The organism is Pseudomonas sp. DWP3-1-2 (genome assembly GCF_049896285.1).
Taxonomy (GTDB): domain Bacteria; phylum Pseudomonadota; class Gammaproteobacteria; order Pseudomonadales; family Pseudomonadaceae; genus Aquipseudomonas.
Map to the genome: position 1 here is coordinate 1 of NZ_JAFCTZ010000004.1, position 230,686 is coordinate 230,686.

Sequence of the window (230,686 nt, forward strand, 5' to 3'; positions counted from 1 at the left end):
GGCCTGACGCTGGTCTTCCCGCCGCACAAACACGAAGCAGTGCGTTCCGTGCTGGATAACTACCGACTGGGGGTGAAGAAAGCGCCGAAGGTCGGACTGCTGGGGGATGGGGCGGGGTTGTTGGTGTTTGTGGCGCAGGTGGTGAATTTGGTGCAGGTGGCACGTGAGATTTTTCCAGCCCAAGAAAAGCAAAGAGATTGGACGGGGTTGACCAGCAGTTTGTTGGCAACTACAGCAGCGGGATTTGGTGCTGCACAAGGTATCGTCGATACATCTCTTAATGCCCATGCAACGTATTTGGCCAATAACCTAAAGAAAGCTGAGTTAATCGGCGTGTATGCACAGGTGGGAAAACTACACATTAGCTTAGGGGTTGTTGGTTATCTCGCAGGCGTAGCGGCTGCGGTGATGAGCATAAAGAGCTCTTATGAAAACTGGCAGGACGCCGTGCGCAAAGGAAATCGCGAAGCGCAGGCCGGGGCGACCTTGAGCATGCTGGGCAATAGCGGGTTTATTGCCAGCAACGCTTACGGTTTCGCCCATACGGTGCAAGCCTTCAGGCATGTTCTCGCCGCCGAGGCGGGCTCTGCTGCTCGGACCGCCGCCTGGGCCGCAGCGGGCACGCGCCTGTCCACGGTATTTTTCCGCTTCAATCTCGCCGGAATCATATTTACTGCGCTGGAGCTGTCCGGCAGTTGGTTCTACAACCGCCATAACCTCAGCGCCCATGACCGCTGGCTACTCAGCACGCCGTGGAGCCTGGACCCGGATCAGCGCAAGTCGCTCCCCTTGAGCGAGTATCAGAAAGCGCTTCGTGGGTGTGTACAGGCACCCCATGTGGAAATCCTGCCGGCCTCGAATGACTCCGGCGTGGCGCAGCCCCGTCGTTTCCTGCTGCACTTTCCAACCTTGTCAGTTAGCGACCTGGCACAGCAGTTGGCGAGCAGCGCCAGCAGCGTCTTGCTCAACATCGGTGCGTATCAGGCGATACGCGAAATCCCCGGTCGTGTGGGCATGCCAGCCCAATGGCGCCCACTGAATGAAGCGCTGCAAGGCTGCATTCTGATCAAGCGGCAAAGCCCGCTGACCCTGGAATTGATTGATATCCGCAGCGTTATCAACTCGGCCTATCCCGGAAACACCGACATCGTACTGTCCATCCAGTTGGGTCATGCCTACCGGGATGGCCGCTATGAAGGCAATCTCTATGACCTGCGCTTCCCGGTCACGGGTGAAAGTGGCCATTTCCCTATACAACAGATCACGCGTCAAGGAGAGGAATGCGCCTACTTCAGGATTGATCCAGCATTGATCAAGACGGTGGATGACTGAGATGGCGACTGACAAGCCCGACACACCACCCCCGATTCATCGCGCCCCCTATGCAGGAATGGTCGAACAATTTCCGACCGGGCAAACGGTGTATCTGGCCCCGCTACCGTTGCCCACCGATTTACCCGCCCAGGATTACGGCCATGCCGTGGGCGAAGTGAACGATACGTATCTGGACTTCGGTGTGGGGCTACCGCCAGTTTTTGCTTGGCAAATGGGATTGGGGGGACCGTTCAGTTTTTTCTGCATGTGTGCATTCGTGCTTCCCGTCTTATCTGCTTTGGTTGCTTTGGTGGCAGGAGGGGGGATGAACGAAGCGGCTTCATTTCTATCCGGTACATTTTCGACAATAGTTAATTACTCTTCATGGATCGCAGCGGCGGGCCTTGCTTACTATGTCTCCATCACCTTCCACCACCTCGCCAAATACAAAAAAGTCGTCCCCACCCGCTTCAACCGCCAGCGCCGGGAAGTCTGTTTTGTTCCTCGCGGCCATACCGAGCCCATTTTCGTGCCATGGGAATCGCTGTCTGCCTGGGTGGTGCAGGCGCGGTCGGTGACTCAGTACGGGATGGATATTCAATACGCCATGGGCGTCGGGTTTTATCATCCGCCTCATGATGAGCATTACAGCCTGGAGTTCTTCTGCAGCGGTTTTGATTTGGCGGTGTGCAACTGGGAGGCGATCCGGGCGTACATGGAATACGAAGTGCACAGCCTCAAGGACATCCAGGACCCGCTGGACCTGCAAAACCCCGGCGACCCGCCCCATGAGGGCCTGCACACGTTCTATAACGCCCGGGAACGCATGCGTCGCCGGCGCAGGGATCGTGAAGTTGGCTTCTTTTATCCGTTCTGGTGGTACCTGTACCACGTGCTGACCCTGTGGACGCTGCCCAACCACCTCACCGAATGGGAAATCCGCCGCATCAAAAGCATCGGCCGCGCCGTCGTACCCGAGGCCATGCAACGCTGGTCAGCACCCTTGCCACCGGAACAATGGGCCAAGCCCAGCGCAGAACTGCAACGCCTGAGCGAAACCGTCAAAACCCTGCGTGAGCACAAGCCTGATCAGGGTATTGCGGAGCGCTTTGCAGAGGCGCAGCGTGTCGCTCAGAGAAAAGCGTCATGAGCGCACCCCCCCCGATTCATCACACGCCCCATGCGGGGATGGTTGAGCACTTTCCGACCGGGCAAGTGGTGTATCTAGCCCCATTGCCACTGCCCACCGATTTGCCCGCTCAGGACTATGGTCATGCCGTGGGCGCGGTGAATGATACGTATCTGGACTTTGGGGTTGGGTTACCGTCTGTGTTTGCGTGGCAAATGGGGCTAGGAACACCATTCTGGGCAATCTGGTTTTCGGGGCTTTTTGCACCACTACTCATCTGGTTCCTTTCACTTACTTATGGGGTTGGATTTGAGCGTGCAAAAGAAAACGCACTGGGCTATATGCCTTATGGCTTAGAGGTTGGGGGCTGGGGCGCTCTCCCACCTCTCGTCATCTTCCTCGCCATCACCTTCCATCACCTCGCCAAATACAAAAAAGTCGTCCCCACCCGCTTCAACCGCCAGCGCCGGGAAGTCTGTTTTGTTCCTCGCGGCCATACCGAGCCCATTTTCGTGCCATGGGAATCGCTGTCTGCCTGGGTGGTGCAGGCGCGGTCGGTGACTCAGTACGGGATGGATATTCAATACGCCATGGGCGTCGGGTTTTATCATCCGCCTCACGACGAGCATTACAGCCTGGAGTTCTTCTGCAGCGGTTTTGATCTGGCGGTGTGCAACTGGGAGGCGATCCGGGCGTACATGGAATACGAGGTGCACAGCCTCAAGGACATCCAGGACCCGCTGGACCTGCAAAACCCCGGAGACCCTCCCCATGAGGGCCTGCACACGTTCTACAACGCGCGGGAGCGTATGCGTCGGCGGCGCAGGGATCGTGAAGTCGGTTTCTTTTACCCGTTCTGGTGGTACCTGTACCACGTGCTGACCCTGTGGACGCTGCCCAACCACCTCACCGAATGGGAAATCCGCCGCATCAAAAGCATCGGCCGCGCCGTCCTACCCGAGGCCATGCAACGCTGGTCAGCCCCCTTGCCACCGGAACAATGGGCCAAACCCAGCGCAGAACCGCAACGCCTGAGCGAAACCGTCAAAACCCTGCGCGAGCAAAAGCCCGATCAGGGTATTGCGGCGCGCTTTGCCGAGGCGCAGGGTGTCGCTCAGAGAAAAGCGTCATGAGCGCACCACCCAAAATCCATCAGAACAGCAAAGGTCCGGCGCCATAAGGGCGCAAAGCTGATTCAGCGTCAACGCCGCTAACGGATATACATACTTAACCCAAGACCAAAAAAACTGGATTAACAGGCCAGCAGTGCAATCCGTAAGGGCACAAAGGTGAGTCACCGGCAGACGACCCCCGACACTCCGCAACAACGCACCCAACCCGTGGCAGTACGAAGAAAACCCCCTCCAGACAGCGCAATTAATTTACAGCTCTTAGAAGTTTCTGACACTTCACTAAATTTTCACTTTTACCTTCGTCCATTCAATGCTCGATACCGTTTTCACTGCCCGCTTGATTCTCGGGCACGTGTCGTTGTGCACCCAATACGGTGCAAGGACGCTAACGGCGAGCCCTTCATATTCCTCTGGTCAGCCATTCTCAGAGACGGCGACCCGCCAACTTAGCGTTTCAATCGGGGTGATTCATCGCATGAAATCCAGTAACCAGACATTTGCCAGGCGTTTATTGAAATCGCCGATGCCTTCGTTGAGAACGTCCGCATCCGTCATGGCATTGGGGTTGGCGCTGGGGACGTGCGAGGGCGTATTCGCCGAAGCCCGTCACGTGAATATTCCGGCTCAGCCGCTGGACGCCGCGCTCAATGCGCTCGGCGCGCAGACCGGGCTGCAAGTGTTGTATCGACCTCAGTTGGTCAGCGGTAAAAACTCCGTGGCCGTCAACGGGGATCTGGAGCCGGGCGCTGCGCTGGATACGCTGCTCAATGGCGCTGGCCTGACCTATCGCATCGAAAACAACACGATTTTCCTGAGCGAGCAGGCCGTTGCAGGCGGCGCGATGGAGTTGGAGGCGACGACCATTCAAGGCCAGGGCATGGGCCAGGCGACCGAGAACTCCAAGTCTTACACCACCGGCCTGACCAGCGTCGGCTCGAAAACCCCCATGAGCCTGCGTCAGACACCTCAGTCGATTTCTATCATCAGCCAGCAAATGATGGCCGATCAGCAGTTGACCGATATCAACGATACGCTGCGTATGACGCCCGGCATCACTGTGCAGAACAGCACTTATCGGACCTTCGACATCCTGTCCCGTGGTTTCAAGATTGAAAACTTCCAGCTCGATGGTGCTGCCCCGATGGCGCTGGGCAGCTCACTGGGAAGCTTCTATTCGTCCAACGTCTACGACATGGCCGAATTCGACCACATTGAAGTACTGCGTGGCGCAGCGGCTCTGTTTGGCGGTACCGGTGATCCGGGCGGCATCGTGAACATGGTGCGCAAGCGTCCGATGGACACGTATCAGCTGAAACTCACCGCATCGGCGGGCAGTTGGGACAACTATCGCCAGGAAGTGGACCTTACCGGCCCGATTGCCTTTGATGGCAAATTGCGTGGACGTATGGTGGTGGCTAACACGGATCGGCAGTATTTCATCGACAACCGCAGCACAGAAAAGCCGTTTGTCTATGGTGTCATTGAGGCTGACATCACCGACGACACCCTGATCACGGCCGGCATTCGTTACAACAAAGCCCACGAGAACGGCACTCAGAACTCAGTGCCTCGCTACCTCGATGGCTCCGATATCGGCCTGCCGAGGCACACCAGCCTGGGCGAGAACTGGGGGTATACCGACACCACGGGTCGCGAGATTTTCGCCAAGATCGACCACAAGCTTTCAGATGACTGGAAACTCAACGTTTCCTACACCGACCTTTGGGATGTCGGTTACTTCAAGACCACGACCGTCAGCGGTGTGGGCGTCGATAAGGCCACCGGTTCCGGGTTGTCGTGGAGCAGCACGACCGCCAAGCAGGAAAACCAGCAGCGGATGTGGGACAGCAACCTGTCCGGCACCTTCGCTATGTTTGGCCTGCAGCATGATCTGGTGGTGGGCGCCGACTATCAGGACGTGACCAGCCGTTGGCTGGGAGTTGGCCGCGTTGTCGGTGGCTCGATAAACCCCTACGACCCGGACAGCACGCCGTTTGCCGAGCCGGCCAACAACACCAACTACACCCGAGACTACAGCCCCAACGATCAGAAACAGTACGGTGTTTACGGTAGCCTGCGCCTGCAGCTTGCCGAGCCGCTGCACTTGATCCTGGGGGCGCGAGCACAACGTTACACATTCGACCAGACGTACAAAACCCTGTCCGCAGGCATCTGGAAGACTTCGTCGGAGATATCCATGCGCGAGCCGACCAAGGTCACGCCGTATGGCGGTCTGGTGTACGACCTCAACGACGAGTGGTCGGTTTACGGCAGCTATTCGGAAATCTACAAGCCGCAGGTAAGCCTGCTGACCGGTTCGGGTTCCTCCCTGGAAGCCATGGAAGGCAAGACCTATGAAACGGGTCTGAAAGGCGAATTGTTCGGCGGCGCCGTCAACACCCATTTTGCGCTGTACTACACCACCCGCGACAATCAGGGCGTGCGCGATCCGGCTTATCCAGCCAACGACTATGACTTTTCCGGCAGTTGCTGCTGGATAGCGAGCGGCGAAGTGGTCAGTAAAGGGGTCGACATGGAAGTGTCGGGTGAAATCATGCCCGACTGGATGTTGATGGCCGGTTATACCTATAACCAGAACCACAACAAGAGCTCCAAGACACTGCTGAGCACCCAGACGCCCAAACACTTGTTCAAGCTGTTCACGACGTATCAACTGCCGGGCGTGTTGTCGGACTTCAAAGTGGGCGGCGGTGTGAACCTGCAAAGCTCCAACTATTACAGCGGTACCGTCACCAGCAACGGCGCCACCAACAGTTATGACTTCGAACAGGCAGGCTATGCGGTCTGGAGTGCGTTGGCCGAATACAAGGTCGACGAACACTGGACCGTCACCTACAACGCGAACAACATCTTCGACAAGACGTATTACTCCACCGTCGGATCGACGTCGGCCACCAACTGGTACGGCGATCCCCGCAACCACATGCTGACTTTGCGCGGTACATTCTGGTAATAGAACCGCTTGAAAAAAGGGGGGAGCCGAATCATCGGCTCCCCCCTTTTTTATTGTTGTGTTGCATTCACTCTACGGCAGGTGCCGCAGCTTTCCCGGGTTCGACTTCCTCTTTCATCTTGCGAAAGTACGTGGAAAGCAACGCCCCGGAAATGTTGTGCCAGACGCTGAACAACGCGCTGGGCACCGCCGCCAGGGGCGAGAAATGCGCGCTGGCCAGTGCGGCACCAAGCCCCGAGTTCTGCATGCCCACTTCCAGTGCCAGGGACTTGCGTTGTGCCAATGGCAGCTTGAAAACCTTGCCGGTGAAGTAGCCCAGCAAGAAACCGAAGCTGTTGTGCAGGATCACCACGGCCATGATCAACAGACCCGATTCAGCGATTTTCGCCTGACTGGCGGCCACCACTGCGCAGACAATCATCACGATGCTGACCACGGAAACCAGCGGCAGCACGTCCACGGCATAAGCCACCCGCGCGCCCAGCAACCGCTGAGCGAGTACGCCAAGCACAATCGGCAACATCACCAACTGCAGGATCGACCAGAACATGTCCAGGAAGGACACCGGCAGCCAGGCCGAGGCCAGGAACCAGATCAGGGTCGGGGTCAGCAGCGGAGCCAGGAGGGTGGTGACAGCCGCGATGGCCACCGCCAAGGCGAGGTCACCCTTGGCCAACCATGCCATGACATTGGAAGAGGTCCCGCTCGGGCAGCAGCCCACCAGAATCACGCCGACCGCAATTTCTGCCGGCAGATGAAACACCTGGCAGAGCAGCCACGCCACTCCCGGCATGATCACGAAATGCGCGACGACGCCCAGCGCCACCCGCCACGGATGGCGAGCAACCTCGGAAAAGTCATCGAGCTTGAGCGTCAGGCCCATACCAAACATCACCACCCCCAGCAGCGGGACGATCAGGGTTTTCAGCCCGATGAACCATTGTGGGAAAAGGAATGCCAACACGGCAAACAGCAAGACCCAGTACGCAAAGGTATTACCGACGAAACGACTCAAGGCTGCCAGTGCGCGCATGGCGGGTTCCTTTCTTATTAGTTTGGGGTGGAATGCAGATCTTGCGGCGAACAATGGATCTGTAGGGGCCAACGTGTTGGCGAGGCAGTGTCAGATATGCCGCCTCGCCAACAGGTTGGCTCCTACAAAGATTGCGTGTGTTGCTTAGATTCCCTGCGGCATCTCTTCACCACCCAAGGCTTCTACCAACTCTGGCAGGAATTCGCCAAAGGTCAGCATCATCAAGGTAAAGCTGGCATCGAGCTGGCCCAAGGCCTCGTCGCCGCCATCCTGTTCGGCCTGGTCCTGCAACAAGTCTTCGAACTTCAAGCGTTTGACCACCATCTTGTCGTCCAGCACGAAGGACAGCTTGTCCTGCCAGGCCAGGGACAATTGGGTCACGACTTTACCGGTGCTCAAGTGCAGCTGGATTTCATCGCTGGTCAGGTCCTGGCGCTTGCAACGCACGATCCCGCCATCTTCGTGGGTGTCGCGCAGTTCGCATTCATCCAGCACGAAGAAGTTGTCAGCCGCTTTCTGCGTGGTGACCCACTCGGTCATCACCGCAGTGGGTGCGGTTTTGACGGTCAGCGGACGTACCGGCAGTGTGCCGATCACTTCACGCAATGTAGACAGTAGGTCTTCGGCACGCTTTGGGCTGGCCGAGTTGACCAGGATCAGCCCCTGTTTCGGCGCGATGGCGGCGAAGGTGGCGGAGCGACGAATAAAGGCACGCGGCAGAAACGCCTGGATGATTTCATCCTTGATTTGATCGCGTTCCTTCTTATAGACCTTGCGCATTTGCTCGGCCTCGATCTCTTCGACTTTCTCCTTCACCGCGTCGTTGACCACGCTGCTGGGCAGAATGCGTTCTTCCTTGCGGGCCGCGATCAGCAGGAAGTCGCCGCTGACGTGCACCAGTGGAGCGTCTTCACCTTTGCCAAAAGGGGCGACGAAACCGTAAGTGGTCAACTCCTGGCTGGCACAGGCGCGGGCCGGTTTGGTCGCCAGTGCCGTTTCCAGCGCTTCGGCGTCAAAAGGCAGATCCTGGGTCAGGCGATAGACAAGCAAGTTTTTGAACCACATGAGGTGAATCTCTCCATCTATACAAAGGAGGGCATTATTCGCTCCTCGGACCCTGCGGCCAACCCTGCGCTAAGCCTTTGGAAGGATTATAAAAATTATTTAAAAAAGTGCTTGCCAGAGGTAGGGTCGCTCCGTAGAATGCGCGCCACACCGAGAGTGAAGGGTGATTAGCTCAGCTGGGAGAGCAGCTGCCTTACAAGCAGCGGGTCGGCGGTTCGATCCCGTCATCACCCACCAATTCCTTCTCAGTGTTACGCGCAGCGGTAGTTCAGTCGGTTAGAATACCGGCCTGTCACGCCGGGGGTCGCGGGTTCGAGTCCCGTCCGCTGCGCCATATTCCGCTTCAAGGCCCTTGAACTCCTTGAAGCAAAAGAAAGCCCGCCTTGTGCGGGTTTTTCTTTGTCTGCGTTTTTTGTTTTTCAGGCCCGTTGCGGTCATGCACTGCACTTAACTGTGTATGTCGTGGTTTTTCTGCAGGCCGAGTATGAGTTGGCCCGACGTGTGTCGATGACCTATTCAATGTCCGAGTCGGTTCAGTATCAGTTGACCACGGGGGCGTTCGAACCGAGGGCGTTCGTGAGTCAGGTGGCGGGGGCGGGGCGGCTGCAGGTGCTGGCAACCAGTGGCAACTGGCCAAAGAAAGGTGTGATCCGCCCGTAAGAAAAGGCTCTTTGAGCGGCTACCTGATGCGTCAGACGTATCTAGTAGATTTGTACGATTTTTCGTGATGGCCCTGAACCCGGCCTGAACAGCGGGCTTCCAATTCAGGAAAACCTTTGGATACCTGAACTTATCTGCGTTTTCTGCCTCTCATGCCGGTAGCCATTGATCGCGGCGGCCTGATAAGCTCGCGGCTTTACTCGTTTGCCCTATTGGCGCATGAACAAGGAATTAGCATGAAACAGCATCGGTTGGCAGCGGCGATTGCCCTGGTCGGTCTGGTACTCGCAGGTTGTGACAAGCAAGCCAGCACTGTTGAGCTCAAAACCCCGGCACAGAAAGCGTCCTACGGCATTGGTCTGAACATGGGCAAGAGCCTGGCTCAGGAAGGCATGGATGATCTGGATTCCAAGGCAGTAGCCTTGGGTATTGAAGATGCCGTCGGCAAGAAAGAGCAGAAGCTCAAGGATGACGAATTGGTCGAAGCTTTCGCCGCGCTGCAAAAGCGTGCCGAAGAGCGTATGGCCAAGATGAGCGAAGAGTCGGAAGCGGCTGGCAAGAAATTCCTTGAGGAAAACGGCAAGAAAGCGGGTGTTGTGACCACCGCTTCCGGCCTGCAGTATGAAATCGTCAAAAAAGGCGATGGTCCTCAGCCTAAGGCGACTGACGTAGTGACGGTTCACTACGAAGGCAAGCTGACTGACGGCAAGGTGTTCGACAGCTCGGTAGAGCGCGGTAGCCCGATTGATCTGCCGGTCAGCGGTGTGATCCCGGGTTGGGTTGAAGGTCTGCAACTGATGCACGTAGGCGAGAAGATCAAGCTCTTCATTCCGAGCGATCTGGCTTATGGCGCACAGAGCCCTAGCCCGATGATCCCTGCCAACTCGGTATTGGTGTTCGATCTGGAACTGCTCGGCATCAAGGACCCGGCGGCTGCACCGGCTCCTCAGGCTGACGAAGAAGAAGAAGCTGCTCCGGCTGCCAAAAAATAGGCATCGGTTCAGGCTTGAAGAAAACGCCCCGTTTCGACGGGGCGTTTTCGTTTCTGCGTTATTTGTCGAACGGATGCAAAGAGGCGCAGTCCCAGTTACGTTGATTCTGAGGCGAAAATGTTTATTGTCAGAAGATCCAACATTAATCCACAGGGTAGGTTGTGGGTAACTTCGAGCAGCCCGCAAGTCAACGAATTTCTGGCTTTTTTTATGTGAGTAAAAAACGCCCGATCTGACTCAAGGGCCTGTAGAACGGGGCTCTTCGGGCCAAAATCAGGCTCTGTTCACAAGGTTATCCACAAGTTGTGTGGATAACCTTTTTGATGATCAAACGCTGGCTTATTCTGGATCGGCGTTTAAAGACAGAAAAGTCGCTCAACGGGAGTGGACATGAAAGCACCGTGGAATTTTCTTCGCTATCTACCGATGGCCCGACGCTTGATGGCGGCCGGGCGGTTGCCTGGCCTGCTATTCGCCGTTGCGCGCAAGGGGGCGTCGGAAGGCAGTCGGCTGGGCAAGATCAAGGACGACCTGCGGCTGCTCCAGTCGTTGTGCCTGGCCTACTGGCGCGGCGAGTACCGGGCTATCAGCCCGGCCGCGATTCTTTCCATCGTGGCCGGCCTGATGTATTTCCTCAGCCCGCTGGACGCCATTCCTGACTGGATACCCGGCCTCGGCATGCTCGATGACATTGCCGTGCTGGCCTGGGTCATGAAGCATCTGGACGGCGAGTTGACGGCGTTTCGCCAATGGCGCGAGCGACAGGCCCCGGAGAAGCTGATTGTCGTGGAGCGACTGCCCGCCACACCGGCGCTTCTCGAGCAGGAGAAGGCCAAAGACTGAAAGCCCCCGGATCCGTAAGACGTCGCTATATAGGATGCCGTTATAGATTCAGGACAGGCATATAGCCCCTTTCCGCTGTTAAGATGCCGGGACAAGGAAAACGCCTACTCGCAATGTGTAGTTGTCCTACAGGGGGTTGTATGGATCTTCAGGTCATTTCTCGTGATGGAGAGCCAGAGTACGCAGTATTGCCGTGGGCTCAGTACCAGGCGCTGCTGCGGGCTGCTGGCCTGTCCTCTAAAGGCACGTCGGAGCCAAGTGCCCAGCCAGTCAGCGAGAGCGGGACGGCAGCCGTTGAGTTGCCGGGCCTGGATCAATTGGCAACGCTGCGTGCAGCCAAGGGGCTGGAAGGGGCGCAGTTGGCTCGTACAGTGGGCATCAGCCCTTCTTATCTGGAATTAATCGAAAGTGGCGTACGCCAGCCTGATGCGGCCATCCGCCGGAGCCTGGCCTGGGAGTTGGGTATCGCGGGCTGGCGAGGTGACTCATGAGCGTGCGCATCAGTCGCCAGCACTGGGAGGCCCTGTTGGCTGAACTGGATCTGGCGCGTCGCCAACGTCATCTGCTGACTTATCGTGCGTTGCTCGAACGCCTGCAATTGCCCAGCCCCGCCATGCAAACCCTGTCGGCCGCGCTTGAGCATCTGGCCGCGCTGGACGCGCGAGCCGAGCAACCGTTGCGCAGCTCCCTGGTGATCAGTCAGGGCGCCAGTCGTTTACCGCGTACCGGTTTTTTTGAATGTGTGGAACGTCTGGGCCGATTCTCCGGACCATCGGACGGCGTCGCGGCAGCTTCCTGGCATGCCTCCGAGGTGGTGCGGGTGTTCGAGTTTGCTTATCCGGATGAGCCGTAAGCCGCGTTACCTGAGGGTTGGCATAAGAGCCGCCCCGCCGTAATCACTCTACCGTCAGGACATCCAGATCCCGCGTATCAATCACATGCAGGCTGGCCCCGATCACTTCCTTGGCGTAATGCTTGGCTTGAGAGGCCAGCTCAGCCAGGCGGCTGGCGTCCAGTTGGGCACAGGATTCGGGGTGCAGGTGGATGACACCGATGGACAATGACAACAAGGCATACTCCTGGCGCTGGCCATGGCGGTTCAGAGCGATGAAGCAGCCTGCTTCCAGATGCTCGGCCCGATAGAAGCGTCGACACTGATTCTGGAAGTCCTCCAGCAGCACACTCAAGCGTTTGTGCCAGTCATCCGAACCCAGCACCATTAAAAAGTCATCGCCGCCAATGTGCCCGACAAAATCGCGGCTTGGGTCGATGCGGTCGTTCAGGCATTGAGCCAGACACAACAACACCTCGTCGCCACGGCCGTAACCATAGATATCGTTGAAGGGTTTGAAACTGTCGATATCCACATAGCAGATCATCGACTCCCGGCCTTGTTGCAACAGACGCGTCAGGCATTGCTGGATGGGCACGTTGCCAGGCAGCAGGGTCAGCGGGTTGGCGTAGCGCGCCTGCTGGATTTTCAACTCGGTGATCAGTTTTAGAACATCGATCACCCGGCCCAGGCCCAGATAGCGGCCGTTCAGGGTAATGATGAAGTCTTCTTCGATACGCTGCCGGGCGCGACTGGTCAGCAGGCGACTGACCTGCTGCAAGGATTGACTCAATTCCACGGCAAGAAAGTCGTCACTCATGAGCCGGCTGATAGGCTTGCGCGCAAACAGTTCGGTGGCGTAAGGCTTGAGCAGGATTTCAGATAAAGAATGTCGATGAACGATCCCGCACGGTTGCCCGTTTTCATCCAGCACGGCGAGGGAATTGAGATTGGCCTGTTGGCGAAAGGCTTCAAGTACCGATGCGGTCGGCATGTCGCAAATGACGGCCGTCTGTTCGTTGAGCAGGGCGCTCAAGTCGCTGCCTTCCTCTGACAGTGCCAACGTGGTCATGTTTTCCAGCTTGGGCAGCAGCGCTTGGGCGTCCCGGGGTGGTTGCTCCTGCGGGCGGCATAGCAAATAGCCCTGAACCAGTTCGACGCCCATTTCCTTGAGCACGGCCAGTTCTTCCGGTAATTCGATACCCTCGGCAATAACCAACGCGCGGGACGCTCGGGCCATTTGCAGCATGGAGCCGACGAATTCGCGCTTGACCGCGTCCTGATGGATGCCGTCGATGAAGTGCCGGTCGATCTTGACGTATTCCGGACGCAGTTCCGACCACAGACGCAGGCTCGAATAGCCTGCGCCCAGATCGTCCATGGCGATGGAAAAACCCATGTCCCGATAGTGGTGCAGGGCGGTGTACAGCAGTTGGAAGTCTTCGGTAGGGGTCTGCTCGGTCAGCTCGATCACCACGTCGCTGGGGGCGATGCGGTAGCGTTTCAGCATTTGCAGGGTTCTACCCGGCGGGTGTGCAGGCTCCAGCAAGGATTCGGGGGAGACATTGAGAAACAGCTTGCCGGGCAGTTTTTGCTGGCTGAAGCGGCGGCAGGCACTTTCTCGACACAACAGCTCCAGCTCACTGAGACGACCGGCCTGACGCGCCACGGCGAACAGGTTGATGGGGGAATGCAGCGAGCTGTTCGATGGACCTCGGGTCAGCGCTTCATAGCCCAGGATGCGGCGCTCGGGCAGTGACACTATGGGTTGAAACAAGCTGTGCAAATCGCCGTGAGCCAGAATCGAACTCAATGCGTTCAGCTGCTCAGTGGCGGTCATGGCGATCTCGAGGCAAGAAAAAAGGGACCTAGCGTATGGCGCTAAGCCCCTTATTTCACGACAGATTCATGACTGTTTGATGACGGTTGCTATTAAAAAGCCACCAGCTATTCAGCCATTACTTCTTCGCCACGGCAGCGTTCAACCCCAGATAGTCGATCAGGATTCGCCCCGTTTCCGCCAGGTAAGCGTCATCTTCGGGCTTGGTCTTGTCGTCATCCACGGGCAATGCGTCCTCGTCCTCTTTCTTCAGCTCTTTGAGCGGCTCTTCACCCTTGGCCTTGCGGCGGGTGTTTTCCAGGGCCAACTGCTTGGCGTCGATAGCGGCATGTTCGGCGCGGCGGTCAGCTTCATTGAGGCTGACGGTTTTCTCGCTCATCAACTGCTTGGCCAACGCCAGGCGGTCTTCGATGAAGACGAACTCGGCATCTTTTGCCGAGCGAGCCAGGTGTCGGGCCTCCAGTTGCGCCAGGAAAGGCTTGAACGGATTGGCTGCGGGCCTGATGGCCGGCTTGATGCTGTCCCAGGGCATGGCCTCAGGCAGCGCGCTCTCGCCGATTTCCTTGGTGTCGATGAGCGACGGATAGGTGATGTCCGGCACCACGCCCTGATGCTGGGTGCTCTGCCCGGAAACCCGGTAGAACTTGGCCAGGGTCAGTTTCAGTTCGCCATGATTCAGCGGCTGAATGGTCTGTACGGTGCCTTTGCCGAAGGTCTGGCCGCCGATGATCAATGCACGGTGGTAATCCTGCATGGCGCCGGCGAAAATTTCCGATGCCGAGGCCGACAGGCGGTTGACCAGCAACGCCATCGGGCCTTTGTAGAAGGCGCCTGTGTCTTCGTCTTCCAGTACATCGACCTTGCCGTCGGCGTTGCGCACCAACACAGTCGGGCCCTTGTCGATGAACAGACTGGTCAGCTCGGTGGCTTCCTGCAGGGAGCCGCCGCCGTTGTTACGCAAGTCCAGAACCACGCCGTCGACTTTGTCCGCTTGCAGCTCGGTCAGCAGTTTCTTCACGTCCCGCGTGGTGCTCTTGTATTCCGGGTCGCCTGCGCGGTAAGCCTTGAAGTCCAGATAGAACGCCGGAATCTCGATGACACCGAGCTTATAGTCGCGACCGTCCTGCTTCAGGTGCAGAATCGACTTTTTCGCGGCCTGTTCTTCGAGCTTCACCGCTTCGCGAGTGATGGCCACGATTTTCGTGGTCTGGTCGTTCGGCGCATTGGTGGCCGGGATCACTTCCAGGCGCACGACGGAGCCTTTCGGGCCGCGAATGAGCTTGACGACTTCGTCCAGGCGCCAGCCGATCACGTCGACCATTTCCTTGTCACCCTGGGCGACACCGACGATCTTGTCGGCCGGAGCCACCTGTTTGGTCTTGGCTGCCGGGCCTGCCGGCACCAGACGCACGATCTTCACGTTGTCATTGTCGCTCTGCAACACGGCACCGATGCCTTCCAGCGACAGGCTCATGTTGATATCGAAATTTTCCGCGCTGTCGGGGGACAGGTAGTTGGTGTGCGGATCGTAGGACATGGCGAAGGTGTTGATGTACGCCTGGAACACGTCTTCAGCCCGGGTCTGGCTCAGGCGCGCCAGTTGGTTCTTGTAGCGCTTGGTCAGGGTTTCCTGAATCTTCGCCGGGTCTTTGCCCGCGATTTTCAGGCGCAGGACTTCATCCTTGACGCGCTTGCGCCACAGATCGTCCAGCTCGGCTTCGCTCTTCGGCCAGGCGGTGTCCTTGCGGTCTACCAGCAAGCTTTCCTTGGCGGTGAAATCAAGTTTATTAACGCCGTTATCCAGCTCTGCCAACGCAAAATCCAGACGCGATTTGACTCGGTCCAGATAGCGCTTGTAGATGGTGAAACCGGCGTTCAGATCGCCGCTTTTCAGGAAATCGTCGAATTGTGTGCGCCATTTATCGAACTCGGCGATATCGCTGGCCAGAAAATAGCTGCGTGTCGGGTCGAGGAGCTTGAGGTAGCTCTCATAAATGATCACCGAGCGCTTGTCGTCAAGCGGCGGCTTGCTGTAGTGGTGCCGTTTGAGCAGTTCAACCACGTTGAGGCTGGCAATCACTTCGTCGCGATCAGGCTGAAGGTTATCCCAGCTGTTGGCGGCAAAGGAGCTGGCAGACATTGGCAGAATGCTGAGGCCAACGAGCAGGGCAAGGGCGGTGCTTGGGAAAAAATGCTTCATGCTGATTCGACGCGGGGACAATTGATAACGCATATTAGGCCGTCTTTGGAAGTCGCCGGTCCCGTCGGATCCGGTCGCATAATGCAAAAAGCCCAAGCGTCTATAGCTTCGGGCTCAGTCCAGACTCACTATGGAGGCACCGTGAAAGCATTGCAAGGCGTTGAAGGGCAAGTGGAATGGGTTCAGACGGCGAGTCCGGCCCTTGATGCGGGTCAAGTCAGGATCAAAGTGGCCGCAGCAGGTTTGAATCGTGCCGATTTATTGCAACGTGCGGGACTCTATCCGCCGCCGCCGGGGGCCAGTGAATTCCTCGGGATGGAATGTTCAGGGGTGATTATCGAAGTCGGTCCGGGATCGGCCTGGCAGCTCGGCGACCGTGTTTGCGCGCTGTTGGCCGGTGGTGCCATGGCCGAAGAAGTCGTCGCCGATGCGCGGCACGTCCTGCCGGTGCCTGAAGGCGTGTCGTTGCATGAAGCGGCAGGCATCCCGGAGGTGTACGCAACGGCCTGGTTGAATCTGTATCAACTGGCGGCCCTCAAGCCCGGCGAAAAGGTGTTGTTGCATGCCGGGGCAAGTGGTGTTGGTTCAGCGGGCATTCAGCTGTGCAAGGCATTCGGTAACCCGGTCTGGGTCAGCGTCGGCTCTGCCGAGCGTCTGGCTTACTGCATTGAGTTGGGTGCCCAGGGCGGTGTTGTACGCAGTGACAGCATCGACAGTTTGAAGGACTTTGCACCGTTTGACGTGATCCTCGATCCCGTCGGCGGTGACTATGCCCCGTTGAACGTAAAGCTGCTGGCCGTCGATGGCCGCTGGGTATTGATCGGTTTGATGGGCGGTCGCCAGGCGCAGCTGGATCTGGCGCAGGTGTTGGGCAAGCGCATCCAGTTGCTGGGCTCTACCCTGCGCAGCCGGGATGATCAGTTCAAGGCCGATCTGCTGCAGGACCTTGCCCAACAGGTCTGGCCGTTGTTCACCGAAGGCCGCCTCAAGCCGCAACTGGCCCGCAGCTTCCCGATCAAGGATGCCGAAGCGGCGTTCGCGGAGCTCGCGACCAACCAGGTGTCCGGAAAAGTCGTGTTGGTGATTGATGAAAGCCTGGTGTGACTGAAGATGGGCGCGTCACCGTGGGACCGGCTTTAGCCGGGAGGGGGTAGTTCAGGCGATGCAGATGCAGCGACCGCCCTGGCCTCTTCCCGGCTGAAGCCAGTCCCACGAAGTGAACAACCATTCCCGACTGAAGCCGGCCCGACGGCGGATAGGTTTGCGTTTGAGCTGTGCTGAATATTTGCCCATGAAAACACCCCAAAGTCTGGATAGCTGTTCAGCTTTTGGGGTGCAGTTCAATAACCTGATGGTTATTTCCAGTGATGCACCGGCCAGCCCGCTTTTTGGGCGTGCTCCAGCAGGACCGGGTCCGGGTTGACGGCGTGGGGATGATCGACCTTGAGCAGCAAAGCCAGGTCATTGCGCGAGTCTGAATAGAAGCTGGCGCCTTCGAGGTTTTCGCCTTCGGTGTCGAGCCATTCCATGAGTCGTGCCACCTTGCCTTCCCGGTAGGTCAGGGTGCCGACGGTCTTGCCGCTGTACACGCCGTGTTGCACCTCCAGGTTGATCGCCAGAACCTCGTCGATGCCGATACGCTCGGCAATCGGCTTGACCAGATGGATTCCCGATGCAGAGATGACCAGAATCCGGTCGCCTGCCGCCCGGTGGTCGGCGATGCATCGGGTGGCGTCGCTGAAAATGATCGGCTCAATGAAATCCTCTACCCACGGGCCGACCAGATGATCGACTTCCTCAGGCGTGCGGCCGAGCATCGGCTCCAGGCTGAACGCCATGTAGTCCTCCATCGCCAGCTTGCCTTCGCTGTAGGCTTGCATCAGTTCGTGATCGCGCTTGATGAACGACTCAGGATCAACCCAGCCCAGGCGGCCCATCTGCTCGCTCCATAAACTGGCGCAGTCGCCGGCGATCAAGGTTTCGTCCAAGTCAAAAATAGCTAAAGGCATTACTAAGGGTCCTCAAAATTACCCGATCTCGTTGTAGCGAAGCGTGCTCGGGAAGGCAATCGTCCAGGTTCGAAGGTGGCGTCGATTGTACTGACCCCTTCGCGGGCAAGCGTCGCTCCAACGGTTTCGCGTCAGTGGTCATGCCACCTCGCACAACGCCGAATCATCAATGCTCAACGTCACGCGCCGCCCATTGGGGTGCAGGTCGTCCGCCGAGCGGTTGAGCACATCCACCACCAACTCCACGCCGCGGGCCTCGACCCGATAGCGAATCACGTTGCCCAGCAGGCTGTGGCTGCGCACTTCGCCTTCCAGGGAGCCGGTGAGGCTCAGTTGGATGGCTTCCGGGCGGATCGCGATACGGCTGGTGATCGGACGTTGCATCAAGCGGCTGGCGTCGTCCGCTTCGAGCAGGTTGTAGTTGCCGATGAACCCGGCGGCGAAAGCATCAACCGGTGCAGTGTAAAGGGTTTCAGCGTCGCCGCTTTGCACGATGCGGCCTTGATTCATCAGGAAGATGCGGTCTGACATGGTCAGCGCTTCTTCCTGATCGTGGGTGACGAAAATCGTGGTCAGGCCCAATTCCCGCTGAATGGCGCGGATTTGCTCCCGCAGGTGCTTGCGAATCCGCGCATCCAGCGCCGACAGCGGTTCGTCCAGCAGCAACAGGCGCGGACGGGTCACCAGCGAACGCGCCAGGGCCACGCGCTGGCACTGGCCACCGGACATCTGGTGTGGGTAGCGGCTGGCCAGTTCGGTCAGTTCCACCAGCTTGAGCACTTCAGCGACGCGCTTGTGGGTGTCGTCGGCGTTGACTTTCTGCATGCGCAGGCCAAACGCGACGTTTTGCTCCACGGTCATGTTCGGGAACAACGCATAGCTCTGGAAGACCATGCCGATGTTGCGCTTTTGCGGCGTGATGGGCACAAGATCCACGCCATCGAGGAGGATGCGCCCTTTGTTCACCGAGGTGAGGCCCGCGATGCAGCGCAGCAACGTTGACTTGCCGCACCCTGACGGGCCGAGCAGGGTGACGAACTCACCGCGCTCGATCGTGCAATTGATGTCGCTGAAGACCGCGGTGCTGGCGTAGGTTTTTTGCAGGTTTTCGACACTGACAAAACTCATATCAGTCTTTGTCCTTATTCAGTCGGTTGGCAGCCCAGGTCAGCAGCAGCACGAAGATAAAGTAGGAAACCACCAGCGCACTGTTGAAGTGGCCGCTGCTGTTGCGCATGTTGTTCAGGTACACCTGCAAGGTTTCGTAGCGGGTGCCCACCAGCAGGTTGGCGAACACGAACTCGCCGAACAGGAAGGAGAAGGACAGCAGCAGCGCAACCATCAAGCCTTTACGCAGGTTGGGCAGCACCACCAGAAAGGCGGCCTGCCAGGTATTGGCGCCGAGCAGTTGAGCGGCGTCCATCAAGTCGGTCAGGTTGATGGCTTGCAGGTTGTTGGTGATGGCGCGGTACATGAAGGGCAGCGCGACGGTGAAGTAACAGCCGATCAGAATCCACGGCGTGCCGACCATTGCCATCGGCCCTGAGCCGTACAGCTGCAGCAAGCCCACCGATGACACCACCGGCGGCACCGCGAAAGGCAGCAGGATCAGGATGTTCATCAGGCCGTCCAGGCGCGGAAAGTGGTAATGCACCACGAACAGCAACGGCAGGATCAGCACCACCGACAGGATCAGCGCGCCAATGCAGACCAGCAGCGATTGGGCGAACGCGGTCAGGAAGCGTGGATCGCTCCAGAGCGCGATGTACCATTTGAACGTCAGGCCACTCGGCAAAATAGTGGCCGACCAACTGGTCGCCACGGAGTACAGCAGTGTCCCGGCCAGTGGCAGCAGCAGGATAAAGAACAGGGTGTAGACCACGAAGCGGTGGTAAAGCCGGGCGGGACCTCGTTCAACGCGAGACATGGTAGCTCCTCTTCAGCAGCCACTGATGGACGACCGTGACCAGTGTCATCAGGCCCACCAGAATCATTGCCAGGGCGCTGGCCATGTTCGGATCAAGGGTGATATCGCCCGCCACCATGGCCGCGATACGAATCGGCAGCACGTTGAAGTTGCCCGTGGTCAGCGCATACACCGTGGCGTAAGCGCCCAGAGCGTTGGCCAGCAGAATCACGAACGTGCCCAACAATGCGGGCGTCAACACCGGCAGGCCGATGTAGCGCCAGAACTGGAAGCTGCTGGCGCCCAGCAGTGATGCCGACTCGCGCCAGTCTTCGCGCAAGGCGTCAAAGGCGGGGTAGAGCAACAGCACGCCCAGGGGGATCTGGAAGTAGGTGTAGAGAATGATCAGCCCGGTTTTCGAGTACAGGTTGAAGTCGTCGATGATCCCGGCCTGCTTGAGAATCAACGTCAGCGCGCCGTTGAAGCCCAGCAAGATGATGAAGGCGAAGGCCAGCGGCACCCCGGAAAAGTTGCTGGTCATGTTGGCGAAGGCATTGACGAAATCCCGCAGCCGGGAATCCACCTTGCGCAGGGAGTAACTGCCCATTACCGCAATCACGATGCCGAACAGGCTCGACCAGAAACTGATCTCCAGGCTGTATTGCATCGCCTGCCGATAGAACCGCGAATTTAACGCGGTGACGAAATTATCGATCCCCCAGCCGGCATCGGAATGCAGGCTGTTGATTGCGACCCAGGCCAGCGGCGCGATCTGGAAGATTATGAAAAACACGGCGAAGGGCACCAGGCACAGCAGCCCCAGCCATTTGCCTCGGGTAAGAGTGCTCAATTGAATATCTCCCGGCAGACCGGTTTGTCGTGGGGCACGCCGAGCAGTTCGCAGACGATGCCGCACAGGTCGGTTTGCCTGGGGGTTGCTCTGGCGTCGAGGCTGAAGGCATCGCCGAGCACGAACAACGGCACCTCCCGCTCCTCCGGCAGCAGGCCATTGTGCGAGCGGTCGTTGTTCATGCCGTGGTCGGCCGTTACCAGCACTTGGTAGCCGGCGTCGAGCCAGCGTTGCAGGTAGTCGGCCAGCAGGATATCGGCGTTGCGTGCGCTGTTGCGGTACTGAGGGGAGTCGAGGCCGTGCTTGTGCCCGGCGTCGTCGATGTTCATGGGGTGAATCAGAAGAAAGTGCGGTGCATGCTTGACCCGCAGGCTTTCCGCGTCGGCGAACAGATGCGAATCGGGGTAGTGATCAGCGTAATAAAAATGACCGTGCTGGATCGGCAGTTTCACGTCATCGGTGTGTCGGTCGCGCGCCGCGTCGAAGGGGGTGCGGTTATACAACTCGCTGACCCAGTGATAGGCCGCCGCTGCGGTGGTCAATCCGGCCGCCGTAGCGTAATGAAACACGCTGCGTTGGTTGGATAAGCGCGAAACCTGGTTATGCACGATGCCACTGCGGATAGGCGCAATGCCCGTCAGGATGCATTCGTACAGCGGGCGGGAAAGTGCCGGCAGCTCGCATTCCAGCTTGTAGAGCGCGGCGCGACCTGCATTGCTGTAGGCCTGCAGATGCCCCATGGCATGCCGGGCCACTGTGTAATTGAGGCCATCGAGCACGATCAGGATGACGTTGTGGTTCATGAGCCAGTGCTCCGGCGCAATTCATCATATGGGACAGACGAGGCAGTGAGCCTGCCTCGTCTTTTGTTGCGTGTGCCGCTCGATTGCAAACGGGTTTGGGTTATTGCATTTCGACGATGACTTGTTCGTTCCAGAGCTGTGGCAGTTTCTTGGAAGTCGCTTCCCATGCCGCGGCGTTCTTGATAGGCGTTACACCTTTGTACTGCTCGTTTGGCAGCAGTTGCTTCTGCACGTCTTCCGGCAGTTTCAGGTGTTCGGCGCGAATCGGACGTGCGTTACCCCGTGCCAGGTTGGTCTGACCGGCGTCGCTGAAGATGTACTCACGGGTCAGCTTGGCGGCGTTCGGGTGTTTGGCGTATTTGTTGATGATGGTGGTGTAGCCGGAAATCACCGAGCCGTCAGACGGGATCAGCACGACATAATCGTCAGGATTGGCCATCTTGGCTTTGTAGCTCAGGCCGTTGAAGTCCCAGACGATACCGACCTCGACTTCACCTTTTTCCATGCTCTGGATAGTCGGGTTATTGATGCCCAGACGCTTTTGCTTGGCCAGCTCGGTGAACAGTTGCAGGCCTGGAGCGATATTGCTTTCGTCGCCTTTCATGGCGATCGCTGCCGCCAGTACGCCGTTGGCCGCCTGGGCCGCGGTGCTGACGTCGCCGATGGTGACTTTGTATTTGCCGTCTTTCAGGTCAGTCCATTTGGTCGGCACTTCAGAACCGTGCAGCAATTTCTTGTTGACGATAAATGCGATGGTGCCTGTGTAGGCCAGTGCCCAATGGCCGTCCTTGTCCTTGGCCCAGTCCGGAATCTGACTCCAGGTCGTGGGTTTGTAGGGTTGCGTAACGCCCTTGGCGACCGCGATGGGGCCGAAGGCTGCGCCCACGTCGCCGATGTCGGCACTGGCGTTGTCTTTTTCCGCGTCGAACTTGGCCACTTCCTGCGCCGAGCTCATGTCGGTGTCCATGTGCTTGAGACCATATTTGGCCTGCAGGTCAGCCCAGGTGCCTTTCCAGTTCGCCCAGTCATCGGGCATGCCGACGCTATTGACCGCGCCTTCGGTCTTGGCCGCGGCTTCAAGGGTCTTGAGGTCTACATCCGCCGCCATGGCGGCGGTGCTAAAGGCGATAGCGGAACCGAGGAGTGATGCCAGCAAAAGGTGTTTCATTCGAAGCTCCTTGTGCACTTCTTCAAGATTTTTTAGAAGTGTTCATTGCGGGTGGGTTGGTCTAGGTCAGCAATACCTGAGCCAAGTTAGGCCCTTTCAATGACATTTTCATGTCGGCATGGCTTTTTGGTGGCTTGTCCCTGGATCGGGATACCAGCCGTGGCCTAAGCGTAGACCATCGGCAAACAGTTGATCTGTAAGGGCTAAATCATTTTGAACGACCGCATTGGCATGGTTCGTGATGCGCTTTGTCACTCAATAGTCATCTACGCTCAATAGGCTGTTTGCACGCATCGAGCGGTGCGTCCGAGCAGCCTGTGCCCCGGAATGGCGCTGGTCTAGTCCAGATAGGTAACCTGATGCGCGAAGAAGTACCCCGTGCGGTGACAACCATTTGCAATGCGCTGCAAGAGCAGATCGAGCACGGTTTGCTCCCGCCTGGCAGCAAGTTGCCCGCTGAACGCAAGCTCAGCGAAGTGTTCGATACCACCCGCATTACCTTGCGCGAAGCCTTGGTGCAGCTCGAGGCGTTGGGTCTGATTTATCGAGAGGAGCGCCGTGGCTGGTTCATTTCGCCACCGCGTCTTGCCTATGACTTGATGCGGCGCAGCCACTTTCACGCCATGGTGGGCGCTCAGGGGAGGGTGGCCGGGACTCAGGTGATCAGCGCGCGGCTGCAACCCGCCTCGGCGAAGATCTGCGAACTGCTTCAACTCCCGGCGCTGTCCAGCGTCATCCAGATCTGCCGTGCCCGGCGTATTGATCAGCGGTTGGTGCTGTATGTGGAGCACTACCTGAACCCGGAATACTTCCCGGGAATTCTTGATTTCGACCTGAATCAGTCATTGACCGAACTGTATGCCAGCCAATACAACCTGCGATACGGTCAGGTTCGCTTCGAAATGGTGCCCACCGCGCTGCACGCTGAAGCCTCGTCCGCGCTGAAGGTTTCCCTCGGCAGCCCGGGCCTGCGTATTGTCAGGGTCAATTACGACCAGCAAGGCCGCCTGATCGACTGCGACCTTGAATACTGGCGTCATGACGCGATTCACGTGAGTGCGGTGGTGAAGGATATTTGAATTGAAATGCGATTCGGGTCGAGTCGTCGGCGAGGCTTGCCTGCGAATCAGCCGCCTCGGTGACCCGACACACCGCGTTATTGTCCCTCGCAGGCGAGCCGGATACCCCAGCGACCGGGTATTTTATCGCGGGCGATGCTCAGGTCAGCTTTTCCAGAATCTTGAACCCAATGGTGCCCAGGATCAGCAGCATTCCCAGCCAGATCATGAAAACACCGCTTCCGCGCTCCCGATAGCTGTAACCCACACACAACAGCAGCATCCCGATCGTGATAGGCAGCAGCATGGCGTAGAAAGCATTCATGGCATCAGGCTCCGGGGCAGATGCCATAAGTTTAGGCCGGGTTTGGAGAGCAGGCCTGATGTAAGGCAACGATTTGCAAAGCGAGGGCCTTCGCCGTTGAACGTGTTGCCACCTGGGCAAGAGCGTTGTGGGGCGGGTTCATTGGCGAAGGCACGCGCTTACAGGCCGAAGATCACGGCAATTCATGGCTCGCGTAAAACGCGCCCAGAACCTTCACCAGATGCGCCAGGTCATGGCTGCCCGCCAGTTCGCGAATCGAGTGCATGGCAAAGGTCGGCAGGCCGATGTCCACGGTGCGCACCCCAAGGTGACTGGCGGTGATCGGGCCGATGGTGGAGCCGCAGGCCATGTCGCTGCGCACCACAAAGCTCTGCACCGGCACTTCTTCAGCCATGCACAGATGGCGGAAGAATCCGGCGGTTTCGCTGTTGGTGGCGTAGCGCTGGTTGCTGTTGACCTTGATCACCGGGCCGGCATTGAGTTTCGGGCCATGGTTGGCGTCGTGTTTCTCGGCGTAGTTGGGATGCACGCCATGGGCATTGTCGGCGGACACCAACAAGGATTTCTGAACGGTACGCACGTAATCTTCGCCGTCCGGCAGCAGGCGCTGAATGACCTGTTCGAGCATCGGGCCGTCGGCGCCACAGGTGGAGGACGAACCCACTTCCTCGTGATCGGTGCAGACCAGCAGGCACGTCTCGTCGGAGTCGGTGCCCAGCAGCGCTTGCAGGCCTGCATAACAAGACAGCAAGTTGTCCAGGCGTGCACCGGCGATAAAGTCAGCATTGAGCCCCACCACAGCGGCGCCCTGGGTGTCGTAGAAACTCAGCTCGTAATCGAGCACCACGTCGGCGTTCAAGCCATGTTCACGGGCCAGTTGGTCGGCGAGCAGGGCGCGGAAATCCGCACGCTCATCACCGGCCACCTGAGCGAGGATCGGCGGCAGTTCGGTCTGCGGATTGATCGCCCAGCCTTCGTTAGCGGTGCGATTGAGGTGAATCGCCAGGTTCGGGATCACGGCAATCGGCGATTTGAAGTCGATCAACTGGCTTTCAACCTTGCCGTCGCGGCGGAAGGTCACGCGGCCGGCGAGGGACAGGTCGCGGTCGAACCACGGGGCGAGCAGGGCGCCGCCGTAGACTTCGACGCCAAGTTGCCAGAAGCCTTGGCGCTGGAGTTCAGGCTGTGGTTTGACCCGCAGGCATGGGCTGTCGGTATGAGCGCCGACCATGCGGATGCCGCCTGTCAGCGGCGACTGACGGCCCAGTCGGAACGCGACAATGGAGGAGTCATTGCGGGTGACGTAGTAACGCCCGCCGGTTTCGGTCGACCAGGTTTCCCGTTCGTCCAGGCGCTGAAAGCCCGAGGCTTCCAGGTGCTGAACGAGGGTGGCAGTGGCGTGGAACGGTGTAGGAGAGGCCTTGAGGAAATCGATCAGACCCTGGTTCAGCTCTTCGCGCATAAGTTACTCCAGACAGCAATGGCGCGGAGTTTACCGTATTGGGATGGGGCGTGTAGTTGCGGGTTTGCTTTGGGTTGGGTTGATATTGGGGACATATCCATTTGCGTGGCGACGCCGATTCACCTTTGCGCCCTTACGGCGCGTTACTTTGTCGAAACAAAAGTGACCCGGCCGTCAGGACGGAACCGACATCAGCTACGCCACGTTGTGATTGGCACCACGCGATCAAGCGCAATCAGCCGACCACTCAGAACGGAGCCGGGCACTCAAACCGCAGCCGCTCGCCGGTCTGTGGATGGGTGAACGCCAACATGCTGGCATGCAGGCATAGGCGCGGATAAGCCGCCAGCGCTTCGGGGGGCGCGTACAACCCGTCGCCCAGTAACGGATGGCCGATCGAAAGCATGTGCACGCGCAGTTGATGCGAGCGGCCGGTAATCGGCGTCAACTCGACACGGCAATAGTCACCGCAGCGTTCCAGCACTTTCCAGAATGTCTGAGCGTGTTTGCCGATTTCGTGGTCCACCACATGCCGAGGCTTGGTGGGTGGATCGTAGCGCAACGGCAAGTCGATGCTGCCGCTGTCCAGGGCTGGCTGGCCCCAGCACAGGGCGGTGTAGGCTTTTTCGGTTTCCCGGTCATGAAACTGGCGGGACAGTTCGCGATGGGTGTCCGCGTCGCGAGCGAGCAGGATGATCCCGGACGTTTCCCAGTCCAGTCGGTGGACAATACGGGCCTCGGGATAACCGTTTTCCTGCAGGCGGGTAATCAGGCAGTCCTTGTTGTCTTCCGCCCGGCCGGGAACGGAAAGCAGCAGGGTGGGCTTATCGATCACCAGAACGGCAGTGTCCTGGTGAATGATGCGGATGTTCGACAATGGCATGTGCAACGGCCTCGAAACGGGAGAAACGCCAACGGCGGTACAGGCGACGCCCTTTGCAGAGCGCCGCGTATACCGCCGCTGACACCCGCCGGATCAACGATCAGGCAGGGTGATATTGAGTTCCAGAATCGAACAGCTGCCCTGGTTTTCCAGAGCCACATGCACGTCATCGGAGCCGATGTTGACGTATTTGCGGATCACTTCCACCAGTTCCTTCTGCAAGGCGGGAAGATAGTCCGGGGTCGTCCGTTGGCCGCGTTCATGCGCCACGATGATCTGTAGACGCTCTTTCGCGACTGACGCGGTACTGACCTTTTTATTGGCACGAAAGAAGTCGAAAATGTTCATTATTTGCCTCCGAACAGCCGCTCTATCCAGCCCTTTTTACGCACGTCGAGGAATCGATGCGCCACTTCCTTGCCCAGCAAGCGGTCCACAGCGTCGCTGTAGGCCTGACCGGCGTCACTCTGGTCGTCGAGAATAACCGGGACACCCTGGTTGGACGCCTTCAAGACGGCCTGGGACTCCGGGATTACGCCCAACAAACGGATAGCGAGGATTTCTTCCACGTCTTCCACGCCCAGCATTTCACCCTTGGTGACGCGTTCAGGGTTATAGCGGGTCAGCAGCAGGTGTTCCTTGATCGGGTCTTCGTTGCGCTCGGCACGACGGGATTTGCTGGCCAGCAGGCCCAGCATCCGGTCCGAGTCACGTACCGAGGACACTTCCGGGTTGGTCACGACAATCGCTTCATCCGCGAAGTACATGGCCAGGTGAGCGCCTTTTTCGATACCGGCAGGGGAGTCACAGACCACGTATTCGAACGTGTCCTTGAGCTCCATCAGAATCTTTTCGACGCCTTCTACGGTCAGGGCGTCTTTGTCGCGGGTCTGGCTGGCGGCCAGCACGTACAGATTTTCCAGACGTTTGTCTTTGATCAGCGCCTGGGTCAGCGTGGCTTCGCCATTGACGACGTTGACGAAGTCATACACTACGCGTCGCTCGCAACCCATGATCAGGTCGAGGTTACGCAAGCCGACGTCGAAGTCGACGATAACTGTTTTGTGCCCGCGCAGTGCAAGGCCGGTGCCGATAGCGGCGCTGGTGGTGGTCTTGCCCACGCCGCCCTTGCCGGATGTAACTACGAGAATCTTGGCCAAGGTGTATCACCCCTAGAGGAAAAAGACAGTTAGTCCCTGAAGAGCGTCCCTTGAAGCGGCGGCAGTCGAACAATGATGGAAACCACGTAGCCCTGGGTTCTGAATCGAGGGCGATGTGCCGGAAAAGTAAAAATCCCCGGATTTCCTACAACCTTTGCTACGTTTTCGCGACGAATCAGAGATGCGTTAAAAATGGCGCAGTATCCGTTAAAGCCGGGTGATGTTCAACACATCGCCGGACAGGCTGACCTGAACGGCCGCACCCCAAAGCGGGTCCCTGCGTAAATCTTCGGAAACCTTGTATTGACCGGCAATCGAGACCAGTTCGGCGCCCAATTGCTGGCAAAAAATCCGGGCCTTTGTGTCACCCTTGATGCCTGCCAATGCTCTGCCACGCATTGGGCCGTAAACATGGATGTTGCCATCCGCGAGAAGTTCCGCACCCGGACTCACGGGGGCGATGACCACCAGATCGCTGCCTTGAGCGTAAATCTGCTGCCCGCCGCGTACCGGCGAGGTAATGATCCGGGTTGGCTTGATGGTCGGCTCGGGTGGTGTTTCGATCTTTTTCTTTGCCGCTTCACCTTCGACAGGGTCAAGAGGACGCTCCCGCGCGCCAGAAGGCGGCAGCACCGGCAAATCAATGGCAATGGCGGCGGCGATGTCTTCGATGCGATTGGCGCGGACCGCCAGCGTGCGCAGCCCGTGCTGGCGACAGATGCGCATCAGGCCGGGCAAATCCACGGGGCCGCCGTTGGCCGGGAGCTTGTCCAGCGCCAGTACGAGCGGGGTGTTACTGAAGAAATTGGGGGCCTGCGCCACTTTGGCCGCCAGTTGACGGTCGAGCGCTTCAAGATTGTTCCGGGCCAGTTCCAGCACCGTGATGGCCAGCATGCTGCCCTTCAGCTGGAAGACGGGATCCTGGTCTTGCGATTCGATTTGGCTCATGGTCGGCATACAACAGCTTGTCGCTAAAAGTGCCGAGACTTATAACGAGATCGTCCGCTAGCCGCAAGCCGGGTCGAACCGATGTAGAATGCGCGGCCATTGTTCTGACGGACGCTTTGATGGATCGCCCACGTTTTCGAGCCTGTTTTCTTCACCCCCGATTCTGGCCATTGTGGCTGGGGCTGGGGCTGCTGTGGCTGGTTGTCCAGCTGCCGTTTCGCGTATTACTGGCCATCGGTCGCGCCTTGGGTGCGGTCATGTATCGGTTTGCCACTGATCGAAAATACATCGCCTCGCGAAATCTGGAGCTGTGTTTCCCCCAATTGTCCCGGGAGGAGCGCAAACGGCTGCTCAAGGAAAACTTCGCTTCCACGGGCATCGCCTTCTTCGAGATGGCCATGAGTTGGTGGTGGTCCAGGGGACGTCTGGCGAAACTTGCCCACATCGAAGGGCTGGAACATCTGCAAAGCGCGCAACAACAGGGGCAGGGGGTCATTCTCATGGCCCTGCATTTCACCACGCTGGAAGTGGGCGCGGCGTTGCTGGGGCAGCGACACACCATTGACGGCATGTACCGCGAGCACAAGAACCCGCTGTTTGACTTCATTCAGCGTCGCGGTCGCGAGCGGCATAACCTTGATTCCCTTGCCATTGAGCGCGAAGACGTACGCGGGATGCTCAAACTGCTGCGTGCCGGTCGCGCCATCTGGTACGCGCCGGATCAGGATTACGGTGCCAAACAGAGTGTTTTCGTGCCGTTGTTCGGCATTCAGGCGGCCACGGTGACGGCAACCAGCAAGTTCGCACGCCTTGGTCGCGCGCAGGTCGTGCCGTTCACCCAGCAGCGTCTGACGGATGGCAGTGGCTATCGACTGGTGATCCATCCGCCTTTGCCGGACTTTCCCGGCGAAAGCGACGAAGTCGATTGCCTGCGCATCAATCAGTGGGTAGAACGTGCCATCACGGAGTGCCCGGCGCAGTATTTGTGGGCACATCGCCGCTTCAAAAGCCGACCGCCGGGCGAACCGAAACTGTATAAAAAGCGCACATGACCTGAGGCGGAGCCCTTGATGCCCGAAAACGCTGTCGCAATGGACGCTGTGAATAACGTCGAGCCCGTTACCGGGTTGATTCTGTCTGGCGGTGGCGCTCGTGCGGCCTATCAGGTCGGCGTGCTGGCGGGCATTGCTGATTTGCTGCCGCCAGGCGCACCCAATCCGTTTCCCGTCATCGTCGGCACGTCGGCCGGGGCGATCAACGCGGTGAAACTGGCCAGTGGTGCCTTGCATTTTCGTACGGCGATCCATCAACTCACCGAGTTCTGGCAAGGGTTTCGAAGCCATCAGGTGCTGCGCAGCGACTGGCCGGGCGTGACACGTCAGGCGGCGCGGTTTGTGAGCAAGAGTTTGCTGGGGCTGGGCAAACAGATTCCGGTTGCGCTGCTCGACAGTTCGCCCCTGCGTGACCTGCTGATGAGCCGGCTGGATCTGACAGGCATCGACGCCGCCATTAAAGCGCAACATCTGCGAGCGGTGGCGGTGACTGCGTTCGGTTACGAGTCAGGACATGCGGTGACCTTCTATCAAGGCAAGGGCACCATTGACCCCTGGCTGCGCCACCGCCGCGTAGGGGTGCCTGCGCAATTGAGCATTGATCATCTGCTGGCCAGTTCAGCGATTCCGCTGCTGTTCGCTCCGGTGAAAATCGATCAGGAGTATTTCGGTGATGGCGCGGTACGCCAGTCTGCGCCGATCAGCCCTGCGTTGCACCTGGGCGCCAATCGGGTGCTGGTCGTGGGCGTCAGCGGGAACCCCCGGGGTGCCGACACCAACCGGGATGCCGGGCGGATCACCACCACCGGCGCGCAGCCAAGCCTGGCGCAGATCAGTGGACACCTGCTCAACAGCACCTTCATCGACAGCCTTGAAGGCGACATCGAAGTGCTGGAACGCATGAATCTGCTCGGTCACCTGATGCCGTGTGAGCAACGGGTACGCCAACAGGGCCTCGCGCCCGTGGAGGTGCTGGTGATTGCACCCAGTCAGCCCATCGACCAGATTGCCGCCCGACACCGTCGCGAACTGCCGCCGGCGCTTCGCACCTTTCTGCGCGGGCCGGGCGCGACCAAGACCAGCGGCGCCAGCGTACTGAGCTACCTGCTCTTCGAGGCGGGGTATTGCAGCGAACTGATCGAACTGGGCCGTTACGATGCGATGGCCCAGGGCGAGCAGTTGAAGCGATTTTTGCGGTTATAGGGCGGCGCTCCCGCCTATCCAGGGTCACGCCGTCAGTCGATCATCGCGAAAATCCCGCAGTGCCTGTTCGATTTCCTCTCGAGTGTTCATCACGAAAGGGCCGTACTGCACGATGGGTTCGCCCAGTGGCTTGCCGGCAATCAACAACACCCGGGCACCCGCAGCGCTGTTCAATTGCAGTTGGCCTTCGTTGGATAAACGCACCAAACGACTGGCGCTGACCGCTTGCGGCTGGCCTGCGATCTCCAGCGTACCTTCGTAGACATACAGCAAGGCCCGATGCCCCTCGGGGATGCGCGGGCTGATGCGGCTGCCGGCTGGCATATGAAAGTCGAAGTACTGCGGCTCGGTATCCGGACGCTGCACGGCGCCCATCTGTTGCACCGATCCATCATCGAACCGACCCGCAATCACCACCACCTCCACCCCGGCCTCAGTGGTCAGGCGCGGGATGTTCTCCGGCTGGATATCTTGATAACTGGCATCACTCAGCTTGGTTTTGCCCGGCAGGTTCAACCAGAGCTGAAAGCCGCGCATCACGCCTTCTTCCTGCTCCGGCATTTCACTGTGAATAATGCCTCGCGCTGCCGTCATCCACTGCACGCCGCCGCCTTGAAGCAAACCGACATTGCCCATGTGGTCCTCGTGCCGCATGCGCCCTTCGAGCATGTAGGTCACCGTCTCGAAGCCCCGATGCGGATGGGGTGGAAAGCCCGCAATGTATTCATCCGGATTGTCCGAACCAAACTCATCGAGCATCAGGAACGGGTCGAACTGTTCGACACCCGGCCCGCCGAACACGCGGGTCAGACTGACGCCAGCACCATCGGAGGTGGGTTGGCCAGCCTGGATCGACAGTACTTTGCGATGTTGAGTCATGGTAATGCGCTCCTCAGAGGGGAATACGGAGGATGGTATGCCTATTGTGTCGATGGATGGTTGCGAATTTTCTGTGTTATCTATCGGTTATATGGATGGTTAGCGTTTCACAGTTCTTTGTTCTTTGTTCTTTGTTCTTTGGGTGGCGCGATCTGATCCGGTTGCAACCACAGCGTTGACGGTGCTGCGTCTTGAGGTTCCGTCCTGACGGCCGGGTCCATTTTGTCGTGGCAAAATAGACGAAAACCGTTTGCGCTGACGTCCGGCCCCTGCTTCGCAGGGGTTCCTTCGCTCCGGTGTCGGGGTGGGGCGACGCGCCGACGGGCCATCCATGGCCCAACGGCGCTCGCTCGGCATTCATGCCCAGCGCACCCCACCCCAACACCTCCACTCAGCCTCCCGACGCGCGTTTGGCGGTGTCTGGGCTATCGCGGACGAAAAGCAAAAGCAGAAGTGCACCTGCGATTCCAACCCTTGCAACAGCGTACCTACAATAACCACGCATAAAAAAACGGCCAACCCGATCACTCCGGTTGGCCGTTTTTGTCACGCGTTACAGGTTACTCGGCAACCTGTAACTTGCGGGCTTCGGTGTAGACGTAGCGCACCTTTTCGTATTCGAACGGCGAGTTCATCTGGCCGTAGCGGAAGCTCGTGGTGTAGCGCCGATCAACGATTTGGAGGGCGTAGATTTCCGGGTGATCCTGGCTGACCTGGGAGACGTTCAGGAAGTTGATCTGGGATCCGGCTGCGAAGTCGAATACCAGGCCCCCAGTGTCACGCAGGTTGGATGGGCCGAGGAACGGCAACACCAGGTAAGGGCCGCCAGGTACGCCATAGAAGCCCAGAGTCTGGCCGAAGTCTTCGCTCTGGCGCGGCAGTCCCATCATGGTGGCCGGGTCCCACAAGCCGGCAATGCCGATGGTGGTGTTCAAGAGCAGGCGACCGGTTGTATCCAGTGAACGCTTGCCCTTGAACTGCAGCAGACTGTTGACCAGGTTGGGAATATCACCCAGGTTGGCGAAGAAGTTGCTGACGCCCGTGCGCACGAAGCCAGGGGTGACGTAGCGGTAGCCGTTGACCACCGGCAGGAACACCCATTCGTCAAAGCGGTAGTTGAAGTGATAGAGCCGGCGGTTCATCGACTCCAGCGGGTCATACACTTCCAGTGCGTTGAGTGTGGCGCGTTCGAACTCCCGCTGGTCCAGGCCCGGATTGAACTTCAAGGCGTTCAGCGGTTGCGTGAAACCGTCTGAGTCGTCATCGCGGACGACGGTAGCGGGGTGGGCCGCCAGATTGGTATTGGTCGCGTCAGCGGCGTAGGTCGCGCCCGAGCAAAGCAGGGCAGCAATGAGTAAAAGACGTTTAGCCACGGAAAAACTCCAGCATGGCGTCGGTGTTGACGCGGTAGTTAAGGTTGCCGCAATGCCCGCCGTAAGGGTAAACGGTCAGGCGATCACCGAAAGTCTTGCGTAGGAAACCCAGGTCCCCGGTACCGAGGATCACATCGTCAGCGTTATGCATGACGGAAATCTTGGTATTGGTGTGCAGGTAATCCTTGAGCGCATACAGGCTCACTTGATCGACCAGTTGCAGCAAACTGCCACCGTCGGTGCGCGCACGCCACATCGGGATGACTTGTTCAGTGAGGTAGCAATCGAAATCGCATTGCAGCGCGCGCTTGAGAAACGGCGAAAGGCTGGTGCCCTCGGTGATCGGAAACTTGGGCGGGGTGATCAGGCCGCGACGGTTGATCAGGTCGGACGTAAAGGCGATGTCAGCCGATGAAAAACGGAACGAGGTGCCGATCAACATGGCCATCTGTTCGTTGGTCAAATGCTGCTTGGACTGTTGGAAGTCGTACAGCAGTGCATCGTTGAGATCGATATAGCCTTTCTGACGGAAGTAGCGGGTCAGTTTTTCCAGAACCAGTTCATAGAATGTGGTGCTGTTGTTGATGCCCTTGACGTTGGTCTGTACCAGCTTGTCGAGGTTGGTGATGGACGTGTACAGGTTCACCGGCGGGTTGATCAACAGCACTTTCTTGAAGTTGAAGCTGCGGCGGGTTTCGTCCAGGTGGGCGACGAAGGCGGCATCCAGGGCGCCGAGGCTATAACCGGTCAGGTAGTAGTCGGTGACTTGCAGTTTGCTGTGTTGCGCACGAACACCCTGCATGACGCGGTACAGATCTTCGGCGTCCTCTTTGGAGATACCTGGCGTTGCGAAACGCGAGGCCGAGCTCATGAAGTCGTAGCTGGTTGGTGAGGACAATTGCACCACGTTGTAGCCTGCGCCGTAGTACAGCTTCTTCAGAAACTCATTGAGGGTGCTGTTATAGGGTGCGCCGGTCCCTGCGATCAGGAAGATCAACGGTGCCGGGTGATCTTGCTTGGCCAGGCGATAACGCAATTTTTTTACAGCCCAGAAGTTATCTGGCAGGGTGAATTCGCGTTCAGGGTGCAGGTTGAGAGTGTAATCGTCTTGATCGATATCCTCATCAGCCGGCAGGTCCGGGCGTAGATCCGGAGGCGTCGTGGCGATGGTCGCTTCGAACGGGTTGGTCAGAGGGAAACCATAAGTGGCGGGGTCGACATTGACCGCCATAGCGGACGCACTCAAACAGAGGCCGCCAAAGATGGCAGCAAAGCGCAGAAAACGGAGCATGACTAAATCCCTTGGGAACGAAGTGCTGATGAGGTACGCGGGCTATGACCGTCGATGTAGTGCCAAAGTGCCGTACATGCAGTCTAACTTTCGTAAAATCCTCGAGACAATACACGTTCTGTTGCATTAATAGAGCAACAGCGTGCGTTTAATGTTGTCGCAGGCGCTGGATGGGCCTGACGTGGGGCATCCAGGCCCCCTGTCGCGTTACGGGTTGCCCTGGGTGTGGCGGCGGGTCCTCGCACGTTGGCTCGGCGTCAATTGACCCGATCACTGCGCCTCCTTAATGAAGAGAAGGTGCGCGCCCTACGAGGCCGAGAATCAATACGGGAACCTTGTTCGGGGTGACCCGCTTCAGGTTCGTTGCCTGACGACACCTGAAAACCCGAAACCCGGACAGCATAAAGGGGAGCCGAGGCTCCCCTTTAAATCGTTGTGCATGCTCTTTTTTTATTGTTTTAGGGCGGCCTGTTCTTGTTTTTGGCGACCAGTCCCTTTACTGCTTTCTTGTGCGATCCCCATGCGGGATCAAGAGCAAACGTATTTTTTTGAGCGCTGAACTGCTTTGATCCGGTGCTCCAAGAAACAGTGCTTCAAGAAACCTCTCAATCCAACCAGTACGGGAGCTACCTGATGGTAGTTTTGTTGTTCTCTGCCCGGTTGCGAAGCCCATCAAGGCGCCCCTGTAAAGCCGATCCACTCCAAAAAAATCTGTTAGCTGCGTCTCTGTGCCGTTGTTTTTGTTATGTCAGAGCCGTTACGTCTTGTTTTTATTAGGTGTGCCGCTTTTTATTCTTGTTGTGCCAGAGATATAGCAGAACCTGTGCCAACTTTATCAAATGCTTTAAAAACAATAGGTTACTGATCGTAGGCTAATTGCAGCGGGGCAGACGTCATGCAAATTGTTTCCGTGTTACCCGCTTGCTGGCCGATGAGTCATGATCCGGTAACACAATGTGTTTCCTTGATGACTGGACGGGTGACCTCGTCGTTCCGGCGTTCACCGATTACCGAAAAAATCCCCGGAAACCTGCTTTCTTGTTTTGCCATGCAATTTTCGGACGGATTTGCGCGGGTTTTACGACCTGTTTGTCGCTGCTGGCCTGGTGATGTCGTTTCCCGATGCCTTGACGTCGCTGACAGAGCACGTTCCATCATCGTCCCGGTTAATGATCAATGGGTCGAAACGGTGCTGGTCATCGTTCGCGGCAGTGGTTGAGGCGTGAAAGATGCGCGGTGCTCCAAAGCTGGGCGCGAGCTGCGGTCTTTATAAATCGTTAACGATGCCCGACCGCCGTCGGGCGCAGGACTACCGGGGAAGTCACGATGAAGATGCGAAAAATCCTGGGCGCGGGTGCCGCTCTGGCACTGGCTGTCAGTTCCACGCTGGCTTTTGCCAAAGAAGTGAGCATTGGCTATGTCGAAGGCTGGTCCGACAGCGTCGCCACCAGCAACGTTGCGGCTGAAGTGATCAAGCAAAAACTGGGGTATGACGTAAAACTGCAATCGCTCGCGGCCGGGATCATGTGGCAGGCCGTGGCCACCGACAAGCTGGACATGATGCTTTCGGCCTGGCTGCCAGGTACGCATTCCGAGTACTACGCCAAGTACAAGGATCAAGTGGTCAATTACGGCCCCAACTTCAAGGACGCCAAGATTGGCTTGATCGTGCCTGAGTACGTCAAAGCCCAGACCATCGATGACCTCAAGACGGATGACTCCTACAAGAAGAAAATCACCGGTATCGACGCAGGCTCGGGCGTCATGCTCAAAACAGACCAGGCCATCAAGGATTACGGGCTGGACGGCTACAAGCTTCAGGCCAGTTCCGGCGCTGGCATGATCGCCGAGTTGACCCGTGCCGAAAAACGCAATGAATCCATTGTCGTGACCGGCTGGGTGCCGCACTGGATGTTCGCCAAGTGGAAGCTGCGCTTCCTGGAAGATCCTAAAGGCGTCTTTGGTGCCGCTGAAACCGTTGACAACATTGGCAGCAAGGGCCTTGAAGCCAAGGCTCCGGACATCGCTGAATTCCTGAAGAAGTTCCAGTGGGCTTCCAAGGATGAGATCGGGGAAGTCATGCTGGCCATTCAGGACGGTGCCAAACCCGACGCCGCCGCCAAGGACTGGGTCGCCAAGCACCCGGACCGGGTTAAAGAGTGGACCGGCAAATAACTCGCCCTGTCTGACGTAACACCAACGCCGCCCGGTTTGACGACCGGGCGGCGTTTTTTTTGGGTACTCATGATGGGGTGTCGCTCGGTCTGTCCCACAATCTTGTTCTAATACTAAGGTCGTCTGGAGCGCTCGCCAGACCTGACTAAAGTGAACGCGTGACATCTCATCTGTGCTGCGAGGACAAAAACAATGAACGACAGCATTTACCTCTCGATTCAAAACAGCCCCCGTTTCAAGGAGCTGGTATCAAAAAGAGAGCGCTTCGCCTGGATTCTCTCGGCGATCATGCTTGGCCTGTATGCGGCCTTTATCCTTTTGATCGCTTATGGCCCGCATATTCTGGGAGCCAAGCTGAGCCCGACTTCAACCATCACTTGGGGAATGCCGATCGGGGTAGGGTTGATCCTTTCCGCGTTCGTGTTGACAGCGATTTATGTTCGCCGTGCAAACGGTGAATTCGATGACCTGAACAACGCGATCCTGAAGGAGGCTCAGCAATGATCCGGCGCCTCTTGGCAGTATCGTCCCTGGCCGCCTTCGCACCGTCCCTCTGGGCTGCGGACGCGTTGACCGGCGCTGTGCAAAAACAACCGCTGAACGTTTCAGCAATCGTCATGTTCGTCATTTTCGTTGCTTTCACCCTGTACATCACTTACTGGGCATCGAAAAAGAACAAGACGGCGTCTGACTACTATTCCGCAGGTGGCAAGATCACCGGCTTTCAGAACGGCCTGGCGATTGCCGGTGACTACATGTCAGCGGCTTCCTTCCTGGGTATTTCCGCGCTGGTGTACACCTCCGGTTATGACGGCCTGATCTACTCGATCGGCTTTCTGGTGGGCTGGCCGATCATTCTGTTCCTGATCGCCGAACGTCTGCGTAACCTGGGTAAATACACGTTTGCTGACGTGGCGTCCTATCGCCTCAAGCAGAAGGAGATTCGTACCCTGTCCGCCTGCGGTTCATTGGTGGTGGTTGCGTTCTACCTGATCGCGCAGATGGTTGGTGCCGGCAAACTGATCCAGCTGCTGTTCGGTCTGGACTACGCCGTTGCGGTGGTGCTGGTGGGTATCCTGATGTGCCTGTACGTGCTGTTCGGCGGCATGCTGGCGACGACATGGGTGCAGATCATCAAGGCTGTGATGCTGTTGTCCGGTGCGTCGTTCATGGCACTGATGGTCATGAAACACGTCAACTTCGACTTCAACGTGCTGTTCTCCGAGGCCATCAAGGTTCACCCCAAAGGTGAAGCCATCATGAGCCCGGGCGGCCTGGTGAAAGACCCTGTCTCAGCGTTTTCGCTGGGGCTGGCCCTGATGTTCGGTACCGCTGGCCTGCCACACATCCTCATGCGCTTCTTCACGGTGAGCGATGCCAAGGAAGCGCGCAAGTCGGTGCTGTATGCCACCGGTTTTATCGGTTACTTCTACATCCTGACCTTCATCATCGGTTTTGGCGCGATCCTGCTGGTCAGCACCAATCCGGCGTTCAAGGACGCGGCGGGTGCCCTGTTGGGCGGTAACAACATGGCAGCGATTCACCTGGCCGATGCGGTCGGTGGCAGTCTGTTCCTGGGCTTCATCTCGGCAGTTGCCTTCGCCACCATCCTGGCCGTGGTTGCCGGCTTGACTCTGGCGGGCGCCTCGGCGGTTTCCCATGACCTGTATGCCAGCGTGATCAAGGCCGGTAAAGCCAACGAGAAGGACGAGATTCGTATCTCGAAGATCACGACCATTGCCTTGGCAATCGTGGCAATCCTTCTGGGCATCGCCTTTGAAAGCCAGAACATTGCGTTCATGGTTGGCCTGGCGTTCTCGGTCGCGGCGAGCTGTAACTTCCCGGTACTGCTGCTCTCCATGTACTGGAAAAACCTGACCACCCGTGGCGCCATGATTGGTGGCTGGATGGGCCTGATCAGTGCCGTAGTGTTGATGGTGCTGGGTCCGACCATCTGGGTGACGATCCTGCATAACGAGAAAGCCATCTTCCCGTACGAATACCCGGCGCTGTTCTCCATCGCCATCGCATTCTTCGGTATCTGGCTGTTCTCCATCACTGACAAATCGAAATCGGCGGAGGGTGAGCGCGCCTTGTTCTTCCCTCAGTTCGTTCGCTCGCAGACCGGCCTGGGTGCCAGCGGCGCGACGTCCCACTGATTCGACTCATGTGATGTAACTCGCAAGAGACAAAAACGCCCCGACTGTTCGGGGCGTTTTTTTTTGCAGGACGTTTTAGATGAGGTGGGCAGGTCCACGCCATAAGCCTGGTATCAAAAAAACCTGCGTGACGCCTGCGCGTAGGACGTTTCTTTCAGGCTTTCCCGATAGAGATGAAGGACATGACTGATTTTCCGCCGAGCCATTGATGGGTGAAAGGTGCCCATGCAACCTGACTCTCTTTAGCAATAGGCGAGTAGGAAAATGCTGGTAGTAACGCGGGAAGTAGGCGAAACATTCTCCATTGGCGATGACATCGTGGTGCAAATCCTGAGCATTCAGGGCAATCAAGTGCGGTTCGGTATCACGGCACCCAGACATGTAAAGATCCACCGGGCCGAGGTGTACCGGCGCATTGCGCAGCAGCTCTCACAAGCGCACACAAGTGTCGACGCCGATCATTGATCGACACCCGCGAGAATTACTCGAAAAACTCCTTGGGCACTTCATGCTTGAGCATCAGTTGGCACTGCTGGCTTTCCAGATCAAAAAAGATCACGGCCTGGCCCTTGCTCAAGGCATGGCGTACGCGCAATACGCGGGTTTCAAGGGGCGTGTCGTCGCCATTGTCGGTGCCGTCACGGGTCACGAAATCTTCGATCAGGCGGGTGAGGGTGTCGGCTTCGAGTTGGTCGTAAGGGATCAGCATGGTCGTTCTCGCATCAATTCCCGGCGATGATAGTGCCGGGAACTGGAAAATGCTGGTTTGTTTTGGACAAATGCCAGGGAGGATTCAAAAGCGGGGCGCGCCAGCAGCAAGGCGGCAACGCCACCTTGCTGTGTCATCGCCGTCGCTTATTCCACTTCTTCGCGATTCTGCCCGATCAGGCTGTCCACCGGGGGCACGCGGGTGTCGGATTCCATCTGGGCGTCGTGTTCGATTTGATGACTGAACCGCTCCAGGGAACTGCTGGCAGGTTGCGCATCGCTGGCGAATACCGGCGGGCTGAGCATGTAAGCGCCCAGCAAACGGCTTAAACCGGCAAGGCTGTCGATGTGCGTGCGCTCGTAACCGTGGGTGGCGTCGCAGCCGAAGGCCAGCAGGGCGGTGCGAATGTCGTGCCCGGATGTGACCGCCGAATGGGCGTCGCTGAAGTAGTAGCGGAACATGTCCCGACGGACCGGCAATTCGTTCTCGGCACCCAGACGCAATAAATGCCGGGACAGGTGGTAGTCGTATGGCCCACCCGAATCCTGCATCGCCACGCTGACCGCATGTTCACTGGAATGCTGGCCGGGTGCGACCGGCGCAATGTCGATGCCGACAAATTCGCTCACGTCCCACGGCAGCACGCCCGCAGCACCGGTGCCGGTTTCTTCGGTGATGGTGAACAGCGGATGGCAGTCGATCAACGGCTCGGCACCGCTTTCGACGATGGCTTTGAGGGCGGCGAGCAAAGCGGCGACCCCTGCTTTGTCGTCCAGATGGCGAGCGCTGATGTGGCCGCTTTCGGTGAATTCCGGCAGCGGATCGAAGGCCACGAAATCACCGATCCCGATGCCCAGGGATTCACAATCGGCCTTGGTGGTGGCGTAGGCGTCCAGGCGCAGTTCGACGTGATCCCAGCTGATCGGCATCTCGTCGACCGCCGTGTTAAAGGCATGTCCCGAGGCCATCAGCGGCAGAACGCTGCCACGAATGACGCCATTGTCGGTGAAAACGCTGACTCGGCTGCCTTCGGCAAAACGACTCGACCAGCAGCCAATCGGCGCCAGTGACAGGCGGCCGTTGTCTTTCACTTCCCGCACGGCGGCACCGATGGTGTCCAGGTGCGCGGAGACGGCGCGGTCCGGGCTGTTTTGCTTGCCTTTCAGCGTGGCGCGAATGGTCCCGCGCCGGGTCAGTTCGAACGGGATGCCCAGTTCTTCCAGGCGCTCGGCGACGTAACGCACGATGGTGTCGGTAAAGCCGGTAGGGCTGGGGATCGCGAGCATTTCCAACAGGACTTTCTGCAGGTAATTCAGATCCGGTTCGGGGATATTTCTTGCAGTGGTCATGTATGGCTCCTACGGAGCAGTAGCAAGCCCTGAGTCGTCAGCGACAAGACAGAACACGTCTGCTTGCAGCTTGACGCTCAGGGCACGCGACGGCTCTCAACTGTGCACAGGCAAACTATGGGGGAACAGCAGATCGACAAAACGTTCTGCCGTGGGTTGCGGCTCATGATTGGCCAGGCCAACGCGTTCGTTGGCTTCTATGAATACGTACTCCGGCTGGTCGGCAGCGGGGACCATCAGGTCCAGGCCGACCACCGGGATGTCCAGCGCCCGGGCGGCGCGAATCGCGGCGTCAACGAGCACGGGATGCAGGATTGCAGTGACATCTTCCAGACAGCCACCCGTGTGCAGATTGGCCGTCCGGCGCACACCCAGGCGTTGATCCATGGGCAGCACGCTGTCATAGGTAAACCCGGCGTCGTGCACGGTGCGTTCGGTTTCCTCGTCCAGAGGAATCCTGCTTTCACCCCCGGTGGCTGCCGAGCGACGGCGACTTTGCGCCTCGATCAATTGGCCGATGGTGTGTCGACCATCGCCGATCACTTCTGCAGGGCGCCGAATCGCTGCCGCCACCATTTCAAAGCCGATCACGACAATGCGCAAATCAAGCCCTTCATGGAAGCTTTCCAGAATCACTCGGGAGTCGTACTGACGGGCGCGCTCGATGGCGTCACGCATCTCGTCCGGGGTGCGCAGATTGACCGCAACGCCCTGGCCCTGCTCACCGTTCAACGGCTTGACGACGATCTGCTCGTGTTCTTCAAGGAACATCAGATTGGCTTCGTCATCGCTCGCACACTGTTGCGCGGGCACGTTGAGGCCGGCGGCTTTCAGCGCCCGATGGGTCATGCTTTTGTCCTGGCACAGCGTCATGCTTACGGCGCTGGTCAGGTCGCTGAGGGATTCCCGGCAACGAATCCGTCGACCGCCGTAGGCCAGCGTAAACAGCCCGGCTGGCGCGTCATCCACCTGGACTTCAATGCCTCGGCGATGAGCCTCTTCGACGATAATCCGCGCATAGGGATTGAAGTCGCCCAGCGGGCCGGGGCCAAGAAACAACGCTTCGTTGATGCCATTTTTGCGCTTGATGGCAAAGGTCGGCAGATTGCGAAAATCCAGCTTGCCGTACAGCGCCTTGGCTTGCTCGTTGTCATGCAGAACCGACAAATCCAGATAGCTCAGGCCCCGGCTCATGAAATGCTCCACCAGGTGGCGCACCAGCACTTCACCGACACCGGGCCGTGTGCAGTGCGGATCAACCGCCAGGCACCACAGGCTGCTGCCTCTTTCGGGATCATTGAACGCTTTCTGATGATTCAGGCCCATGACGCTGCCAATCACTGCGTTGCTGCGCTCGTCTTCCGCGATCCAGTACACCGGCCCACCCTGGTGACGAGGCGTCAATAACTCGGGGTCGATGGGCAGCATGCCTCGAGCCAGGTACAGGTTGTTGATGGCTTGCCAGTCAGCGCTGTTCTGCGCCCGGCGAATCCGAAAACCGCGAAACACGCGCTGCGCCGGGCGGTAATCGCTGAACCACAGGCGCAGGGTATCGGAGGGGTCAAGGAACAGCTGCTGAGGCGACTGGGCCAGCACCTGTTGCGGCGCGGCCACGTACAGCGCGATGTCGCGTTCCCCCGGCTTTTCATTGAGCAGCTCGTTGGCCAGGGTGGCCGGGTCCGGGTAGGTGTGACCGATCAACAGCCGACCCCAGCCACAATGCAGGGCCAGTGGCTGCGCATCGGTGTCCGAACCGTCTTCGGCCAGACGGGCTTGCAGGCGTTCATACGAAGGCGATTGGCCGCGCAACAGGCGTTGGCTGTAAGCCGTCGGATTCTGTTTCATCAGATCAAAGTCCTTGTTCGCTGAGCCACAGGTTCAGCGCCGCCAACTGCCAGAGTTTTGAGCCGCGCAATGGCGTCAGTTGGCCCTGAGGGTCGGTCAACAGCTTGTCGATCATGGTCGGGTTGAACAAGCCACGATCCTGGCTTTGATCAAGCAGCAGCTCGCGGACCCAGTTCAGGGTGTCGCCCTGCAAATGCTTGAGGCCCGGCACCGGGAAGTACCCTTTTTTTCGGTCGATGACCTCGGAAGGGATCACCAGTCGGGCGGCTTCCTTCAAGACCTGCTTGCCGCCGTCCGGCAGCTTGAACTTGCCTGGGATGCGCGCCGACAGTTCAACCAGACGGTAATCCAGGAACGGCGTGCGCGCTTCCAGGCCCCAGGCCATGGTCATGTTGTCCACGCGCTTGACCGGGTCGTCCACCAGCATCACCGTGCTGTCCAGACGCAGGGCCTTGTCCACGGCCGCATCAGCACCCGGTTGAGCGAAGTGCTCGCGAACGAAATCACCCGCCGCGTCATTGGCCGTCAGCCACTTGGGCTGCACGGTGGCCTTGTATTCGTCATAACTGCGGTCGACGAACGCATCGCGGTAGGCCGCCACCGGATCGCTGGCACCATCCACTTGGGGGTACCAGTGATAACCGGCAAACAACTCGTCGGCACCTTGACCGCTCTGCACCACTTTGCAGTGCTTGGCGACTTCACGGGAGAGCAGGTAAAACGCGATGCAGTCATGGCTGACCATCGGCTCGCTCATGGCGCGGAACGCCGCGGGCAACTGCTCGATGATCTCGCTTTCCTGAATCCGCAACTGATGATGGCGGGTGCCGTAATGCTTGGCGATCAGGTCCGAATACTGGAACTCGTCACCGCGCTCGCCGCCGGCATCCTGGAAACCGATGGAGAAGGTCGACAGATCCTCGACGCCGACTTCACGCAGCAGACCCACCAGCATGCTGGAGTCCACGCCGCCGGACAGCAACACGCCCACGTCCACCGCCGCCCGTTGACGAATGGCCACGGCTTCGCGGGTGCTGTCCAGAACCCGGTCACGCCAGTCTTCCAGGGTGAAGTTCACTTCATCGGCATGCGGGCCATACGGCAGACGCCACCAGACTTCTTGCTCCACCTTGCCGGTTGCATCGACACGCATCCAGCTGGCGGGCGGCAGTTTTTCAACACCGGCCAGCAGCGTGCGCGGTGCCGGCACCACGGAATGGAAGTTGAGGTAGTGATTGAGCGCCACCGGGTCGAGCATGCCGCTGATGTCGCCGCCCTTGAGCAGCGCCGGCAACGACGAAGCGAACCGCAGGCGCTTGTCGGTGCGCGACAGGTACAGCGGCTTGACGCCGAGACGGTCACGCGCAATGAACAGCTCTTGCTTGTCACGCTCCCAGATGGCGAAAGCGAACATGCCGTTGAGCTTGGGCAGCATATCGACGCCCCAGGCGTGATAGCCCTTGAGCAACACTTCAGTGTCGCCGCCGGAGTGGAACTGATAACCCAAGCCTTCCAGCTCGGTCCTCAATTCCGGGAAGTTGTAAATCGCGCCGTTGAAGGCCAGGGATAACCCCAGATGGCTGTCGACCATCGGCTGCGCCGAGCCGTCCGACAGGTCCATGATTTTCAGTCGACGATGACCCAGGGCAACCGGCCCTTGGCTATGAAAGCCCCACGCATCCGGGCCACGGGGCGCCAGCTCATGGGTAATTCGCTCAACCGCAGCCAGATCCGCCGGTTGATGGTCAAAACGTAATTCACCTGCTAATCCGCACATAAGTCCTTACCGGGTTTCCGTTGGGGAAGGTGGCCAGAAAGTTCGGCCACTCAGGAACTGACCTGTGGGATTCAGTGGAGTTTTAGATCAATCGGTTATAAGAGGGTGTGCAGAGTCCTCTGCTTAACGAGGCCAGCCACTTTCACCGCCGTCGACGCCGCAGGCAATCGGGAAGAGGGCCACAAAGGTCGCGTGAGTTTCAGCGCTTACCCTTGACCGTCCGTGAACAGATTCGCCAGCACGCATTGCCAGGAATCGCCGATTATCGGTGTCGCGCTGTGTCGGAGCTTTTTAGTCAATACCCCGTCATCTCCAGATACCCTGAACCTTGATGGCTGCCACTGAGTGTCACCGGGCCTTCCCAGTAGGGGATGCGCAGGTTCATCCAGGCTTTCGGGTTGAGTGCCGTGGCAATAATATCCAGTCCCTTGCCAGGGATTTTTACCGACCAGCGGGTGGGCATGCTGTAGCCAGCGACGCGGGTGGTGTCCAATGGTGTCAGGCTTATGTCCTGAGCGTGCAATAGCTGCGTGGTGCCGTCTGCCGCGATCCAGGTTCCGGTGATATAGGGTTCGCCGTTCTTCTGGCGCACGCGGAACAGCATCACTGCGTCGCCGTTGTCCAGATGCACGGAAAACCAGTCCCAGCCGCTCTGATTCGGGGTCAGCGGCTGGCTGCTCCATTCGCGGTCCAGCCAGGCCGGCCCGCTGACGCGATAGGTCTTGCCGTCGATCTGCAACTGGCCTTCAGTCTGGAAAAACGGCTGGCTGTAGTAATACGACGCCTGACCCTGGTCGGATTTCTGGCTGAAACCCTTTTCGCCCTGCAACACCAGCGGTCTGGACGCCTTGAGGGTCAGTTGATAAGCGAAGTCCGAGCTTTTGGCAGAGAGCTCCATGGACGCCAGCGGGTCTTGCCCAGGTGCCGTGCTGCGCAGTGCCCATTCATCAATCCAGGCCGCGTACGGCGTGAGGGTGACGCCGGCCTGCCCGATGCCGCCCCTTGCATAGCGCTCGGCGGCGTAATGCCGGGTTGCCGACGTGACCGCCGCGTGCCCCATCCAGATAGTGCCGTCGTGCCAGCCAGTGCCTGTTTGCCCTGCACGAAGGGCATTGCGGAACAACGTCCATTGCACGCCGAAGCGCTGGCCCTGTTCGTCCTTGAGGTTGGCGGTGATGTACCACCATTCAATGCGAAAATCGTTATGGGGGCCATGATCCGCCGGGAACACGAACGGTCGTCCGGGCGTGACCTGGGCAAACTGCTCAGCCTTGTCAGCCAGCCCGGCGAAGCCGTCCTGTTCGGGCGTGGCGGGTTTTTCGCAGGCGGCGAGCAGCAGCAGGGTGCCGAGCAGAAGGCCCAACCCATTAGTTGTCACTGGCGAAGGTCCTCAGTAAATCGGCGGGTCGGGTGCGGTACAGCTTCAACAGCGGCCATGCCGAGGCGAGCAGGGTGGCAAGCAGTGCCAGCGCCGCCAATTGCAGTAACTGCACGGGGAAAATCTGCAACGGCAGACGCCAGCCAAACGCCTGCACGTTGATCACGGCGTTAAGGCACCAGGCCAACAAGAGGCCCAGAGGCAAGGCCAGGGTAAGGGTCAGCACGGCCAGCAACCAGGTCTGGCCCAGATTGAGCAGCATCAATTGCCGCCGGGTCACGCCCAGCGCCCACAACGGTGCCAACTGGGCGAGGCGGTTTTGACTTTGGGTCAACAGGCTGATGAACAGCGCGATGCCTGCCACCCCCAGCGTCAGGCTGTTCAAGGCCGCCGTGGCCGCGAAGGTGCGCTCGAAGACTTGGGTGGACCAGCCCTTGAGCTGGCTTTGGTCGATGATGTGGTTATCGTCCAGGGCGAAACGGTCTTGAAGCGCTCGTACCAACGGCGGCACGGCGGCGGGGTCGATGCGCAGGTTGAAGCGACTGGGCACCTCGTTTGGCCAGTGACTCAGGAAATGTTGCGAGCTGACCAGCAAATGGCCCTTGGGATTGCCATAGTCGGCGTAGAGGCCAACGATGCGCGGGGTCCACAGGCCCTCGGGGGTCGGGATGCTGATCGTGTCATCCAGGCCCAGTTTCAATCGTCGAGCCAGTTGCTCGCTGATCATGACGGTGTCCTGTCGGACCAGTTGATCCCATGGATCGCCCGCTGCGGCTTCCAGCAGCGGCCAATGATCCCGGTAGGTCCGATGGTCTACTACGCCGAACAGGTCTGCGGGCCAGCCCTGCAACTGGATCGACACCTGCCAGTTGGGCAGGACGGCCGCGACACTGGGTTGTTGTTTTAGCCAGGTTTGCAGCGGCGCGGCTTGGGCGGGGTCCTGGGGGGTGACGTACAGCTCCGCCGTCAGGCGTTGTTCCAGCCAGTGGCCGAAGGTTTCGCGAAACCCGGACGTCATGCTCCCGGCGCCGATATTGGCGGCCAAGGCCAGCAGCAAAGCCATCAGCGCCAGGCTCAAGGCTGGCAGTTGCTGGCGGCAATCGGCGAGAAACCAATGCCCCAGCACTGATCGACTGCGCCCCAATAGCCCATTGATCAAGGCGTTCAGCAGCACCGGCAAGCCCAGCGCAGCCGCCAGCAGCAGCGCGGACATGAGGACAAAGCCGCTGGTCAGGCTGTCTCCGAGCAGCAACGCCAGCAAGGCAATGACCGCGGCACTGGCGGCAACCCAGGCTTGACGCCGCAGCCAGCGGCCATGGGCCTGATGCCAGGCCTGAGGATTGGCCAGGGCCAGTAACGGTAGGCGAGCCGCACGCAGCAAGCTGTTGGCCCCCGCCAGCAGCGCGCCCAGCACACTCAGCCCCAGCCCGCTTAGCCACCACCAAGGGCTCAGCGTCAGTTGCCCGGCGACCTGTGCGCCATACAAGCCTCGCAGGCTTGCAGCCACATCCGGCAACAGCACGCTCGCCAGCCAGTAACCGCTCGCCACGCCCAGCACGCCGCCCAGCAAGGCCAACATTCCCAGTTCGACCCCCAACGCAGTGATCAACAAGCGCGCACTGACGCCGCAGGCTCGCAGGTTGCGCAGTAAGCCACGGCGTTGCTCCAGGGCCAGGCCGATGGCGGCGTGAACGATGAACAGGCCGACCACGAACGACAGAAAACCCAGGGCATCCAGATTCAAGTGGAAGCTTTCAGTCAGGCGCTCAAGATTGTTTTCTTCACCGCTTTTCTTCAGCAGTAACTGGCCGTGCAGTTCCGGGGGCAGCACCGGATTGCCTGCGGCAAACGCCTTGGCCAGCAACAGGCGCGAAACCTGATGGGGCAGATTGAGCAGCGGTTGCGCAAAACCGATGTCCATCAACAACACACCCAGTGCCATGCCTGTCTGGCTGTGCAGCGGCGGCAAGGCTTGGCCGCTGACCGTCAACGGTTGCTGACCTTCGTGCAGGCCCAAGGCTTCGAGGGTTTGCGGGGCAATCCAGGTGCGCCCGGGCTCGGTGAAAAACGCCACGATCTGCGTCGTGTCCAGGGTTTGTCCGGCGAGCGCGGAACCTGCGGGCAGGGAAATCGGTTCGATGCCCATGACCTGCACCCGCTGATCTTCCAGGCCTTGCAGGGTCATTCGACCTTGCACCACTGGCGAGACCGGCCAGCCGGCGCGGCGCAGGCTGATGAACACCTCTTGAGAGAACGGCTGGCCGTTGGCTGTGGACAGGCTGGTCTGAGGTTCGCCGCCAATGAGCTGGCTGGCCTCGGCGTAACTTTGTCGCGCCTGACTGTTGAGCGCCTGCACGCCGGTGAGCAGGGCGGTGGCCAGCCAAAGGCCGGTTAATACGCTGAAAAACTGCACCGGATGGCGGCGCCAGTGGCTGAGCAACGCGCGCAGCGTCCAGTAAAAAACCCGCATCTCAGCGCTCGCTCCGGGCAGCTAGACGGCCTTGATGCAACACCACTTTATGCGCCAGACGCTCGGCCACGCGTGGGCTGTGGGTGACCATCAACAGGCTGGTCCGGCTGTCGTGAAGCAGTTCCAGCAGCAATTGCAGGACTTCATCACTGGTGGCTTCGTCAAGGTTGCCGGTCGGTTCGTCGGCCAGCAGCAGGCCCGGTCGCGAGGCCAATGCCCGGCCGATTGCCACGCGCTGTTGCTGGCCGCCAGACAATTGCTCGGGATAGCGCTGGAGCACCGCGCCCAGCCCCAGGCGCTCGATCAGTTGCTCCTGCCACGCGGGATCATGACGCCCGGCCAGACGCGCCTGGAACGCCAGATTGTCCCCGACGTTGAGGCTGCCTATGAGGTTGAACTGCTGGAACACCAGACCGATTTCCGTGCGCCGCCAGTTCGCCAGCTGTGCTTCGCTCATGCGGTCCAGGCGCTGGCCGCCGATGTCGATCAACCCGCTGTCCGCCTGATCCAGGCCGGCCACCAGATGCAGCAAGGTGCTTTTCCCACTCCCGGATTCACCCATCAAGGCCAGGCTGCCGCCGTCATCCAGACGCAGATCAACGCCACGCAACACCCCTAGCGGACCTTGGGCGGTGGGGTAGCTCTTGAAGACGTTTTTTACCTCAAGCATGGCGGGCTGGATTCCGGGCAGGGATTAAAAAGCAAGGATAGCGGCTTTGCGTAACAGGCAGAGCCTTGAGCGGTCTGAACATAGGGTTGGAAGAGGGGCGGGCGATGTTGCGCGTGCCCCCGAGCCTGATGGCTCAGACAATGAGACAACCCGGACATTCAGGCGGATGCTGTGGTGCAGAAGACGCCATGGGATTCCCCATGGCGTGACTCGTCATTTTCCCCGAATCAGTTCCCGCAACATGAACCGGTTCGGGTGGCAGGCTTCGGCGACAGCGCGGGGCAGGGGCAGCGGTTCACCGGTCAGCCAGGCGGCGAGCAGTTCTGCGCACAGTGGCGCGGTGATCAAGCCCCGTGAGCCGTGGCCGCTGTTGACATACAAGCCTGTGAGCCATGGGCAGGCGGCGTCGGGCACCTGGCGGGCGTCTTTGGCCAGCGAGGCATAAACGTGGTTGAAAGCTGCCCTGTCCGCCAGCGGGCCGACCATGGGCAGGTAATCCGGGCTGGTGCAGCGAAAGGCCGCCCGGCCTTGCAGCGCTTGGGGCGACAGGCTGTGTGCGCCGAGACGTTCGACCAGATCCGCCGATATTTCCTGCAGCAATTGCAGATTGCCCAAGTGATCGGCCGTGGTGGTGCTCAGGTCGTCGTTCTTGAAGTCGAAACTGGCACCCAGCGTATGTTCCCCCAGACGCGGCGGGGCAACGTAGCCTTCGGCACAGACCACGGTGCTCAAGGCCTGGCTGGCTTCGGTTTGTGGCAAGCGGGTGATTTGCCCGCGAATGCGCTTGAGGGGCAGGTCGGCGCTGGCCGGGAAGCGCTGGATATCGGCCGCCCCCGCCAGAATGACAACCGGCGCGGCATCCAGCATCACGTCGCCATCCCATGCTTGCCACTGATCACCCTCGCGGCGCAGTTCAACCACCTCGCGATGCAGGTGCACCTGGATGTTCGGATGCGTGGCGTGAGCGCGGCACAGGGCGGGCGGATGAACCCAGCCGCCTTCCGGGAAAAACAGCCCGCCGCTCTCCAGCGTAATGCCGCTGCGGACTTGAGCATCGGCCTTGTCCACAGGCTGCAACAGCTCAGGGCTAAAGGCTTCGGCCAGTTGCGCCTGGCGCTGGGCTTCCTTGGCATTGAACGCCAGTTGCAAAACGCCGCAGCCGTCCCAGTCGACGCCGCGTTCCAGCCGCTCGATGGCACGCCGCGTGTAGCCGAAGCCGCTGAGGATCAATTGCGAAAGCGCGGTGCCATGGGCTGAAAGCTTCAGGTACAGCACGCCCTGAGGATTGCCGGATGCCTCCTGGGCCAGATCGGCGTGACGTTCAAGCAAACTGACCTGCCAGCCTCGCGCCGCGAGACTGCCCGCAGTCGTGCAACCGGCCATGCCTGCGCCGATCACCAACGCCTTGCGTGGGCCAGCGGGGGGCAACGGACGGGCGAACCAGGGTTTGGGCGCGGGCGGGGTTGGAACGTCCTCGGGCCAGCCGACAAATACCCCGCGCAGCACCTCCCATTTATGACCGATGCCAGGCACGCGTTTCATCTTGAATCCCGCAGCGTTTAACGCACGACGAACCCAGCCAGTGCTGGTGAAGGTGCCAATGGTCGAATCCGGGGCGGCGAGTCGGGCCAGTTCCGCGAACAGCTCAGGCGTCCACATTTCCGGATTTTTTGCCGGGGCGAAGCCGTCGAGAAACCAGGCGTCGATCTGCCCGTCCAGTTGCGGCAACATCTCCAGGGCATCGCCGATCAACAACGTCAACGTGACGCGCCCGCCGTCGAATACCAGTCGCTGGAAACCTTCGTGCACCGCGACGTACTGGGCAAGCAGTTGCCCAGCGAAAACCGACAGTTCCGGCCACAGCGCCAATGAACGTTGCAGGTCGCTCGGGCTCAGGGGGAATTTCTCGACGCTGACAAAATGCAGTCGGGCGCTGCCCACCGCACACGCCTCGAACAGCTGCCACGCACAGAGAAAATTCAAACCCGTCCCGAACCCGGTTTCGCCGATCACCAGCCGGCCATCATCCGGCAGCGCAGTGAAGCGATTGCGCAGGTCGTTCTGCTCCAGAAAGACATGCCGCGTTTCCGCCAGGCCGGACTCGGTGGAGAAATACACGTCGCAAAACGCCCTCGAGTGGGGATTGCCTTGTTCGTCCCAGTCGATCTGGGCGTGGCGGGTGATGGTCATGTCTGATCAGGCCTGTGCGCGGGGGCAGCATCTTAACGGCAAACAATTATTTATACCTTGGCCTGGCTCAAATGCTGTTCAGCTTATCGGTACTTTTTCTCGATAAGGATATTGAGCATGACCTCCACTGCGGCCCATCCTCACCATGAATGGATCAGCCATACACTGCCTTCCTGGTATGTAAATGCCACTGCGCACGCCCGACAAACGTTGAATCGCGACATGATCAAGGGCCACAAGCAGCGTGAGCAACTGGGCAAAACCCTGGCCGATATCAAGCCGCTGGACGAGTTCGCCCGACCGCTGCTGATCAAGGCCCTTGAGGATGAGTTCGGGCCGGGGCTGGACGTGGATAACACGTACTGCTTCAAACATATCTACAAGCGTGATGCGGCGGGTGAACTCAAGCTGGCACCCCCTGAACTGTGCCTGCAAAGCCTGCTCCACGCGGCCCTGCAAAACTTCCATCAGGAAGAAGTGGCGCAACCGGACGCAACCGGAAAAATGCAGATCGTGCAGATCAAACGCGTCAGCAACCCACGCTATGGCACGTACGACCAATACCCGCTGCATCCGATGAACGTCGATCCGGCCCGCTTCATGACGGTATGCCGCCAGCTGGATCTTGGCGGTCTGTATCAGGCGCATCTGGACGCTGTCGTCGGCGCATCAGGTGGCAGTTCACAGGCACGCGCCAATGCGAATAGCGCAGCGATTGCGGAACTGATTGGAGACAAGGAGCACAACGCCCTGTTGGTCCAGGCGCACCTGGCCCACCTGCAAAAGGACATTTCCGACGCGTTTTACAACCAGATACTCGGGCTTGCACGCCGCGCCAAGAGCGCCGGGCTGGAGTATCGCTGTTTGAAAATCTGCGGTTTCAGCGTCCGCGACATTCTGATTTTCAGGATCAAAGGTGAAAAAGCCTGTGTCATCTACGTCCCGGGTGAACCCCTGAACGGGATGAAAGAGTTCAGCTCGTTCGATGAGCTCAAGACACTGCTGAGTCGCCGGTTCACGCCGGCATTCTGCAAGGTGTTCATGGGCCGGTTTATCGCCGAGCGGAGCAAAGCCGCTTTTTTCCATAAGGTGGCCGAGCGTATTGCTCCGGCGCATGTGCGTTTTGATCCAGAAGACAGCGCCATCATCCCTCGCTTGATTCATGTGCGTGAGGTGGCCGCTGATTTCGATCTGGACATTGAGCTCGATGAAATTCCCTACGATTTATCTACCCATTTCCACTTTCAGAAAATGTTGCGCATCAAGGATGACGCTCGCGCCCTGGCGGTGCCCACCGGCGATGAGGATGAACAATCGCGCCGGGCACGACTGGCCGGTTACCTTGCCCTTGGCATGAACGCGGTGAATCTCGCTGCGCTGTTCGTGCCGGTACTGGGGGAGGCGATGATGGTGGTCGTGGGTGCGCAATTGTTGACCGAGACGTTTCAGGGGATCGATGCCTGGTCTCACGGGGACATGGAACAGGCCCTGGACCACCTGGGCAGTGTCGCGGAGAACCTGGCGTTCATGGCGGCGTTCGGGGGGCTGCTCAAGGCGGGGGCTGCCCCCGAGATTCCGCCCATCAAGGGGTCGTCCTTTGTCGGCAAAATGGTGCCGATCAAACTGCCCGGCGGTGAGACGCGGCTGTGGTCGCCGGACCTTGCGCCGTTTGCTCACGATATCGTTCCACCTCAGGGCGCTCAATTGACGGGGGAGGGCTTGCTCACCCTTCAGGGAAGGCATTACCTGCCGTTGGACGGCAGGTTCTATCCGGTCAGGCACGATGCCGTGTTGAACAAATGGCGCATCGAGCCGCCCCGTGGTGAGCGTTTTTCACCGTTACTGGAGCATAACGGCGCAGGTGGCTGGCGCCATGAAGGTGAGAACCCACTGGCCTGGGACGCCCGGACTTCCTTCAAACGCTTGAGCCCTGAAGCGGCCGCGCTCCCGGACGCCCTCATCGACACGGTGATGGAGGTCACCGCCACCCAACACGCAGGACTGCTGGAACTGCATCTGGACAATCAGCCGCCACCGGCAGGGCTGACGGATGCGATCCAGCGTTTCGCGGTGGATGACCACGTCCGCACGTTTTGCCAGCAGATCAGCGATGTTGCCGGTTTCGCCTCAGCCGATCCGCACTTGCAGATGGAGCTGCTGACGTCCATGCCGCGCTGGCCGGTGGGGCGGCCGCTTCAGGTAATCGAAGCCCAGGGGCTGAAAATCGCCGAGTACGGTTCCGACCTTGTGTTGCCAGGCCGGCCTGATGGGACGCTTGAAATTCGCCCCCTGACGGTCACTCAGGCCCAGATCGACGAAGGCAGCCTGCTGTCATCTGTGATCCACGGGTTGGGGGAGGCCGGACAAAACCGCATGTTTGGCCGTTCGGTGCCGCGCACGCCTGAGCAGCTGGCTGCGGACATGGCCAGCGTTGCCCGGGAGCGTTCGTCGTGGCTGTTTGACCGGCTGTACCGGATCCGGGACGCAAGCAGCGATCCACGGATTAACCTGATCAAGCGCGATTTCCCCACGTTGTCGACGGCGGCGGCTCGGGAGCTGCTTGCCCAGGCCACGGCAGAACAACTCGCCAGCATGACGGCCACCGGTCGCCTGCCCATCGAGATAGCCGGCCGCGCTCGAGGTTATGCCCAGGAAGGGCGGCTGTATCGCGTCCTTGAGGGCTTTTGTCTGGCCACCAGGGCAGACAATGCCGATACGCTCAAGGTGTCCATGGCGCTGTTGGGGGATGTCCCAGGCTGGCCGGCCGATCTGCGTCTTGAGGTGCGTGAAGGTTCCTCCCAAGGTCCGTTGGTGGAGAGCCTTGGCCAGCCTGAGGCCTCGCAGCGCAGGGTGTTGATCAAGCGCGGTCAGACCTATCAGGCGGCGGATGCACAGGGTCATGACTTGAGCCCGATCCCAGGCCCGCAAGACAATTTCTTTTCCGGCGTCCTGCACGCGTTGCCCGAGTCGACGCGTCACGCCATCGGGTTTCCCGACGTCATCGCGGATGCTGCTGTATTGCGCAGCCGTATTATCAGCGCCGCCCTCAAGGATCGGCCTCGGGTCTCGAAGATACTGCAGCAATGGGCACTCAAGCCTCAGGTGCGTTGGCCAAGGCGGTTGGCCGATGGCCGGATCGGCTATGAGCTGAGCGGCAATGGTGGGCTCAATCCGTCATTCCCGTTTCTGGAAGAACTCGATCATGCGGAGCGGGAGTTGATGAGGGTTTTGCGCGCCCTGTATCCCGAGGTCCCTGATCTGCAGGCCTATGTGTCGGGAAGACTGATAACCAATGGCTACAACGCCCAGTTATTGCTGGACTTTGCGCGTGCCGAACAACGAGCCTTTGAGCCGCTGCGCTGCGCACTGGAGGGCTGGGTACACACCGCAGACGTCGGCGGGGGAGGGCAGTCCGCCGCCCGCCGCGCCATCGCCGAAGCGATCAGCGCCGGATGGCGTTCCAGTCGCCCGCATTCGCCGTTGCGCTACCGGCCCATGGTTCTGGAATCCCTGGATCTTGCAGGGCTGTCTGAATTGCCGAACATGCCCGGGCACTTCCGGGATATCACCCGGATTATCTTGCGCAATGTGACGGCCAGTGATGAACAGATGGGGCATTTTCTGCAGCGGTTCTCGGGCATTACCCGGCTGGAGATTGTGGGCGGTGGTATGCGTCGCGTGCCCGATGGATTGGCCGGCTTGACCCAGCTGGAGGAGCTGTCGTTCGAAGGCATGGGGCTGACCATCGATCAGGCGGCCATGGAGCAGTTCATGAATATGCCGCGCCTAGCCCTGCTGGACTTGTCCGGCAATACGCTGGGGGCCGTGACGGACGCCAGCCGTCTGCCAGTGAGCAGGTTGTATCTGGCGAACATGCAACTGACCCAATGGCCCGAGTGGACCAACAGCCTGGCCCTGAGCGTACTGGATGTCAGCAATAACCAGATCGAGCATCTGCCCCGGCATTTGATCCAGAATCAACAGGGTGCCTATTTCCAGACGACGGTCTATGGCAATGCCAACCCCTTCAACCATGACGAACTGTTGGCGTGCTGGCTGAACCAGCGCAATGGCAACATCTATGAACTGGAATACGACTACCCCGACAGCATTCGCGGACTGGCCCGCACTCCGAGCAGTTCCGAGGCCGAGTCCGAATATTACTCCTCCTCTTCCCCCTCCGACGACAGCGACTGGCACAGCCATGACTTCGACCAGTCTCCCCCCGCAGCGCCAGTGCCCAGCGTGGACATCTGGATAGTCGAGGGACGCACTGAACTCAACTCAAGAATCCGCTCTGCCTGGGAGCGGGTGGAGCAAGCCAATGACGCGCCAAACCTGTTGATCCTGCTGCAACGACTCAGGGAGACCCGGGACTTTTTGCGGGTTCATGAGGAGCTGGCCGGTGATGTGATGCGGGTGCTTGAGGCGGCCGCGCAAGACACCCAGCTTCGCGGCGAGCTGGAAGTCATGGCCAATGATCGTCTGTTCGGCCCCGACCAGACCTGTCAGGACGGTGCGCGGCTGATTTTCAGTGATATCCAGGTGTCGGTGTACGCACGGGCAGCCTTGCAGGGCGTGCCTGAAGCGCAGCAAACCGAGGCGCTGTTCGGCGTGATGCGCAGCCTGTTTCGTCTGAACGAGGTTCAAACCATCGCTGACCTGGATATTGCGGACCGCGAGGCCCGTGGGCTGCATGTTGATCATGCCGAAGTGCGCCTGGCCTACCGGATCGGGCTGGCCAATGAACTGAACCTGCCTGCGCAACCGGTCAACATGGTCTGGGATCGGCTCGCGGCGGTGGAGCATCGGACCATCCTCGATGCCCGGCGCTCGATCCTGCAACGCGAAACCGGACCGGAATTTCTGGAATACGCTTTGGCAGACCGACGTTGGAGCGAGCGCTTGCGCATGGAATATCGAACGGATCTGGAGCGCATAACGGCTCCGATTCGCGCAGAGCAGGAGGCGCTGCTGGAGCATCCGCCTGTGGATACGACCGAAAACCTTCACCGCCTTAGTGCCATTTATGAGCGCCTGGACGCGGCCCATGCTGCCAACGACCCCGCGGCACTGGCCGCCGCCAACCGTGATCTGCAAGAGCTGACGGCCAATCCGCCGGTTGATAACGATGAGTTCGACCGACAGGGCAGGGCATTGATTGCCCGGCTGGCGGCAGCGGAAGAAGCCTTTCTGGCGCAGATGACCAACAGCTTGCGTCAGAACTGGTAACCCTTCGCGCTGACATCCTCTGCTGTTAAAAAAGCCCGTCATTGACACTGACGGGCTTTTTAATTGATCCAGGAGGATATCGTCAGCGGCTCAAGCTGGTCTACATTAGCCGCAGACATCTGAAGAGAGCCGCTCATGTTCGAATCCGCTGAAATCGGTCACGCTATCGCCAAAGAAACCTACGACGCCGAAGTACCCGCCTTGCGCGAAGCGTTGCTGGACGCTCAGTTTGAACTCCACGAGCAGGCAGGTCGCCAGATTATCGTGCTTATCAATGGCGTCGAAGGCGCGGGCAAGGGTGAAACGGTCAAACTGCTCAACGAGTGGATGGACCCGCGCTTCATCGAAGTGCGCACCTTCGACAGCCAGACCGATGAGGAGCTGGCCCATCCCACCGCCTGGCGCTATTGGCGGCAACTGCCTGCCAAGGGAAAGATGGGGATTTTCTTCGGTAACTGGTACAGCCAGATGCTCCAGGGCCGCGTGCACGGCTTGTTCAAGGACGCCGTGCTCGATCAAGCCATCAACGGCTCCGAACGTCTGGAAAAAATGCTCTGCGACGAAGGCGCGGTGATCTTCAAGTTCTGGTTTCACCTGTCCAAGCAACAGATGAAATCGCGCCTCAAATCGCTCAAGGACGACCCGTTGCACAGCTGGCGCATCAGCCCGCTGGACTGGCAGCAGTCCAAGACCTACGACAAATTCGTGCGTTTCGGTGAGCGGGTGCTGCGGCGCACCAGTCGGGACTATGCGCCCTGGCATGTGATCGAGGGGGTGGACCCGTACTACCGCAGCCTGACGGTTGGCCGTCTGCTGCTGGAAGGTTTGCAAACTGCATTGAAGACCCCGCACACGGCGTCAACCGTAGTGACCGTTGCGCCGTTGCCGACCACTCATGGCGATGTCACGTTGCTGAGCAACCTCGACATGACCTTGAGCCTGAACAAGGATGATTACGAAGAACAGTTGATCACCGAACAGGCTCGACTTTCCGGCAATATTCGTGACAAGCGTATGCGCGGTCATGCTCTGGTGGCGGTGTTCGAAGGTAACGACGCGGCGGGCAAAGGCGGTGCGATTCGCCGGGTTGCTGCTGCACTCGACCCGCGCCACTACAACATCGTACCCATCGCCGCCCCGAGCCAGGACGAACTGGCACAGCCTTATCTATGGCGTTTCTGGCGGCAGATTCCACCTAAAGGCAAGTTCACCATTTTTGATCGCTCCTGGTATGGCCGGGTGTTGGTCGAGAGGGTCGAAGGGTTTTGCCGCGAGGCGGACTGGCTGCGGGCGTATGGCGAGATCAACGACTTCGAAGAGCAGCTCACGGACTCGGGCATAGTCGTGGTCAAGTTCTGGCTGGCCATTGATGAAGACACTCAACTGGAACGCTTCCAGGCCAGGGAGAAAATTCCGTTCAAGCGTTACAAGATTACCGATGACGATTGGCGCAATCGCGCCAAATGGCCGCAGTACCGTGATGCGATCTGCGACATGGTTGATCGCACCAGCACTGAAATTGCGCCTTGGACATTGATTGAGGCAAACGACAAACGCTGGGCACGGGTCAAGGTTTTGCGGACGCTTAACAACGCGCTGGAAGCGGCGTTTGCGAAGGATAAGAAGAAGTAGACGAACACCGTTTGCGCTGACGTCCGGCCCCTGCTGCGCAGGGGTTTCTTTCACATCGCAGGCCCCGTGGAACCGGCTTTAGCCGGGAAGGCGATACGCCAGGCAAAAAAATGCAGGGACCTTAACGACCTCTTCCCGGCTAAAACGGTCCCACAGCGATATCGCAAAAATGCAACACCTCACCGCTCCCGCATCGCCTCGGTTCTGGCCTTCAACACCGGTTTGAGCAGGTAATCCATCACGCTTTTCTCTCCGGTGATGATGTCTACCGTGGCGATCATGCCGGGGATGATCAGCAGGGGGTTGCTGTCTCTGCCCAAATGATTACGGTCAGTGCGCACCTGAATCAGGTAAAAGCTATTGCCCTTGTCGTCGGTGACGGTGTCGGCACCAATCAGCTCCAGCCTGGCCGGCAGGCCGCCGTAAATGGTGTAGTCATAGGCGCTGAATTTGACCATGGCTTTCTGGCCGGGATGCAGGAAAGCCACGTCCTGCGGGCGGACTTTGGCTTCGATCAGCAGGTTGTCTTCCAGCGGCACGATTTCCACCAGATCACTGCCTGGCTGCACCACGCCGCCGATGGTGTTGACCTTGAGCATCTTCACGATGCCACGCACCGGGGACACCACCGTGGTGCGGGTAACCCGGTCGTCGATGGCGATGCTCGTGGCGCTGATCTTGGCCAGCTCCGAGCGTTTTTCATTGAGTTCTTTGGAGGCATCGGAGCGGAATGCGAACTCCGATTCCTGAACCTTGCTCTTGATCTCATTGATCGCCGCTTCGGCCCGGGGAATCGCCAGCGTCGTGGCGTTCATGGACCCGCGTATTTCCACGGCGCTGCGTTTGAGGCGCAGGATTTCCACCGGCGAAACCGCGCCGGACGCCACCAGCGGCGTGGACATGTTCAACTCCTGCTGCACCAGGCCCAGGCTGTTGCGGTACTGGTCCTGCTTGGAACGAAACTCCGCCAGTTCCTGGGTCTTCTGCCGCAATTGCTCGTTGAGGGTGCGCTGCTCGCTGGCCAGTCGGCGTTTTCGGAATTCATACAGCGATAGCTCGTCCGCCGCCACTTGGGGGGCCTTGGCGACCACTTCATCAGAGAGCTTGAAGGGTCGTCCTTCAGCCTCGGCAGCCAGTCGTTCAACCTGTGCTGTCAAGGTGTAGCGGTCCACTTCGCTTTCTCCCTTGTTGGAGAGAAAACGGGTGTCGTCCAGGCGCAACAGCGTTTCGCCCTTGTTCACCATCTGGCCTTCTCTCACGAAAATTTCGGTGACGATGCCTCCCTCCAGGTTTTGAATGACTTGAACCTTGCTCGATGGAATGGCTTTGCCTTCGCCCATGGTCACTTCTTCCAGCACGGCGAATTTTGCCCAGACCAGGGCCGCGACGATCAACGCGCCGATAACCCAGACAGTGATGCGGGACGTTCGGGAAGAGTCCTGCACCAGGGCACCGGCCCGATAGGGCATGAACTCCAGGTCTTCACGCAGGCGTGGGTTGAAGTAGCGCGGGGTTTGAGTCATTGACATGAGTGCTTCTCCTTAAGCTGAAACTGAGCCGATCTGACCTTTACGCAAGGCTTCGATGACAACATCCTTGGGGCCGTCGGCGACGAGCTTGCCGTTGTCCATCACCATCAATCGGTCGACCAGGGTCAGCATCGACATACGATGAGTGACCAGTAGCAGGGTTTTCCCGGGCATCAGTTCGTAAAGATGCTGGCGCAGGACATCTTCGCTGCCGTTGTCCATGTGGCTGGTGGGCTCGTCGAGCAACAGGATCGGCGGGTCCAGCAACAACGCCCTGGCCAGAAGCACGGACTGACGCTGGCCCCCGGAAAGCAGTTGGCCACGCTCACCCACCGGGCGATCAAAGCCTTGTGGGTGACGCAGGGCCAGTTCATCGACGCCGGTGAGCCGCGCGACTTCCAGCATGCGCGAGTCACTGATGTAGCGAGCGCCCAGCGTCAGGTTGTCCCGCAGGCTGCCAGCCAGCAGAGGCAGGTCGTGGGCCACGTAACCGATCTGTTGACGCAGGTCGGCCACATCCAGTTGACGCACGTCCAGATTGTCCAGCAGCACCTGGCCTTCGTCCGGCTCGTAGAAGCCCATCATCAGGCGCGCCAGGGTGCTTTTCCCGGAACCGCTGCGGCCAATGATGCCGATGCGCTCGCCCGGACGAACCTTGAAACCGAGGCCTGACAGCGCCTCCGGCCCTTGCTTGCCATAGCGAAAACTCACCTGGCTGAAGCTGATGGCACCCTGCAGTGGCGTGCGCTCCAGCGGTCGTTGACCGGCCTCACGCTCTTGAGGCAGGGACATCAACGCGTCGGTGCTTTTCATGGTCAATTGCGCTTGCTGGTAGCGGGTGATCAAACCGGCGATTTGCCCCAACGGGGCCAGAACCCGGCTGCCCAGCATGTAGGTCGCGACCAGTGCGCCGACGCTGAGGTTGCCCGCGACGATGCTGTACACCCCGGCGACAAGGGTCGCCATCGCGCAAAACTGCTGCACGAACAGCGTGCCGTTGCTCGCCAGCGCGGCGAGGCTGCGAGCATGGCTGTCCAGTTGGGTGAGGGCGCCGTGGGTGGTTTCCCATTGATGCTGGCGCTGGCTTTCTGCACCGCAGGCCTTGAGGGTTTCCAGGCCGCCGAGGGTTTCGATGAGCAAAGCCTGGCGTTCGGCACCCAGGCTCAGGCTCTTTTGCACCGTGTCGCGCAGGCGAACCTGAATCAGCCAGGCAAACGCAATGGTCAGCGGGAAGGCCAATAGCGGAATCACCACCAGCCAGCCGCCCAGCAAGCCGATGACCACCAGCATCAGGGCGGCGAAGGGCAGGTCGATGAGGCTGGTCAGGGTGACGGCGGTGAGGAATTCCCGCAAACCCTGAAAGTCGTGAATGCTTTGGGCGAAACCGCCGATGGTGGCCGGGCGCGCCTTCATGGCCATGCCGGTGATGCGTTCGAACAGGGTCGCGGAAAGAATAACGTCGGTTTTCCTGCCCGCCTGATCCAGCAAGTGAGCGCGGATCAGGCGCAAGGCCAGTTCGAACAGCGTGCCGACCAACAAGCCGATGGCCAGTACCCACAGTGTCGACAGGGCCTGATTGGGCACTACGCGGTCATAGGTTTGCATGACAAACAGGGGCACCATCAGCCCCAGCACGTTGATCAACAGGCTGGCGAGGATGGCGTCGCTGTACAGCCAGCGTGACAACTTCAGGGTGTCGCGAAACCAGGCCTTGACCCTCGGCACCAGCGGCGCGCGCAAGTCTTCCAGCTCATGGCGGGGGCGGGCGAACAACGCCTGGCCGCTGTAGCGTTGGGCCAGTTCATCGCGGGTGACCCATTGCTCACCGCCCTCGCTTTCGCAAGGCAGGATCAACGCCCGACCGTCTTCGCCCCAGCGTCGCAGTACCGCGCAACTCTGGCTTTCGAGCAATAACAGCACCGGCAGGCTCAGGGAGTCGATGGCGGTCAATTCACGCCGCAACCAGCGCGCCTGCAAACCAGCGCGGGCGGCGGCTCGGGGCAGCAGGTCCGGGCTCAAGCGTTGTTGCGCCAACGGCAGGCCGGCGCTGAGGCTGGACCGGCTGGCCGTGCAGTCGTGCAGCTTGCACAGGATCAGCAGGCCGTCCAGCAACGGGTCGTCAACGTTTGAACGAGGATCGAATGAGTAGGGCAATTCCATGCTTGTCACGGGCTTACTCCCTGGGCGGATGCACTATTTCAGTTCGGGCAGACGGGCTTCGTTCTGGACTTCCGTCAGCGCCAGGGCTTCGGCGGGCAACACCACCCGCTGCTTGCGCAGCAACTCGCCTTCGGTGGCCAACACCCGGTACATGGCGAACTCTTCGGTGTAGCGCACCTCGGTATAGCGTCGGCTGGCGTTGTACAGCTCGTTCTCGCTGTCGAGCAGGTCAAGCAAGGTGCGCTGGCCGAGGCCGAACTGATCCTGATAAGCCGCGCGCACCCGGGTTGTGGTCTCGGCGTATTCCCGGGCCACCGGGGTTTGCTGGCGTGCATTGTTCATGGCGTTCCAGGCCAGCGACATGTCCTCGTTGAGCATGCGCAAGGCGTTATTGCGGATGTCCATGGCTTGCCCGGTCTTGTAGGAGTCCGACCGCATGCGGGCCTTGTCGCGGTTGCCGTTGAACAGGTTGTAATTCATCACCACGGCGGCACGCCATTCGTTGTCGTGGCCTTCCTCGCCTTGCAGATTGTCGTTGGCGCCCACTGCCACTTCGGCGTCGAAACGCGGGTAGAACGGCGACTTGGCACTCTCATACTGTTTTTCCGCCGCCTGGACATCGGCCTGGGCGGACTTCAGGTACGGGTTATTGGCCAGCATGCTTTTCTGCGCATCGCTCAAGCTCAGCGGCACTTCGCCTTTGATGGACGGTGGTGATTCAAGCTCATCCGGCATGCGTCCCACGGCGCTGAAAAAATTGGCTTCGGCGTCCGCCAGATCGACTTGTGCGGTGTAGAAGTTGTTCTCGGCCAACGCCCGACGCGCCTTGGACTGATCACGGTCGGCGGTGCTGCCGACGCCGCGTTCACTGCGCAGGCTGATCTGATCGTTGATGCGCAAGTGCGCTTGCAAGTTGTTCTTGGCCAGGGTCAACAGCTCACGACGCTTGAGCACTTCCAGATACACCTCGATGGCGCGCAGCGCGAGGCTCTGGGAGGTGCCTTGCACGTAGTAAGCGCGGGAATTGACCACGGCTTTGGTGCGCCCCACTTCATTGGGGGTATTGAAACCATCGAACAACAGCTGGCGCAGCCGTAGCTCCGATTGGGTGTAGTTCAGGGTCTTGTCGTCGTGGCCGTAAAGCGAACGAGTGGTGGGACTGTCAACGCTTTGCCGACCATACGCGGCGATCAGATCCACCCTGGGCAGATAGCCGCCTTTGGCAACGTTCACCTCTTCGTCAGCAGAAAGTCGATCGTTTTTGCTCGCCTGGATTTCCGGATGGTTGTCGATCGTGCTTTGAATTGCTTCGGTCAACGACATGGCTTGCGCTTGGGCACAGGCCACCGCCAACACGACTGCTGCGTAAAGCGGGGTCAAATCGCGCATGAGTACTTCTCCCTAAGTTCATGATGTTCGTATCGCCATAAAAATGACGTTTCCTGCAATGAAAACCGTATCAGGTTTGTAACATCACAGCTAAGAACAACTTCGGGCGGCCGCAAGACGTTTTTTTCATAAGGCTTATGCCAAAAAAAACTTATGCGCTTTTTCTGAAAGCAGCGATTGTTGATTTTAGTCTTCAAGTAAATACAGCGAGTTAGGCATTATAAATTAGCTTATAAGTGTATTTGACGTATTTTTGACTGAGCGGAATGAGCTGATTTTTAACGAAATTCCAGATTTTTTCAGGGTGACGTTATTTTGTCGTTTTGCTTTTTTTGAAGCGTGGGGCGTAACGCAGACGAGGTGGTTCTTGCCGGTTGTGTCACGTTTTAGGGCCTGATTGTTGCGATTAATGGAGGGAATATGGCGAGGTTGATCGGTACGGTGCGACAAGTGGTAGGCGAAGTCTTTGCAATCGCTGTGGACGGTTCGCGGCGAGTCCTGCACGAAGGCGACCGGGTATTTGCCGGTGAGCATTTGCAGACCGGCGCAAGCGGCGCGGTCGCGGTGCATCTGGCGGCCGGTGGAGAACTGACCCTGGGCCGGGACAGCCGCTTGCCGTTGACGGCGAAGATCCTCGCCAACCACGCCACCCATGTCGACACTGCGGACCCGATCACGCCCACCCTCGCGCAACTCACCGAGGTCCAGCAACTTCAGCAGGCCATCGCCGCGGGTGCCGACCCGTCGCAGATCAGTGAAGCCTCGGCCACCGGCCCTGCCAATCCAGGAGGAGCACCCAGCGCGTTGGGGGGCGGGCACTCGGCAGTACTGTTGACTGAAGTCGGTGGCGTGGTGACCCCGGTCATTGGCTTTCCGACGGCGGGATTCACCCGCGTGCCCGAATTTCCTGAAGGCCGGATCGAAGGCAGTGGTTCGCCTGACGCGCCGTCCGTTGTCGTCCCTCCCATCAATGAGCCACCCGTGCAGCCCCCGGCAGAGCCGCCCGTCGAACCTCCCGTGGTAACGCCGCCCGCGCAACCCCCAACCGAGCCGCCGGTAACGCCCCCCGTTGAGCCTCCGATTGAGCCGCCCGTTGAACCGCCTGTCGAGCCTCCGGTAGAGCCTCCAGTTGACCATGGCGTGGAGCTTTCCGGCGGCGCACTGACCCTTGACGAGGCGAACCTGCCCTCGGGTTCGAACCCCGATGGCGACGCGCTGACCCAGACGGGCAGCTTCAAGGTCACGGCCGTGGACGGGCTGCAAAACCTGACCGTAGGCGGCATTGTGGTCGTCAGCGGCGGTGTCATTGCTGATTTTTCCCAGCCTGTAACCACTGGGTTGGGGAATACCTTCAGCATTACCGGTTACGACCCCGATACCGGGGAGGTGCGCTACAGCTACACCTTGACGGGGTCGACGCTGCATCCTGACGGCGACGGCGCTAACACGACCGGCGAACAGATCAAGGTGGTTGCCACTGACAGGGACGGCGACTCGGCCACCAGCACCCTGGACATCACCGTCCTCGATGACCTGCCTCAGGCCGCGAATGTCGACACCACCGTGACCACCGAGCCGATTTGCACCAATCTGCTGCTGATCATCGACAATTCCGAGAGCATGAAAGACCCCTCCGGCGTGGATGGGCTGTCGCGACTGGAGTTGGCCAAACAGGCGATCAACGAGCTGCTGGATACCTACGCAGGCATGGGCGACGTCAAGGTGCAGATCGTTTCCTTCAACAGCCAGGCTGCTGTGCTCAGCGACGTCTGGGTTGATGTCGCCACGGCGAAGAGCATCATCAACGCCCTGGAGGCCGGCAACGGCACCAACTACGACGCGGCGCTGGCAGGTGCGCAGACGGCCTTTGCGACTGAAGGCAGCCTCACCGGCGCACAGAACCTCGCTTACTTCTTTTCCGATGGCAATCCTACGCTGTCGCCCACTCATTCAGACCCCAATTCGCAGCCCAATCCCGAGCAAGGCGACGGTGTCGACCTGAGTGAAGAGGCCGCCTGGGTGGCGTTTCTGCAAAGCCATGGCATTGATGCCTTCGCCATTGGCCTGGGTACCGATATCAGCGGTACTTACCTGGACCCGATTGCCCACAGCAGCAGTGGTCAAGGGGCGAGCAGCGCGGTCATCGTGACCGATCTCGGTCAGTTGAGCGCGGTGTTGGCCGGCACTGTTCAAGGCGGCACCAGCGGCAGCCTGTTGAGCGGTGGGACGTTCGGCGCCGACGGCGGCTTTATACACTCCATTACCGTCGACGGGACGGTCTATTCCTACGATTCGAAAACCGGAACGGTGAGCGCCCAAGGGGCCGACCACGGCAGTTTCAACGCCACGACCCACACCCTCACGGTGGTCAGTGATCACGGCGGCACGCTGTCGGTCAATGTGCTCAGCGGCGCGTTCAGCTACACCCCGGCGACCGAGGTGGGCAATGCGGCGCTGACGGAGACCATTCACTACGTCATCAGCGATAACGACGGCGATCTGGCGGGTGCCGATCTTCTGATCCATGTGCCGGGCAGTGCTCCTGCGGTCCAAGACCCAACGGCGGTGGCCGACAACGTCATCACCAATGTGCTGTCGTCGACGATCGAAGTGCCCGCGGCCTTGTTGCTCGCCAATGACGTCTCGGCAAACGGCGATCCATTGAGTGCCACGCCCACCGTGTTCAACACCGGATGGCAGGCCGGGGGGGCAGACTTTTCCGCCAGTAGCCTGAAGACCATCGACTTCGGCGCCCCCCAGGACAACGTGGGCAACCAGCTCAAAACCCTGGAACGCAGCGACTTTTTCAACAACAGTGCCGTGACCGCCGTCGTGGTTCTGGCCGGGTATCTGGGGGCTTTCAGCGCGGCCCCGGCCAATGCTCATGATCAATACAGCGTTCAGTTGAAGGCAGGCGAGACCGTAACCGTCGACGTGCACAACGCCAACGATTCTATTGGCGTGCTCTGGCAGAGGGACGACGGGGCGTTTGAATCGCTCAATGCCGACGGCACCTTCACGGCCACCGAAGACGGTGTGTATCGAATCCTGCTGGTCAACCAACCGGACCCCGGTGTCAGTGATACCGGCGAGCATTACACCCTGAGCCTGTCCATTGACTACAGCGCCGTCGACACGACGCCCACCTATGAAAGCCTTTACACCGTCAGCGATGCCCAGGGTGGCAGTGATTCGGCTGCGGTGAGTATCAGTTATCAGGAGGGCTGCACCCTTCAAGGCACCCAGGGCGATGACGTGCTGCTTGGCGGCGCAGGGGATGACAGTGTGTCGGGCGGGGACGGCGATGACGTGCTCAGCGGCGGCGACGGCAACAATGACCTGTACGGCGATAACGGCAATGATGTGCTGTTCAGCGGGCCGGGCAACGATGTGATGGATGGCGGGGCGGGCAACAATACCGCCAGTTATGCCCTGGCGACCTCCGGTGTGACCGTCACCAGCGCGATCATGGACTGGCAGGATACGGGCGGTGCAGGCACCGACAGGCTGATCAACATCCAGAACCTGATCGGTTCGGACTATGACGACCATTTGACCGGCGACCGGGAGGCCAACGTCCTCAATGGTGGGCCGGGCAATGACGTATTGGTCGGCGCGGCGGGGGACGACACGCTGACCGGCGGTCAGGGGCATGACACGTTTCAATGGCTGGCGGGCGACAGCGGCCGTGATCAGGTCACGGATTTTTCCATCGGTACCGACACGCTGGACCTCTCGCAGTTATTGCAAGGCATGAACGCCGACGCCAATTCACTGGAGGATTACCTGCATTTCAAAGTGACCGGCAGCGGTGTGGATCTGGTGTCCAGCATCGAAGTGAGCACCACCGCCGGTGCGGCGGCCACTCAAACCATTGACCTGACGGGCGTTGATCTCGCGACGCAGTACGGCGTGACACCTGGGGCCGGCGGCCTGGTGGCCGGTGGCGTGGACACGGCGTCGATCATTACCGGAATGCTGAGCGATCACTCGATGAAGGCGGATACGGTTTGATTGCGGAGACTAGAGGCTTGCCCGAGTTCAGGTATTCGCGGGCAAGCCACGCTCTCACAGACGCGAGTCGACCCATAGGGCGGTTCGAGGCTTAACGCTTTTCCAGCGTCTTCTGCCGCAGAATATAAAGGGTCACCAATACCGCGCTGGCGAGCATGAAGCCCCGGGCCCAGGGCAGGGCGACCAGGTAGCAGGAGAAACCAATGCTGACCCACATCAGGCCAATGGCGTAGACCTTGCCCTTGAGCGGGATGCCATTGCCATCGAGGTAGTCGCGAATCCACGGGCCGAGCCGTTTGTGATTGACCAGCCAGTGATAGAAGCGCGGCGAGCTTCGGGCGAAGCAGGCCGCCGCCAGCAGGAGAAATGGCGTAGTGGGCAAGACCGGCAGGAATATCCCGATCACGCCCAACGCAACGCTGATCCAGCCGAGGGCCTGAAGGGTATAGCGCACGAGCCGGTTTCGGCTCGTGCGGGGTAAGTCTTGCGCCATAGGCGCCGACTCAGTGGTGGCGGGGCTTGAGGATCGCCGGCTTTTCGTCGGGAGCCTGGCACAGCAGAAACAGTGCGGTCAGGGCTTCCGGGATCTGCACGATCATGTCGTCCATCAGGTTTGCGTCCTGGGCGATGTCCGAAAACTCAGGCTGCTCGTCGAACAGGCCCGAGCCGACCATGATCGGCAGCAGCATTTCGCTGACTTCTTCTTCGGCGCTTTCGAACCAGGCGTTCTCACGCAGGAACACGCCTTCCATGAAGCCGATGCACCAGCCGCGCAAGTCCGAATCATCCGGGTCGTCGCCCAGATCCAGGTCACAGGGCAGCTCGAAATCCTCGTCTGACGCCAGTTGGCGGGCGATATGCGCCTGCAACTGGATCAACGTGGCTTCGATTTCTTCGCGCTGGGCATCACTGGCGTAATGCGGCGGTTCGGAGAACAGCGCATCGATCCATTCACGCTCGGGAACAGGCTCGGCACAGATGGACAGGGCGGTCAGGTAGCCGTGAGCGGCCACGTAGTCCAGCGCCTCGTCATGCAGCTCATCGGCATCGAGGAAGGCTTGCAGGCGGTGTAATTGCTCAGCGAAGGACATTGGAAAGACTACCTTGGAAATAAACGATGCTGAATTCTAGGCCCTGAGCGCCTTGGGCGCCAGCGGCGAGGCCCCTTGAGGTTAATTTCGACCGCTCGTGTCGCCGCTGTCCTCTGCCTTTGAGTGGTCGGGTATACTGCCGCGCTTTGCAGTGCAGCAGGACAATCTGGGGTTTTTATGCTCGAACAGGCACAACGCGTACTTAAAGACATCTTCGGCTATGACAGCTTCCGCGGTCGCCAGGGTGCCATTATTGAACGTGTGGCCAGTGGTGGCGATGCGCTGGTGCTGATGCCCACCGGTGGCGGCAAGTCCCTGTGCTTCCAGGTGCCCGGTCTGCTGCGCGATGGCCTGACGGTGGTGGTTTCCCCGTTGATTGCCTTGATGGACGATCAGGTTGCCACGCTGGAGGAACTGGGTGTTTCGGCCGCCGCGTTGAACTCGACCCTCAGCGCCGAACAGCAACGCGACCTGGCCAACCGGATTCGTCTGGGCGAGGTCAAGATGCTGTATCTGGCCCCGGAACGCCTCGTTCAGCCACGAATGCTGGCCTTCCTGCAAAATCTGCAGATCGGCCTGTTCGCCATCGACGAAGCCCACTGTGTGTCTCAATGGGGTCATGACTTCCGTCCCGAATACCTGAAACTGGGCCAGTTGGCCGAACTGTTCCCCGATGTGCCGCGCATTGCGCTGACCGCCACGGCCGACAAGCGCACGCGAGAGGAAATCGTCACCCGTCTGCATTTACAGAATGCCGAGCGCTTCCTGTCCAGTTTTGATCGGCCGAATATTTTCTACCGCATCGTGCCCAAGGAGCAGCAACGCAAGCAATTGCTGGCGTTTCTTTCCGAACGGCGCAGCGACGCGGGCATTGTGTACTGCCTGTCGCGCAAGAAAGTCGACGAAGTCGCCGCGTTTCTCTGTGACAGCAATTACCCGGCGCTGCCGTATCACGCTGGTCTGCCGGCCGAAACCCGGTCGGCCAACCAGAAGCGCTTCCTCAATGAGGAAGGCTTGATCATGGTCGCCACCATCGCGTTTGGCATGGGCATCGACAAACCCAACGTTCGTTTCGTCGCCCACATGGACTTGCCCAAATCCCTGGAGGCTTACTACCAGGAAACCGGTCGCGCCGGTCGCGACGGTTTGCCGGCCGATGCCTGGATGACCTACGGCCTGCAGGACGTGGTCATGCTCAAGCAGATGTTGCAAAACTCCGAGGGCGATGAGCGGCACAAGCGTCTGGAGCAACACAAGCTCGACGCCATGCTGGCGCTGTGCGAAGAGACCCGCTGCCGTCGGCAGACGTTGCTGGCGTACTTCGACGAAGACATGCCGGAGCCGTGTGGTCATTGCGACAATTGCGTCGATGGCGTGCAGACCTGGGACGCCACCGAGCCTGCGCGGCAGGCGCTTTCAGCGATTTATCGTACCGGGCAGCGTTACGGCGTGGGTCATCTGGTGGATGTGCTGCTGGGCAAGTCCAATGACAAGGTGCAGAGTTTCGGCCATCAGCATTTGTCCGTGTTTGGCGTGGGCAAGGACCGCTCTGAAGGCGAGTGGCGTTCGCTGTTTCGGCAACTGGTAGCGCGGGGGCTGGCGGATATCGATCTGGAAGGCTACGGCGGGTTGCGCTTGAGTGATACCTGTCGGCCTTTGCTACGCGGCGAAGTCAGCCTTCAATTGCGTCGCGACCTCAAACCGCAAACCACCACCAAAGGCGGCTCCAGCCCGGCCAGCCAACTGGTGCGCGGCGAAGAGCGCGAACAGTGGGAAGCCCTGCGAGCCTTGCGCCGCAAGCTGGCGGAAGAACACGGCGTGCCGCCTTATGTCATTTTCCCGGATTCCACGTTGCTGGAAATGCTGCGCAGCAAGCCCGACACCTTGTCGGACATGGCTCAGGTCAGTGGCGTCGGCGCCCGCAAGCTGGAGCGTTATGGTCAGGCGTTCCTTGAAGTGCTGAGCGGCACTGCCCCGGCGCCCCAGGTCATTGCCGACGTACGCCACGAACTCATCAGTCTGGCCCGCGCCGGAATGACCCCGATGCAGATCGCCGGTCAACTGCAATGCACCGAGAAAAACGTCTACACGATGCTGGCCGAGGCGATTGGCAAACAGCAATTGTCCCTCGAACAGGCCCTTGATCTGCCGGAGGATCTGCTGGGAGAAGTGCAGGACGCCTTCCTGGATGGCGAAGGCGAACTGCCGCCGGTCGCCGCCATTGCCGAGCAGTTCAGCGGGCGTGTGCCCGAAGGCGTGCTGTATTGCGTGCGCGCCGCCTTGCAGTCTGAATTCGAGGTCTGACATTCAGGCTGTACCCCGGGGTCGTCACGGATGCGACCAAAGGCCACAGCGTGAAACTTGCCACGATCCGGGAGCCATGGTTAGCTGACTAATAATTAGTTTCGATCATGAGTTCCCTATGCCAATGACTGATGAACATCGTTTCGGTATGCAGCTTGGCCACCTGACACGCGGGTGGCGGGCAGAGCTTGATCGACGACTGGCTGATCTGGGGCTCTCCCAGGCCCGTTGGCTGGTGTTGCTGCATCTGGCCCGCTTCAAAGAACCGCCGACCCAGCGTGAGCTGGCACAGAGCGTTGCGGTGGAAGGCCCCACTCTGGCGCGTTTGCTCGACAGCCTTGAAAGTCAGGGGTTGGTGCAACGTCACGCCGTGCTGGAAGACCGACGCGCGAAGAAGATTGTGCTGTGCGACTCCGCGCGTCCCTTGATCGAAAAAATCGAAACCATTGCCACGGCGCTGCGAGTGGAGTTGTTCGAAGGCATCGAAGAGGATGACCTGAGGGTTTGCATGCGCGTTCATACACAAATTCTGGCTAACCTCGAAAGATCCTGAAGCGGCCGCGCCGCTTCTCGCTCATACTTGTGACCTCAGACGCTGGAGTCTGCGCTTTATATCGAATATGCCGAGAAGCCTGCTTTGGTTTCCATAAGGGTCAGTATGCTGAAGAGTTTTCAGGCGGCTGCGCTGGGCGATCATCGCCAGACAAGTCACGTGGTTAAAATGCTGCGCCGAACGGCATTGCTGACAGCCATTTCAGCGGCCTCGATTCTGCATTCCTCCCTGGCGGCGGCCTTGGGCATGGGCGGCATCACCCTGCATTCGGCACTCAACCAGCCCCTGAATGCCGACATCGAACTGGTTGAGACCGCCGGCTTGAGCGCGGACGACATCGTCGCCAGGCTCGCGTCGGCGGACGATTTCACCCGAGCAGGTATCGAGCGGGTCTTCTTCCTTAATGATTTGCGCTTCACCCCGATTATTCACGGCAATCGCGGTGTTATTCGCGTCGTTTCCAGCAAAGCCGTCACCGAGCCTTACCTGAATTTCCTGGTGCAGGTTGTTCGTCCAAACGGCAATCTGTTGCACGAGTACACCGTCCTGCTTGACCCGGCGACATCCCCGGCGGGGGCTGCGGCAATCCGTGGTCGCGCCCAGGAGGCTTCGGCTCAAAAGACGGTTGAATCGCGTATGCCGGTCGCGCCACCTTCCAGCACGCAAGACAAGCGCTACACCGTCGCCAGTGGCGATACGCTGAACTCGATCGCCCGCCGCGTTCAAGGTAATGGCGCGAATGCCTCGGCGGCCCGGCTCGCCGATGGCATTCAGGCGTTGAACCCGCAAGTGTTCAGCAACGGCAAGGGAACCGTGTTGAGGGCGGGGCAAAACCTGCTATTGCCTGACGACGCCGTCGTGCCCGGCCCTGCTTCAGCCCCCGCAGCCCCCGCGCCCGTGCAGGCAAAGGTCACTCAACTGTCTGCCGATGTGCAGCGCAGCGAAGAACAATTGGCGCAAGCGTCGCTGGAAAACCAGCAGATGAATAAAGCGCTGGATGATCTGAAGGCCAAGGTCCTGAAGCTGCAAGAGCAATTGACGGGCAGGGACAAGCAAATCACGGAGCTGCAGACCCGGCTGTCCGAAAAGGCGGAAACCGCTGCGCCGGTAATCGTCCCGGCGGCAGTGCCCGTCAATCCGGCGCCGCCTGCGGCGGTGGAGCCTCAGGAAGATTCCTTGCTGTCGTCGCTCCTGCTGCCAGGCGCGGTTTTGATTCTGCTGCTGTTGCTGGCGCTGGCTTACTCGGTACGACGCGCTCGTCACAAGCAACAATTGTCGGGCGCTGGCCCGGTAGAGTCGCCACTGATCAAGCCCGCTCAGGCCCATGAAACGCCGGTGTACGAAGCGCCTGCGACAGCCCCCCGCGCCGCTCTGCCGGAGCTGTCGACGGTCGCGCAGCGCCCGATTGTTGCTGCGCTTCGTAGTAGCGCAACGCCTGATCCCCTGGATGGCGTGAGTATCTATATCGCCTACGGCCGGTTCGCCGAAGCCCTGGGGATTTTGCGGGGTGCGCTGGTAAAAGATCCGCAACGCACCGATATCCGCATCAAGATCCTTGAACTGCTGGCGGAGCAGGGCGATGCCGCCGGCTTTGCCAGTGAAGAGCAGCAGGCGCTGGCACATGGCGTTGAACCGCACACCCTGGCTGACATCCGTAAACGTCATCCCCAACTCGCCTCCGCGCCCACTCCGGCTGCCCCAGTGATTGCAGTTGCACCGCTGGCAGCGGAACCTGAGCTGGCGCAACTGGACGAAAACGCTGCTGCGGCCCTTAATCCGGAGTCGGATGACGGGTTTCATTTGAACCTGGACGACCTGTCGATGGATGCCGACTGGGATCTTGTGGACCCGTTCGACAGCCCGAAACCTGTGCGGGGTACGCCTGAAGTTGTAGATGCGCCGCAGGAAGAAGACCTGGCGTTTTCCTCCAATCTCACCGAGTTGCCGGAAGTGCTTGAAATACAGGGCGATCAGTTCCTGAGTGACTTCTCGGAGCCTGAACCTGTTGTGCAATCCAACAACGACTCGCTGGACGATGCTTTTCTGGACTCGTTCATGGATGATTCTTCAGAGTTTGATTTGCTGGATCTGGACGAGACCCCGTTGAGCAAGATCAATCAGGCGCAGGTCCTGATCGATGACGGCGACTTCGATACCGCCAGAACGTTATTGCGAGAAGTCATCCAGGACGCCGACGCGCAGCATCAGCAAATGGCCAGGGATCTGTTGACCAGCATCAGTTGAGGGCCGCGCTGCGGTAATCAAGCGCCTGTCATGGGTGTCGCACAAACCTCCCGTTTCGAGAGTGTGTTCTATGTCAGCTGCCAAACCTGAAATCGTCATCACCTACTGCACGCAATGCCAGTGGCTTTTGCGTGCTGCCTGGCTTGCTCAGGAATTACTCAGTACCTTTGCCGACGATCTGGACAGAGTGTCCCTGCAACCGGGAGTCGGCGGGGTATTTCGTATTACCTGCGACGGGGTGCAGATCTGGGAACGCAAAGCCGATGGGGGCTTCCCGGAAGCGAAGACGCTCAAACAACGGGTACGGGACCAGATCGACCCCCAGCGCGATCTGGGGCACAACGACACATCCGGCCACCCGGCCAAGCCATAACCGCTGCCGCTCAAACGCTGGCGGCGATGCGCTGTCACGACACTGCCACAGCTCAGTCACAATCGATTAACCGAACCGGCGCATGATCCTGAAAACTCTGCCGGAGGTTACCCATGAGCAGCGCTCAGCTTGCTAATCCCAGTCGTAAGCAACGCGTACGCACCTTATGGATTTCCGACGTGCACCTGGGGACCCGTGATTGTCAGGCCGAGCATCTGTCGGCTTTTCTCAAGCGCTATCACGCAGACAAGGTCTATCTGGTGGGCGACATCATCGACGGCTGGAAGCTGCGCGGCGGCATGTACTGGCCTCAGGCGCACACCAACGTCATCCGCCGCCTGTTGACCATGAGCAAGCGTGGCACCGAGGTGATCTACGTCACCGGCAATCACGATGAGTTCCTGCGCCGCTATTCGACCCTGGTGCTTGGTAACATTCAGTTGGTGGATGAAGCCGAGCATGTCACTGCCGATGGCCGCCGGTTGCTGGTGATTCATGGGGATCAATTCGATGTGATCACCCGCTATCACCGTTGGTTGGCCTTCCTCGGGGATTCTGCCTACGAATTCACCCTGACCCTCAACCGCTGGCTTAATCATTGGCGGGCGAAATACGGTTATGGTTATTGGTCGTTGTCGGCGTACCTCAAGCACAAGGTCAAGACCGCCGTCAGCTTTATCAGTGACTTCGAAGAAGCCATCGCCCATGAGTGCGTCAAGCGCGGGCTGGACGGCGTGGTCTGCGGGCATATCCATCACGCGGAAATCCGCACGGTGGGCGGGGTGGAATACCTGAACTGCGGGGACTGGGTCGAGTCGTGTACGGCCTTGATCGAACACCTGGACGGTTCAATCGAGCTGTTCCGTCTGGCCGATGCGCACCTGCGGGAGAAAGCGCTGCTCGCCGATCAGGAAACGCCAGCCAGCGAGCCGGTGACCTGATAGTGTCGGCCTGAACAGACACCGGCATCGGGCTTCAGAAAGGCACTTTGCCAAGCACCATGTCGCGGTACATCACAAAGTCGCCCAGCAGGCTGTAGAAAGGGTGCTGGAACGTGGCTGGCCGGTTTTTCTCGAAGAAAAAATGACCGGCCCAGGCAAACCCGTAACCGGCAACGGGCACGAGCCATAACAAACCCCAGTGGCCAGCGCCAACAGCAAAGGCCAGCAGGAAAATCACCAGACTGGTGCCAATGAAGTGCAGGCGCCGACAGGTGCTGTCTGCGTGTTCAGCCAGATAGTACGGATAGAAGTCAGCAAAGCGGTTGAACTGTCTCGTGTTTTCCATGACGGCCCCTCCTGATCGTGTTGCGATTCAGTCTAGCCCAGCGGTGGTGGGTGCTGTGTCAATAAACACCTTTTGCATCAGGACCACAACAAGCGGGTGGCCAGGCATCAATGGCGCCAGAACGACGGGATGCACAGCACCAGCACCGTAATGATCTCCAGCCTGCCCAGCAGCATGCCCAGGGACAGGATCCATTTTGCAGCATCCGGCAGGCTGGCGAAGTTACCCGCCGGGCCGATGGTTTCCCCAAGCCCCGGCCCGACGCCCGACACGGTACTGGCGGCGCCAGTCAGTGCTGTCATCCAGTCCAGGCCCAGCAAGGACAGCGCCAGGGCAATCAGGCAAATGGTGATGGTAAAAAAGAACGAGAAGGTCAGGATTGATCGCACGATCTCGTCGTCAAGACGATGGCCGTTGTACTTCTGCTTGATGACCGCTCGCGGATGAATCAACTGATGCAGGTTGGCCTTGAGCAGGATATACGCCACCTGGAAGCGGAAAATTTTCACGCCACCTGCCGTTGAGCCGGAACAGCCACCGATGAACCCCAGATAGAAGAAGAACATCAGGGCGAAATTGCCCCACAGACTGTAATCCCCAAGGGCAAAGCCAGTGGTGGTCACCACGGACGTGACGTTCAAGGCCACATGGCGCAAGGCCTCGTACCAGGGCAAATCGGTGGTCGCCCAGTACCAGGACCCCATCACCACCCACGTTGCCAGCAGCAGCGTCAGCAATCCGCGGACCTGTTCATCCCGAAACAGCGCGCCTCGGTTGCCGCGCAGTGTGGCGACATACAGGGTGAAGGGCAGGCTGCCCAGAATCATCACCACGATAGCGACCCAGTGCACGGCGGGCTGGTGCCATTTGGCCAGAGAAAGGTCTGAAGTCGAGAACCCGCCCGTGGCAATCGCGGACATGGCGTGATTGATGGCGTCGAACAGGCTCATGCCCGCCATCCAGAAGGCAAGGCTGCCCAAGGTGGTGAACCCGACGTACGCCAGCACAATAAACTTGGCAACCATGTGCGAGCGGGGCATGACCTTTTCCGAGCGGTCCGATGATTCGGTCTGGAACAGGCGCATGCCACCGATGCGCAGCAGCGGCAGGATCGCCACCGCCATACCGATGAAGCCGATCCCGCCGAGCCAGTGGAGCATGGAGCGCCAGATCAGAATCCCCGGTGACATGTTGTCCAGGCCGCTGAGTACCGTGGAACCGGTTGCGGTGATCCCGGACATGCTTTCGAAAAAGGAATCGGTGTAGCTGATGTGTTGTGTCAGCAGGAACGGCAGAGCGGCAAAGATGCACACCACGATCCAGCTGGAAACCGTGAGCAGGTACATGTCCCGGGGACGCAGATGCACGTGTTCCGGGCGACCGGGAATCACCAGCGCGAGCCCGGCGATGAACGTCAGAAGGCTGGCCCAGAGAAAGGAACGCAGGTCTTCGATGCGGTCGAAGATCACCAGGGTCGCCATGGGCACGATCATGGCAATGGCCAGAGTGATCAGGAAGATGCCGATAATGAAACCGATGATACGAAGGGTCGGCAACGCCATGCAGTCGCTCTGACTTGAGTGGGAAAGGCGCCATTCTACCTGCGGACCACAGCAAGTAAACCAATCGGCGTTCGTCAATGGTTGTAAGTAATGGCCGGTAAGCTTCGTTATCTGAGTCTAGAATGCTCAATCATTTTTCAAGGAGGTTGCCCATGGAGGCGCTCGACGTTTTGCTCAATCGTGTTTCCGTACCGCGATTGCTCGACCCCGCACCGGATGCAGCGCAACGGGAAATCCTGTTCGGCGCGGCCATGCGGGCGCCAGATCACGGCCAATTAAGGCCGTTTCGTTTTCTGACGGTCGAAGGCGCAGCGCGGGAACGCATGGGCGACCTGCTGGCTCAAGCCCTGCAAGACAGTGGCGAACAGGTCACGCCCCAGGCTTTGGACAAGGCGCGTCTCGGGCCTTTGCGGGCGCCTTTGGTGGTCGTGGTGATTGCGCGTTTGACGGATCACTTCAAGGTGCCCAGGCAGGAACAATTGATTACCGCAGGCTGTGCCGCCCACAGTGTGTTGCTGGCGGCTTATGCATTGGGTGTTGGTGCCGTGTGGCGAACAGGCGAGCTTGCGTACTCGCCGCTGGTCGCCAAAGGGCTGGGCCTGGCGGCTAATGAGGAAGTGATCGCATTTCTTTACCTGGGCACACCGCAGAATCCGCCGCGTATTGCCGGCAAGGTGGATGTGGCGGATGTTGTCAGTGAGTGGCAGGGCTGAGTGATTACCGGATAAAACGCTCGCGATGGCGACAGAGCAGTCGAAACCGACTCAGATGAAGAGGCGAGTCGCGAGCACATTTACCCCTTCCAAGTCGCCAAAGCACGCACCGTTGATGCCGATAAACCAAGCGAGCGGTGCGAACCCTTCTGCGCTGACGTCCGGCCTTTGCTTCCCGGACGCAACCGTTTAGCCCGCCACCACCAATTCCACCGGTAAATCCAGTGTGGCGATAAAGCCGCCCTCTGGATGATTTGCCAGTACCAGATCCCCGCCATGGCGCTGGGCGGCGCGTTTGGCGATGGCCAGGCCCAGGCCATGCCCCTGCGCGGTCTGGCCGGGTGCCCGATAGAACGGTTCGCCCAGCTGGGCCAGATACTCGTCAGCCACCCCCGGGCCATGATCGCGAACACTCAGCTGCACTCGATCACCCACACGCAGGGCCTGCAGTTCAATCGACTTGCCCGGAGGGTTGAAGCGCAGGGCGTTGCGCAGCAGGTTGTCCAGCGCACGTTCCAGCATGTCAGGCCAGCCTTGCAATTGCAGGCCGTCCTGAGTGCTAACCAGGATCTGCTGATCACCGCCATCGAGCATCGCGTCGTTCTTCAGGCGCAACAGCAGAGCGTTCAAGTCCACCGGTTCAGCGCTGCCGAAATCAGCGTCGAGGCGAGCCAGGGCCAGAATTTCGCTGATCAGCGCTTCCAGTCGGTCACATTCGCGGCTCAGGCGCGGCCAGAGTTTGTCGCGCTCGGCGGGTTCCGCGCGCTCGGCCAATGCCAGGGCGATACGCAGTCGGGCCAGTGGCGAGCGCAGTTCATGGGACACGTCACGCAATAGCTGGCGCTGGCTGCTGATGAGGCTCTGCAGGCGAGCGCCCATGCGGTTGAAGTCCGTCGCCAAAACCCCGAACTCATCACGTCGATTGGCCAACTGCGCCAGGCTGTTCTGTTGATACGTCGTCTGTCCCAGATCGTGAACCGCCCCGCGCAAGCGACTGAGCGGCCGGGTGATCGACAGCGTGACCAGCAGGCTGAACAGCGTCAGCACCACCAGCGCAATGCCCAGGGCACTGAGGGGCCACATCAGGCTGTCGCGGTGCCAGGCGTCCAGTTCCGGATGGGGGATTCGATAAATCAGCAAATACGTTTCGTCCGTTTTCGGGCTGGTGTATTCGGACGTCAGGCGTCGCCATGGCAGTTGCCGCGGATCGGCCTGCTGGCGTGCTTCGAAAGCGGCAGCCCGGGGCGGGAAGGTGCCACGCACCACCGGTTCACCGCTCTCGTTGAGCACTTGCACGTCGATGTGATACTTGCGCTTGAGGGTTTGCAGGTAGTCCTGCGCCGCGTCCGGGCCCTGACTCTCAAACAGCCGGGCCCAGGTTTGCGGCAGTTTGTGCAGACCCGGATGACGACTGAGTATCCATGCGTCTTGATTGAGCATGTGGCCCAGCAGAACCGAAAGGCCTGCAACCAGAGCAATGGCCAGCCAGAAGCTGGCCAGGATTCGCCAGAACAATGAACGCACGTGAAGCCCTCAAATAGGAAAACCCGACACGCTTGGGGAGTGTCGGGTTCAGGTGAATCGTTAGCTTATTGGGCTTTCTGAGCCTTCTGCGCTTTCCAGGCTTCGAACTCTTCACGATCAGCCATGCGTTGTGCACGCTCTTTTTGCATCTCGTCGAATTCCTTCTGTTGATCCGGCTTGAGCAGTGCGCGGATATCGGCCTGGGTCTTGGCGCGCCTGGCTTCCATTTCGTCTTTCATGGATTTTTGATCAGCGGCTGGCAGTTTGGCCAGGTACTTCTCGGTAACCTCCTTGCGATCATGCATCTGCGCACCCATCAGTTTGCCGATTTGCTGACGCTGTTCTCTGGTCAGGTCCAGTTCGGCGAGGGGGCCGCGATCATGCATGCCCATACCCATGCGTGGGCCTTCGTGGCAAGGACCGTCGCGGCCAGGGCCGTCAGCGGGTGGCATCGCCATGGCGACGGTAGGCAGGGCAGCAGCGAACATCAAAGCGATCAGAGTCTTGCGCATGGTGTATCTCCTTGTCTCGAATCCGGCTCGTTGCCGGTTGAGACCAGTTTAGGGAGATCAAGGTCAAGGGCGGTCAGGTCAGCGTAAAGCTTCGGTAAAGAGGGTCTTCCCAGGGCTGACCGGGTGGCGGCATTTCCTGGGTTGATCAAGAGCCTGCCCTGCCGCCTTGCGAACTCAATCCGCGCCTGCGTCCGTCGCTAGACCGCGTAGTAATACCCGCGACTGCGCAGCGCCACGATGCGTGGGCGTCCGTCGGCGTGAGGGCCGATCTTCTTGCGCAGGTTGCTGACGTGCATGTCCAGGCTGCGGTCGTAAAGTGTCAGTTTGCGACCCAGTGCCAATTGCGCCAGCTCCTGCTTGTCCAGCGGCTCGCCGGGTTGACGCAGCAGGGCTTCTAGCAGACGGCTTTCCGACACCGTGAGGGTCAGTTCCTTTTCGTCGATGATGACCACGCCGCGCATCGGGCTGAAACACAAATCGCCCAGCTCCAGTTGAGTCGACACCGCTGTCGGGTGGCTGCGCCGCAGCACCGCACGCAGGCGCGCTGTCAGCTCACGGGGGTCGCAGGGTTTGGCCAGGTAGTCATCGGCACCCAGTTCCAGCCCGAGAATACGGTCCAGAGGTTCGCCACGCGCCGACAGCATCAGCACGGGCAGGTCCGGGTGATCGGTACGCAGTTGCTTGAGCAATTCCAGGCCGCTGCCATCGGGCAGCATCACGTCCAGCACGACGGCTGCCGGTGCCGACTCAGCAAGGGCTCGCCGGGCACTGTTGCCGTCGTGACAGGCGTGCACCACAAACCCTTCCTGGCTTAGCCAACTGCTCAGAAGCTCACAGAGCTCCTGATCATCATCTATTAGTAACAGCTCGCTCATGTTTCACTCAATTTAGCCACTGCCGACGCTTTCTACGCGAACCGCTGGCAAAAATACCGCACAAAAGGGCGATTATCGCAACGCCACCCCCCGCGACAAACCACTGTTGTTGCTCCGTCAGAACGCGCTGGGGCTCGACGGATTGTGACTCTTTGAGCTGCAATTTGAGCCTTTGGTTCTCCTGGCGAAGACGGCTCAGTTGCGCACTTTCGCGTTCGGCGCTGGCGTTTTGCAGCTGCTTGATCAGTTCTTCGCGCTGGTGCTCGCTCTCGAGCAGGCGCTGTTGAAGCTCATTGACCTGGCTCTGCTCAATCGACTCGGTCTCGGCGGGCGCAGTCAAATCATCTGTGGGCTCGGCCTGCGCAGGTGTCGCCACCATGATCAATACCGTTATTAACAGACATCGCGGACCTGAACGCATCTGAACCCCTGTTTTTCACGCAGTGTTTGTATAGAACATTCAGAAGGTTGTCGGCAGGGAGGCAAGAATGATTAATAGCAAGCGGGTGTCGTGCGATTGCCGCCCGGGCCGGGTGGCAATCGCCGTGTTTCTCCCGTTATTAAGGAAGGACCTGCTTGAACGGTTTAACCACGACATTGCCGTAGACACCGGCTTTCACGAACGGATCGGCATCGGCCCACGTCCGGGCGGCGCTCAGGGAGTCAAACTCGGCGACGATCAGGCTGCCGGAGAAACCGGCCGCGCCTGGATCATTGCTGTCCACTGCAGGATGGGGGCCGGCCAGCACCAGACGGCCTTCATCCTTGAGCGCGTTCAGGCGCTCAAGATGCGCCGGACGAACGCTCAGGCGTTTTTCCAGAGAGTTTTCAACGTCTGTGGCAATGATTGCGTAGAGCATGTCAGTCCTCGGTTTTTGTGGACGGTGGAGGTGAATCGGGATCGTGCATGTGGCGGGCAAGAAACACGCCCTGGCCGATCAGGAAAACCAGCGTCATGCCCAGGCTGCCGAAGACTTTGAAGTCGACCCAGAATTCCTGATAGGTAAACGCCACATAGAGATTGGCCGCGCCGCAGAACAGGAAGAAGATGATCCAGGCAATGTTCAGTTTGAACCAGATCGCCTGCGGCAGGGACACCGCATGGCCCATGATGCGCTGGATCAATGGCCGGTCACCGATGAAGTGACTGCCCGCAAACGCCAGGGCGAACAACCAGTTGACCACCGGCGCTTTCCACTTCAGGAAGGTTTCGCTGTGGAACGCCAGCGTCAGGCTGCCGAAGACCAGGCAGGCCACCAGGGTCAGCCATTGGCTTTTTTCCAGTTTGCCTTGCTTGACGAACAGAATGCCGTAGACCACCACCGAACTGATAATCAGCATGGCGGTCGCACTGAATATGCCGCCCACGGTCATGCTCTGACCCAGGATGTCGACGGTGCGAGGCTCGATTTTATAAACGATGAAAAACAGCAACAGCGGGATGAAGTCGATGAATTGTTTCACAATGGCAGCCAGAAGCAGGATGTGACGGCATAATAACAAACATCAATGATAGCGAAAGCGCCACCTATGAATGTTGACCTGCACTGCCACAGCACTGCTTCCGATGGCGCCCTGGCGCCCGCGGATCTGGTAGCGCGTGCTTATGAAAATGGCGTGCGCGTCTTGTCCCTGACCGATCACGATACCCTCGAAGGCCTTGCAGAGGCCCGTACTGCGGCGCATGCGCTGGGTATGCATCTGGTGAACGGCGTCGAATTATCCTGCACCTGGGGCGGTGCAACCATCCATATCCTGGGCTATGGTTTCGACGTCAATGCGCCACTTCTGGTCGAGGCTATCGCCCGTTTGCACAGCGGACGCTGGCTGCGTGCCGAAGAAATAAGTCGTAAATTGGCGATCAAAGGTATGCCCGGCGCGCTGGAAGGTGCCCGGGCGATCCAGCAAGAGCTGGGCGACAGCGGCAACGCACCGGCCCGGCCGCACTTTGCGGACTTCATGGTGCGTCAGGGTTTCGTCAAGGACCGGGCCGAAGCCTTCCGCAAATGGCTGGGTGCCGGCAAGCTGGGCGACGTCAAGCTGCACTGGCCGACGCTGGAAGACACCGTCGCCATGTTGCGCGCTTCCGGAGCCTGGGTCAGCCTTGCGCACCCCGCACATTACGATTTCACCCGTAGCAAGCGTCGTAAACTGGTCGCCGAGTTTCTTCAGGCTGGCGGCCATGCCATAGAAGTGGTCAACGGGCTGCAACCTGCCGAACAGGTCGGGACACTGGCCATCCTTGCTCGTGAGTTCGGTCTGCTGGTAAGCGCCGGCAGCGATTTTCACGCGCCGGGTGCCTGGTCCGAGATCGGCATCTATCGACCGTTGCCCGAGGATTTGCCACCACTTTGGTGCCGATTCAAACATGACCAGCCTACTGCCGCCTTCTGAACAGGACGTTACCGTGAGTCAATTTTTCCAGGTCCACCCGGAAAACCCGCAGCCGCGCCTGATCAAACAGGCCGCAGAAATCATCAAGGCCGGCGGGTTGGTGGTCTATCCCACTGATTCTTCTTACGCATTGGGTTGCCAGATCGGCGATAAAAGCGCCATCGAGCGAATCCGTCGCCTGCGTCAACTGGACGACAAGCACAACTTCACCCTGATGTGCTGCGACCTGTCGCAACTGGGGCTGTTCGCCAAGGTCGATACCGGCGCGTTTCGTGCCCTCAAGGCCCACACGCCGGGGCCGTACACGTTCATTCTCAGCGCCACCCGGGAAGTGCCGCGGCTGGTGTTGCATCCCAAGCGCCGAACCATCGGTTTGCGGGTGCCGGGTCATCCCATCGCCCAGGCGTTGCTTGAGGAACTGGGCGAGCCGCTGATGAGCGTCAGCCTGATCATGCCGGGCGAAAGCGTACCCATGAGCGATCCGTACGAAATGCGTCAGGTGCTCGAGCGTCAGGTGGACTTGATCATTGATGGCGGCATTGGCGGTATTTCCGCGTCCACCGTTATCAACCTGGCCGACGGTGAGCCTCAGGTGATACGCGTAGGCTGTGGCGATCCGACACCCTTCGGTGTTGAAGCGTAATGACGATGGCCCAAGCAATGGACAGTCAGGCTGACGCGCAGCAAGAGCTGCCGTTTGCCATGGTCTATGGCCAGGCGGTCATGCAGATGCCTCTGGATCTGTATATTCCGCCGGATGCGCTTGAGGTTTTTCTCGAAGCCTTCGAGGGGCCGCTGGACCTGCTGCTCTACCTGATTCGTAAACAGAACATCGATATCCTCGACATCCCGGTGGCCGAAATCACCAAGCAGTACATGGGTTACGTCGAGTTGATGAAGACCGTGCGCCTGGAGCTCGCAGCCGAGTATCTGGTGATGGCGGCCATGCTCGCGGAGATCAAGTCGCGGATGCTGCTGCCGCGCTCGGCCGAAGTTGAAGCGGAAGAAGAAGACCCTCGCGCCGAGCTGATTCGACGTCTGCAGGAATACGAACGCTTCAAGGCTGCCGCCGAGGGCATCGACCGGCTGACCCGCGTGGGCCGTGATGTCAGCGTGCCCAAGCTGGACGCCCCGGAAGCCCGAGCCCGCAAGTTATTGCCGGATGTCAGTCTCGACGAGTTGCTGATGTCCATGGCCGAAGTGCTGCGCCGTGGCGATATGTTTGAAAGCCATCAGGTCAGTCGCGAAGCATTGTCCACCCGGGAACGCATGAGCGACGTGTTGGAGCGCCTTAAAGGTGGCGGTTTCGTGCCGTTTGCCGAGCTGTTCACCGCAGAAGAAGGGCGGCTTGGTGTGGTGGTGACGTTCATGGCCGTGCTTGAGCTGGTCAAGGAGTCCCTGGTGGAACTGGTACAGAACGAACCCTTCGCGGCGATCCATGTCCGGGCGCGAGCCGAATAAGAGCAGATCAATGAACCTCAACGAACCCCGCGAGCTGGCGCCTTTGCTCGAAGCTTTCTTGTTGGCCTCGGGCAAGCCGCAATCGCTGGAGCGCCTGTTCGAATTGTTCGAAGAGGGCGAGCGACCGGCACCGCCGGTGTTCAAGAAAGCACTGCAATTGCTGCACAAGTCCTGTGAAGGGCGTGCCTTCGAACTCAAGGAAGTGGCTTCCGGCTACCGGCTGCAGATTCGCGAAAAGTTCTCGCCGTGGGTGGGGCGCCTCTGGGAAGAACGTCCGCAGCGTTACTCCAGGGCGATGCTGGAAACCATCGCGCTGATTGCCTACCGCCAGCCGATCACCCGGGGTGAGATCGAAGATGTGCGCGGTGTCGCGGTCAACAGTCATATCGTCAAGACCCTGCTTGAACGTGAGTGGATCAGGGTCGTGGGTTATCGCGATGTGCCGGGCAAACCTGCGATGTTCGCCACGACCAAGGGCTTTCTCGATCATTTCAACCTGAAGAACCTCGACGACCTGCCACCGCTGGCCGACCTGCGCGAGTTGGAGCCAGACCCGATTCTGGACTTCGACGACGCCCCGGTCCCGGCGCACCTGCAGGCATTGGCGGACGCCAGTCTAGACCCGGATGCCGAACCGGAGCCGCCGCGGGATGAAACCAGCTTCCGTAGCCTGTTGGTGGAACTCGACTCCATGGAGCAGGGGTTGAAGATTGATTTTGATGATTTATTGATTGATCAGCCCGATACAGAGTCTGAATTGGCAGATGACCCGCCGGACGACAAGAATCCGGGTGCCTGAAACCCGAATGCACCCCGATCTGTTGGAGCGAGCGGGTGTGGGTCGCGCGACACGCAATCTCCACAGGACCCTCGATCATGAGCAGCAAAAACCCTTGTATCAGCCTCTGCAAGTTCGACGACGATATCTGTCTCGGCTGCGGCCGCAGCAAGAAAGAAATCAAAAGCTGGAAGAAGATGGACAAGGGCGAGCGACACGCGGTGTTGGTGCAATCCGAGCTTCGTCTGGCCGCATTCAAGAACGCCGGTCGGCGGAAAAGAAAGTAACGGGCCCTTTTTCGACTGGCCTGTGATGCGCAACGAGCCTCTTGAGCGTATGATTCCCGACCTTTTGGCGATTCATGCTCGCCACAGGTTTTCAGTATTTTCGCTCTGCGGCTATCCACAGCCCGGAGCAGCAGGTCGCGCCGGTCCTCGGCGCTCCCTGAATCGACACACCGGGAGGTGCCCAGATGAGTGATAAAGACAAGCAGGACAGCCAGGAAATCGGACCCGCAGGTGAAAAACTGCAGAAGGTTCTGGCGCGTATTGGTGTGGGTTCGCGACGTGACGTCGAAGCCTGGATCAGCCAGGGCCGGATCAAGGTCAATGGCAAGGACGCGACCCTGGGTCAACGCGTCGACATGCATGACGCCATCACCGTTGATGGTCGTGTGATCAAGCGCGAAGAGGCAGCCGAAACGGTTCGCCGCGTCATCATGTACAACAAACCGGACGGCGAAATCTGCACCCGTGACGACCCTGAAGGTCGTCCAACGGTGTTTGATCGCCTGCCGCGTCCGAAAGAAGGCCGTTGGGTCAACATTGGCCGCCTGGACATCAACACCACCGGTTTGCTGATGTTCACCACCGACGGTGAACTGGCCAACCGCCTGATGCACCCGTCCTTCGAGATGGACCGCGAATACGCGGTGCGCGTCCGTGGCGAAGTCGATGACGACATGCTGCTGCGCCTGAAGAACGGCGTGATCCTCGAAGACGGTCCGGCACGTTTCACCGACATCAAGCAGGCGCCGGGCGGCGAAGGCTTCAACCATTGGTATCACTGCGTGGTCATGGAAGGTCGCAACCGCGAAGTCCGTCGCCTGTGGGAGTCTCAAGGGTTGGTGGTCAGCCGTCTGAAGCGCGTGCGCTACGGGCCGGTGTTCCTCAACTCTGACCTGCCGATGGGCCGCTGGCGCGAAATGAGCCAGTACGAAGTCGACGTGCTCAGCGCTGAAGTCGGCCTTGAGCCGGTTGCTCAGCCGCAGATGAACGCCAAGACCAAAGACAAGATGGAGCGCTTGCAGCGTCAGTCGTCCCGTCCATTGGGCAAGGGCGAGCGTGTGCGTACCTTGCGTCCGGCTGCGGGTGCAGTTGCTCCGACGGGGGATCGTGCGCCGCGTCAGCCACAAGTGACTGGCAGCGAGCGGGACCGTCCTCGTGGCGATTCCACTCAGCGTCCGTCGGGCCCACGTTCCGAGTCTGGCCGTGGTCAACGTCCTGCCGGTTCGCGCAACGATCCGAGCAAGCCGTCACCACGTACCCCGCGTCCAGCCAATGGTCGCACCGACAGCAGCCGTGGTACGCCCGTGGCCGAGCGTCCGAGCGATGTCAGCAAGCGTCCGGCAAAACCTGGAAACAAACGTCCGGGCATTACGCTGGTAGACGACGCGCCGTCCGGCAAGCGTCGTGGCCCGCCGTCGGGTTCGGGCCAGCGTCCGGGCTTCGGTCGTCGCAAGCCGCAGTAAACGTTGTGATGTAACACATGAACGCCAACTGAAAAGTTGGCGTTTTTTTATGCGCGTGCAAACCGCTGAACTGTCCCCTAAAAGCTGGACGGTCTTGTCAGGCAGTTCGCGGCTGGGTTCTGTAGACGTTCGCACCGTGGGACCGGCTTTAGCCGGGAAGGGTTATTTCAAGCGATGCAGATGCAGCGAACGCCCAGGCCTCTTCCCGGCTGAAGCCGGTCCTACGAGGAGAACAACAGTTCCCGGCTGAAGTCGGCCGATGGACGATAGGTTTGCGTTTGAACTGTGCTGAATATTTGCCCATGAAAACACCCCAAAGGCTGGATAAGCGTCCAACATTTGGGGCGCAGTTCACCGCCGCTTCAGACCTTGTGACAATTGATCCCGCCGCAGTGTGACCCGTTGAGCTAAGCCATTAGATGACTTTTGCAGTAACCGGGGTGGACGTGTATGCGCACAGGGATGTTCGCGCTGGCTTTAGGGATGTTGCTGTTACGTTTTCTGCCGCAGCTACCACCGACCTGGCTGTTGCTGGCGATGCCGGTTGTCGCCTTGATGCTGCTGCCGTTTCGCACTTATCCACTGGCATTTTTTCTGTTCGGTCTGACGTGGGCCTGCACCTCGGCGCAATGGGCGCTGGATGATCGGCTGCCGCCACGGCTGGATGGGCAGACCCTTTGGCTGCAGGGCAAGGTCGTCGGATTGCCCGCTGTCGCTGAGGACGTGGTGCGTTTCGAGCTTGAAGACGCCAAGTCACGCAGATCCCGGTTACCTGAACGCATCCGCGTTGCCTGGTATGGCGGGCCGACGGTGCGCAGTGGCGAGCAGTGGCGTCTTGCCGTCAAACTCAAGCAGCCGGGTGGGTTGGTCAACCCCCACGTATTCGATTACGAGGCGTGGCTACTGGCTCAGCGGATCGGCGCCACCGGAACAGTCGTGGATGGGCAGCGATTGTCCGTCGCGGGTGGCGGTGGGCGGGATGCCTTGCGCCAACGCTTGCTGGCAGTTGATGCGCAGGGTCGCGAAGGCGGCCTGGCTGCATTGGTGTTGGGCGATGGTTCGGGGTTGACGGCGGCTGACTGGCAGACCCTGCAGAACACCGGCACGGTGCATTTGTTGGTCATTTCCGGGCAGCACATTGGTTTGTTGGCGGGTGTGATCTATGCGTTGATCGCCGGATTGGCGCGGTGGGGGTTATGGCCCCGGTTTTTGCCCTGGCTGCCTTGGGCCTGCGGTCTGGCGTTCAGCGGGGCGCTGGGTTACGGCCTGCTCGCCGGATTCGACGTGCCGGTACGCCGGGCCTGTGTCATGGTCGGCCTGGTGTTGCTCTGGCGCTTGCGTTTTCGTCATCTTGGGGTGATCTGGCCCTTGCTGCTGTCGCTCAATGCTGTCTTGCTGCTCGAGCCGCTGGCCAGTCTTCAACCGGGGTTCTGGCTGTCGTTTCTGGCCGTGGGCATTCTGGTCATGATTTTCAGCGGCCGACTGGGTGCCTGGAGCTGGCTGCGCAGCTGGACGCGGGCGCAATGGCTGATCGCCCTGGGTTTACTGCCGGTCCTGTTGGCGCTGAACCTGCCGGTCAGCCTGAGTGGACCGCTGGCTAACCTGATCGCTGTGCCTTGGGTCAGCTTCGTCGTGCTACCTCCCGCATTGCTCGGCACCTTGTTATTGCCGGTGCCCTATGTCGGCGAAAGCCTGTTGTGGCTGGCCGGTGGTGCGCTGCACGTGCTGTTTATATTTCTAGGTTGGGTTGCCGATGGGGTGCCCGTCTGGGTACCCCGGGCGATACCGCTGTGGGCATGGACGTTGAGCCTGTTGGGCGCTTTGATGTTGCTGCTGCCCAGCGGCATCCCTTTGCGCGCTTTGGGGTGGCCGTTAGTGCTGTTGTGTGTGTTTGCGCCGTCGAAGCCTGTACCCCATGGGCAGGTCCAGGTGCTGCAACTGGACGTCGGCCAAGGTTTGGCGATCCTGTTACGCACCCGCGAGCACGCCCTGTTGTATGACGCCGGGCCACGCTTTGGCGAATTTGATATCGGTGAGCGCGTTGTGTTACCGGTCATCCTGAAAGTCGGTGTGCGCAAGCTGGACCTGATGCTGCTCAGTCATGCCGACGCCGACCACGCCGGTGGTGCGTTGGCGATCCAGCAGGGTTTGCCTGTCGCCCGTGTCCTGGGCGGCGAGCTGGAACGACTTGCCCCGCAACTGGATGCCCGAGTGTGCCGGAACAACGAAACCTGGGAGTGGGACGGCGTAACGTTTTCGACCTGGCGTTGGGAGCAAGCGAAAGAGGGGAATCAGGCCTCATGCGTCCTGATGGTCGAGGCCAATGGCGAGCGCTTGTTGCTGACCGGAGATATCGACGCCGAGGCCGAGGCGGCAGCCTTGCAGAGTGACTTCGACGTGCGCGCCCACTGGCTGCAGGCGCCGCACCACGGCAGCCGAACCTCGTCCTCAAAACCGTTCCTGCGCGGCGTCAACCCTCGGGGCGTCTTGATCTCCCGGGGGCGCAACAATGCGTTCGGGCATCCCCACCCCATCGTCATGTCGCGCTATGAATGGTTTGGCATTCGCGCCTATGACAGCGCGGAATCCGGCGCGATCAGCCTGCAACTGGGTACGTTCGGCGCGCCTGAGGTCGAACGACGTCGCCCGCGTTTCTGGCGTGACTCATCCAAAGGATATTGATCACAGGCTTCGGCCATTTGACGACCCTATGGTAGAGTGGCGCCACTTTTTTCTGGGGGTCGTCACTGTGTGGGAACTGGTCAAGTCAGGTGGCTGGATGATGCTGCCGATCATTCTGAGTTCCATCGCCGCGTTCGGCATCGTCATCGAACGTCTCTGGACCTTGCGTGCCAGCCGGATCGCGCCGCCCCATCTGCTGGGGCAGGTCTGGCGCTGGATCAAGGAAAAGAAGCTGGACAACGAAAAGCTCAAGGAGCTGCGCGCCGATTCGCCATTGGGTGAAATCCTGGCGGCGGGCCTGACCAACTCCAAACATGGTCGCGAGATCATGAAGGAGTGCATCGAAGAGGCGGCCGCCCGGGTTATTCATGACCTGGAACGCTACCTCAGTGCCCTGGGCTCGATCGCTGCCATGGCGCCTTTGCTGGGTTTGCTCGGTACCGTGCTGGGCATGATCGATATCTTCGCCTCATTCAACGCCACCGGTAACACCGCCAACGCTGCGGTTCTGGCGGGCGGTATTTCCAAGGCGCTGATCTGTACGGCTTCCGGACTGATCGTTGCCATTCCGGCGATTTTCTTTCATCGTTTCCTGCAAAGCCGGGTCGACGAACTGGTTGTCGGCATGGAGCAGGAAGCCATCAAGCTGGTTGAAGTGGTGCAGGGCGACCGTGATGTCGACCTCAACGATCCGAAAGTCGAACTCAAGGCTCAGGCCCGGGGTGAGGGCAGGAAGAAGTGAAATTTCGTCGCCGCAAGGTCAGGGAGAACATCGACATCAACCTTGTGTCGCTGATCGATGTGGTGTTCATCCTGTTGCTGTTCTTTATTGTGACCACGACGTTCACTCGCGAAACCCAACTGCGGGTCGACCTGCCTCAGGCCGTGACCGGCACGCCGGATGCCGACGTTGATCGCAAGCATCTGGATATCACCATCAACGCCGATGGGGTTTTCTCCGTGAACAATCAGTTGTTGCCCAAGAACGATCTGGCAACATTGATCGACGCCCTGCAGCGTGAGTCCGCCGGTGATACCAGTCTGCCCCTGACCATCAGCGCGGACGGCAAAACCCCCCATCAATCAGTGATTACCGCCATGGATGCGGCGGGCAAACTGGGTTTCAGCCACTTGCGCATGACCACCGTAGAGGCCGCATCGGCTAACTGATGGCACTCTCCGACCGCTTGCTTGCCGCCTGGTATGCCGGTCATCCGGCACTGGCGCTGTTACGCCCGTTGGAAAGCTTGTATCGCCGGGTCGTCGAGGGCAAGCGTGCGCGCTTTCTGGCCGGGCAGGGTGAAATCTACCGGGCGCCGATTCCGGTGGTGGTTGTGGGTAATATCACCGTGGGTGGCACCGGCAAGACGCCGTTGATCCTGTGGATGATCGAGCATTGCCGCAGTCGCGGGCTGCGTGTGGGCGTTGTCAGCCGGGGTTATGGCGCAACGCCGCCCAGTCTGCCCTGGCGCGTGGCGGCTGACCAGAGCGCCGCTCAGGCCGGGGACGAACCGCTGCTGATCGTGCAGCGTACCGGCGTCCCGTTGATGATCGACCCGGATCGCGCCCGAGCCGTGCGTGCCTTGCTGGACAGCGAACCCCTGGACCTGATTCTTTCCGACGATGGCCTGCAACATTATCGCCTTGCCCGGGATCTGGAACTTGTGCTGATTGACGCGGCCCGAGGCTTGGGGAATCGACGCTGTTTGCCTGCCGGTCCCTTGCGCGAACCCGTCGAACGCCTGAACAGCGTCGACGCGCTGCTCTATAACGGCGCCAGCGCTGATCGTGACGACGGCTATGCATTCCAGCTCCAGCCTGCCGCGCTGGTCAATCTGCGCAGTGGCGAGCGCCAGCCGGTGGATTATTTCGCGCCGGGGCAGGCCGTCCATGCTGTCGCCGGGATCGGTAACCCGCAACGTTTCTTCAACACGCTCGAAGGGCTACACTGGCGGCCTGTCGCTCACGCGTTTGCGGACCATGCCGCGTACAGCGCGCAGGCGCTGACGTTCACGCCGTCGCTGCCCGTCGTCATGACCGAAAAGGACGCTGTGAAATGCCGGCCCTTCGCGGCGGATGACTGGTGGTTCCTGGCCGTGGATGCCGTGCCTTCAGCCGCTTTTGTCAGCTGGTTCGATTCGCAGTTAACACGTCTTTTGCCATGATTCGCTCAGGATTTCCTATGGACACCAAATTGCTCGACATCCTCGCTTGCCCGATCTGCAAAGGACCGCTCAAGCTCAGCCCCGATAAAACCGAACTGATCAGCAAGGGCGCTGGCCTGGCTTATCCTATTCGTGATGGCATTCCGGTCATGCTCGAAAGTGAAGCGCGCACCCTGACCACCGACGAGCGTCTGGATAAATGACTGCGGTTTTCACGGTCGTCATTCCCGCTCGTTACGGCTCCAGCCGTTTTCCGGGCAAGCCGCTCAAGGAAATCGCTGGCAAGCCGATGGTCCAGCATGTCTGGGAGCAGGCTCGTAAAAGCAGCGCTGCACGGGTGGTCATTGCCACGGATGACGCGCGTATCGTCGACGCATGCCGTGCCTTTGGCGCCGAAGTGCTGCTGACCCGCGAAGACCACAACTCCGGCACCGACCGCTTGGCCGAGGTGGCTACACAACTCGGCCTGGCGGCAGACGCCATCGTGGTCAATGTTCAGGGTGACGAACCGATGATCCCGCCTGCGGTGATTGATCAGGTCGCTGATAATCTCGCGGCGCACCCCGAAGCACGCATGTCGACCCTGGCCGAGCCCATCGACGACGTTGCTGCGCTGTTCAATCCCAACGTGGTCAAGGTCGTTTGCGACATCAACGGCCTGGCGCTGACCTTCAGTCGTGCGCCTTTGCCATGGGCGCGTGATGCGCTGGCCAAGAGCCGCGATCAACTGCCAGCGGATGTTCCGTATCGTCGGCACATCGGCATTTATGCCTATCGTGCGGGATTTCTTCAGGACTTCGTCAGTTGGGGGCCGTGCTGGCTCGAAGACACCGAATGCCTGGAGCAACTGCGGGCGTTGTGGCATGGCGTGCGGATTCACGTGGCCGATGCTGTGGAGGCTCCGCCTGCGGGCGTGGACACCGCTGAAGATCTCGAGCGTGTCAAACGCTTGCTGGAGGTTTGACGTTGCAGGTGCAGTCCGCCGTTTCCCTCAAGCCGTTCAATACCTTTGGCGTTGATGTGCAGGCGCAGCGGTTCGCCCAGGCCCACAATGACGACGACGTGCGCGCCGCACTGGCGTATTGCGCGGCGCATGACCTGCCGCTGATGGTGGTGGGCGGTGGCAGTAATCTGCTGTTGACCGCCGATGTCAACGCATTGGTGCTGCGCATGGCCAGTCGCGGTATTCGTATTGTTCGCGAAGACTGCTTGCAGGCGATCGTCGAGGCCGAGGCGGGCGAACCCTGGCACCCCTTTGTGCAGCATTGCCTGGAACTGGGGCTGTGCGGTCTGGAAAACCTGAGCCTGATTCCAGGGACCGTGGGCGCCGCTCCGATGCAGAACATCGGCGCCTACGGCGTGGAGATCAAAGACGTTTTTCATAGCCTGACGGCGCTTGATCGCCAGACGGGCGAGCTGCGTGACTTCTCGCTGGATGAGTGTGCGTTTGGCTACCGTGACAGCATTTTCAAACACGACGCCGGGCGTTGGCTGATTTTGCGGGTGCGTTTTGTTCTGAGTCGTGTCGCTCAATTACACCTTGAATACGGTCCGGTGCGTCAGCGTCTGGACGCGTTGGGCATCCAGCAGCCGACCCCCTTCGATGTCAGCAAGGCTGTCTGCGCGATCCGCAGCGAAAAACTGCCTGACCCCGCCGAACTCGGGAATGCCGGCAGCTTCTTTAAAAATCCGCTGGTTGCCGCTGAACTGGCGGCGCGCATCAAAGTCAATCATCCGGGGCTTGTGGGTTATCCCCAGGCTGACGGGCAGGTAAAACTGGCCGCGGGCTGGTTGATCGAGCAGGCCGGCTGGAAAGGCTACCGTGAAGGGGATGCTGGCGTGCATCGCTTGCAGTCCCTTGTACTGGTCAACTACGGCCATGCCACTGGCTTGCAGTTGCTGGCGCTGGCGCGGCGTATTCAGGCCGATATCGCCGAGCGCTTTGATGTAACGCTGGAAATGGAGCCGAATCTCTACTGAGTCGGCGCCTCCCGATTCATGCCTCTGGGCTGAATGCTTTTAACGAGAACAAACCCGATGGATAGCGTTGACTTGAATGTCCTGCGCAGCGTGCTGCAATGGCGCCGCGCAGGTCAGCGTGTGGTGCTGTATAGCGTGGTCCAGACCTGGGGCAGCGCCCCTCGGCCGCCCGGCGCAATGCTGGCCTTGCGCGAAGACGGAGTGGTCATCGGCTCGGTTTCCGGTGGCTGTATCGAGGATGACCTGATCGCCCGATTACAGGATGGCCGGTTGCAGCGGGGCGGGGAGAGCGTCGAGCTGATCACCTATGGCGTCACCCTCGACGAGGCCGCACGATTCGGTCTGCCTTGCGGCGGCACCCTGCGCCTGACGCAAGAGTGGGTTGACGATGAGCAGTGGGTTGCAGAGCTTTTGCAGCGCTGCGAGGACCATCAGATCGTTGCCCGTGAACTGAATCTGCACACTGGGGAAGTGACCCTGCACAGTGCCCGGCGCCATGACGTGGTGACCTTTGATGGTGACACCTTGCGCACCCTTTACGGTCCTCGTTGGCGCTTGTTGTTGATCGGCGCAGGGCAGTTGTCCCGGTATGTTGCAGAAATGGCCCGGTTGCTGGATTTCGACGTGCTGATCTGCGATCCACGCACCGAGTTTTCATTCGGCTGGGAAGACCAGCAAGCCCGATTCGTGCCCGGAATGCCCGACGATGCAGTACTGACCATCGAAACCGACGAGCGGACCGCCGTAGTTGCCTTGACGCACGATCCACGTCTGGACGACATGGCGCTGCTGACCGCGTTGAATTCACCGGCGTTTTACGTGGGCGCGCTGGGGTCGCGGGTCAACAGCCAGAAGCGCCGTGAAAACCTCGCGTTACTGGGTTTGAGTGAAACCGCTATCGCCCGCTTGCACGGTCCAATCGGCCTGCACATCGGCAGCCATACGCCGGCTGAGATCGCGCTGTCGTTGATGGCTGAAATCGTCTCCATCAAGAACGGCATCGCCTTGAAGCAGAAAAAGCCGCTTACTGCCGAGGCTGCGCGTTGATCCATGACGTCTGCGCCATTGTGTTGGCCGCAGGGCAGGGCAGTCGTTATCGAGCTGTCGCTGGCGGTGACTTGCACAAGCTGTTGGCACCTTGCCAAGGGCGTGACGCAATCGTTCGGCCGGTGCTGGAGCACGTGCTGGTCGGGCTGAGCGAAGTCGTGGTTAAGTGCCTGTTGATCACCCGCCCGGAGCTTGTAGACGTCTCCCGACTTGGGCGGCGTTACGGTTGTGAGGTACTGCTACTGGATTCACCCGGGATGGGCGACAGTCTTGCAGCAGCGGTCGCCGCAGCCCCCGATTATCGTGGCTGGGTGGTAGCGCTTGGCGATATGCCCTTTATCCTGCCAGGCACCCTCGACCAAGTGATTGATTCCCTGCAGGACGACGCCATCAGCGTGCCTGTCTATCAAGGTCAGCGCGGTCATCCGGTTGGTTTTGGACGCAGTTTCGGTTCGGCATTGATGAGCCTGACAGGCGATCAGGGTGCCAAGCGGCTGTTCCAGACAGCCAGGGTGCAGACCATCGAGGTGGATGATCCTGGCGTGTTGTGGGACGTGGACGTGCCCGAGGCGTTGGTCTTTAAGTATTGAGCGCGAGTTTTCAGGTGTTCTCGATACCTATAAAAAAGCTATAAAACAGCCATAAAACACGTATAAAAAAGCCCCGTCTGCTTTCGCAGACGGGGCTTTTTGTTCAGCGAGGCTTAAGCCAGAGGCTTGGGCTCGGTGCTTTCTTCCTGCGCTTTAGGTTGTTGCTGCACGACTTCTTCAGCCGATTGCAGGTTTTCGTCGACCACCGGTGAAGGTTGGGTCGGCTCGGCTTCAGGTGCATCCGGCGCGGCTTCAGTGACAACTGGAGCTTTGGCGGCCGCTTCTTCAGCTTCTTTCTGCAGACGCTCGGCTTCACGCTTGCGGCGACGCACTTCACGTGGGTCATTTGGCGCGCGGCCAGTGCTGCTCACGGGGATTGCCGGGGTTTCGGCAACGACCACTGCTGCTTCTGCGGCAGGTGACGTCGCGACAATTTCCGGAGCGGCGTAAGACGCAGGCGCTTCGGCAACCACTGGCGCAGGTGTTGGCAGCTCCGCCGATTCAGTGACGTGAGTCTCTGTACGGGACGGTGCTGCTTCTTCTGCCTGTGGCGCTTGAGCGATGGGCTCTGGCGTTGGCTGGAAAGGTACGACGCGCTCGGCATGCGGGGCGTCGAACAGCTCGGTCTGGGCGGCCATTGCTGGCGCTTCGACCGGTGCTTCTACATACGCTTCAAGCTGGGCCGGCTGGACTTCTACATCCGGGGTTGGCTCGGCTTTGGGCGCTTGCTCGGCCATCGGCGCTTCAACAACAGGTGTTTCGATGTCAGCAGATACCGCTGCGATTTGCGGGGCTTCGATTTCCGAAGCTTCAAAGGCTGGCGTCTGGATCGACGGGGTTTCTACAGCGGTCGATTGGGCGAAGGACGAATCCGACGCTTCGACGGATGCAGTCGCACGTTCCGCCTGACGGTTAGCCTGAGCTTCGGCCGGGGCGCTGATCAGGGTGCTGCCTACGGCTTCGATCACTGCCAGATCCGCAGCAACGCTGGCGCTGACGGTGTTCAGGTCGTTTTCTTCAGTGCCTTCAGTGCCTTCGGCATTTTCGGAACCTTCGGAACCTTCGATCACGTTGCCATTGGCATCACGTTGACGCTCGCGACGGTTGCTGCGACGACGCTGACCGCGTGAGCGACGACGAGGGCGATCGCCTTCGGCGCCTTCCTGGTTATCGTCGGTGATCAACTCTTCGTTGAGCAACACTTCATCTTCGCTGACTGCGGCGACGGCCTGTTCGGCGCGTGGCTGACGCTCTTCGCGAGGCTGGCGAGGCTGGCGCTCTTCACGAGGAGCGCGCTCAGGGCGTTCTTCCCGAGCCAGGTTTACTGCCGGGGCGGCATCCAGTGCTTCGCGCAGTTCGCGTACAGGACGATCTTCCCGGGACTTGCGGTCTTCACGCTGCGCACGCGGTGCACGTTCTTCACGTGGTGCGCGAGCTGGCCGCTCTTCACGAGGAGCGGTAGCGGTCGTGGTTTCGTCGCGAGCCTCACGAGGTTCACGCGGTGCGCGTTCTGCACGCTCTTCACGGGGGGCGCGTTCTTCGCGAGGTGCACGCTCTGCACGTTCCTCACGTGGGGCGCGTTCTTCACGAGGCTTGCGCTCTTCGTCACGACGATTGGTGCGGCCACGGCTCTGTTGACGACCGTTGCGACGCTCTTCGTTGCGAGCTGGACGCTCGGCGGCAGCCGGCTTTTCGATGACGGCCGGTGCAACAGGCTCTTCCTTGGTGGCAAACAGGCTAACCAGGGATTTCACCAGGCCCTTGAACAGGCTTGGCTCGTGAACAACCGGAGCGGGTGCCGGAGCAGCGGCTTCGACAGGAACCGGTGCGTTGGCCCGTGGCGGAGCTGTCTTGACTGCGGCTTCCTGGCGAACCAGGGTGCGTGTCGCAGCGGCTGGCGGAGCGACTTCTTCCACTTCGGCAGCGGCAGCGGCGATTTCGTAGCTGGACTGGTTGGTGTGCGCTTCCGGGCTGTCATCACGCAGACGCTGCACTTCGAAGTGCGGCGTTTCGAGGTGATCGTTCGGCAGGATGATGATGCGAGCGCGGGTGCGCAGTTCGATCTTGGTGATCGAGTTGCGTTTTTCGTTGAGCAGGAACGCAGCAACCGGGATCGGCACCTGGGCGCGGACTTCGGCAGTGCGGTCCTTCAGGGCTTCTTCTTCGATCAGGCGCAGGATCGCCAGCGACAGCGATTCGACGTCACGGATGATGCCGGTGCCGTTGCAACGCGGGCAGACGATGCCGCTGCTTTCACCCAGGGAAGGGCGCAGGCGCTGACGGGACATTTCCAGCAGGCCGAAACGCGATATGCGACCTACTTGAACGCGGGCGCGGTCGGCTTCCAGGCTTTCGCGGACTTTTTCTTCCACGGCGCGCTGGTTCTTGGCCGGCGTCATGTCGATGAAGTCGATCACGATCAGGCCGCCAATGTCACGCAGGCGCAATTGACGGGCGATTTCTTCGGCGGCTTCAAGGTTGGTCTGCAGCGCCGTCTCTTCGATGTCGCTGCCTTTGGTGGCGCGGGCCGAGTTGATGTCGATGGACACCAGGGCTTCGGTCGGATCGATGACGATAGAGCCGCCGGAAGGCAGTTCAACAACACGCTGGAAAGCGGTTTCGATCTGGCTTTCGATCTGGAAACGGTTGAACAGCGGAACGCTGTCTTCGTACAGCTTGATCTTGCTGGCGTACTGCGGCATCACCTGACGGATGAAGGTCAGGGCTTCTTCCTGGGCTTCGACGCTGTCGATCAGCACTTCGCCGATGTCCTGGCGCAGATAGTCGCGGATAGCGCGAATGATCACGTTGCTTTCCTGATAGATCAGGAAAGGCGCGGCGCGGTCCAGTGATGCTTCTTTGATTGCTGCCCAGAGTTGCAACAGGTAATCGAGGTCCCATTGCATTTCTTCGCTGCTGCGGCCCAGGCCGGCAGTGCGTACGATCAGGCCCATGTCCGCCGGAGCGATCAGGCCATTGAGTGCTTCGCGCAGTTCGTTGCGCTCTTCGCCTTCGATGCGACGGGAGATACCGCCGGCACGCGGGTTGTTCGGCATCAGAACCAGGTAACGACCGGCAAGGCTGATGAAGGTGGTCAAGGCGGCGCCTTTGTTGCCACGTTCTTCTTTTTCTACCTGAACGATGACTTCCTGGCCTTCGCTCAGGACGTCCTTGATGTTGACGCGGCCTTCAGGAGCCTTCTTGAAGTACTCGCGGGAGATTTCCTTGAGGGGCAGGAAGCCATGGCGCTCAGAGCCGAAATCGACAAAGGCAGCCTCCAGGCTTGGTTCGATACGAGTGATTCGGCCTTTATAGATGTTGGCTTTCTTCTGCTCGCGTGCACCCGACTCGATGTCCAGGTCATAGAGGCGTTGGCCATCTACCAGTGCAACACGCAACTCTTCGGGTTGAGTTGCGTTAATCAGCATTCTTTTCATGTAGTACCGTCGGTTTCCGGGCTGCCGGAAACGGCGTTCGGCACACACGACTTCTCACGGTCGGTGTCAGGGCACGTCAAGAGTGGTTGGACACTCCAGTGTCTAGCGAGGATTCCAGCCAGAAGGGCCGGAGTCGCGACGACGTTTCCTGCTTGCTGTGGTGACAATAAAGACACCCTTTCAGCAAAAGCTTTGTCAGGAGGAGGAATCGACCATCGGTAGCGGACGAGATGAAGCGTCTTGAATAAGCCTAGTGCTACACAGTCCGATGGTTGTGCGTCTCCACCCTACACGTATCCCTGATAATTCGGGTGCTGCCGCGCGCAGAATCCGCAGCGGGTTGGCATTTACCGCGACCTTCCACTGGAGGGCCACGCATCATGGCTTAAGGCGTTGTTTCCGAAGTATTCGCACGAAATGTCTGAAGATGACTGCACTTTGTGAACTGGCCGTGAATTTTGAGCTCTAGAAGGCGAGTGATAACTCTGCGATCTGGCTTGTTTCAGGCCTCATGTCACCTGCGCTTGTTACATTTCCAGCCTGTTCGTCGTCACCGAAAGCCCCGTAGGACGGCCTCGCGTCCTCGTGAATTGCGTTGGGCAGGGCCGGTGGTTAAACCGTTTGTCCGCTGTCCAGGCCGCTTTTGGCGGCGTTCGCGACTATAGCAGCAATCATTAAGTGCTTCAAATCCATAAAAATTGTTATGATTTGCGGCATGACGAACATCACCCCTCCAACCCCCAGCGTCCAGCTGGTAGAGGTTGCGCCGGAATATGCCGGTCAACGTATCGATAATTTTCTTGTCACTTTCCTCAAAGGCGTGCCTAAGACCTTGATTTACCGCATTTTGCGCAAAGGCGAAGTGCGAGTGAACAAGGGTCGCATCAAGCCCGAGTATAAGTTGCAGGCGGGCGACATCATCCGCGTTCCACCTGTGCGCGTGCCTGAGCGAGATGCGCCCGTACCTGTTGCTCAGGGCCTGTTGCAGCGCCTTGAAGCTGCCATTGTCTTTGAAGACAAGGCGCTGATCGTGCTGAACAAGCCGGCCGGTATCGCCGTGCATGGCGGCAGCGGCCTGAACTTCGGTGTCATCGAAGCCTTCCGTCAGATGCGCCCGGACGCCAAGGAGCTGGAGCTGGTGCACCGCCTTGATCGCGATACGTCAGGGCTGCTGATGATCGCCAAGAAACGCAGCATGCTGCGCCACCTGCACGAGGCGTTGCGCGGCGACGGTGTCGACAAACGTTATATGGCCCTGGTGCGCGGCCATTGGGACACCTCCCAGAAGCGCGTCAATGCGCCATTGCTCAAGAGCAATTTGCGCTCCGGCGAGCGCATGGTCGAGGTCAATGAAGAAGGCAAGGAGGCGCTGACGATCTTCAAGGTGCTGCGCCGCTTCGGTGATTTCGCCACCCTGATCGAAGCCAAGCCGGTGACCGGCCGTACGCATCAGATCCGCGTGCACACGCTGCACGCCGGTCATGCCATCGCGGGTGACACCAAATACGGCGACGAGGATTTCAGTCGCGAGATTCGTGATCTGGGCGGCAAGCGGCTGTTTCTGCACGCTTACATGCTGACCGTGCCGCTGCCGGATGGGGGTGAGCTGAAGCTGCAGGCTCCCGTGGACGACATGTGGGCCAAGACCGTGGAGCGTTTGAGTGCGCCTTGATAGCGAAGTGTTGAATTATGAGCTGTTGATTTTCGATTGGGACGGCACCCTGGCCGACTCCATCGGGCGCATTGTCGAGTCCATGCGGATGGCTGCGACCCTCAGCGGCCGTCAGGTTCTGGATGATCATGCAATCAAGGGCATCATCGGTCTGGGGTTGCCTGAGGCCATTCAGGCCCTCTATCCGGACATCACAGCCAACGATCTGATCAGTTTTCGCCAGCGTTATGCCGACAGCTATATGGCCATGGACGATGTGCCGTCGCCGCTGTTTGACGGGGTGCTGGAGTCTATCGAAGCCTTTCGTGCCGAAGGCTATCAGTTGGCAGTGGCGACCGGTAAGGCGCGGCGCGGGCTTGATCGGGTGCTCAAGGCCCATGACTGGCTGGATTACTTCGACATCACTCGTGCGGCCGACGAGACGGCCAGCAAGCCCGATCCTTTGATGCTCCATGAAATTCTCCAGCATTGTGACGTTGCCCCCGAGCGGGCGCTGATGGTGGGTGATTCGTCTTTTGATTTGTTGATGGCGCGCAACGCTGGCATGGATTCCGTTGCGGTAGGGTATGGCGCGCAGTCGCTGTCCTCATTGCGCGAGTACGAGCCGCGTCTGGCCATCGACCGTTTTTCCGAGTTGCGCACCTGGTTGGGTTCGCGCAGTACTGCATCTTCGTTGTTGGGGTGATCAAGAAATGTCGGATGAGTGGAAAGCACCGGTCTCGAAGGATGACGAGGTTTTAGAAAGCGGGGCTGATGCCAAGAGCTGGAAGCTACTCGAGAAGACGCTGTTGGCGAGCGTCCAGGAGCAGCGTCGCTCGCGGCGTTGGGGGATCTTTTTCAAGCTCCTGACCTTTATCTACCTGTTTGGCGCCTTGGTTCTGTTTACGCCGCTGATGAGCTTTGACAAAGGCGTGTCCAGCAGCGAAAACCACACCGCGCTGATCGAAGTGCAGGGCATGATCGCCGACAACGAGTCGGCGAGTGCCGACAATATTGTCGGGAGCTTGCGTGCCGCCTTTAAAGACGCCCATACCAAGGGCGTGATCCTGCGGATCAACAGTCCGGGTGGGAGTCCGGTGCAGTCCGGCTACATTGCCGACGAGATTCGTCGCCTGCGGGCCGAAAAGCCTGCGATCAAGGTTTATGCCGTCATTACTGATCTGGGGGCGTCCGGGGCTTATTACATTGCCAGTGCCGCTGACCAGATCTACGCCGACAAGGCCAGCCTCGTGGGTTCCATTGGCGTGACGGCTGCGGGTTTCGGCTTCGTCGGCACCATGGAGAAGCTGGGGGTTGATCGTCGTACTTACACCTCAGGCGAGCACAAGGCTTTTCTGGACCCGTTCCAGCCACAGAAAGCGGATGAAACGGCCTTCTGGCAGAGTGTGCTGGACACCACTCATCGGCAGTTCATCGCCAGCGTCAAGCTGGGTCGTGGCGATCGCCTCAAGGACAAGGAGCATCCTGAGCTGTTCTCAGGGCTCGTCTGGACTGGCGAACAGGCACTGCCGCTTGGCTTGATCGACGGGCTGGGCAGTGCCAGTTACGTGGCACGCGAAGTGATCGGCGAGAAAGAGATCGTGGACTACACCGTCAAGGAGTCGCCATTGGACCGGTTCTCGAAAAAACTCGGGGCCAGCGTCGCACAGCAGATTGCGATGTGGGCTGGCTTCAGTGGCCCAACGCTTCGCTGACAGCGAGCGATAAAGCGTCCTCTATAGCGTCCTCTATATAGACGAAACCCGACCATTGGTCGGGTTTCCTGTTTTTGGTCTCACGGTAACGTGATGCCTTCGTTGCTCAACATGTCCACCAGCCGAATCAATGGCAGTCCGATCAGGCTGGTGGCGTCGCTGCCTTCGGTGGCGCGAAACAGACTCACCCCAAGACCTTCCGCCTTGAAGCTGCCCGCGCAATCGAAGGGCTGCTCGGCGTGCAGATAGCGTTCGATGCGGGGTGTGTCCAGCGTGCGCATATGCACGGTGAACGGCACGTAATCGATCTGGCAGCGCCCGGTGGCGCTGTTTAGCAGTGCAAGGCCGGTGAGGAAGGTCACGCTACGGCCGCTGGCGGCGGTGAGTTGTTCCAGTGCACGCTGGAAGGTATGAGGTTTACCGAGGATATTGCCGTCGAGGACTGCGACCTGGTCCGAGCCGATGATCAGGTGGTCGGGGTAATGCGCGGCCAGTGCCCTGGCTTTTTCCTCGGCCAGCCGTTGCACCAGCTCGATGGGGCTTTCGCCGGCTCGATGGCTTTCGTCGATTTCGGGAGAGCTGCAGACGAACGGCACGCGCAATCGGGCGAGTAATTCCCTGCGATAAGGTGAGCTGGAAGCGAGCAACAAGGGCAGCATGGGGTTCTCCGACAGGTGAAAGTTGATTCTAATCAAGCCGCTGCCAGATAACAGGTCTGAATTTCCTTTGACATGCCTGGGGGTCGTCCCTAGAATGCTGCGCCTATGTTGAATGACCCGATTCCACCTCACGTTGACCCGCGCAAATTGGCTGATCGTGGCACTACCCTTCAAGGTGAAGTGCTTCTGGCCGATTTGGAGAGACTCTGCGACCCGCTTTCCGATAACCTCGGTACGGTGCAGGCTAAATTCGTTTTTGAGCGTGACGAACGCAGATCTGTGGTTATACACAGTTCTATCGACGTCGAAGTCAAAATGGTTTGCCAGCGTTGTCTTGAGCTGGTCACCCTGCCTATTCACAGCGAATGCAGTTACGCGGTGATGAAGGAGGGTGCGAATACCCAGTCGTTACCGAAAGGTTATGACGTGCTGGAACTGGGCGAAGATCCATTGGATCTGCTGGCTTTGATCGAGGAAGAGCTTCTGCTCGCCTTGCCCATTGTGCCGGCTCATCATCCGGAAGAATGCCAGCAGCCGGCGGGTCTCGATGAGCCCGAACCGAGCGTGGACGAGGTAACGCGGTCCAACCCGTTCAGTGTATTGGCGCAGTTAAAGCGTGACCCAAACGTTTAGGAGTTAATCAATTATGGCTGTTCAGCAGAACAAAAAATCCCGCTCTGCCCGTGACATGCGTCGTTCCCACGACGCTCTTGAGGCAAGCACTCTGTCGGTAGAAAAGACAACAGGTGAAATTCACCTGCGTCACCACGTTTCGCCGGAAGGTGTTTACCGTGGTCGTAAAGTGATCGAAAAGGGCGCTGACGAGTAATTTCTTGTCCGCTCCGATCATCGCGATCGACGCAATGGGCGGGGACTTCGGTCCCCGCAACATTGTTCAGGCAAGCCTCGCGTGCCTGATTGCTACGCCCTCGCTGCATCTGATCCTTGTGGGTCAAGCCCCCCTTATTGAAGACCTTATCGCCCGCCATCCCGGTGTGGATCGCTCTCGCCTGCGCGTTGTCAATGCCAGCGAGGTGATCGCCATGGATGAGCGCCCGTCCCAGGCGCTGCGCGGCAAGCCCGACTCCTCCATGCGGGTGGCGTTGGGTCTGGTGGCCGACGGTCAGGCCCAGGCGTGTGTCAGTGCTGGCAATACCGGTGCGCTAATGGCGCTGTCACGCTTCGTGCTCAAGACCTTGCCGGGCATCGACCGTCCGGCGATGGTGGCTGCAATCCCTACCCAGCGCGGCTATTGTCAGCTGCTGGACCTGGGGGCGAACGTCGACTGCAGTGCCGAGCGCCTTTATCAATTTGCCGTAATGGGGTCGGTCGCCGCCGAGGCGTTGGGTGTTTCGCGGCCCAGAGTGGCCCTGCTCAATGTGGGTATTGAAGACATCAAGGGTAATCAGCAGGTCAAACTGGCTGCCGGCCTCTTGCAGGCGGCGTCGGGCCTGAATTATTCCGGTTTCATTGAGGGTGACGGTCTGTATCGGGGTGAGGCCGATGTAGTGGTCTGTGATGGCTTTGTCGGCAATATCCTGCTCAAGTCCAGCGAGGGGCTTGCCACAATGATCGCGGCGCGAGTGCAGGCGTTATTCAATCAGAGTCTGTTCTCCAGGGCCGTTGGTGTGTTGGCGCTGCCGCTGATGAAGCGTTTGCAGGCGGATCTGGCGCCGGCGAGGCACAACGGTGCCAGTTTTCTCGGTTTGCAGGGTATCGTTGTCAAAAGCCATGGCTCTGCCAGTCAGCAGGGTTTTCAGAGTGCCATTCAGCGTGCATTGATCGAGATTCAGGAAGATCTTCCTCAACGCTTGCACGGACGTCTTGAAGAGTTGCTTTAGTATGGCCCGGGACGTAATTCCCGAAAATGTGACGCTACTGACCGACCAGTCATCCAAACGATCAGTCATTAGCATTCGACTTCTTGCGCGCGGCCAGGACGGCCGGGCGTCAATATCGACGACAACTATTTCAGAGGCTTGTTAAATGTCTGCATCCCTCGCATTCGTCTTTCCGGGTCAAGGCTCCCAGTCGCTGGGCATGCTTGCCGAGCTGGCGGCCCGGTATCCGTTGATTCTGGATACGTTCGAAGAAGCGTCCAAAGCGTTGGGCTATAACCTTTGGGAATTGACCCAGCAGGGTCCGGAAGCCGAACTGAATCAAACCGACAAAACCCAGCCTGCCATTCTGACGGCGTCTATCGCGTTGTGGCGCCTTTGGCTGGCTGAAGGTGGTGCTCGACCTGCCTATGTCGCCGGGCACAGCCTTGGCGAGTACAGTGCACTGGTTGCCGCGGGCAGCATGTCGCTGGGCGATGCGGTAAAGCTCGTTGAGCGTCGCGGCCAGTTGATGCAGGAGGCCGTGCCAGCAGGGCAGGGTGCCATGGCGGCTATCCTCGGGCTGGAAGATGCGGCGGTACTGGGGGCCTGCGCCGAAGCCGCTCAGGGCGAAGTGGTCAGCGCAGTGAATTTCAACTCGCCGGGCCAGGTGGTCATTGCCGGTTCTGTGGCTGCCGTACAGCGCGCCATGGACCTGTGCAAAACGGCCGGTGCCAAGCGTGCCATGCCGTTGCCGGTCAGTGTGCCTTCCCATTGCGAACTGATGCGTCCTGCCGCCGAGCGTTTTGCAGATTCGGTCGCGATGATTGACTGGAAAGCCCCGCAGATCCCTCTGGTGCAGAATGTGAGCGCCGCTGTCGTGTCTGATCTCGACAGGCTGAAGTCCGATCTGTTGAAGCAGCTCTACATGCCGGTCCGATGGGTCGAGTCGATCCAGGCGTTGGCCGCCAACGGTGCTACCCAACTGGTCGAATGCGGTCCGGGTAAAGTGCTGGCCGGCCTCAACAAGCGTTGCGCCGACGGCGTGACGACCTACAACCTCAACACCCCAGACGCCTTTGCCGCCACCCTCGCGGCACTGGCCTGATTAGGAGAGCTTGCATGAGCCTGCAAGGTAAAGTTGCACTGGTTACCGGTGCCAGTCGTGGAATTGGTCAAGCCATTGCCCTGGAATTGGGTGCCAATGGTGCGGTTGTCGTAGGGACCGCGACTTCTGAAGCCGGTGCCGAGCGCATCAGCGCGACGTTCAAGGAAAAAGGCATCGAAGGCTTTGGCCTGATGCTCGACGTCACCGACTCCGAATCGGTCAACGCGACGTTGGCGCTGATTCAGGCGCGTGTCGGGGCGCCGTTGATCCTCGTCAATAACGCCGGGATCACCCGTGACAACCTGATGATGCGCATGAAAGACGACGAATGGCATGATGTCGTCGACACCAACCTGAACAGCCTTTTTCGCTTGTCCAAGGGTGTTTTGCGCGGCATGACCAAGGCGCGCTGGGGGCGAATTATCAGTATTGGCTCTGTTGTGGGTGCCATGGGCAACGCAGGCCAAGTAAACTATGCAGCCGCAAAGGCCGGTCTGGAAGGTTTCAGTCGGGCCTTGGCTCGTGAAGTGGGTTCGCGTGCCGTGACGGTAAACTCGGTTGCACCGGGCTTTATCGACACCGACATGACGCGTGAACTGCCAGAAGCACAGCGTGAATCTCTGATTTCCCAGATTCCTCTGGGGCGTTTGGGGCAGGCTGAAGAGATCGCACACGTGGTCGCTTTTCTTGCTTCGGAAGGTGCAGGCTACGTGACCGGGGCTACAATCCCCGTGAACGGCGGCATGTACATGAGTTAAAAAGTGGCGGATTGCGGAAAAAAAATGTCATACGTGCCGTCTAAAATCCGTTATAAAGCTGCAATCTACAAATGGGCGTCAGGCCTGTGAGGTCAGAAGGGGTTAGCATTGAGCTTGAAATGCGCAAAACCTCTTCTATACACTTACCCACCGGCCAGCCGCCTGAAATTTTCCACTAGGAGTTAAAACTAGGTATGAGCACCATCGAAGAGCGCGTCAAGAAAATCGTAGCCGAGCAGCTTGGCGTCAAAGAGGAGGAAGTGGTCAACACTGCTTCCTTCGTTGAAGACCTGGGTGCTGACTCCCTTGATACCGTTGAGCTGGTGATGGCTCTGGAAGAGGAATTCGAGACCGAAATCCCTGACGAAGAAGCCGAGAAGATCACCACCGTTCAAGCTGCTATCGATTACGTTACTAGCCATCAGGCGTAACACGCTGTAATCGTAGCTGCTGTCATGGGAAAACCGCACTGCCTCACCGGCGTGCGGTTTTTTCTTTAAAAACGATGCTCTGTATCGTCAATAAGAGAAAAGGAGAGTCCTGTGTCGCGTAGACGCGTCGTGGTCACCGGTATGGGTATGCTGTCGCCACTGGGCACGGACGTGCCGAGCAGTTGGCAGGGTATTCTGGCTGGCCGCAGTGGCATTGGCCTTATCGAGCACACGGACCTTTCGGCTTACACGACCCGCTTTGGCGGTTCGATCAAAGGATTCAATGTTGAAGAGTACCTGGCGCCTAAAGAGGCTCGCAGGCTCGATCTCTTCATTCAGTATGGTCTGGCGGCCAGTTTTCAGGCTGTGCGCAATTCCGGTCTTGAAGTCACCGACGCTAACCGTGAGCGCATTGGCGTAGCCATGGGTTCCGGTATTGGCGGCTTGACCAACATCGAAAACAACAGCCGCTCGCTGCATGAGCAAGGGCCGGGGCGGATTTCACCGTTTTTTGTGCCGGGCTCCATCATCAACATGATTTCCGGCTTCCTGTCGATACACCTGGGCGTACAGGGGCCTAACTACGCGATCGCCACCGCCTGTACGACGGGCACGCATTGCATCGGCATGGCGGCGCGCAACATTGCATACGGCGAAGCTGATGTGATGATTGCCGGCGGTGCTGAAATGGCGGCCTGCGGTCTTGGCATGGGCGGTTTTGGTGCCTCCAGGGCGCTGTCCACCCGCAATGATGACCCGACGCGTGCCAGCCGTCCGTGGGACAAGGGCCGCGACGGTTTTGTCCTGTCCGATGGTTCCGGCGCGCTGGTTCTTGAGGAGCTGGAGCACGCCAAGGCGCGCGGGGCAACGATTTATGCCGAATTGATCGGCTTTGGCATGAGCGGTGATGCCTATCACATGACCTCGCCGCCGGACGATGGCGCAGGTGCTGCGCGTTGTATCGTCAATGCGCTGCGCGACGCCAAGGTTAACGTTGATGACGTTCAGTACATCAACGCCCATGGCACATCGACGCTGGCCGGTGACCTGGCTGAAGCCCAGGCGATCAAGTCGGTGTTTGGCGATCACGCCTACAAGCTCGCGGTCAGTTCCACCAAGTCCATGACTGGCCACTTGTTGGGTGCTGCAGGCGCCGTGGAAGCGATCTTCAGTATTTTGGCCATCAACGGTCAGGTTGCGCCACCGACCATCAACCTCGATGAGCCGGGCGAAGGCTGCGATCTGAACTTTGTGCCCCACGAGGCGCAGAGCATGCCGATCAATGTAGCGATTTCCAACTCGTTCGGCTTTGGCGGAACCAACGGCTCGCTGGTGTTCCGCCGGTTCAGCGAGTAATGCTCGACTGGGTCGATGGCTGTCCTGCCGATAGCCTGTCCATCAAGGACAGGGGGTTGGCGTATGGCGATGGTCTGTTTGAGACCATTGCCGTCAAGCACGGACGGCCTTCGCTCCTGGAGCGACATTTGCAGCGCCTGGAATGCGGTTGTGAACGTTTGGGGATTGCTGTCGATTTACCCCTGATCCGTCGCGAGCTGCTGGCCTTTGCCGCGCAACTGGGCGACGGCGTGATGAAGTTGATTGTCACTCGGGGCGACAGCCAGCGCGGCTACGCCCCGGCCCTGAATGCCCCGTCCCGACGAATTCTGCAGGGTGGCCCCGCTCCTGCCTACCCGAGCGCTCATGGGGAGCAGGGCGTGCGTTTGTTCCCTTGCCAGACCCGTCTGGGCGAACAGCCTCTATTGGCCGGGCTCAAGCATCTGAATCGACTTGAGCAGGTACTCGCTCGTTCCGAATGGCAAGACACCGACCACGCCGAGGGGCTGATGCTGGACACGTCCGGTCGCATCATTGAAGGCGTCTACAGCAATCTGTTCCTGATCAGCGACGGGACGCTGCTGACCGCCGAGCTGTCCCGTTGCGGGGTCGCCGGTGTCATGCGTGCCGAGCTGTTGGAGCAGGCCCCAACGCTGGGTATTCCCATCGCGGTACGCGACATCCAGATGGCTGACCTGCAGCAAGCCGATGAAGTATTTCTCTGCAACAGTGTCTATGGCGTGTGGCCCGTTCGCGGCTTCATGCACCTGAGCTGGCCGGTTGGTCCGCTCACCCGTAAACTGCAGCGCACTGTTCTCGCGCTTCTGGAAACCGCTTAGTGATTCGAAAATTTTTGGTGTTGCTGGAAGCTGGCGTCGTGGTGGCGGGGCTGGCGCTGGGTGCTGCGTTTTGGCAGCAGAATCAGGCGTTGCAGCAGCCGTTGAAGGTTACCCAGGAGCAATTGCTCGACGTTCCTTCGGGTTCGACCCCCACTGGCGTGCTCAATCGTCTTGAGGCTGATGGCGTCATCAAGGATGCGTTCTGGCTGCGGCTCTACTGGCGTTTCAATCTGTCCGGGCAGTCCCTGCACAGCGGTGAATACCGGATGACGCCCGGCATGGATGCTCAATCGTTGCTGGGCTTGTGGCAGCGTGGCGAAGTGGTTCAGTACAGCCTGACCCTTGTGGAAGGCTGGAATTTCCGTCAGGTTCGTGCAGCACTGGCCAAGCAGGTCAAGCTCGAACAGAGCCTCGACGGATTGAGCGACAGCGAGCTGATGGCCAAACTGGGTCATCCGGGCGTCTTTCCCGAAGGGCGGTTCTTTCCGGACACCTATCGCTACGTGCGAGGCATGACCGACGTCGAACTGCTCAAGCAGGCTTACAACCGTCTGAATGAAGTGCTGGACGAAGAATGGGCCAAACGGGCGGCTGACGTCCCATACGTCGATCCGTATCAGGCCTTGATCATGGCATCGCTGGTGGAAAAAGAGACGGGCGTTCCTCAGGAACGTGGCGAAATTGCCGGGGTTTTTGTCAGGCGCTTGCGTTTGGGCATGCTCCTGCAGACCGACCCGACAGTTATTTACGGTCTGGGCGAACGGTACAACGGCAAGTTGACCCGTGCACATCTCAAAGAAGCAACGCCTTACAACACCTATGTGATTGCAGGGCTTCCGCCAACACCTATCTCCCTGGTGGGGCGCGAAGCCATTCATGCGGCACTTCATCCCGTTTCCGGCAACAGCCTGTATTTTGTTGCGAAGGGGGATGGCAGCCATGTGTTCTCTGCGGACCTGGACGCCCATAACGCGGCTGTCCGTGAGTACCAGCTCAAGCGTCGCACCGATTATCGGTCCAGCCCGGCTCCGGTTTCCGCTGAGCCGTCGCCGGAAACGCCGCCAGCGACAGCCGAGCCGGCACAGCCTGCGGCGCCCGAGCCAGATTCCAGTGCGAGCAATGCACCCAATGAAGATGAATGAGGAGTGCCTGTGACTGGCCTGTTTATCACCCTTGAAGGTCCGGAGGGCGCTGGTAAAAGCACCAACCGCGAATACCTGGCCGACCGACTTCGCGCCGAAGGGATCGATGTTCTGCTGACCCGCGAGCCCGGCGGCACACCGCTGGCCGAGCGTATCCGTGAATTGCTGCTGGCACCCAGCGATGAGCCCATGCATGCCGACACCGAGCTGCTGCTGGTATTCGCTGCGCGGGCGCAGCACCTGGCCCAAGTGATTCGCCCGGCCTTGGCCCGCGGGGCCGTCGTTCTGTGCGATCGTTTCACCGATGCGACCTATGCCTATCAGGGCGGTGGCCGTGGCGTGTCTCTTCAGCGAATCTCGACACTGGAGGATTTTGTCCAGGGGGATCTGCGACCCGACCTGACGCTGGTGTTCGATTTGCCGGTTGAAGTCGGTCTGGCCCGTGCCTCGGCGCGAGGTCGACTGGATCGATTCGAGCAGGAAGGCCGGACGTTCTTTGATGCCGTACGCAGCACCTATCTGAAGAGGGCCGATGCCGAGCCCGCCCGTTATCGCCTGGTCAATGCGGCATTACCCCTGTCTGACGTCCAGCAATCGCTGAATGCCTTGCTGCCGGAGATTCTGGGGCTTTACCGTGGCTGAGGCTTATCCTTGGCAGGAAGCACTCTGGCAGCAAATGGCCGGGCGTGCTCAACACGCTCACGCGTACCTGCTGCACGGCCCCGCCGGGATCGGCAAGCGAGCATTGGCCGAGCGCCTGATGGCCAGCCTGCTGTGCCAGCGCCCGGAAGGGCTTGATGCGTGCGGGCAATGCAAGTCTTGCCTGTTGCTGGTGGCCGGCAGCCATCCGGATAACTACGTGCTGGAGCCGGAAGAGGCCGACAAGGCGATCAAGGTTGATCAGGTCCGTGATCTGGTAAGTTTTGTCGTGCAGACCGCGCAAATGGGCGGGCGTAAAGTGGTGTTGATCGAGCCGGTGGAGTCGATGAACATCAACGCCGCCAACGCCTTGCTCAAAAGTCTTGAAGAGCCGTCAGGAAACACCGTGCTGTTGTTGGTCAGTCATCAGCCGAGCCGGTTGTTGCCGACCGTCAGAAGCCGTTGCGTGCAGCAGGCCTGTCCGCTGCCCAGCGAAGCCATGAGTCTGGACTGGCTTGCCCATGCGTTGCCCGATTGCACTGAGCAAGAGCGCAACGAGCTGTTGGTGCTGGCCGCAGGTTCTCCTTTGGCGGCCGTCAGTCTTCAGGCTCAGGGTGTTCGAGAGCAGCGCGCGCTGGTGGTCGACGGGGTGAAGAAACTGCTCAAGCAACAGCAATCGCCCACGCAACTGGCCGAAGGCTGGAAAGATATTCCGTTGTTGCTGCTATTTGACTGGTTCTGCGACTGGTCGCATCTGATCCTGCGCTATCAGCTCACTGAGGATGAAGAAGGCCTTGGTCTGGCGGATATGCGTAAAGTGCTGCAATACATGGCGCAGAAAACCACTCAGGCCAAAATCCTGGATATTCAGGACTGGATACTGGCCCAGCGCCAGAAAGTCATGTCCAAGGCCAATCTGAACCGTGTGCTGTTGCTCGAAGCGCTATTGGTCCAGTGGGCTGCCTTGCCGCCGCAACGCTAGTTATCGTTATTCCACCTTTGAGGAGCAGTCATGAGCTTGCCGCTGAATCCCGGTCCCCGTAACGGTATTTTGTCCCTGACCATCAAGGACAAATCTGTGCTCTACGCCGCTTACATGCCGTTCATCAGGAACGGCGGTTTATTCATCCCGACCAGCAAAAGCTACAAGCTGGGGGATGAAGTGTTCATGTTGCTTAACCTGATGGATGAGCCGGAAAAGGTTCCGGTGGCTGGCAAGGTCACGTGGATTACCCCAAAAGGTGCCCAGGGCAACAGGGCGGCGGGTGTTGGCGTGCAATTCAATGACGGCGACAATACCGCCCGCAACATGATCGAAACCTATCTGGCCGGTGCTTTGAAGTCCGACCGTCCTACCCACACGATGTAGATGCCCATTGCCATGCTCGTAGATTCCCATTGCCACCTTGATCGCCTGGACCTTGCTGAGCACGCAGGCTCTCTGGACGCCGCCCTTGCCGCTGCCCGTGAAAGAGGGGTCGGGCATTTTCTCTGCATCGGCGTCAGCGCTGACAATGCGGGCGCGGTGAAAGGGCTGGCAGAACGGTATGACGACGTGGATTGCTCGGTCGGCATCCATCCGCTGGATTTAAAGCCCGGCGAAGCCCCTGCGCTGGAATGGCTGCTGGGCGAGTTGAATCATCCGCGCGTGATCGCCATCGGTGAAACCGGCCTGGATTACCATTACGAGCCGGAAGCCGCCGATCTGCAGCAGGCCTCATTTCGCCTGCATCTGCAGGCCGCCAATGTCACTGGCAAACCCGTGATTGTTCACACCCGCGGCGCTCGTGCCGATACCTTGAAGCTGTTGCGCGAAGCAGCCTTGCCACAGGGCGGTGTGCTGCATTGCTTTACCGAAGACTGGGAAATGGCCAAGGCCGCGCTGGATCTGGGTTTCTACATTTCCTTGTCGGGCATCGTCACGTTCCGTAATGCCGACGCCTTGCGCGACGTGGCGCGTCAGGTGCCAGCGGATCGACTGCTGGTGGAAACCGACTCGCCTTATCTGGCGCCTATCCCTTATCGGGGCAAGCCCAATCTGCCTCAATACGTGCGCGAGGTTGCCGAGTTTCTGGCGATGTTGCGTGGCGAGTCTTACGAGCATTTTGCCCGGATGACCACCGACAATTTTGCACGCCTGTTTCCGTTGGCGCACCTCACGCGCTGACGGCTGGGCTGGATTGCCTGCGACCAAACCCAGGGCAAAAAAAACCCGGGTTCTGGGGGGTGAATCCGGGTTAAGACCATTAGGAGTAAAACAAAGGTGCGCCATCCATCGGCACCTTTACTGGCGCGTCATTTGGGGGATATGCAACGCCAACGTCTTAAGTATTGGTCAGTATTGCCCAGCGTCCAGTCCGTTTTGTTCGTTTTTTAAACAGATTTGGAATAGCTGGCGGGCTATTGAGTCCGTGATGAAAGCATGGGGCGATCGCGCATTCGCCTTTACAGCTTAATTCGCGGATTTGGCCATTTGGGCCAAAAAACCTCGTCATGGTCGGATGATCCGTGCAATTTCGTGCAAGTTAGGCATAATACCCGGCTTCGATTTTGACCCCTACAGTCCTTCTTATGCAGAAAGAACCCCGTAAGGTCCGTGAGTTTCGTCGCCGTGAGCAAGAAATTCTCGATACCGCGCTCAAGCTGTTCCTCGATCAAGGTGAAGACAGCGTCACCGTCGAGATGATTGCTGACGCCGTCGGTATCGGCAAAGGCACGATCTACAAGCACTTCAAGTCCAAGGCGGAGATCTATCTGCGTCTGATGCTCGACTACGAGCGCGATTTGAACGAGCTGCTGCACTCGGCGGATGTCGACAAGGACAAGGAGGCGCTGTCTCGTGCGTACTTTGAGTTCCGCATGCGCGACCCCCAGCGTTATCGGTTGTTTGACCGCCTTGAAGAGAAAGTCGTCAAAGGCAATCAGGTCCCGGAGATGGTGGAGGAGTTGCACAAGATCCGCGCCTCCAACTTCGAACGCCTGACGTTGCTGATCAAGGGCCGCATCAACGAAGGCAAGCTTGAAGATGTCCCGCCCTATTTTCACTATTGCGCCGCCTGGGCGTTGGTGCACGGCGCAGTGGCGCTGTACCACTCGCCGTTCTGGAGCAATGTCCTGGAAGATCAGGAAGGCTTTTTCCAGTTCCTCATGGACATCGGCGTACGCATGGGCAACAAGCGCAAGCGCGATCCTGAGGTGATTGCCGACATCGACCCCGATAAGGCTGGCCAGTGAAGCGTTTTCCGGGCCCGTTCACGCGTTAACGGCTGCTTTGCCCATGATGGCGCGGAAGCTGCATCCGACGACCATTCGCCGGTTTTCCGTCACCGGCACTTGGGAGGAAGTGATGCGTAGCCTGGTTTTGCTACTGGCGTTGTTGGCGTTGAATGGTTGCATGAAGGTCAGTGATTTGGGCCAGGGCGCTCATGATCAATTCAGTGACGCCGGGTTGCTTGATCACAGCGACACTCGCCGCATCAGCAATTGGCGCTTGCAGCCCGATTCTTTCATTTATATCGCTCAGGGTCCGTTCGCGCCGCCGGGCAGCGCGTACCCAAGACCTAACGTGGTGGCGGAAGAAGCCTTCAAGGGTTTCATCGAATATTTCCCCATGGTGCGTCGCGCTCGTGGCCCGCTGGGCCTGGACGACGCGATGAACGAAGCACGTGCCGCCGGTGCCCATTACCTGCTCTATACCCGCTTCGCCAGGGCCGATGACCGGATCGGCAACACGGATGAATGGTCCGATCAGGAAGCGTTGGACCGGCTGGGTATAGACAGTGGTGTGATTCAACTGATGGTGATCGAGACCAGCACACGTTACCTGATCGACAGTGCGCGGATTCGCAGTCGCGGCGGATTGCTGACGCTGCATGACACCCGGCCAGAGGATTTGCTTGGCCCGCCTATGGAGGATTACGCTCGTAGTCTATTGGGCGTGAGCCGTTAAGGAGAAGGACATGAGTGACACAGGCAAGGCCAATGATCTGTTTGCGCAGATCCCCAAATCCAAAGGGTTGCCGCCTGTTCATTTGTGGAACCCGGATTTCTGTGGCGATATTGACATGCGTATCGCGCGCGACGGCACCTGGTACTACCAAGGCACCCCTATTGGCCGCAAGCCCATGGTGCGGCTGTTTTCTACCATCATGCGTCGCGATGGCGATGACTATTTCCTGATCACGCCGGTGGAGAAGGTTCGCATCACGGTAGACGATGCGCCGTTCGTGGCTGTCAGCCTGCAAGTGGAAGGCGAGGGTGAGCGGCAACTCCTGCGCTTTACCACCCAGGTGGATGACGTGACTGAAGCCGGTCCTGAGCATGCTCTACGGGTACTGATCGATCCCGAGACGGACGAACCCTCACCTTACGTGCATGTGCGGGCCAACCTTGAAGCACTCATTCATCGCAACGTCTTTTATCAGTTGGTGGAGTTGGCGGTGCCACGTGATATGGAGGGGCAGCGCTGGCTGGGGGTCTGGAGTGGCGGGGTGTTCTTCCCCATAGGTGTTGAGCCCTGAGTGGCGAACCCTTCGCTCCAATTGCCTGCTCGCGACACGACGGTTAAAGTGCCGCTCCCTGATTTCCTGAGGTTTTTGCATGAGCCAGTCCTTTGACATTGCCGTGATCGGCGCCACCGGTACTGTCGGCGAAACCATTGTCCAGATTCTTGAAGAGCTCGACTTCCCGGTTGGGCAGTTGCATTTGCTGGCCAGCATCGAGTCAGCGGGTCACTCCGTGCCATTTCGCGGCAAAAACGTACGCGTCAAAGAAGTCGACGAGTTTTCCTTCAATAAAGCCCGGATTGCGTTCTTTGCCGCTGGCCCTGCCATCACTCGCAGTTATGCCGCGCGCGCCCTGGCGGCGGGCTGCTCGGTGATCGACTTGTCAGGTGGGTTGCCTGCCGCTGATGCGCCTGGCGTGGTGCCGGAAATCAACGCGCAATTGATCCAGGCCCAAGGCGAGCCTTACCAGCTATCCAGCCCGAGTGCTTCAGGCACGGCCATCGCCCTGACCCTGGCGCCGCTGCTTGATGTTCTAAAAATTCAGCGCGTGAATGTCACGGCGTGTCTGGCGGTCTCGAGTCAGGGCCGGGAAGGGGTTGCCGAACTGGCGCGTCAAACCACTGAACTGTTGAACATCCGCCCGCTGGAACCGCGCTTTTTTGACCGGCAGATGGCATTTAACCTGCTTGCCCAGGTCGGTGCGCCGGACGCTCAAGGCCATACGCCTTTGGAAGTTCGTCTGGTGGCAGAGTTGCGAGAGTTGCTGATGCTGCCTTTACTCAAGGTTTCGGCCACCTGCATCCAGGCACCGGTGTTCTTCGGCGACAGCTTCACCGTGTCGTTGCAAGCCTCGGGTCCCGTTGATCTGGCAGCCGTGAATGCCGCGCTGGAGGCTGCGCCTGGAATCGAGCTGGTGGAAGCCGGCGATTACCCGACGGCGGTAGGGGATGCGGTCGGTCAGGATGTGGTCTATGTAGGGCGCGTGCGTAGCGCGATAGACGACCCGTCCGAACTCAATCTGTGGGTTACGTCGGATAATGTGCGAAAAGGCGCTGCGCTCAATGCTGTGCAGGTCGCGCAATTGTTGATAAAAGACTATGTGTAAAAGATACTTGCAAAGAATTTAAAGAATCTTTCTAGCCGTGTGTGTCATCGATCTCCTGAGATGTCTGTCTAGACATCCAATGCACGCTTTACCTTCCCGGGTGCCGGGGAGTTTTAAACAAGGGATGGGCTATGGTTCAGGTTCGCAAACTGGTATTGGCAATTGCTGCGGCTTCAGCGTTCTCATCAGGCATGGCGCATGCGCTGGGGCTTGGGGAGTTGTCGGTCAAGTCGACCCTGAATCAACCGCTCGTGGCCGAAATCGAATTGACACAGGCGCAGGGCCTGAACGCCACGCAAGTGGTGCCAAGCCTGGCGACCACTGCCGACTTCGCTCAGGCGGGGGTTACTCGACAGGCGTTTCTCAACGACCTCACGTTCACTCCGGTCATCAATGCCAACGGTAAAAGCGTTCTGCGCATTACCTCCAGCAAGCCGGTGCGTGAGCCCTATGTGAAATTCCTGGTGCAGGTGCTCTGGCCCAACGGTCGCTTGCTGCGCGAATACAGCCTGTTGCTGGACCCTCCAAAATTCTCCCCTGAGGCGGCTGCCGCTGCCGCAGTAGCGCCACAATTGCCCGCGACCGCTCCTGGTCCTGAGCAAGCGCCAGAAACGCCAGCGGTTGCGCCCGCTACACCGACGCCTGAAGCGGCGCCGGCCGCCGACGCCAAGCCTGCGCAATACACGACCGCCAATAACGACACCCTCTGGGAAATTGCCGAAAAAGTCGGTGGCAGCGGGACCGTGCAGCAAACGATGCTGGCGATTCAGGCTCTGAACCCTGATGCCTTCATCGGCGGCAACATCAATCGGCTCAAAAAAGGCCAGGTGCTGCGCCTGCCTAGCCCTCAACAAGCCACGGCTTTACCTCAGCCTCAGGCTCTGGCACAGGTCGCCGAGCAGAATCAGGCATGGCGCCAGGGCCGTCGCTTGCCGGCAGGCACGCGTCAAGTGGATGCCACCCGAAGGGATCGCGCCGGTGCCGCGCCGTCCAGAATTGCGCCAACGGATAATCTGAGTCTGGTTGCAGCGGGCGCCAATGGGGCGGCAGGCAACAAGGGCCTGACTAACAAGCTGGCCGTCGCCGAAGAAAACCTGGATACCGCACGTCGCGAAAACGCCGAGCTGAAAAGCCGGATGGACGACCTGCAGAGCCAGCTGGACAAGATGCAACGCCTGATTCAGCTCAAGAGCGATCAACTGGCCAAAATGCAGGCCGCGGGGGGTGTCGTTCCGCCGGTGCCTGCCGACTCTGCTTTGCCGGCTGCATTGGTCCCGGCTCCCGGTGCTGTCGATGCGGCCGCCCAGCCGCCGGGAGAAATCGCACCCGAAGACGCACTTCCGACAGGCGAGGCTCAAGTCACCGCCCCTGCTGCGGATCAGCCCCTGACCGTGGATCCTGTCGCGGCTCAGGATGCGGATTCCGACAACGCGTTCAAGCAACTGCTCAATAACCCGATCGTTCTCGGGTTGATTGGCGGTGCGGTGGTGTTGCTTCTGCTGCTGTTGATGCTGTTTCTCGCCCGTCGCCGCAATGCTAAAGCCGAGGCCGAAAAGCACCGTCGCATGGCCCGTGCGCTGGCGGAAGAATCTGAATTCGTGTCTGACATGGACATGGAAGTGCCGCTGGCCAGTTTCGAAGGGCTGAACGTGCCGCCGCCTAACGTGAAAATGGCCCCGGTGGGAAGCCCGGCCGCCGACCCGGCGCGCGAACGTCCCGCCGATCCGCTGGTTCAGGCCGAGATTCACATCGCTTATGGCCGTATGAATCAGGCTGTCGAGCTGCTGGAAGAGTCATTGAAAGACGATCCAGCCCGAGACGACATTCGTCTGAAACTCATGGAAATCTATGCCGAGCAGGGCAACAGCAAGGCTTTTGCGGTCCATGAACGGAAGATGGTGGCTGGGGGAAAGCACCACGCTGAGGTCGAGCAGCTCAAGAGTCGTTACCCGGCCATGATCACCGCTGGCGTTGTGGCAGCTGCCGCAACAGCCAGTGCTGCTGCGGTTGCCGCAGAACTGGATGCCAAGTACCTCGAGGAGTTGCTGCTCGACGAGCCGGAAGCCCCCAAGGCTGAAGAGCCTGAACCCGAACCGGCATTTTTGCCGGAAGTGCCAGAACCCGTCGCCCCGGCTGAAGAACTTGATGAGCTTGAACACGATTTCGATCTGAGTCTGGATGATCTCGAAGATGAGCCTGTGGCGCAGGTCGACACCCCGGCGGAGCCTCAGGTGCTGGATGCCCCTGGGTTGTCCTCAGTGGATGACGATGACGAGCTCAGCTTTGAGTCTGTATTGAAACAGCAAAGCGAAGCCAAGGCCTCAGGCACGCCTGACGAACTGGCGGACTTTGATCTGGATATCTCCGAGGACGAGCCTGCGCTCAGCGCCGAGGATGATTTCCTTCTGGGTCTTGAGGAGCAACCGCTGGATCTGGGCGCTAAGGCCCCTGCTGAAGCGCCACACGATCTGGATCTGCCGGATGACTTCGATCTGTCGCTTGCCGATGAAATCGAGACCGATCAGGCGAACCAGGCGTTTGCCTCCGAGATCGAAGATGTCAACGCCGAGCTGGAACGGTTGGCACAGGATCTTGAGCAGCCGCCTATTGCCACGCCATTCGAAGCGCCGAGTTTCACCGCCGAAGACGCCGCCGCGCTTGACGATGACGAGCCGGAATTTGATTTCCTGGCAGGCACCGACGAAGCGGCCACCAAGCTCGATCTGGCCCGTGCCTATATCGAAATGGGTGACAGTGACGGCGCCCGGGATATTCTGGATGAGGTGGTCACCGAAGGTGATGACGGCCAGAAATCCGAAGCCAGGGAGATGCTGAGTCGTCTGGCCTGAGTGTTCTGTGATGCACTGCAACGGCCGCTTTCGCGGCCGTTTGCATTTCAGGGCAGGGCGCATGGCGTCTTTTATCAGCGGCCTTATAATGAGCGCCGTTTTGTCATTCAACAGGCTGTTACTTCTTGGCGAATATAGATAACGCGGCGGCCGAAATGGCCGCCGCTGGTTTTTCCAGAATCGCACTCGGTGTCGAGTACAAGGGTTCACGTTATTGCGGCTGGCAGCGTCAGGCATCAGGGGTGCTGACCGTCCAGGAAACCCTTGAAAACGCGCTGTCCAAAGTGGCGGATTCGCCGGTCTCGCTGTTGTGCGCCGGGCGTACCGACGCGGGCGTTCACGCCTGTGGCCAGGTGGTCCACTTCGATACCCAGGCCGAACGATCCATGAAAGCCTGGGTGATGGGTGCCAATATCAATCTGCCCCATGATGTCAGCGTGACATGGGCCAAAGTCATGCCTGCGGATTTTCATGCGCGCTTCAAGGCCATCGCCCGGCGCTATCGGTATGTCATCTACAACGATCAGATCCGCCCGGCTCATCTGGGCCAGGAAATCACCTGGAACCACCGTCCGCTGGACGCCGAGCGCATGGCGCTGGCAGCCGCCCATCTAGTGGGGACGCATGATTTCAGTGCCTTCCGGGCAGGGCAGTGTCAGGCCAAGTCGCCGATCAAACAGCTGCATCATCTGCGGGTCTCGCGACACGGCAAAATGATTGTCATCGACGTGCGCGCCAATGCCTTTTTGCATCATATGGTGCGCAATATCGCCGGCGTACTGATGACCATCGGCACCGGTGAGCGTCCGATTGAGTGGGCCAGGGAGGTACTGGAGAGCCGCGTTCGCAGGACTGGTGGCGTGACCGCGCATCCCTATGGGCTTTATCTGGTGCAGGTTGAGTACCGGGATGAGTTTCCATTGCCGGAACGCTATATAGGTCCGCACTTTCTCACAGGCTTCTCGGAACTTGACGGCTGACGTTGGGAAAAGCATTTGTTACCATCCCGGACTTTACTGAAAGGCTTGGGGTTCTCTGACATGTCAGCCGTTCGCAGCAAGATCTGCGGCATTACCCGCATAGAAGACGCCTTGGCTGCCGTTGAAGCAGGCGCTGACGCTATCGGTCTGGTTTTTTATGCCAAAAGTCCGCGTGCCGTCACCGTGCAGCAGGCGCGAGCGATCATCGCTGCCTTGCCGCCTTTCATCAGCACCGTCGGGCTTTTCGTCAATGCCAGCCCTTGCGAACTTAACGAGACGCTCGACGCTGTGCCGCTGGACCTGCTGCAGTTCCATGGCGACGAAACCCCGGCGCAATGCGAAGGCTATCATCGTCCGTACATCAAGGCCTTGCGTGTCCAGGCCGGTGACGATATTGCCGCCAGTTGCCGTGCTTACTCCGGAGCCAGCGGTATTTTGCTGGACGCCTACGTCGCCGGCGTCCCTGGGGGAACGGGTGAGACCTTTGACTGGGCGCTGATTCCCGGCGGCCTGAACAAACCGATTATTCTGGCAGGCGGTTTGACGTCCGCCAACGTGGCTCAAGCGATTGCCCAGGTTCGGCCTTATGCCGTGGATGTCAGCGGCGGGGTCGAAAAGAGCAGGGGCATCAAGGATCATGACAAGATCCGTGCATTCATGAGTGCGGTGCACGGCGCTTGATGGTCATCCCGTCTGTGGATGTGACGGCTTTTGGTTGTGCGCCGTCCATAGCCCTGCGTGCGGGATTGGCGTACGGGTCGAATTTGAAATGCGCAGGCGTCGATACGCCTCGCTGAAGTTGTTGCTGTTCCACGATTGATGACGTTGCTGTCATGCAGGTCAGGCCTGTTGCCGATCGCTGACGATACGTTGTCAGATCATCCAAGAATTGAGTCAAGGGCATGCGCAGAAGTTGATTTTTCTGCGTTCGAGCCACCGGTACTGGAGAAAATAAAGCATGAGCAACTGGTTGGTAGACAAGCTGATCCCTTCGATCATGCGTTCCGAGGTCAAGAAAAGCTCGGTTCCCGAAGGCCTCTGGCACAAGTGCCCATCCTGCGAGGCGGTGCTTTATCGTCCGGAACTGGAAAAGACCCTGGACGTCTGCCCCAAGTGCAATCATCACATGCGTATTGGTGCCCGGGCGCGCCTGAACATCTTCCTGGATGCCGATGGCCGTGCCGAGATCGGTGCGGACCTGGAGCCAGTGGACCGCCTGAAGTTTCGTGACAGCAAAAAATACAAGGATCGCCTCACGGGGGCGCAGAAGCAGACTGGTGAAAAGGACGCCCTGATTTCCATGAGCGGTTCCTTGCTGGGCATGCCGGTGGTTGCCTGTGCATTCGAGTTCTCTTTCATGGGTGGCTCCATGGGCGCCATCGTGGGCGAGCGCTTCGTTCAGGCTGCCAACCATGCATTGGAAAAACGCTGCCCGATGGTCTGCTTCGCCGCATCCGGTGGTGCGCGCATGCAGGAAGCCCTGATCTCCCTGATGCAGATGGCCAAGACCTCAGCGGTTCTGGCTCGTCTTCGTGAAGAAGGGCTGCCGTTCATTTCCGTGCTCACTGATCCGGTCTACGGCGGCGTGTCCGCCAGCCTGGCGATGCTGGGTGATGTGATCGTTGCCGAGCCAAAAGCGTTGATCGGCTTTGCAGGCCCTCGCGTGATCGAGCAGACCGTTCGCGAGAAGCTGCCTGAAGGCTTCCAGCGCAGCGAGTTCCTTCTGGATCATGGCGCTATCGACATGATCATTGATCGTCAGGAACTGCGTCCGCGCCTGGGGAATCTGCTCGCACAATTGATGAGCCTGCCGACCCCTGTATTCGTACCGCCGGTAGTGGAACATGTTGTTGTTCCGCCGGCTCCGGCTAACGTATGACCCCAGGATCGCTGGGCGACTGGCTTGCCTATCTGGAGCAACTGCACCCTTCGGCCATCGATATGGGGCTGGAGCGTTCGCAACAGGTCGCTCGGCAACTGGGTCTGACCCGGCCTGCGCCTCGGGTGATAACCGTCACCGGGACCAACGGCAAGGGTTCGACCTGCGCGTTCCTTGCCGGGCTGCTCCAGGCCCAGGGGCTGAAAGTCGGGGTCTACAGTTCGCCTCATCTGCTTCGATACAACGAGCGGGTGCAGGTGCAGGGCGTCGAAGCCACGGATATCGAGTTGTGCGATGCGTTTGCGGCTGTCGAGGCGGCGCGTGGCGATGTCACGTTGACCTATTTCGAAATGGGCACGCTGGCGGCGTTCTGGTTGTTCGAGCAGGCCGGGCTGGACGTGGCGGTGCTTGAGGTTGGTCTTGGCGGTCGTCTGGACGCGGTCAACCTGATTGATGCCGATCTGGCGCTGGTCACCAGTATCGGTATCGACCACGCTGACTGGCTGGGGGATACCCGCGAATCCGTCGCTTTCGAAAAAGCCGGTATTTTCCGCGAAGGTCGTCCTGCCCTGTGCGGTGATCTTGACCCGCCTGAACCTTTGCTGGCTCAGGCCGCTGCACTCAACTGTCCACTGTCGTTGCGGGGTCGCGAGTTCGATTTGTCGATCACCGAGCGCAACTGGAACTGGTTGGGTCGCGACCGGGAAGGGCGTTTGATTGAGTTGCGCGACCTGCCCCTGCTCGATTTGCCCATGGAAAACGCTGCGCTGGCGTTACAAGCCTTCCTGCTACTGGACGTTGGCTGGCAACCTGAGGTTATTCGGGAGGCCTTGTCTGGCACCCGGATCATCGGACGCCTGGACCGCCGCTCGTTCAACTGGCATGGCAAAGCGCTTCATTTGCTGCTGGATGTGGGTCACAACCCCCATGCCGCGCAGTTTCTTGCTCGTCGCATGGCTGAGCGTCCGGTGGCTGGCAGGCGTCTTGCGGTATTTGGTTTGCTGGCCGACAAGGAGCTCGAAGGTGTGGTCGCCGAGCTGGTTGGCAGTATCGACGAATGGGCTGTTGCGCCGTTGCCGACCTCTCGCAGCCGTCCGGCGTCCGATCTTCAGGTGGCACTACAGAACCTTGGCGCAAAAGTGGCGTCCTATCAGAGTGTTGCGTTGGCACTGGAAGCTCAATGCGCGCACGCGACGACCGATGACGAAATTTTGCTGTTCGGGTCTTTTTACTGTGTTGCCGAGGCCCTGGAATGGTTGACCCGGCACGCCAAAGAGGAAGCTTCAAATGGCACTGCTGGATAACGTATTCAAACAGCGAATGGTTGGCGCTCTGGTGCTTATTGCCGTGGCGGTGATCTTCCTGCCCATGCTGTTCACGCGTCAGGATGAGACGCATCGCGTCGTGGTGGACGCACCGGCCGCGCCTCAAGCGCCGGCAACGCCTCAGGTGCAGGTAGAGCCCGTCCCGGTTCCCGAACCGCAGGAGCTTCCTCAGGAACCGGTGCCCACAGACGATGATTTGAGCCAGAGCAGTCAAGCGCCGTCGACCCCCATCGCGCCTGCGCCTGAAAAACCCGTTACTGCACCCGCGGCACCCGCGCCATCGGCCCCTGCCGTCAAGCCGACGCCCAAACCAGCGCCTGCCCCGACTGCTCCTGCGAGTGCGCCCGCACAGGTGGCGACCAAGCCAGCCGCGCCAAGCGGTGTAGACGCCAATGGCCTGTCGGTCAGTTGGACGGTGCAACTGGCCAGCATGTCTAGCCGGGCCAATGCCGACAATCTGCAGAAAACCCTGCGTACCCAAGGCTACAACGCTTATATCCGCACTGCCGGTAATGTGAACCGGGTGTTTGTCGGGCCGCTCATCGAGCGTGCCGAAGCTGATCGTCTGCGCGATCAACTCGACAAGCAGCAGAAGCTCAAGGGTATCGTTGTACGCTTCCAGCCCGAACGCGGCTGAGGCTTTTTCAGCGAATGTAAGGCCTGCCGGTAATCCCCGCTTACCGGCAGGCTGGCGCTCTGCTAAAATGCGCCGCCTTATCTGTTCGCAGGCTCAAACGTGCCATTTACCCCGGTCGACTGGGCGATCCTCGGGATTGTCGTCATTTCTGCTCTGATCAGTCTCAAGCGCGGCTTCGTCAAGGAAGCCCTGTCGTTGGTGACCTGGATCATTGCAGGTGTTGTTGCCTGGATGTTCGGTGCGGGGCTTTCGCAGTATTTGGTCAGTTATATCGAGACGCCCTCGTTCAGGGTGATCGCAGCCTGTACTATTCTTTTTGTCGCCACATTGCTGGTCGGCGCAATGGTCAACTTTCTCATCGGAGAACTGATTCGAGTCACCGGGCTTTCCGGGACCGATCGTTTTCTCGGCATGGTCTTCGGCGCCGCGCGCGGGGGCCTGCTTGTCGTAGTGGCAGTCGGGCTGTTGAGCCTGGGGCCGGTGCAACAGGATCAATGGTGGCAACAGTCCAGGTTGTTGCCACAATTTCTCATGGTCGCTGACTGGTCGAAAAACCTGATTCTCGGGATGTCCAGCAAGTGGCTCGCCAGCGGCATCAGCGTACCTGCTGACCTGCCGTTCAAGGATCACCTCCTGCCGCCTTCAGTGCCGCAGGAAGTGCTCGGTAAATCCAGTTCCACTAAGTAGGGGTTGTGTCGCATGTGTGGCATCGTCGGTATCGTTGGTAAGTCGAATGTCAATCAGGCGCTGTATGACGCGCTAACCGTCCTCCAGCACCGCGGCCAGGACGCTGCCGGTATCGTAACCAGTCATGATGGCCGGTTATTCCTGCGCAAGGACAATGGGTTGGTTCGTGACGTATTCCACCAGCGCCATATGCAGCGTCTGGTCGGACATATGGGCATTGGCCATGTGCGTTATCCGACAGCGGGCAGCTCGACCTCGGCCGAGGCGCAGCCGTTCTATGTCAACTCGCCGTATGGCATCACGTTGGCCCACAACGGCAACCTGACCAACGTCGAGCAGCTGGCCAAGGAGATTTACGAATCTGACCTGCGCCACGTCAACACCAATTCCGATTCGGAAGTGTTGCTCAACGTCTTCGCCCATGAACTGGCTCAGCGGGGCAAATTGCAGCCCACCGAGGAAGACGTTTTTGCCGCAGTGACCGACGTGCACAATCGTTGCCGTGGCGGCTATGCCGTCGTCGCGATGATTACCGGCTATGGCATCGTGGGCTTCCGCGACCCGGATGCCATCCGCCCGATCGTGTTCGGCCAGCGTCATACCGACGAAGGTGTCGAATACATGATTGCGTCCGAGAGCGTCTCCCTTGACGTACTCGGCTTCACGCTGATTCGTGACCTGGCACCGGGCGAAGCGGTTTACATCACCGAAGATGGCAAGCTGCATACCCGTCAGTGCGCTGCAAACCCTAAATACGCCCCCTGCATCTTTGAACACGTCTATCTGGCGCGTCCGGACTCCATCATCGACGGTATCTCGGTTTATAAGGCGCGTCTGCGCATGGGCGAGAAGCTGGCCGACAAGATCCTGCGCGAGCGCCCGGATCACGACATCGATGTGGTCATCCCGATTCCTGACACCAGCCGTACCGCCGCCCTCGAGCTGGCCAACCACCTGGGCGTCAAGTTCCGTGAAGGCTTCGTCAAGAACCGTTATATCGGCCGTACGTTCATCATGCCTGGCCAGGCGGCACGCAAGAAATCCGTACGCCAGAAGCTCAACGCCATCGAACTGGAGTTCCGCGGCAAGAACGTGATGCTGGTGGATGACTCCATCGTGCGTGGTACCACGTGCAAGCAGATTATCCAGATGGCGCGGGAAGCGGGCGCGAAGAATGTCTATTTCTGCTCGGCGGCCCCGGCTGTTCGCTACCCGAACGTGTATGGCATTGACATGCCTAGCGCTCACGAGCTGATCGCCCACAACCGCACCACTCAGGACGTTGCCGATCTGATTGGTGCCGACTGGTTGATCTATCAGGACCTGAATGACCTGATTGAAGCGGTCAGCGGTAGCAAGAAGATCAAGATCGATAACTTCGACTGCTCGGTCTTCGACGGCAAGTACGTCACTGGCGATATTGACGAGCATTATCTGAACAAGATCGAGCAGGCGCGTAATGACGCTTCCAAGGTCAAGACCCAGGCCGTGAGCGCGATCATCGATCTGTACAACAACTAATCATCAGGGAGGGCGCGGCATGACTCAGGAATGGGATGCCGGTCGGCTGGACAGCGATCTTGAAGGCGTGGGTTTCGATACCCTCGCTGTGCGGGCAGGCCAGCATCGTACGCCGGAAGGCGAACACGGCGATCCGATGTTCTTCACCTCCAGCTACGTGTTTCGCACGGCGGCCGACGCGGCCGCGCGGTTTGCAGGGGAAGTGCCCGGTAACGTTTACTCCCGCTATACCAACCCGACTGTGCGCTCCTTCGAGGAGCGCATCGCCGCGCTGGAAGGCGCCGAGCAGGCCGTAGCGACTGCGACGGGTATGGCCGCGATTATGGCAACGGTCATGAGTCTGTGCAGTGCGGGCGATCATGTACTGGTGTCGCGCAGTGTGTTTGGCTCGACCATCAGCCTGTTCGAGAAGTACTTCAAGCGTTTTGGCGTCGAAGTTGACTACGTACCTCTGGCCGAACTGGCTGGATGGGACGCGGCCATCAAGTCGAACACTAAACTGCTGTTCGTCGAATCGCCGTCCAATCCGTTGGCCGAGTTGGTGGATATCGCCGCGTTGGCCGAGATTGCTCACGCCAAGGGCGCGATGCTGGTCGTGGATAACTGTTTCTGTACGCCGGCACTGCAACAGCCGTTGCTGTTGGGGGCGGATGTCGTGGTTCACTCGGCCACCAAGTTCATCGACGGCCAGGGCCGTTGCATGGGCGGTGTGGTTGCCGGACGCAGCGAGCAGATGAAAGAAGTCCTCGGCTTTCTGCGCACCGCGGGACCGACGCTGAGCCCGTTCAATGCCTGGATCTTCCTCAAGGGTCTTGAGACCTTGAGCCTGCGCATGCGCGCGCACTGCGCAAGTGCCCTTGAGCTGGCGCAATGGCTGGAGCAGCAAGACGGGATCGAGAAAGTGCATTATTCCGGCCTCGCGAGCCATCCTCAGCACGCTCTGGCCCAGCGCCAGCAGAAAGGCTTTGGTGCGGTGGTGAGCTTCGAGGTCAAGGGTGGCAAGGACGGCGCATGGCGCTTCATTGATGCCACACGCCTGATCTCTATCACCGCCAACCTGGGTGACAGCAAGACCACGATCACGCACCCAAGCACCACGTCCCATGGGCGGCTCTCGCCACAGGAGCGTGAAGCAGCGGGTATTCGTGACAGTCTGATCCGGGTAGCGGTCGGTCTGGAAGATGTGGCTGACCTCAAGGCCGATCTGGCGCGTGGTCTGGCGGCGTTGTGACTGATTGGGTGATGCCGGCCGCCAGTACCGGCAATGGCCGGGTGGCGCTGGTCACCGGCGCAGCTCGCGGGATAGGTCTCGGCATCGCTGCCTGGCTGATAACCGAGGGTTGGCAGGTTGTTCTCGCTGATGTGGATCGTGCCCGCGGTGCCCGGGTCGCTGACACGCTCGGCGAGCATGTAGTGTTCATCGGCATGGATGTGGCCAGCGAAGAACAGGTCGCCGAAGGCGTGGCCCAGGTGATCGGTCGGTTCGGGCGCCTGGATGCGCTGGTGTGCAACGCTGCCGTCGCTGATCCGCGCAACACGACCCTCGAGAGCTTGAGCCTGGCGCACTGGAATCGCGTGCTGGCGGTCAATCTCAATGGTCCGATGCTGCTGGCCAAACACTGCGCACCGTACTTGCGCGCTCATTGCGGCAGCATCGTCAACCTGACCTCCACCCGCGCGCGACAATCAGAACCCGACACCGAAGCCTATGCGGCCAGCAAGGGCGGATTAATGGCCCTGACCCATGCCTTGGCGATCAGTCTTGGCCCCGAGATCAGGGTCAATGCGGTGAGCCCGGGCTGGATCGACGTTCGAGACCCGTCTGTACGACGAGCTGAGCCGTTGTCTGAGGCTGATCATGCGCAGCACCCAGCGGGCAGGGTCGGGACAGTGGAGGACGTGGCAGCGATGGTTGCCTGGCTGCTTTCCCGTAATGCCGGGTTCATCACCGGGCAGGAGTTTGTGGTGGATGGCGGCATGACCCGCAAAATGGTGTACGTCGAGTGAGCCTGTAGCGCGAACTCATGCGCCAAGCGATGGGTCAGTCACTGATGAAGCTGTGATCGGTTTACGGATGGCAAGGGCGCAAGTGATTGCGCCTTTTTTCGTTTCTGGCTTATGGCTTGAAGCCGGAAGCGGGCGACTGCTTTTTAGCTTGTTTGAAAAAAACTTCAAGCAGGCTATTGACTTAGGTTCGTTAGGTGCGTAAATTTCGCGGCCTCAACGAAGCAAAGGGTGATTAGCTCAGCTGGGAGAGCAGCTGCCTTACAAGCAGCGGGTCGGCGGTTCGATCCCGTCATCACCCACCATTTCTTGAGTTTCAACGCTACAAAAAAGTTACACCGGACGTTAAGTCCACCGACAAGCAGCGGTAGTTCAGTCGGTTAGAATACCGGCCTGTCACGCCGGGGGTCGCGGGTTCGAGTCCCGTCCGCTGCGCCATATTTTACGGATCGGGTCAGCCCGGTCTGCGATTGAAAAGCCTCAAGGCTGATCAGTCAGGGTTACACGAAACACGTTCTCGAAAACGCGTTTCAACAGGTTCAAACGGATGAAAGTCCGAGCGATACGCAGCGGTAGTTCAGTCGGTTAGAATACCGGCCTGTCACGCCGGGGGTCGCGGGTTCGAGTCCCGTCCGCTGCGCCATACATAGCTTCAAGGCCCTTGAACTCCTTGAAGCGAGAAAAAGCGACCCTAACCGGTCGCTTTTTTTTTGCTCCGGCTCATGAGGCTGGCGAATAGCGCCTCAATGACTCAGGGGCGAGCAATGTGCCTACAGCCTGTGTGGGCCGTGGGGCATCGGGATTTGAATGCCGGCTATCAAAAATCATTTCGTCATTTGTACCCCTTCCTTTCAATGTCCGCGTTGATCCTGCACCCGCCTTGTTGCAGACTTGCCGATGTTTTCCAAGTCCGCAGCAGTGCTGACCGTTTTTTTTTCAGGATTCTTGATGCCTAAATTATTGAGCTTACGTACCGCATGCTGGGCTGTTGCCCTGCTGGCCGCCGCGGGCTGTTCGGCAAAAAAGACAACCGTGTACGAACATGAGAACTTTGACGACGCGGGAACCTTTTCCAGAACTTATCCCGTCAGCGATTCCGCTTCCTGTGAGGCGGCGCGTCGTGCGCTGCTGAGTCAGGGCTACATCATCACCAGCAGTGACCCGAAGATGATCAGCGGGCACAAAAGCTTCCAGCAAACCGGCGAAACCCACATGGAGATCAGCTTCAACGTGGTATGTGCAGCTGATGGCAGCGGGGACAACGGCTCGACGATGTTCGCCAACGCCTTACAGGACCGTTACGCGCTGAAAAAGACCAATAACTCTGCCAGCCTGGGAGTAGGCGTGCTGGGTTCGGTGTCGATGCCCATTGGCTCCACCGATGATTCGATGGTCAAAGTCGCCAGTGAGACCGTGGCGTCAGACAAATTCTATGACCGCTTCTTCATCCTGGTTGAAAATTTCCTGCCGCCAGAAACGAAGAAGGCCACGCACATCGAAGAAAAGCCGAAAGCAGACCTCGGCGTTCCTGAGCCCGTGGCCAAGCCTGCTGCGCTGGCTGAACCTAAAGCCTCTCAAGCGAAGCCCGCCGAGGCGGCCCCGACCGCACCTGTCGCCGAGCCGGTTGTAGCACCAGCGGCCTCACCTGCCGTCGAATCCAGCGAGCCAGTGCCTGCGCCAGCGGCGACGGATTCTTTCCAGGCTGAACCCGTACCGGTCGAAACCACGCCAGAGACACCCGCCGCAACGCCGGAAGCCACGCCAGCGATGTGAGTGTGGAACGTCTTAGCCATCAAGCGAGCCCCTGTGATACCGGCTGAAGCCGATCCCGCAGGGGCTCGCTTGCTTTTGTGACTATCCCAGAAACAACTTATAAGCCGGGTTCTCGCTCTCGTCCCAATACGGATAGCCGATCTCGGCCAGCGCCGCCGGAACCAGGTGCCGTTCGCCCTCGGGCACCACCAGCCCTGCCACGACTCGGCCATCTGCCGCGCCGTGGTTGCGGTAGTGGAACATCGAGATCGTCCACTGGCCGCCCAGCTTGTTGAGAAAGTTGAACAGCGCGCCCGGGCGTTCCGGGAATTCGAAGCGGAACACCACTTCATCGCTGACCCGCTCGGCGTGACCGCCCACCATGTGCCGGATGTGCAGCTTGGCCAGCTCGTTGTCGGTGAGGTCCAGCACCGGGAAACCCTGCTCGGTCAGGCTGGACACCAGCGCGGCGCGGGGATCGGTGTCGGGGTGGGTTTGCACGCCGACGAAGATGTGCGCCTCGCGGTCGGTGTGGTAACGGTAGTTGAATTCGGTGATCTGCCGTTTGCCGATGGCTTCGCAGAAGGCCTTGAAGCTGCCCGGCTGCTCGGGGATGGTCACGGCGATGATGGCTTCGCGGCCTTCGCCCAGTTCGGCGCGTTCGGCCACGTGGCGCAGGCGGTCGAAGTTGACGTTGGCCCCTGAATCAATGGCCACCAGGGTCTGCCCGCTGACGCCGTAGTGCTCGACGTATTTCTTGATCCCGGCCACGCCCAACGCGCCCGCAGGTTCGGTGATGGAGCGGGTGTCGTCGTAGATGTCTTTGATGGCCGCGCAGATTTCGTCGGTGCTGACCGTGATCACTTCGTCCACGTAATCCTTGCAGACGTCAAAGGTGTGCTTGCCGATCTGCGCCACGGCCACGCCATCGGCAAACAGCCCGACCTGTTGCAACACCACGCGCTCGCCGTAGGCCATGGCCTGTTGCAGGCAGTTGGAGTCATCCGGTTCGACGCCGATCACCTTGATGTCCGGGCGCAGGTATTTCACGTAGGCCGCGATACCGGCAATCAGCCCGCCGCCGCCCACCGGCACAAAAATCGCGTCCAGCTGGCCCGGTTGCTGGCGCAGGATTTCCATGGCCACCGTGCCTTGCCCGGCGATGGTGTCCGGGTCGTCGTACGGATGGATGTAGACGAAGCCCATTTCCTCCACCAGTTTCAGCGAGTAAGCCAGAGCTTCGGGGAACGAATCCCCGTGCAGCACCACTTTGCCACCCCGCGAGCGCACGCCTTCGATCTTGATCTCGGGTGTGGTCTTGGGCATCACGATGGTGGCTTGAACGCCCAGGGTTTTCGCCGCCAGGGCCAGGCCCTGGGCATGATTACCCGCCGAGGCCGTGACCACGCCACGGGCCAGCTCTTCAGGGTTCAACTGCGCCAGCTTGTTGTACGCGCCACGAATCTTGAACGAGAACACCGGCTGCAAGTCTTCGCGCTTGAGCAGCACCTGATTGCCCAAGCGTTCGGACAACTGACGAGCGCCTTGCAGCGGGGTTTCCACGGCCACGTCGTAGACGCGGGAGGTGAGGATTTTTCGGGCGTAATAATTGAGCAGGTCGGTCATCGCGTCGGGCCTACACGGGTGGTGAAGGTGCGCAGATTCTGCGATGCGAAAAGGGCGAGGGGTGAAGGGTTGATGATCATGGTCTGACTCCTGTTCGATGTGGCCCGGGAGGCAGAAAAAACCCGCCTCTAGGGCGGGTTGGGTGCACGCGTCGGCTACCCCGCCATGACTGGAATGGCGGTAATAATAATCTGGCCGAAGAAATGCTTGGTTACGTTCATGGCCTGAAGACTATTTCGGTTGTGTGGCCCAAGTCAAGGCGGTCGGGGCTAAATTGCGGTCAGCGTGCTGCGTATCTTTAATGCCACTGACATTTTCCCTTCATGTGGGCACTTTATGGTGCAAGCCACGGTCAGTGAATGAACTCATTAAAGAACAGCCAAGAGGGCATGCGTTATGGACGACTATCTGGAAGAAATACTCGAATACAAAGCCTTTGAACTGGACCCGCCTGAGCCTGCGGACGACGCTACCGAGCTGTAAGCGTTCAGGCAATGTGGCGCTGGCTGCGACGGAACGCTCCGGGCGTCTGGCCGCTCCAGCGCTTGAAAGCACGCTGAAAAGCTTCAGCCGAGGCGAAACCCAGCAGATAGGCGATTTCGCCGAACGCCAGTTCGGTGTCGCGTATATAGGTCATGGCCAGATCCCGTCGCGTGTCATTGAGGATGGTACGAAAACGCGTTCCCTCCTCAGCCAGCTTGCGACGCAATGTCCAGGTCGGCAGCTTCAGTCGGGCGGCCACTTCCTCAAGATCCGGTTCCCTGCCCCCATTCAACAGTGGACCCAACAGACGGGTGATGCGTTCGCGAAGGCTGCGGGTGCGGGTCAGTTGTTCCAGCTCTTTTTCACACAGCTGCAGCAAGTGCTTCCAAGTGCTGGGGCAGTGTTCCGGATTGCACATCGCCAACACGTTTTGATCCAGAAGCATCTGATTGGACCCCGCCGCAAACATCACTGGTGTTTCGCTGAGCGGTGCATACAGGGGCGCGTATGGGGGCGCATCAAATTCGATTTCCATTCGTTGCGCCCGTATTGGCGCGCCTGCCACGGTCGAGAGTTGCTGCACCCAGCCGGCCAGGATCGAGTCCACCACAAAACGGTTATAGGCGTTGTACGGGCTGATGGAGTAGAAGCGCAGCCAGGCGCCTTGCGCGTCCTCATGAAAACTGGAGTGGCCCCGATAGTTAGAGCCGTACAGCGCTTCGAAACGGATCAGCGTTCGTGCGGCCTCACGCACGGTGGGCGCTTGGGCCGCGGCGACACCCGCCAGCCCGCACTGATTGATCCGACTCAATTGGCCCATACGCAAGCCCAGTCCCGGCTGGCCGGTGAGCTCAATGGCGGCATGGCCCAGGCGCATATAGCGCGGGATCGACAAACGTGCACCGGCCTGGGCCAGGCGTGGGGCGTCCAGGCCGTATTGCTCCAGCAGCGGAGCCGGGTCGCAGCCGAAACTGTGCACGGCATCACTCAGGCTGTGAACGAACCCGACAGACAGATCCCCCAGGCGCATGGGCGACGAAGTCATGGTCACAGCCAGACGTTGATCAAGCGCGCGCCTTGGCCGGGTTTGTCTTCCCGGGGCGGCGCACTGATCGTCGAGCCGTTGTGGCTGGCAAAGCTGTCACCGGCGCTGCCCTGATCCCAGAACTGTCCGCGCATGAACACGCTGACCCCGGCCCGAGCCAGGCTGGCGGGCGCCTGGCTGGTCAGTGTCAGGCGTTGCCAGGCCTGACCTTCACGGATGCCGGCGGACTGCATGTCAGCCGGCGCAGCAAGGCGGGCGCTTTGATCACCGCGCCAGGGTTTCGACCAACTGCCGTTGCCGACGACAAAGGCAGGTACCGCGATCAGCTCTGCGCCGTTCTCGTTCATAAGGACGTAGTTGCGCGGATACCAGCTGTCACTGCCAATCAGAATGCCCAAGCGTCCGGCGGGGGTGTCAACGACGTTCAGCCCGGCGTCGGTTGCGGGCTGAATGTAACCGCGCTGTTCTTTGGGCGGAAACATCTGCCGCTGCGGCTGGCCAAGTGGCACCCCATCGCTGCCAAAAACAACGCTGATGTTGAATAACGGGCCGCTGCCCACTTGCAGTTTGCCGTCGATCACGCGGGGCTCCGGCAGCACGATAGAGCCGGCAACCAGCGTCACGCCGAATTCCTTGGCCAGACCGCCGAACAACGTCTGGTAATCCTGAGCCATGCTGCTGGCTTTCATGCGCAGGTGTGCATCATTCAAGCGGTTCTCGCCCGTGGCGCTGAACAGGGCGCCCATGAACTTGACGGGATTGCTCACCGCCAGCCAGCTCATGGCTTCGTCGATGGTTGTGGCCTGATACAGCTGATTCTTTTCACCTGCGGCCAACAACCAGGTGCCCACGTGCTCGGGCAGCACCACGATGGTCTTGCGGTTGATCAGGCCTTGGTTCCGCGCCTGCTCCAGATAGGCAGCCAGTTTGCGGTGCAGGCGGGCGATATTCTGATAGTCCGCAGGGGACAGCTGCGCCTGAACCCCTAGCAGATTGCCGCGATCGCCCGGTTGACCTTCGTTCACCGCCAGTTCTATGCGCAGGTCGGACAGGTAATGGCCCACCGTGCGTTGCTCGGTCCAGACGCCGTAACTGCTCACTGCAATCAGCAGCAGTGAGGTGATGGCAACCGTAAAAAAAATACGCATAAGGGGAAAGTACTGCCGCAGACGGGTTGGGTGACTAGGGTAGGGCGAGCCATCGCACTTGCCAACCCTCCGTGCGCGTTTGGATCAATAACTTGTCACTTTCGGTCATTGAGCGAGGCCGGGGCCGGCCTTACTGTTGCGTCATGAACAGGCCCAATGGGCTTTAATAATTGACGGCTGCCTCAGGCATCCGCATACCGTGATCATGCTTGATGGAGTCTTTATGACCGCCGCTCACTACCCGCACCTCCTGGCCCCGCTGGATTTGGGTTTCACTACGCTGCGCAACCGTACCTTGATGGGCTCCATGCACACCGGTCTGGAAGAAAAGCCCGGTGGATTCGAGCGCATGGCGGCGTATTTTGCCGAGCGTGCCCACGGCGGTGTGGGGCTGATGGTGACGGGCGGTATTGCGCCCAATGATGAAGGCGGGGTGTATTCCGGTGCCGCGAAGCTGACCAATACCGAGGAAGCGCAACAGCACCGCATCGTCACCCAGGCAGTTCATGAAGCGGGCGGCAAAATCTGCCTGCAAATCCTGCATGCCGGACGTTATGCCTACAGCCCCAGACAAGTCGCGCCCAGCGCGATTCAGGCGCCCATCAATCCGTTCAAGCCCAGGGAACTGGACGAAGAAGGCATCGAGAAGCAGATTCAGGATTTCGTCACCTGCTCGACGCTGGCCCAGAGCGCCCAGTACGACGGCGTCGAAATCATGGGCTCCGAAGGCTACTTCATTAATCAGTTCCTCGCCGCCCACACCAACCATCGCACCGATCGTTGGGGGGGCAGCTACGAAAACCGCATGCGTCTGGCCGTGGAAATCGTGCGTCGGGTGCGCGAGGCCGTCGGTCCGCAGTTCATCATCATCTTCCGCCTGTCGATGCTGGATCTGATCGAAGGCGGCAGCAGTTGGGAAGAAATCGTTCAGTTGGCCAAGGCCATCGAACAGGCGGGCGCCACCCTTATCAATACCGGCATCGGTTGGCACGAAGCACGAATTCCGACCATTGCGACCAAAGTGCCTCGTGCAGCGTTCAGCAAAGTGACCGCCAAGTTGCGGGGATCGGTGAACATACCGCTCATCACCACCAACCGCATCAATACACCGGAAATCGCCGAGCAGATCCTCAGTGAAGGCGATGCTGACATGGTGTCCATGGCGCGGCCGTTCCTGGCTGATCCAGCGTTCGTCAATAAAGCCGCCGCCGGACGTGCCGACGAAATCAATACCTGCATTGGTTGCAATCAGGCGTGTCTGGATCACACGTTCGGCGGCAAGCTGACCACGTGCCTGGTGAACCCTCGGGCCTGTCACGAAACCGAACTCAACTATATTCCGACCCGGCAGATCAAGCGCATTGCGGTGATTGGCGCAGGTCCCGCGGGGTTGGCGGCGGCCACGGTGGCCGCCCAGCGTGGTCACACGGTCACGCTGTTCGACTCGGCGAGTGAAATCGGTGGTCAGTTCAATATCGCCAAGCGTGTTCCGGGCAAGGAGGAGTTTTTCGAAACCCTGCGTTACTTCGGCCGTAAATTGCAGACCACCGGCGTGGAGGTGCGCTTGAATCAGCGCGTGGCGGTGGCGGATCTGGTGGGGGCCGGTTACGACGACATCATCCTGGCCACCGGTATCGCGCCGCGCACTCCGGCAATTCCCGGTGTCGACAATCCCAAGGTGCTGAGTTATCTGGATGTGATTCTGCAACGCAAGCCCGTCGGTCACAGCGTCGCGGTAATCGGCGCGGGCGGGATTGGCTTCGATGTGTCGGAGTTTCTGGTTCATCAAGGCATCTCCACCAGTCTGGATCGCGAGGCGTTCTGGAAAGAATGGGGCATCGACACGGCCCTTGAAGCGCGGGGGGGCGTGGCGGGCATCAAGCCCGAAGTCCATGCCCCGGCACGTCAAGTGTTCCTCTTGCAGCGCAAGGCTTCCAAGGTGGGTGATGGTCTGGGCAAGACCACCGGCTGGATTCATCGCACTGGGCTGAAAAACAAACAGGTGCAGATGCTTAACAGCGTCGAATACGTGCGCATCGACGATGCCGGCCTGTATGTCCGCATCGGCGAAGGTGAGGAAAAACTGCTGCCGGTGGACAACATCGTGATCTGCGCCGGGCAGGATCCGTTGCGTGAGTTGTATGACGGCTTGGTCGAGGCGGGCCAGCAGGTGCATTTGATCGGCGGCGCGGACGTGGCGGCTGAACTGGATGCCAAGCGAGCGATAGATCAGGGGTCGCGGTTGGCGGCGGTGTTGTAGCCGAGCGGCAAATTCAGCCGGGAAGGGGGATTTCAGGCGATGCAGATGCAGCGAACGGCCTGGCCTATTCCCGGCTGAAGCCGGTTCCACGAGGTGTGAAGACAGCGTCGCCATTTGTAGGTGTCTGTGGCTGCTAAACTGCGCCGGTTTCCTCTACCGGCCAGTTCTGTGTCCATCGCCCCCATCACCTGGTTTCCCCATGCCCCTTTGCAACCGCTTAACCTGCCCTGGCTTGATAGCGCCGGGGTCGAGGTCGCGGTGTTGCGCCTGGACCTCATCGATCCGCTGATCAGCGGCAACAAATGGTTCAAGCTGGCTCATCATCTTGCCGCTGCCGCCCAGAGCAATGCCCTGGGCGTCATGAGTCTGGGCGGCGCTCATTCCAATCATCTGCATGCGCTGGCCGCAGCAGGCAAGCGTTTTGGCTTCCCCACGGTAGGATTGTTGCGCGGTCATGCGCAGCAAACCCCGACGACGCAGGATTTGCAGGCGTTGGGCATGCAGTTGCATTGGCTGGGTTACGGCGGCTATCGGGACCGACATCAACCTGATTTCTGGCTGCCCTGGCTGGCCCGCTATCCGGGCTTCTATCCCGTCCCGGAAGGTGGGGGAGGTTTGGCCGGTGCATTGGGTTGTGCGGCGTTGCTGACGATGGTGCGCAACCAGCTCAACGAATTGGGGTGGGCCGACTACCACGGCTGGTGGCTGGCGGCCGGGACGGGCACCACCCTGGCCGGATTGGTCGTTGCCGAGGCGGGCGCGCACCCGGTTTATGGCGCCATGGCCGTGCCGGAGGGGCATGGGGTGCGGGAGAATGTAGCGGCCATTTTGCTGGCCGCAAACCCGGTGGATCGTGTCGCCTCCCTGGCGGATAAAGCCCCTTGCGCATTGTTCCACCTGCTGGACGCCAGTCGCGGCGGGTTCGCCAGGACCGACCCGCTTTTGCTGGATTTTATGGCGATCTCCGAAACCCGGAGCGGCATCCCCCTTGAGCCCCTGTACACCGGTAAAGCGCTGCTGACGTTACATGGTGAAGTGGCGGTAGGGCGTTTTGCCGTGGGCACTCGCCTGATCTTCGTCCACACCGGTGGCCTGCAAGGTCGGCGTGCCATGGGCCTGTAAGTGCCTGTTAAGAGCCTCTGGCATGATTCCTGCGCCGGTCTTGCCTGGACGGGTCGGCCCTGAATACGTGGATGACACTTTTAGAGTGAGCCCGATCACGTGCTGTCCCGATAATCGATAGCTTCCTGATGAAATGTCGAGGTTCAGCATGACCCAAGCAACTGCAGGGCAGGTCAGTCCCGCCACTTTGAGAAAAGTCATTGTTGCCGCCGGCATCGGCAACTTCGTCGAGTGGTTCGATTTCGCGGTTTATGGCTTTCTGGCCACCACCATCGCTCAACAGTTTTTCCCCAGTGGTGACGCCAGCGCTGCGCTGTTGAAAACCTTTGCGGTGTTCGCCGTGGCGTTCGCGTTTCGGCCTCTGGGGGGGATCTTTTTCGGCATGCTGGGGGACAGAATCGGCCGCAAGCGAACCCTGGCGGCGACCATTTTGCTGATGGCGGGCGCAACCACCTTGATTGGTCTGTTGCCGACCTACGCCGCCATCGGTGTGATGGCGCCAATTCTGTTGACGCTTATTCGCTGTGCGCAAGGTTTCTCCGCCGGCGGTGAATACGCCGGCGCCTGTGCCTATTTGATGGAGCATGCGCCCAACGACAAGCGCGCCTGGTATGGCAGCTTCGTGCCGGTTTCAACCTTTTCCGCCTTCGCCTGCGCTGCAGTGGTGGCCTATGCGCTGGAAGCGTCGCTGTCTGCCGAAGCCATGGGCAGTTGGGGCTGGCGTTTGCCGTTCCTGATTGCAGCGCCGCTGGGGCTGGTCGGTCTTTACCTGCGCTGGAAACTGGATGAAACCCCGGCGTTTCAAGCCGTTGAGCAGGAACAGGCGGTTGCTCACTCACCCCTCAAGGAAACCCTGCGCAAGCACGGCGCGGCGATTTGCTGTCTCGGCGCTTTCGTGTCCCTGACGGCCCTGTCGTTCTATATGTTCACCACTTACTTCGCCACTTATCTGCAAGTTGCCGGTGGCCTGACTCGCGCTACGGCGTTGCTGGTGTCGTTGCTGGCGCTGATCTTCGCGGCAGCGATTTGCCCGCTGGCCGGGCTTTATTCGGACCGGGTCGGGCGTCGCGCCACGGTGATGAGCGCCTGCGCCTTGCTGATTATCGTGGTCTACCCCTCGTTTCTGATGGCCAGCTCCGGTTCATTCGCGGCGTCTATTGTCGGCGTCATGTTGTTGGCCGTGGGGGCGGTCTTGTGTGGCGTGGTGACGGCGGCGCTGCTCTCGGAAACCTTTCCCACCCGTACCCGCTATACCGCCTCGGCCATCACCTACAACATGGCGTACACGCTTTTTGGCGGCACGGCACCGTTAATGGCCACCTGGTTGATTGCGACGACGGGCAGCAATCTTTCCCCGGCCTTCTACCTGATCGCTGTGGCCCTGCTGGCCTTGGCGGGCGGGATGGCCTTGCCGGAGACGTCGCGGATTTCCCTGCATGACGTTCCGGCAGGGAAGAAGGCCGCGGTGGTTACTGTCGCGACGTGACACTGTTGGAGCGAGGCTTGCCCGCGAATCATTCCACGCGGACGTATCGGGTGAATGACATGACGCCTTCGTGGGCAAGCCTCGCTCCAACGGTTTTTAACTGCAACAAATTGTGGCGACAGCGCCCCAAAAAATGGCACATTGGCGGCCTCCCGTGCCGTTGACACATTTTGCAATGAGCTGTCAGGGCACATCCAATGGCTCCACGGATGATCTTCATGGCCGTCACTAACCTCGCCTCAACTGCTACCCCGGCATCGCCCTCCAGCACTGCCAGTCAAACCAGCCCATTGGTCATGCGCATCATCGGCGCGGTGGCGCTGGCGCATCTGATCAACGATTTGATACAGGCGGTGTTGCCTTCGATTTACCCCATGCTGAAGGCAAACTACGGGCTGAGCTTTACGCAGATCGGCTTGATCACCCTGACGTTTCAGATCACGGCTTCGCTGCTGCAGCCTTGGGTGGGTTATTACACTGACCGCCGCCCCAATCCCCTGGTGTTGCCGATGGGCTCGATCTGCACGTTGGTCGGCATCCTGATGCTGTCCATGGTGGGCAGTTTTGCGATGATCCTCCTGGCTTCGGCGCTGATCGGTATCGGTTCTTCGACCTTTCACCCGGAAGCCTCGCGTATCGCCCGTCTGGCATCGGGCGGGCGTTTCGGTCTGGCGCAATCGACCTTTCAGGTCGGCGGCAATACGGGGTCGGCATTGGGGCCGCTGCTGGCCGCTGCGATCATCATTCCGTTCGGGCAAGGCCATGTGGCGTGGTTCGGGATGATTGCGCTGTTCTCTGTCGGCCTGTTGTACGCGATCAGTCGTTGGTATCGCGCGCACTTGAACATGTTCAAGCTCAAGCAAGGCCAGGCCGCCACCCATGGTTTGTCGAAAGCGCGTGTGACGGTAGCGTTGGGGATTCTGGCCTTTCTGATCTTTTCCAAGTTTTTCTACATGTCGAGTATCACCAGCTACTTCACCTTTTACCTGATCGAGAAGTTCGATTTATCGGTGGCCGCTTCGCAGTTGCATTTGTTCCTGTTTCTTGGCGCGGTCGCAGCGGGCACGTTCTTTGGCGGGCCGATTGGCGACAAGATCGGCCGCAAGGCGGTGATCTGGTTCTCGATTCTCGGCGCGGCACCGTTCACGCTCGCGCTGCCCTATGCCGACCTGTTCTGGACCGGTGTGCTCAGCGTGATCATTGGCTTTATCCTGGCGTCGGCGTTCTCTGCCATCGTGGTGTATGCCCAGGAATTGGTACCGGGGAACGTTGGCATGATCGCGGGGATTTTCTTCGGACTGATGTTCGGCTTCGGTGGGATTGGTGCCGCGTTGCTCGGTTATCTGGCGGACAGCCACGGCATCCTTTTTGTTTACTCGCTGTGTTCGTTCCTGCCGTTGCTGGGCATTTTGGCGGTCTTCCTGCCGCGAACCAAAAAAGCGGTCTGATGACTCAGGCCGGCAATTCGGGCAGGACGAGACGCTGGGTGGCGTAGGTGGTGTCGCCCAGATTGGGCCAGATGTCAGCGACCAGAAACAATCGCTCGGCCTCTTCCCATTCGCCATCAGGATTGTCGGTCAGGCGTACCAGGAGTTGCGCCGGGGCCAGAGGATCCAGTTGCGCAAGCCAATCCTCAAGCTGCTGGTCGGTCCAGGGCAGGGCGTAGTGAGCCGGTGCGAGCCAGGCGTGGCGCGGCAGCACCTGCCAGCGCCCTTTGGGTCGTTGCCTGACGAAATCCGCCCAATCGCGCTGATGCAACCAACGGCCTCGTAAATGCTGGCTATGAGCGCCCTCGGGTGGTTGCGCCTGGCCGGGCCAGGGATAAAGCAGATAGCCACCCAGCCAAAGCTCGGCGCTGAATTGCTCGATACCCAGCGCCGCCAGGGTTTGGCGGCTCCCCGGGCAGGCTGAAATCGGCAATTGATGCTGGCTCAGATGCGCCAGTTTGCGGTCCAGTCGATCGTGGCAGCCAGGACCGAGCCACTGCGCCGGATCGCTGCCATCGCCCTCTTGCGGACCAAGGTAAAGCTTGATCGCCAGTTCAACATGGTGCACGCCCTCTGCGTCGCGCAGCAGCATGTCCAGTTCCCCCAGCGTATGTCCGGCCCGGCGGATTGGCAGGTTGGCGGCAATCATTTCGACACCGGGCGCCTGATGCACGGCAAATTGCCACAGGCGTTCGTAGTACAACCCCAGGCGGCGCGTTGCGCCTTGGGCCAGCCAGTGGCTGAGCGGGCGGCTGTCCTGATCCAGCGTATGCAGAAAATCCGCCAGCCGCTGCGGTGCCTGTACCCAGTCACTGCCCGTCAATGGATGGCGCTGCGGCCAGGGCGTTTGGGCCAGCATCGGCGGCGCGAGGATGACCCAGGCCAGGTCGCGCACTTCGGGGTTGCGCAACTGGCGGGGAAGGTCGATCAGGCTTGGAAATAGGGTCATGGTCCGAGAATAGCGGAAATGGCCTTTATTGGAACGAAGTTTGCCCCGGCAGCACCGGTTTCAATCGGAGGCTCATGGTTCGCGGCTGATGCCGCTTCCATAGCCGATCCCTCGGCAAACCAGTTCCAGTGGGGCGAACCGCAACGCGGGTTTGCCGCTGCCCCGGCCTTTCACCCATAATCCCCTTCTTTAAGCCGCATCGACCCCCGCAGGAGCCCCATGGAGCAATTTCGCAATATCGGCATCATTGGTCGCCTGGGCAGTGCGCAGGTGCTCGATACCGTCCGCCGACTCAAGAAGTTTCTGCTGGGACGGCACTTGCACGTCATTCTCGAAGACACCATTGCCGAAGTGTTGCCAGGCCATGGCCTGCAGACCTCTTCTCGCAAGATGCTGGGAGAGGTCTGTGACATGGTGATTGTCGTAGGCGGCGATGGCAGTCTGCTTGGTGCAGCCAGGGCATTGGCCAGGCACAATGTGCCGGTTCTGGGGATCAACCGGGGCAGCCTGGGTTTCCTTACGGATATCCGCCCCGATGAGCTGGAAGTGAAGTGCGCCGAGGTGCTGGACGGCCACTACCTGGTGGAAAACCGCTTCCTGTTGCAGGCTGAAGTCCGTCGTCACGGTGAAGCCATCGGTCAGGGCGATGCGTTGAACGACGTGGTGCTGCACCCCGGCAAATCGACGCGCATGATCGAATTCGAGCTGTATATCGATGGTCAGTTTGTCTGCAGCCAGAAGGCCGATGGCCTGATCGTCGCCACGCCAACCGGCTCCACGGCCTACGCGCTGTCGGCGGGCGGGCCGATCATGCACCCCAAGCTCGATGCCATTGTCATTGTGCCGATGTACCCGCACACCTTGTCCGGCCGGCCCATTGTGGTGGACGGCAACAGTGAGCTGAAAATCGTCGTCTCCAAGGACATGACGATTTATCCACAGGTCTCTTGCGACGGGCAGAACCACTTCACCTGCGCACCGGGCGACACCGTCACGGTCAGCAAAAAGCCGCAGAAACTGCGCCTGATCCATCCGCTGGATCACAACTATTACGAAGTGTGCCGCACCAAGCTTGGCTGGGGCAGCCGGCTCGGTGGTGGAGGCGACTGATGCTCGATCCCGCGCGTAGCTACGATCTGATCGGTGACGTGCATGGATGTGCCCATACGCTGGAGCAACTGCTCAGCGTGCTGGGCTACCGTTTTCAGGCGGGCGTCTGGCGTCACCCGGTGCGCATTGCCGTGTTCCTGGGGGACATCATCGACCGTGGGCCGCTGATCCGCGAGGCGCTGCACATCGTGCGCGACATGGTCGTGGCCGGTCATGCGGTGTGCATCATGGGTAATCATGAGTTCAATGCGCTGGGCTGGGTGACACCTGCGCTGCCCGAAAGCGGCAAGCTGTTCGTGCGTGAGCATTCACCGCGCCATGCCCGCTTGATCGGGGAGACCCTGGCTCAGTTCGAACGCTATCCCGACGAATGGGACGATTTCGTCAACTGGTTCTACGAACTGCCGCTGTTCATTGATGCCGAACGCTTCCGCGTAGTGCACGCCTGTTGGGATGCCTCGCTGGTCAAGCCGCTGCTGGGCCTGCATGGCAACGGCTGTATCGACAAGCATTTTGTCCAGGCATCGGCGGTTCCCGGCAGTTTTGCCAGCGCCGTGTTTGATCGTCTGTTGCGGGGCACTGACATGCGTTTGCCCCATGGCATGACGTTTACCGGTGGCGACGGTCTGATCCGGGAGTTTTTTCGCACCAAATTCTGGGAGGACGACCCGCAAACCTATGGCGATGTTGTCTTCCAGCCCGACGCGCTGCCTGAAGGCGTGGCCAAGACGCCCTTGTCCACCACTGAAAAGAACGCCTTGCTGCGTTATGGCGTCGACGAACCCCTGTTGTTCGTCGGCCATTACTGGCGCAGCGGCGTGCCCGCGCCCATCCGGCCAAACCTGGCCTGCCTGGATTACAGCGCCGTGCTCTACGGCAAGTTGGTCGCCTATCGGCTTGACCAGGAAACCTGTATCGACCCTGACAAATTCGTCTGGATCGATGTCAAACGCCCCGAGGCCATGTAATGAGTCCTGTTGCTGTATTGCGTCTGCCGCTGACCACTGATCTGAGTGGCTTTGTCAGGCTGTTGAACCGCCTGCGCGTGCCTCACCGGGTCAGCGAAGAAGCGGGCGAGCAAGTGCTGTGGGTGCCGGACACCCCGCAACTGGTGGATGACGTGCGGGCGCTGTATCAGCAATACCCTGAAGGCGACGAAAATTACCAGCTGCCCCCGGGGGAGCAGTCCGCCAGCGTGACGCGGCCCGGTTTCCTCCAGCAACTCAAGGACAGCCCGGTCACCTCCCTGATGCTGATTGCCTGCCTGATCGTGGCCGGGGTGACGCTACTGGGTGACAATCTCGAAGCGGTGAGCTGGCTGACGTTCCTCGATTTCCGTATCCACGGCGATTACGCAAGCTTCAGGCCCCTGGCCGAGAGCCTGGCGGCCGGGCAGTGGTGGCGGATCGTGACGCCGATGCTGATCCACTTCGGCATCCTGCACCTGGCCATGAACGCCATGTGGTACTGGGAGCTGGGACGTCGTATCGAACTGCGCCAGGGCAGTGTGCAGTTGCTGGGGCTGAGCCTGTTGTTCAGTGCCGTGTCCAATTACGTTCAATATCAGTTTGGTGGTCCGAGCCTGTTCGGTGGCCTGTCCGGCGTGCTGTACGGCTTGCTCGGGCATTGCTGGATCTTTCAAATGCTCGCGCCCAACCCCATCTATCGTTTACCCCGTGGTGTTCTGGTGATGATGCTGGTGTGGCTGGCGCTGTGCCTGTCCGGTCTGGTGAGCATGCTCGGGTTTGGCGAAATCGCCAATGGCGCTCATGTGGGCGGTCTGATCATCGGTTGTGTTACAGGTCTGCTGGGCGGTGCCTTGGCCCGCTCCAGGGCCTGAATTTTCCCGCCTGCTTTTTATTTGAGAGTTGGAGTGTCCTATGTCCTCTTTTGCCGAAATGATTGAAAACATCACCCCGGACATCTACGAGAGCCTGAAACTGGCCGTAGAAATCGGGAAATGGTCCGATGGCCGCAAACTGACCCAGGAGCAGCGTGAGTTGTCCTTGCAGGCACTGATCGCCTGGGAAGTGCAGAACCTGCCGGAAGACCAGCGCATCGGCTACATGGGCCCGCAGGAATGCGCGTCCAAGTCCACGACGGTGCCGAATATCCTGTTCAAATCGGATGCCATCCATTGATCGAGATTGGTCGCGGAGCCGTCAACAAGATGTCAGCGCGTCTGGATGAGCCGCTGGTGCAGTACAGCTTTCGTCTGGGAGACAGCGAGATTCCGGTCAACCCGATGATCGGCAAGACCGTGCGCCTGGAGTTTCTGGGGGCGATTCATTGCAGTCATTGCGGGCGCAAGACCAAGTCCAGCTACAGCCAGGGGTATTGCTATCCGTGCATGCTCAAGCTCGCGCAGTGCGACCTGTGCATCATGAGCCCGGAAAAGTGCCATCACGAACACGGCACCTGTCGCGATCCCGCGTGGGGCGAGCAGTTCTGCATGACCGACCACGTGGTGTACCTGGCCAATTCGTCGGGGGTCAAAGTCGGCATCACCCGTGCCACCCAGCTGCCGACACGCTGGCTCGATCAGGGCGCGAGTCAGGCTTTGCCGATTATCCGCGTAGCCACTCGCCAACAATCAGGCTTCGTCGAAGACCTGCTGCGAAGTCAGGTCGCGGACCGCACCAATTGGCGCGCGCTGCTCAAGGGCGACGCCGAGCCGGTAGACCTGGCAGCTATTCGCCAGCAATTGTTCGACACCTGCAGCGAAGGCCTGACAGGGTTGCAAGAACGATTTGGTCTGCAGGCTATCCAATTGCTACATGACGTGGAGCCCATCGAGATCCGGTACCCCGTCGAGGCGTACCCGACCAAGATTGTCAGCTTCAACCTGGACAAGAATCCGATCGCCGAAGGCACGTTGCTGGGGATCAAGGGCCAGTACCTGATTTTCGATACCGGCGTGATCAATATTCGCAAGTACACGGCCTATCAACTCGCCGTGCATCAGTAAAAGGACTCCACCATGCGCACCGATCAACCCCAAATGATCTACCTCAAAGACTACCAGGCGCCCGAGTACCTCATCGACGAGACGCACCTGACCTTTGAACTGTTCGACGACCATTCGCTGGTGCATACCCAACTGGTCATGCGCCGCAACCCGGCCCGTGGCGCGGGCCTGCCGCCGTTGGTGCTGGATGGTCAGTTGCTGGAGCTGCTGTCGGTCAAACTCGACGACGTCGAGCTGACCAGCGCCGACTACCAACTGACCCCGGACCACCTGACCCTGCACCCGAAGGCCGAATCCTTCGTCGTGGACAGCAGCGTGCGGATCCACCCGGAAACCAACACCGCGCTGGAAGGCCTTTATAAATCCAGCGGCATGTTTTGCACCCAGTGCGAGGCCGAAGGCTTTCGCAAGATCACCTATTACCTCGACCGCCCGGACGTGATGAGCAAGTTCACCACGACCCTGAGCGCCGACAAGCACAACTTCCCGGTGCTGCTCTCCAATGGCAACCCGATTGCCAGTGGCCCGGAAGATGACGGTCGGCACTGGGCGACCTGGGAAGACCCGTTCATGAAACCGGCTTACCTGTTCGCGCTGGTGGCGGGTGATCTGTGGTGTGTGGAAGACAAGTTCACCACCCTGAGCAACCGGGAAGTGACCCTGCGTATTTACGTCGAGCCGGAAAACATCGACAAATGCCAGCACGCCATGACCAGCCTGAAAAAATCCATGCGCTGGGATGAAGAAACCTACGGTCGCGAGTACGACCTGGACATCTTCATGATCGTGGCGGTCAACGACTTCAACATGGGCGCCATGGAGAACAAGGGCCTCAACATTTTCAACTCCAGCGCCGTGCTGGCCCGGGCTGAAACCGCCACCGACGCCGCTCACCAGCGGGTCGAGGCCATCGTTGCCCACGAATACTTCCATAACTGGTCGGGCAACCGCGTGACTTGCCGCGACTGGTTTCAGCTCTCGCTGAAAGAAGGCTTCACGGTCTATCGCGATTCCGGCTTCTCGGCAGACATGAACTCGGCCACGGTCAAGCGCATTCAGGATGTGGCGTACCTGCGCACTCACCAGTTTGCCGAAGACGCCGGCCCCATGGCTCACGCCGTGCGCCCGGATAGCTTCATCGAAATTTCCAACTTCTACACCCTGACCGTGTACGAAAAAGGCTCGGAAGTGGTCGGCATGATCCACACCTTGTTGGGCGCCGAAGGCTTCCGCAAAGGCAGTGATCTGTACTTTGAACGCCACGACGGCCAGGCCGTGACCGTGGATGATTTCGTCAAGGCCATGGAAGACGCCAATGGCGTGGACCTGACCCAGTTCAAGCGCTGGTACAGCCAGGCCGGCACGCCGCGCCTGGCCGTCAGCGAGTCCTACGACAGCGCCGCCAAAACCTACAGCCTCACGTTCCGCCAAAGCTGCCCGACCACACCGGGCCAGCCGGGCGAGGCGAAGAAGCCGTTCGTGATCCCGGTTGCCTTGGGCCTGCTGGACAAGCAGGGCAACGAAGTGGCCTTGCGTCTGCAAGGCGAGGCGGCGGCAACCGGCACGACTCGCGTGATCTCCGTGACCGAAGCCGAGCAGACGTTCACCTTTGTTGACGTTACCGAACAGCCGTTGCCTTCGCTGCTGCGCGGGTTCTCGGCACCGGTGAAACTGAGCTTCCCCTACAGCCGCGACCAGTTGATGTTCCTCATGCAGCACGACAGCGACGGTTTCAACCGCTGGGATGCCGGGCAACAGTTGTCTGTGCAAGTCTTGCAGGAACTCATCGGCCAGTATCAACAGGGCCAGGACATGGTCCTCGACCAGCGTCTGGTGACCGCGCTGGGCACGGTGTTGGCAGACACAACGCTGGATCAGGCCATGATTGCGGAAATGCTGTCGTTGCCGGGTGAAGCGTACCTGACCGAAATCAGCGAAGTGGCCGACGTGGACGCGATCCACGCTGCCCGGGAATTTGTGCGCAAGCAACTGGCGAACAGCCTGTTCGACGCACTGTGGACGCGCTACACCACCAACCGCGAAGTCTCGAAAGCCACGCCGTACATGGCCGAAGCCGAGCACTTCGCCCGTCGCGCCCTGCAGAACATCGCGCTGTCGTATCTGATGCTCAGTGAGAAGCCGGAAGTGCTGGCCGCCACTATTGAGCAGTTCGACACCAGCGACAACATGACCGAACGTCTGACCGCCCTGGCGATTCTGGTGAACTCGCCGTTCACCGCCGAAAAAGACAAGGCGCTGGCAGTGTTCGCGGAGAACTTCAAGGACAACCCGCTGGTCATGGATCAATGGTTCAGCGTGCAGGCCGGCAGCACCCTGCCGGGCGGCCTGGATCGGGTCAAGGCGCTCATGCAGCATCCCGCGTTCAACATCAAGAACCCGAACAAGGTGCGCGCCTTGATCGGCGCGTTCGCGGGCCAGAGCCTGATCAACTTCCATGCGGCGGACGGCTCTGGCTATCGCTTCCTGGCGGACCTGGTCATCCAGCTCAACGCTTTCAACCCGCAAATTGCGTCGCGGCAACTGGCGCCGCTGACCCGCTGGCGCAAATACGACAGCGCCCGTCAGGCGTTGATGAAAGCCGAACTGGTGCGCATCCGTGATTCGGGTGAACTGTCCAGTGACGTGTTTGAGGTGGTGAGCAAAAGCCTGGCCTGATTCGGCCCCGGCGTTTGATCCAAGGGCTGTCCGTCTACGCGGACAGCCCTTTTTTATTGGGTGGCGGGCGAAGCTTTTCTGTAGGGGATTTCCATCGTTTTGCACTGACCTTTCACACACCTGCGGGTGATTCGGCTTGCAGAAACGTCTTATTACATCGCTCATCCTGCCGGTTCGTGTTGCGGTGACGTAGACGTCGTCGTGCATAACATCCGGATGAAGGTATGGATTGTGTTGATGAACGTACGCAAAACGCTGGTTTTACTGGGGCTGACTACGCTTGGGCACGAGGCATTGGCGGGTGCGCAGGTCGCCAGTGAACAGCGGCTGCAAGTGGGCAGTGTGGAACTGAGCATCGGTGCCGGGCTCTTGAACGGTAAATCCGAGGAAAAGGTCTATGACCTGCACGAAGGTGGTGGAAAGCTCAGTCAATTGAACTGGGATTTCAAGCAAGTGCCCACGCTGCATCTGGGCCTGGCTTACCATCCTGCCGACTGGCTTACGCTGGACGTGCGTGGCTGGACGCGCATGAACGCAGGCGCTAGTCATATGAAAGACTATGACTGGCTCGACGGTGAAGGGGCTGGCTGGACTCACCGTTCCGATCACCCGGACACCCGGCTCAAGAATGCCTGGCAGGCAGAGTTGGCGGCAACTGTCTGGGCGCTCAAGCGTGAAGACCTTGCCCTCGGGGTGATGGCGGGTTACCAGCGCAGCCAGTTTGACTGGCAGTCTCGTGGTGGCAGTTACGTCTATTCTTCGGATGACGGTTATCGCGATCTCGCCGGACAGTTTTCGGCGGGGCAAAAGGTCATCAGCTACCAACAAACCTACGCAACACCTTATGTCGGACTGGTGGGCCTCTACGGCCTCCGGAACTGGACCCTTGAAGGGCGTTTCAAGTACAGCCAGTGGGTGCAGGCCAGATCTTACGACAATCATTATCTGCGCGACCTGACCTTTACCGGAAACCACGGCAATACGGGTCAGATGCAGAGCCTTGCCTTGGCCTTGTCGTACCACGTCAGCCCCAAGTTCTCCGTGAAGGCTGGCATTGATCATCAGGTGTACGCCGAAACCCGTGGCAGTACCCTGATCAGACACGCCCCCAGCGGCCAAAGCGGGCGTACCGGCCATAACTCCAGCGGTCAGGCCAACAGAACGACGATGTCTACCCTGGCCGTGGCTTATCAGTTTTGACCGCTGACAGCTGAAACCTGGCGTGTTGCCGCTTTGCCAAGTCGCCGGCTACAAAGGGTGTTACTCCTGTGGGGTAACACCCTTTTGTTACCTGAAGAAATACTGAATGTATCCCATGCGTCTGTCGTACAAGTTTAGTTACGACTTTTCGACGCGCTATCGGGTTGAATTTTTTGTCAGGTGAAAGTTGGAAGGTGAGTTCGAGGTTTTTCTGGTTTGATTGTCAGACAGCATAATGGGGCGATGGGCGAAGTTTGTAAGAAGTTTCTGTAGTTTTAGAATGGGCTCTACGTGTGCTCTCGTTAACTGCTTTTTGGCATCAGCGTTGCAATAGCTCAGCGGCTGATTCAAAACAATCGTCTGCCCGGGATGGGAGTGTCGATGACAAGGTGCTCGTTCTTATTGTTATGGTGAGGTTTCCTACAAGCAAAAATCTCGAATCTTAAAAATAGATATCTGCCGATTAATCTCAAATAAAAAAGTGACAGGGAGTTGACTGCAATGACTATCCCAACAGCCAGCATATCCATACGTCAGGCACCCAGGACAGCGGGTTTTAAGCTGCTCGGGTTGCTCCCCTTGTTGTGGGGCGCAAGCGCACAGGCGATGGAGTTGAGTTTCGCCGAAGGGGACATACAGGGTGCGTTGGATACGACGTTGTCTTACGGTCAAATGTGGAGGGTACAGGGGCGCGACAAGTCCAACGATGACGTCAATATCAATGACGGCAACAGAAACTTCGATACCGGGCTGGTTTCGGAGGTTTATAAAATTACAAGTGACCTGGAACTTTCTTACAAAAACTACGGGTTATTCCTACGCGGCACTGCCTTTTACGATACGCAGATCATGGACAAGCGTACGGACTACGCGCGCAATAATAATTTCTCACAGCCCAGTCAGAATTTTCCGAACGACAGTAGCTTTAGTTATGACACTCGTCATACCGCAGGACGTAATGCGGAAATTCTTGATGCGTATGTACACGGAAACTGGCAAGTCGCAGACATGTCCTTGGGGGCGCGGCTGGGGCGTCAGGTGTTCAACTGGGGAGAGGGTGCGTTCTATCGTGGCGGGATAAACACGACCAACCCGATTAATGCCGCCAGCTTCAGGTTGCCCGGTTCGGAACTCAAGGAAGTCCTTATTCCGGTGGAGGCGCTGAGTTTTAACATTGGCTTGAGCGACAACCTGTCCCTGGAAACCTTCTATCAGTTCAACTGGAAGGAAACTCAGGTCGACCCGGTAGGCACTTATTTTTCGGAAACCGATTTGTTCGCAGAGGGCGGCAGGACGGCTTACGCGCCGACTCCGCAGTTGATGCCGCTGGGCGGCCTGTATCAGGGGTTGAGTGCGGCAGGTGTTGGCGGGCTGCAGGGCGGCGGGCGCATCGATGGGGCCGGCAATCTCAAGGTCGCCAGCATTGGCCCGGACATCAACGCCAAAAACGATGGCCAGTTCGGTCTGGCGCTGCGTTATACCGCCGAGCAATTGAACTCGACCGAATTCGGCTTCTACTTCGTCAACTATCACGCCAAGGAACCCACCATCTACGCCGACCTCGGCAGCTATGCCGGGTTGAATCTGGCGCAGATCAGCGCTGCCACGGCCCCGGCGATCCAGCAACAAATGGCCGCTGCGCTGGGCATTAGCGTGGCGCAATTGATGGCCGGGATCGGCGCGGATCCAACCGGGCCTCTGGCGCAGCGTTATCGCAACACCCTGAGTTCGGCCGTGGGCGGCATTGCCACCCTGGACGTGGCCAATCAAGTGCAAGGCCGTCGGGAATACGCCGAAGACATTCGCATGTTCGGCGTGAGCTTCAACACCAACGTGGGTGATGCCTCGGTCTTTGGTGAACTGGCCTACCGACCCAACATGCCCATCGGCATGGCAGCCACCAGCGATCTACTGGGGGATTTGCTGCTTCAGGCACCCCAGATGGCGGGCGGATCGCGGGTCAATATCGGCGGTCATCACGTCGCTCTCGGCGAGCAGATTCACAATGCCGAACGGGTCGAGATGTTCAACGCTTCTCTGGGCACGATTTACAACTTCGGGCCACGTCTCAGTTTTGACGGGCTGACCGCCGTGGCCGAGCTGTCTTCCGAGCACCTGCGCAGTAGCAGCCTGCAGTACACCGCCTTTGACGGCAGCGTCCGTTACTACAGCGGGCGAGGTAACGGTTCCTACATCGCCGGTTACGACCGGGGCGATCAGGTCAACAAGAACGCCTATGGCTACACGTTGCTGCTGCAGGGCACGTGGAATGACCTGTACGCCGGGGTCAACGTCTCGCCGTTCCTGATCTACAAGGACGACTTCGAAGGCAATTCCCACCAGACCGGCAATTTCATAGAGGGCCGCAAGGCCTACACCCTGGGCGTGAAAGCCAGCTACCAGAACCGTCTGGAAACCGAACTGCAGTACACCGAGTTCTACGGCGGCGGCAAGAACAGCTCGATTCGGGATCGGGACAACATCGGCTTGAACGTGAAGTACTCGTTCTGAAGTTTCAAACAAGGAGAGTCATATGCTGATCAAACACTTGATCGGAGCGGCCGTTGCGCTGGCGCTGGGTGCCAATACCGTGATGGCTGCGGGTTTCGCCAGCCTTGGCGAAGGCTTGACGCCGCTGGGGGGCGAAAAGTCCGGCAATCAGGCGGGCACCATCCCGGCGTGGAATGGGGGCATCACCCAGCCGCCGGCGGGTTATCAAGGGTCCGGTAAACCTCACGTTGATCCTTTCGCTGCGGATAAGCCGCTGTTCACCATCACCAAGGCTAACCTGGATCAATACCGGGCCCACCTGACGCCGGGCCAGATTGCCCTGTTCGATACGTATCCGGCCACCTATCAGATGCCGGTGTACGTGACGCGCCGCTCGGGATCAGCGCCGCAATGGGTGTACGACAACACGCGCAAGAATGCCCTGAGCGCGAAGCTGGCAGACGGCGGCAATGGATTCACCGAGGCCTATGGCGGGATTCCGTTCCCGATGCCCAAAACCGGTGTCGAAGCGGTCTGGAATCACATAGCCCGTTACCGTGGCGAGTACGTGGTGCGCCGGGCTTCAGAGGTCGCCGTGCAACGTAACGGCAGCTTCAGCCCGATCACCTCTCAGCAGGAGGCCATGTTCAAGTTCTATGATCCCAAGGGGGCCTATGCCGATCTGAACAATGTCCTGTTCTATTACCTGTCCTTTATCAAAAGCCCGGCACGCCTCGCCGGATCTGCGGTACTGGTGCACGAAACCCTGGATCAGGTGCAGGAACCGCGTCAGGCCTGGGCCTACAACGCCGGGCAGCGCCGCGTCAGGCGAGCCCCCAGTCTGGCCTACGACACGCCGATTCCCGCAGCCGACGGCCTGCGCACGGCGGATGACACCGACATGTTCAACGGCTCGCCGGACCGCTACGAGTGGAAGCTGGTGGGCAAGCGGGAGATTTACATTCCTTACAACAACTACCGGGTTTCCAGTCCGGACGTGACGTATAAACAGCTGTTGCAGGCTGGTCATCTGAACCCGGCCTACACTCGTCATGAGCTGCACCGGGTATGGGTGGTGGAGGGCACGCTGAAGTCCAGTGCGCGTCATGTCTATTCCAGGCGAACGCTGTATCTGGACGAAGACAGCTGGCAGGCCGCGGTGGTTGATCAATACGATGGGCGTGGCGAGTTGTGGCGGGTGTCCCTGGCCTATCTGAAAAACTACTACGAGCTGCCCACCACGTGGTCTGCGCTGGACGTGTTCCACGATCTGCAGGCGCGCCGGTATCACGTGCAAAATCTGGTCAACGAGGAGGGCGGCACCATCGACTTCAGTCAGGCGCCGCCGGAGGACAGTGAATTCAAGCCTGCCGCATTGCGGCGCAGAGGGTTGCGCTAAGGCAGGGAGCTGTTCAGCGGCGTGGAGCTTTGGCACTGCACGCCGCTCTGTCAGTGATGCGTCTGCTTGGGCCCATTTCTGCGCGCGGGCATCAAGCTCGCTGATAACGGGTCAATCACGAAGTCCGCTTAACAAAAGATAACGTCTTGTCGATTGTCACGGGTTTCGAAAGCTGGATAGGATAGGTCTGCTTCCGAAAGGCTATGGTTAGAGCGTCTGCAGCGGTTTTGCAGGCGCTGGTCAGGCTTCGATGGACCTAATAACAATAAAGGGGAACGCTCCATGAGTGAGCCTGTAGATCGGCGCACCCAGTCCGGTGCAGACGCAGCCGCTGGCTGTTCACTGGCACTCCGCACGGGCAAACCCCTGGCGAACGGTTTTTCAGCACTCGCGGCCCTGGTGCTGGTGAGTTTTATCACCCCTGTCATGGCCACCACCGAAAGCGCAAAAAGCAGCGCCGGTGGCGATCCGGCTACGCTTTACTCCATTGAATCTCCCCGATCGGTACGCGGGCTCTTGCTGGACGTGACGCATGCCGGTTCGCGTCTGGTCGTCGTGGGCGACCGTGGTCACATTTTGTATTCCGATGATCAGGGCAAGTCCTGGACCCAGGCCAAGGTGCCGACCCGGCAATTGCTAACGGCTGTTTATTTCGTCGATGACCGACACGGCTGGGCCGTTGGTCACGACGCGCAGATCCTCGCCAGCAGCGACGGGGGCATGACGTGGACCAAACAGTTCGAGGACCTTGAACGCGAGGCTCCGTTGCTGGATGTCTGGTTCAAGGACCTCAGCACAGGGTTTGCGGTCGGCGCGTATGGTTCATTGATGACCACCACCGATGGTGGGCAGCATTGGGAAGACGTCAGCGACCGTCTCGATAACGAAGATCAATACCACCTCAACGGTATTACTCACGTCAGTGATGCCGGGCTGTTCGTCGTTGGCGAGGCGGGCAGCATGTTTCGCTCCGCTGACGACGGGCAGACATGGGAGAAGCTCGAAGGTCCCTACCAAGGCTCACTGTTCGGTGCGATCGGCACCGGCCAGCCCCGCACGCTGTTGATTTACGGGCTGCGTGGCAACCTGTATCGCTCCTCGGATTTCGGCAGCACCTGGAGCCCTATCGAATTGCAGGCAGAGCGCGGCCCACTGGAGTTCGGGCTGTCCAACGCCACCTTACTGGCGGATGGCTCGCTGGTGTTGGTGGGTAACGGCGGCAGCGTCATGCGCAGCACCGACGACGGTCTGACGTTCCAGGTGTACAACCGACCTGACCGGATTTCGCTGTCCGGTGTGACGGCCGATGCTCAGGGCAATCTGATTCTGGTCGGGCAGGGTGGCGTTCGCGTTACGTCGCCCACTGGCGCCGAGTCGACCCAACAATAAGAAACATCAAGGCGGGACATTCCGGCATGAGTAATCTCCACCACACTCAGCAGCACAACAACGACAAGGCTACGTTCCTTGAACGTTTGATTTTCAACAATCGGCCGGCAGTGATCGTCATCTGCCTGGTGGTCAGCGTCTTTCTTTTCTGGCAAGCGACCCTGATTCGCCCTTCCACCAGTTTCGAGAAGATGATCCCGCTGCAGCACCCGTTCATTGAAAAAATGATGGAGCATCGCAACGACCTGGCCAACCTTGGCAATACCGTGCGTATTGCTGTGGAAGCCGTGGATGGCGACATTTTTTCCAGGCAATACATGGAGACGCTGCGAGAGATCAACGACGAGGTGTTTTACATCCCGGGTGTCGACCGCTCCGGGCTAAAGTCGTTGTGGAGCCCCAGCGTCCGCTGGACCGAAGTGACCGAAGAGGGGTTCGCGGGCGGCGAAGTGATTCCGCAGAGCTACGACGGTTCGCAGGGCAGCCTGGACTTGCTGCGTAACAACGTGCTCAAGTCCGGTCAGGTCGGGCGTCTGGTGTCCAATGATTTCAAATCGAGCATCGTGGATGTTCCGCTGCTGGAGTCATACCCGGACCCTCAGGATCAGGGCAAGCTGATCAAGCTGGACTACCAGCAGTTTTCCCATCAGCTCGAAGAAAAAATTCGCGACAAATATCAGGCCCAAAACCCCAATGTCAAAATCCATATCGTGGGTTTTGCCAAGAAAGTGGGCGATCTGATTGATGGCCTGTTGATGGTGGTGCTGTTCTTTGGCGTTGCCTTCCTGATTACCCTGGTATTGCTCATCTGGTTCACTCGCTGCATACGCAGCACCATCGCGGTATTGATCACCACATTGATTGCCGTGGTCTGGCAACTGGGCCTGATGCATGCGGTGGGTTTCGGGCTGGACCCGTATTCGATGCTGGTGCCGTTTTTGATTTTCGCCATCGGTATTTCCCACGGCGTGCAGAAAATCAACGGCATTGCCCTGCAATCAAGCGACGCTGAAAACGCTCTGACGGCGGCCCGGCGCACGTTTCGGCAGCTATTTCTGCCCGGCATGATCGCGATTCTGGCCGATGCGGTGGGTTTCATCACTTTGCTGATCATCGACATCGGCGTGATACGCGAGCTGGCCATTGGCGCGTCCATTGGTGTTGCGGTCATCGTGTTCACCAACCTGATTCTGCTTCCCGTGGCGATTTCCTACGCGGGCATCAGCAAAAGGGCGATCAGCCGTAGCAAGAAAGATGCGATTTCCGAGCATCCCTTCTGGCGATTGCTGTCGGGCTTTGCCAGCGCCAAAGTCGCTCCGGTGTCCATCATTCTGGCGTTGCTGGCCTTTGGCGGCGGCCTTTGGTACAGCCAGAACCTGAAGATTGGCGACCTGGATCAAGGCGCGCCAGAATTGCGCCCGGATTCGCGTTACAACAAGGACAACAGCTTCATCATCAACAACTACTCCACCAGCTCTGACGTGTTGGTGGTCATGGTCAAGACGCCTCGGGAAGGGTGCTCGGCGTATCCGACGATGTCGGCCATCAACGAACTGACCTGGAAGATGGAAAATACGCCGGGGGTGCAGTCGGCGATTTCCCTGGTGACCGTTTCCAAGCAAATGATCAAGGGCATGAACGAGGGCAATCTGAAGTGGGAGTCCCTGTCTCGCAACAAGGACGTGCTCAACAGCTCCATTGCCCGTGCCGACGGCCTGTATAACAACGATTGTTCGGTGGCCCCGCTGTTGATTTTCCTCAATGACCACAAGGCAGAAACCCTGGATCGGGCGGTGCATGCGGTGCAGGAGTTTGCCAAGGAGAACAATCGCGAAGGTCTGGAGTTCCTGCTCGCAGCGGGTAACGCCGGCATCGAAGCGGCCACCAACGAAGTCATCAAGCAGACAGAGATGACCATTCTGATTCTGGTCTACATCTGCGTCGCAGCCATGTGCATGATCACGTTCCGCTCCTGGGCCGCGACCTTGTGCATTGTCTTGCCGCTGGTGCTGACGTCGGTGCTGGCTAACGCCTTGATGGCCTTCATGGGCATCGGCGTCAAGGTCGCAACCTTGCCGGTGATTGCCCTGGGTGTGGGGATCGGCGTCGACTACGGCATTTATGTCTACAGCCGTCTGGAAAGCTTCCTGCGTGCCGGGCTGCCGTTACAGGAAGCCTATTACGAGACGCTGAAGTCCACCGGCAAGGCGGTGCTGTTCACGGGGCTGTGTCTGGCCATCGGCGTGTGCACCTGGATTTTCTCGGCGATCAAGTTCCAGGCGGACATGGGCCTGATGCTGACTTTCATGCTGCTCTGGAACATGTTCGGTGCATTGTGGCTGTTGCCAGCCCTGGCACGCTTCCTGATCAAACCGGAGAAAATGGCGGGCAAAAAAGGGAATTCATTGTTTGCCCACTAACCCCGGCGCGGGGTCGGAGTTTCCTGTCGTGGGACCGCCTTCAGTCGGGTAGAGATCGCTGCATGATTGCCATCAGTCATGCAGCTTTCCCGGCGCTTACTCGCTACCCAGCACCACGCTCAACGCATTCCTGGCGTCATCGAGCTGCACCAGCGTCGCATGTCGAGCACCCAAGGCATCGCGGTTCTGGATGGCGGTGAGGATTGCCTTGTGCCTTGGGAGCGCCAGCTCATGCAGGTTGGGCCGTCGATTGGAATGCTTGAGGGCTTCACGCAAGGCCAGGGACAGCATGTTGCACAGATGGGCGAGCAAGTCATTGTGGGTGGCATCGGCGATGCGACTGTGGAAGTCCAGATCCGGTTGCAACAGCGCTTCAGGATTCGGCGCAGCTTCCATGCGTTGGTAGGCTTCGTCGATGGAGGCGATTTCGTCATCCGTCGCGTATTGGGCCGCCAATGCGGCGACGGCGGGCTCGATAACCGCACGCACGCTGGTGAGCAGGTTGAAGAATTCGGCTTGCGGGGTGCTCTGCATGACCCAGTGCAAGACGTCCGGATCGAGCAGGTGCCATTCCCGGCGGGCTTTGACCACAGTGCCGACGCGCGGCCGGGAATAGACCAGCCCCTTGGCCACCAATACGCGGGTCGCTTCACGCAGGACCGGTCGGCTGACGGCATACTCTTCGCACAGCAGCGCTTCGGCGGGTAGCTTTTCGTCGGGTTTGAAGCGTCCGGAGACGATCTGCATGCCCAGTTCCTGGACGATGCGGGCGTGCATGCTTTTACGGGCGGAAGGCTTTCGGTAGTCCATGGGAACGCATGTCGATCCTGAGCGATGAGTGCGGCGCATCATAGCATCCAGGGGCCATAGTCCCACGGACGCTTGAATGATGAGCGCGAATCCTGTGGGAGGGAATGTATTCCCGAAGGGGTCAGTGCAGACGCACATTCCTGAGACCATGGGACCGGCTTTAGCCGGGAAGGGTAGTTCAGACGATGCAGATGCAGCGAACGCCCTGGCCTCGTCCCGGCTGAAGCCGGCCCCACAAGGTGAACAACACTTCCCGGCTGAAGCCGGCCCCATTGAGAGTAGGTTTGCGTTTGAACTGTGGCTGAATATCTGCCCGCGAAAACACCCCAAAGTCTGGATAAGTGTCCAGTTTTTGGGGTGCAGCGCAGCGTTTTGTCATTTACCGATCAATGGGAATGACGCGGCACCTCAGCCCCTCGGCAACCCACCAGGAAGTCAAAATCGCAGCCCTGATCGGCCTGCAACACGCGCTCGACGTACAGTTCGCGATAACCGCCCGCCAACAGTTTCTGCGGTGGCTGCCAGTCCGCCAGTCGAGCGGCCAGTTCGGCGTCCGGGATGTCCAGGTGCAGACGACCACTGGCGCAGTCGAGTTCGATCCAGTCGCCTTCCTGCACCACCGCCAGCGGCCCGCCCGCTGCCGCTTCCGGTGCCACATGCAAGACCACCGTGCCGTAAGCGGTGCCGCTCATGCGGGCATCGGAAATCCGCACCATGTCCGTCACGCCTTGGGCCAGCAGTTTGGCGGGCAGGCCCATGTTGCCGACCTCGGCCATACCGGGATAACCCTTCGGCCCGCAGTTTTTCAAGACCATAATCGAGGTGGCGTCGATGTCCAGATCCGGATCATTGATCCGCGCCTTGTACATGTCGAAGTTCTCGAACACCACGGCACGCCCCCGATGCTGCATCAGTGATGCCGTCGCCGCAGATGGCTTGAGGACCGCGCCCAATGGCGCGAGATTGCCCCGCAGCACGCAGATGCCGCCGTCGGCACGAATCGGATTGTCCAGGGCGCGGATCACTTCGTCTTCGCCGTAGATAGGCGCGTTCCGGGTGTTTTCGCGGATGGATTTGCCGTTGACCGTCAGTGCGTCGGGGTTAGGCAGCAAGCTGGCTTCGTCCATGCGCCGCAGCACGGCGGGCAGGCCACCCGCGTAATAGAACTCTTCCATCAGGAAGCGTCCGGATGGCTGGAGATCGACAATGGTTGGCATGCCGCGACCGATTCGGGTCCAGTCGTCCAGTTCCAGGTCGACGCCGATGCGTCCGGCGATGGCTTTGAGGTGGATCACGGCATTGGTCGAACCGCCAATCGCGGCGTTGACCCGAATGGCGTTTTCAAAGGCTTGCCTGGTGAGGATCTTCGACAGACGCAGGTCTTCGCGAACCATCTCCACAGCGCGCATGCCCGACATGTGCGCCAGTACATAACGGCGCGAATCCACGGCGGGGATTGCCGCGTTGTGGGGCAGGGAGGTGCCCAGCGCTTCGGCCATGCAGGCCATCGTCGAGGCGGTGCCCATGGTGTTGCACGTACCCGCCGAGCGGGACATGCCGCCTTCGGCCGCGAGGAAGTCGTCCAGTGTGATCTGCCCGCCTTTGTAGGCTTCGTGCATTTGCCAGACCACCGTGCCGGAACCGATGTCCTTGCCTTTGTGCTTGCCGTTGAGCATGGGGCCGCCGGTGACGACGATGGCGGGCACGTCGCAGCTGGCGGCGCCCATCAACAGTGCCGGGGTGGTTTTGTCGCAACCGGTGAGCAACACCACGCCATCAATCGGATTGCCGCGAATGGCTTCCTCGACGTCCATGCTGGCCAGGTTGCGGGTAAACATTGCCGTGGGGCGCAGGTTGGATTCGCCGTTGGAGAAAACCGGGAATTCCACTGGCCAGCCACCGGCCTCAATCACGCCACGTTTGACGTGTTCGGCAATCTGCCGGAAATGCGCGTTGCAAGGCGTCAGTTCGGACCACGTGTTGCAGATCCCGATAATGGGTTTGCCCTGAAACTGGTGATCGGCGATGCCCTGATTCTTCATCCAGCTGCGGTACATAAAGCCGTTCTTGTCGGCAGTACCAAACCATTGGGCAGAACGCAGGGTGGGTTTTTTATCGGAATCAGACATGATCGGCTCTCTTATTGTAAGACTTAATGGCTTTTCTGATCGTTAAAATAAGCGCAAATTCGCGCTATTGGAAGAGTTGTGAGCTAAATAGTAATACTATATAGTCGTTTTTCATTGAGGGACGACCCTGGCAGAAGCACGCGAGTGCTCGAAGGCAGAGGCGGACCCAGGTTCCATAACAAAAACAATTGGAGACCGCACCCATGAGCCAGGAACTCAGGCTTATTCGTCGCATCACCCTGAAACTGATCCCCTTCCTGATCCTGCTGTACCTGATCGCCTATGTGGACCGCTCCGCTGTTGGCTTCGCCAAGCTGCACATGGGCGCGGACATTGGCATCGGTGATGCGGCCTATGGCCTGGGCGCCGGTCTGTTCTTCATCGGCTATTTCCTGTTCGAAATCCCCAGCAACCTGATGCTCGAACGCTTCGGCGCTCGTCGTTGGTTCGCCCGGATCATGATCACCTGGGGTGCTATCACCATTGGCATGGCGTTCGTCCAGGGGCCGCACAGTTTTTATGTCATGCGTTTCCTGCTGGGCGCGGCGGAGGCCGGTTTCTTCCCTGGGGTGCTGTACTACATCACTCAGTGGTTCCCGGTTCGCCATCGCGGCAAGATCCTCGGCCTGTTCATCCTCTCCCAGCCTATTGCCATGATGATCACCGGCCCCGTGTCCGGCGGGCTGTTGGGCATGGAAGGCATACTGGGCCTGCACGGCTGGCAGTGGCTGTTCATTGTGATCGGTATGCCCGCGGTCTTGCTGACCTGGCCAGTACTGCGCTGGCTGCCGGACGGCCCCCAACACGTCAAATGGATGGATCAGGCCGAGAAAGACTGGCTCACGGGTGAACTGAAAAAAGACCTCGAAGCGTACGGTCAGACCCGCCACGGCAACCCCCTGCATGCCTTGAAAGACAAGCGTGTACTGCTGCTGGCGTTGTTCTATCTGCCGGTGACGCTGAGCATTTATGGTCTGGGCCTGTGGCTGCCGACGCTGATCAAGCAATTTGGTGGCACCGACCTGGTGACGGGCTTCGTGTCGTCGGTGCCCTACATTTTCGGCATCGTCGGTCTGCTGATCGTGCCGCGCAGTTCGGATCGACTGAACGACCGCTACGGCCATCTGGCAGTGCTGTATGTGCTGGGCGCCATCGGCCTGTTCCTCAGTGCGTGGCTGACCGTTCCAGTCGCGCAGTTGGCGGCTTTGTGTCTGGTGGCCTTCTCGCTGTTTTCCTGCACGGCAGTGTTCTGGACGTTGCCAGGGCGGTTTTTCGCCGGGGCCAGCGCCGCCGCCGGGATTGCCTTGATCAACTCCGTGGGCAACCTGGGCGGCTACATCGGGCCGTTCGTGATCGGCGCGCTCAAGGAATACACCGGCAATCTTGCGTCCGGTTTGTATTTCCTTTCCTGCGTGATGGTCTTCGGCCTGGTGCTGACCGGCGTGGTGTATCGCCTGCTGGAACGCAAGCATGTATTGCCAGCCAGCGATTTTGCAGCCAGTGCGCGTAGCAGCCGCTAGTCCCGTGCAGGAGCGAACCTGTTCACGAACCGCCGCACTTGATTCACTGCGTCGAGTTTCCCGACACGTTGGCTGCTGCCGTTTTTGTCCCGAATTCTGAGAGGAGTCACAGCATGAATTTAGTGCAATTCGAATTGAGCAACGGCCAGCGTCGCGTGGGGCTGGTAGACGGCGATCTGATCCGGGAAGTGAAGGGCGCTCAAAGCGTTCGGGAGCTGGCGCTGTCGGCCATTGATGCGGGCACGGATCTGGCGCGACAGGTGGACAGCCTGGGGCTGGGCGACAGCCATGACTATCGGCAACTGCTCAGCGAACAGCGCATTCTGCCGCCACTTGACCACCCCGATCCTGCGCACCTGCTGGTCAGTGGCACGGGGCTGACGCATTTGGGCAGCGCGTCGGCCCGGGACAAGATGCATCAACAGGCGGGCGACGAAGCGTCGATGACCGACACCATGCGCATCTTCAAGTGGGGCGTGGAGGGCGGCAAGCCCGAGGCCGGGCAGGCCGGGGTGCAACCGGAATGGTTCTACAAGGGTGACGGCGGCATCGTTGTACGCCCTGGCGGGGCCTTTGCGCTGCCACCCTTTGCCGAAGACGGCGGCGAGGAGCCGGAACTGAGCGGGTTATACGTGATCGGCAACGACGGTAAGCCTTATCGACTGGGTTTCGCCATCGGCAACGAATACTCCGACCACATCATGGAGCGTCGAAATTATCTGTATCTGGCCCATTCCAAGTTGCGCGCCTGTTCGTTCGGGCCTGAGTTGCGGGTGGGCGAACTGCCGCAGAATCTTTCCGGCACCAGCCGGGTGATTCGTGACGGTGCCGTGCTTTGGGAGAAGGAATTCCTCAGCGGGGAAGCCAACATGTGCCACAGCCTGGAAAACCTCGAATACCACCACTTCAAATACGCGCAGTTCCTGCGGCCAGGCGACGTGCACGTGCATTTTTTCGGCACCGCGACCCTGTCTTTTGCCGACGGCATTCGCACTCAGCCGGGGGACCGGTTTGAAATCAGCCAGGCCGAGTTCGGCCAACCGTTGGTCAACGGGATCGTCGCCACCGACGCCGCTTTTCAGCCGGGAGGAATCGGCCGCCTTTGACAGGTCCGTCGGAGCGACCGTGACGGCCCACCGTCTCGGTCGCTGATGCTGATGAATTGCTTTCGTCAATGCCCCGCAACGCCCAATAACAACAATGAGGTGCGCATATGACCCGTAACACTGTGCCAGTCGATAGCTTCGACGAGGATGCCTTTGAGGACCGGATTTATCGCAAAGTGAACTGGCGGATCATCCCGCTGTTCATCGCCTGTTTTCTGTTCGCTTACCTGGATCGGGTCAACATCAGCTTCGCCAAGTTGCAGATGCAGAGCGATCTGGGCTTCAGCGAAACTGTTTATGGCCTGGGCGCCAGTCTGTTTTTCGTCGGTTATTTCCTGTTCGAAGTCCCGAGCAACATGCTGTTGCACAAGATCGGCGCGCGCGTGTGGATCGCGCGAATCATGGTGAGTTGGGGGATCACGTCAGCCTGCATGATGTTTGTGCAAAGCGAGTTCTGGTTCTACACCTTGCGCTTTCTGATTGGCGTGATGGAAGCGGGTTTCGTGCCGGGTGTGCTGTACTTCTTCACTCAGTGGTATCCGGGGAATCGTCGGGCGCGGGTCAATTCCTACTTCAAAAGCTCGATTTGCCTGTGCGGTATTGTGGGCGGTCCGATTGCCGGATTGATCCTCGGGCATTTCGATGGTGTGTTGGGCATGCCCGGCTGGCGCTGGCTGTTTTTGCTTGAAGGCATTCCTTCGGTGCTGTTGGGCGTCGTAGTGTTCTGGTTCGTCTGCGACCGGATCGAAGACGCTTCCTGGTTGAGTGAGCGGGAGAAAAAAGTCGTGCTGGCCCGCATGGCCAGGGAAGTGCAGCCCGAGACGCCCCAGACCTTCAAAGACATCTGGAAACACCCGACCACTTACGTCATGTCGGTCATTTATCTGTGCCTGGTCATGGCGCTGACCGGCCTGTTGTTCTGGATGCCCCAGTTGATCAAGACTGCAGGCGTGGCCGACACCATGGACATTGGCCTGCTGACGGTGATCCCGTATGTAGGCGCGGTGGTGGGTAATCTGCTGATCGGTGCCAGTTCGGACCGACATGGCGAGCGTCGCTGGCACATGGCGGCTTGCGCGTTGCTGACCGCCGCCGGTTATCTGGTCTGCGCCAGCTTTCCGGGGCAATTGGTGCCGTTGATGATCGGCATGACCATGATCATGACCGGCATCATCGCCTGGATGCCCATCTTCTGGACCATTCCACCGCGCTTTCTCAGTGGCCTGGCAGCAGCCGCGGGGATTGCGCTGATCAACTCCATCGGTCAGTTGGGCGGGATCATCGCGCCTTTCATGGTCGGGCGGATCAAGGACCTGACGGGCGCCGCCACGCCCGCGCTGTTCGTGCTGTGCGCGGTCTGCGTGTTGGCCACGGCGTTGATTATCTGGGGTATACCCAATCGCTATTACGTGCGTGAAACCATTCACGACAAGCCGCTCGTCTCTCCTGCGCCAGCCTCGGCCTGACCAGACAGGGCATTTTGGCCTATCATTCGCCTTTTTCATGAAGGCGAATGATATGACTGACACTCCGACAACCCTCCACGACTCCCTGAAAAGCGCGACCATGCTGGAGATAGACGGCCTGCACGCCTGGGATTTTTTCCTCGGCGACTTCCTCACCCTCGAGTGCATGGACGGTCGCGAGCGCAAGACCTGGCGTTTCAGTCTGGAGCAGATTCATGCTGCAGCGTTCGATGACGCGGCGCAAAGCTGGGTGATCAACGATGGCGCCAGCGATCACCGTCTGAAATGCCTGGACGCGTTCACCCCAAGCAACGATGTGGACGAGCTTGAAGAAGAGACCCCTGTGTAAACCCCCCCTGTATAAAACCATTGTGGGGCAGGCATTGTCATAGAGGTGACTCCCGCGTCGAAGACGCCGGTAATAATTTCAAAGAGACAATGTTTATGACGCGTACATTTCTGCCATTGCTGACGCTGGTTAGCGCAATGAGCGCCTTACCGACACAGGCTCAAAGCATGACCGACTACGACGTACTGATTGGTTCCTATACCCAGGGTGCCAGCGAAGGTATTTACCGTTATCGCTTCGACAGCCAGACCGGCAAGCTCGACCCGCAGCCGCGACAGGTGATCAAAACCCACAATCCTTCCTGGTTGACGATGTCCGCGGATCAACGTTATCTGTTCGTGGTCAACGAAAACGGCCCCGGCGGCAAGGATGAGGTGGGTAAGGTCAGCAGCTTTGCCATTGACCCCAAGACCCACGAAGTGACGCCGGTCAATCAAGTGTTGAGCCGCGGTGACGAGCCGACCCATTCGAACCTCAGCATTGACGAGCGTTTTCTGTTCGTCTCCAATTACGCCGTGGCGCCTGATCCGGGCGGCTCACTGGCGGTGATTCCTGTGGGCAAGGACGGCAGGTTGTCTGACGTGGTGCAGGTCAGCAACGATCACGGGGCCAGCAAGGTCAACGTCGAGCGTCAGGCGTCTTCCCATGTTCACTCGGCTGTGACAACGCCTGACGGTAAGTATGTCGTTGCCAGCGATCTGGGAGCGGACAAGCTGTTCGTGTTCAGCTACGACGGCGAGAAAACCCAGCCCTTGCAGCCGGCCAAGCACCCCATCGTTGCGTTGCCACCCGGCAGCGGTCCTCGGCATCTGTTGTTCAGCGAGGACGGCAAACAGGCCTGGCTGACGCTTGAAATGGTCGCTGAAGTGGCGGTATTTGATTATCACGACGGCGAATTCAAGCTGAAGCAAAAGGTTGACCTGAAAAACCAGGGCGTGCAGCAGAAAGTCGGAGCGGGTGGTCTCCACACTTCTGCCGACGGCAAGTTTCTGTATGTCGCCAACCGGGGCGAGGCCAATCAGTTTCTCGTATTCGCCATCGACGCCAACGGCCAGCTCAAGGAAATTCAGCGCCGCCACGTGGAAGGCATCGAACCCCGAGAGTTCAGCCTGGACCCAAGCGGCCGTTTCATGCTGATTGCCAACCAGAAAAGTCATCAGATCGTCACCGTCAAGGTCGACCCGAAAACCGGGATGCTTGGTGACACCGTGCAGAAACTGGATTTCGATTCGCCTTCGGATTTCCATTTCCTCAGCAACAAGTAGTCGGGAGTCACGCTCGGCCCGCGAAACACGCGGGCTGAGCCGAGTATTAATCCCGCTGATATCAGCTAATGCTACAAAACATTTCGAATGAACCGCCCTCGAAGGTAAGTTTGAGTCACGGCCAAGACGGTCAAGACTTAAACGCTGTTTCCACAGAATACTCGAGGGTCACCCCCATGAATTTAAACGTCTTCTCTCTCATCGCCGCGTCTGCCATTTCCGCCACTGTTGCGTTGCCTGCTCAGGCCAGTGTTGAAATTACAGAAAGAAAAGCCCATGCCACCCAGACGTATACGCCTAAATACCTGCAACAGAGCGCCAGGTTCTACGCCGCACTGGATCACAAGACTCAACAATGAAAGTGGTTGCCGGTGAATCCATTCCCCGTTAACGAACGGCTCGATACCGGGGAATGGATTCTCGAACGCGTTGTAGATGAACGTTGGATGTCACCGCCGCTTTCTCGAGCATGTTCGCTTACCCAGGTTTTTGCGACCCCTGTTCATTGCGTATCAGACCCTGCAAATTCTGCCAGTGAGCCTGCTCGCGAAAGCGTCAGACGAATTCCCCTTTGCCCGCATCCATAAACGTTGCGGGTTTTTTTATTCAGCGTTTGACAGCTTGCTGAAGTCATCAACTCAACAGATATCCGCTATGCCGGGTCATCGTTTTTCAATCGTGCGGTTTTCTACGATTGTGTCGGCCTGGACACCCATCACGGAGTTACAACCATGACGACTGTCATTCTTCATTCAATCAAGCAGGGCGCCTATGTCGCCATTGCTCTTTATGTTGTTTTGATTGCCGTGGTGACGGTTGCCAGCATGAATCCGCAACTGACGACGCCTCAGGCTCATGCATCGAGTGGCCATCGGACCACGCATTGAATGAGTGGGCGCTGGGTGATTGCTCGGGAAGCGGCGGTATCTATTTGGCCATCACCGCCTTGAACAGCACCGACTCCATGAACTGCTGCAACCAGCCACGCAGTTTCGGATAAGGGCTGTCGGCAAACCACTCAGGTTCGACCGCACTGAACTGCCTGATGAACGGGGCCAGGGCGGTATCCACCAGTGTCAGATGACCACCCACCAGAAAGTCCCCTTGTTGCAGGCGGTCTTCCAGTTTTTTCAGAAACGCTTCAGCCTGCTGGCGGTAGTGCACCTGGGAGTGTGCCGGGTGGCGGACGAAATATTTGTAGCGGTCCAGATGCGTCTTGAAGACGTGATCGTTTTCTTCGATGAGCGCCTGAATCTGACGCCGTGCATCGCCGTCGGTGATTTTTAACCAGTCGTCCGGATCGTTCTGGGCGAGCGCCCAGTGCATGATGTCCAGGCTCTGTTCGAGCACGCTGTCGCCCAGAATCAACACCGGTACGGTGCCTTTGGGGGATCGCTCCAGCATGTCTGGGGGTTTGGCTTTGAGGCTGACTTCCTCAATGTGCACGTCGCAGCCCGCATAGCGCAGGGCCATGCGCGCTCGCATGGCGTAAGGGCAGCGGCGAAAGGAATACAGAACCGGTTTCAACTGCTTACCTCGACAGTGCTCAACCCATTGCCCTGGCGGCGGACCTGAATCTGCACGGGGATCCGTTCGTGCATTTCCTGAACGTGGGAGATGACGCCGACCTTGCGGCCCTGCGCCTGAAGTCCATCCAGTGCGTCCATGGCCAGTTGCAGGGATTGCGGGTCAAGGCTGCCGAAGCCTTCGTCGATGAACAGGGATTCAATCTTCAGGGTGCTGGACGCCATGGACGCCAGACCCAAGGCTAGCGCGAGGGAAACCAGAAAGGTTTCGCCCCCGGACAGTGAATGCACCGAGCGCAGTTCGTCGCCCATTTCGGTGTCCATTACCAACAGGCCCAACATGCTGCCGCCACGTTTGAGCCGGTAGCGACGCACCAGTTGTTTAAGCTGCGTGTTGGCGTGATGCACCAGCAGGTCAAGGTTGTAGGCCTGAGCGATCTTGCGGAAGGTGTCGCCGGTGGCTGAGCCGATCAATGCATTGAGCCGTGCCCAGCGTTGCCACTCGTCGTAAGCCTCGCGGATGCGTTGGGCCAGGGCCTGATTGGCGTCCTGACGGCGTTGGTCATCGGCCTGTTGTGCGCGCAAGTCGGCGCACTGCTGTTCACCCTCGGCGATCAGGTTGTGCAGTTCAATCAACGCCTGGTCCAGGTGTTCGGCCTCGATGTCGCCGATTTGCCGGGTCTGGTGATTGTTCAGCCGTTGCTCGCGCTCTTGCAACAGCACCTTGGCCTGTTCCACGGATTTTTCGCTGGCTTGCAATTGATGACGCAGCTCACTGACTTGCTCGTCGTCAATGCTCAGCAAGTGTTGGAGGCCGCTGTCATCGAGTTCGGTATGACGGCTGCGCCATTGACTGATCCGTGCCGTCAATTCGGTGCCTTCCTGCTGCAAGCCTTGCAGACGTTCCTGGCGTGCCTGAAGTTCAGCGGCCAACTGGATCAACTGGCTATTGATGTCCTGCAACGCCTGACTCGCTGCGCTCTCGGCCTGTCGGGCCTGCTCAAGGTCGCGCTCCAGTTGGTGCTGCCAGTGCTCGGCACTGGGGTGTTCACCCAGCAATTGGGTCAGCGTCTGTTGGCTGGCGGTTTGCTGTTCGCCCAGGGCGGTGCAGCGCTGTTGTACTTCGCCCAGGTGCTGAGCGCGGGTTAACTGTTGCGATTGCTCCAGTTCGATTTTCTGCTGACGTTCACGCTGGTCCTGCAATTCGTCGCGTTGTTGCTCCAGTTGGTCAAGCCGCTGAGTCACTTGCTGGTCCAGTTGCATGACCGTCGCGGCGGGGTCATCGCGCAGGCCGTCCAGGTGTTCGGCGCTCAACAGCGGCGCGAACGCGGTGAGTTCTTCCTCCAGACGCGTTTGGTCGGTGTTCAGCGCCCGCTGTTGGTCAGCCAGTTGTTGCGTGGTGGTCTGACTGGCTTCGTTGGCGCTCAACAGTTGCTGCTGCAGGCGCGCTGCATCTTTTTGCAGGGCGAGCAGGGCGTTCTGGCGCTCTTCATCCCGAGTGATGTTTTGCCCCAGTTGTGCCAGTTGCTGGTTCAGCCAGGTGTCGCGCTTTGCCGGGTCCTGTTCCAGCAGCCGTTTGCCCAGTGGATGAGCTTGCAGGGCGGGTGCCAGGGCGTGCTGCCGAGTCTCCAGTTGCTCCTGTTGCTGCAGGAATTCCTTCTGCTGGGCAATCAGCCCGCCGACGGTGATGCGCAACTCATCGAGGTTTTTCTTGAGCGTGTCCACCGCCTTCTGCGCGTTGCTTTCTTCGTTTTCGTCGTGCCGGGTCAAGCGTTGCAGCAAGACTTGCGGCTCATGCCACGGGTGCTCGCTGCTGCCGCACACCGGACACGGCTGGTCATCCTGCAATTGCAGGCGCAGCTCTTCAACGCTGGCGCCGCGAGCCAGGCGCTGGCGTTCCAATAACTGTCGGGTCACGGTCAAGGTCTGTTCCGCGACGTGCAGTTCGTTCTTTGCTTGCAGGCCTTCGCGATTGAGTTGTTCGCGCTGTTGATGGACCTGGTGCTGTTTTTCCGTCAGTTCCAGCGCGCGGCTGTCCAGTTCCTGTTGGGTGGTCCACAGCCGCGCCAGTTCTTCGAAGGCGCGCTGCTGTTTGCGATTGTCTTGCAGGAGGCTGCCGAGAATCTGGATTTGTTCGCCCACTGCGTCGGCTTCAGCGCCGGCTTCGCGATACAGCAGATCCAGCTCGCCGCGCAGTTCGCTTGCGCGCTGTCTGGCAGCGTCGGCACGTTCTTGCAGATGTGGCAGTTCGGTCCGGCCCTGCTTGAGCCGCGCACCGATCTGCATCAGTTGTTTCAGGCGATCACGATACGCATTCCAGGCTTCCCCCAGCGGGGCAAGGCCCTGGCTTTGCTCCAGCTGTCCGGCGATCCGCTCCAGCCGCCCGGCGACCTGGGCCTGTTGCTCAAGCAAACTGTGCAAGGTGCTTTGCCCTTGGGTGCAGCTGTGTTCGGCGTGTTGCCTCAGTTCATGGGCCTGGCGCAGTTCCTCCGTCAGACGGGCGACGTTGTTCTGAATGTCGAAGGCCTGACGCAGCAAGGGCGAAGCGTCACTGTGTTGCTGTTGGGCCTTGAGTGATGCGGCCTGCGCCTGAACACACGCCTGTTGCTGCTGGGCCTGGCGGGTTTGCAGGTCGCTCTGTTGGCCGAGCTGTTGCTGGATCTGGGCCGCCAGCGGGTTTAGCTGTGCCGTCAGTTCAGTCTGACGCAGGAACTGATGGCGCTGCGGGGCCAGTTGCTCCAGGCGGGCCAGAGTCAGGCGTTGGTCGCCCTGACTGTCCCAGTGCAATTGCGCCTGTTGCAATTGTTCGGCGGCGCTTTGCTGTTCTTGCTGAAGTTGGCGCAAAACCGTGTGCCATTGCTGTTGCAATTCAAGCTGGCGCAGTTCGCTTTGCCGGGTCTTGAGCAGGTGCTGCGCCGCTTCAAAACGCTGATCCAGTTCGGCCCGGGCTTCGGGCTCCATGGGCGTGACGCCGGTGGCCAAGGCCCTGAGATCGTCGTGGGCTTTTTCAGCCTCCTTGCTCTTGCTGAACGCCCGCCGCCCCAACTGGCTGTAAATCGCCGTGTCGGTGAGCTTTTCCAGCAGCTCACTTCGCTCCCTGTCGTCAGCTTTCAGAAAGGCGCTGAATTCACTTTGCGCCAGCATCACGGCACGGGTGAATTGCTCGAAGTTGAGCCCAAGGCGGGCTTCGAGCAGGGTTTTGTACTCGGTCTTGTTCTGGCTGCTGAGGATTTGCTCGCTGTCCAGATCGGTCAGGGTCTGGCGGCTGGCCTGGAGTTTTTTGGACGCGTTGTCCCGGGCGCGGTTGGTTTCCCAGCGGGCGCGATAGCGACGGCCGTCAATGCCGACAAAATCCACCTCGGCAAAGCCGCTGCCGGTGCCGCGCCGCAACAGCGTGCGGGGGTCGTTGGTGCTGATTTCACCGTCAATTTCCGGCACTTTCGATTGGCCGATATTGCTCAGGCGCGGGATGGCACCGAACAACGCCAGGCACAAGGCATCGAGCAAGGTGCTTTTACCGGCACCGGTCGGGCCGGTAATGGCGAACAGACCGGCGCTGGCCAAGGGTTCGGCCGTGAAGTCCAGCTCAAACGGGCCAGCCAGTGACGCAAGGTTTTTCAGGCGGATGGCGAGAATTTTCATGGCTGTTCGCTCTCCAGCTGCACTTCCTGCAGCAGCGTGGCGAAGTCGTTGAGGGTTTGCTCATCCACCTCGCTGCCGTAGTTTTCCTGCCAGGCGCGGCTGAACAGCTCCAGCGGGTTGAGTTGATCCAGTTCGATCAGGCCTTCGCCGTCATCGTTGCCGTCGCCCCTGCCTTTGCCGACATATTCAGCAGCGATGCGTACCAGGCGCACGGCTTTACCCTGCAGTGCGCCTTCAATCTGGTTGCGCAGGTCCGGTTGCGGCTCGTCCAGGCGTACCCGGACTTCCAGCCAGGGTTGGCGCTCGATATCCGCCAACAGGTCGATGTCCGGCAGGTCCTTGAGCTGCACCAGCAGTTCAGCCAGGGGAGCAGGGCCGACCCGTTGCAGGTTGACGGCGCGGGGAATCAGCAGGGGTTCGACGCTGAGCAGTTGGTCGCCTTCGCAGGTGATTTCCAGAATCTGATGGGCGTAGCCGATTTCCGAAAATGACAGCGGAATAGGCGATCCGCTGTAGCGAATGCGGTCTTCCCCGTTGACCCGCTGGGGTTTGTGCAGGTGACCGAGCGCCACGTAAGTGATGCTTGGCCCAAACAGGCTGGCGGGCAGTGCTTCAGCGTTACCGATGATCAGGCTGCGCTCGGAGTCTTCCGAGACGGAGCCGCCAGCCATGTGCGCGTGGCTGACGGCAATCAAGGCTTGCCCCGGCTGACGTTTGAGGTTGGCGGCTTCGATCAGCAATTCATGGACCCGGCCAATACCTCGCAGGTAGTTGTCGCCAAGGGCCGCGCCGGTCACTTCAGCCGGGCGTAAGAACGGCAGCGCCAGGCACCAGGCACCGATGTTGCCTTCGTCATCGGGCAGCGGCAGCAACAGCCGCTCAACGTCCAGGGTGCCATCGTCGAGCCACAGCACCCGGCCCAGCGCGTGCGTGCGCAGGCGGCGCATGAGCGGGGCGGGCAGTTCGATGCGTGACCCTGAGTCGTGGTTGCCGGCGATCATGACGATGGTCAGTTTCGGCTGTTGCTCGTGGGCATTGACGATGAAATCGTACAACTGCTCCTGTGCTTTGACGGGCGGGTTGACCGTGTCGAAAATGTCCCCGGCAATCAGCAACACGTCCGGCTGACGCTCGGCCAGACGGGCCAGCAGCCAGGTCAGAAAACTGGCGTGTTCAAAGTCCCGCTCCTGGCCGTGAAGGTTCTGGCCAAGGTGCCAGTCGGAGGTGTGGAACAGTCGCATGTGGTTTCTCGATTCTGAATGTGTGTCGTGAGGGCTGGCGACGCGCAGAGGCGCGTCTGTCGGGGCGAGCGTTCAACTCCCGCGCAAAACCCTCTACTTTGGATACAGCGGCGGCAGGCTCTGGTCGGTCGCTGCATTCTGAATATGTTCCGAGGCGGGCAACGTGCGGATCGCCCGCCACAGGTCTTCCCCCAGCCACAACTGACCGGTTTCACTGTACAGCGCGCCATTGAGGCCATCGAGCGCGTCGGACAAAGGCACGAACCGTGCAGCCATGTCGGCCAGGGTTTCCGGTTGCTGGCGTGCCCAGGCATCCAGAGCCTGACGCGTGCCGTGCGGGTCGTTGGCCAGGCAGGCGCGCTTGAGATCGTCCAGCACCGTTCGCGGGCTGGGTCCGGCCTGGGCGACACGCGCCACGGCGGGCTGCCAGCGGGCGCGCCACCAGAAAATCACCCCGATCAGGGTGGTAAAGGCAAAGAACAGGGTGCTCATCTGCCATGGCCAGACGGGCGGGCCGATAACCGTGACGCCGCCCAGGTCGTTGCTGACCGGAGTGTCCACTTCCAGGCTAGGGTTGCTGCTGATCTGTAAGGTGCGGGCGGGCAGTGCCGTGTGTTCCAGATGGTCCTCACGGGTGTTCCACCACACGATGTCGACCGCGGGCAAATCAATAGCGCCAGCCCGGTTCGGCACCAGGGCTTCGCGTTCTTCACGGGTGCCGATGATGCCGCGCTCGCTGGCCAGATTCGCCAGTTGGGGCTGGTCCGGGTAGCGCCGCAGACTGCTGACGTCGGTGGCGGGCAGGGGCGGCAATTGCGCGCTGGAAAGGCCCTCGACCTTGAGGGTCAGAATCCGCGTCAGGGACTCGCCCACCTGGCTGTGGCCTGGCTCCGGGCTCCAGCTTTCGGTGAGACTCACGCTGCTGGCCGGTATCCAGGGGGCATCGGCGGGATAGTCCGCTGGCTGGGCCTTGACCGTCAGTTGGATCGGCTCCGAGCTGACCCGCACGACCTTGCCCGGCTGCGGGCCGAACGGGTTGACCGCTTCACTGTTCCGGGAGGCTTCGGCCGTTGGCTGGACCAGCGTGGCGCTGAACACTTGCGGCGCAATCACCAGGGTGCCGCTGTGCTGCGGATAGAGGGCGTAGCGCATCTCGATCACGCCGTGTCGGACGCCTTTGATGAGTTTCTCGTAGGTCCGTGACTCGCCGAGTTTTTCGATGCGGGCATCGGGGATATCAAGAGGCGCAAGGGTGCTGTCGTCGAACAGTGACACCGAGTGATAGATGCGCAGGGTCAGCACCGCTTGAGCCTGCACATAGACGCTGTCCTGATCGAGACTGGCGTCGAGAAAAACCGGTGCCAGTTTGCCGGGCTGATCCTGATCGTCGCTCTGGATCACCTGCAGGGTGATCGGCTCGCTTTTGAGTTCGCCCAGCTCCAGCGCCGGGATTTCCACCGACCCGGTTTTCCTGGGCAGCAAGGTGATGATCCAGCGGGTGGTGGCCTGGTTTTCACCGCCCAGGGTATTGAGGCGATTGACCTGTCGCGTGCCGCGCACGTCGAAGTCGCTTTCCAGGGGGCTCAGATCAGGCTTGCCGAATTGGGTGACGTCGCTGGTTTCCAGGGTCAGCTCGACGGTTTCTCCGGAGTTGAGGCGTGCCCGATCAACGCTCGCGGCCAGTTCCGCTGCCTGGCCGGGCAGGGCACTCAGGCAGAGCATCAGGCTGATCAATAAGGTGTACACGCGACTCATGGGTTTTTTTCCTGCCGCTGTTGCTGTTGATACCAGAATTTGCGTCGCAGCAACTCGCCAGGATCATCCGGGATCTGGCGCAGCCATTGTTCCAGGGCTTGCCGCCGTTCGCCATCAATCGGGCGGTCGGCCTGGCGAATGGGCGGTGTTGTCGTTTCGTTATCGTCCAGCGGCGAACCCGGCGCGGGATTGCCGCCGTTGCGCGGCGGGGGTTCGGTGCCTGGGCTGTTCTCTTCGCCGGGCTCGGTGGGTTCCGGGTCTGTGTCGTTGTTCTTGGCCTGCTGCGATGGGCTCGTCTGGCTCTGGGCATTGTCGCCGTCATCGTCGCCATCGCTGGGCTTGGTTTCAGTGGGGGAAGCCGCCTGCGGTTGCTTGTTCTGTTCGATAATCTTCGCCACCAGCGCCTTGTTTTTCAGTGCGGCTTGCAGGTCCGGTTGGCGTTCCAGCGCCTGTTCGTAGGCATCCATCGCCGCCTCCAGTTCGCCGCTGCGGGCCAGTGCATTGCCACGATTGTAGTGGTCGGCAGCGCTGTTGCCCTCGGCGAAACGCTGAGCGGCGCTGGCATAATCCCCCGCGGCATAGAGCGCGATGCCTTTCCATTGAGGGTCGTGGAAACGTCTGGCCGCTTCGGCAGGCCGATGGTGCTCCAGCAATTGCTGGCCTTGCTGGTCCGGCCGTAGCCACAAGTCCTGAAAGTCGAACGCGTAGCTGTTCTGGGGCAGCATCATGAGCAGCGGCAGGCACAGCAACCAACCGCGACGGCCGGCGCAGGCGGCCAGCACCAGCAGCGGCAGCAGAAACCAATGTCCTTGGTCGGCCCAGGTGTCGAGCTGGATCAGTTCTCCATCGCTGCTCAGGATTTTGGGTCCGTCGAGCAGCCCCAGTTCCTGCAGGTCGTCGTCATCCATGCGCACCTGCCGGTATTCGCCGCCCAGTTCGCCGATGAATTCCGTCAGGCTGGCGCTGTCCAGACGCGGCAACAAAATAGCGCCCTGGCTGTCCTTGAGCAGCCCGCCTTTTTCCTGAAGCACCGGGGCGCCTTCGGCTGTTCCGACCCCCAGCATCAGCAGGGGCGGGCTCTGGCCGATCAACGTCTGGCGAATACCCTGGCGCTCCTGATCGCTCAGGGATGAGCCGATCAGCAGGATTCGGCCCCGGCCCAGAGCGGCTTGTTTGAGCAGGTCTAAAGCCTGACGCAGGGCCAGATCTGCGCGGTGACCGGCTTTTGGCATGATTGACGGTTTGACCGCATCCAGCAGGTTGCGGATGGTGGTCATGTCGTCCGACAACGGCACCAGCGTATGGGCACTGCCTGCGTAAACAATGATGGCGGTTTGCGAATCGCTGCGCGCCTGCAGCAAATCCTGCAGCTTGCGTCTGGCTTGCTCCAGTCGTGTGGGCGGGCTGTCGGTGGCGAGCATCTCCGGGGTCACTTCCAGCAGTATGACCAGCGGGTCGACGGGTCTCTGACTCAGTTGCTCCACGCGCTGCCAGCCAGGGCCCAGCAAGGCGATCAGGGCCAGAGCCCATGCCACACCGAGGAAAACCCACGGGGTTTTGTTGTCTCGCCCTTTGCCGCCATTGAGCAGCACGCCATGGAACGCCGCCGGCAGAATCATCTGCCAGCGCCCGGCGCGTTTCTGACGATGCCAGAGTTGCCAAAGCAGCCAGGCCAGCAGCGGCAACAAAAGCAGCCACCAGGGTCGGAACCAGTGGGGCCAGAGGCTGATCATGAGCGCCTCCGCAACTGCTTGATTCGTTCACGCCAGCGTTGACCGTCCCGCGCAAAGCGTTGGCGGCTGAGCAGGCGGCGCAGCGGATTGTTCGGCCAGCGCTCAAGCACCACCAGGATCAGACTCAACAACAGGGCACAGGCCAGGGGCCACTGATAAAGCACCATCGCAGGCCGCGCCTGGGTGGGTTGCTGGGCGACCGGTTCCAGCGCGTCGAGACTTTCGCGGATATCTTCCAGCTGGCCGCCGTCGCGGGCGCGGAAATACTGGCCGCCGCTGATCTGAGCAATCTGCTTGAGGGTGGGTTCATCCAGATCCAGGCTGGGATTGAGTCCGATCATGCCCAGCGAACCTGCTTTTTCAGGGTCGGCACCGATGCCGATGGGGTAGATCTTGACGCCTTCTTCGGCGGCGAGACGAGCCGCGGTAATCGGGTCGATCTGCCCGCCGTTATTGGCGCCATCGGTGATCAGCACCAGGACTCGGCTTTGGGCGGGGCGCGACCGCAAGCGCTTGATGGCCAGGCCGATTGCGTCGCCAATGGCGGTGTTTTTGCCAGCGATGCCGATACGCGCTTCATCCAGCCAGACGCGCACGGTGTGGCGGTCGAAGGTCAATGGCGCCTGAACGAAGGCTTGGCTCCCGAACAGGATCAACCCGACGCGATCCCCCTTGCGACTTTCGAGAAAGTCCCCCATCAGGTGCTGGACCAGTACCAGCCGGCTGACTTCATCAGCCTTCCATTGCATGTCGGGGAAGTCCATGGACCCGGACACATCCACGGCCACCAGCAAATCCCTGCCGCTGGAAGCGACGGGCAGAGGATCGCCCACCCATTGCGGACGTGCGGCGGCAGTCAGTAGCAACAGCCATAACAGAACAAATGGCAGCTGTTGACGCCAGGCGGGCAGATTGGCCTTGGCGCGACGACCCGCCAAGCCTTCCAGGTCGCTGAGAAAACTGACTTTCAGGGCGGCCTCGCCGCTGTCGGCGGCGGGCAGCACGATTCGCATCACCCAAGGCAAGGGCAGCAGGGCGAAGACCCACGGCCAGGCGAATTCAAACATGTTTGCGAATCCAGGTTTCTACCGCCTGGGTCAAACCGGCGATGGCCTTGTCGTCCAGTTTGCATTCGGGTTTGTAAGCGCCTTCCACCAGCACCATCCAGCGCGTCAGGCCAGCGGCGGGGCAGCGGTTGTCGAGAAAGGCCAGCCATTTGCGGCCGTTCAGCGTATGACTTTGGCTGTACGGGTAATGGTTGCGGCACAGACGCTTGAGCAGACCATTGATCTGCTGCAACCAGGCGCCGGCCGGGGCGCCGTCGTAGGGTTTGGGCATTTGCGCGAATTCAATCAGCGCGGCAGCCCGGAGCGGGTCCAGTGGCTGCTCGGCGCGACGGGCTCGGGCTTTGACAGGGATCACGTGACGCACCCGCCAAAGCCCCCATCCCGCCAGCGGGATCAACAACAGCAGAAACCACCAGCCCGGCGCAGGGGGCCAGAAACCAATGGCGGGCGGCGCTATCAGCGGTTGAAGTTGATCCAGGGGGTTCATTTCTGCTTTACCGGGCGCTGGGCGTTCAGGTATTCGCGCAGTTGTTCGACCATCTCTCGTTGCGTGCTCAGGGGCATCAACAACACCCGGAGTTTCTGTGCCAGCAGTTCCCAGCGCGCTGCGCGTTCTTCGCCCTGGGCGCGATAGCTCTGGCGCAGTTGTGGGTCAAGGGTGTCCAGTTCCAGTTGGGCGCCACGCTCGGCAAAGCGCAGCAGACCCGCAGCGGGAAGGGCATGATCCAGCGGGTCCGACAAGGGCAGCAACAACAGGTCACAATGCCTGGCCAGCAAGCTCAGTTGCTGTTCGGCGGCGTCCGAGAGCGCTCGTTCATCGCACAGCACGACCACCAGACTGCCCGGGCGCAAGACCTCCCGGGCCCGACGCAGGGCGATGCCGAAAGCGTCGCGGTCGGCAGCTATTTCGGTGTGCAGCGATTGGTTGACCCGCACCAGACGGTTCAGCAACTGCAACAGGCTTTGCTTGCTGCGCCGGGGTTTGATTTCGTAGTGCTCGTTGTCGCCAAACACCAGTCCGCCCACCCGGTCATTGTGGATCAGTGCCGCCCAACCGATCAGCGCCGCCGCCTGGGCGGCCAACACGGATTTGAACATCAGGCCGGAGCCGAAGAACAGCCGGCGGCTTTGCTCTACCAGGATGAAGATCGGTCGCTCGCGTTCCTCATGGAAGAGTTTGGTGTGTGGCTCCTGGGTTCGAGCCGTCACACGCCAGTCAATGCTGCGCACATCGTCGCCCGTCTGGTAGACACGCACCTGATCGAAATCCACGCCACGGCCGCGCAGCTTGGAATGGTGCAGGCCAATCAGCGGGCTGCGTCGGCTCGGGGTTGAAAACAGCTGGACTTCCCGGACGCGATGACGCATTTCGATCAGTTCGGCGAGGCTGACGCGAATACCCGGTTGCGGGATCAGATAGGGTTGCATGACGTCACGCGACAGCCACGACGTCGAGGATGCGCTGGATGACGCGGTCCTGGTCGATACCCGCCGCTTCTGCTTCGAACGACAGGATGATTCGGTGGCGAAGGACGTCGAACAGCACCGCCTGGATGTCTTCAGGGCTGACGAAGTCACGGCCGGCCAGCCAGGCGTGAGCCCGGGCGCAACGATCCAGCGCGATGGAGCCCCGAGGGCTTGCGCCATAGGAAATCCACTCGGCCATTTCCGGATCGAATTTGCCCGGCGTGCGCGTGGCCATGACCAGTTGCACCAGGTATTCCTCCACCGCGTCGGCCATGTACAGGCCGAGAATTTCCTTGCGGGCGGCAAAAATGGCTTGCTGGCTGACTCGGCGCTCGGGCTTGGTTTCTCCGTTGAGCGCTTCGCCGCGAGCCTGTTGCAGAATCTTGCGCTCGACTGCAGCGTCCGGGAAACCGATCTTGACGTGCATCAGGAACCGGTCGAGCTGTGCTTCCGGCAGCGGGTAGGTGCCTTCCTGTTCGATGGGGTTCTGGGTCGCCATGACCAGAAACAGCGGGGACAATTCGTAGGTGCTGCGCCCGACGCTGACTTGGCGTTCGGCCATGGCTTCAAGCAAGGCCGACTGGACCTTGGCCGGAGCTCGGTTGATTTCGTCGGCCAGCACCAGATTGTGGAAGATCGGCCCCTGCTGAAAGACGAAGCTGCCGGTTTCCGGGCGATAGATTTCGGTGCCGGTAATGTCGGCAGGCAGCAGGTCGGGAGTGAACTGAATGCGATGGAATTGTGCTTCGATGCCTTCGGCCAGTTCCTTGATCGCTTTGGTCTTGGCCAGGCCCGGCGCACCTTCCACCAGCATGTGGCCGTCTGCAAGCAGGGCAATCAGCAAACGTTCGATCAGTTTTTCCTGGCCGAGAATCTGCGTAGAAAGAAAGGTTCGCAGCGCAATCAGCGCTTCACGATGTTCCATCGATGACTGTTCCTGGCAGGTAATCAGCAGTGTCAGGTGACACCGAAGCTGGGGGCGTTACTTTAATCCATAGTGGGGGGTTCCGACTAACGGCTCCGGGGTTTTTTCGAGTATTACGGGCAGAAGACTACAAAGGATTATGAATTGTCCTACGGAGTGCGTTGAAAGACTGTAGGAATACAGGGGTGAAGCGGGGATATGTTGGCGCCCCTCAAGGGGTTGGCTGGGCTTTTACACAAATCGCGCCCGATAAAAAGTGGAGGCGTTTTCCCAAAGCACCAACTGTGCATCGCGCTCGCCAAGCGTTTCCTTGATCAGGTCGATATCGCTGGTTCGAAAGGGTCTCGGGGCGCGAGTGGAGGGTAGATCGGTGCCGAACATCAGCGCCTGGGGGTTGGCGGCAAAGATGGCCTTGAGGACAATGGAGACCGGAAAACCCACCCGTCCGAACCCACTGGCCTTGATATGAACGCCGCGTTCGGCAAGGCGCAGGAGGGTGGGCAAGCCTTCCGGGCTCAGGCCCAGGTGGTCAATGCTCACCTTTGGCAGTTGCAGCAGCAGGTGTTCGAGTTCTGGCAGTTCACTGGAATCCACGTACAGCTCGGTATGCCAGCCAACCTGTTCGAATACCCGCCGGGCCAGCGCATCAAGCTGATCCAGTTGTTCCGAGCCGCCGCGCTTGAGGTTGAAGCGCAAGGCGCGTACACCGAAACCGTTCAGGGTTTCCAGTTCGGCATTGGTGATGTTGGCGGGCACCTGGGTCACGCCGACGAACCCGGAACCCAGCCGGCGTAGCGCCTCTAGCAGATAGCCCTGATCGAACCCCTGGAACGATCCGGAGACCACGGCGCCGCCAACCACGCCCAGCGGCCCGGTGAGCGCCTGATAGTCCGCGACCAGAAAAGGCTCGGGCATATAGCCGTTATTGGCTTTGAGAGGGAAGCGTGGATCGATGATATGGCAATGGGCGTCGAAAATCGGTTGGGTCATGACGGCTCCGGTCCGTGTGCTGAGGGCGGCCTATTTACTCACATTGGCTCAGGCGATCTCGCTGACATATGTACCGACATTTTCGAGAATGATTTGTAACGTTTCTTCCACATCCCTCAGGTCTTCGGCAGCGGTGGCGTGACGGATATCGAACGCGTGATGACCGTCAAGTGCCTCGCCATCGGCCGGATCGATTTCCACCAGAAGGCGTTGGGCACTGAACGTCACCTTGAGGGATGAAACCGTATGCGTGGTGTCATCGCCGAGGGTGATCTCGACGTCGTTTTCATCGGGAAAACGGGTCAGGGAAAACAGGTCGCCGTTTTCGCCGTGGCAGCAGAGCAGTGCCATATCGTCATATTCGTCATCGCAAGGGTTGACGATGAGGCTCGCAGTAGTGATTTGCATGGGCATTTCCTGGTTGTGAAGGCGGGCGAGGGGAAAGTTTGCCAGCCTCTGCCAAACTTTGCTGGCCAATCGCAACGAGGCTGCGCTAGCGGATGACTGAATATGTCGCAGCTTTGCAAGCAGTTGTTCGCCCGCTGTCGTTAAGCTGGCTGCCATATCAATGACGATGAGATGAGTCCTGCAACATGCGTCGACTTTTATTGCACGGATTTGGGCATTTCGATGTGACGAGTCGCACATCGCAAGCGTTAGTTCTTTAGCTTTACACTCAGCCATGCTTTGCTGTTCTGCCCGTTACCCCAAGGCACAGCATGGTCCGCGACATAACCATCCAGCTTCCTCCTTATAAAAGCCAAAGCGGAGTACCACAGATGGCGTTCTTCACCGCAGCCAGCAAGCCCGACTTCCAGCATCAACTGCAAGCGGCACTGGCGCAGCACATCAGCGAACAGGCACTGCCACAAGTGGCGCTGTTTGCCGAGCAATTCTTCGGCATCATTTCCCTGGACGAGCTGACCCAGCGTCGGCTTTCCGATCTGGTCGGTTGCACACTCTCTGCCTGGCGTTTGCTTGAGCGTTTCGAACACGCCCAGCCTCAAGTGCGGGTCTACAACCCTGACTACGAGCGTCATGGCTGGCAATCGACACACACAGCGGTCGAAGTGTTGCATCACGACCTGCCGTTCCTGGTGGACTCGGTGCGCACCGAGCTGAACCGTCGCGGCTACAGCATCCATACCCTGCAGACCACCGTGTTGAGTGTGCGTCGTGGCGGTAAAGGTGAGTTGCTGGAGCTGTTGCCCAAAGGCACCACCGGCGAAGACGTGCTGCAAGAGTCGCTGATGTACCTGGAAATCGACCGCTGCGCCAACGCCGGCGAGTTGAATGTGCTGGCTCGCGAACTGGAGCAGGTGCTGACTGAAGTGCGGGTTGCGGTAGAAGATTTCGAACCGATGAAGGCCAAGCTCAACGAGCTGCTGGCGGGCATCGATGACGTGCAATATGGCGTCGACGAAGGTGAAAAGTCCGAGATCAAGGCATTTTTGCAGTGGCTGGTGAACAACCACTTCACGTTCCTGGGCTACGAAGAATTCCAGGTGCGCGGCGAAGCCGATGGCGGCCAGTTGATTTATGACGAGTCCTCGTTCCTGGGCCTGACCAAGCGCCTGCGCGCCGGCCTGACCGAAGAAGACCTGCACATTGAAGGCTATGCGGTGAACTACCTGCATGAGCCGATGCTGTTGTCGTTCGCCAAGGCGGCCCATCCGAGCCGTGTGCATCGTCCTGCTTACCCTGATTACGTGTCGATCCGCCAGATCGATGCCAGCGGCAAGGTCATCAAGGAATGCCGCTTCATGGGGCTGTACACGTCCTCGGTGTATGGCGAAAGCGTTCGAGAAATTCCCTACATTCGCCGCAAGGTCGCGGAAGTCGAGCGCCGTTCCGGTTTCGACGCCAAGGCTCACCTGGGCAAGGAACTGGCTCAGGTGGTTGAAGTCTTGCCCCGTGACGACCTGTTCCAGACCCCGGTAGACGAACTGTTCACCACGGTGATGTCCATCGTGCAGATCCAGGAGCGCAACAAGATTCGCGTGTTCCTGCGCAAAGACCCGTATGGCCGCTTCTGCTATTGCCTGGCGTATGTGCCGCGTGATGTGTACTCCACCGAAGTGCGGCAGAAAATCCAGCAAGTGCTGATGGATCGCCTGAAAGCGAGCGACTGCGAGTTCTGGACGTTCTTCTCTGAATCCGTGCTGGCGCGTGTGCAGTTGATCCTGCGGGTCGACCCCAAGGTCAACCTCAACATCGATCCGGTGCAACTGGAAAACGAAGTCATCCAGGCCTGCCGTTCGTGGAAGGACGATTACGCCAGTCTGGTGGTGGAGAGCTTCGGCGAAGCCCATGGCACCAATGTGCTGGCGGATTTCCCGAAAGGCTTCCCGGCAGGTTATCGCGAGCGTTTCGCGGCGCATTCGGCTGTGGTCGACATGCAGCACCTGTTGAGCCTGAGCGAAACCAACCCGTTGGTGATGAGCTTTTATCAGCCGCTGACCGGCGGCAAACAACAGCTGCATTGCAAGCTGTACCACGCCGATACGCCGCTGGCGCTGTCCGATGTGCTGCCGATTCTGGAAAACCTCGGTTTGCGTGTGCTGGGCGAATTCCCGTATCGCCTGCATCACAGCAATGGCCGTGAGTTCTGGATTCACGATTTCGCCTTCACCTATGGCGAAGGTCTGAGCCTGGACATCCAGCAGCTCAATGACACCCTGCAGGACGCCTTCGTCCACATCGTGCGTGGCGAAGCCGAGAACGATGCGTTCAACCGTCTGGTGTTGACCGCCGGTTTGCCATGGCGTGACGTGGCGCTGCTGCGCGCTTACGCGCGTTATCTGAAACAGATTCGCCTGGGTTTCGACCTGGGGTATATCGCGGCGACGCTGAACAACCACACCGATATTGCCCGTGAACTGACGCGGTTGTTCAAAACCCGTTTCTATCTGGCGCGCAAACTCACCGCTGACGATCTGGACGACAAGCAGCAGCGCCTGGAACAGGCGATTCTGGCGGCACTGGACGATGTTCAGGTGCTGAACGAAGACCGTATCCTGCGTCGTTATCTGGACCTGATCAAGGCAACCCAGCGCACCAACTTCTACCAGACCGACGCCAACGGCCAGAGCAAGAGCTACTTCAGCTTCAAGTTCAACCCTCGGCAGATTCCCGAACTGCCCAAGCCGGTGCCCAAGTTCGAAATCTTCGTTTATTCGCCGCGTGTTGAAGGCGTGCATCTGCGCTTCGGTAACGTGGCGCGTGGCGGTCTGCGCTGGTCCGATCGTGAAGAGGATTACCGCACCGAAGTGCTGGGTCTGGTAAAAGCCCAGCAGGTGAAGAACTCGGTGATTGTGCCGGTGGGCGCCAAGGGCGGTTTTCTGCCGCGCCGCTTGCCACTGGGCGGCAGTCGCGACGAAATCCAGGCCGAGGGCATTGCCTGCTATCGCATCTTCATCTCAGGCTTGCTGGACATCACCGATAACCTCAAGGAAGGCGCGCTGGTGCCGCCGGTCAACGTTGTGCGTCATGACGGCGATGACCCTTACCTCGTAGTGGCGGCCGATAAAGGCACGGCGACCTTCTCCGACATCGCCAACAGTATCGCCATCGATTACGGCTTCTGGCTAGGCGATGCGTTCGCTTCCGGCGGCTCGGCCGGTTATGACCACAAGAAAATGGGCATCACCGCCAAGGGCGCATGGGTCGGCGTACAGCGTCATTTCCGTGAGCGCGATATCAATGTCCAGCAGGACAGCATCAGCGTCATCGGCATTGGCGACATGGCCGGCGATGTGTTTGGTAACGGCTTGCTGATGTCCGACAAACTGCAACTGGTCGCGGCTTTCAACCATTTGCACATCTTCATTGATCCGAACCCTGAGCCGGCCAGCAGTTTTGCCGAGCGTCAGCGTTTGTTCAACCTGCCGCGTTCGGCCTGGACCGACTACGACACCAGCATCATGTCCGTGGGCGGCGGTATCTTCCCGCGTAGCGCGAAAAGCATCGCCATCAGCCCCGAGATGAAAGCGCGCTTCGATATCAAGGCCGACAAACTGACGCCGACGGAGCTGCTCAATGCGCTGCTCAAGGCCCCGGTTGATCTGCTGTGGAACGGCGGTATTGGCACTTACGTCAAGTCCAGCCACGAGAGCCACGCCGATGTGGGCGACAAGGCCAACGACGCGCTGCGGGTCAATGGCAACGAGCTGCGCTGTAAAGTCGTGGGCGAGGGCGGCAACCTGGGCATGACCCAGTTGGGTCGTGTGGAGTTCGGTCTCAATGGCGGCGGTTCCAACACCGACTTCATTGACAACGCCGGCGGCGTTGACTGCTCCGACCACGAAGTGAACATCAAAATCCTGCTCAATGAAGTGGTGCAGGCTGGCGACATGACTGAAAAGCAGCGCAACCAGTTGCTGGAAAGCATGACCGATGAAGTCGGCCATCTGGTGTTGGGCAACAACTACAAGCAGACCCAGGCGTTGTCCCTGGCCACGCGTCGCGCTTATGAGCGTATTGCCGAATACAAGCGCCTGATGAGTGATCTGGAAGCGCGTGGCAAGCTGGACCGCGCCATTGAGTTCCTGCCTGCGGAAGAGCAACTGACCGAGCGTATCGCGGATGGCAAGGGCTTGACCCGGCCTGAGCTGTCGGTATTGATCTCTTACAGCAAGATCGACCTCAAGGAAGCGCTGCTGGAATCCCGCGTCCCGGATGATGACTATCTGGCGCGTGACATGGAAACGGCGTTCCCGCCGTCTCTAGCCGCCAAGTTTTCCGATGCCATGCGTCAGCATCGCCTCAAGCGCGAAATCGTCAGCACCCAGATCGCCAACGATCTGGTCAACCATATGGGTATCACGTTCGTGCAGCGACTCAGAGAGTCCACCGGCATGAGTGCGGCCAACGTGGCGGGCGCTTACGTGATCGTGCGGGACATCTTTCATCTGCCGCACTGGTTCCGGCAGATTGAAGCCCTGGATTACAAGGTTTCGGCCGAGATCCAGCTTGCCTTGATGGACGAACTGATGCGTCTGGGGCGCCGTGCCACCCGCTGGTTCCTGCGCAGCCGTCGCAACGAGCTGGACGCCGGTCGTGACGTGGCGCACTTCGGTCCGCACATCGCAGCGCTGGGGCTGAAACTCGACGAGCTGCTGGAAGGCCCGACCCGCGAAGTCTGGCAAACCCGCTATCAGGCTTATGTCGAAGCCGGTGTGCCGGAATTGCTGGCGCGCATGGTCGCGGGCACCAGTCACCTGTACACGCTATTGCCGATCATCGAAGCGTCTGACGTCACCGGGCAGAACGCTGCCGATGTGGCGAAGGTTTACTTCGCGGTGGGCAGCGCGCTGGACGTGACCTGGTACTTGCAACAGATCAGCAACCTGCCGGTGGAAAACAACTGGCAGGCCTTGGCCCGTGAAGCGTTCCGTGATGACATCGACTGGCAGCAGCGGGCGATTACCGTGTCGGTTCTGCAGATGCCGGACGGTCCTGCGGACGTCGAAGAGCGTCTGACGTTGTGGCTGGAACAGCACAGGTCCATGGTCGAACGCTGGCGCGCCATGCTGGTGGACATCCGTGCGGCGAGCGGCACGGATTACGCCATGTACGCGGTGGCCAACCGTGAGTTGCTGGACCTGGCCATGAGCGGACAAACCATCACGGTTTGATGGTTTGAAACGGTCGTCATGAAAAACCCTGCATCGCAAGATGCAGGGTTTTTTTATGGGCAGGTTTCATGCGCCAGATGTCAGTTTTGACGGATGTTGAACGAGTGTTTTTCGAGTTGCTGTAGAGGTAAATGATTACGCATCAGGGGAAGAAATCCTGCATCTCCCTGGCTTTTACCAACAGGCGAGTTCTGTCGCAGTCTTGCGCAACGCTGTCGGGATGACGAGGCTGGCCATTCAAAAAATCAGGTTTTTGTTCAGCGTTAGCCAGTTGATGATAGGCACCCAGATTGCGCCCGATAGACCGTGCAAACAGGCCAGTGCCGGTCGCATAAGCGCTTTTGATCACGGCGAGGGAATCCTCTCTGGCGCTGGACGGGACCGCTTTGGCTGAGTCGGTTGAGCTGTTTTTTGCAAAAAGCAGCGTGGCCTGGTCTGCGGCGTTGCTGAAGCGCCGGGCCAGTACTTCCTTGCCGATACCTTCCGAAGTCTTCGTCAACAGGTCAAGCATGATGTCCGGTGTGTTTTGCGCAGGGCTCTCGTTGTGGCTTAGTGAGAGTATCCCGCCAGACTTCAGGGTGATGGGTAACTGGCTGCGGCCAAATCCCTGGTTGGCCTCCGCCAGCATCAAGCCGAATGTGGCGACAGGGTCCAGAAGGGCGGCCTTGCTCTGGCGGGTCAGGACCAGCAAGACGTTGATCTCGATTTCCGTGGGCAAATTGTCCATCGAGCAATTCCCGTTGCTGATCGTTGTGGGCTGAAGCCCGGATGCGTCCTGTAGCCTGTGTTCGTTGACCTTGACCACCGCATGGATTTTTTCATTGATGGGTGTGATCTGGTAAAGCTGGCCTTTGTAGCGCAAAGAGCCCATCAACACCTTGGCGTGCTCCACCATAAGAATGGAATTGTCGGGGTCGTCCAGGCCAAGGGAGCTGTCGGGTATCGAGCCGGTCCACACGGCAAGACCGGTTTGCGGGGAGCTGGAGTCGTGCAGTTGGACCTTCACATTCAAGGTGGGCTCCAACGGAAAAATCAGGGGTTCGTTGCTGTTCAGGTTTACACCGGGCTGACGAGTGATCAGCAGGGCTGCATCGGTGGCCTGATCGTAGACGATGCTCCTGTAGACCGGATTGTCATGGAGTTTCCGGTCCACGAACGCGCTGTCGACGTCGAGGCTGCGAAACAGGCTCTGAGTCGCCTGCGCAGCAGGTTGCCCGCCACCCAGCGCGATGCCGAGACACGCCAGTAAAATCGAGCGTTTTTCCATTGTTCACGTTCCCTGTGTCAGTGTACGGACTCATCTCCAGGACAACCGTCCAGCTTTTAGCTTGGCCCTCGAAACGCCAAGGGACGATATTGTTTGGCGATAACCCGACATTCCTTGATTTCGACAGGTGCGGCTCACAGGCTAACCTCGGTATTCGGGCAATAAAAAACCCCGTCACAAGGACGGGGTTCTTTTAGCGCGGTGTTTCGCTATTACGCTTGAATGACCGGGATATTGGCATTCGCTGCGGCTTCGCGGAACTCGGCGATCTGATCGAAGCTCAGGTAGCGGTACACGTCCGCTGCCATGGTGTCGATCTGGTTCGCGTAGCCCATGTACTCTTCAACCGTCGGCAAACGACCCAGGATCGAAGCCACGGACGCCAGTTCGGCCGAAGCCAGGTAGACGTTCGCGCCGTCACCCAGACGGTTCGGGAAGTTACGGGTCGACGTCGAAACAACCGTCGAGTTCGGCTCAACACGTGCCTGGTTACCCATGCACAGCGAGCAGCCCGGCATTTCCATACGTGCGCCAGCCTTGCCGTAGATGCCGTAGTAGCCTTCTTCGGTCAACTGGTGAGCGTCCATCTTGGTCGGCGGCGACAGCCACAGACGTGTCGGCAGTTGCCCTTTGACCTGATCCAGCAACTTGCCCGCAGCGCGGAAGTGGCCGATGTTGGTCATGCAGGAACCGATGAACACTTCGTCGATTTTCTCGCCGGCAACGCTGGACAGCAGACGGGCATCATCCGGGTCGTTCGGCGCGCAGAGCACAGGCTCTTTGACGTCGGCCAGGTCGATTTCGATGATTTCGGCGTATTCCGCGTCCGCATCCGCCACCATGAGTTCCGGATTGGCAACCCAGGCTTCCATCGCCTGGGCACGACGTTCCAGGGTCCGTGCATCGCCGTAGCCTTCGCCGATCATCCAGCGCAGCAAGGTGATGTTGGACTTCAGGTACTCGCTGATGGACTCTTTCGACAGTTTGATGGTGCAACCGGCAGCGGAGCGCTCGGCCGAGGCGTCGGACAGTTCGAATGCCTGCTCGATGCTCAGGTCGTCCAGGCCTTCGATTTCCAGGATGCGGCCGGAGAATGCGTTCTTCTTGCCTTTCTTCTCTACGGTCAGCAGGCCAGCCTGAATCGCGAAGTAAGGAATGGCGTGAACCAGGTCGCGCAGGGTAATGCCAGGTTGCATCTTGCCCTTGAAACGGACCAGGATCGATTCCGGCATGTCCAGCGGCATGACGCCGGTGGCCGCGGCGAACGCAACCAGACCGGAACCGGCCGGGAACGAAATGCCCATCGGGAAGCGTGTGTGGGAGTCGCCACCGGTGCCGACGGTGTCCGGCAGCAGCATGCGGTTCAGCCAGCTGTGGATGATGCCGTCGCCCGGACGCAGGGAAACGCCGCCGCGGGTCATGATGAAGTCAGGCAGCGTGTGGTGCGTGGTGACGTCGATCGGCTTTGGATACGCAGCGGTGTGGCAGAAGGACTGCATGACCAGATCGGTCGAGAAACCCAGGCAAGCCAGGTCTTTCAGTTCGTCGCGGGTCATCGGACCAGTGGTGTCCTGGGAACCCACGGTGGTCATCTTCGGTTCGCAGTAGGTGCCTGGGCGAACGCCTTTGCCTTCCGGCAGGCCGCACGCTTTCCCGACCATTTTCTGCGCCAGGGTGTAACCCTTGTCGCTTTCGGCCGGTGGCTCAGGCAGCTTGAACAGTGTCGATGGTGGCAGACCCAGTTCAGCACGGGCTTTTTCGGTCAGGCCGCGGCCGATGATCAGCGGGATACGGCCGCCGGCACGTACTTCGTCCAACAGGACCGGCGTCTTCATTTCGAAGGTGGTCAGGACTTCGTCGGTGCCGTGTTTGCAGACTTTGCCAGCATGAGGGTACAGGTCGATCACGTCGCCCATGTTCATGTTGGTCACGTCGAACTCGATCGGCAGTGCGCCCGCATCTTCCATGGTGTTGTAGAAGATCGGAGCGATTTTGCTGCCGAAGCAGAAACCGCCGGCACGCTTGTTCGGCACGTAAGGAACGTCGTCGCCGAAGAACCACAGCACCGAGTTGGTCGCGGATTTACGCGAAGAACCGGTACCCACCACGTCGCCCACATAGGCAATCGGGAAGCCCTGGCTGCGCATTTCTTCGATCTGCTTCATCGGGCCGATGGAGCCTTGAACGTCCGGTACGATACCGTCACGGGCCATTTTCAGCATGGCCAGGGCGTGCAGCGGGATGTCAGGACGGGACCAGGCATCCGGGGCAGGGGACAGGTCGTCGGTGTTGGTTTCGCCCGTCACCTTGAAAACGCGCAGGCTGATCTTGTCGGCCAGGGTCGGACGCTTCTGGAACCACTCGCCGTCAGCCCAGGATTGCAGGACTTCCTTGGCGTGAGCGTTACCGTTTTTGGCTTTTTCAGCGACATCGTGAAACGCGTCGAACATCAGCAGCGTGTGCTTGAGTTCTTTGGCGGCAACCGGCGCGAGCGTGGCGTCGTCCAGCAGGTCGACCAGCGTGACGATGTTGTAGCCGCCCTGCATGGTGCCGAGCAATTCAACGGCGCGCTTTTTGTCGATCAGCGGGGAAGTGGCTTCGCCCTTGGCCAGGGCAGACAGGAAACCGGCCTTGACGTAGGCAGCTTCGTCAACGCCTGGTGGAACGCGGTTGGTGATCAGGTCGACAAGGAAAGCTTCTTCGCCAGCCGGGGGATTCTTTAGCAGCTCGATCAGGCCTGCAGTTTGTTCGGCGTTAAGCGGCTGGGGCACGATACCCTGGGCGGCACGCTCTTCGATGTGTTTACGGTAGGCTTCAAGCACAGTATTACCCTCATCAGTGGTCCCAAATGGGTGTCCGGGACGCTCATCCAGAAATTGCCCGAGACCTGCACGACGAAACTTTTGGAGTTCCTTGGCCAGGGTGATCGGCAATTCCTTACAGAAGCTGTTTTCAAAGTTTTACGCCTGCAGGACGGCTGATGAGTGTTGACGAGGGCTTGAAATCTGCGTCAACACCGGACTGCGGGGTTACTTGACTGTGCTCGTGACGCTTTGAAAACAGCTTCCAACGGACATTGGCGCCTTAAAAGGCTCGCTGATTCTACGGGAAAACTTTGCTAAAGGTAAGTTAAGCCCTACACGTTCGGGGGTGACCCTTGTTAGACAAAGGGCTAACATGCGGGCTTGTTTCGCCTGCTGCCGTCCTCTTTGCCATGCCCAATCAAATCATCAAAACGCCCTGCGTCGGCCTGTGCTCCACCGTTTACGGGGATCTGGTCTGTCGTGGCTGTAAGCGTTTCCACCATGAAGTGATCAACTGGAACGGCTATAACGAGGCTGAAAAGCGTGCGGTGTGGTTGCGCCTGGAGCAGTTGCTGGTGCAGGTCATGACCGCCAAGCTCGAAGTGTTCGACGCCGAGAAACTGCGCCAGCAACTGGTGCAGCGCAAGATTCGCTTCGTGCCCAATCAGTCCGAATATTGCTGGGCCTACCAATTGATCGCCCGGGGTGCGCGGGTGATCTCCACGATCGAAGCCTACGGACTGGTCTTGATGCCGGAGTTTCGTGACTGGCCGCTGCCGGACCTGCGCGACGCGATTGATCGGGAGTTTTTCCTGCTTTCCGAGGCCCATTACGAGCGCTACATCGCGCCGGGATTTCTGAAGGATGCGTTTGCGGGGTAGGCATTTGCTGGAGCGAGCGGGCGGCGATTCCGACTTGCCCGCGAATCGCTATTCCTGTCGCCCTGTGTAGTGCGTGAAATGACGCCTTCGCGGGCAACCCTCGCAACAGGTTGACCCACAGACTTGGGTCCCCGGCTTCAACCCTTCACCCAAACCTCTTCCAGATGCTCGATGATTTCTTCGGTCTTGAGCACCAGCACGTCGCTTTCCAGTGAATCCAGTACCACCTCGGCGGTATTGCCGATCAGCGCGCCTGAAATCCCGGTGCGCGCCACGGTGCCAATAACCGTGACGGCCGCACCCAGCTGACGGGCGGTGAACGGGATCAGCACGTCAGCCGGTCCTTCGGCGATGTGCAAATGGTCGTCATCAATATCGAACTCGGTCTGAAAGGCCTGGCACTGCTCGCGATAACGGGCTTCGATGGTTTCCTTGAGCTGGAATACCGGGTCCGCCGCTGACAGCATGGGCGACGGGTGCGCAGCGATCACGTGCAATCTGGCTTTGGCCAGGGCCGCGATGTCATAGCCGCGATCAATGATGTCGAAATGCAGGGCGCGGTGTTCGTCATCAGTGTTCCCCACATCAACGGCCGCCAGGACCACGCCGTTAACCCACGGCTTATCGGTCTTGACCATCAGCACCGGGCTTGGGCACAGACGCAGCAGTTTCCAGTCTTCGGGCGTCAGCAGCGCTTTCTTCAGGGGGTTGTCAGGAAAGTGCTGCTTGATCACCAGCCCGCAGCCTTCGGCCTGTTGAACCTGAATGATGGTGTTGTGCAGGTTTTCGTCCCACGCCTGTTCGCCGGTGGCACTGAAGCCTTCGTCATGCAGACTTCGCTTGAGTTCGACGAGCTGCTCGGTATGGGAGCGCTTCTTTCTATCGCAAATCAGCAGGTGCAAATGCGCCTGGGTCATGCCCGCAATCAGGCGCGCTCGCTTGAGCGCCAGGCTGTCGGCGTGGTTGGGCTCGATAACCACTAAGATGCTGCGAATCGCTTGCATGAGTTGGATCTCCCGGCTGCATAGGCAACCAGATCACTATAGTTGCACTGCTCGGATTCACGCGTTGATTCAGGTCATTTCATTTCTATCGCGGGAGTTCGGTGGCCCTCGTATAATGCCGGGCTTCGCCCACCGGCCATCCGTGAACTTATGTATCCGATTCCTGAAATTGAAGCCTTTCTGCTCTGCCGCACCCCCGACAGCTGGGTCCAGGCTGCTCTGTGCAATCTGGACATCCTGTTGATCGACCATGCGAACAACGAAAAGAAGGCGGCTGGAGCGGCATTTCAGTTCATGTTCCAGTACAACGACAAGTTCGACCTGCTGAGCAAGATGTCCCGGCTGGCCCGGGAAGAGCTGCGTCATTTCGAACAAGTCATCAGTATCATCAGGAAACGAGCAATTCCGCTGGTCAACATCAGCTCGGCGCGTTATGCCGGAGCCTTGCGCAAATTGGTGCGCAACCACAATCCGTACCGTCTGACCGATGCGCTGATTGTCGGTGCCGTGGTCGAGGCGCGTTCCTGCGAGCGTTTTGCGGCGTTGGTCCCGCATCTGGACGAAGAACTGGCCAGGTTCTACGGCAGCCTGCTCAAGTCAGAAGCCCGGCATTTTCAGGACTATCTGAAACTGGCCCATACCTACGGGACCCAGGCCGATGTCGAGGCCAAGATTCAGGAAATTCTTCTGGCCGAACGGGAGTTGATCGAAAGTCCGGATGAAGAGTTTCGTTTTCACAGTGGCGTGCCTGCGCTGGCCTGACGCTCCCCTTTCACAAAAAAAGCGTCTTCGGACGCTTTTTTTCATCCAGATAGCAAGCAAGCTAACAAAAGTCTGGACATTAGCTGCCTAAGCAGTAATATCGCTGAACTCTCTGCCTAGGCAGCTAATTTGGTGGATTCATGAAACATTTCGGTCCGGACAACCCGCAATCGACCATCCTGGCCATGCTGATCGGCCGAACCAATGTGCTCAAAGACCGCATGCTCGACCAGCAGTTGGTGCCCTATGGGGTCACTTCTTCACAGTTCAAAGTGCTGATCATCGTTGCCCAGTTCGGTGCCGATACACCTGCCGAGTTGTGTCGGCATCTGTCGCTGGACAGCGGTTCGATGACCCGCATGCTGGATCGTCTGGAGCAAAAGCAGCTGATCAAACGCACGCGCTCGGCTGTTGATCGTCGTCAGGTCCACCTGGCATTGACCGCCGAGGGCCAGGCCATCACTGATTGCATGCCGCAGATCGGCGCCGATGCGATGAACCAATTGCTCGGTGTTCTGGATGCGCAAGAGGTGGCCAGCCTGGAGCGGATCCTGAGCAAGGTGCTGGTCGATGCCAACGACCACATCACCATCACTCGTTTGAGTTTCATAAAGACAGGTGCGAAATGAATGGCACTCTTTTGCAGGTGCGTCATAGCCTGTTGCTGCTTGCCCTGAGCCTTGCCGGCTGCGCCAATTACAGCGGTCTGGTGACTGAAGGTAAAAGCCTTGATGCCACAAGCCTTCAGGCGAAACACAATCTGCAGGGCATCACGCTGTCCCCGGCTGCATGGCCCAAGAGCGACTGGTGGAAGAGCCTCGGCGATACGCAGCTCGATGGCTTGATCGCCGAAGCGTTGCGTGACAGCCCGGACATGCAGGTTGCCAGCGCACGTACCCATCAAGCCTTGGCCACGGCCTATGCCGCCGATGCTGCGCGGATGCCGACCCTCGACGCCAACGCCGGCATCAGCCGTTCTCGTCTGGCGCGGGATCAGGACCCGCTCGGTGAAGGGGATCGTTACAGCACCGTGCGCAGCCTGGGCGTCAGTTTTGATTACGGCTTCGATCTGTGGGGCGGACAGCGCGCCGCCTGGGAAGCCGCGCTGGGTGAGGCCCGTGCTGCCGAGATCGATCAGCAGGCTGCGCAATTGACCCTGGCGGCAGATGTGGCGCGGGCTTACAGCGATCTGGCTCAGGCTTATGTGGTTCATGACCTGGCGGCCCAGGACCTCAAGCGCACCCGACAATTGCTGGAGCTGGGCGGTCGCCGTCTGCGATCCGGAATCGACAGCCACTATCAATACCAACAGACCGAAAGCCTGGAAGCGAGCTCTCAGGAGCAGGTGATCGACGCTGACAAGCGTTTGCGCAGCGCGAAAATTGCCCTGGCGGTGTTACTGGGCAAAGGCCCGGACCGAGGCGAAGCGCTCGTTCGGCCCAATGTACTCAAGCCCGCCGTGGTGGCGTTGCCCTCTTCACTGCCCGCCGAACTGCTGGGGCGCCGCCCGGACATCGTCGCGGCCCGGTGGCGGGTGGAGGCCGCGAGCAAGAATATCGTGGCAGGCAAGACCCGGTTCTACCCGAACCTGAACCTCAGTGCTGCGGCGGGCACCGAGTCGTTGGTGGGTGATGCGCTGTTTGGTGCGACCAGTCGCTTCTTCAATATTGCCCCGACCCTTTCCCTGCCGCTGTTTGATGGTGGGCGGTTGCGTGCTGACCTGGATGCCCGGGACGCCGATTACGATCTGGCCGTGGCGCAATACAACAAGAGCCTGATCCGGGCCTTGGGCGACGTGAGCGACGACATCGGTCAACTGCGGGACATGGAGGGCCAGATTCAGGCTCGGCAGCACGCGACCGATGTTATCCAGCAATCGTTCGACACCGCCGTGCAGCGTTATGGCTCGGGCATTGGCAATTATGTGGATGTGCTGACCATCGAACAGCAACTGCTGCAATCCCAACGCCAACTGGCCGATCTCAACGCCGAGCGAATCGATCTGTCGATCCAACTGATGCAGGCCCTGGGCGGCGGTTTTGAGGGGCAAGGTCCTTCTGAATCAACCGATCCGGCTACGGGTTCAACTGCGTCGCTGACTAACTCAAGGTAATCGTCATGGCTGCTGCCGCTAGCGAAAACACTGCTGATTCAAAAAAACTGTCTCCCGACGCCACGCCCCAAGAGGGTAAAAAAGACAGCAACCCACGCAAGCGCAAGCTTCTGCTGCTGGGGGTTCTGGTGCTTGTGGTGCTGGGCGGACTGGGCATTTGGGGCTGGTACGAACTGTACGGCCGCTGGAGCGAGAGCACTGACGATGCCTATGTGAACGGTAACGTCGTGGAAATCACCCCGTTGGTCACCGGTACAGTCATCAGCATTGGCGCTGATGATGGTGATCTGGTTCGGGAAGGTCAGGTGCTGCTCAGGTTTGACCCGAGCGACGCCGAAGTCGGCCTGCAAAGTGCCGAAGCCAATCTGGCCAAGACCGTGCGCCAGGTGCGTGGCCTGTACAGCAATGTGGACGGCATGAAGGCCCAACTGGCCGCGCAACGCGCTGAAGTGAAAAAGGCGCAGGACAATTACAGTCGGCGGAAAAATCTTGCGGCGGGCGGGGCGATTTCCCTGGAAGAGCTTTCTCATGCTCAGGACGATCTGACCAGCGCGCAAAGTGCTCTGAGCAATCTGCAGCAACAATTGGCCAGCAGCGTGGCCCTGGTAGATGACACCGAGGTTTCGTCGCACCCGGATGTGAAAGCCGCCGCCGCGCAACTGCGTCAGGCGTATCTGGCCAACGCCCGCAACACGCTGATTGCTCCCGTGACCGGCTATGTCGCGAAGCGCTCCGTGCAGTTGGGCCAACGTGTCCAGCCGGGGACGGCACTGATGGCGGTCATCCCGCTGGATCAGCTGTGGATCGACGCCAACTTCAAGGAGACCCAACTGGGCAAAATGCGCATCGGCCAGCCCGTTGAGATCGAGTCCGATCTGTACGGAAGCGATGTGAAATACAGCGGCACCATCGACAGTCTGGGCGCGGGCACCGGCAGTGCCTTTGCACTGCTGCCTGCGCAAAACGCCACGGGTAACTGGATCAAAATCGTTCAGCGCGTGCCTGTGCGCGTTCATATCAATCCTGATGAGTTGGCCCAACATCCGTTGCGTATCGGCCTTTCCACAGTGGTTGATGTTGACCTGCACGACCAGAGCGGTCCCGTCCTGGCCCAGCAGCCACCGAAAAAAGCGCCGTTCAGCACCACGGTGTATGAGAAACAACTGGCTGAGGCTGACGCGATGATCGCGCGTGTGATCCAGGAAAACAGCGCTGCGGCGGCGAGCGGCAAGACTGCTCAGCGCTGACCCGCCCCTCCGTAGCCTCGGCCAGTCAGGCCGAGGCGTCGCCATAGCTTTCAGGGATTCGCGATGAGCGCCAACGCCCCCGCTTCATTTACACCGCCCAGCCTGCTGCTGTGCACCATTGGTTTGTCTCTGGCGACGTTCATGCAGGTGCTGGACACCACCATCGCCAACGTCGCCTTGCCGACCATCTCGGGTAACCTGGGCGTCAGTTCGGAGCAGGGCACCTGGGTCATCACCTCGTTTGCTGTCAGCAACGCAATCGCCTTGCCGCTGACGGGCTGGCTCAGTCGTCGGGTAGGTGAGGTCAAACTGTTTCTGTGGGCGACGATTTTGTTCGTGATCGCCTCGTTTCTGTGCGGGATTTCCCAGTCGATGCCTGAGCTGGTGGGATTTCGTGTGTTGCAAGGCATCGTTGCCGGGCCGCTGTACCCAATGGCGCAAACCTTGCTGATTGCGGTCTATCCTCCCGCCAAACGGGGGATGGCACTGGCATTGCTGGCGATGGTCACGGTAGTCGCGCCCATTGCCGGGCCGATTCTCGGCGGCTGGATCACCGACAGCTACAGTTGGCCGTGGATCTTCTTTATTAATATCCCGATTGGTCTGTTCGCCGCGCTGGTCGTGCGCGCGCAACTGGCCAAGCGTCCGGTCGAAACCAGCTATCAGCCCATGGATTACGTTGGATTGCTGACGTTGATCATTGGGGTTGGCGCGTTGCAGATTGTGCTCGACAAGGGCAATGATCTGGACTGGTTCGAATCGAACTTCATCATCATCGGTTCTGTCATCTCTGCCATCGCTCTGACGGTGTTCGTGATCTGGGAAATGACCGACAAGCATCCCGTCGTCAACCTGCGCCTGTTCGCGTTCCGTAATTTCCGTATCGGCACCCTGGTGCTGGTGGGCGGTTATTCCGGTTTCTTCGGCATTAATCTGATATTGCCCCAATGGCTGCAGACGCAAATGGGGTACACCGCCACTTATGCGGGCCTGGCGGTGGCGCCGATTGGCATCCTGCCGGTGCTGATGTCGCCCTTCGTCGGCAAGTATGCGCACAAGTTTGACCTGCGCTTGCTGGCGGGTCTTTCATTTCTGGCTATCGGGGCCAGTTGCTTCATGCGCGCCGGTTTCACCAACGAAGTGGATTTCACGCACATCGCCCTGGTGCAACTGTTCATGGGGGCCGGGGTTGCGTTGTTCTTCATGCCGACCCTGAGCATCCTGTTGTCAGACCTGCCGCCTCATCAAATCGCCGACGGTTCCGGGCTGGCAACCTTTCTGCGCACGCTGGGTGGCAGCTTTGCCGCGTCACTGACGAGCTGGATCTGGATTCGCCGGGCGGAGGAGCATCATGCTTACTTGAGTGAGAACCTCAGCACTTACGACCCGGCCACCCGAGATGCCCTGAACCACTTGGGTGGCGCGGGCCCGCAGGCTTACGCGCAACTGGAGCAAACCCTCAATAGCCAGGCCTACATGATGTCCACGGTGGATTACTTTTACTTACTGGGGTGGGTGTTCATGGGGCTGATCCTGCTGGTGTGGCTGGCCAAACCGCCATTTGCCGCCAAGGCTGGGCCGGCGGCCGGGGGAGGGCATTGATAATGCTTGTTGGAGCGACCGGGCGGAGTTCCGTTTTGCCCGCGAATCAGGCAACGCGGTTCAACAGGTGCACCGCGTCATCGTTCTTCGCGGGCAAGCCTCGCTCCAACGGATCATCAATCCGGCAGGGGTGCCAGCACTGGCTCCGCCACAAAATCAAACGCATTCAGCGCAAAGCCTTGTTCGTCGACCTGCAACGCCCAGCCCTGTTTGTCCCAGTCACCCAGAACGATACGTCGGGCGGCGTCTTTGCCGATTTGCAGTTTGTGGATCGCCGGCCGATGGGTGTGGCCGTGGATCAGGGTTCGTACACCGTATTGAGTCATGACCTTCGGGACTTCTTCAGGCGTGACGTCAACGATGTCGTTGGTTTTCATGCGGGTCTGGGCCCGGCTTTCGCTGCGCAATTTGCGTGCGAGTTTGTTACGGGTGCTCTTGGGGAGATTGCGCAACACCCATAAGGTCAACGGGTTGCGTAGGATACGGCGCATGCGCATGTAGGCTTCATCGCGCGTGCACAGACTGTCGCCATGCATCAGCAGCACGGGCTCGCCATTCATCTGGACGACGCTCGGGTCGCGCAATAGTGTGCAGCCCGCCGCCTTGCAAAAGGCGCGGCCGATCATGAAGTCGCGGTTGCCATGCATCAGGAATATTTGCGTACCGCTTTCGCTTAGCTCGCGCAGTGCCAGGCAGATCGAGCGCTGGAACGGTGACATGGCGTCGTCACCGATCCAGGCTTCGAAAAAATCCCCGAGGATATACAACGCCTGCGCAGCGCGGGCGCGGCCGGCGAGCAGATCCAGAAACGCCCGGGTGATGTCCGGGCGCTCCTCCTCAAGATGCAGATCGGAGATCAGCAATATCACTCAACGATCTCGGCTTTCTCGATGATCACGTCTTCGGCCGGTACGTCTTGATGACCGGATTTGCTGGTGGTGGCGACGCCCTTGATCTTGTCGACCACGTCCATGCCTTCAACCACTTTACCGAACACCGCATAACCCCAGCCTTGTGTGGTCTTGGCGCTGTGATTCAGGAAGCTGTTGTCGCCCACGTTGATGAAGAATTGTGCGGACGCCGAATGCGGCTCCATGGTACGCGCCATGGCAACCGTGTACTTGTCGTTCGGCAGGCCGTTGTCGGCTTCGTTCTGGATGCTTGGACGCTTGTCTTTCTTTTCTTTCATGCCAGGTTCGAAACCGCCGCCCTGAATCATGAAGTTGCCGATCACACGGTGGAAAACGGTGTTTTCGTAGTGGCCCGCGTTGACGTATTCGATGAAGTTGGCAACGGTCAGCGGTGCTTTCTCAGCATTGAGCTGCAAAACGATGTCGCCGTGGTTAGTAGTCAGTTTTACTTTGGACATGGAAAAGTCGCTCTTTTTGATTCGTGAATGGGGCGCGATATGACCCTGACGCGCAGTTTACAGAGGTCGTTACATAATTCAGTCGAGTTTTTAACGCGAAGGTTTTGGTATGGGCGCTATTAGCTACTTGACAGCATCGGCTATGATAGGCGCTTTGATTTAGTCGGCCTACCCTGGCCGCGCACTTGTATTGTCCAAGGATCCTATGAGCAAGCCCACTCAAGACCCCGCTGCGAATTCAAAGGCAGGCCCTGCTGTTCCGACCAATTTCCTGCGCACCATTGTTCAGGCTGACCTGGATGCCGGCAAGCACACCAGGATCGTCACGCGCTTTCCGCCTGAGCCCAACGGTTATCTGCACATCGGCCACGCCAAGTCGATCTGCGTGAATTTCGGGCTCGCCAAGGAGTTTGGCGGCGTCACGCATTTGCGTTTTGACGACACGAACCCGGCCAAGGAAGACCAGGAATACATCGACGCCATCGAAAATGACGTCAAGTGGCTGGGCTTTGAATGGTCCGGTGAAGTGCGTTATGCCTCGCAATACTTCGACCAATTGCACGACTGGGCAGTCGAGCTGATCAAGTCGGGCAAGGCTTACGTCGACGATCTGACCCCCGAGCAGGCCCGCGAATACCGCGGCACTCTGACCGAGCCGGGCAAGAACAGCCCGTATCGTGAGCGCAGTGTCGAGGAAAACCTGGACCTGTTCGCCCGGATGAAAGCCGGTGAGTTCGAGGATGGCGCTCGTGTGTTGCGCGCGAAAATCGACATGGCTTCGCCCAACATGAACCTGCGCGACCCGATCCTGTATCGCATTCGTCATGCTCACCACCACCAGACCGGCGACAAGTGGTGCATTTATCCGATCTATGACTTTACCCATGGTCAGTCGGACGCCATCGAAGGCATCACGCACTCGATCTGCACCCTGGAATTCGAAAGCCATCGTCCGCTGTACGACTGGTTTCTGGATAATCTGCCAGTACCTTGCCACCCTCGGCAGTACGAATTCTCGCGTCTGAACCTGAACTACACCATCACCAGCAAACGCAAGTTGAAGCAACTGGTGGACGAGCAGCACGTGTCCGGTTGGGACGATCCGCGCATGTCGACGATTTCGGGTTTCCGTCGTCGCGGCTACACGCCCGCTTCGATTCGCAACTTCTGCGAGATGATCGGTACCAACCGTTCTGACGGCGTGGTGGATTTCGGCATGCTTGAATTCAGCATCCGTGACGATCTGGACCACAGCGCGCCGCGCGCGATGTGCGTACTGCGTCCGCTGAAAGTCGTGATCACCAACTACCCGGAAGGTCAGGTCGAGACGCTGGAACTGCCGCGTCACCCCAAAGAAGACCTCGGCGTGCGCGAGCTGCCATTCTCCCGGGAAATCTACATCGACCGTGACGATTACATGGAAGAGCCGCCAAAAGGCTATAAGCGCCTTGAGCCCAACGGCGAAGTGCGTCTGCGCGGCAGCTATGTGATTCGTGCCGATGAAGCGATCAAGGATGCCGACGGCAACATCGTCGAGCTGCGTTGCTCGTATGACCCGCAAACGCTGGGCAAAAACCCTGAAGGCCGCAAGGTCAAAGGTGTTGTGCATTGGGTGCCGGCAGCACAAAGCGTTGAGTGCGAAGTGCGTCTGTATGACCGCCTGTTCCGCTCCCCGAACCCGGAAAAAACCGAAGACGGCGCCACGTTCCTGGACAACATCAATCCCGAGTCCCTGAAAGTGCTGACCGGCTGTCGCGCCGAACCGTCATTGGGGCACGCGCAACCGGAAGACCGTTTCCAGTTCGAACGCGAAGGTTACTTCTGTGCGGACATCAAGGACTCCAAACCCGGTCAACCCATCTTTAACCGGACTGTGACGCTACGCGATTCGTGGACTTAAGGAGCCTAAGTGCTTTCAATCTACAACACGCTCACCAAGAGCAAAGAAGTCTTCAAGCCGCTGGATGGCAACAAGGTGCGCATGTACGTCTGCGGGATGACCGTTTACGACTACTGCCACCTTGGCCATGGCCGCAGCATGGTGGCGTTCGACCTGGTCACGCGCTGGCTGCGTTTCAGCGGCTATGACCTGACGTATGTGCGCAACATCACCGACATCGACGACAAGATCATCAACCGCGCCCGCGACAACGGCGAAAGCTTCGATGCCCTGACCGCACGCATGATTGATGCAATGCATGAGGACGAAGCGCGGCTGAATATCCTGCCGCCAGACATGGAGCCGCGTGCGACTGATCATATCGCTGGCATGCACGCCATGATCCAGACCCTGATCGACAAGGGTTATGCCTATGCGCCGGGTAATGGCGACGTGTATTACCGCGTCGGCAAGTTCCTGGGGTACGGCAAGCTGTCGCGCAAGAAGATCGAAGACTTGCGCATTGGCGCCCGGATTGAAGTGGATGAGTCCAAGGACGACCCGCTGGATTTCGTGCTCTGGAAAGGCGTCAAGCCGGGTGAACCGAGTTGGGAATCGCCGTGGGGCGCCGGGCGTCCGGGCTGGCACATCGAATGCTCGGTAATGTCCACCTGCTGCCTGGGTGAGACCTTCGATATCCATGGCGGTGGCAGTGACCTTGAGTTTCCGCACCATGAAAACGAAATCGCCCAGAGTGAAGCGGCGACCGGCAAGACCTACGCCAATGCCTGGATGCACTGCGGCATGATTCGCATCAACGGCGAGAAGATGTCCAAGTCCTTGAACAACTTCTTCACTATTCGCGACGTGCTGGAGAAGTATCAACCGGAAGTGGTGCGTTATCTGCTGGTGTCGAGCCATTACCGCAGCGCCATCAATTACTCCGAAGACAGCCTGAAAGAAGCTAAGAGTGCGCTGGAGCGGTTCTATCACGCGCTGCGCGGGTTGCCGGTTGCCGAGCCTGCCGGTGGCGAAGCGTTCGTCGAGCGTTTCTCTGCAGCCATGAACGACGACTTCGGTACGCCTGAAGCCTGCGCCGTGCTGTTCGAGATGGTGCGGGAGATCAATCGTCTGCGTGAGACAGATCTGGCTGCCGCTGCCGGGTTGGCTGCGCGCTTGAAGGAACTGGCCAGTGTGCTGGGCGTTCTGCAGCTTGAAGCCGATGACTTTCTGCGTGCAGGCGCTGAAGGGCGGGTTGATGCCGCAGAAGTCGAAGCGTTGATTGAAGCCCGGCTTGCTGCGCGTGCTGCAAAGAACTGGGCCGAATCCGACCGCATCCGCGATCAGCTCACCGCCATGGGCGTGGTGCTGGAAGACGGAAAGGGCGCAACGACCTGGCGTCTGGCGGATTGAGCGGCCGTTTATTGAAGGGGTGATTCCTGGAGGCGCTTATCTCTGCTGGTGGGTGGCGCGTTTCGGATCGGGGGCGGCAACAGCATTGGCGGCGCGGCTTATTCTGGTTTCGCCCTGACGGTCGACTCCTTTTGTTTCGGCAAAAGGAGGAAACCATTGTGCGCTGACGTCCGGCCCCTGCTGCGCAGGGGTTCCTTCGCTCCGGTGTTGTGCATGTGCGCGAAGGTGAACTTGCCACCGCCGGATCACACCGTCTACCGCTTCACATTCCCCTTTCCCGCAACCGCTTGTACAGCGTATTGCGGCTCACGCCGAGCCGCTTGGCGAGCTGTGAAATGTTGCCGCCAGTCGCTTGCAACAATTCATTTAAATCGTCTGTCTCGGCCAGTCTCAGCCCGCGATCGCACGCCGCCGCTGTTGGCTGTGCTTCCAGTTCGGTCTCCAGATCGGCAAAAAAATCATCCGGCAGATGCTCAAGCCCGATCGGCTGATCATCGGCCAGGGCCAAAGCCACCTGTATGACGTTGCTGAGCTGACGCAGATTGCCGGGCCAGGGATGTGCTTCGAACAGCGCTAAAACCTTCGGCTCGAAACCCCGATGCTGGTGCGCCTCCCGGTGCTGCTCCCAAAGGCTCTGGATTAATTCGGCTTTGTCCGTGCGTTGGCGCAGGGGCGGCAATTGCAGGTTAAGTCCGCTGATCCGGTAGTACAGATCCTGGCGAAACAGGCCTGCCTGCACCTGCTCGCGCAAGTTGCGGTTAGTGGCCGATATCAGCCTTATATCCACTGGGTATTGCTCGCTGCTGCCCAGCGGCTGCACGCAACGTTCCTGCAACACCCTCAGCAATCGGGCCTGAACAGCCAGAGGCATGTCGCCGATTTCGTCGAGAAACAAGGTGCCTTTATCGGCTTTGCGAATCAGGCCAACGCTGCCTTTTTGGTGGGCGCCGGTGAACGCGCCTTTTTCGTAACCAAACAGTTCGGATTCCACCAGGTCTGCGGGTATCGCCGCGCAGTTCACGGCGATCAGCGCTCGGCTGGCCCTTGAGCTGGCGTGGTGCAGCGCTTTGACAAACACTTCCTTGCCGACGCCCGTTTCGCCATGAATCAGCAGCGGAATGTTTTTCTCCAGAAGCCGTTCGGCCTGGCGCACGGCTTTGTCCACCGTCGGATCGCCCAGGCCGACCGCCGCCAATGGCAGCACATCGTTTGGCACGGCTTGGGTGGGCGTAGGGACCGCGTGAAGGTGGATCGGTTTGCGCTTGGGGCGCCTGAGCACGCCGTGAAACCGGTTATGCCCTGAAGCCTGCAAGGCAAATGGCTGGCCTTCCGGCTCATCCAGCAAACGCGCGACCACACTTTTGAACAGGTTTTCGATATTGGCCCGCAGCAGGCTCACGCCCAGCAGATTCTCGGCGCGACGATTGGCGCTGATGATCTGACCGGTTTCATCGAAAATCAGCAGGCCGGCCCATTGGCTGTCCAGATTATTGAGCCCGGTATTGAAAGTCAGCTGGAAATGCGTGTCCTGGAACTGATCAAGGATCAAGCGGTTTTCCACGGACTGGCTCATCATTTTCACCATGCCCAAGGTATGGGACGGGGGCAGGAAGCTGTCACTGGAGACATCCAGCACGCCGATGATCCGCCGGTTTGCGTCGAAAATCGGTGCGGCAGAGCCGGTCATGAAACGGTTGGCTTTAAGGAAATGCTCGTCGTGTTCAATGTGCACCGCCTGTTCGCACGCCAATGCAGTGCCAATCGCGTTGGTGCCGGCGCCGCGTTCGACCCAACTGGCCCCGGCCATGAAGCCTTGGGTGCGGGAGGGGTCGATGAAGCGTTGGGCGCCCCAGGACTTAAGCAACTGGCCCTGATGGTCGGCCAGCAGAATCAGGCAGTTGGAGTTGGCGAGAATGTTCTCGTAGACCGGCAGCACCTCCTGATGAGTGGTTCTCACCAACGAGTGGTGACGATCCAGCAGTTCAATGACCTGCGCCCCCGGCAATTGGCCGAATGAAGGGCTGGACTGATGGTTCAAGCCGAACTCCCGACAACGCGCCCAGGAGTCCTGAACGATGATGTCGTGAGCGAGGGGGGCGCTGGGTATGACCATGAGAGGGAATCCTGCGAGTACGTTTATTGTTTTTGTTTTATGACCTGCGCGAGCGGCCTGGCTCGAAACGTTCCTCCAGTGTTGGTCAATATTGTTCAAAGTCAATGTTCAGTTTGTTCAAGTGTTCAGTGTTTGCTGTTCATTTTTGTTCAGCATTGAAACCGCGTTCCTGACCGTATTTGAAGCGAAGGCTCTGGTCCGCACCTTTGCTTTAATCATCTTCGAAGGCGCGGACTTGGCACGCTTGTCGCAATCAGCAAAAACATTCGGAAAAGATTTCGACCGAATGCAACACCCCTTATAAGAACTCACAATAAAGGGCACGCCATGTCACTCACGCTGGAGCACGTCAGCCGCGTTGTCGACGGCCAAACATGGATCGACGACGCATCCTTGAGCTTCGAACCCGGCTCCTTCAACGTTCTGCTAGGCCGCACCTTGTCAGGCAAAACCAGCCTGATGCGCTTGATGGCGGGTCTGGACAAACCTGATAAAGGCCGGATCCTGATGAACGGCAAGGACGTCACGCACACGGCGGTTCGTCATCGCAACGTGTCGATGGTCTATCAGCAGTTCATCAACTACCCGAGCATGACGGTGTTCGACAACATCGCCTCGCCGCTGCGTCAGGCCGGTGTCTCCAAAGACGTCATCCACAGCAAGGTGCAGGAAACCGCAAAAATGCTGCGCATCGAGCGCTTCCTGCAGCGCTACCCGCTGGAACTCTCCGGTGGCCAACAGCAACGCACCGCCATGGCTCGGGCGCTGGTCAAGGATGCCGAGCTGATTCTGTTTGATGAGCCGTTGGTCAACCTCGATTACAAACTGCGCGAAGAACTGCGGCAGGAGATGCGCGAGCTGTTCGAAGCGCGGCACACCATCGCCATCTACGCCACCACCGAGCCCAACGAAGCGCTGGCGCTGGGTGGCACCACGACGATCCTGCACGAAGGCCGGATTGTGCAGAGTGGCAAGACCCCCGAGGTGTATCACCAGCCCAGGACCGTCATGGCGGCCGAGCTGTTTTCCGAGCCCCCCATCAACCTGATGCCGGGCCGCATTGATGGCAATGAAGTCAGTTTCGCCAATTTCGTGCATTTCCCGCTCAATGTAGACCTGCGCAATGTGGGGGATGGTCAGTACCGTTTCGGGGTACGTCCGAGCCATTTGAGCCTGGTGCCCTCCAACGATGATGATCTTGAGCTGGCAGTCAGTGTGGAACTGGCGGAAATCAGCGGCTCGGAAACCTTTCTGCATGTGCGCAACGAGCATTTCTCGCTGGTGCTGCATTTGCCTGGCGTGCATTCCTACGATGTCGATGCCGCGATCCGGGTGTATATCCCGACCCACAAATTATTTGTCTTCGATGAGCAGGGCCGCCTGATTCAGGCGCCGGGCTTGCGCATGGCGAGGGTTGCCTGATGGCTGAAATCCGTTTGCAAAATCTTGCTCACAGCTACAGCAGCACGCCGTCGGGACCTGACGACTACGCGATCCGCGAGATGAGCCATATCTGGGAGCAGGGTGGCGCGTATGCCTTGCTGGGCCCGTCGGGCTGCGGCAAATCAACCCTGCTCAATATCATTTCCGGTTTGCTGAGCCCCTCTGAAGGCCAGGTGATGTTTGATTCAAAGGTGGTCAACGACCTGACCCCGGAGAAGCGCAACATCGCTCAGGTTTTCCAGTTTCCGGTGGTCTACGACACCATGACGGTGTACGACAATCTGGCGTTCCCCCTGCGTAATCAGGGGATGGACGAAAAGCGCATTCATGCCAAAGTGCAGGAAATCGCCGACGTGCTGGACCTGCAGCCCGTGCTGAAAAACAAGGCGAAAAACCTTACTGCGGACGAAAAACAGAAAGTCTCCATGGGCCGGGGCTTGGTTCGGGACGATGTGTCAGCCATTCTTTTCGATGAGCCCTTGACCGTCATCGACCCCCACCTGAAGTGGAAACTGCGGCGCAAGCTCAAACAGATTCACGAGCAGTTCAACATCACCATGGTCTACGTCACCCACGATCAGCTCGAAGCGTCGACGTTCGCTGACAAGATCGCGGTCATGTACGGCGGGCAGATCGTGCAGTTCGGTACACCTCGCGAGCTGTTCGAGAGGCCCACTCACACCTTTGTCGGCTACTTCATCGGCAGCCCCGGCATGAACCTGATTGAAGTCACTGCGCAAGCCGGTGGCGTCGGCTTCGGTGACGTTCATGTGCCGCTGTCGCAGGCGCTGCAGCAAAAACTTGCCAGCACCCGGTTCAGCAGCCTGAAAATCGGTATCCGGCCAGAGTTCATCCATGTGTGGGAAGGGCCGTATGACGACGCCATGTGCGCCGATGTGACCTACGTCGAAGATCTCGGAACCTACAAGATCCTGACCTTGAACCTGGCTGGCCAGCCTCTGAAGGTGCGGCTACAGGAAGACAAACCCGTGCCCCAGGGGCAGGCCTGGATCAGCTTTCCGAGCCAGTGGCTGATGCTGTACGCCGACGACTATTTGCTTCAGGCCAGCGCCGAAAGCGAGGTGCCCCATGCGTAAGGTGCAAAACAAGGCCTGGTGGCTGGTGCTGCCGGTGTTTTTGCTGGTGGCGTTCAGTGCCGTCATTCCGATGATGACCGTGGTCAATTATTCGGTGCAGGACATCTTCGACCAGTCCAGCCGGTACTTTGTGGGTACGGAGTGGTTCAAACAGGTGCTCCAGGACCCGCGTCTGCACGATTCGCTGCTGCGTCAGTTCATCTATTCGGGCTGCGTGCTGTTGATCGAAATTCCCTTGGGAATCGCCATTGCGCTGACCATGCCGACCAAAGGTCGCTGGTCTTCGTTGTGCCTGATCGTCATGACCATCCCGCTGCTGATCCCGTTTAACGTAGTCGGCACCATCTGGCAGATTTTCGGCCGCGCCGACATCGGGCTGATGGGGTACGTGCTGAACCAGATCGGTATCAACTACAACTATGCGGCCAACGCCTCGGATGCCTGGGTGACGGTGCTGATCATTGACGTCTGGCACTGGACATCGTTGGTGGCGCTGCTCTGCTACTCCGGTCTGCGCGCCATACCTGACGTTTATTACCAGGCCGCACGCATTGACCGGGCCTCCAGTTGGGCAGTCTTCCGACACATTCAGTTGCCGAAAATGAAGAGCGTGCTGCTGATCGCCGTGATGCTGCGTTTCATGGACAGTTTCATGATCTACACCGAACCCTTCGTGCTGACGGGCGGCGGACCAGGCAACTCGACCACGTTCCTCAGCCAGACGCTGACCACCATGGCCCTGGGCCAATTCGACCTGGGACCGGCAGCCGCGTTCTCGCTGGTGTACTTCCTGATCATCCTGCTGGTGTCGTGGGTGTTCTACACCGCCATGACCCACGGCGAAAAGAACTGAGGAGCGGCCATGAACCTGCGCAAAGTCGTGCCGTTGTGGATCTACCTGCTGTTCCTGCTGGTGCCGATCTACTGGCTGATCAACATGTCGTTCAAGACCAACACTGAAATCCTCGGCGGCCTGACGTTGTGGCCGCAGGACTTCACCTTTGCCAATTACAAAGTGATCTTCACCGATGAAAGTTGGTACAGCGGCTATATCAACTCGCTGTACTACGTTTGTCTGAATACCGTGATATCGCTGAGCGTCGCGTTGCCAGCGGCCTATGCTTTCTCACGCTTTCGTTTTCTCGGCGACAAGCACCTGTTTTTCTGGCTGCTGACCAATCGCATGGCACCACCGGCGGTGTTCCTGTTGCCCTTCTTTCAGTTGTATTCGTCCATCGGGCTGTTCGATACGCATATTGCCGTGGCGCTGGCGCATTGCCTGTTCAATGTGCCCCTGGCGGTGTGGATTCTCGAAGGCTTCATGTCGGGCGTACCCAAGGAAATCGATGAAACGGCTTATATCGACGGCTATAGCTTTCCCAAGTTCTTCGTGAAGATATTCGTCCCGCTGATTGGCTCGGGCATCGGTGTGACGGCGTTCTTCTGCTTTATGTTCTCGTGGGTCGAGTTGTTGCTGGCGCGCACCCTGACGTCGGTCAATGCCAAGCCCATTGCCGCGGTCATGACCCGAACCGTCTCGGCGTCGGGTATCGACTGGGGCGTGCTGGCGGCGGCCGGGGTGCTGACCATTCTGCCAGGCATGCTGGTGATCTGGTTCGTTCGTAACCATGTGGTCAAGGGCTTCGCCCTGGGCCGCGTCTGAGGAGTCGAAAAATGGAGTGGATGTCCTGGACCTTACCGACTGCGGTCTTCTTCGCCAGCATTGCCCTGATATTGGCAGGTATGACGGTGTGGGAGCTGCGCTGCGCAAGCATTGAACGTCGCGGTTTCCTGCCCATCGCCACCACCCGGGGTGACCGGTTGTTCATCGGGCTTCTCGGCAGCGCCTACCTTCACCTGTTGGTCATTGGCGCGACCGACTGGAGTATCTGGGTGGCTTCGGGCATTTCCCTGGTTTGGCTGTTGGTAGTGATGCGATGGGGTTAGGCGTTGGCTGGCGCGTGGTGTTCAAGCGCTCCGGTTGGCGGGCTTTTGAGTGGACCATATAAGAATCAACACTGGAGGTGTCTATGTTCAATAACAAAAACAAGCTGCGACATAGCGTGACAATCGCCACGATGCTCACGATCAGCGGCTTGAGCATGTCGGCGTGGGCGGATCAGTATGAGGATGCTGCAAAAAAATGGGCCAGCAGCGAATTCAGGCCGTCCACCCTCAGCCCCGAGCAGCAACTGGAGGAGTTGAAGTGGTTCATCAAGGCGGCGCAGCCGTTCCGGGGGATGGACATCAAGGTGGTTTCCGAAACCTTGACCACCCACGAATATGAATCCAAAACCCTGGCCAAGGCGTTCACCGAAATTACCGGCATCAAGGTCACTCATGACTTGCTGCAAGAAGGCGACGTGATCGAGAAGCTGCAAACGGCTATGCAGTCCGACCGAAGTATTTACGACGGATGGGTAAACGATTCGGACTTGATCGGCACTCATTTCCGCTACGGCAAAGCGCTTTCGATTACAGAAATGATGGCCAGCCCTGAAGGCATGAAGGCCACATCGCCCACCCTGGATATCAAGGACTTTATCGGCACCTCGTTCACCACCGCGCCGGACGGCAAGCTGTACCAATTGCCCGATCAGCAGTTCGCCAACCTCTATTGGTTCCGGGCAGACTGGTTCGAGCGTGCGGACCTCAAGAAGCAATTCAAGGACAAGTACGGCTACGAGCTGGGTGTGCCGGTCAACTGGTCGGCGTATGAAGACATCGCCAAGTTCTTCAGCGAAGACGTCAAGGAAATCGACGGCAAGCGCGTCTACGGCCACATGGATTACGGCAAGAAAGACCCGTCCCTGGGCTGGCGCTTCACGGATGCCTGGTTTTCCATGGCGGGCAGTGGCGACAAAGGCTTGCCCAACGGCCTGCCGGTGGACGAGTGGGGCATTCGGGTCGAAGACTGCCATCCGGTCGGTTCCAGTATCACTCGCGGCGGCGACACCAATGGCCCGGCGGCAGTATTCGCGACCCAGAAGTACATCGACTGGCTCAAGGCTTACGCGCCGCCTGAAGCGGCAGGCATGACGTTTTCCGAGTCCGGCCCGGTACCGGCCCAAGGCAACGTTGCGCAGCAGATTTTCTGGTACACGGCTTTTACTGCCGACATGACCAAGCCAGGTCTGCCGGTCATGAACGCCGATGGCACACCCAAATGGCGGATGGCGCCATCACCCAAAGGGCCGTATTGGAAAGAAGGCATGAAACTGGGGTATCAGGACGTCGGTTCCTGGACCTTCCTCAAGGCCTCTGACGAGAAGCGCCGTCTCGCCGCCTGGCTGTACGCGCAGTTCGTGACCTCCAAAAGCGTTTCGTTGAAGAAAACCATTGTCGGCCTGACGCCGATTCGCGAATCGGACATCAACTCCAAGGAAATGACCGAACTCGCGCCGAAACTCGGTGGTCTGGTGGAGTTCTATCGCAGCCCGGCCCGTGTGCAATGGTCGCCAACGGGCACTAACGTGCCGGACTATCCGAAGTTGGCGCAGTTGTGGTGGAGTCACGTGGCTGAAGCGGTGACCGGCGAGAAGACGGCGCAAGTGGCACTGGACGGTCTGGCCAAGGATCAGGATGCAATCATGACCCGCATCGAGCGTTCCAAAGTTCAGGATGCCAGCGGCTGTGCGCCAAAAATGAACCCGGAAACCACGGCAGAAGCCTGGTACAAAAAAGGCGAGGCAACGCCGGATGGCTGGGCTGCTCCCCAGCGCAAACTGGCGAACGAGAAGCCCAAGGGTGAAACCATCGCCTACTCGGAGCTCCTGAAAAGCTGGGAAAGCGCCAAGAAGTAGGGGTCACCTTGCGGAAATAAAAAAAGCACCCGACGGGTGCTTTTTTTATTGGCGGCGGATTCCCTGCTGAATCAGCCGTGCAGGGTTTCAGCGGCGTAAAGCGTGTTTTCCAGCAGGCAGGCGCGGGTCATGGGACCCACGCCGCCCGGAACCGGCGTGATCCAGCCGGCGCGGGGCAGGGCGGTCTCGTAGACCACATCGCCCACCAGCTTGCCGTCGGCCTGACGATTGATGCCGACGTCGATCACGATCGCCCCTGGCTTGATCCATTCGCCCTTGACCAGCCCGGGTTTGCCTGCCGCGACGACAACAAGGTCGGCACGACCCACGTGGCCGGCCAGATCCTGAGTGAAGCGGTGAGTGACCGTGACCGTGCAGCCGGCCAGCAGCAACTCCATGGCCATCGGGCGGCCGACAATATTGGAAGCGCCCACGACGACTGCGTCCATCCCGTAGAGATCGACGCCTGTGCTTTCCAGCAGCGTCATGATGCCTTTGGGCGTACAGGGGCGCAGCAACGGAATACGCTGGGCGAGGCGGCCTACGTTATAAGGATGGAAGCCGTCCACGTCCTTGTCAGGGCGAATACGCTCCAGCAGCAACGAGGCATCCAGATGCTCAGGCAGCGGCAGTTGCAGCAGGACGCCGTCGATTGACGGGTCATCATTCAGGCGGTCGATCAGCTCGGTCAACGCGAGCTGAGTGGTTTGCGCCGGGAGATCGTAGGCTTGCGAAATAAAGCCGACTTCCTCGCAATCTTTACGCTTATGCGAGACATAAACCTGAGAGGCGGGGTCGCTGCCCACCAGAATCACCGCGAGGCCGGGTGTACGCAGGCCTTGATCGCGACGTTCGGCGACACGTTTGGCGATCTGCTGGCGCAGGCTGGCGGCGATCGCTTTGCCGTCGATAAGTTTTGCAGTCATTACGCGTGATTAACCATCGAGAGGGATTGGAAAAGAGCGCGCATTCTCGCATGTCACGACGCATGGGCAAAGGCGCTTGGTCCTTGAATTCAGCTAACTCCTTTATCTAACTGAATTTTTTCGAAAAAAGAGTTGACGACCCTGGGGACCGTCTATAAGATTCGTCGCACTTGTCGGGCACAGCCCAGCACTGGTTAAGCTAGCACTGGTTGATTTGGTCAGGCAGAGTTGCAGATTGGCTCGGTGTGATTGAAAACCTTTTAATTTGTGATCGTTAGAATACAGATTATATAAGTGCCCGTAGCTCAGCTGGATAGAGCATCCGCCTTCTAAGCGGATGGTCGCAGGTTCGAGTCCTGCCGGGTGCGCCATTAAAGGCAGCTTTGGCACAAGTAAGATGTCACGGTTACAACGCAATATGGTGGGCGTAGCTCAGTTGGTAGAGCACGGGATTGTGACTCCCGTTGTCGAGGGTTCGATCCCCTTCGTCCACCCCATATTCAGAAAGGCGCCAGACTTATAATCTGGCGCCTTTGCTTTAAAGATTGAATGCGGATGTGGTGGAATTGGTAGACACACTGGATTTAGGTTCCAGCGCCGAAAGGTGTGAGAGTTCGAGTCTCTCCGTCCGCACCAGTTGTACTTTCGTGGAGTTCCGATGAGAACCGCGAAGTTTAGAAAGGCCGCCTTCTCGGGTTGTGTGAAACCTGACAGTCTGTCCGAAAGTTAAAAAATGCTCCGCATCGAAAGATGCGGAGCATTTTTCGTTATGGCCTGCATCCAGGGTGAGCTGCGCAGTCAGGTCAGCCTTTTCCCGGTCTCGCAGGATGAGTTGATCCCAAAGGCGCAGATTTCCCGTCCTTTGATCCTGCGGATCACCACTGCGCTAACGAGGCATCAGCGCCTCGGGACAGTAATCGGTTGGTGAGGTTTGTGGATGATCACCCCAATAGAGGTGGTGGTATACCCTTGAAGCTGAAGCTTCAGATGGACCTCCTGCTTATAGGGCGGAAGATCGACGTGATAGTCGAGAGGGCTCGTTCCCATATTCCAGTCCATTTCTGCGACTTTGTAACCGTCGTCAGTAAGCTGATCAATCATTCGTTGAATGTCCTTCTTGCGAAAAATGACAGTAGGACCTTCTTCTATCGTTTCGTCGTCTGAGCAGACATTGAATTCTGTTGTATGGACCGAAATGCCGCCAGGCTTCAACACCTTCATTGAGTTTCTGACGAAGTCTATACCGTGCTGGATGCTTCCCAGGTACTCGAAGGCACAAGACGACCAATTGAAGTCAAATCGGCCGTCGAACTCTGGAGGGATGTTGTTCATGTCAACGAACTCAAAGCTTACAAGCCTGTCGAACTCAGCCTCGTCACAAAGCATTCGCTCGTTTAGTGATGCCTTGTTTTCCGCGTGCTCATTATTGATGAGCCATCCTTTTTCAACCGCTGAGCTTGTGTTCAGGTCCGTTGCCAGAATCTGGGCACCCTGGCTTGCGAAGGCTGACGCGAGGGGTTCCGACCCTACCGCAAAACCAAGCCCCTCGCGTCCCGGCCTTAGAAACCCGTTGCTGCGCAGCGCTTCTGCAACAAATACCCATTCCCATATTTTGCGATGCATGTGGTTGGGCGTTCCAAAGAAAGTGGCCCAGTCCTGATATAGCGTGGAGGCGAGTTTTTCCTGAGTGCAGAGCTGCGACTTCATGCCTTGTCCTTTTGCAATGTCCGGTTAGTCTGAATGAATCCTGATCCTCAATAATTAATAGCAGAGTATTCCCGATCCTGAGAGACAGAGCTCCGGTGGAGGGCTGTGCGGCATTTGACTGTGGAGTCCTGCAGTGGGTGGCGCGGCATGCCTTCGTTGTGTACGATGCCCGCCGGGTCGAGTCAGGCTGGACGCTGGCCCAGCGTTAACAAATCAGTACAGCAAAAAGGACACTGATTTCTGGCTCCAAATCCGGGGCCTTGTTGGGCGGGCGTTCGGGGCTTAAATCGGGTTCCCCTCGTCCGCACCACGATACAAGCGTTGTTGCTGGTTCAGCGCCAACGCTTTAATAAAGCCGCCTGGCAGGCTGTGTGAAAACTCTTGTGCTCGGTAATGCTGCGTTAAGAGCAGGCGAAAATAATCATTTAGGGCATCTGGATTCCTCTTTTTTACCCGTTTTGTGTTGTCTTGCCTTCGATCGCTACGTTTTCATACAGTCTTTAATGCGGCTTTTTTTGTTTCAGAATTATCGTTTTATCGTCTTGCCCGACCGCCAGGCTCTGCTGCCGTCGGTCGCACAAGACGAGTTTTTGGAGTGGGGTCGGCGGCGGGCATGTGTACGCGATGCCTTCTATATAGCTGTGCCAGACGCGTTTTGGCCGGTGAAGGGGCTGCTCGGTGGGCGCCTGCCAGCTTGCTGATGCCTTCCTATTTATTTGCCCTTTTTCAGTAGGGTGACTTCTTGAGTTTGACCCACTAGAATGCATGCCCTTGATTCTGGGGTCGGAAACGGCCGGCTAACGTCTGTGCAACGAGGAATATCCATGCAAGTTTCTGTTGAAAATACTTCCGCTCTTGAGCGCCGCATGACCATTGGCGTGCCTGCCGAACGCATCGAGACTGAAGTCAACAAGCGTCTGCAGCAGACCGCACGTAAAGCCAAGATCCCGGGCTTCCGCCCAGGCAAAGTGCCTATGAGCGTGATCCGCCAGCGTTATGAAGATGGCGCTCGCCAGGAAGCGCTGGGCGATTTGATCCAGGCTACCTTTTATGAAGCAGTGGTTGAGCAGAAGCTGAACCCGGCTGGCGCTCCTTCTGTTGAGCCCAAGTCCTTCGAAAAGGGCAAGGATCTGGAATACGTCGCGACGTTTGAAGTGTTCCCTGAGTTCACTGTTGCAGGTTTCGAGTCCATCGCTGTTGAGCGTCTGTCTGCAGACGTGGCTGATGCCGATCTCGATAACATGCTGGAAATCCTGCGCAAGCAGAATGTTCGTTTTGAAGTGGCCGACCGTGCTGCCCAGAACGAAGACCAGTTGAACATCGATTTCGTCGGCAAGGTTGACGGCGAAGAATTCGCTGGCGGTTCTGCGACGGGCACTCAGCTGGTGCTGGGTTCCGGCCGCATGATCCCTGGCTTCGAAGACGGTCTGGTTGGCGCTAAAGCCGGCGAAGAGCGTGTCCTGAGCCTGACTTTCCCGGAAGATTACCAAAACCTGGAACTGGCGGGTAAAGCTGCCGAGTTCACCGTGACCGTCAACACCGTTTCCGAGCCTAAGCTGCCTGAGCTGAACGAAGAGTTCTTCAAGCAGTTCGGCATCAAGGAAACCGGCATCGACGGCTTCCGCACCGAAGTTCGCAAGAACATGGAGCGCGAGCTGCGTCAGGCGATCAAGTCCAAGGTCAAGAATCAGGTGATGGACGGCTTGCTGGCCGCCAACCCTATCGAAGTCCCCAAGGCGCTGCTCGATAACGAAGTGAATCGTCTGCGCGTGCAGGCTGTTCAGCAGTTCGGCGGCAACATCAAGCCTGATCAACTGCCGGCAGAGCTGTTCGAAGAGCAAGCCAAGCGTCGCGTTGAGCTGGGTCTGATCGTGGCTGAAGTCGTCAAGCAGTTCGAACTCAAGCCTGATGACACCCGTGTCCGTGAGCTGATCCAGGAAATGGCATCCGCCTACCAGGAGCCAGAGCAGGTCGTGGCCTGGTACTACAAGAACGAGCAGCAAATGAACGAAGTGCGTTCGGTTGTGCTTGAAGAGCAAGTTGTGGATACTGTTTTGCAGAAAGCTAGCGTGACCGACAAATCGGTCTCCTACGAAGAAGCAGTCAAGCCGGTAGAAGCTCCAAAAGCCGACTGATTTTTTTCTCTCGTTCGAAAACACCTACAAGCCAGCGTTCGCGCTGGCTTGTGCGTATTCAAGAAATGACTATTTGGGAGTGAATGCAGGACATGTCCCGCAATTCTTATATTCAGCAGAACTCTGACATCCAGGCCGCTGGCGGCCTGGTCCCGATGGTTATCGAGCAGTCCGCCCGTGGCGAACGCGCCTATGACATCTATTCGCGTTTGCTCAAGGAGCGTGTGATTTTTCTGGTAGGCCCGGTAGAAGACTACATGGCCAACCTGATTTGTGCGCAACTGCTGTTCCTTGAAGCCGAAAACCCGGACAAGGACATCCATCTTTACATCAATTCACCGGGCGGCTCGGTGACTGCAGGCATGTCGATCTACGACACCATGCAGTTCATCAAGCCCAACGTGTCGACCACCTGTATCGGTCAGGCGTGCAGCATGGGCGCGTTTCTCCTGACTGCCGGTGCTCCTGGCAAGCGTTACTGCTTGCCGAACTCGCGCGTGATGATTCACCAGCCACTGGGCGGTTTCCAGGGGCAGGCTTCGGATATCGAAATCCATGCCAAGGAAATCCTCTTCATTCGTGAGCGTCTCAACACGCTGATGGCCAAGCACAGCGGGCACACTCTGGAAGAGATCGAGCGTGATACCAACCGCGATAACTTCATGAGTGCAGAAGCTGCGCGTGAGTACGGGCTGATCGATGAAGTGATCACTCAGCGCCCCGCTTAAAATAAGCAGCTCAATACAGGGCTGGTCGGCTGTCTGACACCTGCGGGCTTGAAAAAGCCCGCAATAGCCTTCATCTTGTGTTGCAAGCCTATCGGATTTGGATCGAACGAATGACTGACACCCGCAACGGCGAGGACAACGGCAAATTGCTCTATTGCTCCTTCTGTGGCAAAAGCCAGCATGAAGTACGCAAATTGATTGCCGGCCCCTCGGTCTTTATATGCGACGAGTGCGTCGACCTGTGCAATGACATCATCCGAGAGGAGGTGCAGGAAGCCCAGGCCGAAAGCAGTGCGCATAAATTGCCATCGCCAAAAGAAATCAGCGGCATCCTTGACCAGTATGTAATCGGTCAGGAGCGTGCCAAGAAGGTTCTCGCAGTAGCGGTTTATAACCACTACAAGCGTCTGAACCAGCGTGACAAGAAAAACGATGATGTTGAACTGGGCAAAAGCAACATCCTGCTGATCGGCCCTACGGGCTCCGGCAAGACACTGCTTGCTGAAACATTGGCGCGTTTGCTCAATGTACCGTTCACCATTGCCGACGCGACTACCCTGACTGAAGCGGGTTATGTCGGTGAGGACGTGGAAAACATTATTCAAAAGTTGTTGCAGAAATGCGATTACGACGTGGAAAAAGCCCAGATGGGCATTGTCTACATCGACGAAATCGACAAGATTTCCCGCAAATCCGACAACCCGTCCATCACTCGTGACGTTTCGGGTGAGGGTGTGCAGCAGGCCTTGCTGAAACTGATAGAAGGCACTGTGGCTTCCGTTCCTCCGCAGGGTGGTCGTAAGCACCCGCAGCAGGAATTCCTGCAGGTAGACACCCGCAACATTCTGTTTATCTGCGGTGGTGCGTTCTCGGGGCTGGAGAAGGTTATCCAGAATCGCTCGACTCGCGGCGGCATCGGCTTCAACGCCGAAGTGCGCAGCAAGGAGGAGGGCAAGAAGGTTGGCGAATCCCTGCGTGAAGTCGAACCTGATGATCTGGTCAAGTTTGGTCTGATCCCCGAGTTTGTGGGTCGTCTCCCGGTTCTGGCAACGTTGGACGAGCTGGATGAGGCTGCGCTGATGCAGATTCTTACCGAGCCGAAAAACGCCCTGACCAAGCAGTATGCCAAGTTGTTCGAAATGGAAGGTGTGGACCTCGAGTTCCGTACCGATGCGTTGAAATCGGTCGCACGTCGGGCGCTTGAGCGCAAGACAGGTGCCCGCGGTCTGCGCTCCATTCTCGAAGGCGTCCTGCTCGACACCATGTACGAAATCCCCTCGCAGTCCGAGGTGAGCAAGGTGGTGATCGACGAGAGCGTCATCGACGGCACGTCCAAGCCGCTATTGATTTACGAAAATAGCGAGCCGCCTGCCAAGGTTGCTCCGGACGCGTGAGTAACACTGCTGCATGAATAAAGAAGGGGCCTTCGGGCCCCTTTCGCATTTCCCGCTTCAGAGCTTGTTTTTTTCAGGATCTACCCCCATCTTGGATTCAAGCTCATTCAACCTGTCACGGCCGACTGGCCGCTGTAGAGGCGAAATCATGAAAACGACCATTGAATTGCCTCTTTTGCCATTGCGTGATGTTGTGGTTTATCCGCACATGGTTATCCCGCTGTTCGTGGGGCGCGAGAAATCTATCGAAGCCCTTGAGGCCGCGATGACCGGCGACAAGCAGATCCTGTTGCTCGCGCAAAGAAATCCCGCTGATGATGATCCCGGTGAAGAGGCTCTTTATAGCGTCGGAACCATTGCAACCGTATTGCAACTGCTCAAATTGCCTGATGGCACCGTCAAGGTGCTGGTCGAGGGTGAGCAGCGCGGCTCGGTCGAGCGTTTCATGGAAGTGGACGGTCACTGCCGCGCAGAGGTCGCGCTGATCGAAGAAGTGGACGCGCCGGACCGCGAGTCAGAAGTATTCGTACGCAGCCTGTTGGCGCAGTTCGAGCAATATGTGCAGCTGGGCAAGAAAGTCCCGGCTGAAGTGCTTTCCTCGCTGAATAGCATTGATGAGCCTGGTCGTCTCGTGGACACCATGGCCGCGCACATGGCGTTGAAGATCGAGCAGAAGCAGGAAATCCTCGAGATCATCGACTTGCCGGCCCGTGTCGAGCACGTGCTGGCGCTGCTGGATGCCGAAATTGATCTGCTGCAGGTCGAGAAGCGCATCCGTGGTCGCGTCAAGAAGCAGATGGAGCGCAGTCAGCGCGAGTACTACCTGAACGAGCAGATGAAGGCCATTCAGAAAGAGCTCGGCGACAGCGAAGAAGGTCACAACGAAATCGAAGAGCTGAAAAAGCGCATCGATGCCGCTGGCCTGCCAAAAGACGCATTGACCAAGGCCACTTCGGAGCTGAACAAACTCAAACAGATGTCACCGATGTCGGCGGAAGCTACCGTGGTCCGCTCCTACATCGACTGGCTGGTTCAGGTGCCGTGGAAGGCCCAGAGCAAGGTTCGTCTGGATCTGGCACGTGCTGAAGACATTCTTGATGCAGACCATTATGGTCTGGATGAAGTCAAAGAGCGGATTCTCGAATACCTCGCCGTGCAAAAGCGCGTCAAGAAGATTCGCGGCCCGGTTCTGTGTCTGGTCGGCCCGCCTGGCGTGGGTAAAACCTCCCTGGCTGAGTCCATTGCACACGCGACCAACCGTAAGTTTGTGCGCATGGCGTTGGGCGGCGTGCGGGATGAAGCCGAAATTCGCGGCCATCGTCGAACCTATATCGGTTCGATGCCGGGTAGATTGATTCAAAAGATGACAAAGGTGGGCGTTCGCAACCCGCTGTTCCTGCTCGATGAAATCGACAAAATGGGCAGCGACATGCGCGGTGATCCGGCTTCGGCATTGCTTGAAGTTCTCGATCCGGAGCAGAACCACAATTTCAATGACCATTACCTGGAAGTCGATTATGACCTCTCCGACGTCATGTTCTTGTGCACCGCCAACTCGATGAACATCCCTGCGGCACTGCTGGACCGGATGGAAGTCATCCGTCTGCCCGGCTATACCGAAGACGAAAAAATCAACATCGCCGTCAAGTACCTTTCGCCCAAGCAGATTCAAGCCAATGGCTTGAAAAAAGGCGAAGTGGAGTTCGACGAAGAGGCCATTCGCGACATCATCCGTTACTACACCCGTGAAGCGGGCGTGCGTAGCCTTGAGCGTCAGATTGCCAAGGTCTGCCGCAAGGCGGTCAAAGAACACGCTCTGGAAAAACGTTTTGCGGTGCGTGTGACGGCAGAAATGCTCGAGCATTTCCTCGGTGTGCGCAAATTCCGCTACGGCCTGGCTGAACAGCAGGATCAGATCGGTCAGGTGACGGGGCTGGCGTGGACCCAGGTAGGCGGTGAATTGCTGACCATCGAGGCCGCTGTTGTTCCGGGTAAAGGTCAGTTGATCAAGACCGGTTCGCTGGGCGATGTGATGGTTGAATCCATCACGGCAGCCTTGACCGTGGTGCGCAGTCGCGCCAAGAGCCTCGGGATTCCTCTGGACTTCCACGAGAAGCGTGACACGCATATCCATATGCCGGAGGGCGCAACCCCGAAAGACGGCCCCAGCGCAGGCGTGGGCATGTGCACGGCGCTTGTTTCGGCACTGACACAGATCCCTGTGCGAGCCGACGTGGCGATGACCGGCGAAATCACCCTTCGTGGTCAGGTTCTGGCGATCGGCGGGCTCAAGGAAAAGCTCCTGGCTGCTCACCGTGGTGGCATCAAAACAGTCATCATCCCGGAAGAAAACGTACGGGACTTGAAAGAGATTCCTGACAACATCAAGCGTGACCTGCAGATCAAACCCGTTAAATGGATTGACGAAGTCCTGCAAATTGCGCTGCAATACGCGCCGGTGCCCTTGCCAGATGTGGCTCCGGAGATGGTTGCTAAGGATGAAAAGCGAGAGTCTGACTCTAAGGAAAGGATTAGCACGCATTAGTCTGGGTGGCCTTCCTTGACAGCTTTTTGGAGCCCTTGTTATAAAGCGGCTCTTTTAAGCGTCTGCAGGCCGTTCAGCGTTCGTTAGGCTTCACCAAAAACTTAGAAACATACTCAATATAGATATAAGGGGACTTAGAGTGAACAAGTCGGAACTGATTGATGCTATCGCTGCATCTGCTGATATCCCGAAAGCTGCTGCCGGCCGTGCGCTGGACGCAGTGATCGAATCCGTCACTGGCGCTCTGAAGGCTGGCGACTCCGTTGTACTGGTGGGTTTCGGAACATTTTCCGTGACTGATCGTCCAGCACGTATCGGTCGTAACCCTCAGACCGGCAAGACACTGGAAATCGCTGCAGCCAAAAAACCAGGTTTCAAAGCCGGCAAAGCACTGAAAGAAGCTGTTAACTAAGTTCTCAAAGCCTTTGCCCAACCGAAGCAGATCCATTCTGTTTCGGCTGCGGAGCGGTAGTGCGGTCGGTCTGAATCCGACCTGGCATACCGGGGTCGCACTTACCAACCCCGTCCGCTTCGCCAGTAACGAGAAGGCGCATCCTCGGATGCGCCTTTCTTCTATCCGCTTTCTACCCACGCTCCGCGGTTGGTTAGTCAGTACAACCGTTTTGGGGGACGCATGCTGCAAAACATCAGGGACAATTCACAGGGCTGGATTGCCAAGACAATCATCGGGGTCATCATTGCTTTGATGGCTTTGACGGGATTCGACGCCCTTTTTACAGCCACCAGCACCAAGCAGGACGCCGCAAAGGTCAATGGCGAGGAAATCACCAAGAGTGAGCTGAGCCAGGCGATCGACATGCAGCGCCGTCAGCTCATGCAGCAATTGGGCAAGGATTTCGATCCTTCTCTGCTTGACGAGAAAATGCTGCACGATGCCGCCTTGAAGGGTCTGGTTGACCGCAAGCTGCTGTTGCAAGGTGCCGAAAAGGCGAAGTTTTCCTTCTCGGAAGCTTCGCTGGACCAACAAATCCTGCAGACGCCTGAGTTTCAGGTGGACGGCAAGTTCAGTGCGGATCGTTTTGATCAGGTGATTCGTCAACTGGGCTTCACCCGGTTGCAGTTCCGCCAGATGCTCGCTCAGGAAATGTTGATCGGTCAGGTTCGTGCCGGCGTCGCTGGCAGTGCTTTTGTGACAGATAACCAGGTCGATGCCTTTGCCCGTCTTGAAAAACAGACCCGGGATTTCGCAACGCTGACGCTGGTTGCCGATACCTCAACGGCCAAAGTGACCGACGACGAGATCAAGGCGCACTACGACGAGCACGCCAAAGAGTTCATGAGCCCTGAACAGGTTGTGCTTGATTACATCGAGCTGAAGAAGTCCTCCTTCTTCGACAAGGTGCAGGTCAAGGACGAAGACCTTCAGGCGGCTTATCAGCAGGAAATTTCCAATCTGGCCGAACAGCGTCGTGCTGCGCACATCCTGATCGAAGTGAACGACAAGCAGAACGAAGCCCAGGCCAAGGCAAAGATTGAAGAAATTCAGCAGCGTCTGGCCAAAGGCGAGGATTTTGCGGCATTGGCCAAGGAGTTCTCCCAGGATCCGGGTTCAGCCTCCAAGGGCGGGGATCTGGGGTACGCTGGCAAGGGTGTCTACGATCCGGCCTTTGAAGAAGCGCTGTATGCGTTGAACAAGGACCAGGTCTCTGCGCCGGTGCAAAGTACCTACGGCTGGCACTTGATCAAGTTGTTGGGAGTGGAGGCGCCGTCAGTGCCTACGTTTGCCAGCCTGAAAGACAAGCTCATTCATGAGCTCAAGTCCCAGCAGGTTGAGCAACGCTTCGTTGACGCGACCAAGCAGCTTGAGGATTCGGCATACGAATCGTCCGATCTGGCTCAGCCAGCTCAGGATCTGGGCCTGAAAATCCAGACTACCGCGCCATTTGGTCGTGAAGGTGGGGAAGGTCTGACCGCCAACCGCGCCGTGATTCAGGCTGCTTTCAGTCCTGAGGTGCTGGAAGAGGGTTCCAACAGCAGTGCGCTGGAACTGGATCCGGAAACCGTGGTGGTTGTACGCGCCAAGGAGCACCGCCAGCCTGAGCAATTGCCGCTTGAGAGTGTTTCCAGCGTTATCCGCGCTCAGTTGGTCAAGGAGCACGCCAGCGCCGCAGTCAAAGCCAAGGGCGATGCTCTTCTGGCTGGCCTGCGCGATGGCAAGGTCCCACTGGCAGCCAAGCAGGATGGTCAGAGCTGGAAGGTGATGGAAGCGGTTACCCGCAGCCAGGAAGGTGTTGAGCCTGCCGTGCTGCAAGCGCTGTTCCGCATGCCCAAGCCTGAAGGCAAGGACAGGCCGGCCTTCACCAGCCTGACGCTGGCCGATGGCAGCTACGTGATCGTACGCCTCAATGGCGTCAATCAGGCTGCCGCACCGTCTGATGAAGAGAAAGCGCAATACCGCCGCTACCTGGCGTCCCGTGCCGGTCAGCAGGATTTTGCTGCTTACCGTGCGCAGCTGGAAAGCGAGGCGAAGATCGAGCGGTTCTGATGCTCTGATCTGACGACAAAAAAGAAGGCCGCTCATTGAGCGGTCTTTTTTTGTGCAGTAGAAACCTGACCACAAGGCGTCGGATTCACATGAACTGCACCCAAAACCCGGACACCTTCCAGTCTTTGGGTGCAGTCCATCCCGTGGGACCGGCTTTAGCCGGGAAGGCTGCGCTCCAGAAGGAACAAAGGCGGTGAATGCTCGGGCTTGTTCCCGGCTGAAGCCGGTCCCACAGGATTTGCCGCGTGTCCGTCAAGCGTTCACGGGCGAGCCTTGCATCGGCAGATCTGGCTTATTAACCCTCACAAAAAAACCCGCCACTCTTGCGAGTCGCGGGCTTCGGTAATGCTGAGAAGATTACTCTTCGAGACTACCCATCGCGGTGGTGTTGAACCCGCCGTCGACGTACATGATTTCGCCGCTGATGCCGGACGCGAGGTCCGAGCACAGGAACGCGCCGGCGTTGCCGACTTCGTCAATGGTCACGTTGCGACGCAATGGCGTTTGCGCTTCGTTGGCGGCCAGCATCTTGCGGAAGTTCTTGATCCCGGAAGCGGCCAACGTGCGGATCGGACCTGCCGATACCGCGTTGACGCGTGTGCCTTCAGGGCCAAGGCTGCCGGCCAGGTAACGTACACCCGCTTCGAGGCTGGCCTTGGCCATGCCCATTACGTTGTAGTTCGGCATGGTGCGCTCTGCGCCCAGGTAAGACAGGGTCAGCAGGCTGCCATTGCGGCCTTTCATCATTTCGCGACCGGCTTTGGCAAGGGCCACGAAGCTGTAGGCACTGATGTCGTGAGCGATGCGGAACCCTTCGCGGGTGGTCGCCTGGGTGAAGTCGCCGTCGAGCTGATCGCCCGGTGCGAAGCCCACGGAGTGAACGATCACGTCCAGCCCGTCCCACTTCTTGCTCAGTTCTTCGAAGACCTTGGCGATCTCTTCGTCGCTGGCGACGTCGCAAGGGAAGCACAGTTCAGGATTGGAGCCCCAGCCTGCGGCGAATTCTTCGACACGCCCTTTGAGTTTGTCGTTCTGATAGGTGAAGGCAAGCTCAGCGCCCTCGCGATGCATGGCGGCTGCGATACCGGATGCGATGGACAGTTTGCTAGCGACACCGACGATCAGGACGCGCTTACCGGCGAGAAAACCCATGTGTTGTTCCTCTTCAGGTTAATCGACAGCTACCGGCGCCAAAAAGGCGGCTTCCAGCAGCTGCTGTGTATAAGTATGTTGCGGTGCGGCAAAGATAGCTTGCGCGTCACCCTGTTCGACCACTTGGCCCTGCTTGACCACCATCAGTTGGTGGCTAAGCGCTTTAACGACCGCCAGGTCATGGCTGATGAACAAATACGTCAGGTTGTACTTGATCTGCAGTGAGCGCAGCAGCTCCACTACCTGACGCTGGACTGTCCGGTCGAGCGCCGAAGTGGGCTCGTCCAGCAAAATCAGCGCCGGTTTTAACACTAATGCCCGGGCAATGGCGATTCTCTGCCGCTGCCCGCCGGAAAACTCGTGGGGGTAGCGGTGCCGGGTTTCCGGGTCCAGCCCTACCTCCTTGAGCGCCTCGATGATCGCCACTTCCTGTTCGGCGGCTGTGCCCAGACGATGAATACGCAGGCCTTCGCCGACGATTTCACTCACCGACATGCGAGGGCTCAGGCTGCCGAACGGGTCCTGGAAGACCACTTGCATCTGTCGGCGCAGCGGACGAATCTGCTGCTGAGACAGGCAGTCTAGCGTTTCCCCCTGAAACCGTATGGTGCCTTGGCTACCGATCAGTCGAAGAATCGCCAGACCCAGCGTGGATTTCCCGGAACCGCTTTCACCGACAATTCCCAGTGTGTGCCCTTGGGGCAGGCTGAAACCAATGCCGTCCACCGCCTTCACATAATCCACGGTCCGCTTGAACAGACCTTTTTTGATCGGGAACCAGACCCGCAAGTCCTTCACTTCCAGCAATGTCGCACCGGCCGGATTGGCCGCCGGGCCTCCGCTGGGTTCTGCACTCAGCAGGATTTTCGTGTACGGATGCTGAGGTGAACGGAACAGCTCCTCACAGGACGCTTGTTCGACGATGCAACCGCGCTGCATGACACATACACGATTGGCTATTTGTCTGACCACGTTCAAGTCGTGGCTGATCAGCAGCAGGGCCATGCCCAGTCGTGCCTGCAATTGCTTGAGCAGTTCGAGGATTTTCAGTTGAACCGTCACGTCGAGTGCGGTGGTCGGTTCATCGGCGATCAACAGTTCCGGCTCGTTGGCCAGGGCCATGGCAATCATCACACGCTGGCGCTGACCGCCTGAGAGCTCGTGTGGCAGGGCTTTGAGGCGTTTTTGTGGCTCGGGTATGCCGACCAGCTCCAGCAGCTCCAGCGTGCGTCGTGTGGCGGCCTTGCCCGTCAGGCCCTTGTGCAGGCCGACGACTTCGTTGATCTGTTTTTCGATGGAGTGTAGAGGGTTCAGCGAGGTCATCGGCTCCTGAAAAATCATGGCGATCTTGTTGCCACGAATGGTTTGGAGTTTTTTCTCGCTCAGGGTCAGGAGATCCTGGCCGGCATAATGAATAGTGCCGCTTGGGTGACGCGCGAGCGGGTAGGGCAGCAGGCGCAGGATGGAGTGGGCGGTCACCGATTTGCCGGAACCACTTTCGCCCACCAGAGCAAGAGTTTCCCCCCGGCGGATGTCAAAGTTGATGCCTTCGACCACGCGCTGACAGCCTTCGCCCGCCACGAACTCGACGGCCAGATCGCGGATCTCGATCAGATTGTCATTGTTCATCTCATTTCCTTGGGTCGAAAGCGTCGCGAGCTGATTCACCGATGAACACCAGCAGGCTGAGCATCAAGGCCAGTACGGCAAAGGCACTGATGCCGAGCCACGGTGCCTGCAGATTGGATTTACCCTGCGCCACCAGTTCGCCCAGCGAAGGCGAGCCCGCTGGCAAACCGAAGCCGAGGAAGTCCAGCGCCGTCAGGGTGCCGATGGCGCCGGTCAGGATAAACGGCATGAACGTCATGGTTGAAACCATGGCGTTGGGCAGAATGTGGCGGAACATGATTGCGCCGTTCTCCATGCCCAGCGCCCGGGCAGCGCGCACGTATTCCAGGTTGCGCCCGCGCAGGAATTCAGCGCGCACCACGTCCACCAGGCTCATCCAGGAAAACAGCAGCATGATGCCCAGCAGCCACCAGAAATTGGGTTGGACGAAGCTCGCCAGAATGATCAGCAGATACAGCACGGGCAGTCCTGACCAGATTTCCAGGAAACGTTGCCCCAGCAGGTCCACCCAGCCGCCGTAAAACCCCTGCAATGCGCCGGTAATCACGCCAATGATCGAGCTGAGGATGGTCAGGGTCAGGGCAAACAGCACCGATACCCGAAAGCCATAAATCACTCGGGCCAGCACGTCACGGCCCTGGTCATCGGTGCCAAACAGGTTTTGCGCTGACGGCGGCGCGGGGGCCGGGACTTTCAGGTCGTAGTTGATGCTCTGGTAGCTGAACGGGATGGGCGCCCACAGCACCCAGCCGTCTTTGGCGGCCAGCAGTTCCTTGATGTAGGGGCTTTTGTAGTTGGCTTCCAGAGGGAATTCCCCGCCGAACGTGGTTTCCGGGTAGCGCTCGAACACCGGAAAGTACCAACTGCCGTCGTAGCGCACCGCCAGCGGTTTGTCGTTGGCGATCAGCTCCGCGCCCAGGCTCAGGCCGAACAGGATCAGAAACAGCCACAACGACCACCAGCCACGCTTGTTGGCCTTGAAGCGTTCAAAGCGGCGACGATTGAGAGGAGACAACTTCATATCAATGGTCCCTGCTTTCAAAGTCAATACGCGGGTCAACCAGCGTGTAGGTGATGTCACCGATCAATTTCACCACCAGCCCCAGCAGGGTGAAGATGAACAGCGTGCCGAATACCACCGGGTAGTCACGGTTGATGGCGGCTTCGAAGCTCATCAACCCCAGTCCGTCCAGGGAAAAAATCACCTCCACCAGCAGCGAACCGGTGAAGAAAATGCCGATGAATGCTGACGGGAAGCCCGCGATGACCAATAACATGGCGTTGCGGAACACATGCCCGTACAGCACTCGATGATTGCTCAAGCCCTTGGCTTTGGCGGTGATGACGTACTGTTTGCCGATTTCGTCGAGAAAGCTGTTTTTGGTCAGCAGGGTCATGGTGGCGAAGTTACCGATGACCAGAGCGGTGACGGGCAATACCAGGTGCCAGAAATAATCGAGGATCTTGCCGCCGGTGCTCAACTGATCGAAGTTGTTCGAGGTCAGCCCACGCAACGGGAACCAGTCCAGGTAGCTGCCACCTGCGAACACCACAATCAGCAGAATCGCGAACAGGAAGGCCGGGATGGCGTAACCAACGATGATCAGCGAACTGGTCCAGACGTCGAACTGGCTGCCGTGTCGTGTTGCCTTGGCGATGCCCAGCGGGATCGACACCAGGTACATGATCAGCGTGCTCCATAACCCCAGGGAAATGGACACCGGCATTTTTTCAATGATCAGGTCGATGACTTTCGCATCCCGGAAGAAACTGTCGCCAAAATCCAGGTGCGCGTAGTTCTTGATCATGATCCACAAACGTTCCGGCGCCGATTTGTCGAAGCCGTACATCTGCTCGATTTCTTTGACCAGCGCAGGATCAAGACCTTGCGCGCCGCGATAGGTCGAGCCTGCCACCGAGACCTCGGCACCGCCACCGGCGATGCGGCTGGTGGCGCCTTCGAAGCCTTCGAGCTTGGCGATCATTTGTTCCACCGGGCCGCCGGGCGCGGCCTGAATGATCAAGAAGTTGATGAGCAGGATGCCGAACAGGGTTGGAATGATCAGCAGCAGTCGCCGAAAGATATAAGCCAGCATGTTATTGCTCCGCACTCGCCGGTTCGGCTGGCTCAGGATCGTGACTCGGGGCGGCAGGGTCCGGCAGTGCTACCGCAGGCTTGGCGCCGGGTTTGACCCACCAGGTCATGGTGCCGACGTCGTACATCGGCGAGACCTTCGGATGGCCGATGTGATCCCAATACGCTACGCGCCAGGTTTTGATGTGCCAGTTGGGCACGACATAGAACCCCCACAGCAGGGCACGGTCCAGCGCTTTGGTGTGCACCAGCAGGCTGTCCCGCGAATCCGCATTGATAAGGCCGGTGACCAGACTGTCGATCGCCGGATCCTTCAAACCCATGAAGTTGCGGCTGCCGGGGTTGTCGGCGCTGGAGGAGTCGAAGTACTCGCGCTGCTCGTTCCCCGGCGAGCTGGACTGCGGGAAACTGCTGACGATCATGTCGTAATCGCGGGAGCGCAACCGGTTGATGTATTGGGAAACGTCTACCCGACGAATCTCCAGATTGATGCCGATATCGCTCAGGTTGCGTTTGTAGGGCAGCAAAATGCGTTCGAATTCGGTCTGCGCCAACAGGAACTCCACGGTGACCGGCTTGCCCTGAGCGTCGACCATTTTGTCGTCAACGATGCGCCAGCCAGCCTCTTGCAACAGTTGGAAGGCGCGGCGCAGTTGCGGGCGGATCATGCCGCTGCCGTCGGTGACGGGCAGTTTGAATTCTTCACTGAAGACCCGGTCCGGGATCTTGCCGCGCAAGGGCTCCAGCACTTGCAACTCGGCGGGCGACGGCAGACCGCTGGACGCCATGTCGGAGTTGTCGAAGTAGCTTTTGGTGCGCGTGTAGGCACCGTTGAACAACTGCTTGTTGGTCCATTCGAAGTCCAGCAACAAACCCAGCGCCTCACGCACCCGAGGGTCCTGGAACAGGGGGCGGCGCAGGTTGAAGACAAAGCCCTGCATGCCGGTCGGATTGCCGTTTGGCAGCTCTTCCCTGATCAGACGGCCTTCCTTGACGGCGGGGGTGTTGTACGCGGTCGCCCAGTTCTTGGCGCTGGTTTCCAGCCAGTAATCGAACTGTCCGGCCTTGCCAGCCTCCAGGGCCACCGTGTTGTCCCGGTAGTAATCCGTGGTAAGCACGTCGAAATTGTAGAAGCCCTTGTTCACCGGCAGGTCCTTGCCCCAGTAGTCCTTGACCCGTTCGTAACGCACCGAGCGTCCAGCCTTGACCTCGGCCACCTTGTACGGGCCACTGCCCAGCGGGAAATCCAGGTTGCCCTTGCTGAAATCCCGGGATTCCCAGAAGTGCTTGGGCAGCACCGGCAACTGGCCGATGATCAGCGGCAGCTCGCGGTTGTTGCTGTGTTTGAACTTGAACAGCACGCGCAGCGGGTCTTCAGCGATCACCTGATCGACATCGGCGTAGTAGCCGCGAAACATCGGTGCGCCACTTTTCATCAAGGTCTGGAAGCTGAACACCACGTCGTCGGCGCGCACCGGATGGCCGTCATGGAAGCGGGCTTCGGGTCGCAGGTAGAAACGCACCCAACTGTTGTCCGGCGCTTTTTCGATTTTGCCGGCGATCAGGCCGTATTCGGTAAACGGCTCGTCCAGGGCCTGACGGGCGAGGGTGTCATAAATCAGCCCGATGTCATCGGCGGCTACGCCCTTGTTGATGAATGGATTGAGGCTGTCGAAACCGCCGAACCCGGCCTGACGGAACAGGCCGCCCTTGGGGGCATCGGGATTGACATAGTCAAAGTGCTTGAAGTCGGCGGGGTATTTGGGCGCTTCGTTATACAGCGTCAGGGCATGTTGAGGGGCTGCCTGAGCCATGCAGGCCAGGCCGGCGAGGAAGAGGCCGCCAGCCTGCATCAGCAGGGAACGCATCACGGTCATCGGTTCTTCTCCAGGGGCTTGAGCCACCACGCGCGCAGCCCCAGGGTGTAGGGCGGGGTGGTGACCATGGCGAACCGGTTGCGGTACGCCAGGCGATGGTTGTTGAGGCACCAGTTGGGAATGCTGTAGTGCTGCGACAGCAAGACACGGTCCAGTGCGCGGGCAGCGGCCACCTGACTGTCGCGGGTTTGCGCGGCGAGCAATTGATTGAGCAGGCTGTCGACCACGGGGTTGGCGACACCGGCGTAATTCTTGCTGCCAGTGATGCTCGCCTGGCTGGAATGGAAGTACTGCCATTGCTCCAGCCCGGGGCTTAGCGTCTGGCCAAGGGTCATGAGGATCATGTCGAAATCGAACCGATCCAGGCGCTGTTTGTACTGGGCGCGGTCCACGGTGCGCAGCCGCGCATCGACGCCAATGCGCCGCAGGTCCTCGATATAGGGCTGCAGAATGCGTTCCAGGTTCGGGTTGACCAGCAGGATCTCGAGCTGCAGCGGCTGACCGTCACGATTCATCAGGCGCTGCTGGGACAGCTTCCAGCCCGCTTCAGCCAATAGTCCCAATGCCTTGCGCAAGGTTTCCCGCGGGATGCCACCCCCATCGGTCTTCGCTACGGTAAACGGCTGAGTCAACAGCCCCGGCGGCAACTGATCGCGATAAGACGACAGCAGCAGCCATTCCGCGCCGGTGGGCACACCGGTGGCGGAGAATTCACTGTTGGGGTAGTAGCTGGTCGAGCGGGTGTAGGCATTGCTGAACAGCGTGCGGTTGGTCCATTCGAAATTGAACATCAGGCCCAATGCCTCGCGGGTTTTCACGTCCGCGAAGGTGCTGCGTCGGGTGTTCATGAACAGGCCCTGGGTCTGGGTCGGGATCTTGTGCGGTATCTGCGCCTTGATCACATCGCCGGTCGCCACTGCCGGAAAGTTGTAGCCGGTGGCCCAGTTCTTGGCCTGATGCTCGATATAAATATCGAATTCGCCGGCCTTGAACGCCTCGAAGGCCACATCGCTGTCTCGGTAAAACTCGACTTCAACCCGATCAAAGTTGTATTTGCCGCGATTGACCGGCAGGTCCTTGCCCCAGTAGTCCTTGACCCGTTCGAACACCAGTTGGCGGCCGGGCTGCACACGGGTGATGCGATACGGGCCACTGCCCAGGGGCGGCTCATAGGTGGTGGCCTTGAAATCGCGGTCCTTCCAGTAGTGTTGCGGCAGTACGGGCAGCTCACCCAGGCGCAGGATCAACAATGGGTTCCCCGCCCGCTTGAAGACAAAACGGATGCGGTGCCGATTGAGAATGTCGACCCGTTGCACTTCCTGCAGCGCCGTGCGGTATTGCGGATGGCCATCCTTGAGCAGGGTGCGGTAGGAAAAAGCCACGTCATAGGCGGTAATCGGTTTGCCGTCATGAAAACGCGCCTGGGGACGCAAATTGAACACCACCCAGCTGCGATCTTCGCTGAACTCCACGCTCTGCGCGATCAAGCCATAACTTGAGGTGGGCTCATCCCCGGAAGGGTCGTACTGGCCGGTGCCGACCATCAGCGGCTCGTTCAGCTCACTGACGCCGTATTGCAGGAAGTTG

General features: G+C 59.3%; 190 protein-coding genes and 8 tRNA genes (1 of these 198 cut by a window edge). 125 read left to right on the forward strand and 73 right to left on the reverse strand.

Annotation, left to right across the window (positions count from 1 at the left end; all coding sequences use genetic code 11):
* Positions 1-48 precede the first annotated feature (48 nt).
* From ACP7B0_RS11970 to ACP7B0_RS11985, 4 genes are all read left to right on the forward strand, one after another.
* Complete coding sequence (locus tag ACP7B0_RS11970) at positions 49-1,332, forward strand: hypothetical protein (RefSeq protein WP_426141568.1); 1,284 nt, start codon at positions 49-51, stop codon at positions 1,330-1,332.
* Between the two features lies 1 nt (position 1,333).
* Entirely contained in the window at positions 1,334-2,464 is a 1,131-nt protein-coding gene (locus ACP7B0_RS11975; RefSeq protein WP_426141569.1) for a hypothetical protein, read from the forward strand.
* The gene (locus tag ACP7B0_RS11980) at positions 2,461-3,576 is read left to right on the forward strand and encodes a hypothetical protein (protein WP_426141570.1); all 1,116 of its coding nucleotides are present in this window, start codon (positions 2,461-2,463) and stop codon (positions 3,574-3,576) included. Before ACP7B0_RS11975 ends, ACP7B0_RS11980 begins: the two co-directional genes overlap by 4 nt.
* A 523-nt stretch (positions 3,577-4,099) precedes the next feature.
* Positions 4,100-6,550 carry a TonB-dependent siderophore receptor gene (locus ACP7B0_RS11985; RefSeq protein WP_426141571.1) on the forward strand — a complete coding sequence of 817 codons (2,451 nt, stop codon included), beginning with the start codon at positions 4,100-4,102 and terminating at the stop codon, positions 6,548-6,550.
* 67 nt (positions 6,551-6,617) lie between these two features.
* Here ACP7B0_RS11985 and ACP7B0_RS11990 read toward each other — a convergent pair whose 3' ends face one another.
* Both ACP7B0_RS11990 and rdgC read right to left on the reverse strand, forming a co-directional pair.
* Positions 6,618-7,583, reverse strand: coding sequence for a bile acid:sodium symporter family protein (locus ACP7B0_RS11990; protein ID WP_426141573.1), 966 nt, complete (start codon positions 7,581-7,583; stop codon positions 6,618-6,620).
* 144 nt (positions 7,584-7,727) lie between these two features.
* Complete coding sequence (gene rdgC / locus ACP7B0_RS11995; protein ID WP_426141574.1) at positions 7,728-8,648, reverse strand: recombination-associated protein RdgC; 921 nt, start codon at positions 8,646-8,648, stop codon at positions 7,728-7,730.
* Positions 8,649-8,809: 161 nt separating this feature from the next.
* On the opposite strand from rdgC, the gene ACP7B0_RS12000 reads away from it, so the two are divergent.
* From ACP7B0_RS12000 to ACP7B0_RS12030, 7 genes are all read left to right on the forward strand, one after another.
* A tRNA-Val gene (locus ACP7B0_RS12000) sits at positions 8,810-8,885 on the forward strand.
* A 20-nt stretch (positions 8,886-8,905) separates the two neighbouring features.
* Positions 8,906-8,982 (forward strand) — tRNA-Asp (locus ACP7B0_RS12005).
* A 185-nt stretch (positions 8,983-9,167) separates the two neighbouring features.
* Positions 9,168-9,308: a hypothetical protein gene (locus tag ACP7B0_RS12010; RefSeq protein WP_426141575.1), complete on the forward strand. Its 141-nt coding sequence runs from the start codon at positions 9,168-9,170 to the stop codon at positions 9,306-9,308.
* A 236-nt stretch (positions 9,309-9,544) separates the two neighbouring features.
* Positions 9,545-10,300 carry an FKBP-type peptidyl-prolyl cis-trans isomerase gene (locus ACP7B0_RS12015; protein WP_426141576.1) on the forward strand — a complete coding sequence of 252 codons (756 nt, stop codon included), beginning with the start codon at positions 9,545-9,547 and terminating at the stop codon, positions 10,298-10,300.
* Positions 10,301-10,690: 390 nt separating this feature from the next.
* Complete coding sequence (locus tag ACP7B0_RS12020) at positions 10,691-11,143, forward strand: YkvA family protein (RefSeq protein WP_426141577.1); 453 nt, start codon at positions 10,691-10,693, stop codon at positions 11,141-11,143.
* Positions 11,144-11,283: 140 nt separating this feature from the next.
* Positions 11,284-11,634: a helix-turn-helix domain-containing protein gene (locus ACP7B0_RS12025; protein ID WP_426141578.1), complete on the forward strand. Its 351-nt coding sequence runs from the start codon at positions 11,284-11,286 to the stop codon at positions 11,632-11,634.
* Positions 11,631-11,996 (forward strand): hypothetical protein, encoded by a 366-nt coding sequence (locus tag ACP7B0_RS12030; protein WP_426141580.1) that lies wholly within the window; start codon positions 11,631-11,633, stop codon positions 11,994-11,996. The genes ACP7B0_RS12025 and ACP7B0_RS12030 overlap by 4 nt, the downstream gene beginning before the upstream one ends.
* Positions 11,997-12,039: 43 nt before the next feature.
* Here ACP7B0_RS12030 and ACP7B0_RS12035 read toward each other — a convergent pair whose 3' ends face one another.
* Positions 12,040-13,815 (reverse strand): bifunctional diguanylate cyclase/phosphodiesterase, encoded by a 1,776-nt coding sequence (locus tag ACP7B0_RS12035; RefSeq protein WP_426141581.1) that lies wholly within the window; start codon positions 13,813-13,815, stop codon positions 12,040-12,042.
* 118 nt (positions 13,816-13,933) lie between these two features.
* Positions 13,934-16,015, reverse strand: coding sequence for a carboxy terminal-processing peptidase (locus ACP7B0_RS12040; RefSeq protein WP_426141582.1), 2,082 nt, complete (start codon positions 16,013-16,015; stop codon positions 13,934-13,936).
* A 141-nt stretch (positions 16,016-16,156) separates the two neighbouring features.
* Here ACP7B0_RS12040 and ACP7B0_RS12045 point away from each other — a divergent pair, with 141 nt between their 5' ends.
* Positions 16,157-17,119 (forward strand): NAD(P)H-quinone oxidoreductase, encoded by a 963-nt coding sequence (locus ACP7B0_RS12045; protein WP_426141583.1) that lies wholly within the window; start codon positions 16,157-16,159, stop codon positions 17,117-17,119.
* Positions 17,120-17,370: 251 nt separating this feature from the next.
* Here ACP7B0_RS12045 and ACP7B0_RS12050 read toward each other — a convergent pair whose 3' ends face one another.
* The 6 genes from ACP7B0_RS12050 to ACP7B0_RS12075 all read right to left on the reverse strand — a co-directional run bounded on the left by ACP7B0_RS12050 (position 17,371) and on the right by ACP7B0_RS12075 (position 22,751).
* Complete coding sequence (locus ACP7B0_RS12050; RefSeq protein WP_426141584.1) at positions 17,371-18,024, reverse strand: HAD family hydrolase; 654 nt, start codon at positions 18,022-18,024, stop codon at positions 17,371-17,373.
* Between the two features lie 138 nt (positions 18,025-18,162).
* A complete protein-coding gene (locus ACP7B0_RS12055; RefSeq protein ID WP_426141585.1) occupies positions 18,163-19,152 on the reverse strand; it encodes an ABC transporter ATP-binding protein in 990 nt (329 codons plus the stop codon).
* Position 19,153: 1 nt separating this feature from the next.
* The gene (locus ACP7B0_RS12060) at positions 19,154-19,951 is read right to left on the reverse strand and encodes an ABC transporter permease (RefSeq protein WP_426141586.1); all 798 of its coding nucleotides are present in this window, start codon (positions 19,949-19,951) and stop codon (positions 19,154-19,156) included.
* Positions 19,938-20,780, reverse strand: coding sequence for an ABC transporter permease (locus ACP7B0_RS12065; protein WP_426141588.1), 843 nt, complete (start codon positions 20,778-20,780; stop codon positions 19,938-19,940). The genes ACP7B0_RS12060 and ACP7B0_RS12065 overlap by 14 nt, the downstream gene beginning before the upstream one ends.
* The gene (locus tag ACP7B0_RS12070) at positions 20,777-21,583 is read right to left on the reverse strand and encodes an alkaline phosphatase family protein (RefSeq protein WP_426141589.1); all 807 of its coding nucleotides are present in this window, start codon (positions 21,581-21,583) and stop codon (positions 20,777-20,779) included. Before ACP7B0_RS12070 ends, ACP7B0_RS12065 begins: the two co-directional genes overlap by 4 nt.
* Before the next feature lie 100 nt (positions 21,584-21,683).
* Positions 21,684-22,751: an ABC transporter substrate-binding protein gene (locus ACP7B0_RS12075; protein WP_426141590.1), complete on the reverse strand. Its 1,068-nt coding sequence runs from the start codon at positions 22,749-22,751 to the stop codon at positions 21,684-21,686.
* Positions 22,752-23,110: 359 nt separating this feature from the next.
* Here ACP7B0_RS12075 and ACP7B0_RS12080 point away from each other — a divergent pair, with 359 nt between their 5' ends.
* Positions 23,111-23,830, forward strand: a complete 720-nt coding sequence (locus ACP7B0_RS12080) for a UTRA domain-containing protein (RefSeq protein ID WP_426141592.1) — start codon at positions 23,111-23,113, stop codon at positions 23,828-23,830.
* 139 nt (positions 23,831-23,969) lie between these two features.
* On the opposite strand, the gene ACP7B0_RS12085 is transcribed toward ACP7B0_RS12080, so the two are convergent.
* The 6 genes from ACP7B0_RS12085 to minC form a co-directional block, all read right to left on the reverse strand.
* A complete protein-coding gene (locus tag ACP7B0_RS12085; protein WP_426141593.1) occupies positions 23,970-24,134 on the reverse strand; it encodes a hypothetical protein in 165 nt (54 codons plus the stop codon).
* Between the two features lie 172 nt (positions 24,135-24,306).
* A complete protein-coding gene (locus tag ACP7B0_RS12090; protein WP_426141594.1) occupies positions 24,307-25,596 on the reverse strand; it encodes a M18 family aminopeptidase in 1,290 nt (429 codons plus the stop codon).
* 247 nt (positions 25,597-25,843) lie between these two features.
* On the reverse strand, positions 25,844-26,479 hold the full coding sequence (locus ACP7B0_RS12095; protein WP_426141595.1) for an RluA family pseudouridine synthase: 636 nt from the start codon (positions 26,477-26,479) through the stop codon (positions 25,844-25,846).
* Between the two features lie 93 nt (positions 26,480-26,572).
* Entirely contained in the window at positions 26,573-26,827 is a 255-nt protein-coding gene (gene minE, locus ACP7B0_RS12100) for a cell division topological specificity factor MinE (RefSeq protein WP_426141596.1), read from the reverse strand.
* Complete coding sequence (gene minD, locus ACP7B0_RS12105) at positions 26,827-27,639, reverse strand: septum site-determining protein MinD (RefSeq protein ID WP_426141597.1); 813 nt, start codon at positions 27,637-27,639, stop codon at positions 26,827-26,829. Before minD ends, minE begins: the two co-directional genes overlap by 1 nt.
* Before the next feature lie 207 nt (positions 27,640-27,846).
* Entirely contained in the window at positions 27,847-28,587 is a 741-nt protein-coding gene (gene minC, locus ACP7B0_RS12110) for a septum site-determining protein MinC (protein ID WP_426141598.1), read from the reverse strand.
* 119 nt (positions 28,588-28,706) lie between these two features.
* Between minC and ACP7B0_RS12115 the strand changes: the two genes are divergently transcribed.
* Entirely contained in the window at positions 28,707-29,639 is a 933-nt protein-coding gene (locus ACP7B0_RS12115) for a lipid A biosynthesis lauroyl acyltransferase (RefSeq protein WP_426141599.1), read from the forward strand.
* An 18-nt stretch (positions 29,640-29,657) separates the two neighbouring features.
* Positions 29,658-30,842 carry a patatin-like phospholipase family protein gene (locus ACP7B0_RS12120; protein WP_426141600.1) on the forward strand — a complete coding sequence of 395 codons (1,185 nt, stop codon included), beginning with the start codon at positions 29,658-29,660 and terminating at the stop codon, positions 30,840-30,842.
* 24 nt (positions 30,843-30,866) lie between these two features.
* Here the strand turns inward: ACP7B0_RS12120 and ACP7B0_RS12125 are convergent, their stop codons facing one another.
* From ACP7B0_RS12125 to ACP7B0_RS12135, 3 genes are all read right to left on the reverse strand, one after another.
* The gene (locus ACP7B0_RS12125) at positions 30,867-31,721 is read right to left on the reverse strand and encodes a pirin family protein (RefSeq protein ID WP_426141601.1); all 855 of its coding nucleotides are present in this window, start codon (positions 31,719-31,721) and stop codon (positions 30,867-30,869) included.
* Positions 31,722-32,281: 560 nt separating this feature from the next.
* The gene (locus ACP7B0_RS12130) at positions 32,282-33,094 is read right to left on the reverse strand and encodes an MlaA family lipoprotein (protein WP_426141603.1); all 813 of its coding nucleotides are present in this window, start codon (positions 33,092-33,094) and stop codon (positions 32,282-32,284) included.
* Positions 33,087-34,385 (reverse strand): serine/threonine protein kinase, encoded by a 1,299-nt coding sequence (locus ACP7B0_RS12135; protein ID WP_426141604.1) that lies wholly within the window; start codon positions 34,383-34,385, stop codon positions 33,087-33,089. Before ACP7B0_RS12135 ends, ACP7B0_RS12130 begins: the two co-directional genes overlap by 8 nt.
* A gap of 895 nt (positions 34,386-35,280) precedes the next feature.
* Here ACP7B0_RS12135 and ACP7B0_RS12140 point away from each other — a divergent pair.
* The 5 genes from ACP7B0_RS12140 (at position 35,281) to csrA (ending at position 39,184) form a co-directional block, all read left to right on the forward strand.
* Positions 35,281-35,604, forward strand: a complete 324-nt coding sequence (locus ACP7B0_RS12140) for a hypothetical protein (protein WP_426141605.1) — start codon at positions 35,281-35,283, stop codon at positions 35,602-35,604.
* A gap of 107 nt (positions 35,605-35,711) precedes the next feature.
* On the forward strand, positions 35,712-36,560 hold the full coding sequence (locus tag ACP7B0_RS12145; protein ID WP_426141606.1) for a glycine betaine ABC transporter substrate-binding protein: 849 nt from the start codon (positions 35,712-35,714) through the stop codon (positions 36,558-36,560).
* A 192-nt stretch (positions 36,561-36,752) separates the two neighbouring features.
* Complete coding sequence (locus ACP7B0_RS12150; RefSeq protein ID WP_002552552.1) at positions 36,753-37,064, forward strand: DUF485 domain-containing protein; 312 nt, start codon at positions 36,753-36,755, stop codon at positions 37,062-37,064.
* Complete coding sequence (locus ACP7B0_RS12155; RefSeq protein ID WP_426141607.1) at positions 37,061-38,719, forward strand: cation acetate symporter; 1,659 nt, start codon at positions 37,061-37,063, stop codon at positions 38,717-38,719. The genes ACP7B0_RS12150 and ACP7B0_RS12155 overlap by 4 nt, the downstream gene beginning before the upstream one ends.
* A gap of 264 nt (positions 38,720-38,983) precedes the next feature.
* Positions 38,984-39,184, forward strand: a complete 201-nt coding sequence (gene csrA, locus ACP7B0_RS12160; protein ID WP_426141608.1) for a carbon storage regulator CsrA — start codon at positions 38,984-38,986, stop codon at positions 39,182-39,184.
* Positions 39,185-39,200: 16 nt separating this feature from the next.
* Here csrA and ACP7B0_RS12165 read toward each other — a convergent pair whose 3' ends face one another.
* From ACP7B0_RS12165 to mnmC, 8 genes are all read right to left on the reverse strand, one after another.
* Positions 39,201-39,428, reverse strand: a complete 228-nt coding sequence (locus tag ACP7B0_RS12165; RefSeq protein ID WP_426141609.1) for a YheU family protein — start codon at positions 39,426-39,428, stop codon at positions 39,201-39,203.
* A 146-nt stretch (positions 39,429-39,574) separates the two neighbouring features.
* On the reverse strand, positions 39,575-40,777 hold the full coding sequence (locus ACP7B0_RS12170; protein ID WP_426141611.1) for an osmoprotectant NAGGN system M42 family peptidase: 1,203 nt from the start codon (positions 40,775-40,777) through the stop codon (positions 39,575-39,577).
* A gap of 96 nt (positions 40,778-40,873) precedes the next feature.
* Positions 40,874-42,622 carry an N-acetylglutaminylglutamine synthetase gene (gene ngg, locus ACP7B0_RS12175; protein WP_426141612.1) on the reverse strand — a complete coding sequence of 583 codons (1,749 nt, stop codon included), beginning with the start codon at positions 42,620-42,622 and terminating at the stop codon, positions 40,874-40,876.
* A gap of 4 nt (positions 42,623-42,626) precedes the next feature.
* On the reverse strand, positions 42,627-44,399 hold the full coding sequence (locus ACP7B0_RS12180) for an N-acetylglutaminylglutamine amidotransferase (RefSeq protein WP_426141614.1): 1,773 nt from the start codon (positions 44,397-44,399) through the stop codon (positions 42,627-42,629).
* A 295-nt stretch (positions 44,400-44,694) separates the two neighbouring features.
* Positions 44,695-45,777: a lipocalin-like domain-containing protein gene (locus ACP7B0_RS12185; RefSeq protein WP_426141615.1), complete on the reverse strand. Its 1,083-nt coding sequence runs from the start codon at positions 45,775-45,777 to the stop codon at positions 44,695-44,697.
* Entirely contained in the window at positions 45,767-48,247 is a 2,481-nt protein-coding gene (locus ACP7B0_RS12190; protein ID WP_426141617.1) for an ABC transporter permease, read from the reverse strand. The genes ACP7B0_RS12185 and ACP7B0_RS12190 overlap by 11 nt, the downstream gene beginning before the upstream one ends.
* Before the next feature lies 1 nt (position 48,248).
* Positions 48,249-48,917, reverse strand: coding sequence for an ABC transporter ATP-binding protein (locus ACP7B0_RS12195; protein ID WP_426141618.1), 669 nt, complete (start codon positions 48,915-48,917; stop codon positions 48,249-48,251).
* Positions 48,918-49,130: 213 nt separating this feature from the next.
* Positions 49,131-51,107, reverse strand: a complete 1,977-nt coding sequence (gene mnmC / locus ACP7B0_RS12200; RefSeq protein WP_426141619.1) for a bifunctional tRNA (5-methylaminomethyl-2-thiouridine)(34)-methyltransferase MnmD/FAD-dependent 5-carboxymethylaminomethyl-2-thiouridine(34) oxidoreductase MnmC — start codon at positions 51,105-51,107, stop codon at positions 49,131-49,133.
* A 117-nt stretch (positions 51,108-51,224) separates the two neighbouring features.
* Between mnmC and ACP7B0_RS12205 the strand changes: the two genes are divergently transcribed.
* Together ACP7B0_RS12205 and pap are read left to right on the forward strand one after the other, a co-directional pair.
* Positions 51,225-56,339, forward strand: a complete 5,115-nt coding sequence (locus tag ACP7B0_RS12205) for an NEL-type E3 ubiquitin ligase domain-containing protein (RefSeq protein WP_426141620.1) — start codon at positions 51,225-51,227, stop codon at positions 56,337-56,339.
* A 135-nt stretch (positions 56,340-56,474) separates the two neighbouring features.
* A complete protein-coding gene (pap, locus tag ACP7B0_RS12210; protein ID WP_426141622.1) occupies positions 56,475-57,971 on the forward strand; it encodes a polyphosphate:AMP phosphotransferase in 1,497 nt (498 codons plus the stop codon).
* A 179-nt stretch (positions 57,972-58,150) separates the two neighbouring features.
* On the opposite strand, the gene ACP7B0_RS12215 is transcribed toward pap, so the two are convergent.
* Genes ACP7B0_RS12215 through ACP7B0_RS12225 form a run of 3 tightly spaced genes read right to left on the reverse strand, consistent with a single transcriptional unit; the run spans position 58,151 to position 63,049 of the window.
* Entirely contained in the window at positions 58,151-59,500 is a 1,350-nt protein-coding gene (locus tag ACP7B0_RS12215) for an HlyD family type I secretion periplasmic adaptor subunit (RefSeq protein ID WP_426141623.1), read from the reverse strand.
* A 12-nt stretch (positions 59,501-59,512) separates the two neighbouring features.
* Complete coding sequence (locus ACP7B0_RS12220) at positions 59,513-61,669, reverse strand: type I secretion system permease/ATPase (RefSeq protein WP_426141624.1); 2,157 nt, start codon at positions 61,667-61,669, stop codon at positions 59,513-59,515.
* A 24-nt stretch (positions 61,670-61,693) separates the two neighbouring features.
* Positions 61,694-63,049, reverse strand: coding sequence for a TolC family outer membrane protein (locus tag ACP7B0_RS12225; RefSeq protein ID WP_426141625.1), 1,356 nt, complete (start codon positions 63,047-63,049; stop codon positions 61,694-61,696).
* 420 nt (positions 63,050-63,469) lie between these two features.
* On the opposite strand from ACP7B0_RS12225, the gene ACP7B0_RS12230 reads away from it, so the two are divergent.
* Entirely contained in the window at positions 63,470-67,063 is a 3,594-nt protein-coding gene (locus tag ACP7B0_RS12230) for a retention module-containing protein (RefSeq protein ID WP_426141627.1), read from the forward strand.
* A gap of 91 nt (positions 67,064-67,154) precedes the next feature.
* Here ACP7B0_RS12230 and ACP7B0_RS12235 read toward each other — a convergent pair whose 3' ends face one another.
* On the reverse strand, positions 67,155-67,556 hold the full coding sequence (locus tag ACP7B0_RS12235) for a YbaN family protein (RefSeq protein ID WP_426141628.1): 402 nt from the start codon (positions 67,554-67,556) through the stop codon (positions 67,155-67,157).
* Between the two features lie 10 nt (positions 67,557-67,566).
* On the reverse strand, positions 67,567-68,154 hold the full coding sequence (locus tag ACP7B0_RS12240) for a UPF0149 family protein (RefSeq protein WP_426141629.1): 588 nt from the start codon (positions 68,152-68,154) through the stop codon (positions 67,567-67,569).
* Between the two features lie 177 nt (positions 68,155-68,331).
* On the opposite strand from ACP7B0_RS12240, the gene recQ reads away from it, so the two are divergent.
* The 5 genes from recQ (at position 68,332) to ACP7B0_RS12265 (ending at position 74,569) form a co-directional block, all read left to right on the forward strand.
* Positions 68,332-70,458 carry a DNA helicase RecQ gene (gene recQ / locus ACP7B0_RS12245; RefSeq protein ID WP_426141630.1) on the forward strand — a complete coding sequence of 709 codons (2,127 nt, stop codon included), beginning with the start codon at positions 68,332-68,334 and terminating at the stop codon, positions 70,456-70,458.
* A 118-nt stretch (positions 70,459-70,576) separates the two neighbouring features.
* On the forward strand, positions 70,577-71,011 hold the full coding sequence (locus ACP7B0_RS12250) for a MarR family transcriptional regulator (RefSeq protein WP_426141631.1): 435 nt from the start codon (positions 70,577-70,579) through the stop codon (positions 71,009-71,011).
* A 105-nt stretch (positions 71,012-71,116) separates the two neighbouring features.
* The gene (locus ACP7B0_RS12255; RefSeq protein ID WP_426141632.1) at positions 71,117-73,255 is read left to right on the forward strand and encodes a FimV/HubP family polar landmark protein; all 2,139 of its coding nucleotides are present in this window, start codon (positions 71,117-71,119) and stop codon (positions 73,253-73,255) included.
* A 70-nt stretch (positions 73,256-73,325) separates the two neighbouring features.
* Positions 73,326-73,628, forward strand: a complete 303-nt coding sequence (locus ACP7B0_RS12260; protein ID WP_426141634.1) for a SelT/SelW/SelH family protein — start codon at positions 73,326-73,328, stop codon at positions 73,626-73,628.
* Between the two features lie 113 nt (positions 73,629-73,741).
* Entirely contained in the window at positions 73,742-74,569 is an 828-nt protein-coding gene (locus ACP7B0_RS12265) for a UDP-2,3-diacylglucosamine diphosphatase (protein WP_426141635.1), read from the forward strand.
* 34 nt (positions 74,570-74,603) lie between these two features.
* Here the strand turns inward: ACP7B0_RS12265 and ACP7B0_RS12270 are convergent, their stop codons facing one another.
* Together ACP7B0_RS12270 and ACP7B0_RS12275 are read right to left on the reverse strand one after the other, a co-directional pair.
* On the reverse strand, positions 74,604-74,915 hold the full coding sequence (locus tag ACP7B0_RS12270; RefSeq protein ID WP_426141636.1) for an Mpo1-like protein: 312 nt from the start codon (positions 74,913-74,915) through the stop codon (positions 74,604-74,606).
* Between the two features lie 107 nt (positions 74,916-75,022).
* Positions 75,023-76,477, reverse strand: a complete 1,455-nt coding sequence (locus tag ACP7B0_RS12275) for a TrkH family potassium uptake protein (RefSeq protein ID WP_426141637.1) — start codon at positions 76,475-76,477, stop codon at positions 75,023-75,025.
* Between the two features lie 152 nt (positions 76,478-76,629).
* Here ACP7B0_RS12275 and ACP7B0_RS12280 point away from each other — a divergent pair, with 152 nt between their 5' ends.
* Positions 76,630-77,190 (forward strand): nitroreductase family protein, encoded by a 561-nt coding sequence (locus ACP7B0_RS12280; RefSeq protein WP_426141638.1) that lies wholly within the window; start codon positions 76,630-76,632, stop codon positions 77,188-77,190.
* Between the two features lie 189 nt (positions 77,191-77,379).
* Here the strand turns inward: ACP7B0_RS12280 and ACP7B0_RS12285 are convergent, their stop codons facing one another.
* From ACP7B0_RS12285 to ACP7B0_RS12310, 6 genes are all read right to left on the reverse strand, one after another.
* Positions 77,380-78,714, reverse strand: coding sequence for a sensor histidine kinase (locus ACP7B0_RS12285; RefSeq protein WP_426141639.1), 1,335 nt, complete (start codon positions 78,712-78,714; stop codon positions 77,380-77,382).
* A gap of 65 nt (positions 78,715-78,779) precedes the next feature.
* The gene (locus tag ACP7B0_RS12290) at positions 78,780-79,226 is read right to left on the reverse strand and encodes a Spy/CpxP family protein refolding chaperone (RefSeq protein ID WP_426141640.1); all 447 of its coding nucleotides are present in this window, start codon (positions 79,224-79,226) and stop codon (positions 78,780-78,782) included.
* A gap of 197 nt (positions 79,227-79,423) precedes the next feature.
* Positions 79,424-80,101: a response regulator transcription factor gene (locus ACP7B0_RS12295; protein WP_426141641.1), complete on the reverse strand. Its 678-nt coding sequence runs from the start codon at positions 80,099-80,101 to the stop codon at positions 79,424-79,426.
* 7 nt (positions 80,102-80,108) lie between these two features.
* Complete coding sequence (locus tag ACP7B0_RS12300) at positions 80,109-80,522, reverse strand: translation initiation factor 2 (protein ID WP_426141642.1); 414 nt, start codon at positions 80,520-80,522, stop codon at positions 80,109-80,111.
* A gap of 139 nt (positions 80,523-80,661) precedes the next feature.
* Positions 80,662-80,961: a YciI family protein gene (locus ACP7B0_RS12305; protein ID WP_426141643.1), complete on the reverse strand. Its 300-nt coding sequence runs from the start codon at positions 80,959-80,961 to the stop codon at positions 80,662-80,664.
* 1 nt (position 80,962) lies between these two features.
* Entirely contained in the window at positions 80,963-81,565 is a 603-nt protein-coding gene (locus ACP7B0_RS12310; protein ID WP_426141644.1) for a septation protein A, read from the reverse strand.
* Positions 81,566-81,631: 66 nt separating this feature from the next.
* Between ACP7B0_RS12310 and ACP7B0_RS12315 the strand changes: the two genes are divergently transcribed.
* From ACP7B0_RS12315 to ACP7B0_RS12385, 15 genes are all read left to right on the forward strand, one after another.
* Positions 81,632-82,495 (forward strand): PHP domain-containing protein, encoded by an 864-nt coding sequence (locus ACP7B0_RS12315; RefSeq protein ID WP_426141646.1) that lies wholly within the window; start codon positions 81,632-81,634, stop codon positions 82,493-82,495.
* Positions 82,496-82,508: 13 nt separating this feature from the next.
* Positions 82,509-83,138, forward strand: a complete 630-nt coding sequence (locus ACP7B0_RS12320) for an L-threonylcarbamoyladenylate synthase (RefSeq protein ID WP_426141647.1) — start codon at positions 82,509-82,511, stop codon at positions 83,136-83,138.
* A 59-nt stretch (positions 83,139-83,197) separates the two neighbouring features.
* The gene (locus ACP7B0_RS12325; protein ID WP_426141880.1) at positions 83,198-83,956 is read left to right on the forward strand and encodes a segregation and condensation protein A; all 759 of its coding nucleotides are present in this window, start codon (positions 83,198-83,200) and stop codon (positions 83,954-83,956) included.
* A 10-nt stretch (positions 83,957-83,966) separates the two neighbouring features.
* Complete coding sequence (scpB, locus tag ACP7B0_RS12330; protein WP_426141648.1) at positions 83,967-84,755, forward strand: SMC-Scp complex subunit ScpB; 789 nt, start codon at positions 83,967-83,969, stop codon at positions 84,753-84,755.
* A 74-nt stretch (positions 84,756-84,829) separates the two neighbouring features.
* Positions 84,830-85,021 (forward strand): DUF1289 domain-containing protein, encoded by a 192-nt coding sequence (locus tag ACP7B0_RS12335; RefSeq protein ID WP_426141881.1) that lies wholly within the window; start codon positions 84,830-84,832, stop codon positions 85,019-85,021.
* A 185-nt stretch (positions 85,022-85,206) separates the two neighbouring features.
* Positions 85,207-86,484, forward strand: coding sequence for a 23S rRNA pseudouridine(2605) synthase RluB (gene rluB / locus ACP7B0_RS12340; protein ID WP_426141649.1), 1,278 nt, complete (start codon positions 85,207-85,209; stop codon positions 86,482-86,484).
* A 450-nt stretch (positions 86,485-86,934) separates the two neighbouring features.
* A complete protein-coding gene (locus ACP7B0_RS12345) occupies positions 86,935-89,166 on the forward strand; it encodes a DNA internalization-related competence protein ComEC/Rec2 (RefSeq protein WP_426141650.1) in 2,232 nt (743 codons plus the stop codon).
* A gap of 67 nt (positions 89,167-89,233) precedes the next feature.
* Positions 89,234-89,908: a MotA/TolQ/ExbB proton channel family protein gene (locus tag ACP7B0_RS12350; protein ID WP_426141882.1), complete on the forward strand. Its 675-nt coding sequence runs from the start codon at positions 89,234-89,236 to the stop codon at positions 89,906-89,908.
* Positions 89,905-90,336, forward strand: coding sequence for an ExbD/TolR family protein (locus ACP7B0_RS12355; protein ID WP_426141651.1), 432 nt, complete (start codon positions 89,905-89,907; stop codon positions 90,334-90,336). The genes ACP7B0_RS12350 and ACP7B0_RS12355 overlap by 4 nt, the downstream gene beginning before the upstream one ends.
* Positions 90,336-91,331, forward strand: coding sequence for a tetraacyldisaccharide 4'-kinase (lpxK, locus tag ACP7B0_RS12360; protein WP_426141652.1), 996 nt, complete (start codon positions 90,336-90,338; stop codon positions 91,329-91,331). The genes ACP7B0_RS12355 and lpxK overlap by 1 nt, the downstream gene beginning before the upstream one ends.
* A gap of 17 nt (positions 91,332-91,348) precedes the next feature.
* Complete coding sequence (locus tag ACP7B0_RS12365) at positions 91,349-91,534, forward strand: Trm112 family protein (protein ID WP_426141653.1); 186 nt, start codon at positions 91,349-91,351, stop codon at positions 91,532-91,534.
* Positions 91,531-92,295, forward strand: a complete 765-nt coding sequence (gene kdsB, locus ACP7B0_RS12370) for a 3-deoxy-manno-octulosonate cytidylyltransferase (protein ID WP_426141654.1) — start codon at positions 91,531-91,533, stop codon at positions 92,293-92,295. Before ACP7B0_RS12365 ends, kdsB begins: the two co-directional genes overlap by 4 nt.
* The gene (gene murB, locus ACP7B0_RS12375) at positions 92,292-93,311 is read left to right on the forward strand and encodes a UDP-N-acetylmuramate dehydrogenase (RefSeq protein ID WP_426141655.1); all 1,020 of its coding nucleotides are present in this window, start codon (positions 92,292-92,294) and stop codon (positions 93,309-93,311) included. Before kdsB ends, murB begins: the two co-directional genes overlap by 4 nt.
* Before the next feature lie 57 nt (positions 93,312-93,368).
* On the forward strand, positions 93,369-94,358 hold the full coding sequence (locus ACP7B0_RS12380; RefSeq protein ID WP_426141656.1) for an XdhC family protein: 990 nt from the start codon (positions 93,369-93,371) through the stop codon (positions 94,356-94,358).
* Positions 94,355-94,948 carry a nucleotidyltransferase family protein gene (locus tag ACP7B0_RS12385; RefSeq protein WP_426141657.1) on the forward strand — a complete coding sequence of 198 codons (594 nt, stop codon included), beginning with the start codon at positions 94,355-94,357 and terminating at the stop codon, positions 94,946-94,948. Before ACP7B0_RS12380 ends, ACP7B0_RS12385 begins: the two co-directional genes overlap by 4 nt.
* A gap of 113 nt (positions 94,949-95,061) precedes the next feature.
* On the opposite strand, the gene rne is transcribed toward ACP7B0_RS12385, so the two are convergent.
* Complete coding sequence (gene rne / locus ACP7B0_RS12390) at positions 95,062-98,376, reverse strand: ribonuclease E (protein WP_426141658.1); 3,315 nt, start codon at positions 98,374-98,376, stop codon at positions 95,062-95,064.
* A 724-nt stretch (positions 98,377-99,100) separates the two neighbouring features.
* Here rne and rluC point away from each other — a divergent pair.
* From rluC to ACP7B0_RS12405, 3 genes are read left to right on the forward strand one after another with little or no spacing between them, the layout of a single operon-like run.
* Complete coding sequence (gene rluC / locus ACP7B0_RS12395; protein WP_426141659.1) at positions 99,101-100,057, forward strand: 23S rRNA pseudouridine(955/2504/2580) synthase RluC; 957 nt, start codon at positions 99,101-99,103, stop codon at positions 100,055-100,057.
* A gap of 7 nt (positions 100,058-100,064) precedes the next feature.
* Positions 100,065-100,742, forward strand: coding sequence for an HAD-IA family hydrolase (locus ACP7B0_RS12400; RefSeq protein WP_426141883.1), 678 nt, complete (start codon positions 100,065-100,067; stop codon positions 100,740-100,742).
* Between the two features lie 7 nt (positions 100,743-100,749).
* On the forward strand, positions 100,750-101,751 hold the full coding sequence (locus ACP7B0_RS12405) for a S49 family peptidase (RefSeq protein WP_426141660.1): 1,002 nt from the start codon (positions 100,750-100,752) through the stop codon (positions 101,749-101,751).
* An 80-nt stretch (positions 101,752-101,831) separates the two neighbouring features.
* Here ACP7B0_RS12405 and ACP7B0_RS12410 read toward each other — a convergent pair whose 3' ends face one another.
* Positions 101,832-102,410 (reverse strand): Maf family protein, encoded by a 579-nt coding sequence (locus tag ACP7B0_RS12410; protein ID WP_426141661.1) that lies wholly within the window; start codon positions 102,408-102,410, stop codon positions 101,832-101,834.
* 105 nt (positions 102,411-102,515) lie between these two features.
* Here ACP7B0_RS12410 and ACP7B0_RS12415 point away from each other — a divergent pair, with 105 nt between their 5' ends.
* The 31 genes from ACP7B0_RS12415 to ACP7B0_RS12565 all read left to right on the forward strand — a co-directional run bounded on the left by ACP7B0_RS12415 (position 102,516) and on the right by ACP7B0_RS12565 (position 129,744).
* Positions 102,516-103,043: a YceD family protein gene (locus tag ACP7B0_RS12415; RefSeq protein ID WP_020290385.1), complete on the forward strand. Its 528-nt coding sequence runs from the start codon at positions 102,516-102,518 to the stop codon at positions 103,041-103,043.
* A gap of 13 nt (positions 103,044-103,056) precedes the next feature.
* Positions 103,057-103,239, forward strand: a complete 183-nt coding sequence (rpmF, locus tag ACP7B0_RS12420) for a 50S ribosomal protein L32 (RefSeq protein WP_426141662.1) — start codon at positions 103,057-103,059, stop codon at positions 103,237-103,239.
* 4 nt (positions 103,240-103,243) lie between these two features.
* A complete protein-coding gene (plsX, locus tag ACP7B0_RS12425) occupies positions 103,244-104,251 on the forward strand; it encodes a phosphate acyltransferase PlsX (RefSeq protein ID WP_426141663.1) in 1,008 nt (335 codons plus the stop codon).
* 145 nt (positions 104,252-104,396) lie between these two features.
* Positions 104,397-105,335 (forward strand): ACP S-malonyltransferase, encoded by a 939-nt coding sequence (gene fabD, locus ACP7B0_RS12430; protein WP_426141665.1) that lies wholly within the window; start codon positions 104,397-104,399, stop codon positions 105,333-105,335.
* 14 nt (positions 105,336-105,349) lie between these two features.
* Positions 105,350-106,093, forward strand: a complete 744-nt coding sequence (fabG, locus tag ACP7B0_RS12435) for a 3-oxoacyl-ACP reductase FabG (protein WP_426141666.1) — start codon at positions 105,350-105,352, stop codon at positions 106,091-106,093.
* Positions 106,094-106,287: 194 nt separating this feature from the next.
* Complete coding sequence (gene acpP / locus ACP7B0_RS12440) at positions 106,288-106,524, forward strand: acyl carrier protein (RefSeq protein ID WP_003175607.1); 237 nt, start codon at positions 106,288-106,290, stop codon at positions 106,522-106,524.
* A 111-nt stretch (positions 106,525-106,635) separates the two neighbouring features.
* Complete coding sequence (fabF, locus tag ACP7B0_RS12445) at positions 106,636-107,880, forward strand: beta-ketoacyl-ACP synthase II (protein WP_426141667.1); 1,245 nt, start codon at positions 106,636-106,638, stop codon at positions 107,878-107,880.
* Positions 107,880-108,698: an aminodeoxychorismate lyase gene (pabC, locus tag ACP7B0_RS12450; RefSeq protein WP_426141669.1), complete on the forward strand. Its 819-nt coding sequence runs from the start codon at positions 107,880-107,882 to the stop codon at positions 108,696-108,698. Before fabF ends, pabC begins: the two co-directional genes overlap by 1 nt.
* Complete coding sequence (mltG, locus tag ACP7B0_RS12455) at positions 108,698-109,840, forward strand: endolytic transglycosylase MltG (protein ID WP_426141670.1); 1,143 nt, start codon at positions 108,698-108,700, stop codon at positions 109,838-109,840. The genes pabC and mltG overlap by 1 nt, the downstream gene beginning before the upstream one ends.
* Before the next feature lie 9 nt (positions 109,841-109,849).
* Complete coding sequence (gene tmk / locus ACP7B0_RS12460; protein WP_426141672.1) at positions 109,850-110,482, forward strand: dTMP kinase; 633 nt, start codon at positions 109,850-109,852, stop codon at positions 110,480-110,482.
* Positions 110,475-111,461, forward strand: coding sequence for a DNA polymerase III subunit delta' (locus ACP7B0_RS12465; protein WP_426141674.1), 987 nt, complete (start codon positions 110,475-110,477; stop codon positions 111,459-111,461). The genes tmk and ACP7B0_RS12465 overlap by 8 nt, the downstream gene beginning before the upstream one ends.
* A gap of 30 nt (positions 111,462-111,491) precedes the next feature.
* Entirely contained in the window at positions 111,492-111,848 is a 357-nt protein-coding gene (locus tag ACP7B0_RS12470; RefSeq protein WP_426141675.1) for a PilZ domain-containing protein, read from the forward strand.
* A gap of 12 nt (positions 111,849-111,860) precedes the next feature.
* Positions 111,861-112,646, forward strand: a complete 786-nt coding sequence (locus tag ACP7B0_RS12475) for a TatD family hydrolase (RefSeq protein WP_426141676.1) — start codon at positions 111,861-111,863, stop codon at positions 112,644-112,646.
* Between the two features lie 404 nt (positions 112,647-113,050).
* Entirely contained in the window at positions 113,051-113,713 is a 663-nt protein-coding gene (locus tag ACP7B0_RS12480) for a TetR/AcrR family transcriptional regulator (protein WP_426141677.1), read from the forward strand.
* A 112-nt stretch (positions 113,714-113,825) separates the two neighbouring features.
* Positions 113,826-114,428 (forward strand): DUF4823 domain-containing protein, encoded by a 603-nt coding sequence (locus ACP7B0_RS12485; RefSeq protein ID WP_426141678.1) that lies wholly within the window; start codon positions 113,826-113,828, stop codon positions 114,426-114,428.
* A gap of 10 nt (positions 114,429-114,438) precedes the next feature.
* A complete protein-coding gene (locus ACP7B0_RS12490; RefSeq protein ID WP_426141679.1) occupies positions 114,439-114,999 on the forward strand; it encodes a DUF1285 domain-containing protein in 561 nt (186 codons plus the stop codon).
* A gap of 79 nt (positions 115,000-115,078) precedes the next feature.
* Positions 115,079-116,089, forward strand: coding sequence for an aspartate-semialdehyde dehydrogenase (locus tag ACP7B0_RS12495; RefSeq protein ID WP_426141681.1), 1,011 nt, complete (start codon positions 115,079-115,081; stop codon positions 116,087-116,089).
* 131 nt (positions 116,090-116,220) lie between these two features.
* Positions 116,221-118,938 carry a FimV/HubP family polar landmark protein gene (locus tag ACP7B0_RS12500; protein WP_426141682.1) on the forward strand — a complete coding sequence of 906 codons (2,718 nt, stop codon included), beginning with the start codon at positions 116,221-116,223 and terminating at the stop codon, positions 118,936-118,938.
* Between the two features lie 155 nt (positions 118,939-119,093).
* Positions 119,094-119,918, forward strand: coding sequence for a tRNA pseudouridine(38-40) synthase TruA (gene truA / locus ACP7B0_RS12505; RefSeq protein ID WP_426141884.1), 825 nt, complete (start codon positions 119,094-119,096; stop codon positions 119,916-119,918).
* Between the two features lie 60 nt (positions 119,919-119,978).
* Positions 119,979-120,599, forward strand: coding sequence for a phosphoribosylanthranilate isomerase (locus tag ACP7B0_RS12510; RefSeq protein WP_426141684.1), 621 nt, complete (start codon positions 119,979-119,981; stop codon positions 120,597-120,599).
* A 277-nt stretch (positions 120,600-120,876) separates the two neighbouring features.
* Positions 120,877-121,797 carry an acetyl-CoA carboxylase, carboxyltransferase subunit beta gene (accD, locus tag ACP7B0_RS12515; RefSeq protein ID WP_426141685.1) on the forward strand — a complete coding sequence of 307 codons (921 nt, stop codon included), beginning with the start codon at positions 120,877-120,879 and terminating at the stop codon, positions 121,795-121,797.
* On the forward strand, positions 121,794-123,101 hold the full coding sequence (folC, locus tag ACP7B0_RS12520; protein ID WP_426141686.1) for a bifunctional tetrahydrofolate synthase/dihydrofolate synthase: 1,308 nt from the start codon (positions 121,794-121,796) through the stop codon (positions 123,099-123,101). The genes accD and folC overlap by 4 nt, the downstream gene beginning before the upstream one ends.
* Positions 123,085-123,759 carry an SPOR domain-containing protein gene (locus ACP7B0_RS12525; protein ID WP_426141687.1) on the forward strand — a complete coding sequence of 225 codons (675 nt, stop codon included), beginning with the start codon at positions 123,085-123,087 and terminating at the stop codon, positions 123,757-123,759. The genes folC and ACP7B0_RS12525 overlap by 17 nt, the downstream gene beginning before the upstream one ends.
* A 99-nt stretch (positions 123,760-123,858) precedes the next feature.
* Positions 123,859-124,446 carry a CvpA family protein gene (locus tag ACP7B0_RS12530; RefSeq protein WP_426141688.1) on the forward strand — a complete coding sequence of 196 codons (588 nt, stop codon included), beginning with the start codon at positions 123,859-123,861 and terminating at the stop codon, positions 124,444-124,446.
* Positions 124,447-124,458: 12 nt separating this feature from the next.
* Positions 124,459-125,967 carry an amidophosphoribosyltransferase gene (purF, locus tag ACP7B0_RS12535; RefSeq protein WP_426141689.1) on the forward strand — a complete coding sequence of 503 codons (1,509 nt, stop codon included), beginning with the start codon at positions 124,459-124,461 and terminating at the stop codon, positions 125,965-125,967.
* A 19-nt stretch (positions 125,968-125,986) separates the two neighbouring features.
* A complete protein-coding gene (locus ACP7B0_RS12540; protein ID WP_426141690.1) occupies positions 125,987-127,198 on the forward strand; it encodes an O-succinylhomoserine sulfhydrylase in 1,212 nt (403 codons plus the stop codon).
* An 11-nt stretch (positions 127,199-127,209) separates the two neighbouring features.
* A complete protein-coding gene (locus ACP7B0_RS12545; RefSeq protein WP_426141885.1) occupies positions 127,210-127,974 on the forward strand; it encodes an SDR family oxidoreductase in 765 nt (254 codons plus the stop codon).
* A gap of 226 nt (positions 127,975-128,200) precedes the next feature.
* A tRNA-Val gene (locus tag ACP7B0_RS12550) sits at positions 128,201-128,276 on the forward strand.
* Between the two features lie 56 nt (positions 128,277-128,332).
* A tRNA-Asp gene (locus ACP7B0_RS12555) sits at positions 128,333-128,409 on the forward strand.
* 128 nt (positions 128,410-128,537) lie between these two features.
* Positions 128,538-128,614 (forward strand) — tRNA-Asp (locus ACP7B0_RS12560).
* A 305-nt stretch (positions 128,615-128,919) separates the two neighbouring features.
* Positions 128,920-129,744, forward strand: a complete 825-nt coding sequence (locus ACP7B0_RS12565) for a DUF2242 domain-containing protein (RefSeq protein ID WP_426141886.1) — start codon at positions 128,920-128,922, stop codon at positions 129,742-129,744.
* An 81-nt stretch (positions 129,745-129,825) separates the two neighbouring features.
* Here the strand turns inward: ACP7B0_RS12565 and ilvA are convergent, their stop codons facing one another.
* The 3 genes from ilvA to ACP7B0_RS12580 all read right to left on the reverse strand — a co-directional run bounded on the left by ilvA (position 129,826) and on the right by ACP7B0_RS12580 (position 134,025).
* The gene (gene ilvA, locus ACP7B0_RS12570) at positions 129,826-131,349 is read right to left on the reverse strand and encodes a threonine ammonia-lyase, biosynthetic (protein ID WP_426141691.1); all 1,524 of its coding nucleotides are present in this window, start codon (positions 131,347-131,349) and stop codon (positions 129,826-129,828) included.
* 487 nt (positions 131,350-131,836) lie between these two features.
* Positions 131,837-132,877, reverse strand: coding sequence for an AraC family transcriptional regulator (locus ACP7B0_RS12575; RefSeq protein WP_426141692.1), 1,041 nt, complete (start codon positions 132,875-132,877; stop codon positions 131,837-131,839).
* Between the two features lie 2 nt (positions 132,878-132,879).
* Positions 132,880-134,025 carry a carbon-nitrogen hydrolase family protein gene (locus ACP7B0_RS12580; protein ID WP_426141693.1) on the reverse strand — a complete coding sequence of 382 codons (1,146 nt, stop codon included), beginning with the start codon at positions 134,023-134,025 and terminating at the stop codon, positions 132,880-132,882.
* Positions 134,026-134,248: 223 nt separating this feature from the next.
* On the opposite strand from ACP7B0_RS12580, the gene ACP7B0_RS12585 reads away from it, so the two are divergent.
* The 4 genes from ACP7B0_RS12585 to ACP7B0_RS12600 all read left to right on the forward strand — a co-directional run bounded on the left by ACP7B0_RS12585 (position 134,249) and on the right by ACP7B0_RS12600 (position 140,341).
* A complete protein-coding gene (locus tag ACP7B0_RS12585; RefSeq protein ID WP_426141695.1) occupies positions 134,249-136,285 on the forward strand; it encodes an FAD-dependent oxidoreductase in 2,037 nt (678 codons plus the stop codon).
* Positions 136,286-136,453: 168 nt separating this feature from the next.
* Positions 136,454-137,407: a 1-aminocyclopropane-1-carboxylate deaminase/D-cysteine desulfhydrase gene (locus ACP7B0_RS12590; RefSeq protein WP_426141887.1), complete on the forward strand. Its 954-nt coding sequence runs from the start codon at positions 136,454-136,456 to the stop codon at positions 137,405-137,407.
* A gap of 148 nt (positions 137,408-137,555) precedes the next feature.
* On the forward strand, positions 137,556-138,893 hold the full coding sequence (locus tag ACP7B0_RS12595; protein WP_426141697.1) for an MFS transporter: 1,338 nt from the start codon (positions 137,556-137,558) through the stop codon (positions 138,891-138,893).
* Positions 138,894-139,111: 218 nt separating this feature from the next.
* Positions 139,112-140,341: an MFS transporter gene (locus ACP7B0_RS12600; protein ID WP_426141699.1), complete on the forward strand. Its 1,230-nt coding sequence runs from the start codon at positions 139,112-139,114 to the stop codon at positions 140,339-140,341.
* 4 nt (positions 140,342-140,345) lie between these two features.
* Here ACP7B0_RS12600 and ACP7B0_RS12605 read toward each other — a convergent pair whose 3' ends face one another.
* On the reverse strand, positions 140,346-141,329 hold the full coding sequence (locus ACP7B0_RS12605; RefSeq protein WP_426141700.1) for a DUF1853 family protein: 984 nt from the start codon (positions 141,327-141,329) through the stop codon (positions 140,346-140,348).
* Positions 141,330-141,548: 219 nt separating this feature from the next.
* Between ACP7B0_RS12605 and ACP7B0_RS12610 the strand changes: the two genes are divergently transcribed.
* From ACP7B0_RS12610 to ACP7B0_RS12660, 11 genes are all read left to right on the forward strand, one after another.
* Positions 141,549-142,439, forward strand: coding sequence for an NAD(+) kinase (locus tag ACP7B0_RS12610; protein ID WP_426141701.1), 891 nt, complete (start codon positions 141,549-141,551; stop codon positions 142,437-142,439).
* A complete protein-coding gene (locus ACP7B0_RS12615; protein ID WP_426141702.1) occupies positions 142,439-143,407 on the forward strand; it encodes a metallophosphoesterase in 969 nt (322 codons plus the stop codon). Before ACP7B0_RS12610 ends, ACP7B0_RS12615 begins: the two co-directional genes overlap by 1 nt.
* Positions 143,407-144,279 (forward strand): rhomboid family intramembrane serine protease, encoded by an 873-nt coding sequence (locus ACP7B0_RS12620; protein ID WP_426141703.1) that lies wholly within the window; start codon positions 143,407-143,409, stop codon positions 144,277-144,279. Before ACP7B0_RS12615 ends, ACP7B0_RS12620 begins: the two co-directional genes overlap by 1 nt.
* A gap of 40 nt (positions 144,280-144,319) precedes the next feature.
* Positions 144,320-144,580 carry a YeaC family protein gene (locus ACP7B0_RS12625; RefSeq protein WP_027902009.1) on the forward strand — a complete coding sequence of 87 codons (261 nt, stop codon included), beginning with the start codon at positions 144,320-144,322 and terminating at the stop codon, positions 144,578-144,580.
* Positions 144,577-145,407: a DUF2797 domain-containing protein gene (locus ACP7B0_RS12630; protein WP_426141705.1), complete on the forward strand. Its 831-nt coding sequence runs from the start codon at positions 144,577-144,579 to the stop codon at positions 145,405-145,407. The genes ACP7B0_RS12625 and ACP7B0_RS12630 overlap by 4 nt, the downstream gene beginning before the upstream one ends.
* Positions 145,408-145,419: 12 nt before the next feature.
* Complete coding sequence (gene pepN, locus ACP7B0_RS12635) at positions 145,420-148,083, forward strand: aminopeptidase N (protein ID WP_426141707.1); 2,664 nt, start codon at positions 145,420-145,422, stop codon at positions 148,081-148,083.
* A gap of 237 nt (positions 148,084-148,320) precedes the next feature.
* Complete coding sequence (locus ACP7B0_RS12640) at positions 148,321-149,283, forward strand: omptin family outer membrane protease (RefSeq protein WP_426141708.1); 963 nt, start codon at positions 148,321-148,323, stop codon at positions 149,281-149,283.
* Positions 149,284-149,784: 501 nt separating this feature from the next.
* On the forward strand, positions 149,785-151,794 hold the full coding sequence (locus ACP7B0_RS12645; RefSeq protein ID WP_426141710.1) for a DUF1302 domain-containing protein: 2,010 nt from the start codon (positions 149,785-149,787) through the stop codon (positions 151,792-151,794).
* 22 nt (positions 151,795-151,816) lie between these two features.
* On the forward strand, positions 151,817-153,172 hold the full coding sequence (locus ACP7B0_RS12650) for a DUF1329 domain-containing protein (protein WP_426141711.1): 1,356 nt from the start codon (positions 151,817-151,819) through the stop codon (positions 153,170-153,172).
* A 282-nt stretch (positions 153,173-153,454) separates the two neighbouring features.
* On the forward strand, positions 153,455-154,561 hold the full coding sequence (locus tag ACP7B0_RS12655) for a WD40/YVTN/BNR-like repeat-containing protein (RefSeq protein WP_426141712.1): 1,107 nt from the start codon (positions 153,455-153,457) through the stop codon (positions 154,559-154,561).
* Between the two features lie 26 nt (positions 154,562-154,587).
* Entirely contained in the window at positions 154,588-156,981 is a 2,394-nt protein-coding gene (locus ACP7B0_RS12660; RefSeq protein WP_426141714.1) for an efflux RND transporter permease subunit, read from the forward strand.
* Positions 156,982-157,077: 96 nt separating this feature from the next.
* On the opposite strand, the gene ACP7B0_RS12665 is transcribed toward ACP7B0_RS12660, so the two are convergent.
* Positions 157,078-157,791, reverse strand: a complete 714-nt coding sequence (locus ACP7B0_RS12665) for a FadR/GntR family transcriptional regulator (protein ID WP_426141715.1) — start codon at positions 157,789-157,791, stop codon at positions 157,078-157,080.
* A 386-nt stretch (positions 157,792-158,177) separates the two neighbouring features.
* Positions 158,178-159,920: an IlvD/Edd family dehydratase gene (locus tag ACP7B0_RS12670; RefSeq protein ID WP_426141716.1), complete on the reverse strand. Its 1,743-nt coding sequence runs from the start codon at positions 159,918-159,920 to the stop codon at positions 158,178-158,180.
* A 203-nt stretch (positions 159,921-160,123) separates the two neighbouring features.
* Here ACP7B0_RS12670 and ACP7B0_RS12675 point away from each other — a divergent pair, with 203 nt between their 5' ends.
* The 7 genes from ACP7B0_RS12675 to ACP7B0_RS12705 all read left to right on the forward strand — a co-directional run bounded on the left by ACP7B0_RS12675 (position 160,124) and on the right by ACP7B0_RS12705 (position 166,513).
* Positions 160,124-161,440 (forward strand): MFS transporter, encoded by a 1,317-nt coding sequence (locus ACP7B0_RS12675; protein ID WP_426141718.1) that lies wholly within the window; start codon positions 160,124-160,126, stop codon positions 161,438-161,440.
* A 113-nt stretch (positions 161,441-161,553) separates the two neighbouring features.
* On the forward strand, positions 161,554-162,546 hold the full coding sequence (gene araD1, locus ACP7B0_RS12680; protein WP_426141720.1) for an AraD1 family protein: 993 nt from the start codon (positions 161,554-161,556) through the stop codon (positions 162,544-162,546).
* 107 nt (positions 162,547-162,653) lie between these two features.
* Positions 162,654-164,012 carry an MFS transporter gene (locus ACP7B0_RS12685; protein WP_426141722.1) on the forward strand — a complete coding sequence of 453 codons (1,359 nt, stop codon included), beginning with the start codon at positions 162,654-162,656 and terminating at the stop codon, positions 164,010-164,012.
* A 52-nt stretch (positions 164,013-164,064) separates the two neighbouring features.
* Positions 164,065-164,361 (forward strand): DUF5629 family protein, encoded by a 297-nt coding sequence (locus ACP7B0_RS12690; protein ID WP_426141723.1) that lies wholly within the window; start codon positions 164,065-164,067, stop codon positions 164,359-164,361.
* A gap of 95 nt (positions 164,362-164,456) precedes the next feature.
* Entirely contained in the window at positions 164,457-165,626 is a 1,170-nt protein-coding gene (locus tag ACP7B0_RS12695) for a lactonase family protein (RefSeq protein WP_426141724.1), read from the forward strand.
* Positions 165,627-165,802: 176 nt separating this feature from the next.
* Positions 165,803-165,985 (forward strand): hypothetical protein, encoded by a 183-nt coding sequence (locus ACP7B0_RS12700; RefSeq protein WP_426141726.1) that lies wholly within the window; start codon positions 165,803-165,805, stop codon positions 165,983-165,985.
* A gap of 372 nt (positions 165,986-166,357) precedes the next feature.
* Positions 166,358-166,513: a hypothetical protein gene (locus tag ACP7B0_RS12705; protein WP_426141728.1), complete on the forward strand. Its 156-nt coding sequence runs from the start codon at positions 166,358-166,360 to the stop codon at positions 166,511-166,513.
* Positions 166,514-166,553: 40 nt separating this feature from the next.
* Here ACP7B0_RS12705 and ACP7B0_RS12710 read toward each other — a convergent pair whose 3' ends face one another.
* The 11 genes from ACP7B0_RS12710 to ACP7B0_RS12760 form a co-directional block, all read right to left on the reverse strand.
* Positions 166,554-167,153 carry a glutathione S-transferase gene (locus ACP7B0_RS12710; RefSeq protein WP_426141730.1) on the reverse strand — a complete coding sequence of 200 codons (600 nt, stop codon included), beginning with the start codon at positions 167,151-167,153 and terminating at the stop codon, positions 166,554-166,556.
* Positions 167,150-170,794: an AAA family ATPase gene (locus ACP7B0_RS12715; RefSeq protein ID WP_426141732.1), complete on the reverse strand. Its 3,645-nt coding sequence runs from the start codon at positions 170,792-170,794 to the stop codon at positions 167,150-167,152. Before ACP7B0_RS12715 ends, ACP7B0_RS12710 begins: the two co-directional genes overlap by 4 nt.
* Positions 170,791-172,035 carry an exonuclease SbcCD subunit D C-terminal domain-containing protein gene (locus ACP7B0_RS12720; RefSeq protein ID WP_426141733.1) on the reverse strand — a complete coding sequence of 415 codons (1,245 nt, stop codon included), beginning with the start codon at positions 172,033-172,035 and terminating at the stop codon, positions 170,791-170,793. Before ACP7B0_RS12720 ends, ACP7B0_RS12715 begins: the two co-directional genes overlap by 4 nt.
* A gap of 93 nt (positions 172,036-172,128) precedes the next feature.
* Positions 172,129-173,790 (reverse strand): BatD family protein, encoded by a 1,662-nt coding sequence (locus tag ACP7B0_RS12725; RefSeq protein WP_426141734.1) that lies wholly within the window; start codon positions 173,788-173,790, stop codon positions 172,129-172,131.
* Positions 173,787-175,523 carry a VWA domain-containing protein gene (locus ACP7B0_RS12730; protein WP_426141735.1) on the reverse strand — a complete coding sequence of 579 codons (1,737 nt, stop codon included), beginning with the start codon at positions 175,521-175,523 and terminating at the stop codon, positions 173,787-173,789. The genes ACP7B0_RS12725 and ACP7B0_RS12730 overlap by 4 nt, the downstream gene beginning before the upstream one ends.
* On the reverse strand, positions 175,520-176,590 hold the full coding sequence (locus ACP7B0_RS12735; RefSeq protein WP_426141736.1) for a vWA domain-containing protein: 1,071 nt from the start codon (positions 176,588-176,590) through the stop codon (positions 175,520-175,522). Before ACP7B0_RS12735 ends, ACP7B0_RS12730 begins: the two co-directional genes overlap by 4 nt.
* Positions 176,583-177,077 carry a DUF4381 domain-containing protein gene (locus ACP7B0_RS12740; RefSeq protein ID WP_426141737.1) on the reverse strand — a complete coding sequence of 165 codons (495 nt, stop codon included), beginning with the start codon at positions 177,075-177,077 and terminating at the stop codon, positions 176,583-176,585. The genes ACP7B0_RS12735 and ACP7B0_RS12740 overlap by 8 nt, the downstream gene beginning before the upstream one ends.
* The gene (locus tag ACP7B0_RS12745) at positions 177,074-178,018 is read right to left on the reverse strand and encodes a DUF58 domain-containing protein (protein WP_426141738.1); all 945 of its coding nucleotides are present in this window, start codon (positions 178,016-178,018) and stop codon (positions 177,074-177,076) included. The genes ACP7B0_RS12740 and ACP7B0_RS12745 overlap by 4 nt, the downstream gene beginning before the upstream one ends.
* Before the next feature lie 4 nt (positions 178,019-178,022).
* On the reverse strand, positions 178,023-178,982 hold the full coding sequence (locus ACP7B0_RS12750; RefSeq protein WP_426141739.1) for an AAA family ATPase: 960 nt from the start codon (positions 178,980-178,982) through the stop codon (positions 178,023-178,025).
* Positions 178,983-179,213: 231 nt separating this feature from the next.
* Positions 179,214-179,972, reverse strand: a complete 759-nt coding sequence (locus tag ACP7B0_RS12755; RefSeq protein WP_426141740.1) for an amidohydrolase family protein — start codon at positions 179,970-179,972, stop codon at positions 179,214-179,216.
* 48 nt (positions 179,973-180,020) lie between these two features.
* Positions 180,021-180,380, reverse strand: a complete 360-nt coding sequence (locus tag ACP7B0_RS12760; protein WP_426141741.1) for a hypothetical protein — start codon at positions 180,378-180,380, stop codon at positions 180,021-180,023.
* A gap of 371 nt (positions 180,381-180,751) precedes the next feature.
* Here ACP7B0_RS12760 and ACP7B0_RS12765 point away from each other — a divergent pair, with 371 nt between their 5' ends.
* Positions 180,752-185,608, forward strand: coding sequence for an NAD-glutamate dehydrogenase (locus ACP7B0_RS12765; RefSeq protein ID WP_426141742.1), 4,857 nt, complete (start codon positions 180,752-180,754; stop codon positions 185,606-185,608).
* A gap of 142 nt (positions 185,609-185,750) precedes the next feature.
* Here ACP7B0_RS12765 and ACP7B0_RS12770 read toward each other — a convergent pair whose 3' ends face one another.
* Together ACP7B0_RS12770 and acnB are read right to left on the reverse strand one after the other, a co-directional pair.
* The gene (locus ACP7B0_RS12770) at positions 185,751-186,875 is read right to left on the reverse strand and encodes a hypothetical protein (RefSeq protein WP_426141744.1); all 1,125 of its coding nucleotides are present in this window, start codon (positions 186,873-186,875) and stop codon (positions 185,751-185,753) included.
* Between the two features lie 212 nt (positions 186,876-187,087).
* Positions 187,088-189,697, reverse strand: a complete 2,610-nt coding sequence (acnB, locus tag ACP7B0_RS12775; RefSeq protein WP_426141745.1) for a bifunctional aconitate hydratase 2/2-methylisocitrate dehydratase — start codon at positions 189,695-189,697, stop codon at positions 187,088-187,090.
* 392 nt (positions 189,698-190,089) lie between these two features.
* Between acnB and ACP7B0_RS12780 the strand changes: the two genes are divergently transcribed.
* On the forward strand, positions 190,090-190,560 hold the full coding sequence (locus ACP7B0_RS12780) for a DUF1289 domain-containing protein (RefSeq protein WP_426141746.1): 471 nt from the start codon (positions 190,090-190,092) through the stop codon (positions 190,558-190,560).
* 137 nt (positions 190,561-190,697) lie between these two features.
* Here ACP7B0_RS12780 and ACP7B0_RS12785 read toward each other — a convergent pair whose 3' ends face one another.
* Complete coding sequence (locus tag ACP7B0_RS12785; RefSeq protein WP_426141747.1) at positions 190,698-191,564, reverse strand: universal stress protein; 867 nt, start codon at positions 191,562-191,564, stop codon at positions 190,698-190,700.
* Between the two features lie 150 nt (positions 191,565-191,714).
* Between ACP7B0_RS12785 and ACP7B0_RS12790 the strand changes: the two genes are divergently transcribed.
* From ACP7B0_RS12790 to ACP7B0_RS12810, 5 genes are all read left to right on the forward strand, one after another.
* Entirely contained in the window at positions 191,715-192,326 is a 612-nt protein-coding gene (locus ACP7B0_RS12790; protein ID WP_426141748.1) for a tRNA-(ms[2]io[6]A)-hydroxylase, read from the forward strand.
* Between the two features lie 140 nt (positions 192,327-192,466).
* Complete coding sequence (locus tag ACP7B0_RS12795) at positions 192,467-192,955, forward strand: MarR family winged helix-turn-helix transcriptional regulator (RefSeq protein ID WP_426141750.1); 489 nt, start codon at positions 192,467-192,469, stop codon at positions 192,953-192,955.
* Positions 192,952-194,439 (forward strand): efflux transporter outer membrane subunit, encoded by a 1,488-nt coding sequence (locus ACP7B0_RS12800; RefSeq protein WP_426141751.1) that lies wholly within the window; start codon positions 192,952-192,954, stop codon positions 194,437-194,439. The genes ACP7B0_RS12795 and ACP7B0_RS12800 overlap by 4 nt, the downstream gene beginning before the upstream one ends.
* A gap of 5 nt (positions 194,440-194,444) precedes the next feature.
* Complete coding sequence (locus ACP7B0_RS12805; protein WP_426141752.1) at positions 194,445-195,686, forward strand: HlyD family efflux transporter periplasmic adaptor subunit; 1,242 nt, start codon at positions 194,445-194,447, stop codon at positions 195,684-195,686.
* A gap of 63 nt (positions 195,687-195,749) precedes the next feature.
* Positions 195,750-197,288 (forward strand): DHA2 family efflux MFS transporter permease subunit, encoded by a 1,539-nt coding sequence (locus ACP7B0_RS12810; protein WP_426141753.1) that lies wholly within the window; start codon positions 195,750-195,752, stop codon positions 197,286-197,288.
* Positions 197,289-197,404: 116 nt separating this feature from the next.
* On the opposite strand, the gene ACP7B0_RS12815 is transcribed toward ACP7B0_RS12810, so the two are convergent.
* The gene (locus tag ACP7B0_RS12815) at positions 197,405-198,157 is read right to left on the reverse strand and encodes a UDP-2,3-diacylglucosamine diphosphatase (RefSeq protein WP_426141754.1); all 753 of its coding nucleotides are present in this window, start codon (positions 198,155-198,157) and stop codon (positions 197,405-197,407) included.
* Positions 198,154-198,657 (reverse strand): peptidylprolyl isomerase, encoded by a 504-nt coding sequence (locus tag ACP7B0_RS12820; RefSeq protein WP_426141756.1) that lies wholly within the window; start codon positions 198,655-198,657, stop codon positions 198,154-198,156. The genes ACP7B0_RS12815 and ACP7B0_RS12820 overlap by 4 nt, the downstream gene beginning before the upstream one ends.
* 205 nt (positions 198,658-198,862) lie before the next feature.
* On the opposite strand from ACP7B0_RS12820, the gene ACP7B0_RS12825 reads away from it, so the two are divergent.
* Together ACP7B0_RS12825 and cysS are read left to right on the forward strand one after the other, a co-directional pair.
* The gene (locus ACP7B0_RS12825; RefSeq protein ID WP_426141758.1) at positions 198,863-200,557 is read left to right on the forward strand and encodes a glutamine--tRNA ligase/YqeY domain fusion protein; all 1,695 of its coding nucleotides are present in this window, start codon (positions 198,863-198,865) and stop codon (positions 200,555-200,557) included.
* A 9-nt stretch (positions 200,558-200,566) separates the two neighbouring features.
* Positions 200,567-201,949: a cysteine--tRNA ligase gene (gene cysS / locus ACP7B0_RS12830; protein WP_426141759.1), complete on the forward strand. Its 1,383-nt coding sequence runs from the start codon at positions 200,567-200,569 to the stop codon at positions 201,947-201,949.
* 262 nt (positions 201,950-202,211) lie between these two features.
* Here the strand turns inward: cysS and ACP7B0_RS12835 are convergent, their stop codons facing one another.
* Positions 202,212-204,062: a sigma-54-dependent Fis family transcriptional regulator gene (locus tag ACP7B0_RS12835; protein ID WP_426141760.1), complete on the reverse strand. Its 1,851-nt coding sequence runs from the start codon at positions 204,060-204,062 to the stop codon at positions 202,212-202,214.
* A 327-nt stretch (positions 204,063-204,389) separates the two neighbouring features.
* On the opposite strand from ACP7B0_RS12835, the gene ACP7B0_RS12840 reads away from it, so the two are divergent.
* From ACP7B0_RS12840 to ACP7B0_RS12865, 6 genes are all read left to right on the forward strand, one after another.
* A complete protein-coding gene (locus tag ACP7B0_RS12840) occupies positions 204,390-205,484 on the forward strand; it encodes an ABC transporter ATP-binding protein (RefSeq protein ID WP_426141761.1) in 1,095 nt (364 codons plus the stop codon).
* Entirely contained in the window at positions 205,484-206,602 is a 1,119-nt protein-coding gene (locus tag ACP7B0_RS12845) for an ABC transporter ATP-binding protein (RefSeq protein ID WP_426141762.1), read from the forward strand. The genes ACP7B0_RS12840 and ACP7B0_RS12845 overlap by 1 nt, the downstream gene beginning before the upstream one ends.
* Positions 206,595-207,455, forward strand: coding sequence for a carbohydrate ABC transporter permease (locus ACP7B0_RS12850; RefSeq protein WP_426141763.1), 861 nt, complete (start codon positions 206,595-206,597; stop codon positions 207,453-207,455). Before ACP7B0_RS12845 ends, ACP7B0_RS12850 begins: the two co-directional genes overlap by 8 nt.
* A gap of 9 nt (positions 207,456-207,464) precedes the next feature.
* Positions 207,465-208,265 carry a carbohydrate ABC transporter permease gene (locus ACP7B0_RS12855; protein ID WP_426141764.1) on the forward strand — a complete coding sequence of 267 codons (801 nt, stop codon included), beginning with the start codon at positions 207,465-207,467 and terminating at the stop codon, positions 208,263-208,265.
* Between the two features lie 11 nt (positions 208,266-208,276).
* Entirely contained in the window at positions 208,277-208,549 is a 273-nt protein-coding gene (locus tag ACP7B0_RS12860; protein ID WP_426141765.1) for a DUF2160 domain-containing protein, read from the forward strand.
* Positions 208,550-208,632: 83 nt separating this feature from the next.
* Positions 208,633-210,405, forward strand: a complete 1,773-nt coding sequence (locus ACP7B0_RS12865) for an ABC transporter substrate-binding protein (RefSeq protein ID WP_426141766.1) — start codon at positions 208,633-208,635, stop codon at positions 210,403-210,405.
* Between the two features lie 71 nt (positions 210,406-210,476).
* On the opposite strand, the gene folD is transcribed toward ACP7B0_RS12865, so the two are convergent.
* Positions 210,477-211,331 carry a bifunctional methylenetetrahydrofolate dehydrogenase/methenyltetrahydrofolate cyclohydrolase FolD gene (gene folD / locus ACP7B0_RS12870; RefSeq protein ID WP_426141767.1) on the reverse strand — a complete coding sequence of 285 codons (855 nt, stop codon included), beginning with the start codon at positions 211,329-211,331 and terminating at the stop codon, positions 210,477-210,479.
* A 294-nt stretch (positions 211,332-211,625) separates the two neighbouring features.
* On the opposite strand from folD, the gene ACP7B0_RS12875 reads away from it, so the two are divergent.
* The 3 genes from ACP7B0_RS12875 to ACP7B0_RS12885 all read left to right on the forward strand — a co-directional run bounded on the left by ACP7B0_RS12875 (position 211,626) and on the right by ACP7B0_RS12885 (position 211,967).
* Positions 211,626-211,702: transfer RNA gene (locus ACP7B0_RS12875), tRNA-Arg, on the forward strand.
* Positions 211,703-211,752: 50 nt separating this feature from the next.
* A tRNA-His gene (locus ACP7B0_RS12880) sits at positions 211,753-211,828 on the forward strand.
* A gap of 54 nt (positions 211,829-211,882) precedes the next feature.
* Positions 211,883-211,967: transfer RNA gene (locus tag ACP7B0_RS12885), tRNA-Leu, on the forward strand.
* 261 nt (positions 211,968-212,228) lie between these two features.
* Here ACP7B0_RS12885 and ACP7B0_RS12890 read toward each other — a convergent pair.
* Complete coding sequence (locus ACP7B0_RS12890; protein ID WP_426141768.1) at positions 212,229-213,038, reverse strand: methyltransferase type 11; 810 nt, start codon at positions 213,036-213,038, stop codon at positions 212,229-212,231.
* 371 nt (positions 213,039-213,409) lie between these two features.
* On the opposite strand from ACP7B0_RS12890, the gene ACP7B0_RS12895 reads away from it, so the two are divergent.
* From ACP7B0_RS12895 to ACP7B0_RS12925, 7 genes are all read left to right on the forward strand, one after another.
* Positions 213,410-213,739 (forward strand): hypothetical protein, encoded by a 330-nt coding sequence (locus ACP7B0_RS12895; RefSeq protein ID WP_426141769.1) that lies wholly within the window; start codon positions 213,410-213,412, stop codon positions 213,737-213,739.
* Positions 213,740-213,862: 123 nt separating this feature from the next.
* Positions 213,863-215,173: a trigger factor gene (gene tig, locus ACP7B0_RS12900; protein WP_426141770.1), complete on the forward strand. Its 1,311-nt coding sequence runs from the start codon at positions 213,863-213,865 to the stop codon at positions 215,171-215,173.
* 92 nt (positions 215,174-215,265) lie between these two features.
* A complete protein-coding gene (clpP, locus tag ACP7B0_RS12905; RefSeq protein WP_426141771.1) occupies positions 215,266-215,901 on the forward strand; it encodes an ATP-dependent Clp endopeptidase proteolytic subunit ClpP in 636 nt (211 codons plus the stop codon).
* 110 nt (positions 215,902-216,011) lie between these two features.
* The gene (clpX, locus tag ACP7B0_RS12910) at positions 216,012-217,295 is read left to right on the forward strand and encodes an ATP-dependent Clp protease ATP-binding subunit ClpX (RefSeq protein WP_426141773.1); all 1,284 of its coding nucleotides are present in this window, start codon (positions 216,012-216,014) and stop codon (positions 217,293-217,295) included.
* Positions 217,296-217,443: 148 nt separating this feature from the next.
* Positions 217,444-219,840 (forward strand): endopeptidase La, encoded by a 2,397-nt coding sequence (lon, locus tag ACP7B0_RS12915; RefSeq protein WP_426141774.1) that lies wholly within the window; start codon positions 217,444-217,446, stop codon positions 219,838-219,840.
* Between the two features lie 139 nt (positions 219,841-219,979).
* A complete protein-coding gene (locus ACP7B0_RS12920) occupies positions 219,980-220,252 on the forward strand; it encodes an HU family DNA-binding protein (RefSeq protein WP_002552737.1) in 273 nt (90 codons plus the stop codon).
* A gap of 222 nt (positions 220,253-220,474) precedes the next feature.
* Positions 220,475-222,346: a SurA N-terminal domain-containing protein gene (locus ACP7B0_RS12925; protein WP_426141776.1), complete on the forward strand. Its 1,872-nt coding sequence runs from the start codon at positions 220,475-220,477 to the stop codon at positions 222,344-222,346.
* Positions 222,347-222,703: 357 nt separating this feature from the next.
* Here the strand turns inward: ACP7B0_RS12925 and fabI are convergent, their stop codons facing one another.
* The 6 genes in view from fabI to ACP7B0_RS12955 are tightly spaced (at most 18 nt apart) and all read right to left on the reverse strand, a layout consistent with a single transcriptional unit that may run on beyond the window.
* Positions 222,704-223,498: an enoyl-ACP reductase FabI gene (fabI, locus tag ACP7B0_RS12930; protein ID WP_426141777.1), complete on the reverse strand. Its 795-nt coding sequence runs from the start codon at positions 223,496-223,498 to the stop codon at positions 222,704-222,706.
* An 18-nt stretch (positions 223,499-223,516) separates the two neighbouring features.
* Positions 223,517-225,127 carry an ABC transporter ATP-binding protein gene (locus ACP7B0_RS12935; protein ID WP_426141778.1) on the reverse strand — a complete coding sequence of 537 codons (1,611 nt, stop codon included), beginning with the start codon at positions 225,125-225,127 and terminating at the stop codon, positions 223,517-223,519.
* Between the two features lies 1 nt (position 225,128).
* Positions 225,129-226,148, reverse strand: coding sequence for an ABC transporter permease (locus ACP7B0_RS12940; protein ID WP_426141779.1), 1,020 nt, complete (start codon positions 226,146-226,148; stop codon positions 225,129-225,131).
* A 1-nt stretch (position 226,149) separates the two neighbouring features.
* A complete protein-coding gene (locus tag ACP7B0_RS12945) occupies positions 226,150-227,223 on the reverse strand; it encodes a microcin C ABC transporter permease YejB (protein ID WP_426141780.1) in 1,074 nt (357 codons plus the stop codon).
* 1 nt (position 227,224) lies between these two features.
* Positions 227,225-229,099, reverse strand: coding sequence for an extracellular solute-binding protein (locus ACP7B0_RS12950; protein WP_426141781.1), 1,875 nt, complete (start codon positions 229,097-229,099; stop codon positions 227,225-227,227).
* Positions 229,096-230,686 carry the 3' portion of an extracellular solute-binding protein gene (locus ACP7B0_RS12955; protein ID WP_426141783.1) on the reverse strand. It continues 239 nt past the right edge of the window, so the window shows 1,591 of its 1,830 coding nt (coding positions 240-1,830); its start codon lies beyond the right edge, outside the window; the stop codon is at positions 229,096-229,098. The genes ACP7B0_RS12950 and ACP7B0_RS12955 overlap by 4 nt, the downstream gene beginning before the upstream one ends.

Bases quoted from the DNA above. Each gene is read 5' to 3' on its own strand.
- ACP7B0_RS11975 (WP_426141569.1), top strand. From the start codon at position 1,334: ATGGCGACTGACAAGCCCGACACACCACCCCCGATTCATCGCGCCCCC.
- ACP7B0_RS11980 (WP_426141570.1), top strand. From the start codon at position 2,461: ATGAGCGCACCCCCCCCGATTCATCACACGCCCCATGCGGGGATGGTT.
- ACP7B0_RS11985 (WP_426141571.1), top strand. From the start codon at position 4,100: ATGCCTTCGTTGAGAACGTCCGCATCCGTCATGGCATTGGGGTTGGCG.
- ACP7B0_RS11990 (WP_426141573.1), bottom strand. From the start codon at position 7,583: ATGCGCGCACTGGCAGCCTTGAGTCGTTTCGTCGGTAATACCTTTGCG.
- rdgC (WP_426141574.1), bottom strand. From the start codon at position 8,648: ATGTGGTTCAAAAACTTGCTTGTCTATCGCCTGACCCAGGATCTGCCT.
- ACP7B0_RS12010 (WP_426141575.1), top strand. From the start codon at position 9,168: ATGTCCGAGTCGGTTCAGTATCAGTTGACCACGGGGGCGTTCGAACCG.
- ACP7B0_RS12015 (WP_426141576.1), top strand. From the start codon at position 9,545: ATGAAACAGCATCGGTTGGCAGCGGCGATTGCCCTGGTCGGTCTGGTA.
- ACP7B0_RS12020 (WP_426141577.1), top strand. From the start codon at position 10,691: ATGAAAGCACCGTGGAATTTTCTTCGCTATCTACCGATGGCCCGACGC.
- ACP7B0_RS12025 (WP_426141578.1), top strand. From the start codon at position 11,284: ATGGATCTTCAGGTCATTTCTCGTGATGGAGAGCCAGAGTACGCAGTA.
- ACP7B0_RS12030 (WP_426141580.1), top strand. From the start codon at position 11,631: ATGAGCGTGCGCATCAGTCGCCAGCACTGGGAGGCCCTGTTGGCTGAA.
- ACP7B0_RS12035 (WP_426141581.1), bottom strand. From the start codon at position 13,815: ATGACCGCCACTGAGCAGCTGAACGCATTGAGTTCGATTCTGGCTCAC.
- ACP7B0_RS12040 (WP_426141582.1), bottom strand. From the start codon at position 16,015: ATGAAGCATTTTTTCCCAAGCACCGCCCTTGCCCTGCTCGTTGGCCTC.
- ACP7B0_RS12050 (WP_426141584.1), bottom strand. From the start codon at position 18,024: ATGCCTTTAGCTATTTTTGACTTGGACGAAACCTTGATCGCCGGCGAC.
- ACP7B0_RS12055 (WP_426141585.1), bottom strand. From the start codon at position 19,152: ATGAGTTTTGTCAGTGTCGAAAACCTGCAAAAAACCTACGCCAGCACC.
- ACP7B0_RS12060 (WP_426141586.1), bottom strand. From the start codon at position 19,951: ATGTCTCGCGTTGAACGAGGTCCCGCCCGGCTTTACCACCGCTTCGTG.
- ACP7B0_RS12070 (WP_426141589.1), bottom strand. From the start codon at position 21,583: ATGAACCACAACGTCATCCTGATCGTGCTCGATGGCCTCAATTACACA.
- ACP7B0_RS12075 (WP_426141590.1), bottom strand. From the start codon at position 22,751: ATGAAACACCTTTTGCTGGCATCACTCCTCGGTTCCGCTATCGCCTTT.
- ACP7B0_RS12080 (WP_426141592.1), top strand. From the start codon at position 23,111: ATGCGCGAAGAAGTACCCCGTGCGGTGACAACCATTTGCAATGCGCTG.
- ACP7B0_RS12085 (WP_426141593.1), bottom strand. From the start codon at position 24,134: ATGAATGCTTTCTACGCCATGCTGCTGCCTATCACGATCGGGATGCTG.
- ACP7B0_RS12090 (WP_426141594.1), bottom strand. From the start codon at position 25,596: ATGCGCGAAGAGCTGAACCAGGGTCTGATCGATTTCCTCAAGGCCTCT.
- ACP7B0_RS12095 (WP_426141595.1), bottom strand. From the start codon at position 26,479: ATGCCATTGTCGAACATCCGCATCATTCACCAGGACACTGCCGTTCTG.
- minE (WP_426141596.1), bottom strand. From the start codon at position 26,827: ATGAACATTTTCGACTTCTTTCGTGCCAATAAAAAGGTCAGTACCGCG.
- minC (WP_426141598.1), bottom strand. From the start codon at position 28,587: ATGAGCCAAATCGAATCGCAAGACCAGGATCCCGTCTTCCAGCTGAAG.
- ACP7B0_RS12115 (WP_426141599.1), top strand. From the start codon at position 28,707: ATGGATCGCCCACGTTTTCGAGCCTGTTTTCTTCACCCCCGATTCTGG.
- ACP7B0_RS12120 (WP_426141600.1), top strand. From the start codon at position 29,658: ATGCCCGAAAACGCTGTCGCAATGGACGCTGTGAATAACGTCGAGCCC.
- ACP7B0_RS12125 (WP_426141601.1), bottom strand. From the start codon at position 31,721: ATGACTCAACATCGCAAAGTACTGTCGATCCAGGCTGGCCAACCCACC.
- ACP7B0_RS12135 (WP_426141604.1), bottom strand. From the start codon at position 34,385: ATGCTCCGTTTTCTGCGCTTTGCTGCCATCTTTGGCGGCCTCTGTTTG.
- ACP7B0_RS12140 (WP_426141605.1), top strand. From the start codon at position 35,281: ATGCAAATTGTTTCCGTGTTACCCGCTTGCTGGCCGATGAGTCATGAT.
- ACP7B0_RS12145 (WP_426141606.1), top strand. From the start codon at position 35,712: ATGAAGATGCGAAAAATCCTGGGCGCGGGTGCCGCTCTGGCACTGGCT.
- ACP7B0_RS12150 (WP_002552552.1), top strand. From the start codon at position 36,753: ATGAACGACAGCATTTACCTCTCGATTCAAAACAGCCCCCGTTTCAAG.
- ACP7B0_RS12155 (WP_426141607.1), top strand. From the start codon at position 37,061: ATGATCCGGCGCCTCTTGGCAGTATCGTCCCTGGCCGCCTTCGCACCG.
- csrA (WP_426141608.1), top strand. From the start codon at position 38,984: ATGCTGGTAGTAACGCGGGAAGTAGGCGAAACATTCTCCATTGGCGAT.
- ACP7B0_RS12165 (WP_426141609.1), bottom strand. From the start codon at position 39,428: ATGCTGATCCCTTACGACCAACTCGAAGCCGACACCCTCACCCGCCTG.
- ACP7B0_RS12170 (WP_426141611.1), bottom strand. From the start codon at position 40,777: ATGACCACTGCAAGAAATATCCCCGAACCGGATCTGAATTACCTGCAG.
- ngg (WP_426141612.1), bottom strand. From the start codon at position 42,622: ATGAAACAGAATCCGACGGCTTACAGCCAACGCCTGTTGCGCGGCCAA.
- ACP7B0_RS12180 (WP_426141614.1), bottom strand. From the start codon at position 44,399: ATGTGCGGATTAGCAGGTGAATTACGTTTTGACCATCAACCGGCGGAT.
- ACP7B0_RS12190 (WP_426141617.1), bottom strand. From the start codon at position 48,247: ATGCGGGTTTTTTACTGGACGCTGCGCGCGTTGCTCAGCCACTGGCGC.
- ACP7B0_RS12195 (WP_426141618.1), bottom strand. From the start codon at position 48,917: ATGCTTGAGGTAAAAAACGTCTTCAAGAGCTACCCCACCGCCCAAGGT.
- mnmC (WP_426141619.1), bottom strand. From the start codon at position 51,107: ATGACCATCACCCGCCACGCCCAGATCGACTGGGACGAACAAGGCAAT.
- ACP7B0_RS12205 (WP_426141620.1), top strand. From the start codon at position 51,225: ATGACCTCCACTGCGGCCCATCCTCACCATGAATGGATCAGCCATACA.
- pap (WP_426141622.1), top strand. From the start codon at position 56,475: ATGTTCGAATCCGCTGAAATCGGTCACGCTATCGCCAAAGAAACCTAC.
- ACP7B0_RS12215 (WP_426141623.1), bottom strand. From the start codon at position 59,500: ATGTCAATGACTCAAACCCCGCGCTACTTCAACCCACGCCTGCGTGAA.
- ACP7B0_RS12225 (WP_426141625.1), bottom strand. From the start codon at position 63,049: ATGCGCGATTTGACCCCGCTTTACGCAGCAGTCGTGTTGGCGGTGGCC.
- ACP7B0_RS12230 (WP_426141627.1), top strand. From the start codon at position 63,470: ATGGCGAGGTTGATCGGTACGGTGCGACAAGTGGTAGGCGAAGTCTTT.
- ACP7B0_RS12235 (WP_426141628.1), bottom strand. From the start codon at position 67,556: ATGGCGCAAGACTTACCCCGCACGAGCCGAAACCGGCTCGTGCGCTAT.
- ACP7B0_RS12240 (WP_426141629.1), bottom strand. From the start codon at position 68,154: ATGTCCTTCGCTGAGCAATTACACCGCCTGCAAGCCTTCCTCGATGCC.
- recQ (WP_426141630.1), top strand. From the start codon at position 68,332: ATGCTCGAACAGGCACAACGCGTACTTAAAGACATCTTCGGCTATGAC.
- ACP7B0_RS12250 (WP_426141631.1), top strand. From the start codon at position 70,577: ATGCCAATGACTGATGAACATCGTTTCGGTATGCAGCTTGGCCACCTG.
- ACP7B0_RS12255 (WP_426141632.1), top strand. From the start codon at position 71,117: ATGCTGAAGAGTTTTCAGGCGGCTGCGCTGGGCGATCATCGCCAGACA.
- ACP7B0_RS12260 (WP_426141634.1), top strand. From the start codon at position 73,326: ATGTCAGCTGCCAAACCTGAAATCGTCATCACCTACTGCACGCAATGC.
- ACP7B0_RS12265 (WP_426141635.1), top strand. From the start codon at position 73,742: ATGAGCAGCGCTCAGCTTGCTAATCCCAGTCGTAAGCAACGCGTACGC.
- ACP7B0_RS12270 (WP_426141636.1), bottom strand. From the start codon at position 74,915: ATGGAAAACACGAGACAGTTCAACCGCTTTGCTGACTTCTATCCGTAC.
- ACP7B0_RS12275 (WP_426141637.1), bottom strand. From the start codon at position 76,477: ATGGCGTTGCCGACCCTTCGTATCATCGGTTTCATTATCGGCATCTTC.
- ACP7B0_RS12280 (WP_426141638.1), top strand. From the start codon at position 76,630: ATGGAGGCGCTCGACGTTTTGCTCAATCGTGTTTCCGTACCGCGATTG.
- ACP7B0_RS12290 (WP_426141640.1), bottom strand. From the start codon at position 79,226: ATGCGCAAGACTCTGATCGCTTTGATGTTCGCTGCTGCCCTGCCTACC.
- ACP7B0_RS12295 (WP_426141641.1), bottom strand. From the start codon at position 80,101: ATGAGCGAGCTGTTACTAATAGATGATGATCAGGAGCTCTGTGAGCTT.
- ACP7B0_RS12300 (WP_426141642.1), bottom strand. From the start codon at position 80,522: ATGCGTTCAGGTCCGCGATGTCTGTTAATAACGGTATTGATCATGGTG.
- ACP7B0_RS12305 (WP_426141643.1), bottom strand. From the start codon at position 80,961: ATGCTCTACGCAATCATTGCCACAGACGTTGAAAACTCTCTGGAAAAA.
- ACP7B0_RS12315 (WP_426141646.1), top strand. From the start codon at position 81,632: ATGAATGTTGACCTGCACTGCCACAGCACTGCTTCCGATGGCGCCCTG.
- ACP7B0_RS12325 (WP_426141880.1), top strand. From the start codon at position 83,198: ATGGTCTATGGCCAGGCGGTCATGCAGATGCCTCTGGATCTGTATATT.
- scpB (WP_426141648.1), top strand. From the start codon at position 83,967: ATGAACCTCAACGAACCCCGCGAGCTGGCGCCTTTGCTCGAAGCTTTC.
- rluB (WP_426141649.1), top strand. From the start codon at position 85,207: ATGAGTGATAAAGACAAGCAGGACAGCCAGGAAATCGGACCCGCAGGT.
- ACP7B0_RS12345 (WP_426141650.1), top strand. From the start codon at position 86,935: ATGCGCACAGGGATGTTCGCGCTGGCTTTAGGGATGTTGCTGTTACGT.
- lpxK (WP_426141652.1), top strand. From the start codon at position 90,336: ATGGCACTCTCCGACCGCTTGCTTGCCGCCTGGTATGCCGGTCATCCG.
- ACP7B0_RS12365 (WP_426141653.1), top strand. From the start codon at position 91,349: ATGGACACCAAATTGCTCGACATCCTCGCTTGCCCGATCTGCAAAGGA.
- kdsB (WP_426141654.1), top strand. From the start codon at position 91,531: ATGACTGCGGTTTTCACGGTCGTCATTCCCGCTCGTTACGGCTCCAGC.
- ACP7B0_RS12380 (WP_426141656.1), top strand. From the start codon at position 93,369: ATGGATAGCGTTGACTTGAATGTCCTGCGCAGCGTGCTGCAATGGCGC.
- rne (WP_426141658.1), bottom strand. From the start codon at position 98,376: ATGCTGATTAACGCAACTCAACCCGAAGAGTTGCGTGTTGCACTGGTA.
- rluC (WP_426141659.1), top strand. From the start codon at position 99,101: ATGACGAACATCACCCCTCCAACCCCCAGCGTCCAGCTGGTAGAGGTT.
- ACP7B0_RS12405 (WP_426141660.1), top strand. From the start codon at position 100,750: ATGTCGGATGAGTGGAAAGCACCGGTCTCGAAGGATGACGAGGTTTTA.
- ACP7B0_RS12410 (WP_426141661.1), bottom strand. From the start codon at position 102,410: ATGCTGCCCTTGTTGCTCGCTTCCAGCTCACCTTATCGCAGGGAATTA.
- ACP7B0_RS12415 (WP_020290385.1), top strand. From the start codon at position 102,516: ATGTTGAATGACCCGATTCCACCTCACGTTGACCCGCGCAAATTGGCT.
- rpmF (WP_426141662.1), top strand. From the start codon at position 103,057: ATGGCTGTTCAGCAGAACAAAAAATCCCGCTCTGCCCGTGACATGCGT.
- fabD (WP_426141665.1), top strand. From the start codon at position 104,397: ATGTCTGCATCCCTCGCATTCGTCTTTCCGGGTCAAGGCTCCCAGTCG.
- fabG (WP_426141666.1), top strand. From the start codon at position 105,350: ATGAGCCTGCAAGGTAAAGTTGCACTGGTTACCGGTGCCAGTCGTGGA.
- acpP (WP_003175607.1), top strand. From the start codon at position 106,288: ATGAGCACCATCGAAGAGCGCGTCAAGAAAATCGTAGCCGAGCAGCTT.
- pabC (WP_426141669.1), top strand. From the start codon at position 107,880: ATGCTCGACTGGGTCGATGGCTGTCCTGCCGATAGCCTGTCCATCAAG.
- ACP7B0_RS12470 (WP_426141675.1), top strand. From the start codon at position 111,492: ATGAGCTTGCCGCTGAATCCCGGTCCCCGTAACGGTATTTTGTCCCTG.
- ACP7B0_RS12475 (WP_426141676.1), top strand. From the start codon at position 111,861: ATGCTCGTAGATTCCCATTGCCACCTTGATCGCCTGGACCTTGCTGAG.
- ACP7B0_RS12480 (WP_426141677.1), top strand. From the start codon at position 113,051: ATGCAGAAAGAACCCCGTAAGGTCCGTGAGTTTCGTCGCCGTGAGCAA.
- ACP7B0_RS12485 (WP_426141678.1), top strand. From the start codon at position 113,826: ATGCGTAGCCTGGTTTTGCTACTGGCGTTGTTGGCGTTGAATGGTTGC.
- ACP7B0_RS12490 (WP_426141679.1), top strand. From the start codon at position 114,439: ATGAGTGACACAGGCAAGGCCAATGATCTGTTTGCGCAGATCCCCAAA.
- ACP7B0_RS12495 (WP_426141681.1), top strand. From the start codon at position 115,079: ATGAGCCAGTCCTTTGACATTGCCGTGATCGGCGCCACCGGTACTGTC.
- ACP7B0_RS12500 (WP_426141682.1), top strand. From the start codon at position 116,221: ATGGTTCAGGTTCGCAAACTGGTATTGGCAATTGCTGCGGCTTCAGCG.
- truA (WP_426141884.1), top strand. From the start codon at position 119,094: ATGGCCGCCGCTGGTTTTTCCAGAATCGCACTCGGTGTCGAGTACAAG.
- ACP7B0_RS12510 (WP_426141684.1), top strand. From the start codon at position 119,979: ATGTCAGCCGTTCGCAGCAAGATCTGCGGCATTACCCGCATAGAAGAC.
- accD (WP_426141685.1), top strand. From the start codon at position 120,877: ATGAGCAACTGGTTGGTAGACAAGCTGATCCCTTCGATCATGCGTTCC.
- folC (WP_426141686.1), top strand. From the start codon at position 121,794: ATGACCCCAGGATCGCTGGGCGACTGGCTTGCCTATCTGGAGCAACTG.
- ACP7B0_RS12525 (WP_426141687.1), top strand. From the start codon at position 123,085: ATGGCACTGCTGGATAACGTATTCAAACAGCGAATGGTTGGCGCTCTG.
- purF (WP_426141689.1), top strand. From the start codon at position 124,459: ATGTGTGGCATCGTCGGTATCGTTGGTAAGTCGAATGTCAATCAGGCG.
- ACP7B0_RS12540 (WP_426141690.1), top strand. From the start codon at position 125,987: ATGACTCAGGAATGGGATGCCGGTCGGCTGGACAGCGATCTTGAAGGC.
- ACP7B0_RS12545 (WP_426141885.1), top strand. From the start codon at position 127,210: ATGCCGGCCGCCAGTACCGGCAATGGCCGGGTGGCGCTGGTCACCGGC.
- ACP7B0_RS12565 (WP_426141886.1), top strand. From the start codon at position 128,920: ATGCCTAAATTATTGAGCTTACGTACCGCATGCTGGGCTGTTGCCCTG.
- ilvA (WP_426141691.1), bottom strand. From the start codon at position 131,349: ATGACCGACCTGCTCAATTATTACGCCCGAAAAATCCTCACCTCCCGC.
- ACP7B0_RS12575 (WP_426141692.1), bottom strand. From the start codon at position 132,877: ATGACTTCGTCGCCCATGCGCCTGGGGGATCTGTCTGTCGGGTTCGTT.
- ACP7B0_RS12580 (WP_426141693.1), bottom strand. From the start codon at position 134,025: ATGCGTATTTTTTTTACGGTTGCCATCACCTCACTGCTGCTGATTGCA.
- ACP7B0_RS12585 (WP_426141695.1), top strand. From the start codon at position 134,249: ATGACCGCCGCTCACTACCCGCACCTCCTGGCCCCGCTGGATTTGGGT.
- ACP7B0_RS12595 (WP_426141697.1), top strand. From the start codon at position 137,556: ATGACCCAAGCAACTGCAGGGCAGGTCAGTCCCGCCACTTTGAGAAAA.
- ACP7B0_RS12600 (WP_426141699.1), top strand. From the start codon at position 139,112: ATGGCCGTCACTAACCTCGCCTCAACTGCTACCCCGGCATCGCCCTCC.
- ACP7B0_RS12605 (WP_426141700.1), bottom strand. From the start codon at position 141,329: ATGACCCTATTTCCAAGCCTGATCGACCTTCCCCGCCAGTTGCGCAAC.
- ACP7B0_RS12610 (WP_426141701.1), top strand. From the start codon at position 141,549: ATGGAGCAATTTCGCAATATCGGCATCATTGGTCGCCTGGGCAGTGCG.
- ACP7B0_RS12615 (WP_426141702.1), top strand. From the start codon at position 142,439: ATGCTCGATCCCGCGCGTAGCTACGATCTGATCGGTGACGTGCATGGA.
- ACP7B0_RS12620 (WP_426141703.1), top strand. From the start codon at position 143,407: ATGAGTCCTGTTGCTGTATTGCGTCTGCCGCTGACCACTGATCTGAGT.
- ACP7B0_RS12625 (WP_027902009.1), top strand. From the start codon at position 144,320: ATGTCCTCTTTTGCCGAAATGATTGAAAACATCACCCCGGACATCTAC.
- pepN (WP_426141707.1), top strand. From the start codon at position 145,420: ATGCGCACCGATCAACCCCAAATGATCTACCTCAAAGACTACCAGGCG.
- ACP7B0_RS12640 (WP_426141708.1), top strand. From the start codon at position 148,321: ATGAACGTACGCAAAACGCTGGTTTTACTGGGGCTGACTACGCTTGGG.
- ACP7B0_RS12645 (WP_426141710.1), top strand. From the start codon at position 149,785: ATGACTATCCCAACAGCCAGCATATCCATACGTCAGGCACCCAGGACA.
- ACP7B0_RS12650 (WP_426141711.1), top strand. From the start codon at position 151,817: ATGCTGATCAAACACTTGATCGGAGCGGCCGTTGCGCTGGCGCTGGGT.
- ACP7B0_RS12655 (WP_426141712.1), top strand. From the start codon at position 153,455: ATGAGTGAGCCTGTAGATCGGCGCACCCAGTCCGGTGCAGACGCAGCC.
- ACP7B0_RS12660 (WP_426141714.1), top strand. From the start codon at position 154,588: ATGAGTAATCTCCACCACACTCAGCAGCACAACAACGACAAGGCTACG.
- ACP7B0_RS12665 (WP_426141715.1), bottom strand. From the start codon at position 157,791: ATGGACTACCGAAAGCCTTCCGCCCGTAAAAGCATGCACGCCCGCATC.
- ACP7B0_RS12670 (WP_426141716.1), bottom strand. From the start codon at position 159,920: ATGTCTGATTCCGATAAAAAACCCACCCTGCGTTCTGCCCAATGGTTT.
- ACP7B0_RS12675 (WP_426141718.1), top strand. From the start codon at position 160,124: ATGAGCCAGGAACTCAGGCTTATTCGTCGCATCACCCTGAAACTGATC.
- araD1 (WP_426141720.1), top strand. From the start codon at position 161,554: ATGAATTTAGTGCAATTCGAATTGAGCAACGGCCAGCGTCGCGTGGGG.
- ACP7B0_RS12685 (WP_426141722.1), top strand. From the start codon at position 162,654: ATGACCCGTAACACTGTGCCAGTCGATAGCTTCGACGAGGATGCCTTT.
- ACP7B0_RS12690 (WP_426141723.1), top strand. From the start codon at position 164,065: ATGACTGACACTCCGACAACCCTCCACGACTCCCTGAAAAGCGCGACC.
- ACP7B0_RS12695 (WP_426141724.1), top strand. From the start codon at position 164,457: ATGACGCGTACATTTCTGCCATTGCTGACGCTGGTTAGCGCAATGAGC.
- ACP7B0_RS12700 (WP_426141726.1), top strand. From the start codon at position 165,803: ATGAATTTAAACGTCTTCTCTCTCATCGCCGCGTCTGCCATTTCCGCC.
- ACP7B0_RS12705 (WP_426141728.1), top strand. From the start codon at position 166,358: ATGACGACTGTCATTCTTCATTCAATCAAGCAGGGCGCCTATGTCGCC.
- ACP7B0_RS12715 (WP_426141732.1), bottom strand. From the start codon at position 170,794: ATGAAAATTCTCGCCATCCGCCTGAAAAACCTTGCGTCACTGGCTGGC.
- ACP7B0_RS12720 (WP_426141733.1), bottom strand. From the start codon at position 172,035: ATGCGACTGTTCCACACCTCCGACTGGCACCTTGGCCAGAACCTTCAC.
- ACP7B0_RS12725 (WP_426141734.1), bottom strand. From the start codon at position 173,790: ATGAGTCGCGTGTACACCTTATTGATCAGCCTGATGCTCTGCCTGAGT.
- ACP7B0_RS12730 (WP_426141735.1), bottom strand. From the start codon at position 175,523: ATGATCAGCCTCTGGCCCCACTGGTTCCGACCCTGGTGGCTGCTTTTG.
- ACP7B0_RS12735 (WP_426141736.1), bottom strand. From the start codon at position 176,590: ATGTTTGAATTCGCCTGGCCGTGGGTCTTCGCCCTGCTGCCCTTGCCT.
- ACP7B0_RS12740 (WP_426141737.1), bottom strand. From the start codon at position 177,077: ATGAACCCCCTGGATCAACTTCAACCGCTGATAGCGCCGCCCGCCATT.
- ACP7B0_RS12745 (WP_426141738.1), bottom strand. From the start codon at position 178,018: ATGCAACCCTATCTGATCCCGCAACCGGGTATTCGCGTCAGCCTCGCC.
- ACP7B0_RS12750 (WP_426141739.1), bottom strand. From the start codon at position 178,982: ATGGAACATCGTGAAGCGCTGATTGCGCTGCGAACCTTTCTTTCTACG.
- ACP7B0_RS12755 (WP_426141740.1), bottom strand. From the start codon at position 179,972: ATGACCCAACCGATTTTCGACGCCCATTGCCATATCATCGATCCACGC.
- ACP7B0_RS12760 (WP_426141741.1), bottom strand. From the start codon at position 180,380: ATGCAAATCACTACTGCGAGCCTCATCGTCAACCCTTGCGATGACGAA.
- ACP7B0_RS12765 (WP_426141742.1), top strand. From the start codon at position 180,752: ATGGCGTTCTTCACCGCAGCCAGCAAGCCCGACTTCCAGCATCAACTG.
- ACP7B0_RS12770 (WP_426141744.1), bottom strand. From the start codon at position 186,875: ATGGAAAAACGCTCGATTTTACTGGCGTGTCTCGGCATCGCGCTGGGT.
- ACP7B0_RS12780 (WP_426141746.1), top strand. From the start codon at position 190,090: ATGCCCAATCAAATCATCAAAACGCCCTGCGTCGGCCTGTGCTCCACC.
- ACP7B0_RS12785 (WP_426141747.1), bottom strand. From the start codon at position 191,564: ATGCAAGCGATTCGCAGCATCTTAGTGGTTATCGAGCCCAACCACGCC.
- ACP7B0_RS12790 (WP_426141748.1), top strand. From the start codon at position 191,715: ATGTATCCGATTCCTGAAATTGAAGCCTTTCTGCTCTGCCGCACCCCC.
- ACP7B0_RS12795 (WP_426141750.1), top strand. From the start codon at position 192,467: ATGAAACATTTCGGTCCGGACAACCCGCAATCGACCATCCTGGCCATG.
- ACP7B0_RS12800 (WP_426141751.1), top strand. From the start codon at position 192,952: ATGAATGGCACTCTTTTGCAGGTGCGTCATAGCCTGTTGCTGCTTGCC.
- ACP7B0_RS12805 (WP_426141752.1), top strand. From the start codon at position 194,445: ATGGCTGCTGCCGCTAGCGAAAACACTGCTGATTCAAAAAAACTGTCT.
- ACP7B0_RS12810 (WP_426141753.1), top strand. From the start codon at position 195,750: ATGAGCGCCAACGCCCCCGCTTCATTTACACCGCCCAGCCTGCTGCTG.
- ACP7B0_RS12820 (WP_426141756.1), bottom strand. From the start codon at position 198,657: ATGTCCAAAGTAAAACTGACTACTAACCACGGCGACATCGTTTTGCAG.
- ACP7B0_RS12825 (WP_426141758.1), top strand. From the start codon at position 198,863: ATGAGCAAGCCCACTCAAGACCCCGCTGCGAATTCAAAGGCAGGCCCT.
- ACP7B0_RS12835 (WP_426141760.1), bottom strand. From the start codon at position 204,062: ATGGTCATACCCAGCGCCCCCCTCGCTCACGACATCATCGTTCAGGAC.
- ACP7B0_RS12840 (WP_426141761.1), top strand. From the start codon at position 204,390: ATGTCACTCACGCTGGAGCACGTCAGCCGCGTTGTCGACGGCCAAACA.
- ACP7B0_RS12845 (WP_426141762.1), top strand. From the start codon at position 205,484: ATGGCTGAAATCCGTTTGCAAAATCTTGCTCACAGCTACAGCAGCACG.
- ACP7B0_RS12850 (WP_426141763.1), top strand. From the start codon at position 206,595: ATGCGTAAGGTGCAAAACAAGGCCTGGTGGCTGGTGCTGCCGGTGTTT.
- ACP7B0_RS12855 (WP_426141764.1), top strand. From the start codon at position 207,465: ATGAACCTGCGCAAAGTCGTGCCGTTGTGGATCTACCTGCTGTTCCTG.
- ACP7B0_RS12860 (WP_426141765.1), top strand. From the start codon at position 208,277: ATGGAGTGGATGTCCTGGACCTTACCGACTGCGGTCTTCTTCGCCAGC.
- ACP7B0_RS12865 (WP_426141766.1), top strand. From the start codon at position 208,633: ATGTTCAATAACAAAAACAAGCTGCGACATAGCGTGACAATCGCCACG.
- folD (WP_426141767.1), bottom strand. From the start codon at position 211,331: ATGACTGCAAAACTTATCGACGGCAAAGCGATCGCCGCCAGCCTGCGC.
- ACP7B0_RS12890 (WP_426141768.1), bottom strand. From the start codon at position 213,038: ATGAAGTCGCAGCTCTGCACTCAGGAAAAACTCGCCTCCACGCTATAT.
- tig (WP_426141770.1), top strand. From the start codon at position 213,863: ATGCAAGTTTCTGTTGAAAATACTTCCGCTCTTGAGCGCCGCATGACC.
- clpP (WP_426141771.1), top strand. From the start codon at position 215,266: ATGTCCCGCAATTCTTATATTCAGCAGAACTCTGACATCCAGGCCGCT.
- clpX (WP_426141773.1), top strand. From the start codon at position 216,012: ATGACTGACACCCGCAACGGCGAGGACAACGGCAAATTGCTCTATTGC.
- lon (WP_426141774.1), top strand. From the start codon at position 217,444: ATGAAAACGACCATTGAATTGCCTCTTTTGCCATTGCGTGATGTTGTG.
- ACP7B0_RS12925 (WP_426141776.1), top strand. From the start codon at position 220,475: ATGCTGCAAAACATCAGGGACAATTCACAGGGCTGGATTGCCAAGACA.
- fabI (WP_426141777.1), bottom strand. From the start codon at position 223,498: ATGGGTTTTCTCGCCGGTAAGCGCGTCCTGATCGTCGGTGTCGCTAGC.
- ACP7B0_RS12935 (WP_426141778.1), bottom strand. From the start codon at position 225,127: ATGAACAATGACAATCTGATCGAGATCCGCGATCTGGCCGTCGAGTTC.
- ACP7B0_RS12940 (WP_426141779.1), bottom strand. From the start codon at position 226,148: ATGAAGTTGTCTCCTCTCAATCGTCGCCGCTTTGAACGCTTCAAGGCC.
- ACP7B0_RS12945 (WP_426141780.1), bottom strand. From the start codon at position 227,223: ATGCTGGCTTATATCTTTCGGCGACTGCTGCTGATCATTCCAACCCTG.
- ACP7B0_RS12950 (WP_426141781.1), bottom strand. From the start codon at position 229,099: ATGACCGTGATGCGTTCCCTGCTGATGCAGGCTGGCGGCCTCTTCCTC.